At 62.5% G+C, this 230,686-nt stretch carries 189 protein-coding genes, 4 tRNA genes, 2 pseudogenes and 1 riboswitch; of the genes and pseudogenes, 52 read left to right on the forward strand and 143 right to left on the reverse strand.

Annotated features, from left to right (window positions below):
- A partial coding sequence (locus LIX93_RS19320) for a non-ribosomal peptide synthetase (protein WP_226505667.1) occupies window positions 1-3,994 on the reverse strand: 3,994 nt, incomplete at its 3' end.
- Between the two features lie 329 nt (window positions 3,995-4,323).
- On the opposite strand from LIX93_RS19320, the gene LIX93_RS19325 reads away from it, so the two are divergent.
- The gene (locus LIX93_RS19325) at window positions 4,324-6,783 is read left to right on the forward strand and encodes a TonB-dependent receptor (RefSeq protein WP_226505668.1); all 2,460 of its coding nucleotides are present in this window, start codon (window positions 4,324-4,326) and stop codon (window positions 6,781-6,783) included.
- Between the two features lie 90 nt (window positions 6,784-6,873).
- Here LIX93_RS19325 and LIX93_RS19330 read toward each other — a convergent pair whose 3' ends face one another.
- From LIX93_RS19330 to LIX93_RS19365, 8 genes are all read right to left on the reverse strand, one after another.
- Window positions 6,874-13,329 (reverse strand): non-ribosomal peptide synthetase, encoded by a 6,456-nt coding sequence (locus LIX93_RS19330; RefSeq protein WP_226505669.1) that lies wholly within the window; start codon window positions 13,327-13,329, stop codon window positions 6,874-6,876.
- Between the two features lie 114 nt (window positions 13,330-13,443).
- Window positions 13,444-14,208, reverse strand: a complete 765-nt coding sequence (locus LIX93_RS19335; protein WP_226505670.1) for an alpha/beta fold hydrolase — start codon at window positions 14,206-14,208, stop codon at window positions 13,444-13,446.
- 10 nt (window positions 14,209-14,218) lie between these two features.
- Window positions 14,219-14,461, reverse strand: a complete 243-nt coding sequence (locus tag LIX93_RS19340) for an MbtH family protein (RefSeq protein ID WP_226505671.1) — start codon at window positions 14,459-14,461, stop codon at window positions 14,219-14,221.
- A gap of 109 nt (window positions 14,462-14,570) precedes the next feature.
- A complete protein-coding gene (locus tag LIX93_RS19345) occupies window positions 14,571-15,971 on the reverse strand; it encodes an aspartate aminotransferase family protein (protein ID WP_226505672.1) in 1,401 nt (466 codons plus the stop codon).
- A 72-nt stretch (window positions 15,972-16,043) separates the two neighbouring features.
- Entirely contained in the window at window positions 16,044-29,177 is a 13,134-nt protein-coding gene (locus LIX93_RS19350; protein WP_226505673.1) for a non-ribosomal peptide synthase/polyketide synthase, read from the reverse strand.
- 183 nt (window positions 29,178-29,360) lie between these two features.
- Window positions 29,361-30,140 (reverse strand): ABC transporter ATP-binding protein, encoded by a 780-nt coding sequence (locus tag LIX93_RS19355; RefSeq protein ID WP_226505674.1) that lies wholly within the window; start codon window positions 30,138-30,140, stop codon window positions 29,361-29,363.
- Window positions 30,134-31,135 carry an ABC transporter permease subunit gene (locus LIX93_RS19360; protein WP_226505675.1) on the reverse strand — a complete coding sequence of 334 codons (1,002 nt, stop codon included), beginning with the start codon at window positions 31,133-31,135 and terminating at the stop codon, window positions 30,134-30,136. Before LIX93_RS19360 ends, LIX93_RS19355 begins: the two co-directional genes overlap by 7 nt.
- Window positions 31,122-32,207 (reverse strand): ABC transporter substrate-binding protein, encoded by a 1,086-nt coding sequence (locus LIX93_RS19365; protein ID WP_226505676.1) that lies wholly within the window; start codon window positions 32,205-32,207, stop codon window positions 31,122-31,124. Before LIX93_RS19365 ends, LIX93_RS19360 begins: the two co-directional genes overlap by 14 nt.
- Window positions 32,208-32,493: 286 nt before the next feature.
- Here LIX93_RS19365 and LIX93_RS19370 point away from each other — a divergent pair, with 286 nt between their 5' ends.
- The 3 genes from LIX93_RS19370 to LIX93_RS19380 all read left to right on the forward strand — a co-directional run bounded on the left by LIX93_RS19370 (window position 32,494) and on the right by LIX93_RS19380 (window position 36,065).
- Window positions 32,494-33,564, forward strand: a complete 1,071-nt coding sequence (locus LIX93_RS19370) for an LLM class flavin-dependent oxidoreductase (protein ID WP_226505677.1) — start codon at window positions 32,494-32,496, stop codon at window positions 33,562-33,564.
- Between the two features lie 266 nt (window positions 33,565-33,830).
- On the forward strand, window positions 33,831-34,955 hold the full coding sequence (locus tag LIX93_RS19375; RefSeq protein ID WP_226505678.1) for a carbon-nitrogen hydrolase family protein: 1,125 nt from the start codon (window positions 33,831-33,833) through the stop codon (window positions 34,953-34,955).
- 42 nt (window positions 34,956-34,997) lie between these two features.
- Complete coding sequence (locus LIX93_RS19380) at window positions 34,998-36,065, forward strand: AraC family transcriptional regulator (RefSeq protein ID WP_226505679.1); 1,068 nt, start codon at window positions 34,998-35,000, stop codon at window positions 36,063-36,065.
- On the opposite strand, the gene LIX93_RS19385 is transcribed toward LIX93_RS19380, so the two are convergent.
- Window positions 36,060-36,263 carry a hypothetical protein gene (locus tag LIX93_RS19385; protein WP_226505680.1) on the reverse strand — a complete coding sequence of 68 codons (204 nt, stop codon included), beginning with the start codon at window positions 36,261-36,263 and terminating at the stop codon, window positions 36,060-36,062. The two genes, LIX93_RS19380 and LIX93_RS19385, sit on opposite strands and share 6 nt — an antisense overlap.
- Before the next feature lie 398 nt (window positions 36,264-36,661).
- Here LIX93_RS19385 and LIX93_RS19390 point away from each other — a divergent pair, with 398 nt between their 5' ends.
- A complete protein-coding gene (locus LIX93_RS19390; protein ID WP_226505681.1) occupies window positions 36,662-36,913 on the forward strand; it encodes a hypothetical protein in 252 nt (83 codons plus the stop codon).
- A gap of 78 nt (window positions 36,914-36,991) precedes the next feature.
- Here LIX93_RS19390 and ligA read toward each other — a convergent pair whose 3' ends face one another.
- The 4 genes from ligA to LIX93_RS19410 form a co-directional block, all read right to left on the reverse strand.
- On the reverse strand, window positions 36,992-39,346 hold the full coding sequence (ligA, locus tag LIX93_RS19395; RefSeq protein ID WP_226505682.1) for an NAD-dependent DNA ligase LigA: 2,355 nt from the start codon (window positions 39,344-39,346) through the stop codon (window positions 36,992-36,994).
- A gap of 75 nt (window positions 39,347-39,421) precedes the next feature.
- On the reverse strand, window positions 39,422-40,297 hold the full coding sequence (zipA, locus tag LIX93_RS19400; RefSeq protein ID WP_226505683.1) for a cell division protein ZipA: 876 nt from the start codon (window positions 40,295-40,297) through the stop codon (window positions 39,422-39,424).
- A 200-nt stretch (window positions 40,298-40,497) separates the two neighbouring features.
- Window positions 40,498-44,076 carry a chromosome segregation protein SMC gene (smc, locus tag LIX93_RS19405; RefSeq protein ID WP_226505684.1) on the reverse strand — a complete coding sequence of 1,193 codons (3,579 nt, stop codon included), beginning with the start codon at window positions 44,074-44,076 and terminating at the stop codon, window positions 40,498-40,500.
- Window positions 44,077-44,078: 2 nt separating this feature from the next.
- Window positions 44,079-44,738 carry a GntR family transcriptional regulator gene (locus tag LIX93_RS19410; RefSeq protein WP_226505685.1) on the reverse strand — a complete coding sequence of 220 codons (660 nt, stop codon included), beginning with the start codon at window positions 44,736-44,738 and terminating at the stop codon, window positions 44,079-44,081.
- A gap of 266 nt (window positions 44,739-45,004) precedes the next feature.
- Between LIX93_RS19410 and xdhA the strand changes: the two genes are divergently transcribed.
- The 4 genes from xdhA (at window position 45,005) to guaD (ending at window position 51,451) form a co-directional block, all read left to right on the forward strand.
- Window positions 45,005-46,459 (forward strand): xanthine dehydrogenase small subunit, encoded by a 1,455-nt coding sequence (gene xdhA / locus LIX93_RS19415; protein WP_226505686.1) that lies wholly within the window; start codon window positions 45,005-45,007, stop codon window positions 46,457-46,459.
- Window positions 46,452-48,842 (forward strand): xanthine dehydrogenase molybdopterin binding subunit, encoded by a 2,391-nt coding sequence (gene xdhB, locus LIX93_RS19420; RefSeq protein ID WP_226505687.1) that lies wholly within the window; start codon window positions 46,452-46,454, stop codon window positions 48,840-48,842. The genes xdhA and xdhB overlap by 8 nt, the downstream gene beginning before the upstream one ends.
- A gap of 184 nt (window positions 48,843-49,026) precedes the next feature.
- The gene (xdhC, locus tag LIX93_RS19425) at window positions 49,027-49,872 is read left to right on the forward strand and encodes a xanthine dehydrogenase accessory protein XdhC (protein WP_226505688.1); all 846 of its coding nucleotides are present in this window, start codon (window positions 49,027-49,029) and stop codon (window positions 49,870-49,872) included.
- 277 nt (window positions 49,873-50,149) lie between these two features.
- Window positions 50,150-51,451 (forward strand): guanine deaminase, encoded by a 1,302-nt coding sequence (guaD, locus tag LIX93_RS19430; protein ID WP_226505689.1) that lies wholly within the window; start codon window positions 50,150-50,152, stop codon window positions 51,449-51,451.
- Between the two features lie 186 nt (window positions 51,452-51,637).
- On the opposite strand, the gene LIX93_RS19435 is transcribed toward guaD, so the two are convergent.
- Window positions 51,638-52,390 carry a GntR family transcriptional regulator gene (locus tag LIX93_RS19435; RefSeq protein ID WP_226505690.1) on the reverse strand — a complete coding sequence of 251 codons (753 nt, stop codon included), beginning with the start codon at window positions 52,388-52,390 and terminating at the stop codon, window positions 51,638-51,640.
- Window positions 52,391-52,606: 216 nt separating this feature from the next.
- Window positions 52,607-54,103, reverse strand: a complete 1,497-nt coding sequence (locus LIX93_RS19440) for a YdgA family protein (RefSeq protein WP_226505691.1) — start codon at window positions 54,101-54,103, stop codon at window positions 52,607-52,609.
- Between the two features lie 169 nt (window positions 54,104-54,272).
- Here LIX93_RS19440 and LIX93_RS29740 point away from each other — a divergent pair, with 169 nt between their 5' ends.
- Window positions 54,273-54,674, forward strand: coding sequence for an RHS repeat-associated core domain-containing protein (locus LIX93_RS29740; RefSeq protein WP_346015230.1), 402 nt, complete (start codon window positions 54,273-54,275; stop codon window positions 54,672-54,674).
- 85 nt (window positions 54,675-54,759) lie between these two features.
- Here the strand turns inward: LIX93_RS29740 and uraH are convergent, their stop codons facing one another.
- Window positions 54,760-55,113, reverse strand: a complete 354-nt coding sequence (gene uraH / locus LIX93_RS19450) for a hydroxyisourate hydrolase (protein WP_226505692.1) — start codon at window positions 55,111-55,113, stop codon at window positions 54,760-54,762.
- 173 nt (window positions 55,114-55,286) lie between these two features.
- On the opposite strand from uraH, the gene puuE reads away from it, so the two are divergent.
- The 5 genes from puuE (at window position 55,287) to LIX93_RS19475 (ending at window position 59,685) form a co-directional block, all read left to right on the forward strand.
- Window positions 55,287-56,213 (forward strand): allantoinase PuuE, encoded by a 927-nt coding sequence (gene puuE / locus LIX93_RS19455; RefSeq protein ID WP_226505693.1) that lies wholly within the window; start codon window positions 55,287-55,289, stop codon window positions 56,211-56,213.
- The gene (uraD, locus tag LIX93_RS19460; protein WP_226505694.1) at window positions 56,210-56,719 is read left to right on the forward strand and encodes a 2-oxo-4-hydroxy-4-carboxy-5-ureidoimidazoline decarboxylase; all 510 of its coding nucleotides are present in this window, start codon (window positions 56,210-56,212) and stop codon (window positions 56,717-56,719) included. Before puuE ends, uraD begins: the two co-directional genes overlap by 4 nt.
- 24 nt (window positions 56,720-56,743) lie before the next feature.
- On the forward strand, window positions 56,744-57,739 hold the full coding sequence (gene alc / locus LIX93_RS19465) for an allantoicase (RefSeq protein WP_226505695.1): 996 nt from the start codon (window positions 56,744-56,746) through the stop codon (window positions 57,737-57,739).
- A 163-nt stretch (window positions 57,740-57,902) separates the two neighbouring features.
- Window positions 57,903-58,406, forward strand: a complete 504-nt coding sequence (locus tag LIX93_RS19470) for an ureidoglycolate lyase (RefSeq protein ID WP_226505696.1) — start codon at window positions 57,903-57,905, stop codon at window positions 58,404-58,406.
- A gap of 490 nt (window positions 58,407-58,896) precedes the next feature.
- On the forward strand, window positions 58,897-59,685 hold the full coding sequence (locus tag LIX93_RS19475) for an outer membrane protein OmpK (protein WP_226505697.1): 789 nt from the start codon (window positions 58,897-58,899) through the stop codon (window positions 59,683-59,685).
- 129 nt (window positions 59,686-59,814) lie between these two features.
- On the opposite strand, the gene LIX93_RS19480 is transcribed toward LIX93_RS19475, so the two are convergent.
- Window positions 59,815-61,017 carry a PLP-dependent aminotransferase family protein gene (locus tag LIX93_RS19480; RefSeq protein ID WP_226505698.1) on the reverse strand — a complete coding sequence of 401 codons (1,203 nt, stop codon included), beginning with the start codon at window positions 61,015-61,017 and terminating at the stop codon, window positions 59,815-59,817.
- A 226-nt stretch (window positions 61,018-61,243) separates the two neighbouring features.
- Here LIX93_RS19480 and LIX93_RS19485 point away from each other — a divergent pair, with 226 nt between their 5' ends.
- Window positions 61,244-62,146, forward strand: a complete 903-nt coding sequence (locus tag LIX93_RS19485; protein ID WP_226505699.1) for a LysR family transcriptional regulator — start codon at window positions 61,244-61,246, stop codon at window positions 62,144-62,146.
- Window positions 62,147-62,213: 67 nt separating this feature from the next.
- On the opposite strand, the gene LIX93_RS19490 is transcribed toward LIX93_RS19485, so the two are convergent.
- The 3 genes from LIX93_RS19490 to LIX93_RS19500 form a co-directional block, all read right to left on the reverse strand.
- Window positions 62,214-62,987 carry a substrate-binding domain-containing protein gene (locus tag LIX93_RS19490; RefSeq protein ID WP_226505700.1) on the reverse strand — a complete coding sequence of 258 codons (774 nt, stop codon included), beginning with the start codon at window positions 62,985-62,987 and terminating at the stop codon, window positions 62,214-62,216.
- 158 nt (window positions 62,988-63,145) lie between these two features.
- A complete protein-coding gene (locus LIX93_RS19495; RefSeq protein ID WP_226505701.1) occupies window positions 63,146-64,441 on the reverse strand; it encodes an MFS transporter in 1,296 nt (431 codons plus the stop codon).
- 285 nt (window positions 64,442-64,726) lie between these two features.
- Window positions 64,727-65,644, reverse strand: coding sequence for a DUF808 domain-containing protein (locus LIX93_RS19500; RefSeq protein ID WP_226505702.1), 918 nt, complete (start codon window positions 65,642-65,644; stop codon window positions 64,727-64,729).
- A gap of 169 nt (window positions 65,645-65,813) precedes the next feature.
- On the opposite strand from LIX93_RS19500, the gene LIX93_RS19505 reads away from it, so the two are divergent.
- The 3 genes from LIX93_RS19505 to LIX93_RS19515 all read left to right on the forward strand — a co-directional run bounded on the left by LIX93_RS19505 (window position 65,814) and on the right by LIX93_RS19515 (window position 70,053).
- Window positions 65,814-66,422, forward strand: a complete 609-nt coding sequence (locus LIX93_RS19505; protein WP_226505703.1) for a TetR/AcrR family transcriptional regulator — start codon at window positions 65,814-65,816, stop codon at window positions 66,420-66,422.
- A gap of 258 nt (window positions 66,423-66,680) precedes the next feature.
- Entirely contained in the window at window positions 66,681-67,679 is a 999-nt protein-coding gene (locus LIX93_RS19510; protein WP_226505704.1) for a sulfate ABC transporter substrate-binding protein, read from the forward strand.
- A gap of 349 nt (window positions 67,680-68,028) precedes the next feature.
- Window positions 68,029-70,053: an acyltransferase family protein gene (locus LIX93_RS19515; protein ID WP_226505705.1), complete on the forward strand. Its 2,025-nt coding sequence runs from the start codon at window positions 68,029-68,031 to the stop codon at window positions 70,051-70,053.
- A gap of 142 nt (window positions 70,054-70,195) precedes the next feature.
- Here LIX93_RS19515 and LIX93_RS19520 read toward each other — a convergent pair whose 3' ends face one another.
- Window positions 70,196-70,831, reverse strand: a complete 636-nt coding sequence (locus tag LIX93_RS19520) for a hypothetical protein (protein WP_226505706.1) — start codon at window positions 70,829-70,831, stop codon at window positions 70,196-70,198.
- A 257-nt stretch (window positions 70,832-71,088) separates the two neighbouring features.
- Between LIX93_RS19520 and LIX93_RS19525 the strand changes: the two genes are divergently transcribed.
- Entirely contained in the window at window positions 71,089-73,122 is a 2,034-nt protein-coding gene (locus tag LIX93_RS19525) for an acyltransferase family protein (RefSeq protein ID WP_226505707.1), read from the forward strand.
- A 118-nt stretch (window positions 73,123-73,240) separates the two neighbouring features.
- Here LIX93_RS19525 and LIX93_RS19530 read toward each other — a convergent pair whose 3' ends face one another.
- The 10 genes from LIX93_RS19530 to ccmA all read right to left on the reverse strand — a co-directional run bounded on the left by LIX93_RS19530 (window position 73,241) and on the right by ccmA (window position 80,718).
- Window positions 73,241-73,636, reverse strand: a complete 396-nt coding sequence (locus LIX93_RS19530; RefSeq protein WP_226505708.1) for a hypothetical protein — start codon at window positions 73,634-73,636, stop codon at window positions 73,241-73,243.
- Between the two features lie 118 nt (window positions 73,637-73,754).
- Window positions 73,755-74,966: a c-type cytochrome biogenesis protein CcmI gene (ccmI, locus tag LIX93_RS19535; protein WP_226505709.1), complete on the reverse strand. Its 1,212-nt coding sequence runs from the start codon at window positions 74,964-74,966 to the stop codon at window positions 73,755-73,757.
- On the reverse strand, window positions 74,963-75,433 hold the full coding sequence (locus LIX93_RS19540) for a cytochrome c-type biogenesis protein (RefSeq protein ID WP_226505710.1): 471 nt from the start codon (window positions 75,431-75,433) through the stop codon (window positions 74,963-74,965). Before LIX93_RS19540 ends, ccmI begins: the two co-directional genes overlap by 4 nt.
- Window positions 75,430-75,966, reverse strand: a complete 537-nt coding sequence (locus LIX93_RS19545) for a DsbE family thiol:disulfide interchange protein (protein WP_226505711.1) — start codon at window positions 75,964-75,966, stop codon at window positions 75,430-75,432. The genes LIX93_RS19540 and LIX93_RS19545 overlap by 4 nt, the downstream gene beginning before the upstream one ends.
- Window positions 75,963-77,936 (reverse strand): heme lyase CcmF/NrfE family subunit, encoded by a 1,974-nt coding sequence (locus LIX93_RS19550; RefSeq protein ID WP_226505971.1) that lies wholly within the window; start codon window positions 77,934-77,936, stop codon window positions 75,963-75,965. The genes LIX93_RS19545 and LIX93_RS19550 overlap by 4 nt, the downstream gene beginning before the upstream one ends.
- Before the next feature lie 19 nt (window positions 77,937-77,955).
- On the reverse strand, window positions 77,956-78,429 hold the full coding sequence (gene ccmE, locus LIX93_RS19555; RefSeq protein ID WP_226505712.1) for a cytochrome c maturation protein CcmE: 474 nt from the start codon (window positions 78,427-78,429) through the stop codon (window positions 77,956-77,958).
- Window positions 78,426-78,602 carry a heme exporter protein CcmD gene (ccmD, locus tag LIX93_RS19560; protein WP_226505713.1) on the reverse strand — a complete coding sequence of 59 codons (177 nt, stop codon included), beginning with the start codon at window positions 78,600-78,602 and terminating at the stop codon, window positions 78,426-78,428. Before ccmD ends, ccmE begins: the two co-directional genes overlap by 4 nt.
- Window positions 78,599-79,357 carry a heme ABC transporter permease gene (locus tag LIX93_RS19565; RefSeq protein WP_226505972.1) on the reverse strand — a complete coding sequence of 253 codons (759 nt, stop codon included), beginning with the start codon at window positions 79,355-79,357 and terminating at the stop codon, window positions 78,599-78,601. Before LIX93_RS19565 ends, ccmD begins: the two co-directional genes overlap by 4 nt.
- A 60-nt stretch (window positions 79,358-79,417) precedes the next feature.
- Window positions 79,418-80,089 (reverse strand): heme exporter protein CcmB, encoded by a 672-nt coding sequence (gene ccmB / locus LIX93_RS19570; protein ID WP_226505714.1) that lies wholly within the window; start codon window positions 80,087-80,089, stop codon window positions 79,418-79,420.
- Window positions 80,086-80,718, reverse strand: a complete 633-nt coding sequence (ccmA, locus tag LIX93_RS19575) for a cytochrome c biogenesis heme-transporting ATPase CcmA (RefSeq protein WP_226505715.1) — start codon at window positions 80,716-80,718, stop codon at window positions 80,086-80,088. The genes ccmB and ccmA overlap by 4 nt, the downstream gene beginning before the upstream one ends.
- A gap of 334 nt (window positions 80,719-81,052) precedes the next feature.
- Between ccmA and LIX93_RS19580 the strand changes: the two genes are divergently transcribed.
- Together LIX93_RS19580 and LIX93_RS19585 are read left to right on the forward strand one after the other, a co-directional pair.
- Window positions 81,053-82,636, forward strand: a complete 1,584-nt coding sequence (locus tag LIX93_RS19580; RefSeq protein ID WP_226505716.1) for a flagellar hook-length control protein FliK — start codon at window positions 81,053-81,055, stop codon at window positions 82,634-82,636.
- Complete coding sequence (locus LIX93_RS19585) at window positions 82,633-82,968, forward strand: EscU/YscU/HrcU family type III secretion system export apparatus switch protein (RefSeq protein ID WP_226505717.1); 336 nt, start codon at window positions 82,633-82,635, stop codon at window positions 82,966-82,968. Before LIX93_RS19580 ends, LIX93_RS19585 begins: the two co-directional genes overlap by 4 nt.
- A 141-nt stretch (window positions 82,969-83,109) precedes the next feature.
- Here the strand turns inward: LIX93_RS19585 and LIX93_RS19590 are convergent, their stop codons facing one another.
- The 68 genes and pseudogenes from LIX93_RS19590 to LIX93_RS19925 form a co-directional block, all read right to left on the reverse strand.
- Entirely contained in the window at window positions 83,110-83,502 is a 393-nt protein-coding gene (locus tag LIX93_RS19590; RefSeq protein ID WP_226505718.1) for a DUF2802 domain-containing protein, read from the reverse strand.
- Window positions 83,503-83,982, reverse strand: coding sequence for a chemotaxis protein CheW (locus LIX93_RS19595; protein ID WP_226505719.1), 480 nt, complete (start codon window positions 83,980-83,982; stop codon window positions 83,503-83,505).
- 82 nt (window positions 83,983-84,064) lie between these two features.
- Window positions 84,065-85,180: a CheW domain-containing protein gene (locus LIX93_RS19600; RefSeq protein ID WP_226505720.1), complete on the reverse strand. Its 1,116-nt coding sequence runs from the start codon at window positions 85,178-85,180 to the stop codon at window positions 84,065-84,067.
- Window positions 85,180-85,968, reverse strand: a complete 789-nt coding sequence (locus LIX93_RS19605; RefSeq protein WP_226505721.1) for a ParA family protein — start codon at window positions 85,966-85,968, stop codon at window positions 85,180-85,182. The genes LIX93_RS19600 and LIX93_RS19605 overlap by 1 nt, the downstream gene beginning before the upstream one ends.
- Before the next feature lie 58 nt (window positions 85,969-86,026).
- Complete coding sequence (gene motD, locus LIX93_RS19610) at window positions 86,027-86,914, reverse strand: flagellar motor protein MotD (protein WP_226505722.1); 888 nt, start codon at window positions 86,912-86,914, stop codon at window positions 86,027-86,029.
- Between the two features lie 10 nt (window positions 86,915-86,924).
- On the reverse strand, window positions 86,925-87,665 hold the full coding sequence (locus tag LIX93_RS19615) for a flagellar motor protein (protein ID WP_226505723.1): 741 nt from the start codon (window positions 87,663-87,665) through the stop codon (window positions 86,925-86,927).
- Window positions 87,665-88,840, reverse strand: a complete 1,176-nt coding sequence (locus LIX93_RS19620; RefSeq protein ID WP_226505724.1) for a chemotaxis response regulator protein-glutamate methylesterase — start codon at window positions 88,838-88,840, stop codon at window positions 87,665-87,667. The genes LIX93_RS19615 and LIX93_RS19620 overlap by 1 nt, the downstream gene beginning before the upstream one ends.
- Window positions 88,841-88,886: 46 nt before the next feature.
- On the reverse strand, window positions 88,887-91,148 hold the full coding sequence (locus LIX93_RS19625) for a chemotaxis protein CheA (RefSeq protein ID WP_226505725.1): 2,262 nt from the start codon (window positions 91,146-91,148) through the stop codon (window positions 88,887-88,889).
- 45 nt (window positions 91,149-91,193) lie between these two features.
- Window positions 91,194-91,979, reverse strand: a complete 786-nt coding sequence (locus LIX93_RS19630) for a protein phosphatase CheZ (RefSeq protein WP_226505726.1) — start codon at window positions 91,977-91,979, stop codon at window positions 91,194-91,196.
- Window positions 91,980-92,001: 22 nt separating this feature from the next.
- Window positions 92,002-92,376, reverse strand: coding sequence for a chemotaxis response regulator CheY (locus tag LIX93_RS19635; protein ID WP_226505727.1), 375 nt, complete (start codon window positions 92,374-92,376; stop codon window positions 92,002-92,004).
- 233 nt (window positions 92,377-92,609) lie between these two features.
- Complete coding sequence (gene fliA / locus LIX93_RS19640; RefSeq protein WP_226505728.1) at window positions 92,610-93,353, reverse strand: RNA polymerase sigma factor FliA; 744 nt, start codon at window positions 93,351-93,353, stop codon at window positions 92,610-92,612.
- The gene (fleN, locus tag LIX93_RS19645; protein WP_226505729.1) at window positions 93,350-94,183 is read right to left on the reverse strand and encodes a flagellar synthesis regulator FleN; all 834 of its coding nucleotides are present in this window, start codon (window positions 94,181-94,183) and stop codon (window positions 93,350-93,352) included. Before fleN ends, fliA begins: the two co-directional genes overlap by 4 nt.
- A 121-nt stretch (window positions 94,184-94,304) precedes the next feature.
- Window positions 94,305-95,627, reverse strand: a complete 1,323-nt coding sequence (gene flhF / locus LIX93_RS19650) for a flagellar biosynthesis protein FlhF (protein WP_226505730.1) — start codon at window positions 95,625-95,627, stop codon at window positions 94,305-94,307.
- 12 nt (window positions 95,628-95,639) lie between these two features.
- Window positions 95,640-97,769 (reverse strand): flagellar biosynthesis protein FlhA, encoded by a 2,130-nt coding sequence (gene flhA, locus LIX93_RS19655; RefSeq protein ID WP_226505731.1) that lies wholly within the window; start codon window positions 97,767-97,769, stop codon window positions 95,640-95,642.
- Window positions 97,770-97,877: 108 nt separating this feature from the next.
- On the reverse strand, window positions 97,878-99,038 hold the full coding sequence (flhB, locus tag LIX93_RS19660) for a flagellar biosynthesis protein FlhB (RefSeq protein ID WP_226505732.1): 1,161 nt from the start codon (window positions 99,036-99,038) through the stop codon (window positions 97,878-97,880).
- 3 nt (window positions 99,039-99,041) lie between these two features.
- Window positions 99,042-99,818 (reverse strand): flagellar biosynthetic protein FliR, encoded by a 777-nt coding sequence (fliR, locus tag LIX93_RS19665; RefSeq protein ID WP_226505733.1) that lies wholly within the window; start codon window positions 99,816-99,818, stop codon window positions 99,042-99,044.
- A 6-nt stretch (window positions 99,819-99,824) separates the two neighbouring features.
- Window positions 99,825-100,094, reverse strand: coding sequence for a flagellar biosynthesis protein FliQ (gene fliQ, locus LIX93_RS19670; RefSeq protein ID WP_226505734.1), 270 nt, complete (start codon window positions 100,092-100,094; stop codon window positions 99,825-99,827).
- A gap of 30 nt (window positions 100,095-100,124) precedes the next feature.
- Window positions 100,125-100,877, reverse strand: coding sequence for a flagellar type III secretion system pore protein FliP (fliP, locus tag LIX93_RS19675; protein ID WP_226505735.1), 753 nt, complete (start codon window positions 100,875-100,877; stop codon window positions 100,125-100,127).
- Entirely contained in the window at window positions 100,877-101,353 is a 477-nt protein-coding gene (gene fliO, locus LIX93_RS19680) for a flagellar biosynthetic protein FliO (protein ID WP_226505736.1), read from the reverse strand. Before fliO ends, fliP begins: the two co-directional genes overlap by 1 nt.
- Complete coding sequence (gene fliN, locus LIX93_RS19685; protein WP_226505737.1) at window positions 101,353-101,820, reverse strand: flagellar motor switch protein FliN; 468 nt, start codon at window positions 101,818-101,820, stop codon at window positions 101,353-101,355. Before fliN ends, fliO begins: the two co-directional genes overlap by 1 nt.
- A 53-nt stretch (window positions 101,821-101,873) precedes the next feature.
- Entirely contained in the window at window positions 101,874-102,842 is a 969-nt protein-coding gene (gene fliM, locus LIX93_RS19690; RefSeq protein ID WP_226505738.1) for a flagellar motor switch protein FliM, read from the reverse strand.
- Between the two features lie 9 nt (window positions 102,843-102,851).
- Entirely contained in the window at window positions 102,852-103,361 is a 510-nt protein-coding gene (gene fliL / locus LIX93_RS19695) for a flagellar basal body-associated protein FliL (RefSeq protein ID WP_226505739.1), read from the reverse strand.
- 198 nt (window positions 103,362-103,559) lie between these two features.
- Window positions 103,560-105,077 (reverse strand): flagellar hook-length control protein FliK, encoded by a 1,518-nt coding sequence (locus tag LIX93_RS19700; protein ID WP_226505740.1) that lies wholly within the window; start codon window positions 105,075-105,077, stop codon window positions 103,560-103,562.
- A gap of 84 nt (window positions 105,078-105,161) precedes the next feature.
- A complete protein-coding gene (locus LIX93_RS19705) occupies window positions 105,162-105,518 on the reverse strand; it encodes an Hpt domain-containing protein (protein WP_226505741.1) in 357 nt (118 codons plus the stop codon).
- A gap of 62 nt (window positions 105,519-105,580) precedes the next feature.
- The gene (locus LIX93_RS19710; protein ID WP_226505973.1) at window positions 105,581-107,290 is read right to left on the reverse strand and encodes a fused response regulator/phosphatase; all 1,710 of its coding nucleotides are present in this window, start codon (window positions 107,288-107,290) and stop codon (window positions 105,581-105,583) included.
- Window positions 107,291-107,292: 2 nt separating this feature from the next.
- Window positions 107,293-107,601: an STAS domain-containing protein gene (locus LIX93_RS19715; RefSeq protein WP_226505742.1), complete on the reverse strand. Its 309-nt coding sequence runs from the start codon at window positions 107,599-107,601 to the stop codon at window positions 107,293-107,295.
- Between the two features lie 106 nt (window positions 107,602-107,707).
- Window positions 107,708-108,157, reverse strand: a complete 450-nt coding sequence (fliJ, locus tag LIX93_RS19720; RefSeq protein WP_226505743.1) for a flagellar export protein FliJ — start codon at window positions 108,155-108,157, stop codon at window positions 107,708-107,710.
- A gap of 6 nt (window positions 108,158-108,163) precedes the next feature.
- On the reverse strand, window positions 108,164-109,522 hold the full coding sequence (fliI, locus tag LIX93_RS19725) for a flagellar protein export ATPase FliI (RefSeq protein ID WP_226505744.1): 1,359 nt from the start codon (window positions 109,520-109,522) through the stop codon (window positions 108,164-108,166).
- A 292-nt stretch (window positions 109,523-109,814) separates the two neighbouring features.
- A pseudogene (fliH, locus tag LIX93_RS19730) lies at window positions 109,815-110,555 on the reverse strand (flagellar assembly protein FliH); the annotation flags it as partial.
- A 145-nt stretch (window positions 110,556-110,700) separates the two neighbouring features.
- Window positions 110,701-111,723 carry a flagellar motor switch protein FliG gene (fliG, locus tag LIX93_RS19735; protein ID WP_226505745.1) on the reverse strand — a complete coding sequence of 341 codons (1,023 nt, stop codon included), beginning with the start codon at window positions 111,721-111,723 and terminating at the stop codon, window positions 110,701-110,703.
- Window positions 111,716-113,530 carry a flagellar basal-body MS-ring/collar protein FliF gene (gene fliF, locus LIX93_RS19740; RefSeq protein WP_226505746.1) on the reverse strand — a complete coding sequence of 605 codons (1,815 nt, stop codon included), beginning with the start codon at window positions 113,528-113,530 and terminating at the stop codon, window positions 111,716-111,718. Before fliF ends, fliG begins: the two co-directional genes overlap by 8 nt.
- A 14-nt stretch (window positions 113,531-113,544) precedes the next feature.
- Window positions 113,545-113,877, reverse strand: coding sequence for a flagellar hook-basal body complex protein FliE (gene fliE, locus LIX93_RS19745; RefSeq protein ID WP_226505747.1), 333 nt, complete (start codon window positions 113,875-113,877; stop codon window positions 113,545-113,547).
- Between the two features lie 115 nt (window positions 113,878-113,992).
- Window positions 113,993-115,426: a sigma-54 dependent transcriptional regulator gene (locus LIX93_RS19750; RefSeq protein ID WP_226505748.1), complete on the reverse strand. Its 1,434-nt coding sequence runs from the start codon at window positions 115,424-115,426 to the stop codon at window positions 113,993-113,995.
- Between the two features lie 5 nt (window positions 115,427-115,431).
- Window positions 115,432-116,643 (reverse strand): ATP-binding protein, encoded by a 1,212-nt coding sequence (locus LIX93_RS19755; RefSeq protein ID WP_226505749.1) that lies wholly within the window; start codon window positions 116,641-116,643, stop codon window positions 115,432-115,434.
- Between the two features lie 244 nt (window positions 116,644-116,887).
- Window positions 116,888-118,369 (reverse strand): sigma-54 dependent transcriptional regulator, encoded by a 1,482-nt coding sequence (locus LIX93_RS19760; protein ID WP_226505750.1) that lies wholly within the window; start codon window positions 118,367-118,369, stop codon window positions 116,888-116,890.
- A gap of 169 nt (window positions 118,370-118,538) precedes the next feature.
- Entirely contained in the window at window positions 118,539-118,841 is a 303-nt protein-coding gene (locus tag LIX93_RS19765) for a flagellar protein FliT (RefSeq protein WP_226505974.1), read from the reverse strand.
- A gap of 49 nt (window positions 118,842-118,890) precedes the next feature.
- Window positions 118,891-119,277 carry a flagellar export chaperone FliS gene (gene fliS, locus LIX93_RS19770; RefSeq protein WP_226505751.1) on the reverse strand — a complete coding sequence of 129 codons (387 nt, stop codon included), beginning with the start codon at window positions 119,275-119,277 and terminating at the stop codon, window positions 118,891-118,893.
- Window positions 119,278-119,404: 127 nt separating this feature from the next.
- The gene (fliD, locus tag LIX93_RS19775) at window positions 119,405-120,802 is read right to left on the reverse strand and encodes a flagellar filament capping protein FliD (protein WP_226505752.1); all 1,398 of its coding nucleotides are present in this window, start codon (window positions 120,800-120,802) and stop codon (window positions 119,405-119,407) included.
- An 81-nt stretch (window positions 120,803-120,883) separates the two neighbouring features.
- Window positions 120,884-121,243 (reverse strand): flagellar protein FlaG, encoded by a 360-nt coding sequence (locus LIX93_RS19780; RefSeq protein WP_226505753.1) that lies wholly within the window; start codon window positions 121,241-121,243, stop codon window positions 120,884-120,886.
- 79 nt (window positions 121,244-121,322) lie between these two features.
- A complete protein-coding gene (locus LIX93_RS19785) occupies window positions 121,323-122,177 on the reverse strand; it encodes a flagellin domain-containing protein (protein WP_226505975.1) in 855 nt (284 codons plus the stop codon).
- A 227-nt stretch (window positions 122,178-122,404) separates the two neighbouring features.
- Window positions 122,405-122,671 carry a hypothetical protein gene (locus LIX93_RS19790; protein ID WP_226505754.1) on the reverse strand — a complete coding sequence of 89 codons (267 nt, stop codon included), beginning with the start codon at window positions 122,669-122,671 and terminating at the stop codon, window positions 122,405-122,407.
- Window positions 122,668-123,957: a 6-hydroxymethylpterin diphosphokinase MptE-like protein gene (locus LIX93_RS19795; protein WP_226505755.1), complete on the reverse strand. Its 1,290-nt coding sequence runs from the start codon at window positions 123,955-123,957 to the stop codon at window positions 122,668-122,670. Before LIX93_RS19795 ends, LIX93_RS19790 begins: the two co-directional genes overlap by 4 nt.
- 101 nt (window positions 123,958-124,058) lie before the next feature.
- Window positions 124,059-124,988, reverse strand: coding sequence for a ketoacyl-ACP synthase III (locus tag LIX93_RS19800; RefSeq protein ID WP_226505756.1), 930 nt, complete (start codon window positions 124,986-124,988; stop codon window positions 124,059-124,061).
- A 310-nt stretch (window positions 124,989-125,298) separates the two neighbouring features.
- Window positions 125,299-126,426, reverse strand: coding sequence for a DegT/DnrJ/EryC1/StrS family aminotransferase (locus LIX93_RS19805; protein ID WP_226505757.1), 1,128 nt, complete (start codon window positions 126,424-126,426; stop codon window positions 125,299-125,301).
- The gene (locus LIX93_RS19810) at window positions 126,423-126,821 is read right to left on the reverse strand and encodes an FdtA/QdtA family cupin domain-containing protein (RefSeq protein ID WP_226505758.1); all 399 of its coding nucleotides are present in this window, start codon (window positions 126,819-126,821) and stop codon (window positions 126,423-126,425) included. The genes LIX93_RS19805 and LIX93_RS19810 overlap by 4 nt, the downstream gene beginning before the upstream one ends.
- On the reverse strand, window positions 126,818-128,377 hold the full coding sequence (locus tag LIX93_RS19815) for a glycosyltransferase family 61 protein (protein ID WP_226505759.1): 1,560 nt from the start codon (window positions 128,375-128,377) through the stop codon (window positions 126,818-126,820). Before LIX93_RS19815 ends, LIX93_RS19810 begins: the two co-directional genes overlap by 4 nt.
- A 9-nt stretch (window positions 128,378-128,386) precedes the next feature.
- Entirely contained in the window at window positions 128,387-129,316 is a 930-nt protein-coding gene (locus LIX93_RS19820) for a phytanoyl-CoA dioxygenase family protein (RefSeq protein WP_226505760.1), read from the reverse strand.
- Between the two features lie 132 nt (window positions 129,317-129,448).
- Window positions 129,449-130,009 (reverse strand): UDP-4-amino-4,6-dideoxy-N-acetyl-beta-L-altrosamine N-acetyltransferase, encoded by a 561-nt coding sequence (gene pseH / locus LIX93_RS19825; protein WP_226505761.1) that lies wholly within the window; start codon window positions 130,007-130,009, stop codon window positions 129,449-129,451.
- A gap of 28 nt (window positions 130,010-130,037) precedes the next feature.
- Window positions 130,038-131,090, reverse strand: a complete 1,053-nt coding sequence (gene pseI / locus LIX93_RS19830) for a pseudaminic acid synthase (RefSeq protein WP_226505762.1) — start codon at window positions 131,088-131,090, stop codon at window positions 130,038-130,040.
- 68 nt (window positions 131,091-131,158) lie between these two features.
- A complete protein-coding gene (gene pseG / locus LIX93_RS19835) occupies window positions 131,159-132,244 on the reverse strand; it encodes a UDP-2,4-diacetamido-2,4,6-trideoxy-beta-L-altropyranose hydrolase (protein WP_226505763.1) in 1,086 nt (361 codons plus the stop codon).
- Window positions 132,241-132,951, reverse strand: coding sequence for a pseudaminic acid cytidylyltransferase (gene pseF, locus LIX93_RS19840; RefSeq protein WP_226505764.1), 711 nt, complete (start codon window positions 132,949-132,951; stop codon window positions 132,241-132,243). The genes pseG and pseF overlap by 4 nt, the downstream gene beginning before the upstream one ends.
- Entirely contained in the window at window positions 132,948-134,114 is a 1,167-nt protein-coding gene (gene pseC, locus LIX93_RS19845) for a UDP-4-amino-4,6-dideoxy-N-acetyl-beta-L-altrosamine transaminase (protein WP_226505765.1), read from the reverse strand. The genes pseF and pseC overlap by 4 nt, the downstream gene beginning before the upstream one ends.
- Window positions 134,111-135,112: a UDP-N-acetylglucosamine 4,6-dehydratase (inverting) gene (gene pseB, locus LIX93_RS19850; RefSeq protein ID WP_226505766.1), complete on the reverse strand. Its 1,002-nt coding sequence runs from the start codon at window positions 135,110-135,112 to the stop codon at window positions 134,111-134,113. Before pseB ends, pseC begins: the two co-directional genes overlap by 4 nt.
- Window positions 135,113-135,138: 26 nt before the next feature.
- Window positions 135,139-138,066, reverse strand: a complete 2,928-nt coding sequence (locus LIX93_RS19855; protein ID WP_226505767.1) for a TIGR00180 family glycosyltransferase — start codon at window positions 138,064-138,066, stop codon at window positions 135,139-135,141.
- A gap of 203 nt (window positions 138,067-138,269) precedes the next feature.
- Complete coding sequence (locus tag LIX93_RS19860) at window positions 138,270-141,839, reverse strand: glycosyltransferase (RefSeq protein ID WP_226505768.1); 3,570 nt, start codon at window positions 141,837-141,839, stop codon at window positions 138,270-138,272.
- Between the two features lie 110 nt (window positions 141,840-141,949).
- On the reverse strand, window positions 141,950-143,554 hold the full coding sequence (locus LIX93_RS19865) for a flagellar hook-associated protein 3 (protein WP_226505769.1): 1,605 nt from the start codon (window positions 143,552-143,554) through the stop codon (window positions 141,950-141,952).
- Window positions 143,555-143,567: 13 nt separating this feature from the next.
- A complete protein-coding gene (flgK, locus tag LIX93_RS19870) occupies window positions 143,568-145,583 on the reverse strand; it encodes a flagellar hook-associated protein FlgK (protein WP_226505770.1) in 2,016 nt (671 codons plus the stop codon).
- A gap of 10 nt (window positions 145,584-145,593) precedes the next feature.
- Window positions 145,594-146,868, reverse strand: coding sequence for a flagellar assembly peptidoglycan hydrolase FlgJ (gene flgJ, locus LIX93_RS19875; RefSeq protein ID WP_226505771.1), 1,275 nt, complete (start codon window positions 146,866-146,868; stop codon window positions 145,594-145,596).
- Window positions 146,869-146,879: 11 nt separating this feature from the next.
- Window positions 146,880-147,989, reverse strand: a complete 1,110-nt coding sequence (locus LIX93_RS19880) for a flagellar basal body P-ring protein FlgI (RefSeq protein WP_226505772.1) — start codon at window positions 147,987-147,989, stop codon at window positions 146,880-146,882.
- 12 nt (window positions 147,990-148,001) lie between these two features.
- The gene (flgH, locus tag LIX93_RS19885) at window positions 148,002-148,682 is read right to left on the reverse strand and encodes a flagellar basal body L-ring protein FlgH (RefSeq protein ID WP_226505773.1); all 681 of its coding nucleotides are present in this window, start codon (window positions 148,680-148,682) and stop codon (window positions 148,002-148,004) included.
- Window positions 148,683-148,758: 76 nt separating this feature from the next.
- Window positions 148,759-149,544: a flagellar basal-body rod protein FlgG gene (gene flgG / locus LIX93_RS19890; protein WP_226505774.1), complete on the reverse strand. Its 786-nt coding sequence runs from the start codon at window positions 149,542-149,544 to the stop codon at window positions 148,759-148,761.
- A 51-nt stretch (window positions 149,545-149,595) separates the two neighbouring features.
- Window positions 149,596-150,342 (reverse strand): flagellar basal body rod protein FlgF, encoded by a 747-nt coding sequence (locus LIX93_RS19895; RefSeq protein WP_226505775.1) that lies wholly within the window; start codon window positions 150,340-150,342, stop codon window positions 149,596-149,598.
- A gap of 281 nt (window positions 150,343-150,623) precedes the next feature.
- On the reverse strand, window positions 150,624-151,952 hold the full coding sequence (gene flgE / locus LIX93_RS19900; protein ID WP_226505776.1) for a flagellar hook protein FlgE: 1,329 nt from the start codon (window positions 151,950-151,952) through the stop codon (window positions 150,624-150,626).
- A 30-nt stretch (window positions 151,953-151,982) separates the two neighbouring features.
- The gene (locus LIX93_RS19905) at window positions 151,983-152,684 is read right to left on the reverse strand and encodes a flagellar hook assembly protein FlgD (RefSeq protein ID WP_226505777.1); all 702 of its coding nucleotides are present in this window, start codon (window positions 152,682-152,684) and stop codon (window positions 151,983-151,985) included.
- Between the two features lie 15 nt (window positions 152,685-152,699).
- Window positions 152,700-153,146 (reverse strand): flagellar basal body rod protein FlgC, encoded by a 447-nt coding sequence (gene flgC, locus LIX93_RS19910; RefSeq protein ID WP_226505778.1) that lies wholly within the window; start codon window positions 153,144-153,146, stop codon window positions 152,700-152,702.
- Window positions 153,147-153,149: 3 nt separating this feature from the next.
- The gene (gene flgB, locus LIX93_RS19915; RefSeq protein ID WP_226505779.1) at window positions 153,150-153,560 is read right to left on the reverse strand and encodes a flagellar basal body rod protein FlgB; all 411 of its coding nucleotides are present in this window, start codon (window positions 153,558-153,560) and stop codon (window positions 153,150-153,152) included.
- A gap of 325 nt (window positions 153,561-153,885) precedes the next feature.
- Window positions 153,886-154,713, reverse strand: a complete 828-nt coding sequence (gene cheR / locus LIX93_RS19920; RefSeq protein ID WP_226505780.1) for a protein-glutamate O-methyltransferase CheR — start codon at window positions 154,711-154,713, stop codon at window positions 153,886-153,888.
- Window positions 154,714-154,776: 63 nt separating this feature from the next.
- Window positions 154,777-155,703, reverse strand: a complete 927-nt coding sequence (locus tag LIX93_RS19925; RefSeq protein ID WP_226505781.1) for a chemotaxis protein CheV — start codon at window positions 155,701-155,703, stop codon at window positions 154,777-154,779.
- 62 nt (window positions 155,704-155,765) lie between these two features.
- Between LIX93_RS19925 and flgA the strand changes: the two genes are divergently transcribed.
- The 4 genes from flgA (at window position 155,766) to LIX93_RS19945 (ending at window position 158,342) form a co-directional block, all read left to right on the forward strand.
- A complete protein-coding gene (gene flgA / locus LIX93_RS19930) occupies window positions 155,766-156,515 on the forward strand; it encodes a flagellar basal body P-ring formation chaperone FlgA (RefSeq protein ID WP_226505782.1) in 750 nt (249 codons plus the stop codon).
- 161 nt (window positions 156,516-156,676) lie between these two features.
- Window positions 156,677-156,982, forward strand: a complete 306-nt coding sequence (flgM, locus tag LIX93_RS19935) for a flagellar biosynthesis anti-sigma factor FlgM (protein WP_226505783.1) — start codon at window positions 156,677-156,679, stop codon at window positions 156,980-156,982.
- A 57-nt stretch (window positions 156,983-157,039) separates the two neighbouring features.
- Complete coding sequence (locus LIX93_RS19940) at window positions 157,040-157,507, forward strand: flagellar protein FlgN (protein WP_226505784.1); 468 nt, start codon at window positions 157,040-157,042, stop codon at window positions 157,505-157,507.
- Between the two features lie 79 nt (window positions 157,508-157,586).
- A complete protein-coding gene (locus LIX93_RS19945; RefSeq protein WP_226505785.1) occupies window positions 157,587-158,342 on the forward strand; it encodes a flagellar brake protein in 756 nt (251 codons plus the stop codon).
- Window positions 158,343-158,470: 128 nt separating this feature from the next.
- Here the strand turns inward: LIX93_RS19945 and LIX93_RS19950 are convergent.
- Together LIX93_RS19950 and LIX93_RS19955 are read right to left on the reverse strand one after the other, a co-directional pair.
- Window positions 158,471-159,727 (reverse strand): annotated as a pseudogene (locus tag LIX93_RS19950) (MFS transporter); the annotation flags it as partial.
- 103 nt (window positions 159,728-159,830) lie between these two features.
- Window positions 159,831-161,174: a glutamine synthetase family protein gene (locus LIX93_RS19955; RefSeq protein WP_226505786.1), complete on the reverse strand. Its 1,344-nt coding sequence runs from the start codon at window positions 161,172-161,174 to the stop codon at window positions 159,831-159,833.
- Between the two features lie 458 nt (window positions 161,175-161,632).
- Between LIX93_RS19955 and LIX93_RS19960 the strand changes: the two genes are divergently transcribed.
- From LIX93_RS19960 to LIX93_RS19970, 3 genes are read left to right on the forward strand one after another with little or no spacing between them, the layout of a single operon-like run.
- Window positions 161,633-162,382 (forward strand): gluconate 2-dehydrogenase subunit 3 family protein, encoded by a 750-nt coding sequence (locus LIX93_RS19960; protein ID WP_226505787.1) that lies wholly within the window; start codon window positions 161,633-161,635, stop codon window positions 162,380-162,382.
- A 5-nt stretch (window positions 162,383-162,387) separates the two neighbouring features.
- Entirely contained in the window at window positions 162,388-164,151 is a 1,764-nt protein-coding gene (locus LIX93_RS19965; protein ID WP_226505788.1) for a GMC family oxidoreductase, read from the forward strand.
- Entirely contained in the window at window positions 164,148-165,374 is a 1,227-nt protein-coding gene (locus tag LIX93_RS19970) for a cytochrome c (RefSeq protein WP_226505789.1), read from the forward strand. Before LIX93_RS19965 ends, LIX93_RS19970 begins: the two co-directional genes overlap by 4 nt.
- 147 nt (window positions 165,375-165,521) lie before the next feature.
- On the opposite strand, the gene LIX93_RS19975 is transcribed toward LIX93_RS19970, so the two are convergent.
- Complete coding sequence (locus tag LIX93_RS19975; protein ID WP_226505790.1) at window positions 165,522-166,763, reverse strand: multidrug effflux MFS transporter; 1,242 nt, start codon at window positions 166,761-166,763, stop codon at window positions 165,522-165,524.
- 428 nt (window positions 166,764-167,191) lie between these two features.
- Here LIX93_RS19975 and arnB point away from each other — a divergent pair, with 428 nt between their 5' ends.
- Genes arnB through LIX93_RS20015 form a run of 8 tightly spaced genes read left to right on the forward strand, consistent with a single transcriptional unit; the run spans window position 167,192 to window position 175,999 of the window.
- Window positions 167,192-168,340 (forward strand): UDP-4-amino-4-deoxy-L-arabinose aminotransferase, encoded by a 1,149-nt coding sequence (arnB, locus tag LIX93_RS19980; protein WP_226505791.1) that lies wholly within the window; start codon window positions 167,192-167,194, stop codon window positions 168,338-168,340.
- Complete coding sequence (arnC, locus tag LIX93_RS19985) at window positions 168,337-169,350, forward strand: undecaprenyl-phosphate 4-deoxy-4-formamido-L-arabinose transferase (protein ID WP_226505792.1); 1,014 nt, start codon at window positions 168,337-168,339, stop codon at window positions 169,348-169,350. The genes arnB and arnC overlap by 4 nt, the downstream gene beginning before the upstream one ends.
- A complete protein-coding gene (gene arnA, locus LIX93_RS19990) occupies window positions 169,347-171,338 on the forward strand; it encodes a bifunctional UDP-4-amino-4-deoxy-L-arabinose formyltransferase/UDP-glucuronic acid oxidase ArnA (protein WP_226505793.1) in 1,992 nt (663 codons plus the stop codon). The genes arnC and arnA overlap by 4 nt, the downstream gene beginning before the upstream one ends.
- Window positions 171,338-172,222: a 4-deoxy-4-formamido-L-arabinose-phosphoundecaprenol deformylase gene (gene arnD, locus LIX93_RS19995; RefSeq protein ID WP_226505794.1), complete on the forward strand. Its 885-nt coding sequence runs from the start codon at window positions 171,338-171,340 to the stop codon at window positions 172,220-172,222. Before arnA ends, arnD begins: the two co-directional genes overlap by 1 nt.
- Window positions 172,219-173,868, forward strand: a complete 1,650-nt coding sequence (arnT, locus tag LIX93_RS20000; RefSeq protein ID WP_226505795.1) for a lipid IV(A) 4-amino-4-deoxy-L-arabinosyltransferase — start codon at window positions 172,219-172,221, stop codon at window positions 173,866-173,868. Before arnD ends, arnT begins: the two co-directional genes overlap by 4 nt.
- Window positions 173,865-174,215 carry a 4-amino-4-deoxy-L-arabinose-phosphoundecaprenol flippase subunit ArnE gene (arnE, locus tag LIX93_RS20005; protein WP_226505796.1) on the forward strand — a complete coding sequence of 117 codons (351 nt, stop codon included), beginning with the start codon at window positions 173,865-173,867 and terminating at the stop codon, window positions 174,213-174,215. The genes arnT and arnE overlap by 4 nt, the downstream gene beginning before the upstream one ends.
- The gene (arnF, locus tag LIX93_RS20010) at window positions 174,212-174,613 is read left to right on the forward strand and encodes a 4-amino-4-deoxy-L-arabinose-phosphoundecaprenol flippase subunit ArnF (protein ID WP_226505797.1); all 402 of its coding nucleotides are present in this window, start codon (window positions 174,212-174,214) and stop codon (window positions 174,611-174,613) included. Before arnE ends, arnF begins: the two co-directional genes overlap by 4 nt.
- Window positions 174,614-174,622: 9 nt before the next feature.
- Window positions 174,623-175,999, forward strand: coding sequence for a UDP-glucose/GDP-mannose dehydrogenase family protein (locus tag LIX93_RS20015; RefSeq protein ID WP_226505798.1), 1,377 nt, complete (start codon window positions 174,623-174,625; stop codon window positions 175,997-175,999).
- Window positions 176,000-176,041: 42 nt separating this feature from the next.
- Here the strand turns inward: LIX93_RS20015 and LIX93_RS20020 are convergent, their stop codons facing one another.
- The 8 genes from LIX93_RS20020 to LIX93_RS20055 all read right to left on the reverse strand — a co-directional run bounded on the left by LIX93_RS20020 (window position 176,042) and on the right by LIX93_RS20055 (window position 185,436).
- Window positions 176,042-177,652: a glycosyltransferase family 39 protein gene (locus LIX93_RS20020; RefSeq protein WP_226505799.1), complete on the reverse strand. Its 1,611-nt coding sequence runs from the start codon at window positions 177,650-177,652 to the stop codon at window positions 176,042-176,044.
- 323 nt (window positions 177,653-177,975) lie between these two features.
- Window positions 177,976-178,842 (reverse strand): pirin family protein, encoded by an 867-nt coding sequence (locus LIX93_RS20025; protein ID WP_226505800.1) that lies wholly within the window; start codon window positions 178,840-178,842, stop codon window positions 177,976-177,978.
- A gap of 204 nt (window positions 178,843-179,046) precedes the next feature.
- The gene (otnI, locus tag LIX93_RS20030) at window positions 179,047-179,841 is read right to left on the reverse strand and encodes a 2-oxo-tetronate isomerase (protein WP_226505801.1); all 795 of its coding nucleotides are present in this window, start codon (window positions 179,839-179,841) and stop codon (window positions 179,047-179,049) included.
- A 21-nt stretch (window positions 179,842-179,862) separates the two neighbouring features.
- Window positions 179,863-181,320 (reverse strand): SLC13 family permease, encoded by a 1,458-nt coding sequence (locus LIX93_RS20035; RefSeq protein WP_226505802.1) that lies wholly within the window; start codon window positions 181,318-181,320, stop codon window positions 179,863-179,865.
- 210 nt (window positions 181,321-181,530) lie between these two features.
- Window positions 181,531-182,169 carry an aldolase gene (locus LIX93_RS20040; protein WP_226505803.1) on the reverse strand — a complete coding sequence of 213 codons (639 nt, stop codon included), beginning with the start codon at window positions 182,167-182,169 and terminating at the stop codon, window positions 181,531-181,533.
- Window positions 182,166-183,452: a 3-oxo-tetronate kinase gene (gene otnK, locus LIX93_RS20045; protein WP_226505804.1), complete on the reverse strand. Its 1,287-nt coding sequence runs from the start codon at window positions 183,450-183,452 to the stop codon at window positions 182,166-182,168. The genes LIX93_RS20040 and otnK overlap by 4 nt, the downstream gene beginning before the upstream one ends.
- A gap of 10 nt (window positions 183,453-183,462) precedes the next feature.
- A complete protein-coding gene (gene ltnD / locus LIX93_RS20050) occupies window positions 183,463-184,365 on the reverse strand; it encodes an L-threonate dehydrogenase (protein ID WP_226505805.1) in 903 nt (300 codons plus the stop codon).
- A 255-nt stretch (window positions 184,366-184,620) separates the two neighbouring features.
- Window positions 184,621-185,436, reverse strand: coding sequence for a DeoR/GlpR family DNA-binding transcription regulator (locus tag LIX93_RS20055; RefSeq protein ID WP_226505806.1), 816 nt, complete (start codon window positions 185,434-185,436; stop codon window positions 184,621-184,623).
- 219 nt (window positions 185,437-185,655) lie between these two features.
- On the opposite strand from LIX93_RS20055, the gene LIX93_RS20060 reads away from it, so the two are divergent.
- A complete protein-coding gene (locus LIX93_RS20060) occupies window positions 185,656-186,219 on the forward strand; it encodes a type 1 glutamine amidotransferase domain-containing protein (RefSeq protein ID WP_226505807.1) in 564 nt (187 codons plus the stop codon).
- Between the two features lie 5 nt (window positions 186,220-186,224).
- On the opposite strand, the gene LIX93_RS20065 is transcribed toward LIX93_RS20060, so the two are convergent.
- Both LIX93_RS20065 and LIX93_RS20070 read right to left on the reverse strand, forming a co-directional pair.
- On the reverse strand, window positions 186,225-187,145 hold the full coding sequence (locus LIX93_RS20065) for a ketopantoate reductase family protein (protein WP_226505808.1): 921 nt from the start codon (window positions 187,143-187,145) through the stop codon (window positions 186,225-186,227).
- Between the two features lie 132 nt (window positions 187,146-187,277).
- Window positions 187,278-187,556 (reverse strand): hypothetical protein, encoded by a 279-nt coding sequence (locus LIX93_RS20070; protein ID WP_226505809.1) that lies wholly within the window; start codon window positions 187,554-187,556, stop codon window positions 187,278-187,280.
- 532 nt (window positions 187,557-188,088) lie between these two features.
- On the opposite strand from LIX93_RS20070, the gene LIX93_RS20075 reads away from it, so the two are divergent.
- Together LIX93_RS20075 and LIX93_RS20080 are read left to right on the forward strand one after the other, a co-directional pair.
- Window positions 188,089-188,316, forward strand: a complete 228-nt coding sequence (locus LIX93_RS20075; RefSeq protein WP_226505810.1) for a hypothetical protein — start codon at window positions 188,089-188,091, stop codon at window positions 188,314-188,316.
- A gap of 102 nt (window positions 188,317-188,418) precedes the next feature.
- Window positions 188,419-188,655, forward strand: coding sequence for a hypothetical protein (locus LIX93_RS20080; protein WP_226505811.1), 237 nt, complete (start codon window positions 188,419-188,421; stop codon window positions 188,653-188,655).
- 49 nt (window positions 188,656-188,704) lie between these two features.
- Here the strand turns inward: LIX93_RS20080 and LIX93_RS20085 are convergent, their stop codons facing one another.
- Window positions 188,705-189,196 carry a GNAT family N-acetyltransferase gene (locus LIX93_RS20085; protein WP_226505812.1) on the reverse strand — a complete coding sequence of 164 codons (492 nt, stop codon included), beginning with the start codon at window positions 189,194-189,196 and terminating at the stop codon, window positions 188,705-188,707.
- Window positions 189,197-189,398: 202 nt separating this feature from the next.
- Between LIX93_RS20085 and LIX93_RS20090 the strand changes: the two genes are divergently transcribed.
- Both LIX93_RS20090 and LIX93_RS20095 read left to right on the forward strand, forming a co-directional pair.
- Window positions 189,399-190,025: a hypothetical protein gene (locus LIX93_RS20090; protein WP_226505813.1), complete on the forward strand. Its 627-nt coding sequence runs from the start codon at window positions 189,399-189,401 to the stop codon at window positions 190,023-190,025.
- A 1-nt stretch (window position 190,026) separates the two neighbouring features.
- On the forward strand, window positions 190,027-190,614 hold the full coding sequence (locus tag LIX93_RS20095; RefSeq protein ID WP_226505814.1) for a hypothetical protein: 588 nt from the start codon (window positions 190,027-190,029) through the stop codon (window positions 190,612-190,614).
- 18 nt (window positions 190,615-190,632) lie between these two features.
- Here LIX93_RS20095 and LIX93_RS20100 read toward each other — a convergent pair whose 3' ends face one another.
- Window positions 190,633-191,370, reverse strand: coding sequence for a histidine phosphatase family protein (locus LIX93_RS20100; RefSeq protein WP_226505815.1), 738 nt, complete (start codon window positions 191,368-191,370; stop codon window positions 190,633-190,635).
- A 244-nt stretch (window positions 191,371-191,614) separates the two neighbouring features.
- Window positions 191,615-191,995 carry a VOC family protein gene (locus LIX93_RS20105; RefSeq protein WP_226505816.1) on the reverse strand — a complete coding sequence of 127 codons (381 nt, stop codon included), beginning with the start codon at window positions 191,993-191,995 and terminating at the stop codon, window positions 191,615-191,617.
- A 71-nt stretch (window positions 191,996-192,066) separates the two neighbouring features.
- Here LIX93_RS20105 and LIX93_RS20110 point away from each other — a divergent pair, with 71 nt between their 5' ends.
- The gene (locus LIX93_RS20110) at window positions 192,067-192,387 is read left to right on the forward strand and encodes a hypothetical protein (RefSeq protein ID WP_226505817.1); all 321 of its coding nucleotides are present in this window, start codon (window positions 192,067-192,069) and stop codon (window positions 192,385-192,387) included.
- A gap of 71 nt (window positions 192,388-192,458) precedes the next feature.
- Here LIX93_RS20110 and LIX93_RS29745 read toward each other — a convergent pair whose 3' ends face one another.
- Complete coding sequence (locus tag LIX93_RS29745) at window positions 192,459-192,656, reverse strand: DUF3597 family protein (protein WP_346015232.1); 198 nt, start codon at window positions 192,654-192,656, stop codon at window positions 192,459-192,461.
- A tRNA-Arg gene (locus tag LIX93_RS20120) sits at window positions 192,641-192,712 on the reverse strand. The genes LIX93_RS29745 and LIX93_RS20120 overlap by 16 nt, the downstream gene beginning before the upstream one ends.
- Before the next feature lie 382 nt (window positions 192,713-193,094).
- Here LIX93_RS20120 and LIX93_RS20125 point away from each other — a divergent pair.
- Both LIX93_RS20125 and LIX93_RS20130 read left to right on the forward strand, forming a co-directional pair.
- Window positions 193,095-193,352: a hypothetical protein gene (locus tag LIX93_RS20125; RefSeq protein ID WP_226505818.1), complete on the forward strand. Its 258-nt coding sequence runs from the start codon at window positions 193,095-193,097 to the stop codon at window positions 193,350-193,352.
- 15 nt (window positions 193,353-193,367) lie between these two features.
- Window positions 193,368-193,553, forward strand: coding sequence for a PA3371 family protein (locus LIX93_RS20130; RefSeq protein ID WP_226505819.1), 186 nt, complete (start codon window positions 193,368-193,370; stop codon window positions 193,551-193,553).
- Here LIX93_RS20130 and phnN read toward each other — a convergent pair.
- Window positions 193,528-194,115 (reverse strand): phosphonate metabolism protein/1,5-bisphosphokinase (PRPP-forming) PhnN, encoded by a 588-nt coding sequence (phnN, locus tag LIX93_RS20135; protein ID WP_226505820.1) that lies wholly within the window; start codon window positions 194,113-194,115, stop codon window positions 193,528-193,530. The two genes, LIX93_RS20130 and phnN, sit on opposite strands and share 26 nt — an antisense overlap.
- A 385-nt stretch (window positions 194,116-194,500) precedes the next feature.
- Between phnN and LIX93_RS20140 the strand changes: the two genes are divergently transcribed.
- Entirely contained in the window at window positions 194,501-194,827 is a 327-nt protein-coding gene (locus LIX93_RS20140; protein ID WP_226505821.1) for an Arc family DNA-binding protein, read from the forward strand.
- A 71-nt stretch (window positions 194,828-194,898) separates the two neighbouring features.
- On the opposite strand, the gene mgtE is transcribed toward LIX93_RS20140, so the two are convergent.
- The gene (gene mgtE, locus LIX93_RS20145) at window positions 194,899-196,341 is read right to left on the reverse strand and encodes a magnesium transporter (protein WP_226505822.1); all 1,443 of its coding nucleotides are present in this window, start codon (window positions 196,339-196,341) and stop codon (window positions 194,899-194,901) included.
- Window positions 196,342-196,819: 478 nt separating this feature from the next.
- On the opposite strand from mgtE, the gene LIX93_RS20150 reads away from it, so the two are divergent.
- Entirely contained in the window at window positions 196,820-197,053 is a 234-nt protein-coding gene (locus LIX93_RS20150) for a hypothetical protein (protein ID WP_226505823.1), read from the forward strand.
- A gap of 86 nt (window positions 197,054-197,139) precedes the next feature.
- Here the strand turns inward: LIX93_RS20150 and LIX93_RS20155 are convergent.
- The 6 genes from LIX93_RS20155 to alaS all read right to left on the reverse strand — a co-directional run bounded on the left by LIX93_RS20155 (window position 197,140) and on the right by alaS (window position 201,858).
- A tRNA-Arg gene (locus LIX93_RS20155) sits at window positions 197,140-197,216 on the reverse strand.
- An 87-nt stretch (window positions 197,217-197,303) separates the two neighbouring features.
- Window positions 197,304-197,380, reverse strand: a tRNA-Arg gene (locus LIX93_RS20160).
- Window positions 197,381-197,488: 108 nt separating this feature from the next.
- Window positions 197,489-197,579, reverse strand: a tRNA-Ser gene (locus LIX93_RS20165).
- Window positions 197,580-197,641: 62 nt separating this feature from the next.
- Window positions 197,642-197,830 (reverse strand): carbon storage regulator CsrA, encoded by a 189-nt coding sequence (gene csrA, locus LIX93_RS20170; protein WP_226505824.1) that lies wholly within the window; start codon window positions 197,828-197,830, stop codon window positions 197,642-197,644.
- A gap of 80 nt (window positions 197,831-197,910) precedes the next feature.
- The gene (locus LIX93_RS20175; RefSeq protein WP_226505825.1) at window positions 197,911-199,143 is read right to left on the reverse strand and encodes an aspartate kinase; all 1,233 of its coding nucleotides are present in this window, start codon (window positions 199,141-199,143) and stop codon (window positions 197,911-197,913) included.
- A gap of 96 nt (window positions 199,144-199,239) precedes the next feature.
- Window positions 199,240-201,858 (reverse strand): alanine--tRNA ligase, encoded by a 2,619-nt coding sequence (alaS, locus tag LIX93_RS20180; RefSeq protein ID WP_226505826.1) that lies wholly within the window; start codon window positions 201,856-201,858, stop codon window positions 199,240-199,242.
- A 351-nt stretch (window positions 201,859-202,209) separates the two neighbouring features.
- A riboswitch (FMN riboswitch) is annotated at window positions 202,210-202,366 on the forward strand.
- A 103-nt stretch (window positions 202,367-202,469) separates the two neighbouring features.
- On the opposite strand from alaS, the gene LIX93_RS20185 reads away from it, so the two are divergent.
- The gene (locus LIX93_RS20185) at window positions 202,470-202,976 is read left to right on the forward strand and encodes a 6,7-dimethyl-8-ribityllumazine synthase (RefSeq protein WP_226505827.1); all 507 of its coding nucleotides are present in this window, start codon (window positions 202,470-202,472) and stop codon (window positions 202,974-202,976) included.
- Between the two features lie 123 nt (window positions 202,977-203,099).
- Here LIX93_RS20185 and astE read toward each other — a convergent pair whose 3' ends face one another.
- From astE to LIX93_RS20255, 14 genes are all read right to left on the reverse strand, one after another.
- Window positions 203,100-204,095 (reverse strand): succinylglutamate desuccinylase, encoded by a 996-nt coding sequence (gene astE, locus LIX93_RS20190; protein ID WP_226505828.1) that lies wholly within the window; start codon window positions 204,093-204,095, stop codon window positions 203,100-203,102.
- 12 nt (window positions 204,096-204,107) lie between these two features.
- A complete protein-coding gene (locus tag LIX93_RS20195; RefSeq protein WP_226505829.1) occupies window positions 204,108-204,401 on the reverse strand; it encodes a topoisomerase II in 294 nt (97 codons plus the stop codon).
- Window positions 204,402-204,413: 12 nt separating this feature from the next.
- On the reverse strand, window positions 204,414-205,760 hold the full coding sequence (gene astB, locus LIX93_RS20200) for an N-succinylarginine dihydrolase (protein WP_226505830.1): 1,347 nt from the start codon (window positions 205,758-205,760) through the stop codon (window positions 204,414-204,416).
- 109 nt (window positions 205,761-205,869) lie between these two features.
- Window positions 205,870-207,333 carry a succinylglutamate-semialdehyde dehydrogenase gene (gene astD / locus LIX93_RS20205; RefSeq protein ID WP_226505831.1) on the reverse strand — a complete coding sequence of 488 codons (1,464 nt, stop codon included), beginning with the start codon at window positions 207,331-207,333 and terminating at the stop codon, window positions 205,870-205,872.
- Entirely contained in the window at window positions 207,330-208,364 is a 1,035-nt protein-coding gene (astA, locus tag LIX93_RS20210) for an arginine N-succinyltransferase (protein WP_226505832.1), read from the reverse strand. Before astA ends, astD begins: the two co-directional genes overlap by 4 nt.
- Before the next feature lie 75 nt (window positions 208,365-208,439).
- Window positions 208,440-209,456: an arginine/ornithine succinyltransferase subunit alpha gene (aruF, locus tag LIX93_RS20215; protein ID WP_226505833.1), complete on the reverse strand. Its 1,017-nt coding sequence runs from the start codon at window positions 209,454-209,456 to the stop codon at window positions 208,440-208,442.
- A 69-nt stretch (window positions 209,457-209,525) separates the two neighbouring features.
- On the reverse strand, window positions 209,526-210,746 hold the full coding sequence (locus LIX93_RS20220) for an aspartate aminotransferase family protein (protein WP_226505834.1): 1,221 nt from the start codon (window positions 210,744-210,746) through the stop codon (window positions 209,526-209,528).
- Window positions 210,747-210,981: 235 nt separating this feature from the next.
- Window positions 210,982-211,965 carry a transcriptional regulator ArgR gene (argR, locus tag LIX93_RS20225; protein WP_226505835.1) on the reverse strand — a complete coding sequence of 328 codons (984 nt, stop codon included), beginning with the start codon at window positions 211,963-211,965 and terminating at the stop codon, window positions 210,982-210,984.
- A 144-nt stretch (window positions 211,966-212,109) separates the two neighbouring features.
- Complete coding sequence (locus tag LIX93_RS20230; protein WP_226505836.1) at window positions 212,110-212,874, reverse strand: ATP-binding cassette domain-containing protein; 765 nt, start codon at window positions 212,872-212,874, stop codon at window positions 212,110-212,112.
- A gap of 46 nt (window positions 212,875-212,920) precedes the next feature.
- Window positions 212,921-213,616 carry an ABC transporter permease gene (locus LIX93_RS20235; RefSeq protein WP_226505837.1) on the reverse strand — a complete coding sequence of 232 codons (696 nt, stop codon included), beginning with the start codon at window positions 213,614-213,616 and terminating at the stop codon, window positions 212,921-212,923.
- A 10-nt stretch (window positions 213,617-213,626) separates the two neighbouring features.
- On the reverse strand, window positions 213,627-214,316 hold the full coding sequence (locus LIX93_RS20240) for an ABC transporter permease (protein WP_226505838.1): 690 nt from the start codon (window positions 214,314-214,316) through the stop codon (window positions 213,627-213,629).
- 137 nt (window positions 214,317-214,453) lie between these two features.
- A complete protein-coding gene (locus LIX93_RS20245; protein ID WP_226505839.1) occupies window positions 214,454-215,230 on the reverse strand; it encodes an ABC transporter substrate-binding protein in 777 nt (258 codons plus the stop codon).
- A 327-nt stretch (window positions 215,231-215,557) separates the two neighbouring features.
- Complete coding sequence (gene acs / locus LIX93_RS20250; protein ID WP_226505840.1) at window positions 215,558-217,513, reverse strand: acetate--CoA ligase; 1,956 nt, start codon at window positions 217,511-217,513, stop codon at window positions 215,558-215,560.
- A gap of 152 nt (window positions 217,514-217,665) precedes the next feature.
- Complete coding sequence (locus LIX93_RS20255) at window positions 217,666-219,222, reverse strand: sigma 54-interacting transcriptional regulator (RefSeq protein WP_226505841.1); 1,557 nt, start codon at window positions 219,220-219,222, stop codon at window positions 217,666-217,668.
- A 164-nt stretch (window positions 219,223-219,386) separates the two neighbouring features.
- Between LIX93_RS20255 and LIX93_RS20260 the strand changes: the two genes are divergently transcribed.
- Window positions 219,387-219,731 carry a 4a-hydroxytetrahydrobiopterin dehydratase gene (locus LIX93_RS20260; protein ID WP_226505842.1) on the forward strand — a complete coding sequence of 115 codons (345 nt, stop codon included), beginning with the start codon at window positions 219,387-219,389 and terminating at the stop codon, window positions 219,729-219,731.
- Window positions 219,732-219,751: 20 nt separating this feature from the next.
- On the opposite strand, the gene LIX93_RS20265 is transcribed toward LIX93_RS20260, so the two are convergent.
- Together LIX93_RS20265 and LIX93_RS20270 are read right to left on the reverse strand one after the other, a co-directional pair.
- On the reverse strand, window positions 219,752-221,623 hold the full coding sequence (locus LIX93_RS20265; RefSeq protein ID WP_226505843.1) for an MFS transporter: 1,872 nt from the start codon (window positions 221,621-221,623) through the stop codon (window positions 219,752-219,754).
- A 122-nt stretch (window positions 221,624-221,745) separates the two neighbouring features.
- The gene (locus LIX93_RS20270) at window positions 221,746-222,966 is read right to left on the reverse strand and encodes an MFS transporter (protein WP_226505844.1); all 1,221 of its coding nucleotides are present in this window, start codon (window positions 222,964-222,966) and stop codon (window positions 221,746-221,748) included.
- A gap of 93 nt (window positions 222,967-223,059) precedes the next feature.
- On the opposite strand from LIX93_RS20270, the gene LIX93_RS20275 reads away from it, so the two are divergent.
- Window positions 223,060-223,620, forward strand: a complete 561-nt coding sequence (locus LIX93_RS20275) for a TetR/AcrR family transcriptional regulator (RefSeq protein WP_226505845.1) — start codon at window positions 223,060-223,062, stop codon at window positions 223,618-223,620.
- Between the two features lie 177 nt (window positions 223,621-223,797).
- The gene (locus tag LIX93_RS20280) at window positions 223,798-227,268 is read left to right on the forward strand and encodes a PAS domain-containing hybrid sensor histidine kinase/response regulator (RefSeq protein ID WP_226505846.1); all 3,471 of its coding nucleotides are present in this window, start codon (window positions 223,798-223,800) and stop codon (window positions 227,266-227,268) included.
- Here the strand turns inward: LIX93_RS20280 and rmuC are convergent.
- The gene (gene rmuC / locus LIX93_RS20285) at window positions 227,239-228,642 is read right to left on the reverse strand and encodes a DNA recombination protein RmuC (protein WP_226505976.1); all 1,404 of its coding nucleotides are present in this window, start codon (window positions 228,640-228,642) and stop codon (window positions 227,239-227,241) included. The two genes, LIX93_RS20280 and rmuC, sit on opposite strands and share 30 nt — an antisense overlap.
- Before the next feature lie 1,247 nt (window positions 228,643-229,889).
- On the opposite strand from rmuC, the gene LIX93_RS20290 reads away from it, so the two are divergent.
- A complete protein-coding gene (locus LIX93_RS20290) occupies window positions 229,890-230,114 on the forward strand; it encodes a hypothetical protein (RefSeq protein ID WP_226505847.1) in 225 nt (74 codons plus the stop codon).
- Window positions 230,115-230,686 lie beyond the last annotated feature (572 nt).

Raw genomic sequence — 230,686 nt, forward strand, 5'->3', positions numbered from 1 at the left:
GAATGTCGCGCTGGCCGCTGTAGCGGTGCAACAGGGTCTGGAACGACGCCAGCAACAGCATGAACAACGTCACCCCGCGCTCCCGCGCCAGGCCCTGCAGCGCCTGGCTCAGCGCCGGGCTGAGCGGCACCGGCAGACGCGCCCCGCGAAAGCTCGACCGCGCCGGGCGCAAGCGATCCATCGGCAATTCCAGCACCGGCTGTTCGTCACCCAGTTGCGCCTGCCAATAGGCCAGTTGCCGCTCGCGCTCACCGGCGTCCATCCACTGCCGCTGCCACTGCGCATAGTCGGCGTACTGGATCGGCAAGGCCGGCAAGCTGACCTCGCGGCCCTGACAAAAGCCCTCGTACAAGGCGATCAGTTCACGGACCAGAATCGGCGTCGACCAACCGTCGGAGACGATATGGTGCAGCGTCAAGGTCAGCACATGCTGGTCGTAGGCCACGCGCAGCAAGCGCACCCGCAACAGCGGCCCGTGCTGCAGATCGAAGGGCTGCGCCGCCTCGGCGGCGACCCAGGCCTGCACGCTGGCGGGGTCGACATCCGGCAACGACTCGACCACCAGGCGCAGCGGCTCGGCCGACTCGATGACCTGCACCGGCAAGCCATCGACTTCTGCGAAGCGGGTGCGCAGGGTCTCGTGGCGCGCGATCAGCGCGCTGAAACTGCGCTGCAGGGCATCGATGTGCAAGGCGCCAGTGAGTCGCAGGGCGGCGGGAATGTTATACGCGCCAGCACCGGGATCGAGCTGCCAAAGTATCCACTGACGCTGCTGGGCATACGACAGGCAAGGCGCGCCGCTGCCTGCAAAGCGCGGCATAATCGGCGGCTGGCTCGACGTGTCGACACGGGCCAGGGCGGCAAATCCCGCCAGGTCCCGGGTGTCGAACAGCGCGCGCAGACTCGATTCGATCCCGGCCTGCTGACGCAACCGCGCAATCATCTGGATCGCCAAGAGGGAATGCCCCCCCAGGCGGAAAAAATTGTCCCGGCGGCCCACCCGCTCAACGCCAAGGACCGCTGCCCACGCTTGGGCAACCGCGTGCTCGAGCGCATTGGCCGCAGCTTCATGCTGGGCCAGCCCTGGGGCCGAGCGCGGCGCCGGCAGTGCAGCGCGATCCAGCTTGCCATTGGGCGTCAGCGGCAGGCAGGGCAACCGCATGAAGTGCGCGGGCACCAGGTAATCGGGCAACTGAGCCTCGAGCCGTGCGCGCAGTTGGTCACACAGTGAATCTGCGGCGTCCACGTGCGCTGCCGCCACCACATAAGCGATCAATTCGGCGCCATGGGCCGTGGGCCTGGCGATGACCAAGGCTTCGCGAACCTGCGGCTGATCCTGCAGCACGCTGACGATCTCGCTGGGTTCGACACGAAAGCCACGCACTTTGATCTGCTCATCCACGCGGCCCAGATAGCACATCCGGCCATCCGCCAGATGACTGGCGCGATCACCGCTGCGGTACAGGCGCGCCCCTCCTGGCCCATCGAACGGATCGGGAACAAACCGCTCGGCCGTCAGCGCCGCGCGCCCCAGATACCCTTGGGCCAATCCCGCGCCACCGATATAGAGTTCACCGCCCACGCCGGCAGGCAGCCATTGAAGCTCGCCATCCAGCACGGCCACTCGACAACGGGCAAGGGGGGTGCCCAGCGTCACTGGCAGGCCGGGGTGCAAGGGCGCGGTCAACACCCCCACCGTGGTCTCCGTGGGCCCATAGTGATTGATGACCGTCAACCTGCCGTCCGATGCCTGGTGAATCCGCGCCAGCAGATCCGCGCTGATGGCTTCGCCGCCCACCACCAGGCACACCCGCGGCAGCACGTCTGCGGGATGGGCCACGGCCATCAGGGCTTCAAGGTGCGAAGGCACGATTTTCAGTGCATCGATCTGATGCTCGACGCTATAGCGGGCGAAGGCGATGGCGTCCACCGCGCAGTCGTGGTCGACAAGGTGCAAGGTCTTGCCGGCACACAGGGCGCCGAAAAAAACCGTATGACCCAAATCCGAAGCAGGCGTGGAGACCATTGCCATGCGCTGGATCGAGGCCATGGGCCAGCGCTCGCTCAGCGCCCTGACATAATGGCTGAGGGCCGCTTGTGATACCGCGACCCCTTTGGGCTGCCCGGTGGTGCCCGAGGTATAGATGACATAGGCCAGTTGTTGCGCAGCGACGTGCACGTCCGGTGGCGCAGCGATCACTGCCGGATCGGCGACAACGGCCAGATACTCGACCGCCTGGGGCAACGTCGAAGGCGTTCCGAGCCCGCCCACCACGCGCCGGACGCCTGCGTCCAGCAGCAGATAGTTGCAGCGCGCAGCGGGTAATCCTGGCTCCAGCGGCAGATAGGCCGCGCCCAACTTGAACAGCGCCAGCACGGTAATCACGAACTCGGCAGTACGCTCGGCGATCACCCCCACCACCTCGCCACTGCTGACTCCTCGCGCCAGCAGGATGGCGGCCAGCGCATTGGCGTTGTTATCGATCTGCCGATAGCTCAGCCTGCTGCCACCGGCAACCACCGCGATACGCTCCGGTACCCGCACGGCCTGGGACTCGAACAGGCGATGCACCGCAAGTTGCGCATCCGCGCCCTGGAGTGGCACCTGCCAGGCATGGCGCTGATGATGAATTTGCGCTTCGTCGAGCCATTGCAGAGCGCCGATACGCTCATCAGGCGCGCGGCACAGCGCTTGCAGCAGGGTGCGCCAGTGACCCGCCAGGCGTTGCACCGTGGCGGCCTCAAAGAGCTCGCTGCGGTAGATGAACGCCGCGTGCACGCCGTCCTCACTCTCATGGGTTTCCAGGGTCAGATCGACCTTGGCGCTCGGTGCCGTGAACTCCAGGCGCTCCAGCTGCAGGTCAGTCGACAGGCGGGACACGCCCTTGGCAGCGCTCTGGTGGTTGAACATCGCCTGGAACAACGGGCTGTTGTCCAGGCTGCGCTCAGGCTGCAAGGCTTCGACCAATTGCTCGAAGGGCAGGTCCTGATGAGCCTGGGCCTCTCGGGCCAGGTCACGGACCTGCCCCAGTAATTGCTCGAAAGCCATGCTGGGCTCGATATGCACCCGAAGCACCTGGGTGTTCACAAACAAGCCAATCAACCCCAAGGTCTCAACCCGATTGCGGTTGGCAACGGGCACACCTATGCGGATATCCGTCTGGCCGCTGTAGCGGTGCAACAGCACCTGGTAGCTGGCGAGCAGCAGCATGAACAAGGTCACGCCCTGAGCCTGGGCGACTGCGCGCAGTGCCGTGACCAGCTCAGCCCCTAGGGCCACGGTCTGGCGTGCCCCGCGATGACTGGCAACCCGAGGCCGAGGCTTGTCCAGCGGCAACGCCAGGATCGGATGCTCATGCCCCAGTTGCCCTGTCCAGTACGCCAACTGTCGATCCCGCTCGCCTGCCTCCATCCAGCGCCGTTGCCACAACCCATAATCGGCGTACTGCACCGGCAGTGGCGCCAGGGCCGCGTCACGCCCAGTGCAGCGGGCTTGATACAAGCGCATCCACTCATCAACCATCAACTGCATCGAAACGCCGTCGCAAATGATGTGATGCTGGATCAGCGCCAAAACATGCTCATTGTCACTGACATGGGCGAGCACCACCCGCAGCAGCGGTCCGCCGACCAGATCGAAGGGCGTGTTGCGCCACGGCCCGATCCACCGGTTCAGGGCCTCGGGATTGTCATCCGCGACCTCATCGCCAGGCACCCGCTGAACCTTGATGGGGTGGTCCAGGACCTGCTGCATGAGCACCCCATCGTCCTGGAAGAAGCACGTGCGCAGACTTTCATGGCGCATCAGCAGATCGTCGAGGCTCGCTTGCAGGGCCTCGCCATCCAGCGCCCCGCGCAGGCGCAGCACGGTGCACACGTGATACGCCGCGCTCTGCGGGTCCAGTTGCCAGAGAAACCACTGGCGCTCCTGGGCGTAAGACGCGGGCGTCGGCAGGTCGACGTGACGCAGGGGGGGGAATCGGCAACTGCGCAAAGCTCATGCCCTTGGCCTGCAAGCGCTGATAAAAGATCTCGCGCTGCTGCAAAGGCAGGCGGACGAACCGTTGAACCATCTCTGCGTTTTTATCGAAAAGCATGTGTAACCGCCCTGAATTTGTCAGTGAAGCAGGCGTTTGGCTGCGTGCACCCAGTGCACGGCAAGCGAGCCCGATAACTGACAAAACGAACCATTGGGCGGTGGATTTAACCTATTGGCCGGCAGGGACTAAAGGATTATGAAAATCATTCGTCTGGCTATTCAGTTGTTGTGCGTCTTATACCGATTTTCATTCACGCCCGCCTGAACGCGCCCAGAGAACCTACATGCCAACGCCCATCCGCTTGTCACCGTTGACCAATGCATTATTGCTGTGCCAATCGTTGCGAAAATCCACCCTGATTACCTCGGTAGGGCTTGTCGCGAGTTTTTCATGCATGACCGCGCACAGTCAGGAACGCGCTTTCAACATCCCGGCGCAGCCAATGCAAACCGCTTTGCAAGCGTTCGGCGCCCAAGCTTCGGTGCAGTTGCTCTATAGCCCGAGCGATGTGACCGGGCTGACCAGCCAGCCCCTGGTCGGCAGGCGCAGCACCGAGCAGGCCATCGTCCAACTGCTGCAAGGCACCCGCCTGACGTACAGCCTGCAGAACAACACGCTCACCATCAGCGCCAGAAGCGACTCGGCCCTGGAACTGGGTTCCACCAACATCAACGCGCAAACGTTGGGGTACACCACCGAAGGCACCGGCTCCTACACCACCGGCGCGGCTGCAACCAGCACCAAGTTGCCGCTGTCGCTGCGCGAAACGCCCCAGTCGGCCACGGTGATGACTCGCCAGCGCATTGAGGACCAAGACCTCGCCGACCTCAACGCGGTGGTGCAGAACACCCCCGGCCTGACCATTCGCCGGACAGGCCCCGAACGCTCTTCGTACTATGCGCGCGGGTTCTCTCTCGACAACATCATGTATGACGGCCTGCCCACCAGCCTGGACAGCTCGCAGGTGTCCCAAGACCTGCTGTCGGCGGACATGGCCATGTACGACCACGTGGAAGTGGTGCGCGGCGCCACCGGGCTGATGCAGGGTGCGGGCAACCCGGCTGCAGCGATCAACCTGATTCGTAAACGCCCGACCCGCGAGTTCCAGGCCAGCATCGAAGGCAGCATGGGCAGTTGGGACCGATACCGGACCGACGTCGATGTCTCGGGCCCGATGAATGACAGCGCTAGCGTGCGAGGCCGACTGGTGACCGCCTACCAGAACGAGAACAGCTACCGCGATGCGCTGGACGACGAACACAACCTGTTTTACGGCATCGTCGAAGCTGACCTCAACGACAGCACCACCCTGACCCTGAGCGCGTCGCGCGAAAAAACCGACTACAACGGCAACGGCTGGACAGGCTTGCCCGTGGGCTTTACGGGCAAGGACCTGGGGTTGTCGCGGTCCACCAGCCTGAGCAACGACTGGGAGTACTGGAACAAGACCAGCACCACCAGCTATGCCGCGCTCGAGCACCTGCTGGACAACGGCTGGAAGCTCAATTTCTCGGCCACCAAGACCTGGTCCGACCTGGACATGCTGGGTACCTACCTGGTCGGCAACGCCACGACCAAGGTCTACAACCAGTACGTTGGCGCCGGCCACTACCGCGAGTCGCAAAACAGCTTCGACGCTTACGCCACCGGGCCATTCAGGCTGATGGACCGCGATCACGAACTGGTGGTAGGCGCCAGTCACCGCCGTGTGGTGTTCAATGGCGACGTGGCGAACAACATCCTGCTCAACAGCAACATCAATATCCACAACTGGGACTCGGGTGCCACGCCAGAGGTCGCCAGCCAACACAAGTACCCCTGGCAGAACACCAACGCCAAGCTCAACAGCGTTTACGCCACCACGCGCTTGAGCCTCGCCGATCCGTTGAAACTGATTCTGGGCAGCCGCCTGGATTGGTACGAGAACGATACGACCAACCCTTACCGGGGCACCGAGTCGCATCTGCAGGTCAATCGCCACGTCACCAAATACGCGGGGCTGATTTACGACCTTGACGAGCATCACTCCGTGTATGTCAGCTACACCGATATCTTCAAGCCGCAGAGCAACGTGGATGCCTCGGGCTCGACCATCAAGCCGATCACCGGCAAGAGCTACGAGATGGGCATCAAAGGGGAATACTTCAACGGTGCGCTGAACGCCTCGGCGGCGGTTTTCCAGATCGATCAGGAAAACCGCGCCAAATCCATCACCGACATAGACCTGTGCCCCACCTACCCCACCACGGCCTGCTACGAAGCCGCTGGCAAAGTGCGCAGCAAGGGTGTCGAACTGGAGGTCCAGGGTCAGTTGACCCCCAACTGGCAACTGGGCGCCGGCTATACCTTTACAGAAGCCAAATACGTGAAAGACTCCACGGCGGCCAACGAAGGTCGCTTGTTCGATACCGACATCCCTCGGCACTTGTTCAAGATGACCACCACCTACACGCTGCCAGGGCAATGGCACCAGTGGCGTGTCGGCACCTCGCTGTATCACCAGAACCGCATCTACAACAAGGGTACCAGTGCAGCGGGCGCCTTCATGATCGAGCAAGAGGGCTATACGCTGGTCGACTTCATGCTCGGTTTCAAACCCACCGAGCATATCGACGCACGCCTGAACCTCAACAATGCTTTCGACAAGTCGTATTACAACTCGCTGAGTTCCTCGGTAACGGTGCCGAGCAGCGTCTACGGCGATCCACGCAACCTGATGCTGTCGGTCAAATACACGTTTTGATCCCAAAGCGCGCTACGTAAAAGGCCCCGGTACCTGAAGTACCGGGGCCTTTTACGTGGGTTTGTGCTCCTGCGCAGTAACAGCCCTGCGCTACAGGGGCTCCTCATGGCTGGCCACCTCGAGCTCGCCCAGCCAGTCCCCCAGTTCATCGAGATCAGCACTGCTGCCGGCCTGATAGCGTTCGATGGCCTGCGCATAGCGCTGCAGATCGGGCGCCTGGAACAGCTCCAGCAACGGCAGGTCGATACGCTGTTGTGCTTGCAGTCGCGCCGTGACCTGGGTCGCCAGCAGCGAATGGCCGCCCAGCTCGAAGAAGTTATCGTCCAGGCCGACCTCTGGCAGATTCAACGCCTGCGCCCATACCGCGGCCACTTGCTGCTGCAGTGGCGTCTCGGGCAACCGTCGCGGGCGACCGGGCTCGGCGTGCTGCGGCGCTGGCAAGGCAGCGCGATCAAGCTTGCCGTTGGCGGTCAGCGGCAACGCCGCCAGCACCACGTTGTATGCCGGCACCATGTAGTCGGGCAGCGACTGGCGCAGGTGGGCGTCAAGCCGCTGCTTCAAGACCCGCGAAGTGTTCGGCGCGCTGTCGGACTGCGGCGCAGCCAATACCAGATAAGCCACCAGCTGGCGACTACCCGCTGCTTCGACGTCGACCACCACGGCATCCTGAATACCTGGCAAACGGCGCAAGGCCACTTCAATTTCGCCGCACTCGACACGAAAACCCCTGATTTTCACCTGATGGTCGGTCCGCCCCAGGCAGACCAGGCTGCCCTCGGCGTCTTGCCTGGCCAAATCCGCCGTTCGGTACATGCGCTGACCCGCCACAGCGGCCAGCGGATCTGGCACGAAGCGTTGCGCCGTTAACGCGGGGCGGTTCAGATAGCCACGCGCCAGCCCGCTGCCCGCCATGAAGATTTCAGCGGTGTGACCGGCAGGCACGCACTGCACACCGTCATCCAGCAAATACGCGGCACTGTTGCTCAATGGCCGGCCGATGGTGTCGTGGCCGGCTGGCGTGCGCAGGCTGAACGTTGAATAGGTGGTGTCTTCGGAGGGGCCGTAGAGGTCATACACGCGACATACCTGAGTCTGCGCATACAGGGCGTCGACCACCGTTTGCTTGAGGGCTTCACCCGCGGTGTTGATGATGCGCACCGACGCGGGGATCTGGCCCGTATCGCACAGGGTGCGGATGACCGACGGCACCGTATTGATCAGCCGGACGCGATCGCGGGCCGGCAGCTCGGGTAGCTGCAAGGCATTGTTCGCAAGGATCACCGAACCGCCCAAGCCAAGGGTGACGAACAGCTCCCAGGCCGACAGGTCAAAACAGATAGACGTGGCCGCCAGCACGCCTTGCAGATCGTCGCGACTGTAGACCGAAGCCGACCATTGCACCAAGGCCGCCACGTTACCGTGCTCGATCATGACGCCCTTGGGCGTTCCGGTCGAGCCGGAGGTATAGATGCAGTACGCCAGGTCTGCCGCAACGCAGCCCAGGTCCAAATTACCTGGGCCCGACGGGTGCGCAGGCACCTCATCGACATCGAGCACGGTGATATCGCCCAGCGTTGGCAGTGCCGCCGCACCGTCACCCTGGACCATCAGCACCGTGGCTTCGCTGTCTTGCAGCATGTAGCGCAAGCGCGGCAACGGATAAGCAAGGTCGAGCGGAACATAGGCGGCTCCACTCTTGAGCACGGCGAACAGCGCGGCCACCGTATCGGGGGTCCGCTGCATGGCGATCGCCACCCGGCTGCCGCGGCCTACACCCAGACCTGCAAGCGCATGGGCCAGCGCATTGGCACGGCTATTGAGCGCCTCGCGGGTCCACTCCTGCTCGTTATAGACCAAGGCCAGGGCGTGCGGTTCGAGCACGGCCTGACGTTCGAACCACTGGTGTACCGCCAGCCCTGGCACCTCGACGCGGGGCCCGGTGCCCGCCTCGATCTGGGCCCGTTGCTCGGCGGCGCCAATGATCGCCAGCTCGCCCACCGCCTGGGTCGGCGCCTCGGCCATGGCCCGCAGTACAGTGAGCCAGTGCTGACTCATGCGCTCGATACGCGTCTGATCGAAGAGGTCGGTGGCAAAGGTGAACGAGGCTCGCACACCGTCGCGAAGTTCCAGCGTATTCAAGGCCAGGTCGAACTGCGCCGAGTGTTCGACCAGTTCGATTTCTTCCAGGTGCAGGCCGGCGACACTGCCCTGCGCGACCTGCGTACCGACGTCGCGCAGGTGGTTGTACATCACCTGGAACAACGGGTTGTAGGCGGTGCTGCGATCTGGGTTCAAGGCCTCGACCAGGGTGTCGAAAGGGACCTCCTTGTGGTCCTGGGCTTGCAAGGACACCTCCTTGACGCGGTCCAGGTAGGCCTCGAACGGCTGTGCCGGGTCGACCTCCAGGCGGACCACCACCGTGTTGACGAAAAACCCCAGCAGGCCTTCCAGCTCCACCCGATTGCGATTGGTCATCGGTACGCCGATGTTGATCTTCTCCCGGGCGCCATAACGCGCCAGCACGAGCGCGAACGCACTCAGCAATACATGGAACAGGGTGGCATTGCGCTTGACCGCCAGGGCCCGCAGGCGCTCGACAAGGTCCACCGGCAAGTCCATATCGATACGCGCGCCTCGATGACTTTGCACCGCAGGGCGGGGCCGATCGGCGGGCAGTTCGAGCGGTGTGAAATCGTTTTCCAGGGTCGCTCGCCAATACACCAGCTGAGTATGCAACACCCCTTGCTCAAGCTGCTGGCGCTGCCACACCGCATAGTCAGCGTATTGCACGATCGGCACCGGCAAGTCAGCCGGCGCTCCGCTGGTCAGCGCCCGATAGCTGTGCAGGCATTCGCGAACCATCACCCCCATCGACCAGCCGTCCGAGACCACGTGATGCAGCGACAGCACCAGCACATGGCGAGCGTTGCCCTGGCGCAGCAGCAAGGCTCGCCACAGCGGCCCGTGCGCCAGGTCGAAGGGTTGCGCGACGGCCGCTTCGATACGCGTGGCCAACTGCGCCTCATCCAGGCCCGCGGCGTCTCGCTGGGTCAGCACCACGGGCATTGTGGGCAGCACCTGTTGGCGCGGCGTGCCGTCGTCTTCGACAAACACGGTTCGCAAGGTCTCGTGACGCGATACCAGCCCCGACAAGGTGGCTTGCAGCGCATCGATGTCCAACTGGCCGGTCAAGCGCACCACCAGCGGCGTGTGGTAGGCGGTACTGGTGGGATGCAGTTTCCAGAACATCCATTGCCGATGCTGAGCGTGCGACACCGGTAACGGAGCCTCTCTGTTCACCACCGCTATGGCGCTGACCCGCTGCGGCGTCCGCGCGGCCAATTCGCTGACGAATTGCCCAAGGTTTTGGGTATCGAACAGCACCCGCAATGCCACCTCCACCCCCGACTGCCGCCTGACCCGCGACACCACCTGGGTGGCCAGCAACGAGTGCCCGCCCAGCGCAAAGAAATTGTCCTCCAGCCCGACCCGCGAGACCTGCAGCACCTCGGCCCAGATCGCGGCGACCTGCACCTGCAGCTCGGTCACCGGTGCCCGATACAGGGTCGCTGCCGCGACTGGCTCCGGCAGCGCCTTGCCGTCCAGCTTGCCGTTGGCCGTGATGGGCAGGCGCTCCAGCGCCAGCCAGTGCTGCGGTTGCAGATGGTCTGGCAAGAGCGCTTTGAGTGCCCTGCCTACGTCCTCGACAAACAGCTGCTGCGCGGCCGCATCCGGCGTCCAGTGGGCCAGCACCAGATACGCCGCCAGTTGACGGTTCTCGCCCTCACCCACCACCCTGACCACGGCATTGGCGACACCGGCCAGCGTGCACACGCGACTTTCGATTTCGGCCAGTTCGACGCGGTAGCCACGGATTTTCACCTGGCCATCGATGCGTCCGATAAAGCGCAAGGCCCCGTCACGCTGAGCGCGCACCCAGTCGCCGGTGCGGTACATCCGCGCACCGTGAGCATTGGCCGGATCAGGGACGAAGCGCTCGGCGGTGAGCGCCGGTTTGCCCAGATAGCCGCGCGCCAATCCTGCCCCGCCAATGTACAACTCACCCTTGGCCGCGCCGGGAACCGCTTGCAGGCAATCGGACAACACCTGCGCGCGAATATTGTCCAGCGCACGGCCCAGCACGGGCTCGCCGGCCAGTTCATGGGTGAGGACACCGACGGTGGTTTCGGTCGGACCGTAGTGGTTGAACACTCGCAGTACGGGAGCCAAGGCGGTGATACGGCTCAGCAGCGCGGGCGCGACGGCTTCGCCGCCGACGATCAACACGCGCCGAGGCAGCGCAGCCGCCCCCGCCGAGAGCATCGCCTGCAAGTGCGAAGGGACGATCTTCAAGGCATCGATGGCGTGCTCGCGCATGTAGGCGGCAAACACATCGGCATCCAGCACCGTTTGCTTGTCGAGCAGGTGCAGGGTCTTGCCGGCGCACAGCGCGCCATAGAACATCGTGTGACCCAGGTCGGCAGCGGGCGTGGTGACCATCGCCAGGCTGCGCACCGTGGCCAGCGGCACCCGCTCGCCGACACTCAGCACGTAGTTGACCAGCGCGCCGTGGCTGACGGCGACGCCCTTGGGCATGCCCGTGGTGCCTGAGGTGTAGATCACGTAGGCGAGGTGCTCGGCATGCACCGGCACGGGCTGCAGCGTCACGGCCGGCCATGGGGCATCGAAGGCGATCAAGCGCACATCGTCGGGCAACTCGATGTCGCGTCCCAGCACCCGTTTCACCTGGCTGTCGGCGAGCATGAACGCCAGGCGCTGCGCCGGCTGGTCAGGCTCCAAGGGTAGATAGGCAGCGCCGGCCTTGAGTACCGCGACAATCGCCACGAGCATATTGATCGAACGGTCAGCCAGCACGCCGATCCGCTGATCGGGCTGCGCGCCGTTATCCAGCAACACCCGCGCCAGGGCATCGGAACGCTGCTGCAGCACGGCATAGGTGATCGTTTCACCCGCGCTAACCGCTGCGATCTGCTGCGGATGTTGTTCGCAGGCACGCTCGATCAACCCATGGATGCTGGTGACTTCGCGGGCTATGGGCGTGTCGTCAGTGGCCGGCTGCGCAACGCGCACTGTCAGTTCACCGATACGGCGGTGCGGCACTGCGACCAAGGCCTCAAGCACTTGCAGCCAATGTTCACTCATGTCGGTAACGGTCTGGCCCTCGAACACATCCAGCGCATAGGTGAACACCGCGTGCAGTTGCCCGGCGCTCTCGTAGGTATCCAGGGCCAGATCGAAACGCGCGCTGTGCTTGTCCAGCGCCAGCTTTTCAACGCTCAGGCCGGACTGGGTGCGGATCTGTCCGGCATCGGCAATCGCCGCCTGGTGATTGAACAACACTTGGAACAGCGGGCTAGGGCTGCTGCGGTCCAGCGCCAGCGCCTCGACCAGACGCTCGAAGGGCAGCTCCTGATGCGCCTGAGCCTCCAGGGCGGTGTCCTTGATGCGGCTCAGCAGCGCGTGCACGTCGTGGAGCGGATCGATCTCGGTGTGCAGTACCTGGGTGTTGATGAAGCAGCCGATCAACCCTTCGACCTCGCCACGGTTACGGTTGGCCACGGGCACGCCGACCCGAATGGTGGTCTGGCCGCTGTAGCGGAACAGCAGCACCTTGAAGGCCGCCAGCAAGACCATGAACAGGGTCACGCCCTGGGCCTTGGCCAAGGCGCGTAACTGCTCGGCCAGGGCCGCATCGATCGGACACCGGTGGTGCGCGCCGCGGTAGCTAGGCTGCGACGGACGGGCGTGATCGTTGGGCAGTTCCAGGGGGGTATGGTCCTCGCCCAGCTTGTCGCGCCAGTACGCCAATTGCCGCTCCTGCTCGCCGGCCTCCAGCCAGCTGCGCTGCCACAGGGCGTAGTCGCGGTACTGGATCGGCAAGACGGTAAGGGCCGCCTCGGTGCCGCTGCATGCCGCGTCGTAGCAGCGCAAGAACTCTTCGATCAGCACGTTCAGCGACCAGCCATCAGCGACGATATGGTGCAAGGTCAGCAGCAGCACGTGTTCGTCGGCGGCCAGCGTCAGCAGCTGTACACGCAGCAAGGGGCCCTGGACCAGATCGAACGGTGCACAGGCTTCTGTTTCTGCAATGAGGGTGACCTGCGCTTCGCGGTCATCCGGCTGCAGCGCGCTCAGATCATGGCGCTGAATGCCCACGGCGAGGGAGTCGAGCACGTGCTGGCGGATCTGTTCGTCGTGCTCGTGGAACAGCGTACGCAAGGTCTCGTGACGCGCCACCAGGAGATTGAAGGCACTGTGCAAGGCGGCGACGTCGAGCGCCCCCTTCAAGCGCACCGCCATGGGCAGGTTGTAAGCGGCGCTGTGCGGGTCGAGCTGCCAGAGGAACCACATGCGCTGCTGCGCATACGACAGACCGTCGCGTTCCGCGCTGGCGACATCGGCAGGGATGGGCAACAGTGCAAAATCGACGCCCTCTTGCTGCAAGCCCTCCAGGAACAACCGGCGTTTTTCCGTGGGCAGTTCGATAAAGCGGCGGGCGAGTTTCAGCGAGAGTTCGGCGTTCATGCGTTGCGTCCTTGAGGATAGGAGGCGGGGTCAGTGACCCCTGATACTCCACAAGAACGAAACAGCGGCAGGCTGATTTAGCCTTTACACAACAGCAGCAGAAACGGAGCCCGATCAGGCTCCGACCCACCATATCGCGGGCGATTCCATCAGCGTCTCACGCTCATACCGACGCAAGTCCACCTCCAGATTGGCCTTCAACAAGCGCAGCACCTTGGCCTCGTGCTCATGAATGAAGAAGTGCCCACCGGCGAGCATGTCCAGCGAAAAGTTCGCTTCGGTTTCCGCTTGCCAGGCCATCAACTGCAGCTGGGTGGCCTTGTCCTCAGCGCCGCCCAGCACGTGCAGCGGGCAGCTCAGGGGTGGCCGCGCGCGATACGCATAGCGCCCGCACAGCAGGAAGTCGGCGCGCAACACAGGCAAGATCAAGGCCATCAGTTCGGCGTCGTCGAGCACCTGCGGCGGTGTGCCTTGCAGGTCGCGCAGATCGGCCTTCAACGCGTCATCCGACTTGGGTTCGGCAAAGCCGCGGTCGTAGTCTTCGCGGCGGGTCGGTGCGGCCGTACCGCTGGCGAACAAGGCCACCGGTTCCGGAGCGCCGAACTCGCGCAAGGCGTGCACCAGCTCGAAGCCCAGCAAGGCGCCCAGGCTGTGCCCAAACACCCCGTAAGGGCCTTGAATCTGCGGTGCCAGCTCGCGGGCCAGCTGCTGCGCCAAGGCCTGCATGTCGGTCTGCAGCGCTTCGCCGAGGCGCGCGCCGCGGCCTGGCAGCTCGACGGGCTGCACCTGCAGCCATTCGGGGAGCTTGCGCCGCCAGCGGCTGTAGACCATGGCACTGGCCCCTGAATAGGGCAGGCAAAACAGTTGCATCGTCGCCATGGTCGGGACCTCAGTGCACGCCTTGATTCTCGCGCAGGCGCGCTTGCTCTTCCATGTGCTTGCGCAGGCTCAGGGGGCGCATGTCGGTCCAGACTTCTTCGATGTAGGCCAGGCACTCCTTCTTGAAGCCGCTCTTGCCGACGGTGCGCCAGCCTTTGGGGACTTCCTTGTAGTCAGGCCAGATGGAGTACTGTTCTTCGTGGTTGACCACGACTTGAAAGAGGATGTCTTCGCGATCGAATACCGAGGTCATAGTGTTGCTCCTTGAGGGTGGATGCGACGCAGGGGCCGCGTTTAATCAAGACGAATGAGGGCTTTGAAAATTAAGTCAAAGGCTTCGCGGACGGAGCCCGCGAAGCTGTTCAGGCGCCGGTCAGGGCGCCAGTCACGGCCTTGGCGAAGATCCGCGCCACCTCATCGATCTGTTCGGCGGTGATGATCAGCGGCGGCAGAAAGCGCACCACGCTGCTGTGGCGTCCGCCCACTTCGATGATCAACCCGCGCTTGAGGCACTCGCGCTGGATGCGGCTGGCCAGGGCGGTGTTGGCGGCCGGGTGGCCGAGGGGGTCGGGCGCGGCGTGGGGGTCGATGATCTCGACGCCGAGCATCAGCCCGCGGCCGCGTACGTCGCCCAGCTGCGGTACGCGTTTTTGCAGGTCCAGCAACTGCGTGCGCAGGCGCTGGCCCATGCTGGTGGCATGTTCGACCAAGCGGTGCTCTTCGATGTAGCGAATCACCGCAGAGCCCGCAGCCATGGCCATCTGATTGCCGCGGAAGGTGCCGGCGTGGGCACCGGGCTGCCAGGTGTCGAGCCAGTCCTGATAGACCATCACCGCCAGCGGCAGGCTGCCGCCGATGGCCTTGGACAGCACCACCACGTCGGGGACGATGTGCGCGTGCTCGAAGGCGAACAGCTTGCCGGTGCGGCCGAAGCCGGTCTGAATCTCGTCGATGATCAACGGAATGCCGGCCTTGGCGGTGATCTCGCGCACGCCACGCAGCCACATGTCGGCGGCCGGGATCACACCGCCCTCGCCTTGCACCACTTCGAGGATCACCCCGGCCGGCGCCTGCACGCCGCTTTCCGGGTCGTTGAGCAGGTTGCGCAGGTAGCGCAGGTTGACCTCGACCCCGGGCACGCCGCCGAGGCCGAACGGGCAACGGTAGTCGTAGGGGAACGGCATGAACTGCACGCCCTGGCTGACCATCGCGCCCAGGGGCGTCTTGGCCTTGAGGTTGCCCATCAGGCTCAGCGCGCCCTGGCTCATGCCGTGATAGCCGCCGTGGAAGGCCAGGATGGTGCTGCGCCCAGTGGCCATGCGCACCAGCTTGAGGGCGGCCTCGACGGCGTCGGTGCCGGTGGGGCCGGTGAACTGGATTTTCGCCTTGGTGGCGAACGATGCCGGCAGCGCGGCGAACAGGTCCTGCACGAAGCGATCCTTGACCGGGGTGCTGAGGTCGAGGGTGTGCAGCGGCAGTTCGTCATCGAGCACCTGGCGAATGGCGTCGATGACCACCGGGTGGTTGTGGCCCAGCGCCATGGTGCCGGCGCCGGCCAGGCAGTCGATGAAGGTGCGGCCCTCGACGTCTTCGACATGAATGCCCCGGGCCCGTTTGAGCGCCAGCGGCAGGCGCCGCGGATAACTGCGGGCGTTGGACTCCTGCAGCTTTTGCCGGGCCAGGATGGGGCTGTCCTCGAAGTGGTAGTCCTTGTCTGCTTCGTGGGCGATGGGGCTTTCGGCTAACACTGTGCTCATGGTCATGCTCCTGAAAGAGAAGTTAAAAAGCCGAGGGTGGGTTGGTTTTCTGAAGGTGACTGGCAAGCAGGGTCCGCATCACAACGCCTCCAACCGAGCCATCAGGTCGTCGATGCGGCTGACCTTCTGCTCGGTCAACGCGCTGCCATCGAGGCCGTCGATATAGCGCGCCAACGCCTGCACGGTGCTGCACTCGAACATCGCCCGCAGCGGCACACTGCGCTGCAACGCCTGCTGCACCCGCGAAGCGATCTGCGTGGCCAGCAGCGAGTGGCCGCCGAGGTCGAAGAAGTCGTCGGTAACGCCCACTCGGGGGGCGCCCAGCACCTCGCTCCAGATCTGCACCAGGGTCTGTTCCAGCTCGCTGCTCGGCGCCACATAGTGCTGCGTGGCGCTGAAATCCGGGGCCGGCAGCGCCTTGCGATCGAGCTTGCCATTGGCGTTGAGCGGCAACTGCGCCAGGGCCTGCCAATGGCGCGGCACCATGTAGTCCGGCAGGCTCTGGCTCAGGTGCGCCTTGAGCGCTTCCCAGTCTGGGCTCGGCTGATCGCTGACCACATAGCCCACCAGGTACTGACCGGTGGCCGCGTGCTGCACCGCCACCGCCGCATCACGCAGCGACGGCCACTCACGCAGGCGCGCTTCGATCTCGCCCAGCTCGATGCGATAGCCACGAATCTTGACCTGATGGTCGACCCGGCCCACGTACTCCAGCACGCCATCGAGGCGCCGCTGGGCCAGGTCGCCGCTGCGATACAAGCGCTCGCCGCCCGTGCCGAACGGGTCGGGCAAGAAACTCGCCGCCGTGCGGGCCGGATCGCGCAAGTAACCGCGCCCTACCCCGGTACCGGCGATGAACAGCTCGCCCTGAGCCAGCAACGCGACGCGGTGCAATTCGTCATCGAGCACGTACAAACGGTTGTTGTCGGTGGCGCTGCCGATGGGCAGATAGCTGCCGGCACTGGAGGCCGCGTCGACGCGGAACAGCGCCACGTCATCGGCACATTCCGCCGGGCCGTAGGCGTTCACCAGCGCTACCGACGGGTAGCGTTGCAGCCATTGGCGGGCCAGCGCCGGCGGCATCGCTTCACCGGTGGGCAGCAGCCAGCGCAGGCGCTCAAGCTCGGCAGGCGCTTCGGCCAGCAAGCCCTGAATCAGCGACGGCACGCTTTCGAGCACGGTGATGCCGGTGTCGCGGACATGGCGCAACAGCGCCGCCGGATCATGAGCGATGGCATCGGGGACGATCTCGATGCGGGCGCCGCACAACGCAGCGGCGAGGAACTGCCACACGGAAATATCGAAGCCCTGGGAAGCGGTCTGGGCGATCACGTCGTGCTCATCGAGCGCCAGATACGGCACCTTGCTCAACTGGTTGTTGAGCATGCCGGCCTGATTCACCGCCACGCCTTTGGGCACCCCCGTGGACCCGGAGGTATAGATCACATAGGCCAGGTGCTGGCCGGTCACCGCGATGCCGGGAGCAGCCACTTCGCCGTCACCCTCCTGTACCTCGTCCCACACCAGCAACCGGGGCCGCCCGGCACAACTCAGCTCGTCGAGCAACTGCTCGGCCTGCGCCCGACACGCCGCGCTGCACACCATCACCGGCGCGGCACTGACCTCGAGGATGCGCGCCAGGCGTTGCGGTGGATGGGCCGGGTCCAGCGGCACATAACCGGCGCCGGCCTTGAGGCTGCCGACGATCATGCCCAGCAACGGCAAGCCCCGCTCGGCCAGCAAGGCCACCGGCTGATCAGGTTGCACACCGGCCGCCAGCAACGCCTGGCCCAGGCGATTGGCGTAGCGATCGAGCTCGGCGTACTGCCATTGCTCACCGGCGCAGACCGCCACGATGCGCTCGGGATGCTCCGCCACCTGCGCCTCGAACAGCGGCACATAACCCTGCTGCAACGGGTAGTCGCGCGCACTCTGGTTGCACTCTTCGATCAGGAAGCAGTGTTCATCCGCGGCCAGCAATGGCAGCGCGACGAGGTCCTGTTCGAAGCCGTCGACCAGCGCCAGCAACAGACGCTGGAACTCGCCGAGCAGGCGCTCGACGGTCGCCACGTCGAAGAAGCGGCGGTCGTAGGACAGGTGCAGGCCGAGGTCGTCACCCGGATAGCAGACTACCGTCAGCGGGTAGTTGGTGTGGGTGCGGCCGGACTCCGAGCGTGCGTTGAGGCCCTGGGCGCCTTGCAGCACCGTGGCGTCGACCGGAGCGTTTTCGAACACGAACAGGCTGTCGAACAGCGGCTGGCCCTTGGGCAGTTCGCTGCACGCCTGAATGCTCACCAGCGGCAGATGCTCGTGTTCGCGCAGCTCGAGGTTGCGCTCGAACAGCTGTTGCAACCAGCCACGCACGCGCAACGGCTGACCGACATCCGGCATGCGCACCCGCAACGGGATGCTGTTGATGAACAGTCCGACGCATTCCTGCATCTGCGGCAGGCTGGCCGGGCGCCCGGCCACGGTGACGCCGAACAGCACGTCGCGCTCGCCGCTGTAGCGGCGCAGCACCAACGCCCAGGCCGCCTGGGCGAAGGTGTTGACGGTCAATTGATGGCGCTGGGCCAACTCGCGCAGGCGCGCGCCTTGCTCGGGCTGCAAGCGCCGGTAAACGTCGCCGACCTGCATGCCACCGTTGTCGTGGAGGATCGGCCGGTCGCTGGGGATCAGCGTCGGTCGCGCAAAGCCGGCCAGCGTCTCGCGCCAGTAGCGTTGCGACGACTCCAGGCCTTGATGGTGCAGCCAGGCGATGAACTCGCGGTAGCGCGGTGGTGTGCTCAGTTGCGCGTCGACGCCCTGCTCCAGCGCCTGATAGATGACCATGAAGTCGCCCATCAGAATCGAACGGCACCAGGCATCGATCAGGATGTGGTGGTTGCTCATGATGAACCAGTGCTGCTCCGGCGCCAGACGGATCAGGCGCAGGCGCAGCGGCGGGCGCTCCAGCAGCGCGAAGCCGGCCAGGCGCTCGGCTTCGAGCAGCTGTTGCAGGCGCGCTTGGTGGCCTTCGGCGGGCAGCGCGCTCCAGTCGAGGAACTCCACGCCGTCGCCGTCACCGCGATGAATCACCTGCAGCATCTGCTCACCGGCGTTCCAACTGAACGAGGCGCGCAGGGCTTCGTGGCGCGCCACCACGGCGCGCCAGGCACGCTCGAAACGCTCGACGTCCAGGGCGCTGTCGATGGTGTAGCGATCCTGCATGAAGTAGATGCCGGTGCCCGGTTCCAGCAGGGTGTGCAGCAGCAGGCCCTCTTGCATCGGCGTCAGCGGGAACACGTCTTCGATGGCCTTGAACGGCAGTGGCAGGGCGTCGAGCTGGGCCTGATCGAGGCGTGCCAGCGGGAAGTCCGACGGCGTCACGCCACCGCTCTCGGGTAGCAGGCAGTGGTCGATCAGCGCGACGAGGTTGCGCCGGTAAGCCTCGGCGAGTCGGCTGATGGTCTGGGTATCGAACAGCTGCTGGCTGAAGGTCCAGCGCAGGGTCAATTCCCCGCCATAGACCTGCCCGTCGACGCTCAGCCAGTTGGGCAGCTCGGCGTCGCTGGCATGCTGGGCACCGCCGGCTTCTTGCAGCGGACGCAACAGCGCGTCGTCGGCAAAGCCCTGATCGAACTGGCCCAGGTAGTTGAAGGTGATGCGCGCCTGGGGCAAGGCCGCCATGGCCTGACGGCTGGCGTCGTCGGCCAGGTAGCGCAGCACGCCGTAGCCGAGGCCTTTGTGCGGCACGCTGCGCAGGTGTTCCTTGATAGCCTTGAGGGTGTCGCCGGTACTGGCGCCGGGCGTCAGGCGCAGCGGGTAGGCGCTGGTGAACCAGCCGACGCTGCGGCTCAGATCGATATCGTCGAACAGCTCTTCGCGGCCGTGGCCTTCGAGTTGCACCAAGGCCGAGGTCTGCCCGGTCCAGGCGCACAGGGTGCTGGCCAAGGCGCTGAGCAGCAGGTCTTCGGTGCGCGCACGATAGGCTTGCGGGGCCTGATGCAACAGGCGGCCAGTGACCTCGGCATCCAAGGTGACGCTGACGCTGCTGGCGTCGCGCTCCAGGTTGGCGGTGTCATGAAAATCCCTCGGCAACTCGCCGTCGACGCCTTGCAGCTGGGTTTGCCACCAGCCCGATTCTTCGCGCAGCGATTCGCTGCTGGCATAGCTGTGCAGGCGCTGGGCCCAGTCACGCAGGGCGCTGGTCTTGGTCGGCAGTTGCGGCGCCTGGCCTTGTTCGAGCTGACAGTAGAGATGCTGCAGATCTGCCAGCAGCACCCGCCACGACACGCCGTCCACTGCCAGGTGATGGATCACCAGCAGCACACGCTCCGGCGTGCCTGGCACCAGCACCGCACGCAACAGCGGGCCTTGCTGCAGATCGAGGCTCTGTTGCGCCTGTTCGAACAGCGCCAGGCGCTGCTCGGCGCTGCTCGCCTCGCGGACCCAGAGCAAGGGCTGCTGGCTATCGGCAGGCCGATATTGCGCCCGCCAAGGCGCGCCCTTGCCACCGTGATCGAAGCTCAGGCGCAGGGCATCGTGGTGCACCTGCAGCGCTTGCAACGCCTGCTCCAGCAGCGCCGGTTGCAGGGGCTGCAGCGCCTGCATCAGCACGGATTGGTTCCAGTGCTGCGGCGCGGCCAGTTGCTGTTCGAAGAACCAATGCTGGATCGGCGTCAGCGCGGTGGCACCGGTCACCGGGCCTTGATCGATGCTCAGGCGTTCGCTGAGGGTCGAGGCCGCCGCCAGGGTGCGCACGCTTTGGTGCTGGAACAGGTCCTTGGCGCTGAAATGAATACCCCGTTGACGAGCGCGGCTGACCACCTGGATCGACAGAATCGAATCACCGCCCAGGGCGAAGAAGTTGTCATCGATACCCACCCGCGCCGCACCCAGCACGGCCTGCCAGACCTCGACCAGACCGCGTTCGATGGCATTGCCCGGCGCCTGATAAGCCTCTTGCGCGGCACTGAAGTCGGGGGCCGGCAAGGCGCGGCGGTCGAGCTTGCCGTTGGCGGTCAGCGGGAAGCGCTCCAGCACCAGCAAGTGCGTTGGCACCATGTGCTCGGGCAGACCGTTGTGCAGATGGGCCTTGAGCACTTCACGCAAGGCGGCGGACTCCAGGCCCGGTTCGGCCAGCAGGTAGCCCACCAGTTGCTTGCCCGATGGGCCGTCGACGGCCAGCACGACGGCTTCACGTACCGATTCGTGGGCCAGCAGACGGGCTTCGATCTCGCCCAGCTCGATGCGAAAACCACGCACCTTGACCTGCTGGTCGATGCGCCCCAGGTACTCCAGTTGGCCGTCCGCGCGCTGGCTGACCAGGTCGCCGGTGCGGTACAGCCGCGCGCCACCCTGGGTATCGAACGGGTCGGCCACGAAGCGCTCGGCGCTCAAGCCCGGGCGACTGTGGTAACCACGGGCCAGGCCGTAGCCCCCGACGTACAACTCACCCACGGCGCCTGCGGGCAGTTGCGCCAGGTCGGCATCCAGCACGTACAGCTGGCGCGCGCCGACCACCGTGCCGATCGGCACGCTGCTGGCGCCGGCTGGCAGCGCTTGCGGCACTGCGCACGCCATGGGCATGATCACGGTTTCGGTGGGCCCGTAGGCGTTGAACACGGCTTGCGGGGCGAAGCTTTCCCGCAGCGCGTGCAGATGGTCCGGGGTCAGGGCTTCGCCGCCGGTGATACACAGGCGCACCGGTAGCTGCTCGTGACGACTGCGCAACCACTGCGCCAGCTGGCCGCCATAGCTCGGCGTGAAACCAAGGACATTGATGCGCCGGTCACGGATCAGCGCGCAGATCGCTTCGGCATCCCACTGGCCTTGTTCGCGCAGGATCACTTCGGCGCCGAACAGCAACGGCACCAGCAGGCGCTCGCTGGCGGCATCGAAATTGATCGAATAAAAGTGCAGTTCACGGTCAGCCGGGCTGGTCTCGAACAAGCGCCCCACCGCCAGGCAGTGCATGGCCAGCGGCCCCTGCTCGACGGTCACACCCTTGGGCAAACCGCTGGAGCCGGAGGTGTAGATCATGTAGGCCAGGTGCTGCGGCTGGCTGCGTTCAGGCAGATCATCGCTGGGATAGGCGCCCAGTCCAGCGCGTTGCTGCTCCAGGCTCCAGGGCTGCACATGGGACGGCAACGGCGCGAGTTGGCTGAGCAGTTGGTCATGGCCGAGCAGCACGGCGATGCCGCTGTCTTCGATCATGTAGCGCAGGCGCTCCAGCGGGTATTCCGGGTCCAACGGCACGTAGGCGCCACCGGCCTTGAGCACCGCCAGCAGGCCGACCACCAGGTCCACCGAACGACGCAGGGCCAGGCCCACACGCACCTCAGGCCCGACGCCCAGTTCGATCAGGCGATGGGCCAGGCGGTTGGCCTGGGCGTTGAGTTCGGCGTAGGTCAGCGACTGCCCGGCGCAGGTCACGGCCAGGCCATGCGGGGTTGCGTGCGCCTGGTGCTGGAACAGTGCGTGAACACTGGCAGGCACTTTATCGAGCACCTCGCCACGGCCGCTGGCGACCAGCGCCTGGTGCTCGTCGGCGCTGAGTAGCGGCAATTCGCTGAGGCGTTGCTCGGGGTCGGCGAGCATGCTGCGCAGCAAGCGTTGCCAGTGCTCGGCCATGGCTTGGATGCGCGCCGCGTCGAACAGGTCGGTGCTGTAGGTCAGGCAGCAGCGCAGCTGCGCGTCGAAGTCGGTGACCTCCAGGTTGAGGTCGAACTTGGTCGCCCGCGCGTCGTTGACCAGATAGTCGACCTGCACGCCACCGGCCAGCTCGCGCTGCTGCTGGAATTCCCAGCGCTGCACGTTGCACATCACCTGGAACAGCGGATTCCAGGCGGCGCTGCGCTGCGGTTGCAAGGCTTCGACCAGGTGATCGAAGGGTACGTCCTGATGGGATTGGCCCTCGATCGCCACCTGGCGCACCTGGGCCAGCAGCTCGCTGACAGTCATTTGCCCGTGGGGGCGAATGCGCAGCACCTGGGTGTTGAGGAAGGCGCCGATCAGGCCTTCGCTTTCAGGACGAATGCGGTTGGCCAGCGGCACGCCGATACGCAGGTCATCCTGGCCGCTATAGCGGTACAAGAGCACGGCCAGGGCGGCGCTCATGGTCATGAACAAAGTCAGGCCGCGGCTGCTGTTGAAGCGCGCCACCTGGGTCGCCAGCTCGGCGTCCAGATCAAAACGATGCAGCTCGCCGCGATGGCTCTGCACCGCCGGCCGGGGTCGATCGCTGGGCAGCGCCAGCAAGGGTTGCTCGCTGCCCAGTTGCGCGCGCCAGTAATCGAGCTGGCGCTGCATTTCGCCGCCTTCAAGCCACTGACGATGCCAATGGCTGTAATCGAGGTACTGCACCGGCAGCGGCGCCAGTGGTGATTCGCGCTCATCGACGAAGGCGGCGTACAGCGCTGACAGTTCGCGGGCAAAGATGTCCATCGCCCAGCCTTCGGTGACGATGTGGTGCAAGGTCAGCAGCAGGTGATGCTCGCGCTCGGCGCTTCTGGCCAGGCACACGCGCAGCAGCGGCCCGGTCTCCAGATCGAAGGGGGCGTGGGCTTGCTCTTCGGCCACACGCTGAATGGCCACCTGGCGGTGCGCTTCGGGTTCGCTGGACAGGTCCAGCCACTGCATGGCCACATCGGATTGGCTCGACACCTGCTGCCAGGGCTTGCCGTCTTGTGCCGGGAAGGTGGTGCGCAGGCTTTCGTGGCGCTGGATCAGCGCCTGCAATGCACGCTCCAGGCTGTCGACATCGAGCGTGCCGCGCAGCCGCGCCATGCCGCCGACGTTGTAGGCCGGGCTCTGGGGGTCGAGTTGCCAAAGGAACCACATGCGTTGCTGGGAATAGGACAATGCCACGCGCTGGCGGCGGTCGACCCGTTCGATGACGCCCTGCCCGTCGACCCGCCCGTCTTGTTGGGCCCGTGCGACCCAGGTGGCGAAATCCACCAAGCGCCGAGACTCGAACAGCGCCCGCAGGGGCAGATCGACGGCAAACGCTTGACGCGTGCGCGAGACGATACGGGTGGCCAGCAGCGAGTGGCCGCCGAGCTCGAAGAAGTCGTCGTCGAGGCCGATGCGCTCCAGCTCCAGCACCTGGGCCCAGATCGCTGCCAGCTGGATTTCGCGCGCGTCGCGGGGCGCGCGGTACTCGCGAAGCGCGGCTTCAGGCTGCGGCAAGGCGCGGCGGTCGAGCTTGCCGGTTGGGCTCAGGGGCAAGGCTGGCAGACGCAGGATATGCGCCGGGATCATCGGTTCGGGCAGCCGTTGTTGCAGGGCCGTGCGCACGCGGCTGGCCAAGGCAGCGGCGGACTCTTCGCCCTCGGCCACCAGATAGGCCAGCAGTTGGCCGCCGCCGACGCCGTCAGCGAGGATCACTGCGGCCTGACGGACGCCGGGTTGTTCCAGCAGGGCGTTGCGGATTTCTTCGAGCTCGATGCGCACGCCGCGCAGCTTGACTTGTTCGTCGAGGCGGCCGAGATACTCCAGGGCGCCGTCTGCACGCCAGCGGGCCAGGTCGCCGCTGCGGTACAGGCGACCACCGCCGTCGGCGGGCAGGAAGCGCTCGGCGGTGAGGGCTGGCCTGCCGAGGTAGCCGCGCGCTAGGCCGGTGCCGCCCAGCAGCAGTTCACCTTGGGCGCCGGTGGGAGATAGTTGCCAGTCGTTGTCGCGGATCTGGGTGAGGACATTGCTGAGGGGGCGGCCGATGGGGATTCTGGCTGCGGGTGTGCGATGGTCTTGCAGGCCTCTTCGCGGCCAAGCCTTGCTCCCACCAGTGTCCGGCTCTGGATTGGCTGACGCTGTGACCCCCTGAAGTGTTGCGCCCTGCACTGTCGGAGCAAGGCTTGCCCGCGAAGGGACCGGCGCAGGCTGCCCGAGATCATCGGCCACACACTGCCAATGGGTCACATTGATGGCCGTTTCCGTCGGCCCGTAGCGGTTGTGCAGTGCCACCTGAGGCAACCTCTCATGCACCCGGCGGCACAGATCGGCCGGCAGCGCTTCGCCACCGCTGAACAGCAAACGCAGGCTGGAGCATTGGCCAACCAGCGCTTCATCCACAAACAGTTGCAACAGTGGCGGCACAAAATGCACGACCGTCACGCCGTGCTCGCGCACCAATTGCACCAGCCGCTGCGGATCGCGGTGTTCATCCTTGCCGGCCAACACCAGACGGCTCCCCGCGATCAGCGGCAAAAAACACTCCCACAGCGACACATCGAAACTCAACGGCGCTTTTTGCAGGAGCACATCGCGGCCACCGATGGCGTACTCACGCTGCATCCACGCCAAGCGCTCGGCCAATGCGCCGTGGGTGCTGCCCACCGCCTTCGGCCGCCCGGTAGATCCGGAGGTGTAGATGATGTAAGCGAGGTTATCGGCGTGCAACGCCAAGGTTGGCGCCGCCACCGGCACCTCGAGCAACGCTTCGTCCAGCACCGCGTCGAGTGACAGGGTCGACCAACCGTCCGGCACCTCGAAGGCCTGCAGCACCTGCGCCTGACCCAACAACAAGGTGATCGCGCTGTCCTCAAGCATGAATTGCAGACGCTCGCGCGGATAATCCGGGTCCAGCGGCACATAGACGCCGCCCGCCTTGACGATCGCCACCAGCGCCACCATCAGTTCCAGCGAGCGCTCCGCCAGTACCCCGACGCGCACTTCGGGGCCGATACCTTGCTCGCGCAGGCGCTGGGCCAGGTGATTGGACAACTGATCCAGCGCGCGGTAACTCAAGGTTCGCGCGCCGACCACCAAGGCGATGTCTTCAGGCGTGGCGTGGGCCTGTGCCTGCAAGCGTTGCGGCAGCAGCCAGGTCGGTGCGGGTTGTGGATTCTCGCCCCACGCCAGCAACTGCTGCGCGTCGTGGTCGGTCAGCGACGCCAGTTCGTCCAGCGCCGTGTCCGGCTGATCACACAGCCGCTGCACCAGCGCGACATACTGCTCGGCAAGGCGCTCGACCGTGGCGCGCTCGAACAGCTGCGTGGCGTAGTCGAACGACAGGCGGATGCGCCCCTGCTGATCCTGCTCGCTGTGCAACTGCAGGTCGTACTTGGCCTCGCGGCTGTGCCACGGCAACTCCTCGGCGAACAGCCCCGGCAGCCTCCGCAAGGCGCTGGTGTCGCGCTGCAGATGGTTGAACATCACCTCAAAACCGGCATCGTCGCCCAAGGCCGCGTACACCTGCTGGTAGTCCAGCCGAGCGTTGGCCTGGGCCTCCAGCACGCGAGTGCGCACCGTCGCCAGCAAGTGGGCGAAGGACTGGCGCGTATCGATTTGCGCGCGCAGCACCTGAGTGTTGATCAAAAAACCCACCAGCCCTTGGCTGTGGCGCTGCTGACGGTTGGCATTGGGCACCCCGACACGGATATCGGCCTGACCGCTGTAGCGCTGCAACAGCAACTGCCAGGCCGCCAACAGCAGCATGAAGGTACTGGCGCCCTGGGCTTTGGCCAGGGCTTGCAAGCGTTCACCGAGCGCCGCGGGCAGTGGACGGCTCAAGCGTTCGGCCGGCGATGGCTGCAAGCCGCGCGGGTGATCCAGCGGCAAGGCCAGCGGCTCATGCTCGCCGCCCAGGGTGGCGCGCCAGTAGGCAAGCTCGCGGCTGACGGCCGCGTCGTCCAGCGCAGCGTCGCTCAGCCCCGCAGCATAGTCGCCGTGATTGATCGGCAATGGCGCGAGCACCGAGGCCGTCTCACCGCTGCTAAAGGCGGCATACAAGCGCGCGAACTCGTCGAGCAAAATACCGAACGACCAGCCATCGGCAATGATGTGGTGCACGGTCACCAGCAGCAGATGATCCTGGTCGTCGAGGCGGATCAGGCGCACTCGCAGCAAGGGGCCGTGTTCGAGATCGAAGGGGATGGCGGCTTCCTGATTCTGCAGGGTGGCGACGTCTGGCGCAGTGCCGACGAGGTCATCGTACTGCAGCGCCCACTCGCTGCCGTCGCCCAAGCGTTGATAGCAGCAGTCGCCGTCCTGGTAGAAGCGAGTACGCAGCGCTTCATGGCGCTCGACCAGGGCCGCGAAGGCGCGGGTCAGGGCCGGGCGATCCAGCTCGCCACGCAAGCGCAGGCCACCGGGAACGTTGTACGCCGGGCTGTCGGGTTGCAGTTGCCAGAGGAGCCACAGACGGCTTTGCGCCGGGGTTTGTGGCAGCGGTTGATCGGAGTTGCGCGGTGTTTTCTGCGGGGTCGACGCTGAGCGGTCGGCTCGCAGTGCCTGCACGGCCGCGGTGAAGGCGCCAAGGTCAGGGGCTACATAAAGGGTCTGCAGTTCGAGGTCGATGCGCAGCGCGTCGCGTAACTCGGCGATCAGCTGAATTGCCTGAATGGAGTTGCCGCCCTGGGCGAAAAAGCTCGCACCGGGCTCCAGCGTCTCGACCCCGAGGGTTTCGCGCCACAGTCGCGCAATGTGCTCGGGCAGCGCTTTGCCTTGATCCTGAACAGCCCCGGTGTGCACCTCGCCCAGTTGCCATTGCGCCACGCACGGCAGGCTGCCCTCGCGCCATTGCGCAGCGCAGGCGGCGCGCTGCAGCTTGCCGCTGGAGGTCTTGGGCAGGCTGCCGGGCTCGAGCAAGAGCACCACGGCGGGGGCCTCGTGATGGACCTCGGCGACCTGCGCGCGAATGGCGGCGATCAAGTCATCGGTGGCGTACTGCTTCTGCACCCGCCGGCTGATTTCTGCGGCAATCCCAAACGCTTCGCGAGCAGCGCCCGCTCCAACACCATTCCCTGTGGGAGCGGGCTCTGCCCGCGAAGCGTCTACTGCAAACACCGCCACCCGGCCCTTGCGCACCGCCTCGATCCGCGTCTCGACCGTGCGCTCGATATCCTGCGGATACAGATTTTGCCCACGGATGATCAACATGTCCTTGATCCGCCCGCTCACATACAACTGCCCGCCGTGCATGAAACCCAGATCGCCGGTACGCAGCCAGGTGCTGCCATCGCGCGGGATGAACGCCTTGGCGCTGGCCTCGGGGTTGCGCCAGTAACCTTGGGCAACACTCGGCCCGGCGCTGCAGATTTCGCCCACGCAGCCATCGGCCAAGGGCTCGCCGGTGACGGCATCGATGATCATCACTGGATGCTCGGGCTGCGGCCAGCCGCAGCTCATCAGGCGCACGCCCTGGCCGACCTTGGCCTCATGCCGGGCCAGCGCGCTAGCGTCCAGCTGCAACGCATCGATGCCCTGCCCCGGGCGGCTGCCGGTGACGAACAGCGTCGCCTCGGCCAGCCCATAACTGGCCAGATAGGCATTGGCATCGAAACCACAGGCGCCGAAACGCTTGGCGAAATCCTGCAGGCTGTCCTGGCGAATCAACTCCGAGCCCGAGAACGCCACACGCCAGTGCGTCAGGTCCAACCCCGCCAACTTGTTATCCGCGATCCGCTCGACGCACAGGCGATAGGCGAAGTCCGGGCCGCCGCTGATGGTGCCGCGGTAACGGCTGATCGCGTCAAGCCAGCGCAGCGGCCGTTCGAGGAAGTATTGCGGCGCCATCAGCACCACCGGCACCCCGCTGTAGATGCCCTGCAGCAGGCCGCCGATCAGGCCCATGTCGTGGTAGAGCGGCAGCCAGCTGACGATCACGTCATCGTTGTCGATCTCGTAGCCCTGGCGGATCAACCAGGCGTTGGCTTCGAGGTTGCCATTGCTGACCTGCACGCCTTTGGGGGTGGCGGTGGAGCCAGAGGTGTATTGCAAAAAGGCGATGTCTTGCGCACGTGCGCCGTCGCCGCTCCAGCGCTCGTCCTGTTCGGCGTCGAGCTGATCGACCGCCAGCAGCGTCGGCATGCGGGTGTCGCCTGGCAAGGTCAGCTCGCTCAGGGCCGGCAGCAACTGCGCGGTGGTGAGGATCAGCCCCGGCTCGGCGTCGTCGATGATCGACAGCAGGCGTTCCAGGTGCTGCGGGCGCATCGACTCCGGCGGATAGGCCGGCACGGCGATGACACCGGCATACAGGCAGGCGAAAAACGCCGCGACGTAGTCCGGGCCACTGGGCAGCAGCAACAGCGCACGCTCGCCCGGCTCGGCACGCTGTGTCAGGGCGGCAGCCATGACGCGGGCGCGCTGGTCGAGCTGGCCGTAGGTGAGCACCAGGCCGTCGTCACTGTGGCCATCGAGGAAGCGCAGGGCCGGCTCATCCGCCCGTGTTGCGGCATGACGCAGCAGTGCGTGAGCCAGAGAAGTCGGGCGTTCGAAGAAGTTGGCCATCGCGGTACCTGTCCTCATTTCCATGGGTGCGAAACGGCTGACCGGGAACGGGCAACCGTATTTTCATGGAGGTGAAGACGGGTGAGGCGCGAAGAAAATTAGCCGGATCGAGTGATGGATGCGGCGGGACTTATTGGTGGGGTTGGCGGTGGGATTGGCAGTGGTCGGGTCGGCCTCTACGAATCATCCCAGCCCCAGCGACGCCAGTATCTGCGTGCGCAACTCCACCAGATACGGATCATCGCGGCGTCGCGGATAGCCCCGCTCCACCACGATCTCGGATTTGACCCGCGCCGGTCGATCGCTGAACACGATGATGCGGTTGGCCATCAGCAACGCTTCTTCGACGTCATGGGTCACCATCAAGGCGGTATAGCCCTGGCGCTGCCACAGCTCGATCAACTCCTTTTGCATGGCGATGCGGGTGAGCGAATCGAGTTTGCCCAGCGGCTCATCGAGGATCAGCAAGCGCGGTTCGTTGACCAGCGCTCGGGCCAGGGCCACGCGCTGCGCCATGCCCCCGGACAACTGCCGTGGCCAGGCGCGGGCGAAGTCGCCCAGATGGACCTTGGCCAATGCCGCGTCCACCCGTTGCTCCTGGCCCTTGAGCACGCCTTGCGCTTGCAGGCCCAGCGCGACGTTATCCCACACGCGCCGCCAGGGGTAGAGGGTCGGGTCCTGGAACACCACCACCCGGCTCGGGTCCGGGGCGGTGATGGGCTGGCCGTCGCCGTTGAGGGTGCCGCGATCGGCCGGTTCGAGCCCGGCCACCAGGCGCAGCAAGGTCGACTTGCCGCACCCCGAAGGCCCGAGCAAGGCGACGAATTCGCCCGGCGCCACGTCGAGGCTGACGTTTTCGAGCACCGGCAACGGGGTGCCGTCGATGTCGAAGGCGTGGCTGAGGTTTTCGATCTGCAGCGCCAGGCCGCAATCATCTGCTGAGGCTTGTGCCAGGGCTACCATTTCACTGCTCCTTTCTGCCAGGCCAATAGCCGGTCACGAATCTTGAACAAGGCCGAGATCAGCCCCGAGCACGCCAGCGCCATCAGCAACAGGGCCGCGTACATGTTGGCGTAGGCCGCCCAGCCTTGAGCCCACTGCAGGTACCAGCCGATGCCGGACTTGACGCCCATCATCTCCGCCACCACCAAGGTCGAGAACGAAGCGCCCAGGCCCATGAACAGGCCGACGAACACATGGGGCAAGGCCGCGGGGATCGCCACGCGAAAGATCAGAAAACCGGGCTTGGCGCCCAGGGTGCGGGCCACGTCATAGTAGGCCTTGTCGACACTGGCCACGCCCGACCAGGTCAGCACCGTGACCGGAAACCAGGTCGCCAGCGCGATCAAGAACACACTGGCGCTCCAGCTGGTCGGGAACAGGAAGAAACACAGCGGCAGCAGCGCCGTCGACGGCACCGGCCCGAGGATGCGCAACACCGGGTGCAGCCAGTAGCCGATCGCCTGCGACCAGCCGATCGATACGCCGGCGATAAACCCGCAGACCGCCCCCAGCAACACACCACTGCCGAGCAACAGGGCGGAGTTCCACAGGCTGTCGAGCAGCCGCGCCCAGTCGTTGAAATACACCGCGATCAATGCCTGGGGCGGCGCGAAGAAAGGCACCGGCAGGCGTCCCGATTTGGCCGTCAGCAATTCCCAGATCGCCAGCCCCACGGCCAGGGCGATCAGCCACGGCGCCAGATGGCGCAAGCGCTTGGCCAGGCGCGGGGTACGGGGCGCCAACAGCGTCAACGCGCCGATGATCACCGCCAGCCCCAGTTCGATATTGGCCAGGCCCACGGTCCACGGCCAGTGGCGCGTGGCGTCGGGATAGAAGCGCGTCAACAGCGCCGCGGCCAACCAGGCCACTACCACCACCGCCGGCAGCCAGCCGACGGGGGTGGACAGGCTGCGCGGCAGGCTGACGCTGTGAGTCAGTTCATCAACTGAAGACATCGGCGGTGATCTCCTTGGCGAACGCGACCGCGTCGGTGCTCGAATCGAACACCTCGACAGTTTTCAGGTCGTTGACGTAGGTGACGATCTCGGTCGACAACGCCTGGCCGACCGCATGATGGCCGTGGGTGTGGTCGTGCATGATTGCCTGCACCTCCGCCGCGTTGGTGTTGAGGGCGAATTTCTCGAAGCCCTTGGCGACCACGTCCGGGTGCTTCACGGAATAGTCGTGGGCCTCAAGAATGGCCTGAGTCAGGGCCGCTGCCGCGCGTTTGTCGCCGCGCACCAGGGTGCCGCTGACGCCGACCACACAGCAGGACAGATTGGCGTATTCCTCGGACAGGTTGCTGGCCAGCTCGTGGGCCTGGCCGCCCTTGATCAGCCGGTACATGAACGGGTCGCTGCCGCTGATCGCTTGCACTTCGCCCTTGTCCAGCGCGGTGCCGAGCAGGTCGGCCGGGTACAGCTTCCATTCCACGTCCTTGACCGGGTCGACGCCGTGGCGCTGCAGCAGGATGGAGAAGAAGTTGCGGTCCGGGGCCGCCATGTCGGTGACGCCAATCGCCTTGCCCTTGAGGTCGGCGAGCGAACCGATCGCGCTGCCGTTGGCGCTGAGCAAGCGCATGCAGCCACCGTGGGTACCGGCGGTGAGCTTGACGTCGAAGCCTTGCTCGAGCGCTTTGAGCCAGCGCAGGGCCATGCCGATGCCGGCGTCGGCCTTGTTGGTGGCGATGGCTTCGAGCAGTACCTCGGTGGAGTTGCCGAAGTTGACGAACTCGACATCCAGGTTGTGCTTGTTGAAGAAGCCTTCGCTGTGGGCGACCACCACCGGGGCCAGGCACACGGCGTTGAGGTTGATGGCCAGCTTGAGTTTTTGTGGCGCATCGAGCTTGATGAATTCGCCGGTGCCGTTCGGCTCTGCGCCGGGGGCCGCGTCACCATGGCCCGCGTGGTCGTGCTCGTCGGCGGCCCAGACGCTGCGAGTCGACAGCAGCAGCGGGCTGGCCAGGGCCACAGCGCCGTAGCCGAGCAGGGTGCGGCGCGACAACGGGTTGATAAGGGTGCGGACCATCGAACATCTCCATATATGACGGGATATGGCTCAATGGCGCCGCTGGTACGGTGGCCCTCAAGCAATTGAATGATTGCTCGCGCGTGGCGAGTCGGCGCCACCTTAGCACCGGCCACCACATACCTTAAATTCATTTTATGCATATCCTAATACGCTAAATATTTAGTAATTACCTTAAAAGAAAATCGAATTTCACAGACGCCGCCGATGCTTCTACTGTCATGGCCATTGCCCGGCGCATGCCTGTGTTGCGCCCTATTCGAAGACAGTTCCCAAGGATTCCAGCATGAGCATCGAATTCATCGGCTACATCGCCGGTCACCATAGCTCCGAAATCCACCCGCAGGTCGGCCCGGTGCTGCAACCCGAGTACGTCGAGAAGGTCGCCCGTGCCCATGAAGAGGCCGGTTTCGACCGCGCCCTGGTGGCCTTCCATTCCAACAGCCCGGACAGCACGCTGATCGCCAGCCACGCGGCCAGCGTCACCAAAAAACTGCAGTTCCTGATCGCCCACCGCCCCGGTTTCGCGGCGCCGACCCTGGCCGCTCGCCAGTTCGCCACCCTGGACACCTTCAATGGCGGGCGCACCGCCGTGCACATCATCACCGGCGGTGACGACAAGGAACTGCGTGGCGACGGCAGTTATATCGGCAAGGACGAGCGCTACGCGCGTACCGATGAGTACCTGACCGTGCTGCGCCAGGAGTGGACCGCCGACAAGCCGTTCGATTTCAAGGGCGAGTACTACCAGTTCGAAGGCGCACACTCGGCGGTCAAGACCGCCAAGCCGATCCCGTTGTATTTCGGTGGCTCGTCGGATGCCGCGATCGCAGTGGCTGGCAAGCACGCTGACGTCTACGCCTTGTGGGGCGAGACTTACGAGCAGGTGCGCGAAGTGGTGGCGCGGGTGCGTGCCGAGGCGGCCAAGCATGGTCGTCAGGTGCGCTTCAGCCTCTCGCTGCGGCCGATTCTGGCGGCGACCGAAGATCAGGCCTGGGCCCGTGCCGAGCGTATTCTGGAGCAGGCCAAGGAAGTAGCCGCGCAAAAAGGCGTGGTGCGCAAGGAGCCGGCCAACGAGGGTTCCAAGCGCTTGCTGGCAGCTGCCGCACAGGGCTCGCGCCTGGACAAACGCTTGTGGACGGGGGTTGCCGGGCTGCTGGGTGCCAAGGGTAACTCGACGTCGTTGGTCGGGACCGCCGAGCAGGTGGCTGAAGCCTTGGTGGATTACTACGATCTGGGGATCACAACCTTTTTGATTCGCGGGTTCGACCCGCTGGAAGATGCCATCGATTATGGCCGCACGTTGATTCCGCTGACGCGGCAGTTGATTGCTCAGCGTGAGGCGCAGGTGGCTTGAGCTGAGACGCCCGGCTTGCCGCGAAGTGTGCAGCGCCTGAACGGGCCTCTTCGCGAGCAAGCTTTGCTCCCACAGGTGTACGCCGCTGGATCTGTCTGCACTGTGGGAGCGAGGTAGCGCGTTCGGCGGCGAAGGGGCCGGACCTGGTTGCACAGCATCTTGCGCTCTTGCGCTTTTGCACGAACGTAAAACCTTCCGCCCAGCCCCCCTTTCCCGTAGTCTCACCGCACCTTCCTTGCGGACCGTGCGGGCATTGTTTCACCACCATGCGTAAATTTCTTTTCTCGCTGCTGATCCTGGCCCTGCTGGCCCTGGCCGGCGCCTACGGGTACTGGGCGGCGCTGCGCCCCAACGGTCATTACCTCTCGGACCTGCGCATCCAGGTCGCCGTCGATCAGGGCACACCCGGCCAGAACGGCAACCTGCTGGGCATCCAGCCCGAACTCTTCCCCGGTGACTATCAGGACCCGGAACGCCTGCGCCGCAAGCTCGAAGCCTATCTGCAGCAAGCCCGCAGCCTGGGCCTGATCAACCCCAAGACAATCGTCATCCTGCCCGAACACATCGGCAGCTGGCTGTGGATCAAAGGCGAAAAGGACGAGGTCTATCAGGCCCGCGGGCGCGACGAGGCCTTCCAGTGGCTGAGCCTCAGCAACCCGGTGCGCTTCGTCAAGGCCTGGCTGAGCGCCCGCAACGGTCATCGCGGGCGCAACGCACGCCTACGCATGAAGGCCGATGAAATGGCCGCTGACTATCAGGCGCTGTTCGGCGGGCTGGCCAAGGAGTTCGGCGTGACCTTGGTGGCCGGCTCGATCGTGCTGCCCACCCCCCATATCGAAAACGGCGTGCTGACGCCCGGCAATGGCTCGCTGTTCAATATCAGCGTGGTGTTCGGCGCCGACGGCGCGCCGTTGGGCGTGCCCACACACCAGGTTTTCCCGGATCGTGACAACCGCCGCCTGGTGGAGCCCGGCGACCCTGGCGACCTTGATGTGGTCGACACCCCGGCCGGGCGCCTGGGTGTGCTGATCGGCACCGACAGCTGGTACCCGGACAACTACCGCCGTTTGCAGGCCAAGGGCGTGCAACTGCTGGCGATACCCGCCTTCGTCGCCGGCCCCGGCCACTGGCAAACGCCCTGGCGCGGCTACGACCTCCATCCGCCGGCGGCGCTGCCGATTCAACCGGGCGAAGTCACTGAGCAGCAAGCCTGGCAACGCCTCACCCAAGCCGGCCTGACGCCAGTGGGCATCAGCGCCGGCCTGAGCGTATTCATGCACGGGCGCTTCTGGGACGTGGTCGCCGAAGGCCAAAGTTTCATCTCGCACAATGGCCAGGCCGAAGAAGCACCGGCCGGCTTTGGTGCGCGCCTGATCAATCTATGGCTGTAGCGAGGAGGCATGCCCCCGAAAAATCCCTCGGTGCCACCCAAAATGACTGACACCCGCCAACCCCTGCCGCTGCGCCTGGGCGATTTGTCCGTAGGCTTTATCCACAGCCTGGCGGCAGCCATTCGCCAACTGCACCAGGACCCGCTGCCGTTGCTGGCGGCGTATGGGCTTGACCCTGAACGCCTGGCCAGCCCCGGCGCGCGGCTGTCGATCCCTCGTTACATGCGCCTGGGCCATGCGGCGATGCAGCTGTGTGCCGAGCCCGCACTGGGGTTGCACATGGGCGCCTGCAGCCGCTTGCCCCACGCCGGGCTGGCCGGGATCACTGCCGCCCAGGCGCCGACCGTGCGCGAAGCGGCGCGGGCGATGATCCGCTTCGAGCCGTTGTATGCCACCAACTACCGCGGCCAGTCGAGCTTAGCTGAAGACGCCGATGGCGCGTGGCTGCGCTTCTATTCCATCAGTCCCTACAACGCCTATAACCGTTTTGTGGTGGACGCGGTACTCAGCGGCTGGCTGGCGCAGCTCTCAAGCGTTGCCGGTGCAGCGGTGCAAGCGCAGCGCCTGGAAATCGAATTCGAGGCCCCCGCCTACGCCGCGTTTTATCAGCCGTTGAGTGTGCAGCCCGTGCAGTTCACCAGCGCCGCTAACCAGCTGCGACTCGATCAGGCCAGCCTTGCCCTGCGCAACCCGGCGCACTGCCCCGGCACCTGGCAGGAGTTGCTCGCGCTGTGCGAACAGGCGCTAACGCAACAGACGCGCACTCGCAGCCTGGGCGAGCGCATCATGCAATTGCTGGGGCCCTTGCTGAGCGGCGGTCGCGAGCCGGATCTGGATGAGGTGGCGGCACGCCTGAAGCTGCCGGTGTGGACGCTGCGGCGCCGGCTGGCCGAGGAAGGCACGCAGTTCCGCGCGATTCTCAATGACACGCGGCGCGACCTGGCCATGACCTATATCCGCGACACGGAATTGGCCTTTGGCGAGATTGCCTATCTGTTGGGGTTTGCTTCAGCGGAGGCGTTTCAACGGGCGTTCAAGCGCTGGTGCGGACAGACCCCCGGGGAGTTTCGGCGCGCGGCGCGCAGTGCCCCCCCTGTAGCCGGGTTATAGCTCGGTGGCGTCGTCGGCGGGTTCCAGCGGATCGGTTTCGGCGGCGCGGTATTCAAGCAGTTCTTCCCAGTAGTCGTCCATGGTGTAGTCCTTTGGCTGTGGTTTGTGGTGCGTGGATTTATTGACCATAGACGGGAAGATAAAGTGCCGTGGTGAAAATTCGATGACGGTCGGGTGCAAGACTGATGACGAGGACAAAGCCCAAGCCACATCTGTGTAGCGAGGGGGCGTTTGCAGGGTGAGGCTGATGGCCTCTTCGCGGGCAGACAGCACAGATGACCGGTGGACATGTGGTATTTGTTGCTAACATCTTGTAGTGATTGCTTGCTTTGCGCGGATACCAAGGACCTCTATAGTCGCCGCCGTCGTTGCCAAATCAACGACCGGATTTCGCAGTCCGTGCATCGCTAGACTTGTCAGCGCCATCTTCGGATGGCGTTGCCGTAAACACGCAATCGCGTTATGGCGGTTGTGAGAGGGACACCTTCGGGTGTGCCGGTTTGCTTGTCGAGCGTGCCCGGTCTGCGAACCCTCTCACAACTGCCACCCATCACCCCTTGCCGATGCGGTGGCACCGTTTGTTTGCATGGAGTGACATGGCTGCCAAATCCCCGCACACCTCTTGCGACACCTCCACCTCTCTCGCCGACCTGCACGAAGACGCCACCTGCCGCGCCCGCGCTGCACGGGACCTGGCGCAACTGCTGACCCGCGCGACTTTTCATGATCTGGATAACCGGGATTTCTTGCGCACCTGTGAGGTGTTCGATTTTCTGCTGGGGGACGTGTGCGTGTCGTTGGCGGCGATGGAGAGGGGGTTGAGTGCTCGGTCCCTCGTCACGCTGTAGACAGGCATTCAAACAATGAGACTGATGGCCTCTTCGCAGGATCTGCCCGCGAAGAGGCCAGTCGAGCATGTCAGATTTCTACGCCGACAAACCCTGCCCTTCAAGGAAGCTGACGAACTGATCCTCATCCAGCACCTTGAGCCCCAGCTCGTTGGCCTTGGCCAGTTTCGAGCCCGCACCAGGGCCGGCCACCACGCAGTGGGTCTTGGCCGACACCGAGCCCGCCACCTTGGCGCCGAGGCTTTCGAGCTTGTCCTTGGCGACGTCGCGGCTCATGCGTTCCAGGCTACCGGTGAGGACCCAGGTCTGGCCGGCCAGCGGCAGGCCTTCAACGACCTTCTTCTCGCTGGCCCAGTGCATGCCGAACGCCAGCAACTGGGCTTCGATGCGCTTGGCGAGGTCGGCATTGGCCTGTTCATTGGCAGTCAAGTAATCCGCCACGGCTTTGGCCGGCTTTTCGTTCAGTGCCTGACGCAGGTCCATGCCATCGGCGGCAAGGATTTTCTCTAAAGAACCGAACTTGTCAGCGAGTTTTTGCGCACCGGTCGGCCCGATCGACGGAATGTGCAGCTTGTCGATCAACCCCGCCAAGGTGGTGCTGGCGGCGAACTCGGCACTCAACTCGCCCTGATCCTGAATCTGCAGTTGGCCAACCAGGGCGTCGATGACGTCCTGGTTATGCGGATCCTGGAAAAACTCATTGATCTCGAATGCCACCTCCAAGCCCACATCCGGCAGGTAGGTCAGCACCTGCGGCATGGCCTGACGGATGCGCTCCAGCGAACCCAAGGAGCGCGCCAGCACCTTGGCGGTCTCTTCGCCCACGTCGGGGATCCCCAGCGCGTAGATGAAGCGGGCCAGACCCGGGCGGCGGGCGGCATCGATAGCGGCGATCAAGTTGCGGCTGGAGACTTCGGCAAACCCTTCCAGCTCCACCACCTGCTCGAAGGTCAACTTGAACAGATCGGCCGGCGAGCCCACGAGGTTTTCATCCACCAACTGCTCGACGATCTTTTCGCCCAGCCCATCGATGTCCATGGCGCGGCGCGACACAAAGTGCGAGATCGCCTGCTTGAGCTGCGCGGCGCAGGCCAGGCGACCGGTGCAACGGTACACCGCGCCGGCGCTGACGGTTTCCTTGCCCTTGCTGCGCTTGACCAGCAGCGTCGGCTCGACCGGCGAGCCGCACACTGGGCATTGCTCTGGGATGTGCACCTCGCGGGCATCTGCCGGGCGACGTTCGAGGACCACTTGCATGACCTGCGGGATGACGTCGCCAGCGCGGCGGATGATCACCGTGTCGCCGATCTTGACCCCCAGGCGGGCGATTTCGCCCATGTTGTGCAAGGTGGCGTTGGACACGGTGACGCCCGCCACCTTGACCGGCTTGAGCCGCGCCACCGGGGTGACGGCGCCGGTGCGGCCGACCTGGAACTCGACGTCGAGCACCTCAGTGAGCTCTTCCATGGCCGGGAACTTGTGGGCGATGGCCCAGCGCGGTTCGCGGGCGCGAAAGCCCAATTCGCGTTGCGCGGCAATGCTGTTGACCTTGAACACCACACCGTCGATTTCATAGGTCAGGGCGCTGCGGCGCGTGCCGATGTCACGGTAGTAGTCCAGGCAGTCTTCGATGCTCTTGGCCACCTTCAGCTCGCGGCTGATGGGCATTCCCCACTGCTGCAACTGCTTGAGGTTGTCGATGTGGGTGCTGGCGATGTCCGCCGTTACCTGGCCGAGGCCGTAGCAGCAGAATTCCAGCGGGCGGCTGGCGGTGATCTTCGAATCCAGCTGGCGCAGGCTGCCGGCGGCGGCGTTACGCGGGTTGGCGAAGGTCTTGCCACCGAGCTCGGCCTGGCTCTGGTTGAGGCGCTCGAAGCCGGCCTTGGACATGAACACTTCGCCGCGCACTTCGAGCAGCGCCGGCCAGCCGCTGCCCTTGAGCTTGAGCGGGATGTTGCGCACGGTGCGCACGTTGACGCTGATGTCTTCGCCAGTGGTGCCGTCGCCCCGGGTAGCACCGCGCACCAGTTGGCCGTCCTGGTACAGCAGGCTGACCGCCAGGCCGTCGAGTTTGGGTTCGCAGCTGTATTCCAGGGTGCGGGCGAACAGGTCGCCGGTGGGCTGGTCGAGGCCTTCATGGACACGGCGGTCGAACTCGCGCAGGTCGTCGTCTTCAAAGGCGTTGCCGAGGCTGAGCATGGGGATTTCGTGGCGCACCTGGCTGAACGCCGTGAGCGCGGCATTGCCGACGCGCTGGGTGGGCGAATCGGGGGTCACCAGCTGTGGGTGCTCAGCTTCGAGAGCCTTGAGTTCGCGGAACAGGCGGTCGTATTCGGCATCCGGAATGCTCGGTTCGTCGAGCACGTGGTAGCGGTAGTTGTGCTCGTCGAGTTCGGTGCGCAGTTCAAGGATGCGGGTTTGGGCAGCGTTCATGGGGGCTCTCGTAATGCAAGAGAGCAGCCTGGGCTGCTCTCTGGTTGGTTCTGGTGTCGCCGCTGAGGCGTTGCCTCAGCGTTTCTGGGTCAGGGCGCGACGTTCGAATTCGACGATGCGTTGACGGTAGTGTTCGATGGTCTGCGCGGTCAGCACGCTGCGCTGGTCATCCTTGAGCTCGCCGTCCAGCTCGAAAGCCAGCTTGCGGGCGGCGGCGACCATCACGTCGAACGCCTGCTTGGGATGACGCGGGCCCGGCAAGCCGAGGAAGAAGCTCACCGCGCGGGTACTGAAGTGGTCGATGTCGTCGAGATCGAACACCCCTGGTTTGACCGCGTTGGCCATCGAGAACAGCACTTCACCGTTGCCGGCCATGCTCTCATGGCGGTGGAAGATGTCCATCTCGCCGAAGCGCAGGCCGCTTTCCAGAATGTTCTGCAGCAGCGCCGGGCCCTTGAAGCCGCTTTCACTACGGGAGATCACACTGATCACCAGTACTTCTTCGACCGGCGGCAGGTCCGCAGCTTCGCTATTGCCATTGCCATTGCCATTGCCATTGAAGGGAGGCACCGGGCTATCGTCCGGGAAGTCGTTGTCGCGGCTGCTGAAGCTCGGCTCGCCGAGATCGAGCTTGAGGTTCATGTCGGGGGCCTGCGGTTCGCTTTGGCGCTTGGCGCGCTTGGGCGTTTCGCGGCTCTCGCGGGCCGGGGCCGACATTGAAGGCAAGTCGTGCTCATCGAGTTCCGGCTCGCGCGGCTCGTCGAGCACGCGTGAGGGGCCCAGGACTTCTGGACTGCTGTCGTCATCCGGTAAATTGGAGAGACTGCGGTCGAGCCTGAATTTGAGCTTGCCTTTTTTGCTGCCGCGCATCCGGCGCCAGCCGTCAAAAAGGATACCGGCGATGACTATGACGCCGATAACGATCAGCCATTCGCGCAGACCGAATTCCATGTAATCCCGTGCCTCTAATAAAAAATGCTGAAAAACAAGGGTTTAAACCCCTTTAAAACGTGGCGCCAAGCCTATGTTCTGACAGGCGTTTTCCCACGCACGAAATATTTAGCTAAAACTAGCACGACCTGTGTCAACTTTACACCGTCTGTCGCACCTGGCTGCTACAAAGCGGGCTTTTAGCGTCAAAAACTGCCGATTCAGGCGTCGACCAAGGCCATTGCCTCTTCGACGTCCACGGCGACGAGTCGCGAACAGCCCGGTTCGTGCATCGTTACCCCCATCAGTTGATCGGCCATTTCCATGGCGATCTTGTTGTGGGTGATATAGATGAACTGGACCGTTTGCGACATCTCCTTGACCAGCCGCGCATAGCGCCCCACGTTGGCATCGTCCAGCGGCGCGTCGACCTCGTCGAGCATGCAGAAGGGCGCCGGATTGAGCTGGAAAATCGAAAAAACCAGGGCCAATGCCGTCAACGCCTTTTCGCCACCGGAGAGCAAATGGATGGTGCTGTTCTTCTTGCCGGGCGGACGGGCCATGATTGTGACCCCTGTATCGAGTAAATCTTCGCCCGTCAGTTCCAAATAAGCGCTGCCACCGCCAAAAACTTTCGGAAAAAGCGCCTGCAGGCCGCCATTGACCTTGTCGAAGGTGTCCTTGAAGCGGTTGCGGGTTTCCTTGTCGATCTTGCGGATGACGTTTTCGAGGGTTTCGAGGGCTTCCACCAAGTCGGCATTCTGCGCGTCGAGGTAACGTTTGCGTTCCGATTGCTGCTGGTATTCGTCGATGGCCGCGAGATTGATGGCGCCCAGGCGCTGGATGCGCCCGTTGATGCTTTCGAGCTCTTGCTCGGCGTCCTTTTCGTTGGCCGAGTCCTGCAGGGTGGCGATCACGCCGTGCAAGTCGTAGCCGTCAGCCAGCAGTTGGTCCTGCAAGGCGGTGCGGCGCACACTCAGGGCTTGCCACTCCATGCGCTGCTGCTCCATCTGGCCGCGGATCAGCTGCGATTGCTGCTCGGCCTGGGTGCGGCGTTTTTCGGCCTCACGCAGTTCGCGGTCGGCATCTTCAAGGGCGTTCTTGGCGATGCGCATTTCATCGTCGACGGCCATGCGCCGCTCGAGCAGCTCTTCGAGCTTGAGGCGCAGTTCTTCGAGCGGCGCCTCGCCCTCCTCCAGGCCCAGGTTGAGCTGCTCGAAGCGCTCGGTCAGACGCTCCGATTGCTGCTCCAAGCGTTCCAGCGCCTGGCGTGTGGAGGCGTGTTGGGCACGCAACGAGCCCAGGCGCAGGGCCAGTTGGTGGGCGTTGTCCTTGTGCTGACGCGCGTCCTGGCGGACCCGGTCGAGGCGCTCGCGCAGGCTGTCGCGCTGGGCCAGCAGCAGTTCGCGTTGTTCGGTGTCCAGGGCCATGGCGTCGAGGGAGTCCTGCAGGTGCAGGCGCGACTCGCCGACGGATTCGGTTTCCAGCGCGCGCTGCTCGGCCAGTTCGGCGAGTTCTTCGTCGAGGCGACGGCGGCGCAGGGTCAGTTGCTCGGCCTTGGCCTTGCTGGCGGACAGCTGGGCCTTGAGCTCGCCTTGGTGGCGGGCTTGTTCCTGCAATTGGCGGCGGGTCTGCTCGCGGCTTTGTTCGTCCTGTTGCTGTTGCTCGCGCAGTTGTTGCAACTGCTCGTCGAGGGTCGCCAGGGCGGCTTCGCGCAGTTCGCGATCGGCCTCGGCGTCTTTGAGTTCCTGGGCACGGGCGAGTACACCGCTGTGGGCGTCGCTGGCACGGGATACCCGCAGGAAGTGGCGGCCAACCCAGTAGCCGTCGCGGCTGATGAGGCTTTGGCCTTCTTGCAGACGGGTGCGTGCGGCCAGTGCGTCGTCGAGGGTTTCGACGGGGATGATGTTCGCCAGCCACGGGGCCAGATCGACTGAACTTTCGACCTTATCGAGCAGGCGCTCTCGGCCCCCTTCGCGGGCAAGCCTTGCTCCCACAGGATCTGCGTTCCCTTGTGGGAATTTTGCTGGGTCAGCATCCGCGCGCCCTTGTGGGAGCGAGGCTTGCCCGCGAAGGGGCCCGCCAACAAGGCGCAAATCCCCCTGTTCAAACCCGGCCAGCTCCAGCCCGGCAAAGTCATCCACCAACACCGCCTGCAGATCGGCGCCCATCACCGTCTCTACCGCCAGCTCCCAGCCCGCCTCGACGCGCAATCCTTCGGCCAGCCGCGGGCGCTGATCCAGGCCCTGCTCGCGCAGCCACTCGGCCGTCCCGGTGCCTGGATCGAGCGCCGCCTGCTGCAAGGCCTCCAACGAGGCCAACCGGCCATTGAGGCGCTGCAACTCGCCTTGCGCCTGTTGCTGATCGCGGGTCGCGGATTGCAGTTGCTGGCGCGTCTGCTCCAGACGCTCACCCTGCTGCTCATCGGTGAGTTGCAGCTCTTCGAGCAGCAGGTCGGTACTGGCCAGCTGTTCGCTCAGTTCGAGAATGGCCGCGTCTTCCGGGTCGGCAGCCAGCAGCGCCAGCTCCTCGCCAAGGCGGCGCTGACGCTCAGCCAGGCGCTCCATCGATTGCTCGAGCTGCTGGATACGTGCCTGCAGCACCTCGGCCTGACGGCGCGGCTCGGCGGAACGGGTATTGAAGCTGTCCCACTGCTCCTGCCAGCCGTGCATGCCCAGCTCGGACTCTTCCAGGGCAGCGGCGGCCTCTTCGGCGGCGGCGCTGGTCAGCTCTTGCTCGGGCTCGAGCATTTCCAGCTCTTCGCCCAGGGTCGCCAGCAAGGTGCGGTCGTGGCCCAGGTGCGACTCGGTCTCCTGCCGCGCCTGCTCGGCCTCGCGCAAATCGTCCTGCAACTGGCGCAGGCGTTGCTGGCCGTGCTGAATGCTCTGCTCGACCCGGGCAATATCGCCACCCACGGAATAGAAGCGCCCCTGCACCAGATTGAAGCGCTCGGACAGGTCGTGGTGCCCGTCGCGCAGGCGCTCGATGCTGGCATCGGCATTGCGCTGCTCGGCCACCAGCGACTCGAAACTGACCTCCTGGTTGCCGATCACCCCTTCGCGCTGGCTGACCTGCTCGTTCAGTGCCTGCCAGCGCAACGCCGACAGCTGCGCCTTGAGGTGGCGCTCCTCGGCCTTGTACTGCTGATACTTTTCTGCGGCCTGGGCCTGACGCTGCAAACGTTCGAGCTGGCGTTCGAGTTCTTCGCGCAGGTCGGTGAGGCGTTCGAGGTTTTCAAAGGTGCGGCGGATGCGGGTTTCAGTCTCGCGCCGACGCTCCTTGTACTTGGAGATGCCGGCGGCTTCTTCGATGAAGTTGCGCAGGTCCTCGGGGCGCGCCTCGATCAGCTTGGAGATCATCCCCTGCTCGATGATCGAGTAGCTGCGCGGGCCCAGGCCGGTGCCGAGGAAGATATCGGTGATGTCCCGGCGGCGGCATTTGGTGCCGTTGAGGTAATAGGTATTCGCCGCGTCGCGGGTGACCTTGCGGCGGATGGAAATCTCCGCGTAGGCCGCGTATTCGCCCACCAGCGTGCTGTCGCTGTTGTCGAAAATCAGCTCGATACTGGCCTGGCTGACCGGCTTGCGGCTGGTGGAGCCGTTGAAGATGACGTCGGTCATCGACTCGCCGCGCAGATTTTTGGCCGAGCTCTCGCCCATCACCCAGCGCACGGCGTCGATGATGTTGGATTTGCCGCAGCCATTGGGGCCGACCACTGCCGCCATGTTGCTGGGGAAGTTGACGGTGGTAGGGTCGACGAACGACTTGAACCCGGCCAGCTTGATCGATTTGAGCCGCACGGTCAGCCGGCCTTGAGGGCGGACAGCACCAACTGGCAGCTGCGCGCGCCATACTCGGTAAGTACCGCACGCACGCGCACTGGGTCACGGGCCACCACAGCGGCAAGCAGCTCGCCGAACAGCGCCAGGTATTCGTTCATCGAGGCCTTGCGCTGTTCGAGGGCCAGGTAATAGTTGCGGCTCATGGCGGGTTGCAGGTTCTCGACGGTTTCTTGCAGATAGGGGTTGTCGGCGAACGAGAACGCCGCGCGCATGACATTGAAGCTGTCGTCGACGAACGCGGTGATATCGCGACGCGCCTCGGCATCCTCGAGGCGCTGCTGGATCACCAGGAACGGCGCGAGGTCGGCTTCGACCTTCCAGCGCTGGGCCACGGCGATGCCGAGCAGGATGTACATTTCGCTCATCAGGCTGCACAGACTCTGCACCTTGTGGGCGCTGAGTTCGCTGACCTGGGCGCCACGGCGCGGGGAAATCACGATCAGGTGCCGGCGCTGCAGGATCAGCAACGCCTCGCGCACCGAGCCACGGCTGACATTGAGAGCCTGCGTGACCTTTTGTTCCTGTATGCGCTCGCCGGGTTTGAGCTCGCCGCGAATGATGCGCTCGGCCAGGTAATGGGCAATCTGCTCGGAAAGGCTGTCCGGTGCCTTGAACGTCATGGCTATCCTTCATCAATCAGTCAACGGTGCAAGGGGCGCAGTGTACCGCAATTGCTGGCCATAAGCGGAGTGTGGGTTGGCATGGAATAAGCAGGTCGAAGCGGATATGCCTGCGCCTGTGGGAGCGGGCTCTGGCCACCAATGAGGGCCATGGAGTGATATCTTGACCCGAAAGTCAGAAAATAATTGACCACTGTTACTGCAGCTGTCTAAATTCCGCTCTAGCAGCGGTCCATACTAAAAAGCAGCGCGCACGAGGCCCTACCGTGATCCAGTTTCTTCTCAACCAGCAATTGCGCAGCGAGCACGCGCTGGACCCCAACATGACGGTGCTGGAGTACTTGCGCGAGCATCTGCACAAGCCCGGCACCAAAGAAGGCTGCGCCAGCGGTGACTGTGGCGCCTGTACCGTGGTAGTCGGCGAGCTGGACATCAACGCCGAGGGCCGCGAGCACATCCGTTATCGCAGCCTCAATTCGTGCCTGACGTTCGTGGCGGCCCTGCACGGCAAGCAACTGCTCAGCGTTGAAGACCTCAAACATCAGGGGCAACTGCACAGCGTGCAGCAGGCCATGGTCGACTGCCACGGCTCACAGTGCGGTTTCTGCACGCCGGGCTTCGTCATGTCACTGTTCGCCCTGCAGAAGAACAGCGACGGCGCCGACTTGCATCAGGCGCAGGAGGCTCTGGCCGGCAACCTGTGCCGCTGCACCGGCTACCGGCCGATCCTCGCCGCTGCCGAGCAAGTCTGCTGCCAGGCGCAGCCGGACCAGTTCGATGCCCGCGAGGCCAGCACCATCGCCCAGCTCAAGGCCATCGCGCCCAAGGCCACCGCCGAACTGGCAGATGCCGACAAACGCTGCCTGCTGCCGCTGACCGTGGCCGATCTCGCCGAGCTGTACGCCCAGCAGCCCGATGCTCGGCTGTTGGCCGGCGGCACCGATCTGGCGTTGGAAGTGACCCAGTTCCATCGCCCGCTACCGGTAATGATCTACGTCGGCAACGTCGCCGAGATGAAGCGCATCGACACCTTCGCCGATCGCCTGGAAATCGGCGCCGCGACGCCGCTGACCGATTGCTACGCGGCGCTGGCTGCGGAGTACCCGGACTTCGGCGCCCTGCTGCACCGCTTCGCCTCCCTGCAGATCCGCAACCAGGGCACCCTGGGCGGCAATATCGGCAATGCCTCGCCCATCGGCGACTCGCCGCCGCTGCTGATCGCTCTCGGCGCGCAGGTGGTGCTGCGCCAAGGCCTCAGCACTCGCACCCTGCCCTTGCAGGACTATTTCATCGACTACCGGGTGACCGTGCGCCAGCCCGGCGAATTCATCGAAAAGATCATCGTGCCGCGTGCCGACACGGCCTGGCGTTTCCGTGCCTACAAACTGTCGAAACGCCTGGACGACGACATTTCGGCGGTGTGTGCGGCGTTCAATCTGCGCGTCGAGCAGGGGCTGGTGGTTGAGGCGCGCCTGGCGTTCGGCGGGATGGCGGCGATTCCCAAGCGGGCGCGAGCCGCCGAGGCGGCGCTGATCGGTCAGCCGTGGACAGCGGCCACTGTCGAAGCCGCCAGCGCCGCGCTGGCCGATGACTTCACACCGCTGTCGGACTTTCGCGCCAGCAAGGAATACCGCCTGCTGAGCGCGCAGAACCTGCTGCGCAAATACTTCGTCGAGCTCAATACGCCGCACATAGAAACCCGGGTGACCGCCTATGTCTAACCCCCACGTCATCAAGACTCAGGAAGAAATGGCCACGCTGTTCGCCCAGGGCCTGAACACTGGCGTCGGCCGCAGCGTCAAGCACGACAGCGCCGACAAGCACGTGACCGGCGAGGCGATCTACATCGACGATCGGCTGGAATTCCCCAACCAGCTGCATGTGTACGCGCGGCTGTCCGACCGTGCCCACGCGCGCATCCTCAGCATCGACACAGCGCCCTGCTACGCCATCGAGGGCGTGCGCATCGCCATTACCCACGAGGACATCCCCGGCCTCAAGGACATCGGCCCGCTGCTGCCCGGCGACCCGCTGCTGGCGATCGACACCGTGCAGTTCGTTGGTCAGCCGGTGCTCGCCGTCGCCGCCTGCGACCTCGACACCGCGCGCCGTGCAGCCATGGCGGCGGTCATCGAGTATGAAGACCTGGAGCCGGTGCTGGACGTGGTCGAGGCGCTGCGCAAACGCCACTTCGTGCTCGACAGTCATACCCATCAACGCGGCGATTCGGCGGGTGCCCTGGCCACCGCCACGCATCGCCTGCAGGGCAACCTGCACATCGGCGGTCAGGAGCACTTCTATCTGGAGACGCAGATTTCCTCAGTGATGCCCAGCGAAGACGGCGGCATGATCGTTTACTGCTCAACGCAAAACCCCACCGAAATCCAGAAGCTGGTGGCCGAAGTGCTGGCCGTGCCGATGAACAAGGTGGTGGTCGACATGCGCCGCATGGGCGGTGGCTTTGGCGGCAAGGAAACCCAGGCCGCCAGCCCCGCCTGCCTGTGTGCGGTGATCGCGCGCCTGACCGGGCAACCGACCAAGATGCGCCTGCCGCGGGTCGAAGACATGCTGATGACCGGCAAGCGCCATCCGTTCTATATCGAATACGACGTGGGCTTTGACGACAGCGGCCGCCTGCATGGCATCGCTCTGGATCTGGCCGGCAACTGCGGCTGCTCGCCGGATCTGTCGGCGTCGATCGTCGACCGCGCGATGTTCCATGCCGACAACGCCTATTATCTGGGCGACGCGACCATCAACGGCCATCGCTGCAAGACCCACACGGCATCCAATACCGCCTACCGCGGCTTCGGCGGCCCGCAAGGGATGGTCGCCATCGAAGAGGTGATGGACCGCATCGCTCGTCATCTGGGCGTCGATCCGCTGCAGGTGCGCAAGGCCAACTACTACGGCAAGACCGAGCGCAACGTCACCCACTATCACCAGACCGTTGAACACAACCTGCTCGAAGAGATGACCGCAGACCTCGAGGCCAGCAGCGACTACCACCAGCGCCGCGAATCGATCCGCCAATACAACGCCCACAGCCCGATCCTCAAGAAGGGCCTGGCGCTGACGCCGGTCAAGTTCGGTATCTCGTTTACCGCCAGTTTTCTCAACCAGGCCGGTGCGCTGATTCATATCTATACCGATGGCAGCATTCATCTCAATCATGGCGGGACCGAGATGGGCCAGGGCCTGAACGTCAAGGTCGCGCAGGTGGTGGCCGAGGTGTTTCAGGTCGATATCGAGCGCATCCAGATCACCGCCACCAACACCGACAAGGTGCCGAACACCTCGCCCACCGCCGCCTCCAGCGGTGCCGATCTGAACGGCAAGGCCGCGCAGAATGCCGCGCAAACGCTCAAGCAGCGGCTGGTGGAGTTCGCCGCGCGACATTACCGCGTCAGCGAAGAGGACGTGGAATTTCGCAACGGTCATGTGCGTGTGCGCGAAGAGCTGTTGAGCTTCGAGACCCTGGTGCAGCAGGCGTATTTCGCGCAGGTGTCGTTGTCGAGCACCGGCTTCTACAAGACCCCGAAGATTTTCTACGATCGCTCCCAGGCCCGCGGTCGGCCGTTCTATTACTTCGCTTATGGCGCGGCGTGCGCCGAGGTGATCGTCGATACCCTGACGGGCGAGTACAAGATGCTGCGCACCGACATCCTTCACGATGTGGGCGCCTCGTTGAACCCGGCGATCGATATCGGCCAGGTCGAAGGCGGCTTCATCCAGGGCATGGGCTGGCTGACCACCGAAGAGCTGGTATGGAACAGCAAGGGCAAGCTGATGACCAGCGGCCCGGCCAGCTACAAGATCCCGGCGGTGGCGGACATGCCTATCGACCTGCGCGTGACTTTGGTGGAGAACCGCAAGAACCCCGAGGACACGGTGTTCCATTCCAAAGCCGTGGGTGAGCCGCCATTCATGCTGGGTATCGCCGCCTGGTGCGCGATCAAGGATGCGGTGGCGAGCCTTGGGGATTATCGTCTGCAGCCTGATATCGACGCCCCGGCAACGCCCGAGCGGGTGTTGTGGGGGTGTGAGCAGATGCGCCGGGCGCAGGCTGGGGCGAGTGTGCCGGCTGCGGTGGAGGTGGTTTGATGGGCTGGCAACTAGCAGGGTGTGCGGTGGGTGCAGGGGTTATCCGGATGCATCGGCGCAGGCTGGGTCGGGCTTTTGGTGGGCAAGCCTTGCTCCCACAGTGCACACAGCGCCAGCGGCGTATATCTGTGGGCGCAGGGCTTGCCCGCGAAGGGGCCCGCAAGCACACCGAGGAATCCAAACCATGAACAACTGGATCAGCGCCCTCGCCGACCTGCAAGCCCAGGGCGAACCGTGCGTGTTGGTGACCATCATCGAGGAGCTCGGCTCGACGCCGCGTAATGCCGGTTCGAAGATGGTCGTCAGCGCGCGGCAGCTGTTCGACACCATCGGCGGCGGTCACCTGGAATACGAGGCCATGCGCATCGCCCGCGAGATGCTCGCCAACGCCAGCCAGGGCCCGCACCTGCAGCGCTTCAGCCTCGGCGCCAGCCTGGGCCAGTGCTGCGGCGGCGCCACGGTATTGCTGTTCGAACCGATGGCAGCGGTGCAGGCGCAAATCGCCGTGTTCGGGGCCGGCCATGTCGGCCGCGCCTTGGTGCCACTGCTCGCCAGCCTGCCGTGCCGGGTACGCTGGATCGATTCGCGCGAGCAGGAATTTCCCGACCAGATCCCGGCCGGGGTGCACAAAATAGTGGCCGAGGAGCCTGTGGAGGAAGTCGACGAGCTGCCAGCGGGCAGCTATTGCATCGTCATGACCCACAATCATCAACTCGATCTGGAACTGAGCGCAGCGATCCTGGCGCGTAACGACTTCACCTGGTTCGGCCTGATCGGCTCGAAAACCAAACGCGCCAAGTTCGAACATCGGCTGCGCGATCGCGGTTTTGCGCCGGCGGTGCTGCAGCGGATGCGCTGCCCGATGGGGCTGGCCGAGGTCAAGGGCAAGCTGCCGATCGAAATTGCAGTGTCGATCGCGGCGGAGATCATCGCGACGTATAACGCCAATTTTGGTACCACCCGCGTGCGTAGCGGCGAGCCCGTGGCGCAGTTGCTGCCGGTATCGCGACGCGCCCAGGTCAGGCCTTGAGCGATGCGTCGATGCCGATGGCCTCTTCGCGGGCAAGCCTTGCTCCTACAGGTGCAGGGCCATAGCCTGTGGCGCTATGACTGCTGGTGTCGCAACGCGGTCAGGTCAGGCTTGAGTAATGCATCGATGCGGATGGCCTCTTCGCGGGCAAGCCTTGCTCCTACAGTGCAAGCAGGTCTACTGCCGCACACCTGTGGGAGCAGGGCTTGCCCGCGAAAGGGCCCGCAAGACCACCCCAATCCATTTTTTCACCAAGCCATCTGCGTGAGACCCGACCATGAGCTCTACCCGTACCGCCTACCGCGCCGCCATCCTGCACAGCATCGCCGACCCGGCCGAGGTCGGCATCGAGGCGTCCTATGAATATTTCGCCGATGGCGTGCTGCTGGTCGAAGACGATCTGATCAAGGCGGTCGGCCCCGCCCAAACACTACTGCCGACCCTGGGCGACGTCGAACTGATCGAGTACGAAAACGCCCTGATCACCCCCGGCTTCATCGACACTCACATCCATTTTCCGCAGACGGGCATGGTCGGCGCCTACGGCGAGCAATTGCTGGACTGGCTCAACAACTACACCTTCCCCTGCGAAAGCCAGTTCGGCGACAAGGCCCACGCCGACCAGGTGGCCGAGATCTTCCTCGCCGAACTGCTGCGCAACGGCACCACCACCGCGTTGGTGTTCGCCAGCATGCATCCCGAGTCGGTCGACGCCTTGTTCGAAGCCGCCGAGCGTCTGAACCTGCGGCTGATCACCGGCAAAGTGATGATGGACCGCAACGCCCCCGACTACCTGACCGACACCGCCGACAGCAGCTATGCCGAGAGCAAGGCGCTGATCGAGCGCTGGCATGGCAAGGGCCGCCTGCACTACGCGGTGACGCCGCGTTTCGCGCCCACCAGCACCCCGGAACAGCTCAGCCTGGCCGGGCAACTGCTGAGCGAGCACGAGGGCCTGTACATGCAGACCCACATCAGCGAGAACGTCAAGGAAGTGGAATGGGTCAAGGCGCTGTTCCCGGAGCGCAAGAACTACCTGGACGTCTATGACCACTATCAGTTGCTAGGCGAGCGCTCGGTGCTGGCCCATGGCGTGCATTTGTGTGACGACGAATGCGCACGGCTGGCCGAAACCGGTTCGGCGATCGCCTTCTGCCCGACCTCGAACCTGTTCCTGGGCAGTGGCCTGTTCAACCTGGCTCAGGCCGAGCGTTTCAAGGTCAACGTCGGCTTGGGCACGGATGTCGGCGGCGGCACCAGCTTTTCGCTGCTGCAAACCCTTAACGAGGCCTACAAGGTGATGCAGTTGCAGGGTGAGAAGCTCAGCCCGTTCAAGTCGCTGTATCTGGCGACCCTGGGCGGCGCGCGGGCGCTGCGCCTCGAAGAGCGTATCGGCACGTTGCAGCCCGGCAGCGATGCGGACTTCGTGGTGCTGGACTACAAGGCGACGCCGCTGCTGGACTACCGCATCAGCCAGTCGAAGAGCTTCGAGGAGACGTTGTTCGTGCTGATGACGCTGGGGGACGACCGCACGGTGGCGCAGACCTACGCGGCGGGGCGGTTGGTGCATCAACGGTAGATCGAGATGTGAGGTGCTACTGAGGGCCCCTTCGCAGGCAAGCCTTGCTCCCACAGTGTAAAGAGGTCTATCGGCGTACATCTGTGAGAGCAAGCCTTGCTCCCACAGTGTAAAGAGGTCTATCGGCGTACATCTGTGGGAGCAAGGCTTGCCCGCGAAGAGGCCAGTGCAAGCAACCGAAAAAGATCAGGCCTTGACCGCACTCTTGCCACCCAACAAATGCGAAAACACCGCGTGCAGATCGTCCGATGCATTGTCCGGATCGAGGTTGAGCTTGTCGTCGATGTGATCCATGTGGTGCATCATCAACTCCACCGCCAGCACCGCGTCCCGGGCCTCGATCGCATCGATCAACTGGGTGTGTTCATCGTAGGAGCAGTGCGAGCGATTGCCGCTTTCGTATTGAGCGATGATCAATGAAGTCTGCGACACCAGGCTGCGCTGAAAACTGATCAGCGGGGTGTTGCGGGCGGCCTCGGCCAGCTTGAGGTGAAACTCGCCAGACAAACGAATCCCGGCCCCACGGTCACCACGGGCAAAACTGTCGCGCTCGTCATTGACCATCTGCCGCAACTCGGCCAACTCTTCGGCGCCCGCATGTTGCACCGCCAACTCGGTGATCGCCCGCTCGACCAGGCGCCGGGCGAAGAACACCTGCCGTGCATCCTCGACACTAGGGCTGGCCACCACGGCACCGCGATTGGGCCGCAGCAGCACCACACCTTCATGCCCCAGGCGCGAGAGCGCGCGGCGAATGATGGTGCGGCTGACGTCGAAGATTTCCCCCAGCGCTTCTTCGCTGAGCTTGGTGCCTGGCGCCAGCCGCTGCTCCAGAATCGCCTCGAAGATATGCGCGTAGACGCGGTCGTCCTGGGTGCCCGTGCGGGCAGTCTTGGCGGTGCCTACGGGTTTTTTGAGGGAGGGCAGCTGATCGTTCATGGCGACTCGAAGGCGAAGCTCGGGTGAGGCCGCGATTGTACACAATAGCTCCAAGGCGTGACTATCGCGCCACGCCTTGTGCAATCAGTGCAGGCCTCTTCGCGGCAAGCCTTGCTCCCACTGGTGTACAGTTCTGACCCTACACACACTATGGGAGCAGCTACCTGTGGGAGCAAGGCTTGCCCGCGAAGAGGCCCTCAAGGCCGCCCGAATGAATCAGCGCTGCCCCAGCCCGAAGCGCCCCAGCACACTGGCCAGGAACTGTGGCCCGGTCATGCGTTGACCATTGAAATCGACCATGCCGGCTTCGTAGTGCAGCTGCGAAGTGACGTTATCGCCATCGGCCTTGCCCAGTTGCAGCATCACCGCCATGCCGCTGACCATATCGCTGACGTTCTTGCCATTCTGCGCGATCGCCGCTGGGTCGGTAATGCCCTGGATATTGGCCTGCGCCACGCCCAGGTCATTGAGCATGGCCTTGCTCAACGACACCTTGGCGTCCACTGCGCCCAACAGGTTGGCGCCAAAGGTCGGAGCCACGGCGGTACCGCTCAACGGCACTGGCGCCAGGTCGATTGCCAGGCTCATCTGCCCGAGGCCATTGGCCGTCTTGAGCGACAGGTCCTGCAGCTCGATATGCGGCTTGGCGGCGAGCAGCTTGGTGATATCGCCTTTCATGGCCTGCTCGTCGGCATCGCTGAGCTGCAACTTGAACGGAATACCCGCCGCTGCGGCGGCTTGCTGCTGCGGCGCGACTTTGGTCTGAAACAGCTGGTACAGCGATTTGCTCGCCGCGGCATCGAACTGACCGAACTTGAACAGCGAGCGTAACTGCCCCAACGGCTTGCCACCCAGGGTAATGCTGTCGACGTTGTAGCTCATTTCGCCGCCCAGCATGCCTTGCGCTTCCTGCGCCATAGAGGTGGTCGTCATGCCCTGCAGCTCGAACGGCAATACGTCCGGTAGTTGCACCGTCACCAGCCCGACCTTGGCATCGTTGTGGCCCAGGTAGAAGCCGGACTGGCCACGGGTGCCGCCGAGGTTGAAGCTCAGGTCCTTGAGCTGCATGTGCACGGGGCGGCCCTGATCGTCCGTGCCCTGCACCTGCAGATCGGCTGCCAGGCCATTGACCGCGTAATTGTCGGCGTTGGCGCCTGCCGACACATCTGCCTTGAGCCCGGAGAAGGTGAACGTGCCTTTGTCGGATTTCATTTCCAACGGTGCGAAATTCAGCGTGCCGCTGCTGTCGCCACCGTAGTGAATGCTGATATGGGCGCTCAACGGCACCGGATCCTTGCTGACGGCAAACCATTGTGCCGTGGACGGGCCAGGCTCCAGCGCCAGATTACTGGTGGCCATTACCGGCAGCAGATTGAGGCTTTTGAGACGCGACGCGGGCAGCGGGCCATGCTCGATATGATCGACGAACAACAGTTCGACCGGCTGGCCATCATCGCCAAGACCTTTGCCATGCACTTGCAAGCGGTAGTGCGCAGTGCTGCTGAACAGGTGACGCTCCAGCGAAAGCAATTCGAGGTGCATGACCGCCTTGCCGTCCGGCCCGACCATATTGGTGTCGAACTGCTGGTTGGCGTTGGCCACGCCGGTGTTCAACACGCCTTCAAGTTGCGTGCCGGTGTACCAGGCGCCTGCTGTCGCCAGTGCACCGATTACCACGACTACGCCCGCTACAATGCTTACTGCTTTTTTCATGAGTCGACTCGACGAGTTCCGTTCGATTGGGGAGTTTTTGTGGGGTGGGAGGGTAGCACAGCCGCAAAGCCTGCCACGAGTCGCGGGGGGTGGTGGACCTAGCAGATCTGCCAGCTACGCCGCTAAGCGAGGCTGCGCCACGCTAGTCGACATTTTCGAGGACTCCCCCATGACTGGACATCAACAAGCCGCACACACGACTGCCTTGCTGTGCACCGATGCGCAACGTTCAGTTGCCAGAGTGACCACTGAGACAGCTTGGCGTAACTATTTTCCTTTCGGTCACCACGCCAATGACCCATCGACCTCAAGTGGTTTCAATGGCGAACATATCGATCCGCTGACAGGCCACTACTGGCTGGGTAATGGTTACAGAGTATTCAATACAGCAATCGCTCGATTTCAGAGTCCTGATTCGCTGAGCCCTTTCGGAGAAGGAGGGCTGAACAGCTATGTGTATTGTGCTGCAGACCCTGTAAATAAAGCCGATCCCACCGGACATCGTCCAGTCAATCTGCTCAAGACTCCAAAGCGCTTCATGGCTAAATCAATACCGCGAAGCCCTCGCTAAGATACTCCGCTAAATAATCTATCGGCTCGCCTAAAGCTCAATCAGGCCACCTACGCAACAGCAGTCTAGGAACTGCAACCTGAGATCAACTCCCCCGATAAGTCGAATAACTGTACGGCGACACCAACAACGGCACATGGTAATGATCCTGTGCTTCATCGATCCCGAAGCGCAGCACTACCACATCGAGAAATGCCGGATCAGCGAGCACCGTGCCCCGCGCCCGGTAGTAATCCCCTACCGCAAACTGCAACTGATACACACCGCTGCGGTACGCCTCACCCTGCAACACCGGCTGATCACAGCGGCCATCGCTGTTGGTCACGACGCTGTTGAGCAGGATCAACGCCTGGCCCTCGACTCGATACAACTCGACGGCGATCTGACTGCCGGGGCAGCCGTGGGCGGCGTCCAGCACGTGGGTGGTGATCTTGCCCATGGAGGGTGTCCTTTTTCGGTAGCCGAAAGGCCGAAGGGGTGGTGTAGCCTGAAAACGTCAGGCCTGAGGAATTTGCGACACTCAGGTTACAAAATCAATCCTTAGTTGTATACAATCTAAAAATCGCGGCCTGATCGAAGCCGCCTCTCGCACTTGATAAAAGGATGCCTCCTGTGAGCAGCGCCGACTACCCCCGCGACCTTATTGGCTATGGCAACACGCCCCCGCATCCACAGTGGCCCGGCAACGCGCGCATCGCCCTGTCGTTCGTGCTCAATTACGAAGAAGGTGGCGAGCGCAATATCCTCCATGGCGACAAGGAATCCGAAGCCTTTCTGTCCGAGATGGTCGCTGCCCAGCCGCTGCAGGGCGTGCGCAACCTGAGCATGGAGTCGTTGTACGAGTACGGCAGCCGGGCCGGCGTGTGGCGCATCCTCAAGTTGTTCAAGCAGTTCGATATCCCGCTGACCATCTTCGCCGTAGCCATGGCCGCCCAGCGCCACCCGGACGTGATCCGCGCCATGGTTGCCGATGGCCACGAGATCTGCAGCCATGGCCTGCGCTGGATCGACTATCAGTATCTGGACGAGGCCACCGAGCGTGCGCACATGGCCGAGGCCATTCGGATCCTCACCGAGATCAGCGGTGAGCGGCCGCAGGGCTGGTACACCGGCCGTACCGGCCCGAACACGCGCCGGCTGGTGATGGAAGAAGGTGGCTTTCTGTACGACAGCGACACCTACGACGATGACCTGCCCTACTGGGAGCCGCACACCCCCACCGGCAAGGCGCACCTGGTGATCCCCTACACCCTGGACACCAACGACATGCGCTTTACCCAGGTACAGGGTTTCAACAATGGCGAGCAGTTCTTCCAGTACCTCAAGGACGCCTTCGACGTGCTCTATGCAGAAGGCGCCGAAGCACCGAAGATGCTCTCCATCGGCCTGCACTGTCGGTTGATCGGGCGGCCGGCGCGGTTGGCGGCGCTCAAGCGCTTCATCGAGTACGTCAAAGGCCACGAGCAGGTGTGGTTCACGCGCCGCGTCGACATCGCGCGCCACTGGCACGCCACTCACCCGTTCGAGGCCGCGCAATGACCGCTTTCAAAACGCTGCGGCCATCGACCCTGAGCCGCGAGCAGTTCATCGCCACCTTCGGTGATATCTACGAGCACTCCCCCTGGGTCGCCGAGCAGGCCTTCGATAAGGCACCGTTGACGGACGATATCGAACCCCTGCACGAGCGCATGAGCGCTGTGCTGCTGCACGCTGACCACGCCGCACAACTGGCGCTGATCAACGCGCACCCGGACTTGGCCGGCAAGGCCGCCATTCAGGGCGAGCTGACCGCCGCCAGCACCAACGAGCAAGCGGGCGCCGGTATCCACCTGTGCACGCCGGCCGAATTCACGCGCTTTACCGAACTCAACGTGGCCTACAAGGCACGTTTCCGGTTCCCGTTCATCATGGCGGTCAAGGGCAGCGACCGGCATCAGATCCTGGCCGCCTTCGAGCAGCGCATCCACCATTCGGCCGAAGTCGAGTTCGCCTGCGCCCTGGCCGAGATCAACAAAATCGCATTGTTCCGTCTGCAAGCTCTTTGACTCTCTAATTCGAGGCCACGTCCAATGAAAACCTACGCCGCACCCTTCGAAAAATACGTCAACCTGGCCGACGCGCGCCTGGGCACCCGGGCGCTGTCGGTCACCGACGACTGGTTCGCCGACGTCAACCGCCTGTTCCAGCCCACGCCTGCGGTATGGAAAGAGGGCGTGTTCGACGACAACGGCAAGTGGATGGACGGCTGGGAATCGCGCCGCAAGCGTTTCGAAGGCTACGACAGCGCAGTGATTCGCCTCGGCGTGGCCGGTTCGATCAAAGGCGTCGACATCGATACCTCGTTCTTCACCGGCAACTTCCCGCCGTCGGCGTCGCTCGAAGCCTGCTTCGTCGCCGAGGGCGACCCGACCGAGAGCACCCAGTGGGTGGAAATCCTTCCGGCGGTGGAGCTGCAAGGCAACAGCCATCACTACCACGCCATCAGCGACGCCCAGGCGTACAGCCACCTGCGCTTCAATATCTACCCGGATGGCGGCATTGCGCGTTTGCGCGTGTACGGCGTGCCGCACCGCGATTGGTCTGCAGTCGATGCCAGCGAACAGCTCGACCTGGTGTCGTCGCTGAACGGCGGCCGCGCACTGGCCTGTTCCGACGAGCATTACGGCAGCATGGGCAACCTGCTCAACCCCGGCCGCGGGGTGAACATGGGCGACGGCTGGGAAACCGCCCGGCGTCGCACCCCCGGCAACGACTGGGTGATCATCGCCCTGGGCCATGCCGGCGTGGTCGAACAAGTGATAGTCGACACCCTGCACTTCAAGGGCAACTACCCGGACAGCTGCTCGATCCAGGGCGCTTTCGTCAAAGGCGGCACCGACAGCCAGATCGAAACCCAAAGCCTGTTCTGGCGCGAATTGCTGCCCAGCCAGAAACTGCAGATGCACCAGGAGCACAGCTTTGCGGAGCAGATCAAGGACCTCGGGGCGATCACGCATATCCGCCTGAACGTATTCCCCGATGGCGGTGTGAGCCGGCTGCGGGTGTTAGGCAAGGTGGCGCGGTAAACGCCGAGGACGCCTTCGCCGCCGATCGCGCGAGCCTGCTCCCACAGTGTGGGAGCAAAGCTTGCTCGCGAATAGGCCAGCCCCGACTGCACAAGATATTCCCGCAGATGCCGGTGCAAAAGTTGCATCTACACTCCCACCACTGCCCCAAGAGCACCCAGCAATGCGTACCCTCATCATCGAACCCCTCAGCAAAGCCGCCTTCGCGCCCTTCGGTGATGTCATCGAAACCACCGGCAGCGATCACTTCCTGATCAACAACGGCTCGACCCAACGTTTTCATCGCCTGGCCGATGTGCACACCGCCACCCCGGACGACAAAGCCATCATCAGCATCTTCCGCGCTCAGGCGCTGGCGATGCCCTTGACCGTACGCATGCTCGAACGCCATCCCTTGGGTAGCCAGGCGTTCATGCCGCTGCGGGGCAAGCCGTTCTTGATAGTGGTCGCGCCGCTGGGCGACGAACCGCAGTCGAGCGAGGTACGGGCCTTCGTCAGCGATGGTCAGCAAGGCGTCAATTACCATCGCGGCGTGTGGCATCACCCAATCCTGACCATCGAACAGGAAGATGATTTTCTGGTGGTCGATCGCAGTGGCGAGGGCAATAACTGCGATGAGTTTTTCTTTGCCGAAGAGGATCTGCTGGTGTTGCCGATCCATGGCTGATTTGCGCTGATCTCACCAGGCTCTGCGCCGCCGAACCCGCACCCTTGCTCCCACAGGTGAAAGGCGATAGATCTGCTTGTGGGAACAAGGGTGCGCGTTCGGCGGCTCAGAGGCCGTCCCTGCTGTATAGCATCTGAAACAATCCCCCGCCCGTTGGCCCTCCAAAAAACCTGTCCGAACGCCCCACTTTCGGGAGCCCTGCGCCGTAACGGAGCATCCCTGCCTCCAGCAAACTTTTCTGACCAGTTGATCAACTTAAAGACATTGCCGTGCAACTCGCCGCAGCGCCTTTAAATCAGACCATCTGGACAAAATATCCTCGTAAAACCGCATTCCTGCAACAATTTGTGACTTGTGGCCCGCCTCTTGCTATCAGAACTGCGCAACGACAAATCTGACCGAGCGGACGACTTTAAAATTTGCCGTATAAGGCGCCAACACAGAGCGCCACCCTTAATAAACCGAACTCATTTCACCCGGGAGCAATTGAATGAAGCGCACTCTTTCGAGCCTGATGTTGGCGGGCACGTTGGCATTGGCGGGGGGCCAGGCGATGGCGGGCGACTGGCTGCAATGGCAGAGCAACAGCCTGACTTACCTATGGGGCAAGAACTTCAAGGTTGACCCCGAGATGCAACAGACGTTTACCTTCGAACATGCCGACAGCTGGAAGTACGGCGATAACTTCCTGTTCGTCGACAGCATCACCTATCCAGGCAAGACCACCAGCAACAACGGCCACCACACCCTTTACGGCGAGTTCAGCCCGCGCCTGTCGGCTGGCAAGATCCTCGGTCAGAAGATCGCCTTCGGCCCCGTTACCGACGTGCTGCTGGCGGCCACTTACGAGTTTGGCGAGGGCGACAACGAGTCCTTCCTGATCGGCCCTGGTTTCGACCTGGCGATCCCGGGCTTCGACTACTTCCAGCTGAACTTCTATAACCGCACCAGCCGCGGCCCGCGTCCGGGCGACCATGTCTGGCAGATCACCCCGGTATGGTCCTACACCATCCCGATGGGACGTTCCGACGTGCTGATCGACGGTTATATGGACTGGGTGGTCGATAACGACAAGAACAGCCGTGGCGAATACCACGCCAACTTGCACTTCAACCCGCAGGTTAAATATGACCTGGGCAAAGCCATGGGCTTTACCCCGCAAAAGTTGTATGTGGGCTTCGAGTATGACTACTGGAAGAACAAGTATGGTATCGACAGCACTTCGGGCTTCGAGACCAACCAGAATACGGCGAGTGCGTTGGTTAAAGTGTTCTACTAAATACTATCGCTTCAACGCGACCGACGCCTTCGCGGGCAAGCCTTGCTCCCACAGAGTTGACCGATCTGGCATCGTGCACCTGTGCGAGCAAGGCTTGTCCGCGAAAGCGATGTTGCTCGCAACCTTTAGCTAAAACGCTCGCCGCAACCGCTGCAATCCCTCCTCGATCGCCTCTACCCCCGGTGCCGCAAAAGATAGCCGAATGCTGCTCGGATCCGGCGCGTGCGCATAAAACGCACTGCCCGGCACGAACAGCACGTTCTCCTTGATTGCCCGCTGCAACACCGCCTGCGCGTCGACCCCGTCGCGACAGCGTCCCCACACGAACATCCCGCCCGCCGGTGGCGCCACCTCGAGATACTCCGTCATCGTCTGCAAGCCGGCGAGCATGGTCCGGCACTTGGCGCGATACCCCGCCACCAGCGCTGGCAACGCCCGATCCAGCGCGCCGCTGGCCAGATAGTTGGCCGCAATGCGCTGCGTCCAGGGCGAGGTGCACAGATCGCTGGTCTGCTTGGCGATCAGGCAGCGCTGGCGTACCGCAGGCGGCGCGATCATCCAGCCTACCCGCAGCCCGGGCGCGAGGATCTTCGACAGACTCGACAGATGTATCACCCGCCCCGCCGCACCCGGCACTTGCAACGATAATTGCAGCAACGACGCCACCGCCTCGCCCTCGAAACGCAGCGCGCCGTAAGGGTCATCCTCGACCAGCAGAAAATCATGCTGCGCCGCCAGTTCCAGCAGCTTCAGGCGGCGCGCCAAGGGCAGGCAGGCACCGGTGGGGTTGGCGAAGGTCGGCACGCAGTAGAGCAAACGAATGGCCCCGCGCGGCTGGTCTGCCAACTGTGCGGCCAGCGCCTCGGTGTCCAGCCCCTCAGCGTCGGTAGCGGCGCTGAGCATCTGCATCCCGGCAAGGCGCAGCGCCTGGACGGCGGCGGGATAGGTCGGGCGCTCCACCAGCACGCTGTCACCGGGATTGAGCAGCACCTTGATCAGCAGATCGAAGCCTTGCTGGGAGCCTGTGGTCACCACCAGGTCGTGCGCAGTGGTGCTCACACCCCTGCTGGCCATCAGCGCCGCCAATTGCTCGCGCAAGTCCGGCAGCCCCTCCGTCGCGCCGTATTGCAGGCAATCCAGCGGCGTGTCGCGCAGTGCCTGTTCACTGGCCTGGCGCAGCGCCGTCCGATCGAAAAACTCCGCCGCCGGGTAGCCGCCGGCGAAGGAGATCATGCCCGGTTGCGACAGGTATTTGAACAACTCGCGGATGGCCGAACCGCTGGGGTTGGCAAAGGCGGGGGTGAAGCGGTAGTCAGGCGCCTGGTCGCTCATGTCGGTCTCGATCGGGGCAAAGATCCGAGTATCGACAGCAGGCGGGGGCAGGACAAGCGAGGAAATGGCAGGATGTCATGCGGTGGGGGCATGAAGTGGTTGCGCGTGCCCAAAACGATAGGGGGGGTTCACAACCGAACCACCTGACACCCACTTCCACAATTCATCCAACACATCGATTATCATCACTGATGCGCCCCACCTATCAATCTGGCACCCCTCCCCCATGGCAATCAACTTCGACCTCAACGACCTGCAGGCCTTCCGTGCCGTGGTCGATCATGGCAGTTTCCGCAAGGCCGCCGACGCCATCCTCATTTCCCAACCGGCCCTGAGCCGCCGCATCGAGAAGCTCGAAGCGGCGCTGGGCGTGCGGTTATTCGAGCGCACCACGCGGCGGGTCAGCCTGACGCAGGTTGGCCGTGCTTTCGCGCCCAAGGCCGAGCGCCTGCTGGACGATCTGGACGATGCCTTGATGGGCATCAGCGATGTCGCGTCGACGCGCATGGGCCAGGTGTCGGTGGCGTGCGTGCCGTCGACGGCGTACTTTTTCATGCCGCGGGTGGTCAAGGCCTATCACCAGCTGTACCCCAAGATCCGCCTGCGCATCATCGATTCCAGCGCCCACGATGTGCAGGGTGCGGTCGCCACCGGCGCAGCGGACATCGGCCTGACGTTCATGGGCAATCTGAACAGGGAGGTGGCTTTCGAGCCGCTGGTGGAGGAGCACTATGTAGTGGCGTGCCGTCACGATCACCCGTTGGCGGGGCGCGCGAGCGTGACGTGGGAGGAGTACTGGACCCACGACTACATCACGGTGGACCGCACCTCCGGCAATCGCCTTTTACTGGATCAGGCGCTGGCACATCTGACGCCTCACCGCCCGAGCATCTGCGAGACGCGCCATGTGGTGACCATGGTCGGGTTGGTGGAGGCTGGGCTAGGCATCGCGGCGGTGCCGGCCATGGCCTTGCCGATGGGTGAGCATGCGACCTTGACCAAGGTGCCGCTGATCGAACCGCAGGTGCTGCGCAGCGTTGGTTTGATCAAGCGCCATGGCCGAGCACTGAGCCCGGCCGCGCTGGAACTGGAGCGGTTGATTCTGGAGATGAAAGCGCCATTGGATTGAGGCTCACTGGCCGCGAAAATGTCGCCAGTCATGCTCGCGAAGAGGCCAGCCCGCTCACCCCGTCAACTCAGCGGCTGACCGAATCCAACCCGGTATCGCGCACCTGCGCCTGCACTTGCGGCGACGACAGGTAATCAAGCAGCGCCTTGGCTTCCTTCGGGTGCGGAGCGTTGGCTGGAATGGCGGCGGCAAAACGCGTTACCGATTGCAGCGATTCGGGGATCTTGTCGACGAAGGTCGCGCCCTTGACCGGCAGCAACTCACTGACCTGCTGCAAACCCAGTTCATACTCCCCCGCCGCGACCTTCTCGGCCACCGGGGTGCGCTGAACCATGTGCTGCTTGTCCTTCATCTGCGCTTCGATGCCCATGTTCGCGAACATCTCCTTTTCCACGTAGACGCCGCTGGCACTATCGGAATAGGCCACCGACCGCGCTTTCAACAACGCCGCCTTGAAAGCCGCCGGCGTGTGGATATCCGGTTTGGGCGCGCCGTCCTTGACCACCATGCCGATCCGCGAATCCGCCAATTCGACTCGCGAGCCAGGGAGAATCTTGCCTTGCTTGATCAGGTCGTCGAGGGCGTAGCCGACCATGATCACCACGTCGGCCTGCTCGCCACGCGCCAGGCGATTGGGGATGGCTTCCGGGGCCTTGCCCATGGACGGACCGAGGATGGTGTCGAGAGTGTCGCCGCTCGTTTGCGCGTACCCGGGAGCGAGGAGCTTGTAGGCGGCGGTGAAGCCTCCCGAGGTCATGACCTTGAGGTCGGCGGCCTGCGCGGCCACGCAGAGGCTGGCCGCCAAGGCGCCGGCGGCGAATTTGAGCAACAATTTGTTCATAACGGGATTCTCTTTTTTATTGTAAGAGCGATGTAGCGAGGGGGGCTTGCCGCCGAAATAGAGTTCAGACACACCGGCATGTCGGATGTATCGAATCGGGAGCAAGCTCCCTTGCTATGGGATTCAGCATGGCCGCGAGCGCGGCCATGCCAGCAACATCAGACCGCAGCGCTGAGCTGAGCGCCTTTGGCGCGGCGGTAGATGTACAAAGTCGCGACCAGGGCGCAGGCGGCGGCGAAGCTCATCCAATAGCCCGGGGCAGCCTTGTCGCCAGTCTCGTGGATCAACCAGGTCGACATCGCCGGGGTGAACCCGCCGAACACCGCGGTGGCCAGGCTGTAAGCCAGAGAGAAACCGGCTACACGCACTTCCACCGGCATGATTTCAGTCAGGGCCACGACCATGGCGCCGTTGTACATGCCATACAGGAACGACAGCCACAGCAGCACCACCAGCATGCGCGAGAAGCTCGGGGCGGCGGCCAGGTACGACAGCGCCGGGTAGGCGGTAGCGATGGCCAGCACCGTCATGCCCACCAGCAGCGGCTTGCGGCCGATACGGTCGGACAACGCGCCGCCGATCGGCAGCCAGATGAAGTTGGAGACGGCCACCAGCAGGGTCACCAGCAAGGCGTCCGAGGTGCTCAGGTTGAGTACGGTCTTGCCGAAGGTCGGTGCATACACGGTGATCAGATAGAACGCGGTGGTGGTCATGGCCACCATCAGCATCCCGGAAATCACCAGGCGCCAGTTGGTCAGCAAGGTCGCGAACACCTGCTTCATGGTCGGGCGCACGGTGCGGTTCTTGAAGTCTTCGGTTTCGGCCAGATTGCGACGCAGGACGAAGATGAACGGCACGATGATGCAACCGACCGCGAACGGAATGCGCCAGCCCCAATCGGCGACCACGCTGGCCCCCATCCACTGGTTGATGCCATAGCCCAGCGCGGCCGCGACCACGATGGAGATCTGCTGACTAGCCGACTGCCAGCTCACATAGAAACCCTTCTTGCCCGGCGTGGCCATTTCAGCCAGGTACACCGACACCCCACCCAGCTCCGCGCCGGCCGAAAAGCCTTGCAGCAAACGGCCCAGCAGCACCAGCAGCGGCGCTGCCAGACCAATGGTGGCGTAGCCTGGCACCAACACGATCAGCAGCGTACCGCTGGCCATGATGCTCAAGGTCACGATCAGGCCTTTACGACGACCGACGTCATCGATATAGGCGCCGAGGATGATCGCGCCCAACGGACGCATCAGGAACCCGGCACCGAACACGGCGAAGGTCATCATCAAGGACGCGAATTCGTCGCCCGACGGGAAGAACGCGGCGGCGATGTAGGTGGCGTAGAAGCCGAACAGGAAAAAATCGAACTGTTCCAGAAAGTTACCCGAGGTCACACGGATAACGGCACCGACTTTCGACGGGCTCTGGGTGGATGGGCTGGTGCTCATCAGGGGGTCTCCAACGCTGTTGTCTCGCACGCGGTCACGGGCGGGTTTTTATTGGGGTCGGATACTGGCGCAGTGCCTCAAAAATGATAAGTGCATTTTTATTATAGATTGATGTTAAAAAACTATTAATAAATGTTTCAAGCTTCGCCTATGGCAGTTGCGCAAGGGCCAAAACGCCGCACAGGCTGGCGCCTGCAGCGAGAGCGCTGGTTCCCGAACACGCATTCCAGAGCGGCTGCGGCAGCACTGGAAAGTTTTTCGGGAGCGAGCCCGCTCGCTAGTTTTTTACCGACGAACGGTCTTTATCAGTTTGCTGAACAGGGTAACGGCAGCCAACACCACGGCGCCGGCAACGATTCCGAACAGCGCATTGACCAACGGCGCGGCCACGCTGGCCCCTAACCCGCCCAGACCACTGGAAAAGGCTTCGACTGCGTGGTGCAACGGGGGGATGCCATGGACCAGAATCCCGCCGCCCACCAGAAACATCGCTGCCGTGCCCACCACCGAGAGGGTCTTCATCATATAGGGGGCGGCGCTGAGAATGGCCCGGCCGATGCCCTGGGTCGCGGCGCCGGATTTCTTGCTCATCCACAGACCCAGGTCGTCGAGTTTGACGATGCCAGCCACCAGGCCGTAGACGCCGACGGTCATGACGATGGCGATGCCCGCGACGACGATGATCTGCTGGGTCAACGGCGCGTCGGCGACGGTGCCAAGGGTAATGGCGATGATTTCTGCCGAGAGGATAAAATCGGTGCGTACCGCGCCCTGAATCTTGTCCTTTTCAAACGCCACCAGATCGACCTGCGGGTCGGCGGCGGCCTGGGACAGATCCTTCTGCGCGACTTGGTCTTCTTCCGGGGTGTGCAGGAACTTGTGCGCCAGCTTCTCGAAGCCTTCGAAACACAGGAAGGCGCCGCCGACCATCAGCAGCGGCGTCACCGCCCAAGGGATGAAGGCGCTGATGGCCAGGGCGGCCGGCACGAGGATCGCCTTGTTGCGAAACGAGCCCTTGGCCACCGCCCAGACCACCGGGATTTCCCGCTCCGCACGAACGCCGGTGACCTGCTGGGCGTTAAGCGCCAGGTCATCGCCAAGCACGCCTGCGGTTTTCTTGGCGGCCAATTTGGTCATCAGGGCCACGTCGTCGAGAACGGCGGCGATGTCGTCGATTAATACCAGCAGGCTGCTTGCGGCCATGGCGGTGAGATCCTTTCAAGAGAATGTCAGTGAAGCCGGCAAGCATACCGTGCCTGTGGATAAATCGCTGCCTTGAGCGCTGCGCGAGGCCGGTGCTACCATGCCGCTCCGTTCGCCAAGCCCCACCATTGCCGGGGCCGAGGCCACCGCCACAGGAATGCCGGGCCACATGAGCAGTATTCGCGAGCGCAATAAAGAGCTGATCCTGCGGGCGGCCAGCGAAGAGTTCGCCGACAAGGGCTTCGCCGCCACCAAGACCAGCGACATCGCCGCCAAGGCCGGGGTGCCCAAGCCCAACGTCTACTACTATTTCAAGTCCAAGGAAAACCTCTACCGCGAGGTGCTCGAAAGCATCATCGAGCCGATCCTCGCCGCCTCGACGCCGTTCAACGTCGACGGCGACCCGCAGGCGGTGCTCAGTGCCTATATCCGCGCAAAAATCCGCATCTCCCGCGACCTGCCCTTCGCCTCCAAGGTGTTCGCCAGCGAAATCATGCACGGCGCGCCGCATCTGGGCGCCAGTCAGGTCGAGCAACTCAATGCCCAGGCCCACCACAATATCCAGTGCATCGAGCGCTGGATCGAACGCGGCGCCATCGCCACCATCAACGCCCAGCACCTGATGTTCAGTATCTGGGCGGCGACCCAAACGTACGCTGACTTCGATTGGCAGATCGCCGTGGTCACGGGCAAGGCACGCCTGGACGACAGCGATTACGAGGCGGCGGCGCAGACCATCATCCGCATGGTGCTCAAAGGCTGCGAGCCTGATCGCTGAAGCAACGCGTGCCCTTGTGGAAGCGGGCTGCGCGTCCGGCGGCGCAAGCGCAGGATGATTCACCGCTCGATCAATGCACTTCGGCACGGCTGGTGACGCCTTCGCCGCCGGACGCGCAAGCCCGCTCCCAGAGGATCCGTGGTTGCCCGTAAAAGGCGCTATAAGCACAGACGCTTTGGTTCTTTCAGACGCCCATTCGCGGCAGCTATAGTCGCGGGCATAATGCTGCCATTTAACACCCACAAGGACGCCCCACCAGTGAACAAATTGTTAACTGCCACCCTGCTGGCCGCCGGACTCACGCTTGCGGGCATCGTTCAGGCGGCGCAACCACCGCTGCTGAACGTTTCCTACGACGTAATGCGCGATTTCTACAAAGACTACAACGCCGCTTTCAGCAAGCACTGGGAGGCCGAGCATAAAGAGCCGGTCACCGTACAGATGTCGTTCGGCGGCTCCAGCAAGCAGGCGCGCTCGGTGATCGATGGCCTGCAGGCCGATGTCATTACCATGAACATGGCCACCGATATCAACGCCCTCGCCGACAATGGCGCCCTGGTGCCCAAGGACTGGATCACCCGTCTGCCGAACCACAGCGCGCCGTTTACCTCGGCGACCGTGTTTATCGTGCGCAAGGGCAACCCCAAAGGCCTGAAAGACTGGAATGACCTGGTCAAGGACGGTGTGCAGGTGATCGTGCCCAACCCGAAAACTTCGGGTAATGGCCGCTATACCTATCTGTCGGCGTGGGGTTACACGCTCAAGAACGGCGGTAACGAAGCCCAGGCCAAGGAATTCGTCGCCAAGCTGTTCAAGAACGTTCCCGTGCTCGACACCGGCGGCCGGGGTGCTACCACGACCTTCATGACCAACCAGATCGGCGACGTGCTGGTGACCTTCGAAAACGAAGCCGAGATGATCGCTCGCGAGTTCGGCCGCGATCAGTTCGAGGTGGTCTACCCGAGCGTCTCCGCCGAGGCCGAGCCGCCGGTGACCGTGGTCGACAAGGTGGTCGACAAGAAAGGCACCCGCGCCCTGGCCGAGGACTATCTGAAGTATCTGTGGTCGCCTGAAGGTCAGGAGATTGCCGCCGCCAACTACCTGCGCCCACGGGACCCGACGGTACTGGCCAAGTACACCGATCGCTTCCCGAAAGTCGACTTCCTGTCGGTGGAGAAGACCTTTGGCGACTGGCCTACCGTGCAGAAGACCCACTTCGCCGATGGTGGGGTGTTTGATCAGATCTACAAGCAGTAAGCGCTGAGTCAGGCTTGTTGGCGGTGGCGGCCTTGATAGGCTTTTCGCCGCCGAACGCGCAACCTTGCTTCCACAGTGCACGCTGTTCCTGAACCGTGCACCCGTGGGAGCCAAGCTTGCTCGCGAAGAGGCCAGACCGGCCACCACATCAACCCCGATACAAACACGCTACATATGGACAACATCCCTCGCTTGGGGTAAAAATCCGCCTATAACGCTCCACCCTTCTCGCTTCACCCACCTTCTTTACTACGAATCTCGTCAGGCGGTAGCCTGCCCGCGTGCCAGCCCCCGTGCCTGCGCGCTCGACGCTTGCCATTCCAGTTCACCACCCACGGGGCCGTCGCACATGAGCGCACGTCATCACCCTGCTCTGCCCTATCGTCCGGAAATCGACGGCCTACGCGCCTTGGCGGTCCTGCCGGTCATGCTGTTCCACGCAGGCTTCGGGCTGTTCGGTGGCGGCTTTATCGGAGTGGATATCTTTTTTGTGATCTCCGGCTACCTGATCACCGCGATCATCCTCGCCGAGCTGCAAGCTGGCAGTTTCTCGCTACTGACCTTCTACGAGCGCCGTGCGCGGCGGATTCTGCCGGCGCTGTGCGTAATGATGCTGGTGTGCGTGCCGCTGGCCTGGCACTGGCTCGATCCCCAGGATTTGAAGTCGTTCGCCAAAAGCCTGATTGCCGTGCCGCTGTTCTCGTCCAACGTGCTGTTCTGGCGCGAGACCGGCTACTTCGACACCGGCGTCGAGCTCAAGCCGTTGTTGCACACCTGGACCCTGGCGGTGGAAGAGCAGTACTACGTGCTGTTCCCTTTGCTGCTGATGGCCGGCTTCAAACTGGGCAGGCGCTGGATCGTGCCGCTGCTGATAGTGCTGGCTCTGATCAGCCTGGCGCTCGCACAGCGGGGTGCGGCGGCGGACTCTTCGGCAGCCTTCTACCTGCTGCATGCTCGCGCCTGGGAGTTGCTGGTGGGCTCGTTCATCGCTTTCCATTACGTGCGCAAGCCCTTCGCTGAAAGCGCGCCTGTCACGGCATGGCAGCAGCTGGGTGGGCCAGCGGGCCTCGGGCTGATTGCCTATGGTGTGTTCGGCTTCGATCACAGCACGGTGTTTCCAGGGCTCAACGCGCTGGTGCCGACCTTGGGCGCGGCGCTGATCATTCTCTGCGCTCGGCGCGGGACCTGGGTCGGGGCGCTGCTGGCCAGCCGACCGCTGGTGGCCGTCGGGCTGATCAGTTACAGCGCCTATCTGTGGCATCAACCGGTGTTCGCCTTCGCCCGCAACAGCAGCCTGGTCGCCCCCGCGCCACTGACCATGCTGGCGCTGACCGGGTTGTCGCTGGGGTTGGCGTGGCTGAGCTGGCGTTTTGTCGAGCGCGCCTTTCGCGATCGCCAACGGGTCAGCCGCGGGCAGATCTGGCGCTACGGCGCCCTGGCCTCGGTGATGTTCATCGGCTTTGGGGTGAGCGGTTTTCTCGGCAACGGTTTTGCCAACCGCTTCAACGTCGACCCGGCACTGATGAGCGCCTTCGAAGACCCGGACATCCGCAGCGCCTGCGACGTCAATTACGACGGTCAGGGCTGGGGCATAGACTTTTGCTTCTTCGGTGCGCCCAAGGCCCAGGCCAGCAGCCAGGTCGCGGTGTTCGGTGACAGCCACTCAGAGGCCCTGCTGCCGGCATTCGACAGCGCCGGCAAGCGCCTGGGCGTCACTATCGCCCACTTGGGCGTCGGCGGCTGCCCGCCGTTGCTAGGGGTGGACGTGGTGGTCGGCAACTACAGCCCCGGCGCCTGTGCGAATCTGGCGCAGCGCCAATACGACTACGTGAAGCGCAACGGCATCAAGAAGGTGATCCTGGTCTCGCGCTGGACGCTGTACACCGATGGCGATTACGACCACGAGCGCATGACCGGCTACTTTCTGGTCAACGGCGACAGCCAGGTGCGCAGCAAGGAGGCTTCGCGGGCGGTGTTCGCCAAGGCGCTGGAAACCACCATCGATGCCTATCGGGCGCTAGGGGTGCAAGTGCTGGTGGTGGCGCAGGTGCCGCAGCAATTGGCCAACCCCAAGAATCTGTATTACCGACTGGCGCGGGAGACCGCCGAGAGTCAGGCCCAAAAGCAGGCCACGGTGGATGCGCTCTCGGTGTCGCTGGGCAAGCATCAGCAACTGCAGGAATTCACGCGTCATTTGTTCGCCATGGATGACCAGCAGCAGCGCATTCGCCTGGTGAGCCTGGACGACGCGCTGTGCCAGGGGCAGAGCTGCCTGATCGGCGATCAGGATTCGTACTACAAGGACTACAACCATCTGAGCGCCAAGGGAGTGACGCGGGTGAGCGGGGATGTGGCGCAGATGTTGATGCAGTAACGCCTAGCGCATCCACTTGTAGCCAGGGCTTGCCCCGATAGCACTCGTACCGCCGACATTGCGGTGGCTGTCAGTCCGTCATCGGGGCTACGCCCTCTCGCTACAGGTGTGCCGGGCTCCTGAAGATCCAGGGTTGCAAGGCTTACATCGGAGGCTTGACCCCATCCTTGCCGGCCGAGACGAACTTGGCGCTCAGGCTGCCGTCGGCGGCTTTCTGGGCGAACAGGACGATCTTCACGCCCGGCTGGAGCAGGCTGCGATCACCCGGCACCAGATTGACGATTGGCACGTCTTCGGGCACGAACACTTTTTTCTCGCCGCCCTTGTAGGTCAGCGTCAGAGTCCGGCCATTGGCGACCTTGAGGTCCCCCACGCTGCCGTTGGTCATGGTGCTGTCCTTGGTCAGATCGAAGGCGCGGTGGCCGTCACCGGTGCCTGCCATCGCGGGCGGGAACACGTGAACTTCAAGCGCCTTGAGGGTGCCATCAGGCTGCGGGATGGCGGCGGTACCGATGTAGCTGCCTTGCTTGATCTCGTCGATGCTGCCCAGGGTCACGGCGCGCACTTGCACGTCGTCACTGAGGTGCACGGTGAGGTCTTCGCCGCGGGTGGTGTGCACTTTGAGGTCGTTGCCATCCAGCGCGGTGATCGCACCGCGCACGCCCTGCGGTGCAGGTGCATCCGCAGCGCTGGCGAAGCTGCTGCCAAGCAAGGCCGCGGCGGTGAAGGCGCACGTCAGGGCAGTTTTGTGGAACAGGCTGGAAAACTTGGTTTGCATGAGGTCTGGACCTTCTTGGTTGAATTAAAGACTTCAGCGCCTAGCGCGAGGACGCTCGCGCAGGCACGACCCGCGCTCAGGCAGCGCTTCCTTGGTCACCGATGCAGTGTGGCCTGAAGCAATGGACAACTGAATACGCAACGCGTCCCCACAGCGCAATCTTCATGTTCGCCGTTCAACTTGATCTGCCCCCTCATGCACTGGCTGAGCCGAAATGTGCGCCTCTCTCACTCTTATTCAAAGAGCAGACCACTCACATGAGCGCCCCCCAGCACAACACCCTGGCCTACCGCCCGGAAATCGACGGCCTGCGCACCCTTGCGGTCATGCCGGTGATCCTGTTCCACGCCGGCATCGAGCTCTTTTCGGGCGGATTCGTGGGTGTGGATATCTTTTTCGTGATCTCCGGTTACCTGATTACCTCGATCATTCTCGGCGAGTTGATGGCCGGCACATTCTCGCTGCTGCGCTTTTACGAGCGGCGTGCACGCAGGATTCTGCCGCCGCTGTTTGTGGTCCTGACGGCCACCCTGCCCTTCGCCTGGTGGTGGCTGGAGCCCGAGGCCTTGCAAGCGTTCGCCAAGAGCCTGATGGCGGTACCGCTGTTTTCGTCCAACTTTGTGTTCTGGCGCGAAAGCGGCTACTTCGACACCGCCGCCGAGCTCAAGCCGCTGCTGCACACCTGGACCCTGGCCGTGGAAGAACAGTACTACCTGTTCTTCCCGGTGTTTTTGCTGCTCGCCTGGAAGCTGTTCGCACGCCGCTGGATCTTCGCCATGCTGCTGGCGGCCACGCTGGTCAGCCTGGTGGTCGCCGAACGCGGCGTGCTGCGTGAATCGCCAGCGTCGTTCTATTTACTGCATTCGCGCGCCTGGGAGCTGTTGGTCGGCTCGCTGATCGCCTTCTATTTTTCCTGGCGTCCGCGCACCCACCAGCGCGCCGGGATGCTGGGGGAGCTCGGCGCACTGCTCGGCCTCGGGCTGATCGTCTATGCCATCTGTGCGTTCAGCCAGGCCACGCCGTTCCCAGGCCTCAATGCCCTGCTGCCGACCCTGGGCGCGGCGCTGATCATCGTTTTCGCCAGCCCGCAGACCTGGGTCGGCAAGCTGCTGTGCCTGCGGCCCATGGTCGGCATCGGCCTGATCAGCTACAGCGCCTACCTGTGGCACCAACCGGTGTTCGCCTTTGCTCGGCACATCAGCCTGCTACCGCCCAGCCTGATGACCATGCTGGGCATGACGGTGCTGTCTCTGGTGCTGGCGTGGTTGAGCTGGCGCTTTGTAGAGCGGCGGTTTCGCGACAGGCAGGCATTTAGCCAGGCGCAGATCTTTCGCCTGGGCGCCTTCGCCTCGCTATTGTTTGTCGCGGTCGGGATGGCCGGCACCCTTACCCAGGGTTTTGCCGAGCGCTATCCGCCGGACCCGACCAACTTGAACGCTTTCGATAATCCGGATATTCGCGCCACCTGCGACAAGGACTACGACGGTAACGGCTGGGGTATCGATTTCTGCCGCGTGGGCGATGTCGATGGCAACCCTGGCAATGACATCGCCGTGTTCGGCGACAGCCATTCCGAGGCGATCCTGCCGGCCTTCGATGTGGCCGGCAAACAGTTGGGCATGGGCATCGTGCACATCGGCCTGGGCGGCTGCCCGCCGCTGCTGGGGGTCGACGTGGTGTCGCACAACTACGATCCGGGTGTGTGCGAGAGCCTGGCCAGCCGCGAGTTCGAGTACGTCAAAAGCCACGGCATCAAGCGTTTGATTCTGGTGGCGCGCTGGACGCAGTACACCGAGCCCGGCTATGACCGCGAAACCATGAACGACAACTTTCTGATCAGCCAGGACAGCCACGCGTTGAGCCAGCAGGCGTCACGGGCGGTGTTCGAGGCCAGCATGGCACGCACCGTCGAGGCGTATCGAGCGCTGGGGGTCAGTGTCGATGTGATCGCCCAGGTGCCGCAGCAGCGCGCCGATCCCAAGAGCCTGTACTACCGTCTGGCGCAGGACCAGGACGAGAGCGAGGACGACAAGTTGCAGGCAATCAGCGCGGTGTCGGTGCCGATCGAGCGCCACGCCGAGCTGCAGCGTTATACCCGGCATGTGTTCGAGGAGGAGCAGGATCAGGGCTTGATCACTCTGGTGAGCCTGGACGCCGCGTTCTGCAAGAACCAGCGCTGCTTGATCGGCGATGCGGCGTCCTGGTACCGGGATTACAACCACATCAATGCCAAGGGCACCGAGTTGGTGGCCGAGAGTGTGGCGCAATTGCTGGAGGGCAATCGGTTGTAGGCCGATCAGGGTATCAGGGCCGGCCTCTTTGCGAGCAGAGCTCGCCCCCACAGGTGTACGCGGGTCCCTGTGGGACTGAGCTCTGCCGAGGACGAGGCCATCTGCAGCACCGCATCAATCAAGGATGCAAATGCCCTAACCCGGGGGGTACGCCGGTGCTGTCGGTCGACTCCCAAGGGCCGTTGAGACTGGTGGCCCAGGTCCAGCCGGCGTCCCAGCGGTAATAGGTGCGCTGGCGATAGTAGACGTTAGGCACCGCATCCAGCACATAGACGCCCAGGCGCTGGTCCCAGTGACTGGCGCCGCCCGGGGGTGGGGCGAAGCTCGCCGAGGTGCGTGGCACCTGGGTGGTGGGCGCCGGGGTGCCTGGCGTGCTCGGCGGCAGCGGCTTGACCATGGGCGTCGACGGCACGGTCTGCAGCGGCGGCAGGTCGGTATGCTGGGGTTGCTGCACCGCACAGGCACTCAACCCCAACACCAGGCTCAACAGGGAAAGACGAGCGTAAACAGGCATGAACGGTACTCTTGGGTCAGGAGCGGTTGGTAAGCGGATCGGTGGGTAGCAGGCGGTTCTTGGCTGATCTTCAGGGCCTCCTCGCGGCTGGCACCCACAGCAAAGATCTCAACCAGGATCACAAGTCCGGAGTATCGATCGTCAGATGCTGCATCGCCGTCGTATCACTCGCCAGCGGCGCGCCACGGCCGATCCACTCGCCTTTCACCGGTTGCCCGGCACGGGACACCCGTGCCATCAGTTGGACTTCTGGATAGCTCGACAGTTTCAGGTCCGGGCGCATCGCATCGGCATCCGCCAACTCGACCGTCACCGGCAGATCCGCCACCGTCAGGCGCTTGACCGCCAAGGGGATCGGCGGGCCGTTGGTGGCGCGCGCGAACACGAACACCGTGTCACCGGCCTGCACCTTGGCCTTGAGCGCCTCGCCGAGCTCGACCCGCACCTTGATGCCCACGGTCGCCGGCGCCTTGGCGGCCTCCGACGACGCCGTCACTTGCCCGCCACTCGCCAGCAACCGCGCCTTGGCCTGATCGATACCACCCTGCAACGGCGCCCGCGAACCATCATCGGCGGGCAATTGCACCAGCAGACGCTGCCAGTAATCGATAGCGTCCTGGTAACGCTTGCCCTCGAAAGCCGAGATACCCAGCAAGCCCAGGCTGGTGACTTCCTTGGGGTCGGCCTTCAGCGCTTCGTCGGTCAATGCCTGAATCTGCGCTGACCACTGCTTGCCCGCAGCAAAATACAAGGCCTGCGCCCACTGCCCGAGCAACTGCGGTTCACGCCCGGCCACGGCGGCGGTACGCTCGAAAATCCGTGCGGCATCCGCCGGGCGGTTCTGCGACATATAGGCCCGGCCAAGGAAGAACAGGCCCTGGGCCGAATCCGGCTGCGCAGCGACGACGCGCTCCAGGCGCTGGGTCATCTCCTCGACCGAGGTGGGCGGCTTGGCCAGCTCGCTGGTCAGCTCGACCTTGTCACTGGCGCCGAAGTGCAGGTACATGGCCATGGCCAGCACCGGAACCAACAGTGCAATGACCGCTGGCGCCGTCTTGCCCAGGCGCTTGTCGACCTTGGGCTGGGTGCCGTCGGTATCGGCCAGCAGTTCGCGTGCCGCCTCGGCCTGAGCGCTGTCGAGCTGCGAGCGGCTGAGCACGCCGTCGGTCTGCTGCTCCTGCAGCTCGGCCACACGCTCTTCGTACAGCGCCACGTTCAGCGCGGTGCGGTCCTCCTCCTGTTGCGCGCGGCGTTCACGCAGCACCGGTATCAACAGAAACCCCAGGGCAATCAACAACAGCAGCCCGGCGGCCAACCAGAATTCAATCATGGGTGTTCTTTATCCAGCAGATGGGCGAGGCGCTGGCGCTCCGCATCGGAAAGGTCTTGCGAGGTGCCGGCCAACGCGCGGCGCCGGCGGCGCACGATCAACACAATGATCACCACCCCGCCCAGCAGCAACGCCCAGGGCCCGAACCACAGCAGCGCGGTGCGCATCGTCAGCGCCGGCTTGTAGCGCACGAAGTCGCCATAACGATCGACCATGAAGCCGATGATCTGCTGATCGTCCTTGCCCTCGCCGAGCATGCGGAAGATCTCCCGGCGCAGGTCAGCGGCGATGGGCGCGTTGGAATCAGCGATGTCCTGATTCTGGCACTTGGGGCAACGCAGCTCCTGGGTAAGGGTGCGAAAACGCACGCGCTCGGCGTCGTTGGCGAACTCGTAGGTGTCGATGGCCGCATGGGCGATGCCGATCAACCCAACGCACAACATTAGTCCGGCCAGCCAGCGCTTCATGGCTTGGCCTCATCGACCAGGCCTTGATACAAGCGCGCCAGTTGGTCGTGCCAGACGGCTTCATCAATGATGCCGACATGCTTGTAGCGAATCACGCCCTTGGCATCGATCAAAAAGGTTTCGGGCGCACCATACACCCCCAGATCCAGGCCCAGGGAGCCCTGGGCATCGGCGATGTTCAGCAGATAGGGGTTATGGAACTCGGTCAGCCACTTCTCGGCGGCGGCGTCTTCATCCTTGTAATTGATGCCGTAGATCACCACGCCCTGCTGCGCCAGCTTGTTGAGCACCGGATGCTCGACCCGGCACGCCACGCACCAGGTGCCCCAGACATTCACCAGCGCCGGCTTGCCGATGATATCGGCGCGGCTCAGGGTACGGTTGTCCTGCACTGTAGGCAGGGAGAATTGCGGGAACGGCTTGTCGATCATCGCCGACGGCAAGGCCGAGGGATCCAGATACAGCCCGCGGTACAAAAACACCGCCACGCCGAGGAACAACAACAGCGGCACGGCCAACATCCAACGCTTCATACGGCAGCTCCCGTCAGACCCAGGGCATCACGCACCTTGCTTTTGACTTTGACCCGATAACGCCGATCGGTGGCCGCCAAAGCACCACCAAAGGCGGTGAACAAGCCGCCGAACCAGATCCAGCGCACGAACGGCTTGACGTGCACGCGGATCGCCCAGGCGCCGTTTTCCAGTGGTTCACCCATGGCCACATACAGGTCGCGGCTGAAACCGGCGTCGATACCGGCCTCGGTCATCATCGACTGCTGCACGGTGTACAGGCGTTTTTCCGGGAACAGACGGGTGACCGGTTTACCGTCGCGGGTGACCACAATGGTGCCGCGGTCGGCGGTGAAATTCGGGCCTTGGTAGTGACGTGCGCCCTCGAAGGTAAAGTGATAACCGGCCAGGTCCACCGACTCGCCCGGCGCCATGCGCAGGTCGCGCTCGGCGTTGTTGTTGCTCGACAGCACCACGCCCAAGGCACAGATGGCAATGCCCAGATGCGCCACGTGCATGCCCCAGTAGCTGCGGGTCAGGCTGCCCATGCCCTTGAGCAGGCCCTTGTGGCGGGTCTTGTCGAGCAGGTCACGCACGCCAGCGAGCACGATCCACGCGGCCAGGGCGAACACGGTCAGCACCTGCCAGTCGAAATCATCCACCAACAACCCGCACAGTGGCGCCAGCACGGCGCTGCCGATCAACACCGGGGTGAGCATGTTGCCCAGCCATTTGACCGGTGTGTCCTTCCAGCGCACCAGCATGCCTACCGCCATCACCGCCATGAGCAAGCCCATCAAGGGCACGAACAGCGCGTTGAAATACGGCGGGCCGACCGACATCTTGGCGCCGCTGATGGCGTCCAGCGCCAGCGGGTAGAGGGTGCCGAGGAGGATCATCGACGCCGCCACCACCAGCACCAGGTTGTTGCCCAGCAGCAGGGTTTCCCGCGACCACAGGCCGAAGCCGACGTGGCTCTTGACCACCGGCGCACGCAGCGCGAACAGCGTGAGCGAGCCGCCGATCACTACCAGCAGGAAGATCAGAATGAACACCCCGCGCGCCGGGTCGGAGGCGAAGGCATGCACCGATGTCAGCACACCGGAGCGCACCAGGAAGGTCCCCAGTAGGCTCAGCGAGAACGCGGCGATGGCCAGCAACACGGTCCAGCTTTTGAACACGCCGCGCTTTTCAGTCACGGCCAGCGAGTGGATCAGCGCCGTGCCCACCAGCCAAGGCATGAACGAGGCATTCTCGACCGGGTCCCAGAACCACCAGCCGCCCCAGCCCAGTTCGTAGTAGGCCCACCAGGAACCGAGGGTGATGCCAAAGCCCAGGAACGCCCAGGCGGTGATGGTCCACGGCCGCGACCAGCGCGCCCAGGCGGCATCCAGGCGGCCGCCGAGCAGCGCGGCGATGGCGAAGGCGAAGGCCACCGAGAAGCCCACGTAGCCCATGTACAGCATCGGCGGATGGACGATCAGGCCGGGGTCCTGCAGCAATGGGTTGAGGTCGCGACCGTTGCTCGGCACCTGCGGCAGGATCCGCGCGAAGGGATTGGACGTCAGGGTCAGAAACAGCAGAAAACCGATGCTGATCATGCCCATCACCGCCAGCACCCGGGCGAGCATCTCTTGCGGCAATTGGCGCGAGAAGATCGACACGGCGAAGGTCCAGCCGCCGAGGATCAACGTCCACAGCAGCAACGAACCTTCGTGGGCACCCCACACGGCGCTGAACTTGTAGTACCAGGGCAAGGCGCTGTTGGAGTTTTCGGCCACATAGCCCACCGAAAAATCGTCGGTCATGAAGGCATACGTCAGGCAGGCGTAGGCAAACAGCAAAAAGGCGAACTGGCCCCAGGCGGCGGGCTGCGCCAGGCTCATCCACAGGCGCTCGCCACGCCAGGCCCCGACCAGTGGCACGGTGGCCTGCACCAGGGCGAAACACAGGGCGAGGATCATCGCCAAATGGCCCAGCTCGGGCATCATCAATGCAGCGTTCATGGCGTTACCCCTGATTGTCGCGGGCACTGCCCGGCATGGATTGGGGACCGGCCTGGCCGCTGTCCTTGAGTGCCTTGGTGACTTCCGGCGGCATGTACTTCTCGTCGTGCTTGGCCAGCACTTGGTCGGCGACCACCACGCCCTGGTCGTTGATCTCGCCCAGCGCGACGATGCCCTGCCCTTCGCGGAACAGGTCGGGCAGGATGCCGCGGTAGGTAATGGGCACCGACTTGTCGAAATCGGTCACCACAAAGCGAACGTCCAGCGAGTCGGCCGAGCGCTGCAAGGAGCCCTTGACCACCATGCCGCCGGCACGAATGCGCTTGCCATGGGGGGCCTCGCCATTGGCGATCTGGGTGGGGGTGTAGAACAGGTTGATGTTTTCCTGCAAGGCACTCAGGGCCAGGCCCACGGCCAGGCCGACGCCGGCGAGCACGCTACCGATAATCAACAGGCGTTTTTTGCGCAGCGGGTTCACTGTGATTGCTCCCGGCGCAGACGGCGCGCCTCTTCCTGCAAATGACGACGCCGTGCCAGCATCGGCACGGCCAGGTTCCAGATCACCGCCAACAGGCAAATACCGTAGGCCGACCAGACATACAGGCCATGACGGCCCATGGCGAGAAAATCACTGAACGAGGCGAAACTCATGGTCGGCTCTCCAGCTGTGCGGCGATTTCGGCCTTCACCCAACTGCTGCGGGCTTCGCGCTTGAGCACTTCGAGGCGCATGCGCAACAGCAGCACCACAGCGAAGAAGCAATAGAACCCCAACACTGTGAACAGCAGCGGCAGCCACATCTGCGCGGGCATTTTCGGCGGTTCGGTGAGAGTGAAGGTCGCGCCCTGGTGCAGGGTGCTCCACCACTCCACCGAGTACTTGATGATCGGGATGTTGATGACCCCGACAATCGCCAGCACCGCGCAGGCCTTGGCGGCGCTGTCGCGATTGCTGATGGCCTGGCCCAGAGCGATCAGGCCCAGATAGAGGAACAGCAGGATCAGCATCGAGGTGAGCCGCGCATCCCAGACCCACCAGCTGCCCCAGGTCGGCTTGCCCCAGATGGCCCCGGTCAGCAGGGCCACGGCGGTGAGCGACGCCCCGATGGGCGCGGCGCATTGCAGCGCGACGTCGGCGATCTTCATCTTCCACACCAGCCCGACCACCCCGGCCACAGCCATCAGCACGTAGCAGGACTGCGCCAGCATGGCGGTCGGCACATGGATGTAGATGATGCGAAAACTGTTGCCCTGCTGGTAGTCCGGTGGTGCGAAGGCCAGGCCCCAGACCACGCCGATGCCCAGCAACAGCACGGCGGCCACACTGAACCACGGCAGCAGCCGGCCGCTAAGGCCGTAAAACCATTTGGGCGAGCCCAATTTGTGGAACCAGGTCCAGCTCAACACGCTGCTCTTCATCACGGTGTATCCAATGTCCTGGCTGGCCGTCTGCGCGGTCAGGCCTCGTTATTCGCCGACGCTGATCTTCAGCCCGGCGGCGATCGCAAAGGGTGTCAGGGTGACCGCGAGGGCGGTCAGGCTACCGAGCCAAAGCAGGTAGCCCGTAGCCGGCAGACCTTGCAGGGCGGCTTGCAGCGCGCCACTGCCGAGGATCAGCACCGGGATGTACAACGGCAAAATCAACAGGGCCAGCAACAGCCCGCCTCGGCGCAGGCCGACCGTCAACGCCGCCCCCACCGCGCCGAGCAGGCTGAGGATCGGCGTGCCCAGCAGCAACGAGGCCAGCAACACCACCAGGCAATCGCTGGGCAGGCCCAGCATCAGCGCCAATACCGGGGCCAGGATGACCAGCGCCAGGCCGGAAAACGCCCAGTGCGCGACCACCTTGGCCAGCACCAGCAAGGGCAGCGGCTGGGGCGACAGCACCCATTGTTCCAGCGAGCCGTCCTCGAAATCGCTGCGAAACAGCCCGTCCAGCGACAGCAGTACCGACAACAATGCCGCCACCCAGATCAAGCCGGGGGACAGGGTCGTCAACAACTGCGCATCCGGGCCCACCGCCAGCGGAAACATTGCCACCACGATGGCGAAGAATACCAGCGGGTTGGCCAACTCCGCAGGCCGACGTGCCAGCAGACGTGCTTCGCGGCGCAGCAGCAGACCGAATACCTGGCTCATGGTGCGAATTGCCCAAGGTCGAGCTCGCGATAACCGCCGGGGGTGACACTCAGGCTGTGGTGGGTAGTCAACACCACCAGGCCGCCCTGTTCGCAGTGCTGCGCCAGGTGCTGTTCGAGCTGGGCGACACCTTGTTTGTCCAGCGCGGTGAACGGCTCGTCGAGAATCCACAACGTCGGGCTGTCCAGATACAAGCGTGCCAGCGCCACGCGCCGTTGCTGACCGGCCGACAGGCTATGGCAAGGCACATCTTCGAAACCGCGCAGGCCGACGGCTTCCAGCGCCGTCCAGATGGCCTCGCGCGATGCCGGCCGGTGCAAGGCGCACAGCCAGGCGAGGTTCTCTTCGGCGGTGAGCAGGTCCTTGATGCCGGCCGCATGACCGATCCACAGCAACTGCGCTGCCAAGGCCTGACGACGCTCCATCAGGGCCACCCCATCGAGCAGCACCTGGCCGGCACTAGGCTGCATGAGCCCGGCCAGCAGGCGCAGCAGGCTGGTCTTGCCACTGCCATTGGGGCCGCTGATCTGCAGCATGTCGCCGGCGCCGAGTTGCAGCTCGAGGTGCTCGAAAAGCACGCGCCAGTCACGCTCACATGCCAGCGCTACGGCTTCGAGATGAGGGGTCAATGCATTGCCTTATGGTTCAAATGTCGGTGCGTTGCCGTTCAAGTTGGCTCAGGCACGGCCGCTATAGTGAGTGCCGGGCCGATCACGATCAAGGCTGGGCGCCCGCGTTAACGATGTTTTCATCTTGGCGGGACTACATGGCGCGGCATTATAACCGGTGTGCCAGCGCTCTACAGGGGCAATTTGCCACTCGTCCTGACGAAGATGTATTGACTACGCCGGCGCCTTCGCTCGCACAGGTGTACAACTCAGGCACCGTGAATCCTGCGGGAACAAGGCTTGCCCGCGAAGGGGCCGGCACGACCTGCACACAACTCACTGACGCAGGAACCGCATGACCAGCGAAATCAACAGCCTGCCCGCCACCGCCGCCTTGGCCGCCGCCACTCGCCAGTCGGCCGCCGTCGGCGAATTGATGAGCCTGCTGACCCCCGCCGCAGACGTGGTGCCCAGTGGCGAAACCGTGCAGGCCGAAGTGGTTGCCCTCAAACAGGCCGCCACCGACTTCCTTCTCACCCTGCGCCTGAACTTGCCGAGCGGCCAGCAGACCAACGTGCAAGTCAGTAGCTTCCAGCCCTTGAGCCAAGGCACGCTGCTATTGGTCAGCCAGACCAGCAGTGAAGCATTGACCGTCGCCGTGGCGCAAAACCGGGCCAGCAACCTGACAGCGCTGGACACCCAGAAAGTCCCGGTCGGCACGCTGCTACAGGCCAAGGTGATCACCAGCCAGCTGCTGCCCGCCGAGCCGACTGCCAGCAATACCCCCACTGCCTCGATATACCGCTCGCTGGTCAGCGTGCTCAACAGCGCACTGGTCGGCGAGACCCTGACTATCGAAAGCCCCCAGCCACTGCGCGTCGGCAGCCTGCTCAGCGCCCAGGTGCAGGGCAGCCAGGAGCTGAACTTCGTGCCTCTGAGCGGGCGCCTCGATCAACTCGCGGTGGCCGGGCAACTGAATGCCCAGCAAAACCGCCAGGGCTCCCTCGACGGTTTGCTCAATCTATTGCAGGACCTCGACAGCCGCGGCTCCTTGAGCGCCGACTTGCAAAGCGCCGCCAGCCGCGTGCTCAGCCAACTGCCCGATATTCGCCAGTTGAGCGACTCGCGCGGTGTTGCACTGGCCCTGCAAGACAGCGGCCTGTTCATGGAACCACGCCTGCTGCAAGGCTTGCCTCCGACCGACCTGAAGAGCGCACTGTTGCAACTGGTCAGCCAGCTGACCAGCACCCTGCCGAATACCGGTGGACAGCCGTTCAACCCGGCCAATGCCGCTATCCTTCTTGCCCAGAGCCTGCCTGGCTATGTGCGCAGCGCCCTGGGCATGCTCGGCCAGGTCAGCGCCAAGCCACAAGTCGGCGGTTTCCCCCTGCCCGCTCGGATGCTGCCGGCAATGGAGGGCGAAAACGATCTGCAACATCTGCTGCGCCTGGCCACCGCCGCGCTGTCGCGGGTGCAGAGCCACCAACTGGCGAGCCTCGACGAAAGCGGCAGCGATGCCGACAACAAGCTGCAGACCACCTGGCAGCTGGAAATCCCCATGCGCGACATGGCCAATATCGTGCCCTTGCAGGTGAAGATCCAGCGCGAGGACCCGCCGCCACAAAAGCAGGAAAGTGAAGAGCGCCGCGAGTCCGCGCAGAATCCCCAGGAACGTATCTGGCGCGTGGAACTGGCCTTCGACCTGTCACCGCTCGGCCCACTGCAAGTGCAGGCGCAATTACAGCAAGGCAGCCTCAGCAGCCAACTGTGGGCCGAAGTGCCCGGCACCGCGCAAATGATCGCCGCGCAATTGGGCTATCTGCGCGAGCAACTGGTGAGCGCCGGCCTGCAAGTGGCCGATCTGGATTGCCACCAAGGCGTAGCGCCACGCGGCAAACGCACACATCTGGAACACCGCTGGGTGGACGAAAACGCATGAAACAGCCAACACCGCGCCAGGCCATCGCCCTGAGCTACGACCGCCAGAACGCCCCGACCCTCACCGCCAAGGGCGACGACGAACTGGCCGAAGCCATCCTCGCCGTCGCGCGGGAATACGAAGTGCCGATCTACGAGAATGCCGAATTGGTGAAGATGCTGGCGCGGCTGGAGCTGGGCGACAGTATTCCGCAGGAGTTGTACCGCACGATTGCGGTGATCATCGCTTTTGCGTGGCGGCTGCAGGGCAAGAAGCCGGGGGATTTTGTCGAGCCGACAGGACCGGCAGAGAAGGATGTGACACCAGCCACGCATCGGTTGACATCGGATTGATTGCGGCGGCCGTGCAACCGTCTTCGCGAGCAAGCTTTGCTCCCACAGTCATACAGCTGTGGGAGTAAAGCTTGCTCGCGAAGAGGCCAGTGAATCCACTAGAGATTCAAGACTGGGTACGAGGAATGCCGCTGATGATCCTCAAGACCGATGCAGCTTCTTCATCAACTCCGCCTCAGCCTGGGTCAACCCGCACGCCTGAGTCAGCTCATCGATAGAAGCCCCCATCCCCACCAGCTTGGCCGCTTGAGCAAAGGACAGGCTCTCCGGATCGCGCTGCTCGAGTTGCAGCAGCTTGTCCGGCAACGGCGCGACCACCGCGCGCAGTTCATGGATGGCATCGCCCATGCGCACGGTGCCCTGCTGGTAGTCGTCGATGCGCTTGGCCAGCTCGCGGATGCGCAAGTCGCGCCGGGCATCAAGCTCGGCGCGCTGCAGGTCCTGGGTTTTCTGCTTGCGGGTATAGGACAGAAACATCGCCACCGAACCGGCCCACAACAGGGCCAGGACGATGACCGCGATCTCGGCGAACAATCAGATATTCTCCAGGTCCGACCACTCTTCTTCGCTCATCATCTTGTCCAGTTCGACCAGGATGAGCAGCTCGCCGTTCTTGTTGCACACGCCCTGAATGAACTTGGCGGACTCTTCGTTACCGACGTTCGGTGCGGTCTCGACTTCGGACTGACGCAGGTAAACCACTTCGGCAACGCTGTCGACCAGGATGCCGACCACTTGCTTGTCGGCCTCGATGATGACGATCCGGGTGTTGTCACTGATTTCGCTGGAGTTGAGGCCGAAGCGCTGGCGGGTGTCGATGACCGTGACCACGTTGCCGCGCAGGTTGATGATGCCCAGCACGTAGGAAGGCGCGCCGGGTACCGGAGCGATCTCGGTGTAGCGCAGCACTTCCTGGACCTGCATCACATTGATGCCGTAGGTCTCGTTATCGAGCTTGAAGGTGACCCACTGCAGAATCGGATCTTCGGAACCCTGTGCAGACGACTTATTCATACCCCTAACCTCTCGAAAACCGCCTGCGGCGGTGTGTGTTCAGTGCAACATTCGGTGGCGCCGAGGCTCATGCCCCGTGCCGTTATCTTTTCGCCCTGGCAGCCGGTTTGGCTGCAGCCTTGGCCGCCTGAATGGCCGCGGCTTCCATCTGTTTGGCGCCGCCACTGGCAATCAACTCAGCCAGCGCCGCGACGTCCAGCAAGGCGCACATGTGTTCGATCACGGTGCCCGCCAGCCATGGCCGTTGGCCGCGCTGGGAGCGCCACTTGATCTCGTTCGGGTCCAGGCGCAACGAACGGCTGACCTGATGCACCGCCAACCCCCACTCATAGCCCTGTACTGAAATCACGAACTGCAGGCCCTGCTTGAAATCATCCCGGTAGCGGTCCGGCATCACCCAACGGGCGGTGTCCAGCACCTTCAGATTGCCACTGAGGCTGGGCAGTATCCCCAGGAACCATTCAGGCTGACCGAACAACGGCGTCAGCTCCTGGCCTGCCAGGGAGTAGATCGACCCCAGGCACACCAGCGGCACCGCCAGCGTCAGCCCGGCGACGTCAAACAACAAGCATTCGAACGGCTCGCTCGCCCACAGTGGGCGGCCATCGGCACCAAGCGCCGGTGGGCCATCAGTACTGGCGTTATGCTTGTTATCGGTGATTGGCGCCGGGACTTGAGCGCCGGTCGGCGACTTGTGCACATCCACCAGTGCGTCGACACGTGCGAGTGAAGATTCGGCAGGTGCCGGCGCCACGCTTGCCGGGCTCGAGGCCAAGGACAATTCCACGGGCTCGGCGGCGCGGGTCACTTCAGGCACTGGCAATTCCAGCTGCAGATCCGGCTCGTCGAGCTCGAACAACGGCGGCTCGCTGGGCAACAACAACGGCTGCGCAACTCTGGGCTCAGGCTCGGCCCAGCGGCTCAGCGGGGTTACCGGCTTGTCGCTCAGGGCGGGCTGTGCCACAGCGGGCGCAGGCGTATGCGGAGCCTTGGCGGCATCTCGCGCCTGCTCTTCAAGCACAGCCGCCTGGAACTCGTCGGTGACGGCTTCTGCGGCGGTCTCTGGGGATACAGCCTGAGCCTCGAGGCGCTCATCGTTGCTCGGTGGCAATTCTTCAGTGATGTCTTGCAGCAACGCATCCAGATAAGACTGCAAGGCCAGCTGGGGACGGGAGTTGCGATTCGAGGGACGATTCATCACGCCACCTGCGTTACGAGCAGTTGCGTCAACAGGTGCTTGAGCAACGCGCGATAGGCAACCACGCCGCGGCTCTTGCCGTCGAACTGCGAGGGCGTCAACCCCGCCCGACTGGCATCGCGCAAGCGCGTATCGACCGGAATGTAGCCTTGCCAGACCTGCTCCGGCCAGGCGTCGCGCAACACCCGCAGGGTGCCAAGGGAAGCCTGGGTGCGCCGATCGAACAGGGTCGGCACGATACTGAACGGCAAAGGCTGCTTGCGTGAGCGATTGATCATCGCCAAGGTGCTCACCATGCGCTCCAGGCCCTTGACGGCCAGATGCTCGGTCTGCACCGGGATCACCAATTGCTGGCTCGCCGCGAGGGCGTTGACCATCAGCACGCCGAGCAACGGCGGGCTGTCGATGATGGCGTAGTCGAAGTCTTGCCACAGTTGCGCCAGACTCTTGGCGATCACCAGGCCCAGGCCACCATGGCCAGGCGATTGACGCTCCAGCGTAGCCAGGGCCGTACTCGACGGCAGCAGCGAGATGTTCTCGTGGCTGGTCGACTGCAGCAACTGCCCCGGCAGCCCGTCGGGCACGCCGCCCTTGTGCAGGAACAGGTCGTAGCAGCTGTGTTCGAGTTCGTCGGGGTTATAGCCGAAATAGCTGGTCATCGACCCATGCGGATCGAGATCGACCACGACCACGCGCTTGCCGCTCTCGGCCAGCAACCCGGCGAGGGCGATCGAAGTGGTGGTTTTGCCGACCCCACCTTTCTGGTTGGCTACTGCCCAGACTCTCATTGTGCGGCTTCCTCTCGGCTGCACGCATGGCGCAGCCCGAGATCCAGGTGTGGATGACTCACGGCTTGGGTGACGGGCTTTTGACGGCACCGCTCTTCGCCGGTGGATTTGTCGTAGCCGGTGCACTTTGTGTGCCAGCACGACGCAATGCTGCATCCGGCGTTGCGCCAGAAGTGCCAGAGCCGGTCAAACTGCGGCGCACCTCGAGGTTGCGCGAGATCACCAGCACCACGCGGCGGTTGTGTCCTCGCCCATCGGCAGTAGTGTTGGTGTCGATCGGCTGGAACTCGCCATAGCCCACTGCGGCCATGCGCTGCGGCGCAATGCCATCGATGGCGAGCATGCGCACGATACTGGCGGCCCGCGCCGATGACAGCTCCCAGTTGGTCGGGTACTGCGCCGTGCGAATCGGCTGGTCATCGGTAAAGCCTTCGACATGCACCGGGTTGTCGAAAGGTTTGAGAATGCCCGCGACCTTGTCGATGATCGTGAACGCCAGATCGCTGGGGATCGCATCGCCGCTGCCGAACAGCAGCCCGGACTTGAGCTCTATCTCGATCCACAATTCGTTGCCGCGCACTGTCAGTTGATTGGAAGAGATCAGGTCGCCAAAGGCGTTGCGCACATCGTCGGCGATGGTCTGCAGGGCATCGGCCTTGCCCATCGCCGCTTCGGTCTGATCGGCATCCTGCACCAGTGGCTGGGCCGGGGTGATGGTCTGCGGACGGTCCTCGCCGATGTTGATCGGCTTGGTGGTCTTGGCCTGATCGTTGAATACCCCGACCAGCGTTTCGGACAACACCTTGTATTTGCCCTCGTTGATCGAGGAAATCGAATACATGACCACGAAGAAGGCGAACAGCAAGGTGATGAAATCCGCATAGGACACCAGCCAGCGTTCGTGATTCTCGTGTTCCTCGGGCTGTCGATGGCGGCGGCGAGACATGGCTACTCCATCACTCCATGAAGCCTTGCAGCTTCAGTTCGATGGACCGCGGGTTCTCACCCTCGGCGATGGACAGGATGCCCTCGAGCATCATTTCCCGATACCGGGCCTGGCGATGAGCGATCGCCTTGAGCTTGTTGGCCGTGGGCAGCAGCACCAGGTTGGCACTGGCCACGCCGTAGATGGTGGCGATGAACGCCACGGCGATACCGCTACCCAGCTGCGACGGATTGGCGAGGTTGCCCATCACGTGAATCAGGCCCATGACCGCACCGATGATGCCGATGGTGGGCGCGTAACCGCCCATGCATTCGAATACCTTGGCGGCCTGAATGTCGCGGCTTTCCTGGGTCAGGAAATCTACTTCGAGGATGCTGCGGATGGCCTCCGGCTCGGCGCCGTCGACCAGCAGTTGCAGGCCTTTGCGGGCGTAGGGGTCAAGCTCGGTGTCGGCCACCGACTCGAGCCCCAGCAGACCATCCTTGCGCGCGATCAGGCTCCAGGTCACGACGTTGTCGATGCCCCGGGCCAGGTCGATGCGTGGCGGAAAAATGATCCAGCGAATGATCACCAGCGAGCGCGCGAAGGCACTCAGGGGTGTCTGCAGCAGCGCTGCAGCCAGGGTGCCGCCGATGACGATCAACGCCGCCGGGCCATTGAGCAATGCGGTGATGCTGCCGCCTTCGAGAAAATTGCCGCCGACGATCGCGACAAAGGCCAGGATGATCCCTATCAGGCTCAACACATCCATCAGACGCAGGCCTCCGTCAGGTGCCGACCGATGTCGTCAAGGCTGTAGATGGCATCGGCGAGGTTGGCTTTGACGATCGCCATGGGCATGCCATAGATCACGCAGCTGGCTTCGTCCTGGGCCCAGATTTGGCTGCCGCCCTGTTTGAGCAGACGTGCGCCTTCTCGGCCGTCGGCGCCCATGCCAGTCAACACCACCGCCAGCACTTTGTCGCCGTAGGACTTGGCCGCGGAACCGAAGGTGATGTCCACGCAGGGCTTGTAATTGAGACGCTCATCGCCGGGCAGGATCTTCACCGTGCCGCGGCCATCGACCATCATCTGTTTGCCGCCAGGTGCCAACAGCGCCAGGCCAGGGCGCAGCACGTCGCCGTCCTCGGCTTCCTTGACCTGGATCTGGCAGAGCTTGTCGAGGCGCTCGGCGAAGGCTTTGGTGAAGGCCGCCGGCATGTGCTGAACCAGCACGATAGGCGCCGGGAAATTGGCCGGCAGTTGGGTGAGCACCCGTTGCAGCGCGACCGGGCCGCCCGTGGAGGTACCGATGGCGACCAGTTTGTAGGATTTACGCTTGGGCGGTGGGGACAACGGCTGCGCCGGGGCATCAGCGGCGGGGCGCGGGGCCGGGCTGCGTGCAGCGGGAGCAGGTGCCGGGCTGCGGGTGACGCTTTCGCGGGCGGGCCTAGCGCCCACAGGCGCAGCGCCAACGGGGGCGGCTCTGGTTGTGGGGGCGGGTTCTGCCCGCGAAGCAGGCGCCGCAGTCGCAAAGCTGCTGCGGCGGTTGCTGCGCGCGAGGGTGTGAATCTTCTCGCACAGCATCTGCCGGACTTTCTCGGGATTGCGCGAGATGTCTTCGAAATTCTTGGGAAGAAAATCCGTGGCCCCGGCGTCCAGCGCATCGAGGGTCACTCGGGCGCCTTCGTGGGTCAGGGAGGAGAACATCAATACCGGCGTCGGACAGCGCTGCATGATATGCCGCACCGCAGTGATGCCGTCCATCATCGGCATCTCGTAGTCCATGGTGATGACGTCGGGCTTGAGCGCGATGGCCTGATCGATGGCTTCGCGACCGTTGGTAGCGGTGCCGACGACCTGGATAGTGCTATCCGAGGCAAGAATTTCCGAGACACGGCGGCGGAAGAAACCGGAATCATCCACCACCAGAACCTTGACTGCCATAAACACTCCATTAGGCCGGGCAGCACGGAGGCTGCCCTGCCGTTAATCAGATACGCCGTGCCGCATAGCGTTTGAGCATGCTCGGTACGTCGAGGATCAGGGCGATGCGACCGTCACCGGTAATGGTGGCACCCGACATGCCTGGCGTGCCCTGCAGCATCTTGCCCAGCGGTTTGATCACCACTTCTTCCTGGCCCACCAACTGGTCGACCACGAAGCCGATGCGCTGGGTGCCCACGGAGAGGATCACCACATGGCCTTCACGTTGTTCTTCATGAGCGGCCGAGGACACCAGCCAGCGCTTGAGGTAGAACAGCGGCAGGGCCTTGTCGCGCACGATGACCACTTCCTGGCCGTCGACCACGTTGGTCCGCGACAGGTCGAGGTGGAAGATCTCGTTGACGTTGACCAGCGGGAAGGCGAAGGCCTGGTTGCCGAGCATGACCATCAGGGTCGGCATGATCGCCAGCGTCAGCGGAACCTTGATGACGATCTTCGAGCCCTGGCCCTTGGTCGAGTAGATGTTGATGGTGCCGTTGAGCTGGGAGATCTTGGTTTTCACCACATCCATGCCCACACCGCGGCCCGACACGTCGGATATCTCGGTCTTGGTCGAGAAACCCGGGGCGAAGATCAGGTTGTAGCACTCGGTGTCGCTCAGGCGATCGGCGGCATCCTTGTCCATGACGCCACGCTTGACGGCAATGTTGCGCAGCACCTGCGGGTCCATGCCCTTGCCGTCGTCGGAGATCGACAAGAGGATATGGTCGCCTTCCTGTTCAGCCGAAAGCACGACCTTGCCGCCGCGCGCCTTGCCTGAAGCTTCACGCTCTTCGGGAGTTTCGACGCCGTGGTCGACGGCGTTGCGCACCAAGTGGACCAACGGGTCGGCCAGGGCCTCGACGAGGTTCTTGTCGAGGTCGGTTTCTTCGCCCACCAGCTCCAGGTTGATTTCTTTCTTGAGCTGGCGCGCCAGATCGCGAACCAGGCGCGGGAAGCGCCCGAAGACCTTCTTGATCGGCTGCATGCGGGTCTTCATGACCGCAGTCTGCAGGTCGGCGGTGACCACATCGAGGTTGGACACGGCTTTTTGCATCGACTCGTCGGCGCTGTTGGCACCCAGGCGCACCAGACGGTTACGCACCAGTACCAGTTCGCCGACCATGTTCATGATTTCGTCCAGCCGCGCGGTGTCGACCCGTACAGTGGTTTCCGCCTCGGTGGTGGCAGGCTTTTCGCCGCTTGGCACTGGCGCACGAGCGGGCGCCGGGGCAGCGGCCTTGGCAGGTTCGGCCTTGGCGGCGGGCGCTGGCTCAGCCTTGGCCGCCGGGGCAGGCGCGGGCTTGGCAGCGGCTGGCGCAGCAGCTTTCGCCGGGGCGGTGGCCACGGCGGTTTCGGTGAATTTGCCCTTGCCATGCAGCTCATCGAGCAAGGACTCGAACTCATCGTCCGAGATCAGATCCGCCGAGCCTGCCGACGCGGCATTGGCTGCAGGCGCAGCCGGAGCCGCAGCGGCTGGCGCAACGGCGTCAGGCGCGAATGAGCCTTTACCGTGCAACTGATCGAGCAAGGCTTCGAATTCGTCGTCGGTGATTTCATCGCTGGCCGCGGCCTTGCCGGTCGCTGCACCTGCAGCGGGGCTGGCAGGTGCTGCGGCCGGTGCCGAGAATTGGCCTTTGCCATGCAACTGGTCGAGCAGCGACTCGAACTCGTCATCGGTGATTTCGTCACCGCTGGCGGGCGTCGGCGCTGCAGCAGCAGGGGCTGGCGCAGCAGGTGCCTGGCCCTCGGCCTCAGCTTCGGCTTTGGAAGCGCTGAGGCTGTTGAGCAGGGATTCGAATTCGTCATCGGTGATATCGACAGGCTCTTCAGCCACGACTTCAACCGGGGCAGGCGCTGCGGCGACTTCGTCGGCACTGGCCGGTTCGGCCAACCGCGCCAGCGCTGCCAACAACTCGGGCGTGGCTGGCGTGACCTCGGTGCGTTCGCGCACTTCGCCGAACATGCTATTGACGGCGTCGAGTGCCTCAAGCACCACGTCCATCAGCTCCGAGTCAACGCGACGCTCACCCTTGCGCAGGATGTCGAAGACGTTTTCGGCGATGTGGCAGCACTCCACCAGCTCATTGAGCTGGAGGAAGCCGGCGCCGCCTTTAACAGTGTGGAATCCGCGAAAAATGGCATTGAGCAAATCCGCATCATCTGGCCGGCTCTCGAGCTCTACCAGTTGTTCGGAGAGTTGCTCGAGGATCTCGCCGGCCTCTACCAGGAAATCCTGAAGGATTTCTTCATCGGCGCCGAAGCTCATGTGGGTGCTCCCTGGAATTCGTTGACCGTCATCAGTATCTGGAAACTAGAACCCCAGGCTGGACAGCAGATCGTCGACGTCATCCTGTCCGGATACAACGTCATCACGTTTATCGGCATGAATCTGCGGACCTTCACCCCTGGTGGGATGTTTTTCTTTATCTTTTTCGTCGCGCAGTTGCTGATGGTCGTGTTGGATCCCTGCAAAACGGTCAACTTGACTGGCCATGAGCACCAGTTTGAGCAGATTGCTTTCGACTTCAGTGACCATTTGCGTGACCCGCTTGATCACCTGACCGGTAAGGTCCTGGTAATCCTGGGCCAGCAAAATGTCGTTGAGGTGCGAGGAGACTTGCCGCGCATCGGTTTCGCTGCGGGTCAGAAAACCGTCCACACGCTTGACCAGCTCGCGAAATTCATCGGGCGAAGTCTCGCGGCGCTGGAAGCGCTGCCAGTCCTGGCGCAGGCTGGCGGCGTCGTCGGCCAACGAGCCTACGAGCGGCGTGCTTTGCTCCACCAGGTCCATGGTGCGGTTGGCGGCGGCATCGGTCAGACGCACGACATAGGACAGCCGTTCGGTGGCGTCGGTTATCTGCGACACCTCTTCGGCCTGTGGCATGTTTGGATCGATCTGGAAGTCGACGATGGCGCTGTGCAGCTCACGGGTGAGCTTGCCAATCTCCTGATACAGGCCGCGATCACGGGTTTGGTTCAACTCGTGAATCAATTGCACCGCTTCGCCGAACTTGCCTTGTTCCAGGCGTTCGACCAACTCCTGGGCATTCTTTTTCAGGGTCGACTCGAAGTCACCCAAACTGGATTGCTTGTCCATACTGCTGCCCCCGTGGCGTCATTCAGCTGTTGACGCGCTCGAAGATCTTCTCGATTTTTTCTTTCAGCACTTGCGCAGTGAAAGGCTTGACCACATAGCCGTTCACGCCGGCCTGGGCAGCTTCGATGATCTGTTCACGCTTCGCTTCGGCCGTCACCATCAACACTGGGAGGCTTTTGAGACGTTCATCGGCGCGGACCTGACGCAGCAGGTCGATGCCGGACATGCCGGGCATGTTCCAGTCGGTCACCAGAAAGTCGAAGCTGCCCGCTTGCAGCATCGGCAACGCTGTGAGGCCGTCGTCGGCTTCCGAGGTGTTGGTGAACCCCAGATCGCGCAGCAGGTTCTTGATGATCCGCCGCATCGTCGAAAAGTCGTCGACGATGAGGATTTTCATGTTCTTGTCCAAGTAGACCTCCAAGCAGTCTTTAACGCACCCAGCACCTGGGTGCGCGATCAATCAAAACCAGTTATTTTCACATCAAGACCGCAGTGTTGCTTCGACCCTGTGGCGTGGGCTGCCTCCTGTGGGAGCAAGGCTTGCCCGCGAAGGCGTTAGTACGGACGCCTTCGCGGGCAAGCCTTGCTCCCACAGGTGCTCGGCTCAGGCCACCGGGCCTTTTCAATACTTCATCTTGCCCGCCACTCACCCAGGCGACTGCGCAAACGCGCCGCGCACTGGCTGTGCAGCTGGCTGACCCGCGATTCGCTGACCCCCAGCACTTCGCCGATCTCCTTGAGGTTGAGTTCCTCGTCGTAGTACAGCGACAGCACCAGTTTTTCCCGTTCCGGCAAGTTGGCGATGGCGTCGGCCAAGGCTGCCTGAAAGCGCTCGTCTTCCAGGCCGCGTGACGGTTCCGGGCTACCGCTGGCGCCCTCCTCGTGCAGGCCTTCATGCTCGCCGTCCTGCAACAGATCGTCGAAGCTGAACAGGCGACTGCCCAAGGTATCGTTCAGAATCCCGTAATAATCATCCAGACTCATCTGGAGTTCGGCCGCAACCTCGTGATCTTTAGCGTCGCGACCGGTTTTTGCTTCAATTGCACGAATCGCGTCACTGACCATGCGCGTATTGCGATGCACCGAACGCGGCGCCCAGTCACCTTTGCGCACCTCGTCGAGCATGGCGCCACGGATGCGGATACCGGCATAGGTCTCGAAACTCGCGCCTTTGCTGGAGTCGTACTTGGTCGAAACTTCAAGCAGGCCGATCATCCCGGCCTGAATCAGGTCCTCGACCTGCACGCTGGCCGGCAGGCGCGCCAGCAGGTGGTAGGCGATGCGCTTGACCAGCGGCGCGTAGGTCTCGATCAGTTGATACTGCTGAGACTCGCGCGACGCCTTGTTGTACATCCGATATCCGCTTGCGCTCATGAGACAGGTCCCGCACTGGTTTGCTGAACCAAACGTTCGACGAAGAACTCCAGGTGCCCGCGTGGGTTGGCAGGCAAGGGCCAGGTGTCGACCTTTTGGGCGATCGCCTTGAAGGCCAGCGCGCATTTGGAGCGCGGGAAGGCCTCGTAGACGGCACGTTGTTTCTGCACAGCCTTGCGTACCGATTCGTCGTACGGCACGGCGCCCACATACTGCAGGGCCACGTCGAGGAAACGGTCAGTTACCTTGGTCAGCTTGGCGAACAGGTTGCGACCTTCCTGCGGGCTCTGGGCCATGTTGGCCAGGACCCGGAAGCGATTCATGCCGTAGTCGCGGTTGAGCAGCTTGATCAATGCGTAGGCATCGGTGATCGAGGTGGGCTCGTCGCACACTACCAGCAGGACTTCCTGAGCGGCGCGCACAAAGCTGACCACCGAGTCGCCGATGCCGGCTGCGGTGTCGATCACCAGCACATCGAGGTTGTCGCCGATGTCGCTGAAGGCCTGGATCAAGCCGGCATGCTGGGCAGGCGTCAGATGCACCATGCTCTGGGTCCCGGAGGCAGCCGGCACGATACGAATGCCGCCGGGCCCCTGCAGGAGCACGTCACGTAACTCGCAGCGCCCTTCGATGACGTCTGCCAGCGTGCGTTTAGGCGTCAGGCCGAGCAACACGTCGACGTTGGCCAGACCGAGGTCGGCGTCCATCAACATGACTCTGCGGCCAAGTTCCGCCAGCGCCAGTGAGAGGTTCACCGACACGTTGGTCTTGCCGACGCCACCTTTACCGCCGGTTACGGCGATCACCTGTACGGGATGCATGCTACCCATGTTCGTTCTTTACCTTGTCACTTAGACCGAGGCCACACGACTGACTGCGCTTCATCATCTGAAGATTGCCTGGCAGACCATCGATGCAGGTGGATTGCAACGTTTTCATTGTTTGTTTACCTCAACCCGCGCGCTTGCCGGGGCTGTGGTAGAGATCAGCGAACATATCGGCCATGGCCTCTTCGCTGGGCTCCTCTTGCATTTGCATGTTCACCGCGCGGGTGACCAATTGATGTTTGCGCGGCAAATGCAGGTCATCCGGGATGCGCGGGCCATCAGTCAGATAGGCCACGGGCAAGGCGTGGTGGATGGCCAGGCTCAACACCTCGCCCAGGCTGGCGCTTTCGTCCAGCTTGGTGAGGATGCAGCCCGACAGGCCACAACGCTTGTAACTGTGATAGGCCGCGGTCAGCACCTGCTTCTGGCTGGTGGTAGCCAGCACCAGGTAATTGCGCGCCTTGATGCCACGACCGGCGAGGCTCTCCAGTTGCAGGCGCAGGGCCGGGTCGCTGGCTTGCAGGCCGGCGGTGTCGATCAACACCACGCGCTTGCGCAACAGCGGCTCAAGCGCCTGTCCCAGGGATTGCCCAGGATCGACGTGGGTCACCGAGACATTGAGAATGCGCCCCAGCGTCTTGAGTTGCTCCTGTGCACCGATACGAAAGCTGTCCATGCTCACCAGTGCAATGTTCTGCGCGCCGTACTTGAGGACGTAACGGGCGGCCAGCTTGGCCAGGGTGGTGGTCTTGCCCATGCCGGCAGGGCCGACCATGGCGATCACACCGCCCTCTTCCAGAGGCTCGACTTCAGGGGTGACGATCATCCGGGTCAGGTGCGCGAGCAGCATGCGCCAGGCCTGACGGGGTTCTTCGATATCGGCGGTGAGCGCGAGCAGGTCGCGCGACAACGGGCCGCTGAGGCCGATGCGCTGCAGGCGGCGCCAGAGGTTGGCCTGCTGCGGACGGCTGCCCTGCAGTTGGGTCCAGGCCAACGAGCCAAGTTGCACTTCGAGCAGTTCGCGCAGGCCGTTGAGCTCCGAGCGCATGGAGTCGAACAGGCGCTGGTCGACCCCAGGCTGGGCTGGCGCGACAGGCGCCGCCGGACGCGCAGGCTCTTCGAAACGCGCTTCGATCAATGGCTCGGCCGCCGTCAGCGGCAGCCCGGCAAACAGCTGACGATTGGTGTGCGCAGGGCTCTCGCCACGCTGGCCGAGTTCCGCCTGAGCGGTAACGATGCGCGACTGGGTCTTGCGCAGCTCGTCTTCGAGCTCGACGTTAGGCACCCGCGGCGCCAGCGCCGAGAGCTTGTAATCCAGCGCGGCAGTCAGTTCCACACCGCCGGCGATCCGACGGTTGCCGATGATCGCGGCTTCGGCGCCCAGCTCGTCACGGACCAGTTTCATGGCCTGACGCATATCGGCTGCGAAAAAACGCTTAACTTGCATAACCCATCACCCTCAGCCGTTGGGCCCTACTGTCGCGACGATCGTAACTTGCTTGTTGTCAGGAATTTCCTGATACGCCAGTACATGTAAATTCGGAACCGCCAACCGGCCAAAGCGCGACAACATCGCTCGTACCGGCCCGGCCACCAGCAGAATCGCCGGCTGGCCTTGCATTTCTTGACGCTGGCAGGCGTCGATCAGCGAACGCTGGAGTTTCTCTGCCATGCTTGGCTCCAGCAAAACGCCGTCTTCCTGACCCATTCCAGCCTTCTGCAGACTATTGAGCAAAATCTGTTCCAACCTTGGCTCCAAGGTGATAACTGGCAACTCCGACTCAATGCCCACAATGCTTTGCACGATGGCGCGGGACAATCCGACGCGCACCGCAGCGACCAGCGCGCCGGTATCTTGACTCCGACCCGCGTTGTTGGCGATGGCTTCGGCAATGCTGCGGATATCGCGCACAGGCACCTGTTCAGCGAGCAAAGCCTGCAGGACCTTGAGCAAGGACGACAGCGACAGCACGCCGGGTACCAGCTCCTCGGCCAGCTTGGGCGAGCCCTTGCCCAGCACTTGCAGCAGTTGCTGGACTTCTTCGTGCCCGATCAATTCATGGGCGTGCTTTTGCAGAATCTGGTTCAGGTGTGTGGCCACTACAGTACTGGCATCGACGACAGTGTACCCCAATGACTGCGCCTGGCTACGCAAACTGAGTTCGATCCACACCGCGTCCAGGCCAAAAGCCGGATCCTTGGCGTTGATACCGTTGAGCGTACCGAACACCTGGCCGGGGTTGATTGCCAGCTCGCGATCAGGATAGATCTCCGCTTCGGCGAGGATCACGCCCATCAAGGTCAGGCGGTAGGCGCTGGGCGCCAGGTCGAGGTTGTCGCGAATATGCACGGTCGGCATGAGGAAACCCAGGTCCTGGGAGAGCTTCTTGCGCACCCCCTTGATCCGTGCCAGCAGTTGCCCACCCTGGTTGCGGTCCACCAGCGGGATCAACCGGTAGCCCACTTCCAGGCCAATCATGTCGATGGGCGTGACGTCGTCCCAGCCCAGCTCCTTGGTTTCCTGATTGCGCGTCGGCGATGGCAGCAAGTCTTGTTGACGCTGCGCCTCTATGACCAGCAACTCTTTGACTTCATTCTGTTTTTTCCACAACAGGTAGGCACCACCGGCCGCCACGGCCGCCAGGCTGATAAACGCGACGTGGGGCATGCCGGGCACCGAGCCCATGATCAGCATCAACCCCGCCGAGACCGCCAGGGCCTTGGGCGACGCAAACATCTGCCGGGTGATCTGCTTGCCCATTTCTTCCGAGCCGGAGGCCCGGGTCACCATGATCGCGGCGGCAGTGGACAACAGCAGCGATGGCAACTGCGCCACCAAACCGTCACCGATGGTCAACAGTGCATAGACCTTGCCGGCATCGGCGAAGGTCAAGCCGTGCTGGAACATGCCCACGGCCATGCCGCCAAGCAGGTTGATGAAGAGGATCAAGAGGCCGGCGACGGCGTCACCGCGGACGAACTTGCTGGCACCGTCCATCGAGCCATAAAACTCGGCCTCGGCAGCGACCTCGGAACGACGGGCCTTGGCACCCGCCTGGTCGATCAAGCCGGCATTGAGGTCGGCGTCGATGGCCATCTGCTTGCCGGGCATGGCATCGAGGGTGAAACGCGCACTCACCTCGGAAATCCGCCCGGCGCCCTTGGTCACGACCACGAAGTTGATGATCATGAGGATCGCGAACACCACGATACCGACCACATAGTTGCCGCCGATCACCACCTCGCCAAACGCCTGGATCACCTTGCCCGCCGCCTCGTGGCCCGTATGCCCGTGAAGCATGACGACCCGTGTCGACGCGACGTTGAGCGCCAGGCGCAAGAGTGTCGCCACTAGCAGAATGGTCGGGAACACGGCGAAATCGAGCGGGCGCATGGCATACACGCACACCAGCAGGACGACGATGGACAGCGCGATGTTGAAGGTGAAGAACACGTCCAGGAGGAACGGCGGCACCGGCAGCATCATCATGGCCAGCATCACCAGCAGCAACAACGGTACGCCGATGTTGCCGCGGCTCAGGCCGACGATGTTGCTGCGGGCGGTGTTGATAAGTTGGGAACGGTCCACCGGTCTTCCTCATGATCGCAAGCAAACTTTTGACGCCTGGGCGGGCGCAATAGTGCTTGTGCAAGAAGCCTTCCAACTTTCGAAACCGCTAAAAAACCCCTGCGGGAGTCAAGGAAGATCAGCGTCATCCGGATCGGCGTCTCGCTTGAGATCCTCTGGAATCGGCAGGTCGTCGAGGGGTTTGGGGCGCTTGCCGCGGCCAGCGCGGTACTGGCGAATCTGATAGACGTACGCCAGCACCTGGGCCACCGCCAGGTAGAGGCCGGCGGGGATCTGCGTATCGACTTCGGTGGAGTAGTAGATAGACCGCGCCAGGGCCGGCGACTCCAGCAGTTGAATCTCGTGCGCCACGGCGATTTCGCGGATCTTCAGGGCCACGAAATCCGTGCCCTTGGCCAGCAGTACCGGCGCCCCGCCCTGCTCCGGATCGTACTTGAGCGCTACCGCATAGTGGGTCGGGTTGGTGATGATCACGTCGGCCGTCGGCACGTTGGCCATCATGCGCCGCTGCGAGGCTTCGCGCTGCAGCTGACGGATGCGGCCCTTGACCTCGGGCCGCCCCTCGGCGTCCTTGTACTCGTCGCGCACTTCCTGCTTGGTCATCAACAGTTTCTGACGGCCCTGGTAGATCTGGATCGGCACATCGATCGCGGCGACGATCAACAGCCCGGCGGCCATCCACAGCGCGCTCCAGCCCACTACCTGGACGCTATGGATGATGGCCTGCTCCAACGGCTCCTTGCCGATCGCCAGCAACTGCGCCTGATCCCTGCGCAGCACCTGCAAAGCCACCAGCAGAATCACGGCAAACTTGCCCATCGCCTTGATCAGCTCGATCAAGGCGTTGATCGAGAACATGCGCTTGATGCCGCTCAGCGGGTTCATGCGGCTGAACTTGGGCGCCATCCCGCCTGGCGCGAACAACCAGCCACCCAGCGCCAACGGACTCAGCAGGGATGCCAACAACAGCACTACCAGGATCGGCTGGGTGGCCATATACGCGTCCTTGGCGGCCTGCAGCAGAAATATCTGCATATAGCGCTGATCCATAATCACTTCGCGCGGCAGGGTGAAACTCTTCTGCATCAAGGTCACGAAGGTCTGCGCCAGGGCGCCGCCGTAGGTCAGGATGGCGCCGGTCCCCGCCAGCATCACCGCAACGGTATTGAGCTCCTTGGAGCGAATGACCTCACCTTGTTCGCGCGAGTCGCGCTTGCGTTTGTCTGTGGGGTCTTCTGTCTTGTCGCCGCCGCTCTCGCTCTCTGCCATGGCTCATTGCGCCCTGATCATGCCGCGCAGCCACTGCAACGCGTCGGCGGCAATCGGCTGATACTGACTAAGAAGATCGGCCATGCTGATCCACAGGATCACCATGCCCATCACCAGGATCAGCGGAAAGCCGATCGAAAAGATGTTCAACTGCGGCGCAGCCTTGGTCATCACCCCGAAGCAGATGTTGACCACCAGGAGCGCCGTGATCGCCGGCAGCACCAACATCAGCGCGGCGCCCAGCACCCAGCCCATGCGCAGCACCAGCTCCCAGAGGTTGTTGGTGAACAGTGCGTGGCCTACGGGCAGGGTCGTGAAACTCTCGGTCAGTACCTCGAACACCACCAGATGGCCGTTCATCGACAGGAACAACAGCGTCACCAGCATGGTGAAAAACTGCCCGACTACCGCCGACGACACGCCGTTAGTGGGGTCGATCATGGACGCGAACGACATGCCCATCTGCACCGCCAGGATCTGCCCGGCGATGGCGAACACCTGAAACAGCATCTGCAGCGACAAGCCCATCATCGCCCCGACGATGATCTGCTCAGCGATCAGCAGCATGCCGCTCGGGTCCAGCGGATTGACCTGCGGCATCGGCGGCAACCCCGGCACGATGCACACGGTAATGGCCACCGCGAGGTACAGGCGGATACGCCGCGAAACGGTATTGGCACCGAAGATCGGCATGGTGGTCAGCAGCGCGGCCACGCGGAACAGCGGCAGGATGAAGGTCGCCACCCAGGTGCTGATCTGCAGATCGGTCAGTTGCAGCACTGCGGGTCAGCCAATCAACTGCGGGATGCTGGTGTACAGGCGCGTGATGTAGTCCATGAAGGTCTGCACCACCCAGGGCCCGCCGACGATGACGGTCACCAGCATCACCAGCAGGCGCGGCAGAAAGCCCAGGGTCTGCTCGTTGATTTGCGTGGCGGCCTGGAACATCGCCACGATCAGCCCGACGATCAAGCTGGGCAAGACCGAAAAGGACACCATCACCACGGTCAGCCACAGGGCATCGCGAAACAGGTCAAGCGCGACTTCTGGAGTCATGGGGCGATTCTCCTGCAATCGGCAATGGCGTCAGACACCGCCGAAACTGCCAGCCAAGGTACCAATGATCAGGGCCCAGCCGTCGACCAGCACGAACAGCATGATCTTGAACGGCAACGAGATGATCAGCGGCGACAGCATCATCATGCCCATGGCCATGAGGATACTGGCGATCACCAGGTCGATGACGAGGAACGGAATGAAGATCATGAAACCGATCTGAAACGCCGTCTTGAGCTCAGAGATCACGAACGCCGGGACTATGATGGTCAAGGGTGCCTGATCCGGCCCGATGATGTCGGTGCGCTTGGACAAGCGCACGAACAGGTCAAGATCACTCTGCCGGGTTTGCGCCAGCATGAAATCCTTCAACGGCACCTGGGCCTTGGCCAAGGCATCCTGGGCGCTCATCTTCTCGGCCATGTAGGGCTGCAAGGCGTCGGTGTTCACGCGGTCGAACACCGGCGCCATGATGAACAGGGTCAGGAACAGCGCCATGCCGGTCAGCAACTGGTTGGAAGGTGTCTGCTGCAGGCCCAGGGCCTGACGCAAGATGGAGAAGACGATGATGATCCGCGTGAAGCTGGTCATCAACATGACGCCCGCCGGGATGAAGCTCAGCGCGGTCATGATCAGCAAAATCTGCAGGCTGACCGAATATTCCTGCTGGCCGTTGGCACCGTTGGACAGGGTGATGGCCGGGATCGACAGCGGATCGGCGGCCAGCGCCATAGGCGCCACGACCACCAGCAACAGCGTCAAGAGGATGCGCACGGCGCCCATTACTTCTTATCCTTCTGATCCTTGCCCAGCAGTTCCATCAGGCGCTGGGCGAATTCGGGCGCAGCCTGCTCGCTGCGAGCGGGGCTGCGCACGGGCTCCTTCATGACATGCAGCGAAGTGATCCGGCCCGGGCTGACCCCCAGCAGGACCTGCTCGTCGCCAATCTGTACCAGCACCAGGCGGTCGCGCGGCCCCAGTGCCCGCGCACTGACGATATCGATGACCTGCCCACCCCGAGGCGCGGCCTGCTGGACACGGCGGACCACCCAGGCCAGGGCAACGATCACCGCCAGGACCACCAGCAGCCCGAGCATCAGCTGGGTCAACTGCCCGGCCATACTGCCGCCGGTTGCAGCCGCCACCGTAGCGGCAGGCCCCGCGGCCCCAGGACCCGCTTCGTTGATTGCCGGCGCCCCGACGGTGGCGGCCAGAGCCGACAACGGCAGAACGGCGAGCGCCATCAGCCAGCGCTTCATCAGCGCAGCTTCTTGATACGTTCGCTGGGGCTGATCACGTCCGTCAGGCGGATGCCGAACTTCTCGTTGACCACCACCACCTCGCCATGGGCGATCAAGGTGCCGTTGACCAGCACGTCGAGGGGTTCGCCGGCCAGACGATCGAGTTCGATCACCGAGCCCTGGTTGAGTTGCAGCAGGTTGCGGATGTTGATCTCGGTGGCGCCAACCTCCATGGAGATGGTCACCGGGATATCCAGGATCACGTCCAGGTTGGGGCCTTCAAGGCTCACCGTGTGGCTCGCCTTGGGCATGGAACCGAACTCTTCCATGGGCAAGCGCGTGCCCTGTGGCTTGGACGCAGCATCGGCCGCCAGCAGCGCATCGATATCGCCCTGACCACCGTCACCGGATTCACCCAGGGCCGCGGCCCATTCATCGGCAAGCGCCTGGTCTTCCGCGGAGGTTATTTCGTTTTCGTCAGCCATGAGGGTCCTCGACAGGCAAAAATTCAGTGATTACAGGCCGCATAACGCGCTGTTCAGCGGCGCTCTATCGGCTCGATGACTTGCAGTGCCAGGTGGCCCTTGTGGGACCCCAGCTTGGCCTTGAACGACGGCACGCCATTGGCGCGCAGGACCAGTTCATCCGGCAGTTCTATCGGGATCACGTCGCCCGGCTGCATGTGCAGGATATCCCGCAGCTTGAGCTGGCGACGCGCTACGGTGGCGCCCAACGGCACGCTCACATCCAGCACGTCTTCACGCAGGGCTTTGCTCCAGCGCTCGTCCTGATCGTCGAGATCGGACTGGAAACCGGCATCGAGCATTTCGCGCACCGGCTCGATCATCGAGTACGGCATGGTCACGTGCAGATCGCCGCCACCGCCATCTAGCTCGATGTGGAATGTAGACACCACCACCGCCTCACTAGGACCGACAATGTTGGCCATGGCCGGGTTCACTTCAGAGTTGATGTACTCGAAGTTGAGATCCATGATCGCCTGCCACGCTTCTTTCATGTCGACGAAAACCTGGTCGAGCACCATGCGCACGACGCGCAGCTCGGTGGGCGTGAATTCACGGCCTTCGATCTTGGCGTGACGGCCATCGCCACCGAAAAAGTTGTCCACCAGCTTGAATACCAGCTTGGCGTCGAGGATGAACAGCCCGGTCCCGCGCAGGGGCTTGATCTTGACCAGGTTAAGGCTGGTGGGTACGTACAGCGAATGCACGTACTCGCCGAATTTCATCACCTGCACGCCACCCACCGCCACATCGGCGGACCGGCGCAGCATGTTGAACATGCTGATGCGGGTGTAGCGGGCGAACCGTTCATTGATCATCTCGAGGGTCGGCATCCGCCCCCGCACGATACGATCCTGGCTGGTCAGGTCGTAGCTTTTGACCGAGCCGGGTTCGCCATTGCTTTCGGTTTGAACCAGGCCATCGTCGACGCCATGCAAAAGCGCGTCGATTTCATCCTGGGAGAGCAGATCCTGCACGGCCATGTCGTGCTCCTACTGCAATACGAAATTGGTGAACAGCAACTGATCGACGACCAGCTTGCCGACTTCCTTTTGCGCCACTTCCTGCACACTCGCGGTGGCTTTCTGACGCAACATCTCCTGGCCGATCGGCGTTGCCAGTGCATCGAAACTCTGCCCCGAGAACAGCATCACGAGGTTGTTGCGGATCACCGGCATATGCACCTTGAGGGCATCCAGGCCGGCTTGATCGCGGGTCATCAGGGTGATGCTGACCTGCAGATAGCGCTGCCGACCATTCTGATCGAGGTTGACCACAAACGCCGGTGACAGCGCTTCATAGATAGCCGGCGCCTTGCCGGCCGGGGTCGTCGCCACGGCGGGATGGTCGTCTGGCTTGGCCATGGATTTGTGCAGGAAGAACCAGGTGCCGCCCACCGAGCCACCAATGACCACCAACATGGCGACAACGATGATGATGATGAACTTGAGTTTGCCTTTGCCTTTGACTGCGGGGTCTTTCGCTTCTTCGCTCTGCGCCATGCCAATAATCCGTCGCTAATCGGTTTTAAACTACCGCACGATTAGGGGAGAGCAAGTGTTATGCCAGAAGTCTGATTGGAGGTGTCAAAGACGACATGAATGGGGTGCAGCAGATGGCCTCTTCGCGCGCAGAACTCGCTGCCACAGGTACACAGAGGCGCCTGTGGCAGCGGGCACTGCCCGCGAAGGGGGTAGACATCAAGCGTAGTAATCCACCGCGCTGGTACCGATCACCGAGGTGCTGTGGATAACGGACGAGGCATCGCTGACCGTGACGTCGCTGTCCACGCCATCGCTGCGACCCAGGCGCCCGCCGCTGCCGCCGGAAGTCTGTTGAGCCTGAGGCTGGCCGCTTTGCTGCTGTTGACGCGACTGGTCGGACACATTGACGTCCATCTGACCGAGCCCCTGTTGGGCGAACATCTCCTTGAGGCGCCCTTGCTGGTTTTCCAGTGCCTCGCGCACGCCCACGTGGGCGCTCATGAAGGTCACTTGGGTCTGCTGGTCACTGTTCATGGTGACCTTGATGTCCAGGCGCCCCAGCTCGGCCGGCGACAACTGAATGTCGGCGGACTTGAGATTCTGGCTCGAAAGGTACATCACCCGGTTGACCACGCCTTCGGTCCAGCCCGACTGGTTCATGGCCAGAGGAGATGCCGGCGGTGTGGCGGGTGCACTGCTCACCGACTTGCCGGTGGCTTGGGTCAAGGCACTCAGGCGATCGCCAAAGTTTGTGGCGCCGGTATCACCGATACCGCCCTTGATGCCCTTGACGCCCTCCTCGGTGGTAGCCGCGCCCAAGCCCTTGTCACCGCTGCCGGCTTTGCCTTCAGCGCCAGCCTGTTGCTGGATCAGCGTGGTGAGGCCGGCGGCGGCAGCATTGTCGTCAGCCTGCTGGGTGCCATTGGCTGCCTGGTTGTTATCGGCCGCGTGAGCGGAGGTCGTGCCCTGAGCCTTGGCATTCTGCTCAAGGGCCAGGCGCAAAGCCGGCATGTCGGCGAGGGGATCGGCGTTCGGATCGAAATCGTCGTCCGACTTGCTGGCGTCCTTGGCCGCATCTTTGGCCGCAGTGGTTTGCGGCGCGACCATCGCCAGCAGGTTCGGGTCCACGGCAGGGGTCGTTGCAGCAGGCGCAGCAGCGGTCGCCAGCGGATCAACCGCTGGCTTGAGCAACGTAGCAGGATCGACCGCAGGGTCCGTGGCTTTGGCAAGGGCGTCATCCGCCTTGGCATCATCGCTGGCCGCCGCTTCATCGGCCTTGTCGCTCTTGGTCGCCTTGGCATCACCGGCCTTGGCCGTGGCGTCCTGATCCTGATCCTTGTCTTTGTCCTTGCTGGCGACCTTCTTGTCATTGCCTTTGGTGCTGTCGACCTTGTTGTTGTCTACCTTGGTGCTGTCAACCTTGTTGTCGTCAGTCGCCGGCTTGGCCTTGGCAGGCAGATCCTTGCCGCTATCGGCAACGACGGGCTTGGCCGGATCGGGCTGGCTGGCAAACGACGACTTGTTGGCGGCCGCATTGGCCAGCTTGTCGGAATAGGCCTGGGCAGCGTCAGCTTTTTGTGCGTAGTCAGCCTGGCTCTGGCGTGAATACACCGAAGCAAAGCTGTCAGCGCCTGAGGGCGCAGCTTCCTGTGGCTTGCTGGACAGCAAGGCATTGGCGGCGGACGTCTGGTTGGTAGACGCAGTTTGCAGTAATGGATTTGAGGCAACAGGCATGGGAAGGTCTCCGCTGCGCGGCAATCAGTGGCACAGATAGCAGAGACAAAGCAAAAGCCGGGCCAATACGCCCGGCTCGGGCGATCAGGCGGAATATCGCTCGCGTTCACGCTCGTAGACGGGCTTCACTTCACCGAATTCATGATCGATTTCGCGAATCAATTGCTGGATGTCGCCACCATTTGGCTGATTGGCGCATTGCTCGAGTCGGGAACACAACTGCGCCAGCACGAGCGCGCCCATATTGCTGCTGCTGCCCTTGAAGCTGTGTGCCGCTTGGCTGATCGCCTGGGGGTCGGAGGCCGCCTGCAATGCCAGGAGGCGATGCTGGGAGTCACTGAGAAAGGTGTCAAGCAGTGCCGGGTATTCATCTTCCATGACCTCCTGCAGCGCGGACAGCACTTTCTCGTCGACATGGGGATGGGTTGCTGATTCGGTCATCACTTGTTCGCTCCTTGATCAAGCTGGGTATTGGGCATACCGCCAGCTGGAGAATCACCGGTTCAATTGCCGACCGGACGCTGCCAGGAAAATTCGACACATACACTGCGCCCGTCCTCAGCCCAGACTGCATGCTCGCTGAGCTGCCGGACCAGGCTCATCCCTCGCCCGGACAGCCCCTGAGACGGTGTGGGACGAGCCAGTATCTCGGGTACATCGAAACCATTACCGCTGTCTTCGACGCGAATGGTCAGCCTACCACCGCCCTGCGCATCCGGCGATACCCGCAACTGCAGGCGGATGAAGCCTTCGGCCAATGCGTCGAGGCGCTCGTTGCGCTGACGGTAATATTGCGCAAACCCCTGAGCGTCCCGCTTGAGCGCAGAGTCCAGGCCCAACACACCATGCTCCAGCGCATTGGAGTATAGCTCGGTCAACACGCTATAGAGAGCGCCACTCTGAACTCGCAGACCATGCACCTCTTGCAGCGACTGCAGCAAGTTGGGCAGCGGGTTGAAGCGACGCAACGTTTCCCCACGATATTCAAAAGCGGCCGACCAGTCCAGCGGACTCGACTGGCCGCTGTCGGAAAAAATCACCGGGGTGTGCGGCAAGCTGGCCGTCTCGACCACGAAAATCTGCACCATGCTGACGTCGTCCCGTGATTCGCCACGGAATTCGTCGAGCGCGCTCTGTATTTCCTCGAACAACCGATGCGGCCAGCGGTTGTTGCTCAATACGGTATCGAGCCGCTCGGCTCCGAACAATTGGTCCTCGCCGTTGGCGGTGTCGATCACGCCATCGGACAGCAGGAACAATTGGTCGCCCTGACTGAGCGAGTGCACCTCGGTCTTGTCGTTGAAGCTCTGGCGCGATAGTACGCCCAGGGGCAGATGGCGCGATTGCAGCGCGATGCGCTCGCCGCCCTGGCAGAGAATGTAGCCGTCCGGCAGCCCGCCGTTCCAGACCTCCACCTGCAAGCGCTGGAAGCTGACATTGAGCATCGTGGCGCAGCAGAACATGTCCACCGGCAAGATGCGCTTGAGCTTGGCGTTCATCTCCCGCAGGATTTCCGCCAGGCCGTAGCCCTTGGCGGTCATGCCATAGAACACTTCGGCCACCGGCATGGCACCGACGGCCGCCGGCAAGCCATGGCCGGTAAAATCGCCGAGCAGCACGTGCATGTCGCCCGACGGGGTGAACGAGGCCAGCAGCAGGTCGCCGTTGAACAAGGCATAGGGCGACTGCATGTAACGAATGTTCAGCGAGCTGAGGCAACCGGAGTGGGCGATCTGATCGAACACCGCCTTGGCAACTCGCTGCTCGTTGAGCAGGTATTCATGGTGCTGGGAGATCTGGTTGCGCTGCTCCAGAACCGTGGCCTGCAGGCGTCGCAGGCGATCCATGGCGGTGATCTTGGCGGCCAGTATCACCTGGTTGTAGGGCTTGGCCAGAAAATCGTCGCCGCCGGCTTCAAGGCAGGCTACCAGTGCCTGTTCTTCGGTCATGGACGTCAGGAAGATGATCGGTACCAGCTCTTCGCCAGCCATGGCCTTGATCCGCCGCGCCGCTTCGAAGCCATCCATCACCGGCATCATCGCGTCGAGCAGTACAAGCTGCGGACGCTGGGTTTCGAATACCCGCACCGCTTCTTCACCGTTCTCGGCCTGCACCACGTAATGGCCCTGCCGGCGGACGATAGAGGATAACAACATGCGATCGGTCATGTTGTCGTCGGCGATCAACACCGTCAGCGGGTCGGGCTTGGGCAGGATCAAGAGATGTTGAACAGCTTGTCGAAATTGGAGATGCCGAGGATCTTGCGTACATCGGGAGTGCTGTGGATAACCTGCACCTGGGCGTGATCGCCACCCGCATGATCACGCAACAGCAACAGCATGCCCAAAGCGGAACTGTCGAGGTAGTTCGTATCCTTGAGATTGATGATGAACTTCGCCGGCTTGGGGTGAACCCTTTCATAAGCATCACGAAACGCCTGATGGGCGCCAAAGTCGAAGCGTCCCCTGATCTCGATGGTCAATGTTTTCCCATCTTCAGAAGGTTTGGCAGTTACATCGGTCATGGGATATTCCTTCAGGATTATTGCCAATACTGACAAAGGTTTAGCATCGCCACACGCCTCCAGCAACCCCGGCGGGCGGTAAAAAAATGTTTATCTCGTCGCGGCCTCAGTATTGCTCACGTTGCGGCAGGCGCTGCGCCAGTTCATCGAGCAATCGCTGTTCGCGTCGATCCTCGAGCCGCCGCGCTTCTTCAGCATAGCGCAGCACCAGCTTGCGCAGGCCCTCGACGCGCGCATAGGCCTTTTGCCACACGACCCGGGCGCCGTTGAGGTTGCCCTGGTGCCACGCCAGGCTCTTGTGCTGCTGGGCCACGGCGGTTTCAAGCTGATTGAGGAAGCGCTGATAGTTCATCAGCCACTGCCCGGAGACGCCGCGGCTACCGTGGGTCATCCATTGCTGCTGATAGTCGCTGCGAAATTTTTCCAGCTCCGCGAGCTTGGCGTGAGACAGGTTGACCTGGCCCTGAAAATGCCCCATCCGCTGCGCCGCTTTTTTCTCGACGCTCTCGGCCATTTCCACTACGGGCGCCAGACGCGCCGCTCGACTCATCGCCATGGTCTATCAGCCTGGCGCCACAGGATTGAACACGGCAGCGAGGCGGTCGCTACTGTCCTGCAGGCTTTCGTTTTCCTGTAGACCCTGGCGCAGGTAGCGCACCAACGTGGGCTGCAGCGCGATCGCCAGGTCGGTCTCGCGATCACCGCCGGCCACGTAGGCGCCGACGCTGATCAAATCGCGGCTCTGTTGATAACGCGACCACAGCTGCTTGAACTGCTGAGCCTGGGTCATGTGCTGCGGGCTGACCACCGAGGGCATGACCCGACTGATCGAGGCCTCGATGTCGATGGCCGGGTAATGCCCCTCCTCGGCCAGGCGACGGGACAGCACGATATGGCCGTCGAGTACGCCACGCGCCGAGTCGGCGATGGGGTCCTGCTGATCGTCGCCCTCGGACAGTACGGTATAGAACGCCGTGATCGAGCCGCCCCCTGCCTCGGCGTTGCCAGCACGTTCCACCAGCTTGGGCAGTTTGGCAAACACCGACGGTGGATAGCCCTTGGTCGCCGGCGGCTCGCCGATGGCCAGGGCGATTTCGCGCTGAGCCTGGGCAAAACGGGTCAAGGAGTCCATCAGCAACAAGACGTTCTTGCCCTTGTCGCGGAAATACTCGGCAATACGCGTGCAATACATGGCGGCCCGCAGCCGCATCAGCGGCGCATCGTCCGCTGGCGAAGCGACTACCACGGAGCGCTTGAGACCTTCGGGGCCGAGGCTGTGCTCGATGAATTCCTTGACCTCCCGGCCCCGCTCGCCGATCAGCCCGACCACGATGATGTCGGCCTCGGTAAAGCGCGTCATCATGCCGAGCAGCACACTCTTGCCCACCCCGGTACCGGCGAACAGGCCCAGGCGCTGGCCGCGACCGACGGTGAGCAAGCCGTTGATCGAGCGGATGCCCACGTCCAGCGGCTGGCTGATGGGGTCGCGCTTGAGCGGGTTGATGGTCGGGCCATCCATCGGCACCCAGTCTTCGGCCTTCATCCCGCCCTTGCCGTCGAGCGCGCGGCCGGCACCGTCAAGCACCCGCCCGAGCATGGTCATGCCCATGGGCAGGCGGCCGGTATCGGCCAATGGCACTACGCGGGCGCCCGGCGCGATGCCGGCGACGCTGCCCACCGGCATCAGAAACACCTTGCTGCCGGAAAAGCCCATGACCTCGGCCTCGACCTCGACGGCGTCGTAACTGACATCGTTGATCACCCGGCAGCGGCTACCCATGGCGGCCCGCAGGCCCTCGGCTTCAAGGGTCAGGCCGACCATGCGCAGCAGCCGTCCTTCGACGACTGGCTGGCGTGGCAGATCGATGGCCTGTGGATAACTCGACAGGCGCTTGACGAAGCTGGTGCGATTAAGATGCATCGCTCGGCTCCGGCGGTTTGTCTTTGGCCCTGGCCTTGGATCGGGTCGGCGGCTCGTCGTCGACGGGGTCGTCCAGCTCGACTTCAAGCTGCGCCAGATCGGCGGCCAACTCAGCGTCAGCGTCAGCGTCGGATTCCGCTACGGGCTGCGCCACGCTCAGCTCGCTGTCGGGCTCGGGCGCGTGCACCGGCTCGGGGTCAGCCACAGGCTCGGCGACAGGCGCCTGTCGAGCCTGGGCTGCAGCCGCCTTGACTTGCGCCTGGTGCTGCAAATGCTGGGCCTCCACTGCGCCAAGGTCGACATCGGTATCCGACTCGGCAGGGTGCATGCCCTGCTCGTGCAATTGCCCGAACATCATGGCGATGGCCTGGGTGATGCGCGTCTCGATAGCGGCATCGATACGGCTGTGCTCGGTCTCGACGCGGCAGCCGCCGGGCAGCAGCGCCGGGTCTTCGAGGATCCGCCAGGTTTCCTCATGGCGCTCGCGCAACGCCTTGACCTGCACGAAGTCCTGAGGATTGACGAAGATCCGCACATTGTTGGCCCCCATGGGCAGCAACTTCAGCGACTCACGCAATACTGTTTCGATCTGGCTGGAGTCGATAGTGAGTTCGCGCTGGATGACTTCGCGGGCAATGTGCCCGACCAGCTCCACCATGGACTTCTCGATCTGGGCATCCTGCTCGGCGATGGGCAAGAACAGGTGCACCATGACTTGTTCGAGCGTGGCCAGTTTGGCCGCAAGGGCGACCTCGGCCTCTTGGCGAACCTTGATCTGGGTGCTGTGAAAACCCTCGCGCTCACCCACCGCGAAGCCCTCGTTGTAGGCCTCCTGGCGGATGCTTTCGAGTTCTTCAAGGGTCAGCGGCTGGACTTCATCGAGGGGGACTTCTTCGATCTCCTCGATCACCACGGGCTCAGGTTCTGGCTCGGGCAATTCGGGGTCAAAACTGGGCAGAGACCAGACGTCGACCCCACGCAGGTCTTCTGCGCGGATCAGTTCACTGGCGGTTTCATTGGTGGGGCGCGACATGCTTATATCCTGATGCTCGATTAGGGCCCGATGAAAGCGAAACCTGTGGGAGCGGACTTGCGCGTCCGGCGGCCAGGGCCGCAGGCCTTTTGAGCGCTTCGCCGCCGGACGCGCAAGCCCGCTTCCACAACGGTGGAGCCACCGATCAGATCATTTCCTCGCCGCCTTTGCCACCCAGCACGATCTCGCCGGCTTCGGCCATACGGCGGGCGATGGTGAGGATTTCCTTCTGCGCGGTTTCGACGTCGCTGACGCGTACCGGGCCTTTGGCCTCGAGGTCGTCGCGCAGCAGTTCCGAGGCACGCTTGGACATGTTCTTGAAGATCTTTTCCTTGACCCCGTCGTCGGCACCCTTGAGCGCCACCACCAGTACGTCCGAAGACACTTCGCGCAGCAGCGCCTGGATGCCGCGGTCGTCGACGTCCTTGAGGTTGTTGAAGACGAACATCAGGTCTTCGATCTGACCGGACAGATCCTCGTCCACTTCGCGGATCGAATCCATGAGCTGGCCTTCGACCGAACTGTCGAGGAAGTTCATGATATCGGCTGCGCGCTTGATACCACCCAGCGTGGTCCGGGACGTGGTCGAGTTGCCGGCGAACTGCTTCTCGAGGATCGTGTTGAGTTCTTTCAAGGCCGCAGGTTGCACAGTGTTGAGCGACGACACCCGCAGGATGATATCCAGGCGCACCTTGTGGTCGAAGTGCCCGAGCACCTCGCCCGCCTGATCAGGGTCGAGATACGCGACCACGATGGCTTGAATCTGTGGGTGCTCGAAACGGATGACGTCGGCCACGGCACGCGGCTCCATCCACTTGAGGCTGTCCAGGCCGCTGGTGTTGCCACCCAGCAGGATGCGGTCGATCAGACCGTTGGCCTTGTCTTCGCCCAATGCCGAGGTGAGCATCTTGCGGATGTAGGTGTCCGAGCCGACGCCGAGGCTGGTCTGGTCGCCCACGCTGGCGACGAACTCGGTCATCACCTGCTCGACCTGTTCGCGGTGCACGTTGCGCATCTGCGCCATGGCCACGCCCACTCGTTGCACTTCCTTCGGGCCCATGTGCCGCAACACTTGGGCCGCGTCGGTTTCACCCAGCGAAAGGAGGAGAATGGCGGCCTTGTCGACCTTGGTCAGTTTGGGGGCAACTATGGCCTGATTGCTACTCATCGGCGTTAATCCACTCTTTCACGACCTGGGCCACACGGCCCGGATCTTCAGCCACCAGACTTTTGATTGCATTCAACTGCGCGTCATAACCTTCGCTAGGGCTTGGTAGCAAGATGCTCTGCGGCCCGCCAAGGCTGACGCGATCGTCGGCCACATCACCCATCATGCCACCCGCAAAGCCGCCACCGGCCATGCCGGCGCCCATCATCGCGCCGTCACCACCGGAGGCCGCCAGGCCCTTGCCGCCCTTGCCACCACCGGTGATGTTGTTGAGCACCGGGCGCAGTACGCCGAACACCAGCACCAGGATGAACAGCACACCCAGGGCCTGCTTGACCACATCCCAGAACCAGGGCTGCGAGTAGAACGGAATGCTCGGGATCACTTCACCGGTATCGGGTGCGAATGCCGAGTTGATCACCGTCACGCTGTCGCCACGGCTGGCATCGAAACCCACCGCGTCTTGCACCAGGCGTGTAAAGCGCGCCAGATCTTCGGCGCTCCACGGCGTGTGAGTGACTTCGCCATTGGCGGCGTTGACCTTGGCCTGATCGTCCACCACCACCGCCACCGACAGGCGCTGCAAGCGACCCTGCTGCTGACGGGTGTGGCTGATGGAACGGTCGAGCTCGAAGTTCTTGGTCGACTGCTGACGCTTGTCGGCCGGATACGGCGCGAGCATCGGCTGGCCTGTGGCCGGGTCCATGATCTGCTGGCCGTTGGCGTCCACCAGCGGTTGCCCAGGCTGAATCGCCGTGGCAGCGCCCGCCGCCCCGCCTGCCGTGGTTTGCGGAGCAGTCGCAGGGGCCGGCGGCTGGTTGCTCAAGGCTCCCGGCACACCCGATGGGCCGCTGCTGCTGGAACGCTGCTCGGTGGTCGATTGCTCGCTGCGCAGTGCCGGTTGATCGGGGTTGAACTGTTCGGAGGTCGATTCCACGGCGCTGAAGTCGACCATGGCCGAGACTTCCGCCTTGTAGCGATCGTTGCCCAATACCGGCGCCAGAATGCTCTGCACACGCTGGGTCAACATGCCTTCCATACGCCGGGTATAGTCGAATTGCTTGCCGGCCATGGCCAACTCGGAGCTGCCGCCTTGGTCGGACAACAGGTTGCCCTTCTGATCGACCACAGTCACGCCGGACTTGTCCATTTCAGGGATGCTGGTAGCGACCAGATTGACGATCGCCATCACCTGACCAGGATCGAGGGTGCGGCCGCCGTACATCTCCACCAATACCGAGGCGGTCGGCTTGCGCTCGTCACGCACGAACACCGAGCTTTTCGGAATCGCCAGGTGCACGCGTGCGGCGCGGATGCCGTTGAGGCTGGAAATGGTGCGCGCCAATTCGCCTTCGAGGCCGCGACGGTAACGCGTCGCCTCCATGAACTGGCTGGTGCCCAGGCCCTGGTCCTTGTCGAGAATTTCGAAACCGACGTTGCCATCGCCCTGTACTACGCCGGCGGACGCCAGCGCCAGACGTGCTCGGGACAGGTCCTCGGCCTTGACCAGCAAGGCACCCGAGGTCGGCTCGATGTTGTAGCTGATATTGGCGGTAGCCAGGGTGTCCATCACCTGCTTGGTGTCCATACCCGCCAGACTGCCAACCAGCGGACGATAATCCGGCTGTTGCGACCACAGGACCACGGCAAAACCGATGGCCACACTGGCAGCCAGCCCGACCAACAGGCCGACCTGCCGGAGCACCGGCATCTTGGTGATGTTATCCAGGAAATTCAGGCCCGGCAGGGAACTCTTGCCCCCTGCGCCGCCTGCTTTTGCCGGTACGTTATCCACTGCTTCAGCCATGACTCAATTCGTCCTCAGACCGGCATCTGCATGATGTCTTGGTAAGCTTGGACCAGTTTGTTGCGCACTTGCGTGAGCGCCTGGAAGGAAACCTGGGCTTTCTGCGACGAAATCATGACGTCGGTGATGTCCACACCGCTCTTGCCGATCTCGAAGGCGTTGGACAGCTGATTCGAAGCTTGCTGCGTTTCGTTGACCTTGCCCACGGCATTGCCGAGCAGATCGGCGAAGCTGCTGCCACTGACTTCCGGCACAGCCGTCGCAGCCTTGGCCGACGAACCCATGGCTTCGGCCTGCATGGCACGCATGTCCATCATCAAACGGTTGAATTCAATACCTTGGCTCATGGACATCTCTCTTTGCCGGTCCGCAATTTTTTGACACTGGTACAGCGTCTGTCAGTAGAGGTAGCAACAAGGGTGCCAGCTCTCCAGAACAGCGATACAAATTCGATACGAATCGTTAGCTAGCGAACAAAAACGCCTCGACGTCCATGCCCGCGTCGCGCATCTGCGCCAGTTTGTAACGCAAGGTACGGGGGCTGATACCCAGGCGCTCGGCCGCCTCCTTGCGCCGTCCGCGTTCGGTGCGCAGGGTATCGATGATGACCTCGAATTCGCGTCGCCGCAGATCGTCACCCAGGCCGCTGACGGCCTGAGGTTCATCTTCCGCCTTGCTTGTCGGGATTGAAACATTGGGAGCGCGCAACAAGGCAGGGGCCCCGACCGGCGGCAGGTGAACACTGCCGATAGGCCCGGCCAGGCAGAAGTCCTCAGCCCGGATCACCCCGCCCTGCTGCAGGATCAGCGCACGTTGAATGGCGTTGTCCAGTTCGCGCACATTACCGGGCCAGGCGTAACTGACCAGGCAGTCTTCAGCGTCCTCGCACAGCCGCACGGGCGCATGCTTCATTTTATTGACGTGCTTGGCCAGCAGCCGCTCGGCCAGTGGCAAAATATCGGCGGTCCGCTCGCGCAAGGGCTTCCACGCCAAGGGGAAAACCGACAGACGATAGTAGAGGTCTTCGCGAAAACGCCCGGCCGCCACTTCCCCGGCCAGATCACGGTTGGTGGTGGCGATCACACGGATGTCGAGGGTAATCGGCTTGCGCCCACCCACTCGTTCCACTTCCCGCTCTTGCAGCACCCGCAGCAGCTTGGCTTGCAGGCCCAAGGGCATTTCGGAAATCTCGTCGAGCAACAGGGTACCGCCGTCCGCTTGCTCGAATTTGCCCGCCTGGGCAGCGATGGCGCCCGTGAACGAACCTTTCTCGTGGCCGAACAAGGTGGCCTCGAGCATGTTATCGGGGATGGCTGCACAGTTGATCGCTACAAATGGCTGAGTGGCGCGCCCCGATTGTAGATGAATGTAGCGGGCCAGCACTTCCTTGCCGGTGCCGGATTCGCCGGAAATCAACACGGTCGAATCGCTGCGGGCAACGCGTGCTGCCAGTTCGAGCAATTGTGCGCTGGCCGGCTCTTGCGCCACCGGACCGTCACCGTCGTTATTCTGCACGCTGCCCAAGGCGTGGCGCGCCACCAGATCGAGCAATGTGCGAGGCTCGAACGGCTTGACCAGATAATCCGCCGCCCCTTGGCGCATGGCGTCGACCGCACGCTCGACGGCGCCATGGGCCGTCATCAACAGTACCGGCAATTGCGGCTGCAAGGCACGCAGACGTGCCAACAGTTGATGGCCATCCATGCCGGGCATGTTGACATCGCTGATCACCAACCCGAACGCTTCGCCGGTCACCGCCTGCAAGGCGTCCTCTGCGCAGCTCACGGCGCGGTAGGCGCAGCCGCCCAGTTCGAGGGTATCGCCGAGGGCTTCGCGCAGGGCGCGGTCATCCTCGACCAGCAATACCTTGATTTCTCTCTGGCCTGTGGCTTGCATCGACCTTACTCCTGAGTGGCGAACAGCGGCAGCGTCACCATGGCGCGGGTGCCGCGGCCAGGACGCGAGCGCAGTTGCAACTCGCCCTGGTGCGCACGCGCCACGGCCTTGACGACTGCCAGCCCGAGGCCGGTGCCAGTCGTCTTGGTAGTAAAGAAGGGTTCGCCCAGACGCGCCAGGGTCTTTGCATCGATGCCGCTACCGCTGTCGGTGACGCACAGGCGCAAGGTATTGGCGCGTCGATACAGGTGCACCTTGATCCGCGCCTGGCCGCCACTGGCCTGCACCGCGTTTTCGATCAGGTTGAGCACGGTGCCGACCAGCGTATCGCGGTTGCACAGCAGCTCGCCCTGCACAATATCGCACTGCCAACGTACCTGCTGGCCCTCGAGCTGAACATGAGCGGCCTCTCGCAACGCGTCGAACAGCGCGTCCGGCGTCAAACGATCGTTGAGCGGCAGCTCGCCACGGGCGAACACCAACATGTCACGCACCTGGTGCTCGAGTTCGTGCAGGCGCTCCTTGAGTCGCCCGGCAAAGCGCTGCTGGGTCTCGGCCGGCAGGATCTGTTCGGTGAGGTGGCTGGCGTACAGCAGTGCCGCCGACAGCGGCGTGCGGATCTGGTGCGCGAGTGATGCGACCATGCGCCCCAGCGAGGACAGCCGCTCGTGGCGGGCCAGTTCGCCCTGCAGGCGGCGGGTTTCCGTCAGGTCGTTGAGCAGCACCAACTGACCCGGTTCGGCGTCCAGCGAACGGGTGGCGATCGACAGCCGCCGACCATCCTTGAGGGATATCTCGTGACCGTCATCCTCGCGTGGCGAGAAGCAGCGACTGATCACATTGCGCCACAATTCGCCCTCCAGAGGCTCCCCTAGCAAGTCGGCCGCCGCCGGGTTGGCCTCGCGTACCTGGCCGTGGGAATCAATGACGATCACGCCCCCCGGCAGCAGGTTAAGCAGACTCTGCAAGCGGTTGGCGATGACTTCTTTCTCCGCCAGTTCGGCCATGCGCTGAGCACTCACCACCGCCAGCTCGCCCTTGAGTTCAGCGACCCGGGTTTCGAGCAGGCTGTAGGACTCGCTGAGCTGGCTGGACACCTGGTTGAACAGCGCAAACGCCTGCTCCAGGCTAGGCCGTTCGGCAGCCTGCGGGTCAGGAATGGCGGTGGCTGTGAAGCCAGCTGGCGGGATCGAAGACATGGGGGCGGCCTGGGACATCTTGCTCTCTCATGTGGGCTCACCGTCAAAAACGGTATCGTCCTTGAGACATAGCAATAGCCGTGCCGGAACATTTGGACTGTGACAGGGTTCGCAAACTGCTTTGCATCAAACAGCTTACAAAGTAGAAATTCCCAATGAAATCAGGTACTTGTAGGGGCGCCAGAAAGGCGTTGGAGAGGGGCAATAAAACCTTGCATGACCACCGGTCCGCTATCGCTACCGGTGGTCTGCAAGTCTGGCGTCAATCCTCCGACTGATCGTCGCCTTCACCGTTACCGCGACTCATGCCGTATTTGCGCATTTTTTCCACCAATGTGGTACGGCGGATACGCAAGCGTTCGGCAGCCCGGGCAACGATGCCATTAGCGTCGTCCAGCGCTTGCTGGATCAGACCTTGCTCGAGGCCACCGAGGTAGTCCTTGAGGTCCAGGCCTTCAGGCGGCAGCATGGCGCTGGAGGCGAAGTCCGGGGTGTGACCGTTGATGGCCACGCGTTCTTCGAGGTCGCTGCGCAGGCTGTCGACGAGTTGCTCGTCTTCGTCGTCGACGTAGCGGAATTTCTTCGGCAACTCGGCAACGCCGATCACACCATAGGGATGCATGATCGCCATGCGTTCCACCAGGTTGGCCAGTTCACGGACATTGCCCGGCCAGCCATGACGGCACAGCGACATGATCGCCGCAGAGTTGAAGCGAATCGAACCGCGCTTTTCGTGTTCCATGCGCGAGATCAGTTCGTTCATCAGCAACGGGATGTCCTCGACGCGCTCGCGCAACGGGGCCATCTCGATGGGGAATACGTTGAGACGGTAATACAAGTCTTCGCGGAAGGTCCCGACCTCGATCATGCTCTCGAGGTTCTTGTGGGTCGCGGCAATGATCCGTACATCGATGCTCTGGGTCTTGTTGCTGCCTACACGCTCGAAGGTACGCTCCTGCAGTACACGCAGCAGCTTGACCTGCATCGGCAGCGGCATATCGCCAATCTCGTCGAGGAACAGCGTCCCGCCGTTGGCCAGCTCGAACCGCCCGGCGCGGCTGGTGATGGCGCCGGTGAATGCGCCCTTCTCGTGGCCGAACAGTTCGCTCTCGAGCAGCTCTGCCGGGATCGCCCCGCAGTTGACCGGCACGAATGGCGCGTCGCGGCGCTTGGAATGGTAGTGCAAGTTGCGCGCGACCACTTCCTTGCCGGTACCGGACTCGCCGAGGATCAGCACGCTGGCGTCGGTATCGGCCACTTGCTGCATCATCTGCCGTACATGCTGGATGGCACGGCTGGTGCCGACCAGGCTGCGGAACAGATTGGGCTCGCGCTGACGTCCACGCTCACGGGCCTGGTCGTACATCTCGCGATAGACCTGGGCGCGATGCAGGGAGTCCAGCAGCTTGCTGTAGCTGGGCGGCATTTCAAGGCTGGAGAGGACGCGGCGACGCTGGTCGTCAGGCAATTCGGCCGGCGAGACATCCGACAGCAGGAGCACCGGGAGGAATTCATCCCACGTGCCCAAGGTCTTGACCAGGGCCTGCAAGCCGCCCGGAGCAGTCACTGCGCCGATCAGTACGCACAGGACCTCACGACTGGAGCCCAGCCCTTCGACCGAGTGCTGCCAATCCTGACTGGAGCAGGACAGGTTGTCTTCGCCGAGGAAATTAAGAATGACCGCGAGGTCGCGCCGACGGACGTTATCGTCATCGATCAGCAGGATTTTGGTTTCACGCCACATGCAATAGCAACTTCCCTAGTCAACTCGACGCCCAGAAGGGGCTAGCTCGACGTATTTGGAGGCCGGTTCAGCTCTTTGACGACTGAACCTTGCCAACAGCCACTAGTAAAGTCAAAAAAATGGTCATAGTCAAATTTATGGCGACTTTAGTACCCACTTTCAAACACGACTAGCCGAACAAATGGTATACCTTCGCCGCGTTGTTCGCTTGGCGAATCTGCATGACCTCGTCAAACAAGGCTTGACGTTCGCCCGTCGCGGCGTCGATCACGGTTTTGTAGACAAAAAGCAGTTTTTCCAGACTGTTACGTATTTCACCCTCATGCGCCTTGAGGTCGGGTGCCCCCGTCAACGCGTCGACGCAATCGCGGCACGCGAGATCAAGCTGGGCGATAGTCGACCAGTCACGACGCTCCAGCGCGCCCTCCATCGCTTCGCGGGTTTCTTCGATACGCTGCATTGCAACCGACATGGCGGAGACCTCAGGGGCTTGCGGACTGTCAGGCATCTTGAACACCGGACTATGCGACAGGAGCGATGGCATCCCAACCTTCCTTGACCGTGATCATCAGGCCAGCGACTTCGTCGATGATCTTGGGATCGGTCTTGATATTGGCTTCAGTCAAGCGCGTCATCATGTAGGTGTAGAGGCTATCGACACGGGCCACTTGCTGGGCCGAGTTGGTCATGTCCAGGCCTTCACGCAGGCCGCCGATCAGGGCGACGGCACGAGTGATCGCCAGGCCTTTGCCGGGCACATCCTTGCGTGCGATGGCGCCTTTGGCCTGGGCCAGGCGATCGAGCACGCCTTGCATCAACATTTGCACCAGACGATGAGGACTGGCCTCGGAAGTCTGCGCCTGAGCAGTGACGTTCTGGTATTGCCGAAGAGCTCGCATCGGGTTCATTTGCTTGCCTCACCACAACTGAAGTGACTTGTATATTCTCTGTATCGACGCAAAGCGACAATACTTTAGCCAAAAAGTCAAAAGCCCGGCACATGTCTGCACATGGCCGGGCTTTTGCTGAACGACATCAGGATTTCGAAGCGTTCAAGCTATCGAAGAACGACGTGATGCTGGTGGCCTGCGCTTTCATCTGACCTACCAGGGTGTCCATGGCGTTGTACTTGGCCGTGAGGGTTGCCGTGAACGATTCGACGTGCAGGTCCAATGCGGTCTGCTTGTCGGCCAGGTCCGACTTGGTCTTGTTCAGCTGAGTGCTGCGCTGATCAAGAATGCCTCCCGTCTGCGTATACGGAGTCAATACCGCGGTCATTTTTGCAACCACACCGTTGGTACCGGAGAACATCGCCTGCACCTTGCTGCCCAGCCCCTTATCGGTCATGGCAGTGCTGAACGCGGTGCTGTCGAATTTCAGCTGGCCGGTGGTGAAGTCAGTGGTGATACCCAGCTGCGACAGCACCGTCAGGCTCCCTGAAGTCGTACTAGGCGTCGTCAGCACACTGCTCAACGCGGCCTTCAACGAGCGCGGGAGCGAATCGCCTGTCAACGCACCACTGACTACGTTGCCGTCAGTGTCGGTCGTGGTGGCCGTCAGCGAATTCACCGCCGTGAGCAGCGTGTTGTAGGCGGTCACAAACGACTGAAGCGAGGATTGCAGCCCGGAGGTGTTGGTGGCCACGGTAACGGTCGCCGGATTGCCGACGTTGGTTGCCGTCAACGTCATGCTGATGCCGCCGATCGCACTGCTGACGGTATTGCTGGAGCTGGTCACGGACAAGCCATCGACCGTCAGCGTGGCGTCCCCGCCCTGAGTGATGTATCCACCCGCCGAGCTGGAACTGGAGAACGCAGTGGTGCCATCGACCGCCAGCTCGGGGATCCCGCTCATGGTCAGGTTGTTGCCCGCCCCCGTGGTCGAGGAGGTCAATACCAACCGCGAACCACTGGTGTCGGTGATGATGTTGGCAGTAATGCCTTTGGACTGCAGCGAGCTGTTGATCGAGTCACGCACCGTCTGCAGAGTTGCGCCGGAACCGACCGCCACGCTGTAGTTAGTGCCATTTTGACTGATCTGCAAGGTACCACTCGAAATAGCACTGGCTGAACCGCCAGAGAACGACGCGCTGGCTATTTTCGATGCGGTCGCCAGCTTTGACACTTCAATGCTGTAACTACCGGCCACGGCAGTGTTGTCCGCCGTCGCAGTAATTGTGCTGCTCGATGACGTCGCGGCAAACGCGTTGAAAGCCGGAGTAGTGGTACTGCCCAGGGTGGTCAAAGCGGTTTGATACGCAGCCATGGCACTCTTGAGCGTGCCGACAGCCGAAATGCTCGCGGTGTTCTGTGTGGTGCCAGTCGTGATCTGCGTCTGCGCCGCCAGCTTGTCCGAGTCGACAAGAGCGGACACGATCGAGTTGATATCCAGACCCGAGCCCAGGCCCGTGGATGTGGTAATAGGACTCGTCATGTGGATCTCCTAGAATTATCGCCGGTCTTTTGACCTGCGCACGCCTGCGTATCAGCGTGAAAACACTTTGCGTGCCAGTTCTCAGACTTTGCCGTTGAACAGCACGCTACCTTGCTTGCTCATGTTATCGGCCAGCTTGAGCGCTTCTTCAGTCGGCATCTGACGAATGACCTCGCCCGTCTCGGTGGACACCACCTTGACGATCGCAATGCCATGCACCTGATCAATAGAAAACTCCAGGTCACGCTCGGAAGCCTTGATGTACTGGTCGATCGCCTTGACGGCAGACTGAACATTCGCAGCGTTCACGGACGGATCCGCGGAGTCGGTAGAGGCCCCAGTGACGACAGTCGATACAAGCTTGTCGGCCGTACCGGTGGTTTCGCTCGAAGGCTGTGTCGCTGGTGTATAAGCAGTATTGAGCTTGACGTTCACGTCCATTTGCAGGACCTCCAAAAGAAAAAAAGCGAGAGAGCACGCTGAGCGCCCTCTCCCGCCGAAGCCTAAGCTTTAAACAGTCTTACTGGAGCAGTTTCAGTACAGCGGATGGCAGTTGGTTAGCCTGTGCCAGTACTGCGGTAGAAGCTTGCTGCAGAGTTTGCTGTTTGGTCAGGTTAGCAGTTTCCGAAGCGAAGTCGGTGTCCTGAATACGACCCAGTGCAGCAGTTGCGTTCTGGTTCACGTTTTGCAAGTTGGAGATGGTGCTGGTCAGACGGTTTTGCGAAGCACCCAGGTTTGCACGAGTGGAGTTGATGGTCTGCAGAGCGGCGTCGATAGCGGTGATCGCAGCGGAGGTGTTCGCTGGAGCACTACCAGTAGTACCGCCAGTACCAGTGATCGAGATGCTGCTGCCGACACCCAGGGTGTTGGCGTCGAAGCTGGTGCTCAGGGTCAAGGTAATGGTGTTGGCCGAACCGGTGTTCGAACCGACTTGCAGGTTCATGGTGCCAGCCGAACCGTCCAGCAGGTTTTTGCCGTTGAGGTTGGTCGACGACGAGATACGGGTCAATTCAGCCGACATCTGGGTGAATTCAGCGTTCAGTGCAACGCGGTCGCTGGAGCTGTTCGAGTCGTTCGCAGACTGCACGGCCAGTTCACGCATACGCTGCAGGATCGAAGTCGATTCTTGCAGAGCGCCTTCAGCGGTCTGAGCCATCGAGATACCGTCGTTGGCGTTCTTGATTGCTACGGTCTGGCCACGAATCTGGCTAGTTTCCTTGGTAGCGATCTGCAGGCCGGCGGCGTCATCTTTTGCGCTGTTGATTTTCAGGCCAGAAGACAGACGAGTCATGGAGGTGGTCAGAGCATCGGAAGCTTTGTTCAGGTTGTTTTGAACGGCCAAAGATGCAACGTTGGTGTTTACGCCTAACATAATGAATTCCTCGTGGTTTGGGTACTGGTCCGGCCCTGGCTACAGCCGGTGTGGCCTAGAGAACCTTCGTAATAGTTATCGTCGTGGTGGGCGTTTGCTTGAGCCCTTTTTCAAAGTTTTTTTGCCGTTTTTGCCAGAACCCGTGTAAATCAAGGCCCCGAACAAACTTTGACGCCAAAAAAACTTTCACGACGATCCGTTGCCCTGTGAACCGCGTCACACTCCGAGGCTTACGCCTCTTCCTGCGCCAACAGTTGCAGCAGATCTACTTCCAAGGTATCGGCCAGTCCCAACCAATCTTGACGCTCTTGTGCCTGTAATAATGCATTCAACACCACGGGGCATTGCCGGGCCACGTCAGGCGGGCAGCCCACCAGCGCTTTGATCAAACCGTCGAAGATTTCAACCATCCGCAGCGCCGCTTCCACATCGCGCCCAAGGCGAAACAGTGCTGCACACTCGCGTACCTGATGCTCAAAGGCGAGATCGACACTCATGCCACGAACTCCGGGTGGTAGTGCGTCCCGGCGATCAGCGCGCCGTCCCGACTGGTATTGAAGAACTGCACCTGCGGATGACGGGCGATGAAGCGCTCCAGCTCCAGCAGGTAACTGCGAAAGTTGAGCTGGGTCTTGACCCGCTGGCCGTGGCCGTCGTGCAACCAGTAACGCGCGGCCTTCACCGACGGGCCCAGTTCGCTGTCGAGCCAGCCGGCGTGGGTCTTGTCATGGGGAAAGGCAAAGTCGGCGCCGAACAGGGTGATCCGTCGGGCGCCCATCTTCACCGCCAGGTCCACGGCCGGATGCAACACGCTGCCTGCGGTATGCAAGCTGCCGCGAGGCAGGCGCTGGCGCATCGCGTCGAACAGCGGGCTGGCGGAATAGCCTGCATAGCGTGGGCCCTGCCAGCGCTGCAGGACATCCGCCGGCACCAGCGGCAGGTACACCAGCGTCACCGCCTGGGAGTCGTCTGGCGGCAGATAGCGCTCGCTGATCAACTGATCGACGCTGACCACCAGGTCGGGGACGATGCCCTGTTTGCGCAGCGGCCGGTACGCCGTGTCGACGCAGATGATCAACGGCCGCTCGGCCCGTGCTGCAATCGCCTTGAGCGCCGCGAAATGCTGTTCGAGGCTCGGCCCGGTGGCAATCACCAGCACCTCGCGCCCCTGCAGGGTATCGAACAACCGGGCCACATCGGGGTCGCTGCGTACTAGTGTTTCGGTCTCTTGCAGGCGCTGAAGCAAATGCGGTTGCGCGGCCGCAAAGTGGCGGTTGTTGAAGGCCAGGTGGGTCTCGCTCACGAGGCGATCGCGCATACGTGCATTGAAATCATCGGCCAGCACCATTTCGCCAGGCAGGGCGAAGAACGGCAAGGCCATCTCGACTTGCTCCCCCGCCAGGCTCAGCTCGACCCGCGGATCGCCGAGCCACAGGCGCTGGTCGAGCAAGCCCAGAACCATCACGAACAGCGCGCTGTTGACGATGTACACCTGCAAGGTCCGCAGCGCTGGACGCTCGAGCAAGACCCCCTGCAGATCGCCCAGAGCCGTCCCGTACAGATGCACCACCGTACTGTCGAGCGCCAGGCTGTCGGCCTGCAACCGCGCCTCGCCTACCCGATCGTAACGGCTGGTCAACTGCACCCCGTCAATGCTCAGGGTCGAACCACAACCCGTGACCCGCGGCGACAGGGCCGTGAGGTCCTCGCCTTGCAGCCGCGCCCACAGCGCCGGCCAGCGGCGCTGGAGGACCTCCCCGTTAGCCTGGAATGTTTCGTTCATGGTGCTGTGGTTCCCTGAAAACGACTGCGCCCAAGGTTAACTCACCTTGGGCGCAGACACACGGCTGGCGGGGCTCCCGGCGTTGCGGGAGCGAGCGTGGCTCAAGGCCGATAGATGATCGCCGAGCCCCACGACAGACCGACACCGAAGCCGCTCAGGGCCACGCGCTTCCAGCTGGAGTCAAGCACGTGCTTTTCCAGCAGCAGCGGTACGCTGGAGGACACCGTGTTGCCGGTTTCGAGCATGTCCTTGACGAACTTCTCCGGCGGCGCAGCTTCGAACCGGCGAGCCACGGCGTCGACGATCGCGGCGCTGCCCTGGTGGATACAGAAGGCGTCGATATCGTCAGCACTGAAACCCGACTCATCGAGCAATTCGTGCAAATGCGCCGGCACTTTGAGCAGGGCGAAGTTGAACACCTGACGACCGTTCATGAAGAACACGCCATCGCTGACCTTCAGGTGCGGCGCGCCGGAGCCGTCGGTGCCGAATTTGGCCTTGCCCAACTGCCAGGGAGCATCTTCGCCCATCCAGGTGGCCGTAGCGGCATCGCCGAACAGCATGGTGGTATTGCGGTCTTCAGGGTCGACGATTTTCGAATACGGGTCGGCGGTGATCAGCAGGCCGTTCTTCAGGCCTGCGGCCTCCATGAAGCCTTTCATCGCGTAGAGGCCGTAGACATAACCCGAGCAGCCCAGGGAGATGTCGAACGCGGCGACGTGGGTCGGCAAGCCAAGCTTGTCCTGGACGATCGCGGCCGTGTGCGGCAGGCCTTCTTCGTCGCCGTTCTGAGTGACGACGATCAGCGCGTCGATGGACTCGCGCTTGAGTTGCGGGTTGTTCGCGAACAGGGCGTTGACGGCCTCGACGCACAGGTCGGAGGTTTCTTGCGTGGCGTCCTTGCGTGGCAGGAACGCCGAACCGATCTTGCCCAGGATGAAGTCTTCGTCCTTGGCAAATTTGGCACCCTGCGCGTAGTTATCGACGCCGGCCTTCGGCACGTAACTCGCTATGCTTTTTATGCCAATCATTCTGGCTTCCCAATAATAAACCGCTGAATATCACCCCTCGGATGGATCGAGGGGCCGACAGATACCGGCGCCGTGCGGCTCACAAGGGGCAGCAACCGACGGTGCCAAGGCGCGAAGGGTCGGCCATTCGGCCACGCAGCTACTTCAACGCCCACAAAAACATGACAATGGGATGCACTTCGTGACCCATAGGTCACGCCAATATAACGTCTGTGTCGTATTTTGTGACATTTTGCACGAAGGTTTAATGCACGAGGAGCAATTGCAGGCGGATGCCACGGCGCGGCAAGGCGAAGCCCACGAGGGGCCCCTATCGATCGTTCATGAAGCGATTCAGAGTATCGATCAGTCGCGCCTGCGCCGCGTCGCCCAGCGTGTGGTACAGCGGAATCGACAGAATCTGCTGGTTCTGCGCGGCCTCTTGCGCCCGCGCCGGTATCTTCAATTGGCGGTATGGCGGGTGCTCGGCAATGGTCAGCGGGTAGTGAATGTTGGTCTGGATGCCGTGGCCGGTCAGGTATTCCTTCAGAGCATCACGGTAGCGGCAAGTGACCACGAACAGATGCCAGACATGGCCCTCACGGTCCGTGGCCTTGGGCACGTTGATCAGCGGATTGCGGATCTGCGCGCTGAAACGTTCGGCAATGACGCGACGGCGCTCGGTGTCGGCGTCCAGCCGGGCCAGCTTGACCCGCAACATAGCCGCCTGGATTTCATCCAGACGGCTGTTCACCCCCGCGTACTCATGCTGGTATTTGATCCGCGAGCCGTAGTTGCCCAACGCCCGCACCAGCGTCGCCAGTGCCGCGTCGCCGCACACCACAGCCCCTGCGTCGCCCAAGGCACCGAGGTTCTTGCCCGGATAGAAACTGAACGCCCCGGCGTCACCCCAACTGCCCGCCTTGCGCCCCTGCAAACTGGCACCGTGAGCCTGGGCGCAATCTTCCAGCACCAACAGGCCATGCTGACGGGCCAGCGCCATTATCTCGGGCATCGGCGCCAGTTGTCCGTACAGATGCACCGGCACAATCAAGCGGGTCTTGCCGGTAATGGCCGCCGCCACTGCACCGACGTCCAGGTTGAAAGTGGCCAGATCGGTATCCACCAGTACCGGCGTCAGGCCGTTTTCGGCGATGGCGGCAATGGTGGCGATAAAGGTGTTGTGCTGCACGATCACCTCATCACCGTCGCGCAGCCTGCCCTGCTCTTTCCAGGCACGAATCACCAGCGTCAGGGCATCGAGACCGTTGGCGACCCCCACTGCGTGGCTCACGCCGCAATAACCGGAAAAGTCGGCCTCGAAGCCAGCCAGTTCCTCGCCCATCAAGTACCAACCCGAATCGATGACCCGCGCACAGGCCGCCTTCAACTCATCCGCGTATTCGTGATTGATGGCCTGCAGGTCAAGGAAGGGAATCGTCGTTGCCGTTGTCGTCACAGGTTCACCATGCTTTGGAACGTTGCATAATCGCGCACATAGTCGGCTTCGTCATAGAGGCTATCGGCGAGCACCATCAGCACACAATCGGGGGAAAAGTCATACATCACTCGCCACAGGAATGACTCGATCAACAAGCCTTGGCAAGGGTTATCAAGACGGAAGTCGATTTTCTCCTTGCCGTCATCGAGCAGGAAACGGCACGAGCCGCGCACCGCGACCGCGACCTGTTTCAAGGACTTGTGCGCATGATGGCCGCGCTCGACCCCTTCCCCCGTTTCGAACATGTAGTACACACGCTTGACCTGAAAAGGAATGTTCTTGCCTTCTTCCAGAGCGATCAACGAGCCGCGGTCGTCACCGTGGGTCTGCAACTGCAAAAACTGAATATTCATCGAGAGTGTCCAGGACGGGAATCGACTTCACCGATTGTCAGCCATCGCACCACGGCCTCGGCATCGATCGAATAGCCTTTGTAGTAAAGCTCGCGAGAAGCCACCGTATTCGCCTGATAGCGGATGTAGTTCATGTCGACCCCGACAATGTCAGCCAGGTTGGAATAGCACGACAGCGCGCCGATCTCTTCAGCCATCCAGCACAGCGCCCTGGCGCCTGGCGAGGCAAAGATGATATTGGTCCACGCCGCGCCCGTTGGCCCGACGATGATATCGGCGTTGGCCATGATTGCCACTTGATGGTGGATATCCTGCTCTTCCATGTAGACGCACTCGAACCCCAGTGGCTCGAGACATGCCAGGATTTCAGCCTGGTTGTAAGGCCGCAGAAACCCCTTGCGCCCCAGAAACACTCGTTTGGGCAGCGCCGTCCGGTCAATCTCGGCCGCCAGCGACAAGCCTTTTTCACGCAAGAAGCCGATGGATTCAGGCCGGGAAAAATTGTAGTTGGGCTGGCAATGCGCCGAGCCTTTGTAATTGAAGATGCCGTTATTCGGCGCACTGATCATCAACAGGTCCCCGACGCAGTACGAAGCGACGCTCTTGAGCAGCACTAACGGACGGGTAATGCCCATGGCGTCCAACATGGCCTTGATCGCGGGAATGCTCTGGCTATGTTCGGAAATCAACAGCGGATAAGCGTCATATTCGCCGGGCAGCTCGCGCACGAATTGTAGCTGGCTGAGGATCTCCAGCACCCAATGGTAGTAGTTGGTCTCGGTACCGCCGCTTACCAGCACCCCGCGCTCCAGGTACTCCGGGGCCGTCCCCACTCGCGCCAAGGCGAAAGCGTCGCCATGGAAGACCAGATGCCCGGTGCTGTAGTCGGCGCTGTCGATGATCGCGGTGGTGACGCGCTCATTGATCAGGCGTCCCGCAGGGAGGATGACCGTGCGCGAAATAGAACGGACCTGCCCATCGGCAAAACGATACAACGCCACTTCAGGCACGGTGATGGCGGTGGCCGGCACTTCTCGCCCGACGTCATGTGGCCCCTGCACGCTGCCCGCCTGGGCCTTGCGAAACACATGGACCTTGTTCGCCTCGGCCTCATCGAGCCATTGCAGGGCAAAGCGTTTGACGTCGCTGTTTGCAGCAAACATATGCGTGTACAGCAGATCGGAGACCCACCCCGGACGTCGACACAGCAACACGTAGCCAAACTGCTCGAGACGCGAGCGCAGGCGCTGGAATAAACCTGGCTTGGTCTGGTGATGAAAGAAAACGCTGACTTTATCTGCGCTGATCGCCAGTTCATTGACCAGTTGCGGATAAATCTCCTGGTAGTAATCGCTGGCGATGATGATCTGATCAAACACCAGCTCGCTCAGGCGTGCAGGCGCGTAAATGACTTTACCGAACAGCGCCTGCCCCTGTTTTTCACGGTTGTTATCCACAAACCCGATCACGTCGAGGCTGCCACGGCTGTTGCGATAGAAATTGACCCCGCCGGCGCCGGTGCCAAAGATCAACGTTCGGTTTTTTTTATTTGCCATCACGCGCGCTCAACCCTTGTTGATAATGTTGCCACGGATCTGCGCCACGCCTTTTTCATCCAGGTCGCGTCGTGTGCGGATCGGTGTCAGCTCGCCCTTGATCAGGCAATTGATGTCATCAATAGCGGTCCTTTTGCTATTCCCGTTGGACTTGCCCAGCAAGTAGCGCAGCGACAGGCGAAACCGTTCCGACTCATGGGCCACCGGCCGAGTACCGTGCAGGACGCAATTGTGCCAAAGCCCGACATAGCCGGGGCCGCCAATCAGCTTCTGGTCGCGGCATTGCAAGCTGTTGCCCTGCTCATCGCTGTACAGCCAGCGGTCGCCTTCCAGGTGTTGCAGCCGATGGGGGAACAGCGTGGCGCCTAGCCGGTGACTGCCGGGCATCAGGTGCAGAGGCGAATCATGTTCGGTGACGTCATGCAGATAGACATACAGCGTCATGAAGGTGGAAGGGTCCAGTTCCACTCGCCCTTGGGGCCAATCGATGATGTCCTGGTGGAAGTCGATGCCGCGAAAATAAGTGATGTCACGCATGGGCTTCTTGATATAAGGGCCCAGATTGGCCACGTTGACGTCACGGATTTTCTCCCGTATCCAGTCCGGCAGCCAGGCATCGGGTACCCCGCACACGGCTTTCTTGACCACGACTTCGTAGTCATCGCCCAGCAGTTCATCGAGTACGGCGCTCAGGCGTGGATCCTGCTCGATGAATTGCAGCTGCGACTCGAACTGATTGAGGAAGTTGAACGTCCTGGTAGGGTTGGCGTTGAAATGGTTTTCTTGCGCCAGGTACTCGGCCTCGTCCATGAACAGGCTGGCGTCGAAAACCCGGGCCTTGATCATTGCCTGGTAAAGGGCCTGGGTGCGAGGCACGTCGAGGATTTCCCCGAACACGTGTGCGCCCTGCTCCATCAGGTTGTCGACGCAGGTTTGCATGCTCTCTATCGCCTACCGTTGCTGTTGATCTCGGTTATCTTATCGGCTTGCCAGGCGCGACATTGATAGCCACCGTGAAAATTTCCCGAGTGCAGGCGCGGGGTCGGCGAATCGCCGGAAACCGCAGTCGACTCATGCCGACCTCTTGCCTTGCAAACGGTGAATCAGAGGCTCGAGCGACGGCCGCCTGGCTTGCCACTCATCCCGAGTGATACCCAGCATCACGACGTCAAGGCGCTTGCCGTCCTTGAGGATATTCTGGCGGCGGACCCCCTCCCGTACAAAGCCGAACTTCTCATGCATGCCGATGACCGCCGTATTGCTGTGCAGCACTTCGCAATTGAGTTTTTCGAGGCCCGCGCCATCGAAAGCATGATCGAGCAGCCAGAATTCCACGAGGCTGCCAAAGCCCTTGCCCTGCACCTGCGGGTCCAGGTAGAACGCCCAGTCGGCGGTCTTTTGCGTGGCACTGATAGCGTTCAGCGAGACGATGCCGATGGGCTGCTCGTCGAGCATGACCACAAACACCGACTGGCGCGCGTTGCCCCTCAATGAGTCGAGCCAGGCCTGATGTTCGACCTCGCCGATTTCATGGGAGGTGTACATGTACCTGCGCACGTCCGGCTGATTCCTCAACTGCCGCACACGCGCCTGAACGTCGGCGTCAGCGTCCAGCAAGGGTAAAAACTGCATGGGCTATCTCCCTGTATGGATGAGGCGGTCAGTCCACCATCGGCCAATCCAGCGCCGTACCGCGCTTGAGCGAATGGCGGGCGCGACGCCCCATCAGGCTGTCGAAGTGCTTGGGCGGCAGGCCAAGGCCCGGTCGAATGGCCCGCAGATTGTCGGCACTGAACGCCTCGCCAGCGGCCATATCGCGCACCACATAGAGCGAACGGCGGTAAACCAGAGACTTCTGCTCGGCAGTCGTCGGGCCGTAATGCACCCGGCCCAACGCCTGCCACGCGCGCTCGGTTTCGACCACCAGGCTGTGCATTTCGGCCGGTTCCAGCGAGAAGCTGGCATCGACGCCGCCGGCTGCTCGGCTCAGGGTGAAGTGTTTTTCTACCACCGTCGCGCCCAACGCTACCGCAGCAACGGCCGCGCCCACGCCCATGGTGTGATCCGACAATCCGACCTCGCACCCAAACAGCTCGCGCAGATGGGGAATCGTGCGCAAGTGGGTATTGAGTGGCTGAGCCGGATAGGTGCTGGTGCACTTGAGCAGCAACAGATCACGACAGCCCGCTGCCCGCGCCGCACGCACGCTTTCATCCAGCTCGGCAACGCTGGCCATGCCGGTGGAGATGATCATCGGCTTGCCGGTCGCGGCCACCCTCCGGATCAGTGGCAAGTCGGTATTCTCGAAGCTGGCGATCTTGTAGGCAGGCACCTCGAGGCTTTCGAGGAAATCCACGGCGGTTTCATCGAACGGCGAGGAAAACGCCAACATGCCGTGGGACTTCGCGCGCGCGAAGATCGGCCCGTGCCATTCCCACGGGGTATGCGCCTGCTGGTACAGCGCGTACAGCGAGGTATCCGCCCACAGGCTGTCCGGGTCGCTGATGCGAAACTCACCTTCGTCCATGTCCAGGGTCATGGTATCGGCGGTGTAGGTCTGCAATTTGAGCGCATGGGCGCCCGCATGCGCGGCGGCATCGACAATCGCCAGCGCGGTGTCCAGCGACTGGTTATGGTTGCCGCTCATTTCGGCGATGATAAAAGGCGCTGACGCCAGGCCGATATCGCGCGAGCCGATCTTGAAACTGGTCATGGCCGCTCCTTGAATACACAGGTTTTAACTATAAGCCTTGAGGGTAAATGGTTACCCGACCGAGGCGTTCAACTGCCAGGCAGCCCGCCCAAGGCGGCGGCGACCCGCCTTGCGCCTCGACCGTCGACCAGTTGCCGCGAAAGCCGGGCATAGCGCTGGCGCGCTTCAACGTTAGCCAGCAGTTCTCCAATCGCCTCGGCCAATGCCGCTACCGACACCTGCGCGCAGGGCCCCAGATAACGATGCACGCCGGCCGCGGCAAGCGCTTGGGCGTTGTCTTGCTGATTGGCGGCGACGGCCATGCACAGGGTCGGCAAGCCCAGCGCGGCGCGCTCCCAAGTGGTCCCGCCCGCCGCACCGATGAACAGATCGGCAGCGGCCATCAACTGGCCGAAATCGGCGCTGTAGGCCAGCAACTGCCACTGCGGCCGTTGCTCGACCAAGGCCTGCAACTCAGCCCAATGGGGGTTGCTCAGTCCGGCCACAAATGTCACCTGCGTCACCTGCTGCCCTGCGAGCCCCATCAACGCCTGAAGCGCCTTGAGCGTCTGGCCGGCGGCGTCCATACCGCCGAAGTTGACCACCACCCGCTCCACCACTTGGCGCACAGGCCGCGCATCACGTTCGAACTCCTCTCGCAAAAGGGCATACTCCGGCCCCAGCAACGTGCGACAGCGCCCTTCGAGCCAGGGCGCATAACGCTGCGTGCTGGCGTTGAAGTTCTGGTCCAGCAGCAGGTCGACCTCGTGCGCGCGATTGGCAAGGTCGTCGATTGCCATGATCTGCGCCGCCCACGGCCGCGCCGCCACTTCCCAGTGCCGATCGAGGCCGTAATGGTCGACCACGATCCAGTCGAAACACGTGCCCGGCGGCAGCTGCCCGGCCAGCGCGGCGATGTCCGGCTGCCAAGGCAGCAAGGCTTCGATGTTCGCCGCGTTTCGCGCTTGAGCTCCATCGTCAGGCGCCTCCACCGCCAACCGGTAAACCGGCCAGCCCTGCGCGGCGATCTGCGCGCTCAGGTCACCGGCCAGGCGGCGGCAGGCAAAGCTCACCTGCGCGCCCAAGCCTTGCAGGGCCTTGGCCAGTGTCAGGCAGCGCGCCACATGGCCACTGCCGATGAGCGTCGAGGCGTCGACCCGCATCAACACGTTCACGGCTGCAGTTCGCCATTGGCCTGCAGGGCCGCGTAGAGATACTCGGCACGGGTCCAGTCTTCGACGGTATCGATATCCTGGACGAAATGCCGGGGCAAAATCAGTGGCAGGCTGAGGTCGGAGAACACCACATCGCCACGCAGCCAGGCCTCGCTGCGGCCCCAGTAGAACTGCCCGGCGTCCTGATAGGCCGGCGCCAGATCCTGCGAACGCACCTGACCAAACTCGGGGTACAACGCGGTCAACCGGCCAAGCGGATCGAGGGTCAAGGCGCGCTGCACCGGGAACGGGAAAGTGCACACCGAAAACACATAGGACGCCCGGGCATTGGCCTGCAACAGCGCCAGCCCGTCGCGCAGAAACCGGCCCTGCAACAACGGCGCGGTGGCATAGATGCAACACGCCAGATCGTGATCATGGCCGCTGTCGCGCAGTGCCCGCAGGGCGTGTTCGATGACTGCCGAGGTACCGGTGAAATGATCGGCCAGCGCCGCCGGACGCCTGAACGGCACCTCGGCCCCCCAGGCGCGGGCAACCTCGGCGATTTCGGCGTCATCGGTACTGACCACCACCTGGTCGAACAGGCCGCTGGCCCTTGCCGTACGAATCGAATGGGCGATCATCGGTTCGCCATTGAACAGCTTGATGTTCTTGCGCGGGATACGCTGACTACCACCGCGCGCCGGAATGATCGCCACCGTGCTCACGAACGCCGCTCCAGTTGTTGGCGCAGCTGCTCGACCACTTGATCCTGCTGGTCATCGGTCAGCGCCGGGAACATCGGCAGGCTGATGGCTTGGGTGTAGTAGTGCTCGGCCTCGGGGAAATCCCCGGCGGCAAAACCCTGCTCGCGGTAATAGGGCTGCAAGTGCACCGGAATGTAATGCAGATTGACGCCGATCCCCCCGGCCCGCAGGCCTTCGAACACCTGCCGATGGCTGACCGACAGGCGTTCGGTCTGCAACCGCACCACGTACAGGTGCCAGGCCGATTGCGCCTCGGCTTGAGCGCTCGGCAGGGTCAAGGGCAAATCCGCCAGCAGTTGCCCATAGCGCTCGGCCAGATAGCGGCGGCGGGCGATAAAGGCATCGAGTTTGCCTAGTTGCGAGAGCCCCAGCGCGGCCTGGATGTCGGTCATGCGGTAGTTGAAGCCCAGCTCGACCTGCTGGTAATACCAAGGGCCGTGGCTGGCTTCGTCCATTTGCTCCGGGTCGCGGGTCATGCCGTGGCTGCGCAGGCGCTGCAGCTTGGCGGCCAGTTGCGCGTCGTTGGTGAGGACCATACCGCCCTCCCCCGTGGTGATAATTTTCACCGGGTGAAAACTGAACACCGTCATGGCCGCGAAAGCACCGCAGCCCACCGGCCGGCCAGCGTAGTCGGCGCCCAACGCGTGGGCGGCATCTTCGATGAGGATAAACCCGTAGCGCTCGGCCAACGCGGCGATGGCCTGCATGTCGCAGCTCTGGCCGGCGAAGGCCACCGCCACCACCACCTTGGGCAAGGTCCCTTCCGCTTCGGCCTGCGCCAGTTTGGCCGCCAGCCGATGGGCGTCGAGGTTCCAGGTGTGGGCGTCGATGTCGACGAAATCCACTGAGGCGCCGCAGTACCGGGCGCAGTTGGCCGATGCCAGAAAGGTATTGGGGCTGGTCCACAGGCGGTCGCCCGGGCCCAGACCGGCAGCTAGGCAGGCGATGTGCAAAGCCGCTGTGGCATTGCAGACCGCCACCGCGTGCTGCGCCTGACAGCGCTCGGCCACGGCGGCCTCGAAGCGTGCAAGTGTCGGGCCCTGGGTCAGCCAGTCCGAATGCAGCACCTCGAGCACGGCATCGATATCCGCCGCGTCCAGGCTCTGCCGACCGTAGGGGATCATGCCTGCAATTCGCCGTGCAGCCGGGCGATCTGCGCCACGTCGAGGAACTCACTGTTGGTGTCGGAGCTGTACTCGAAATCCTCCGCCACCGGCGTACCGCGCTCGCCCAACCCGTCGACGGCGAAGTCGAGGTCAGCCTGGGTGAAGCGAATCGACGGCTGGATGGTGTAGTGATCCTTGAACTCCAGCGTCATGCGCGCATCGTCCGTCGGCACCATCAACTCGTGCAGCTTCTCGCCCGGACGAATCCCCACCAGCTGATGAGGCAAGCCGGGCGCCATGGCGCTGGCCAGATCGACGATGCGAATGGACGGAATCTTCGGCACGAAAATCTCGCCGCCATGCATGCGCGCAAAGTTGTCGAGCACGAACTGCACGCCATGGTCGAGGGTGATCCAGAAGCGAGTCATGCGCGCATCGGTGATCGGCAGGTCCTTGGCGCCCTCGGCCACCAGCTTGCTGAAAAACGGTACCACCGAACCACGGGAACCGGCGACGTTGCCATAGCGCACCACCGAGAAACGCGTCTCCTGCGCACCGGCGATATTGTTGGCGGCGACGAACAGTTTGTCCGACAGCAGCTTGGTCGCGCCGTACAGGTTGATCGGGCTGGCGGCCTTGTCGGTGGACAGTGCAATGACCTTCTTGACGCCGTTGTCGATGGCCGCGTTGATGATGTTTTCGGCGCCATTGACGTTGGTACGGATGCACTCGGTGGGGTTGTACTCCGCCGCCGGCACCTGCTTGAGCGCCGCGGCATGGACCACGTAATCGATGCCGCGCATGGCCATGCGCAAGCGCTCGGCGTCGCGCACATCACCAATGAAATAGCGCATGCAGGGCGCGTTGAACACCTGCTGCATTTCATACTGCTTGAGCTCGTCGCGGGAGAACACCACCACCCGGCGTGGCTGATATTGCTCCAGCAGGCGGCGGATGAAGTTGCGCCCGAACGAGCCGGTGCCACCGCTGATGAAAATCGATTTGTCGTTGAACATGGCGTGATCCTCTGCGCGCTGCGGGCTCAGCCCAGCAGCGGCGCCCAGTCGATGGCGGCGGCGTCACCCAAGGCGAACGAGCCGCCGAGCTGGGACAGGTTCTGATTGTAGGCAAGGTCATGGGCAAAATTGCCCGGCCATTTGCGCTGCAGCGAGAACAAAGTCTGCGCCGGTTGCGCGACGCTGCCCGGGTGCACGACCTGCACGTAGGGTGTCCACACGATCAACTGGCCGGCCTGGCTGACTTTCAGGCACAGATCGACATCGCTCAAGGCGCTGGCGAACAGATTGTCTTCCAGCCCCCCCACCGACTCGAACAGCGCCTTGCCGATCATCAGGCAGGTGGCCGATACGGCCGAGTAGTTCTGGTCGACGATCAGGCGTTGCAGGTAGCCATGGTCACCGTTGGCGGCACCGCTGAAGGCCGGCAATACGCCTGCGCGTTGGCTGAGGATCAGCCCGGCCTGCGTCACCTGGCCGCTGGCGTCGATCAGCTTGGCGCCGACCACCCCCACTTCCGGGCGCAAGGCATGGTTGAGCAATGACTCGATCCAGTTCGGGTTGACGACCTCGGCATCGCTGTCGAGCAGCACCAGAAACTCGCCCTGGGCCTGCTGGCTGGCAGCGTTGTACAGCGCCGCCAGGCTGATGGGCTGCTCGCTCTTGAGCACCCGCACGCGCCCGGCAGGCTGGGTGTTGTGGTCCAGCCAATGGAGCATGTCAGGGCCCTGCGAGGCGTTGTCCACCACCAGGACCTCATAGCGGTTGTAGCGGGTGCGCAGGCGCAGGCTTTCAAGCGTGGCCTGCAACTGCGCGAGGTTGTCCTGGCACGGCAGAATCACACTGACCAGTGGCCGCGCGCTGTGGCGATAATCGATGCGATAGGTGCCTGGGGACTCGCTGGTCACGGCGGCCTGGTAGCCACGGGTAGTCAGGTGGCGAATCAGCGTCTGGCGCTCGTGAACATTCTCTTCGAGCGGCACTGCACTGCAGATCAGCAACGGTTCGTCGAGGTGGGCCAGCCAGCCCATGCCGCCGGTCTCGATGATGCGCAGCAGCAAGTCGAACTCCAGCGCCTGGCTGAAGTTGGCCGAGTAGCCGCCTGCCCCGACCAGCACGTCGCGACGGATCAGCCAATGGCGAGCCATGAGCGCCGGCACGCTTTGCAGCAGGTCAAGGTTGAACCCCGGCCGGAACACGGCCTTGAGCGAACCGTCGTGCTGGCGGTGAATTTCGTCGGCGGCTACCGCCCGGCAATCGGGCGCCTTGAGCAGCTCCAGCGCCGCACGGGCCAGGCCAGCGGCAGTGAACTGGTCACCCACCTCGGCCAGGATCAGCCAATCGCAGGACGATTGCCGAGCGATCTGATTGAGCTTGTCGATATACAGCGCCTTGGTCACCTTGACGAAATGCAAGGTGTTGAGCACGGTCGTCGCCACCGGCGGCTCGCCGGTCGTGAAGACGGTGATCTTGAACGCGGTGTAATGACCTTCGACGAGGCTGTCGAGGGTGACCTGCAGCTTCTCCATGTCGTTATCGAGGTCAAGCAGCAAGATGCCGATCTGCGGCGTAGCGGCCTGGCTTTGCAGGTACTGGGTGATCGCCTGGCCCTGCGCAGGCGCCGGGCTGCGCGCCTCGAGCCAGCTCATCAGGCGGCCGGAAGGCATGGTCGCGAAGGTCTCGAGGTTGTCGCGGATGTCCACACTGTGCAGACGCGCGGCCCAGGCTTGAAGCAACTCGCATGCTTCGGTTTCATCCACCTCGCTCAGGCGCAGGACCAGTTGCTCGACCACGCGACGGTTGAACACGCTGCAATCCATCGCCTTCCACAGACGCTCGATGACGGTTTCGGCAACGTCGTTGGCATGCCCCTTGAGCAGCATCTCCTGGCGGGTCCAGACCCCTTCCAGTTGCGAGAGCTGCAGGCGCCCCGCCGGCTTTGCGTGGATCAGAAACTCGATGGCGGTGAGCTGATCGAAAAACGCCTGATTGTAGAACGGCATTTCCACGTATTGGGTAGGTTCGAACAGGCGCTGCGGCGGCTTGAACGCGTCTTTCCAGCGCGATTCTACGATCAGCTCCAAGCCCAACGAACGGCCGCTGCTCAGGCATTCGCTCATCGCATCGAAGCAGTCGAGCACTGCGCCGTGGCGTTGCGCCGGGTCGTGCTCGGCAAAACTCGGCACGTTGGCGAGCCGCTCGGCAAATGCCTCGCGCGCCGCCACCGATGTCTGGTCCGGTCGACGCAGCACGCCGAGCACGTCACTGCCATGCTCGGACTGCAAATAATTGAGCTCGCGTACCACATAGGGAATTGGCAACACCCGCGCCTTGGCGCTGGCCAGCAGCCAGAATACCTGGCTGATTTCCAGCCACTCGAAGCTGATGTCATCTGCCACCTGGGCCAGCCAGTCGCGGATCAGCCCAGTGCGGGTCACTGCGTACAGGGTCGGCAGGTATTGGCCCATGTAGGCCAGTGCACGTGCCCGGCCCGAGTCGTAGGCGTAGTCTTCCTGCACCTTGCGGTCGCGGCGGTAATAGGACACCGCGTCGGCCTGCGCCTGGTACATGAGCGAATAACCGTGGCACAGCCCGTAGTCCGGATGCTGCTCGAGGAATGTCAATGCGCTGGCGAGGCCATCGTGCAAGGCAAAGTCGTCATCTGCCGCAAACACCATGAATGGCGTCTCGACCTGCTGCACGGCATATTTGAGTTTGGCGGCCAGGGCTCGGTAAGAGAATTGCGGGACGTAGTGGTAGTCGGCGTCAGGAAACTGACCGGCGATCTCGGCATTGGACGTGGTCGACGAATCTACCACCAGCACCTGGCAATCGAGCGTGGCGTAGTACTGCAGCGCGCGTCGCACAAAGGCCGGACGATTATGCGTAAGCAGCACGAGCGTAAGCCGCCCATGCAATGCCGGCGAATGTTCGGAGACTGGCAGATTTGGCATGACCTTTCCTTAGACGGGCAGACGGCTGTGACGGGACAAAGAGGATTCGACGACTGCCAGTGATACGTCGCGGTCGGGAACCACTGCATCGCAAAGAGCGGATTTATGACGCTATCGGGGGGATTTGCATGAAGCATGCCAGCCACGGCGACGCGTGGCCTGCATGCCGCAAGGGGCTTGCCCCCTTACGGGCCGTCTAGCGGTCAGTCACCCAGCCATGCCGACGCCCAATGCTGGACGTTATCGGCGCGCAGCATGTAGTCGCGCATCACCGTGCGCTTGAGCTCGTCGCCCATGCGGTAGCTGGCCTCGGGATCGGCGAGGTGCATGCGAATCGCCTCCAGCCATTCTGCGGTGGAGTTGGTCAGCACTCGCGTGCACGGCAGATAACCGCCATAGGCCGCGGTGTTGCTGCAGATCACCGGGTAGCCACAGGCGCCGTATTCCAGCAGGCGCAAGTTGCTCTTGCAGTCGTTGAACGGGTGAAACTCCAGCGGTGCCAGGGCCAGGTCCAGGTTGAGACTGGCGAGTTTGGCCGGATAGACGCTCAGACCGATCACGCCATGGAATTCATGCACGTAGGGACGCAGGATATCCGGGCACATGCCAAAGAATACCCATTCGACTTCGTCCGCCAGCAGACGCACGACATCGGCAATCAACTCCAGGTCGCCGCGGTGGCTGGTGCCGCCGCCCCAACCCACCCGAGGCTTGCGCGAAGTGCGCCGCTTGCTGTGCAGATTGCTCCACAGCTCGGTCGCCAACATGTTCGGCACCACGCGGATATCCTGATGCATCCCCGCCAGCGCGTCGGCCAGTGGCTCGGTCGACACCACGACCCGGTCACACAGGGCGATCACTTTCTGGATGCTGTCGGCCACCGTGGGCGGCAGGTCTCGCGCATGGTCGTTCTTTTTCGGAACGTTGGTGACCAGGTCATCGAGTTCGAAGATCAACCGGCTGTTGAAGTAGCGCTTGAGATCGACAGCCTCGCGAATGGCGTTCTCGAAATACCGGCCCTGCAGGATCACCACATCCGGACGCGACCGTTCGATTTGCACCAGCGTCGGGGTTTCATAGGCTACGCGGCTGACGATACGCCCTGCCGCTTCCAATTCCTCGAGCGGCTGCACCACCCGGTAGTGGGCGACGGCCGTGGTGTTTATCGGTAGCCCCAGCACGGTCGGCAATGGCCGATGGGTGAAGGGGTACCAGTCGTTACGTTTGCCGGGTTCAAGGACGAAACTGGCGCCGTCCAGGCTCAGGCTGGGGTTGTAGGCCGGGTCCCGGGCGATAGACGGCAGCCAGCGGTCAAGCAGGTGGCTACCGGCCAATTGCTGAGCCTCGGCCGTGTCGTTGAACGCCTTGCGGGCGCCGATCGCCAGCTGCGCATAAGGCGTCCAGACGGTCAGCAGGCCCTGCTCGGCGATGCGCAGGCACAGGTCCACGTCGTGCCCCAGACTGGCGAAATGGGTGGTATTGAACCCATCCAGCTCATCGAATATCGATTTGCTCACCATCAGGCAGTCGATGCCCACAGCGCTGTAGTTCTGGGTGATCTGCAAACGCTGCATGTACCCCGGCGCGTCGGCCGCAACCGAGAAAAACGGCGTGCCCCAGCCGCCTTTCATCCCCAGCACCAGGCCCGCCTGTTCAATGGCGCCATCCGGGCGAACCAGGCGGGGGCCGACAATGGCCACCTCCGGGCGCTGCGCCAGTTGCACCATCTGCTCAAGCCAGTCCTGCTGGGTCGCCACCAGGTACGGGCTGTAAAACAACACGAACTCACCACGGGCCTGCGCTGCGCCCGCATTGAAGGCTGCCGCAGGGGTCAGGGTCGATGCACAATCGAGCACGCGCAGCTTGTCGCCACCCAATTGCGCCATGCCCGCAAACCAGGCCCGAGCATCGGCCGAGACGCTGGCGTTATTGACCAGCACCACCTCGAAGTGGCCGTAACCGGTATTGCCGAGCAGGCATTCGACACAGCGCTGCACCAACGCGAGCTGATCCTTGCTGACGATCACGATCGACACCAACGGGCGGGTCGGATGCAGGTATTCGATATGGGTAAGCAACACGCCGGCCCCCGACTGCAGCCGATAATCGATGCCCAGGCGCTGCAGGTGGGCTTCGACCACCGGGGCGTTCTGCTCGACTACCTGCGGCACGGCCAGCCACTGCGCCAGGGAATATTGCGACTCTACCAGCACCTCGGCGACATGCCCGATCGCCAGGCTGCCGGACGACTCGAACAAGCGCCACAACACGTCGATGCCCGCCAGTTCGCCAAAGCGCGACTGCAGACCACCGCACGCCAGCACGGCCTGGCGCTGAAACACCAGGTTGCGCCCGACGTAGGGATAGCTGCGCAACATGTCCAGGTTGAAGTCGGGCTTGAACACCGGGTCCCGGGATTCGCCATCGCGCAGCGCACCTTCATCGCTATAGAGGCACTGCAAGTCAGCACTTTGGCTGATGCGTTGAGCGAGCAGAAACAACGCCGGCGCGGTCAAGCGATCGCCGCTGCGCAGCAGGTAGATCCAGTCGGCGCCGTCCAGCTGCGGCAGCAATTGGTTGATCTGGGCGTTGACGTCGTCCTGCAACGGCAGGGTAAAGACTTTTTCCTCCAACTGCGGCGCGACACAGTCGGCGCTCAGCACCAGAATCAGCTCAGGCGGGTAATGTTGTTCGGCCAGGCTGCGCAGGCTGATCTCGACCCCGGCACTGTTACCCAGGGAGTTGACGATCACCGGCACGATGCGCGGGCGCTGCGGCCAACTGGCGACCACATCCGGCAACAGCTCCAGGTGCGCCGGGCTCAGTGTCCTGCAGCCGAGCCAATCCTGGTAGAGCTCGGCAAAACTTTCGCTGGCCAAGCCGACATGGAAGGCCTGTTGCCCGACTTTGCGGATCAGCGCATGGTTGAGGCCCAACTCCTCCCATTCACGGGGCGACTGCTCGGCCTGTTCCAGCGGCACATAGCGCACATAGCCTTTTTGCGGCGGCTCGCTGCTGCGCTCTTTGAGCATCTGACCCAACCAGCCACGCTCGCGCTCCATTCCATCAATGATCGATTGGCGCCGACTCAAGCGCTGCGGGTGCAGGCGTTCAACCGTGAGGATATCGTTGATATACACCATGTTGCCGCGGCCCAGCAGGCAAGCGAACAACGCCAGATCCAGCAATGCCTCGAAACAATGCCCTGGCTGGGTGAGCGCGGGCAGCAATGCCTGCAAATCGACACGACGGAACAACGCGCTGCTGAAGCAACCGAGAAAGTTGGCCGGATACGTATCGAGCATGCCGAGCATGTCCGATCCCAGGAACAGTGCGGTAGTCGGAGCAATGCCCACATTGGCCATGCGTGCGGGCAGGCGGATCTCATCGCGATCGCAGAAATAACGCTGCGCGAGCACCAGGTTGACGTCGGTGTTGTCCAGCATGGCGGCAGCCTGACGGCGCACGCACTCGGTGTACAGACGGTCGTCATCGCAGAGGAACTTGACCAGCTCGCCCTGCGCGTCATCCAGCCCGCGCTGCAGATTGCCCGCCAGGCCCAGGGGTTGCGGGTTGCGGTGGTAGCGGATCGGCACCTGGCTGTTGAGCCCTTGAGCTTCGCAAGCGGCCTGGATTTCACTGCCGCGCGAATCGTCGCAGACGATCACTTCCAGATGGGGGTAGGTCTGCGCCAGCGCATCCTGCAACGCCATCGCGAAGAAATCCGGATTGGAAGCGGGAATGACGATGCTGATCAGCGGGACTGAAGACACTATGAACGCTCTCACGCGGCAGGCGTCCGGCGACAACGTGACAAGCGCGGACGCTACAGAAGGGATGACCGCGGGGCACCTGCCCCGCGGTTACAGGTAGCGAGTGTAGCTTAGAGCTTGTTGAACAGGCCAAGCTGCGAGATACGGCTGAACGCCAGTTGCGCCGCCGAGAGCATGGTCTGCTGCAAGGTCAAGCGGGTCATGACTTCGGCCGGATCGGAATTGCGGATGGCCGACTGGTTGGTGTCGTTGTTGGTGGTCAGCGTGGTGTTGGTGGTCGATTGTGCATCCACCGCCTGGCCCCGAGCACCAATCGAGCTGAGCGCCGTACTGACCTGATCGCTCCCGGAAGCCAGGTTGCCGATGGCCGATTGCAGCTGAGCGTTGAGCTTCTGGGTCGCCACGGCGTCGCCGTCAGTCGGCGTCATCAGCGCAGTTCTCAGATCGTTCAAGGTGTTGAGAATGTTCTGATTGGTATGGGTATTGGACTGCACCGTGAACTGATCGCCGGTGGCCGGCGTACCGCTGATACTGAACTTGACGCCGGCGAGGGTCACCGAGCCACCCGTGAGTGTCTGGCTGTCGATCGGCTGACTGTTGGCAGTCAAAGGCGACGCATACAACGCCACGGTAGTCGTCGGCGTGGTGCCGGTGACCTTCACCACCGCACCGCTCGCAGGGAACTTGCTGGTGTAGGCAACCGCATCGGCCGCCTGGGTGGCCGCGGACGCAGTCGAATCGGAAGCGCCAGTGATGGCGGAGGTAATCTGCGACGTTGAGGTGTTGGTGCTGACCCGTGCGGTGTTGAAGGTGTCCGGCGTGGCCGCAAAAGTGAAGCTGCGACCGGTCAACACAGTCGAGGCGTCATCACCGGTGGCAAGGTTGACGTTGAGGGTCAGGTCGACACCGCGAAAACTGACGGTCTGATCCGCTGCGGTACTGGCCGACACCACGCCATTGGCCGTCAGTTCCGAGGTCCTGTCTGTACCGGTGTTGTCGGTGATTTTCAGCTGCGTGGCGCTGGTGTAGCTGATGGTATAGGGCGCGCCGCTGGTGAACGAAGAGCTGTAGGTAGCGCTGTTCGAGACGATACCGCCCGAGAGCGTGACCTTGCCGTCACTGACGCTCGGCGTGGTGCTGGTACGGGTGGTATTGGTCGCCTGCTCGAAAGCATCCCAACCGGTGGTGTTGGTGGCGATCGACAAGCCTTGACCGATAGCGACGTTCGTCGAGGTCTGATCGCCGTTATAGCTGTACGAACCATCGGCGTTCACGGTGTAGGGCGGCGTCGATGATTTGGAACCCGAGAACAGATAGTTACCGCTTGCATCCTGGCTGTTCATCAAGCCAAGCACTTGAGACTGGATCTGCGACAGCTCCTCGGCGTTGGCCTGGCGGTCAGCGTCGGTATAGGTGGCGTTGCTGGCCGATAGCGCCAGTTCGCGGGCGCGCTGCAGTGCATTGGTAATACTGGTGAGCGCAGTTTCCGAAGCCGTCATGGTGGTCGTGGCGGCGGTCATGTTGCTCTTGTACTGCGTCAGCATGGAGCTCTGCTGGCCCAGTTGCAGCAGGCGCGCGGCACCGACCGGATCATCGGCGGCGGTATTGACCTTGATGCCGCTGCTGGCCTCTTCGCCGGATGCAACCACGTTGCCGTAGGTGCGGGAATAGTTGGCAGCGCTGGTTTCGTAGTATTGACTGGTGGAAATACGCATACGTCAGCGCTCCTTAAAGATTGTTGATCAAGGTATCGAACATGGTCTGGGCCGCCTTGATGATCTGCGACGAGGCGGTGTAGTACTGCTGATACTTGACCAGGTTGGCGGTTTCTTCGTCGAGGTTGACCCCCGATACCGAATCCCGCGAAGTGGTGGCCTGAGTCAATACCGCGGTGGTCGCGGTCACGTCGCTGGTGCCCTGGGCCGCCTTGGCACCGACACTGGATACCAAGGATGCGTTGGCATCGGACAGGCTCACGCCGTTGCCGTCGGCGGTACCGATGGTGGCCTTGGTCTGCAGCGCCAGGGTGGTGATGGCGTTGCGGTTGTCCGAGGAGCCGGCGGCGGTCATCGACACGGTGTAGGTATCGTTGCTGGCTGGGGTACCCGACACGGTCATCGCAAAGCTGTAGCTCTTGCCGGCAATGGCGGCGCCGCTCGAGTCCAGCAGCGGGATGGTGATGCTCAATGCGTTGTTCTGGCCAGGCACGATGCTGCCAGCGGCGCTGGTGATCTCGGTGCCTGCGGCGGTGTAGACCTTGTAGCTTTGCGTACCGTCAGTGGCCGTCGCCCCGAACACCAGCTTGACCGGCGAGGAATTCTTGATGCCGGCCTGCAGGTCGGCGCTCGAACCGTCGTCGAGCACCGAGCTCAGGGCCGGCTGGGTGACCGAGCCGGACCCGCTGTTGCTGGCCCCGGCATTGACGGTCAAGGCACCCGCGGCAGCGAGCGTCTTGGAGTCGGTCATGACCGTGGTAATGGCCGTGGCCGCTGAGCGCGTCGGGGTGATCTTGAAGGTGTCACCGGCCTGCACGCTGGTACCGTTGAGCGACAGCTGAAAGCCGTCGATCTCGGGTTTGTCGGCGGTGCTGTAGCTGCCCATGGCGGTGCCGTCCGGCAGTTTGCTGACGGAGTAGTGGGTCGCGTCGGTGAAGGTCACCTGGTAGTCGTTGGCCGTCAGTTTGCTGGTGTCGCTGATGCTGACGTTGAAGTTGCTGGAACCCTTGTTCGTCGTGGCGCCGATACTGCGCTGGGTCACTTGCGCATCGCTGTTGATGTCACTGTAAAGGGCGCTGCCGAAGTTGCCGTAGCTGTCGACGCCTTGTGCCAGTTGGCTATTGACCGTGTCGGCCATGGTCAGGGCGATACGCCCCAGCTCGTTGGTGGCAGGCGTCAGCACGTCAGAACGATAACGCAGCAGACCGCCGATGCTGCCGCCGCTGATCACCGAGGTGACGTCGGTGCTGTATTGCGAATAGTTGAGCTGCAGGCTCATCTGCGTCGCATCGGTGGTGCTCGGTACGGTCGTCAACGTGTTGACCGTGCTGCCGCTGACCAGGGTCTGGCCATTGCCGATGTAGACATCGTAGCTGCCGTTGTTGTCGATGACCTTGGCGCCCACCAGCTCGTTGAGCTGGCGCACGGCTTCGTTGCGCGAGTCGAGCAGGCTGTTGGGGCTGCCGCCGTTGTTCGCCTGAGTGATCTGGGTGTTGAGCTTGGCGATGCTGGCCGCGAGGTCGTTGACCTTGCTGGCGGTGCTGGCGAGCTGGCTGTTGACGTCGGTGTTCTGAGCAGCCAATTGCGAGGCGACCGAGTTGAACCGAGCCGTCAACGCTTTCGCGGAGGTCAGCAACGAGGCACGCGACGAGGCATCGTTGGCAGTGGTCGACACGGCCTGCAACTGAGTAAAGAACGACGCCATGGTGGTGGAAATGCCGGTGCTGTCATCCGACAGCAGGGCGTCGGTGCTCGACGCCTGGGTCGAGTACGCAGTGGCATCGGCCGCCAGGGCGGTAGTGGTCTGCACCTGGGTATCGAGGAAGCTGTTGTAGATGCGACGAACATCGGACAGCGTCGTACCAGTACCAATGTAGCCCACGCCGATATTCTGCAGGGCGGACGACGTGGTCACCGTTTGTTGGCGCGAATAGCCGTCGGTATCAACGTTGGCAATGTTGTTACTGATGGTGTTCAGCGCTGCGGTGTTGGCATTGAGCGACGAGAGCCCGATGTTGATCAGCGACATGGTTCAGCCCTTATAAAGTCGTGGAAGAACTACCCATTGCGTAGTTCTGGTAGCTCTTCATCTGCTTGGCAATCTGGGAAATCTTCGAGGCATAGTCCGGGTCGGTGGCGTAGCCGGCTTTCTGCAGCTCTTTTACAAACTGTTCCGGGTTATCGGCCGCATTCACCACACCTTTATAGCGATCGTTGTTCTGCAACAGGCTGACCAAATCGTGGAAACTGTCGGCATACGAGGAGTACGAGCGGAACTGCGCCGTCTCCTTGACCATCGCGCCATTGCGGAACTCGCTGGTGATCGCCCGCGCTTGCTCGCCCTGCCAGTTGCCGGACGCCTTGATGCCGAACAGGTTGTGGCTGCTGGTGCCGTCTTCGGCACGCATCACCGATTTGCCGAAGCCGGTTTCCAGCGCGGCTTGGGCCACCAGAATCTTGGGATCGACGCCGATACGTGCTGCGGCTTCTTGCGCCATCGGCAGCATGGTGTCGATAAATTCGTCACGCGAGGCGAACGCACTTTTGCCAGGCGCCAACGGAATCTGCACGCGGCGGGTTTCCTGCGCCTTGATGATCGGCAAGGTCGGATCCTGGGTCCAGTCGCCGTTGCCGCCATCGGTGCCGGTGGCGTCGCTGGTGCTGGCGACTGCAGCGGTGGCCGTGGCGACCTGGCTCCGGCCCGCCAGCAGGACGTTGGAATGCGCCGTGCCTTCAGGGTGCAAGCGATTACGGCTGGCGTCGGTGGTGCCATCGCCGGAAGCCGACGGGACGATGCCCGCCAGCAGACGATCGGACAGTTTGCTCGGCAACGACAGGCGCCGCTCGTTGAGCTTGGCCATGAGGTTGGCGCCGCTGACCGCGGTGCTGGCAGTGCTGTCGGCGGCGCTGTTGTGCACCGCCCCCAGGGGTGTGCCGTTGCTGCCAGGACGCTGGAACGGGTTGTTGCCAGCGCTGTGGCCCACGTCCTTGGTCTTCGACAATTGCCGCATCAGCACGTCCTGCAGACCAATACCGCCCTGGTGCGACATGGTCACGGCGAGCTGCTGGTCGTACATGGACTGGTACTGCTTGACGGTCTCGGTGTTGAGCGGGTTGTCCTTGGCCAGCACATCGTTGGCGGAACGCATGGACTTGAGCATCTCGCCGACGAACAGCGACTCGAATTCCTGAGCGACCTTCTTGAGGTTGGCGTCGCTGTCGCGATCGCCAATCTTGAGGTTGTTCAGACGATTGAGGTCGGTGTAGGCGCCGCTGTCGGCAGGGGCGGAAACTCCCCCTTTAGGCATGTCCATGGTCGCTTACCTCAAATGACGATCAGGTCGGCCTGCAAGGCGCCGGCCTGTTTCAAGGCTTCAAGAATGGCCATCAGGTCGCTGGGCGCTGCGCCCACCTGATTCACCGCCCGTACGATCTCGTCCAGGGTCGTGCCCGGGCCGAACTTGAACATCGGTTTGGCTTCCTGCTGGGCATTGACCTTGGAGCGCGGCACGACAGCCGTGGTGCCGTTGGACAAGGCGCCAGGCTGGCTGACGATCGGGTCTTCGGTGATGGTCACGGTCAGGCTGCCGTGCGTGACCGCAGCGGGCGAAACCTTGACGTTCTGGCCGATCACGATAGTACCGGTACGCGAGTTGATGATGACTTTGGCGACCGCCTGACCAGGATCGATCTCGAGGTTCTCGAGCACCGACAGGTAGTCGACCCGCTGGTTGGGATCGAGCGGCGCAGTGACGCGCACCGAACCGCCATCGATGGCCTGAGCCACGCCAGGGCCGAGCATGTTGTTGATGGTGTCAACGATATGCTTGGCGGTGGTGAAGTCGGAGCGGTTGAGGTTCAAGGTCAGGCTGTTGCCCTGGTTGAAACCGCTCGGTACCGAACGCTCGACCGTGGCACCGCCAGGAATCCGCCCCGACGACGGCACGTTGACGGTGATCTTCGAACCATCGCGGCCTTCGGCGTCGAAGCCGCCCACCACCAGGTTGCCCTGAGCGACGGCGTAGACGTTGCCGTCGATACCCTTGAGCGGGGTCATCAGCAGGCTGCCGCCGCGCAGGCTCTTGGAGTTACCGATGGACGACACGGTAATGTCGATGGCCTGACCGGGTTTGGAGAACGCCGGCAGATCGGCAAAGATCGACACCGCCGCGACGTTTTTCAGCTGCACGGTGCCCGAGCCCGACGGCACCTTGATGCCGAACTGGGCGAGCATGTTGTTGAACGTCTGCAAGGTGAACGGCGTTTGCGTGGTCTGGTCACCCGTACCATCGAGCCCCACCACCAGACCGTAGCCGATCAACTGGTTGGTACGTACGCCCGAAATGCTGGCGATGTCCTTCAGACGTTCGGCTTGAACGCTGAAGGCCATGGACAACAACATCGTCGCCGCAATCAGGTGTTTGAGTTTGAACATGGTCAGGCGCACTCAGAAGGGCCAATACGGGCTAAGGAAGAAGCGATCCAGCCATCCAGTCTGGCTCGCGTCGGCAAAGGAGCCGGTTCCCGAGTACGTGATCCGCGCATCGGCTACCCGATTCGACGACACTGTATTGTCGGTTGCTATGTCATCTGCACGGATCATGCCAGCGATCCGCACGAGTTCTTCACCGGTGTTCAGCGTCATCCATTTCTCGCCGCGCACGGCCAGGATGCCGTTGGGCAAGACGTCGGCAACGGTCACCGTGACCGACCCGGTCAGGCTGTTGCCCTGCGCTGCCTGGCTGTTGCCGTTGGTGGCGCGGTCGCCGCTGTAGCCGGCATTGAGGTTGGCGTCGCCCGAATGCACACCGCTGCCGAACAGCGAAGTGATGCCCATGGTGGTGGCGCTGGTCTTGGCGATCTTGGAGTTCGCCGTTTTACTGGCGGCGGTCTTTTCGTTCAGGGTGATGGTGATGATGTCACCGATCCGGAACGCCTTGCGGTCGCCGTACATGTTCTGCTCGAACCCGGCCTGGTAGATCGAGCCGTTGTTGGCCGCTGCCGGCAATGGTGTGCGTGGCAACACCGGGGCGTAGTACGGGTCGTTTGGCTTGGGCTGAGGGCCCATGCAGCCAGCGAGCAAAGTGATTCCACTCAAGGCGATGACGGTAACGAACAAACGACTCATGACTTTCGACCTCACGGTGTAACAGGCGCCTGGGCGCCAACAGACGGACAGTGGTTTGAACAGATTGACTAACGCCTTACAGGTTCTGCGTGACGTACTGCAGCATGGAGTCGGCGGTGGAGATCACTTTGGAGTTCATCTCGTAGGCACGTTGGGTGGTGATCATGTTCACCAGTTCTTCCACGGTGCTGACGTTGGAGTTTTCCAGGGTGTTCTGCAGCGTCGTGCCCAGGCCATTGAGGCCAGGCGTACCGGCTTGCGGTGCACCACTGGAAGCGGTTTCCAGGTACAAGTTGCTCCCCATGGACTGCAAGCCGCCCGGGTTGACGAAGTCGGCGATCTGCAGGTTGCCGATCACCTGAGCGGCGGCGCTGCCAGGCACGGTGATCGACACGGTGCCGTCGGTGCCGACGGTGAAGGTCTGGGCGTTGCTCGGCACGACGATGGCAGGGTTCAACGCCATGCCGCTGGAAGTGACGATCTGGCCAGTGGAATCCAGGTGGAATGTACCGTCGCGGGTGTAGGCGATGGTGCCGTCCGGCTGGGTGATCTGGAAGAAACCGTGACCGTTGACGGCCAGGTCCAGCGGCTGATCGGTGGTCTGCAGGGAACCTGCGGTAAAGTTCTTCTGGGTGCCGACGATGCGCACACCGGTACCGACCTGCAGGCCCGATGGCAGCTCGGTGTCTGCGGTGGACTGAGCGCCTGGCTGGCGTTTGATCTGGTACAGCAGATCCTGGAATTCGGCGCGATCACGTTTGAAGCCCGTGGTCGATACGTTGGCCAGGTTGTTGGAAATGGTAGTGAGGTTCAAGTCCTGGGCTTGAAGGCCGGTCTTGCTGACCCAAAGTGCTGGAAGCATGGTATTCGTCTCCTCGGGCGCCGGTTCGTCGGCGCGGGTTACAGATAATTCTTAAGATTGCAAAACGCGGGCCATGGCCTGGTCATCTTCCTTGGCCGTGGACATCATTTTGATGTGCATTTCAAATTGCTTCGAAAGCTCCAGCACCGACGTCATCTCTTCCACGGCGTTGACGTTGCTCGCCTCCAGAAAGCCGGACGTCACTTGCACGTCGGCATTCACCGGGGCAGCCTTGCCGTCAGCGGTATGGATCAGGCCGTCGACACCCTTGGTCATGTTCTTGAGGTCGGGTTTGACCAGCTTGATGCGGTCGACCTGCGCCAAGGCCTGAGGCGACTGCCCCATGCCGCGGACGCTGATGGTGCCGTCGCTGCCAATCTCGATCTTCTCGTCCGGCGGCACTGCAATCGGCCCGCCGTTGCCCATGACCGGCAAGCCGCTGCCGGTGCGCAACACGCCCAGGGCATCGATGTTGAGGCTCGCCGAGCGGGTATAGGCTTCTTTGCCATCCGGGGTCTGCACCGCGATCCAGCCATCCCCGCCACTGCCGCTGACGGCAATGTCGAGGTCACGGCCTGTTTCGATCATGGCGCCGGGCTGAAAATCGGTCGCCGGGCGCTCGGTCATGGCATAGGCGCGCGAGGGAAAGGTGTCGCCGAATACCGGCATCGAACGCGCCTGCTCCAGATCGCGCTGGAAGCCATTGGTGGAAACGTTGGCCAGGTTGTTGGCGTGCACCTTCTGCGCGAGCGCGTTCTGGCTGGCGCCGGTCATGGCTACATAAAGTAATTTGTCCACACTGTATCTCCGGTGACGGGCGACTGCCGGTTAGCGAATCGATAACAGTGCTAGAGCAATTAGTGGGCCAACTTTGAAAAGACCGCTACAAGCCTTGATTTAGAAGGATTGCGCATTGGAGCGAGGGAATGGTGAGCTGTATCAAGACGGAAATACGGCGCCCTGTTGCCAGGAGCGGCAAACTACCGCCGTCGGTTTTTTTGACGCGTTATACGAGGCAGTGCAAATCCCATTGCGGGAGCGACCGGGGTCGCTCCCGCAGGGTTTTCAGAGCGGGTCGATTACACCGACTGGATCAGCGTCTGCATGATGGTGCTTTGAGTCGAGATAGTCTTGGCGTTCGCCTGATAGTTGCTTTGTTCCTTGATCAGGTTGACCAGTTCCGAGGTCAGGTCGACGTTGGAGTCTTCCAGCGCGTTGGACTGGATGCTGCCCAAGGTCCCGGTTTCCGGTGTACCGATGACCGGCACACCCGACGCGTACGACTCTTTCCACTTGGTGCCGCCGATCGGCGTCAGGCCCTGGACGTTGGCGAAGTTGGCGATTGCCACCTGGCCGATGGTCTTGCTCTGGCCGTTGGTGAAGGTGGCGAACAGCGACCCGGAGGAGTCCACGCTCAGGCTCGACAGCTCGCCGGTGGCGTAGCCGTCTTGCGTCTTGGCGGTAACGGCCGACGTCGCGTTGTACTGGGTGACGGAGGTCATGTCCAGGGTGATAGCCGCTGACGCGGTCGAACCGTTGCTGACCCAAGTGCCGGCGGCATTCTGCGTGGCAGGGCTCCAGTTAGCCAGGCTGAACACACCGTTGACCACGCTCAGGCCAGCCGCGGCAGGCGAAACCGGCGTGGTGATGTTGGCGGTATCCAACGCACCCGAGGACGTGAAGCTGATCGGGTTGACCAACGGATCGGTACCGGTGGTGGTATTGGTCGGGTCGGTCGGGTTGCGACCATCGACCGTGGTGTACATGGTCCAGTTGTTGCTGGAATCCTTGGCGAAATACTGGTTCAGCTGGTGCGAGTTGCCCTGGCTGTCGAAGATTTCGGTGTTGTAGGTAAAGTTGTAGCTGTTGACGTTAGTGGCGTCGAACGGGGTCACGGTCGGCGTCGTCGCGCTGGAATTGAGGTTCAGCGTCTCGGACATGGTCGACGTCGGCTTGGGGCTGAGGTTCGAGGTGTCAATCTTCAGATTGCTGAGCACACCCGTCTGCAGGGTGCCGTTGGCATCCACCGAGTAGCCTTGCAGGTTGGCGCCCGAGCTGTCGACGATGTAGCCCGACTTGTCGCTGGAGAACGCACCGGCACGGGTGTAGACCTTGGTGCCGTTGTCGCTCATGGTAAAGAAGCCGTCACCGTTGATGGCCAGGTCGAGGCTCTGGTCGGTGGTGCTGATGTTGCCCTGGTTGAACAACTGCGCTACTGACTGGGTCTGCACGCCGCTGCCGACGGTGGTGCTACCTGCCGTGGCCTTGATCGAGGCCGCATACTGGTCGGCGAATTCCGTGCGCGACGCCTTGAAGCCAGTGGTGGCGACGTTGGCGATGTTGTTGCCTGTTACATCCAGCGCTTTGTTGGCTGCCGCCAGACCGCTGAGACCGATATTGAAAGACATGCTGCTACTCCTGCGGCGGTGAGCCGGCCGTTAATTGGCGATCGTCTGGACTTTCGAGAGGGCCACGCTGCTGCCCCCAGCGAGATTAAGGGTCATTTCACCACCACTGGTGGTTGCCATGGTCACACTGCTGACCGTGGCAGGCAGGTACGTCGTTGCAGCCGTAGCGACACCATCGAGGGTCGTCGTGGCCTTGAAGCTGTAGTTACCGGCAGGCTCGGCAACACCCGAGGAGTTGAGGCCATCCCAAGTAAAGGCGGAGTTGCCGGTGGACTGGACACCCAGATCGATGGTATCGACCAGGCTGCCGGTGCTGTCGTACACACCCACGGTCGTCGCGGTGCTGGCACCGGTGACGGCCACCGTACCGGTGATGCCCTTGGTGGGATCGAGCACGGCCGTGTCGCTTGCCACGACCACCGAGCGACCGACCAGCGAGGAGGCTTGCAGCGCCTGCGACGACTGGTAGGTGGTGGCCAGGCTGTCAACCGTGGTGTTGAGGTTCTGCATGCTTTCGAGGCTGCTGAACTGGGCCATCTGCGAAACGAACTGAGTGTTGTCCGTAGGGCTGAGCGGGTCCTGATTCTTGAGCTGGGTGACCAGCAATTGCAGGAACGCATCTTTGCCCAACGCGCTGCCGGCGGTGCCGGTAGACGAGTCGGTGGTGCTGGTAGTCGCTTGGTACTGGGCCAGTGCGGCGGCGCCAGTTGCCGTGGTTGAAGTCGTCGTCATGCTTTTGCGCCCCTATCACTGACCGAGGGTCAGGACCTTCTGCATCATGGTTTTCGCGGTGTTCATAATGTCCGCATTGGTCTGGAAGGAGCGGCTGGCGGAAATCATGTCCGCCATCTCTTCAACCACGTTCACGTTCGGGTAATACACATAGCCATCCTTGTTGGCGGCCGGCGAGCTGGGCTCGTAGCGCGCTTCCAGGTTGCTCTGATCTTCGACCACACCCGATACCTGCACACCGGCGCCCGACGAGTCGGAGTCGGAGAACAGCGAACCGCTGTCGCCGTTGCCCTGAGCGTTCTGGAACATGGTGGCGAATACGGGGTGGCGCGCACGGTAGGTCTTGTCGATGCTCGACGAGACGGTCTCGGCGTTGGCGATGTTACTGGCGACGGTATTCAGGCGAGTGGTCTGAGCACTCATGCCAGTACCGGCAATGTTGAAAACGCTGGCTAGAGACATGGCTTAATCCCCGCGCAGGGCCGAGATCAGCCCTTTGAATTTACTGTTTAACAAAGTGAAGCTGGCCTGAAAGTCCACCGAGTTCTGCGCGTAGTTCGATTGCTCGATCTGCGAGTCGACGGTGTTCTGGTCCAGCGACGGTTGAGTCGAAATGCGGTACATCAGCGCCGGATCGCCACCACTGTTGACGCCGGAAGCGTCGATATGACGGGCGTCGGTGGTTTCCAGGCTGAAGGCGCCATTGCTGGTGGTATCGCTCTGCTGCTTGAGGACAGCGGCGAAGTCCAGATCCCGAGCCTTGTAGTTCGGGGTATCGGCGTTGGCGATGTTGTTGGCCAGGACCTCGGCGCGCTGGGCCCTGAACTTCAATGCCTGTTCGCTGATGCCGAGCGCTTTGTCGAAACTGATGCTCATGTCTGAAACCCTTCGCGGCAGAGCTGATTCTCTTGTCAGAGATATAGCAATGCCTGTGCCAACTTTCATAAAGTCTGGAAAGGCTTGGTTTAGAGGGGTTAGAGCAGATCGCCAGTACGGCAATGAGGGCGGCAATGCCAGAAAAGCGGCAATCCGATTCCGCCACGTGGCGGCAAAGCGGCAATGCCCGCGTCAGTTTTGACGCCATTTTTACTGCTACCTGAAAACATTTGTGGGAGCCCGATTGCGCGTCAGGCGGCGAAGCCTCTAACAGCTTCGCCGCCTGACGCGCAATCGGGCTCCCACAGGGGGTTGATGCGGTGGGTCATTTCGCCTGGTAGATGATCCCGGGACTGCACTGGACCATCTGGTAATGATCCGGCAAGCCATTGAGCGCCTCGCTGGCCCCCAGGAACAGATAGCCGCCCGGCTTGAGAGTGCCATGGATGCGCATGAGGATGTCCTTTTTCACCTGCGCAGAAAAATAGATCAGCACGTTGCGGCAAAAGACGATATCGAACTTGCCCAGGCTGGCATAACTGTCCAGCAGGTTGAACGAGCGAAACTCCACGCGACTGCGAATCGGCGCCTTGATCGCGTAGCGACCACCGCCCTTGGGATCGAAGTAGCGCTGCAGACGATCCGGCGACAAGCCGCGCCCCAGTGCCAGGCTGTCGTACTCACCGCTCTTGCAGTTGGTGAGCATCGTGCCCGACAGATCGGTGGCGACGATCTGCGCGCCCATTTTCAACTGGCCTGGATTGCTGCGCTCGAATTCATCGAAAGTCATCGACAGCGAATAGGGTTCCTGCCCCGACGAACACGCCGCCGACCAGACCCGCAAGCGTGCCCCCGGCGCAGCCTTGATGGCCTCCGGAATCACCTTGTTCTTCATCACTTCAAAAGGATAGGTATCGCGAAACCACAGGGTTTCGTTGGTGGTCATGGCATCCACCACCAACTCGCGCAGACCGCTGCGTGGCTGCGCAGTGATGCGCTGCACCAACTCGGTCAGCGTCTTGATGCCCTGCTGTTCCATGAGCTTGTTGAGACGGCTGGAGACCAGATACTGCTTGTTGTCACCCAACAGAATGCCACAGGCTTTCTCCAGGAATACTCGGAACTGATCAAAATCCGCATTAGCCGTCGACACAAGTACCGCCTCTTTAAATCGTTTATTCGGCCGGGGCGAACCCCGGGCCGTTATTCGTGGACATTATTCGTGAAGCTTGATGCGTTCCACGACTCGGGATGCCAGATCGTCAGGCCGGAACTTGGCCAGGAAATCGTCGGCACCGACCTTCTTGACCATAGCCTGATTAAACACACCCGACAGGGAAGTATGCAGGACGATGTGCAGTTTCTGCATGCGCGAATCCGCGCGGACTTCGGCTGTGAGGGTGTAGCCGTCCATTTCCGGCATTTCGATGTCGGAAATCATCATCAGGAACTCTTCTTCAGGCTTCTTGCCCTCGTCCACCAGCTTGCGCAAGTAGTCGAGCGCCTGCCGACCGTCGTTCAGAGCGACCACCTCCACGCCCACCGTCTGCAGGCAACGAGTGACCTGCTTGCGCGCCACCGACGAATCGTCGACCGTCAGCACGCGCAGCGTAGTGGCCTTGACCTGGGTCGCGGCATCCACCACGCCGACGGAAATCGACTCGGACATCGGCGCCACCTCGGCGAGGATCTTCTCCACGTCGATGATTTCCACCAGCTTGTTGTCGACCCGCGTCACGGCCGTCAGGTAATGGTCGCGACCGGTACCCTTGGGTGGCGGATGGATCTCTTCCCAGTTCATGTTGACGATGCGTTCGACCGAGTGCACCAGGAACCCCTGAATCTTCAGGTTGTACTCGGTGATGATCACGAACGGATTGGCCACGCCTTCCAGACTCTTGCCGCCCGTGGCCAAGGCCAGGTCGAGAATCGGGATGGTCGCACCGCGAATATTGGCGACCCCGCGCACCACTGGATTGGACCTCGGCATCAAGGTGAGCTTGGGGCATTGCAGCACCTCGCGCACCTTGAAGACGTTGATCCCGTAAAGCTGGTCACCGTTGAGCCGGAACAACAGCAGCTCGAGACGATTCTGCCCTACCAGTTGGGTGCGCTGGTTCACTGAATCCATTACACCAGCCATTGTTCAGACTCCTTCACGCTCGTTCGACACGAAGTCGGCACGCGCCTTGCTATTAACCTTACATGAATGCCATTACGACATATTCCCGACGCATGATACGCAGCTTGCCAGTGATCCTGGCAGCGACTTGTTCACTCGCACTTTGCAACGTCAATGCCGAAGAATTTACGTCACCTGAAGAGCTTATCGGTGCAACACAAGGTTTTCTTGAGTTCACGGTAGAAGATTATCTGGCCACGGCACAAACCGAAGGTCGTTATGAGGTGACGGTCAACGATATCGACCCCCGGCTACGGATGCCCAAGTGCGCCGAACAATTGACGGCAACCATGGCCAGCCCAGGCGCGCCACTGGGTCGCGTCAGTGTGCGGGTACGCTGCGACACCGCTACGCCCTGGACGGTTTTCGTGCCGGCACAGGTGAAATTGTTCAGGGATGTGGTGATGACCACCCGTCCCCTGACGCGCGATACGGTACTGGGCGCTCCGGACCTTGTCATGCGTGAACGCGATGTCGGCCTGCTGACTCAAGGCTATCTGACAGCGCTGGATCAGGCGGTAGGCTACAAGTTGACCCGACAGACGGTAGCCGACCAGGTGTTATCGGCGGTAATGATCGAACAGCCGGAGGTGGTGAACAAAGGTGACCATGTGGTGATCATCGCCAGAACCGGTGCCTTGGCGGTGCGCATGCCCGGCGAGGCGCTGGCCAAGGGTGCCATGAGCCAGCAGATCCCGGTGCGCAACTTGAACTCGCAACGGGTCATCAAGGCCAGGATCACCGGCCCGGGCGAGGTTGAAGTCTCGATGTAGACGCTGGCGGTACGGAGCAGCTTTTCTTACACTGTGTGTCCTACACCGTGGAGAACAGACTCCGCAGCGGGCCTTGTGCTTTTTTTCAGTATTTACCCTAAAGTTATTCGTACAGGGGTCGAAAACAAGGCAAGCGCCCACATACCAACGAGGTTTACCCCATGGCGATCGACCTGAGCCGACTGAACGGCAACTCACCGGTGCAAAGCACGACACGCACCAGTGGCACCAAGGAAACCACCGCAGTTGACGCAACGACTGCAGTGAGCAAGACCACTGCGACGAGCGGCGAAGCTGTTCATCTCAGTGACGAGGCTCAAAAATTGCAACAGATCAGCGATAGCCTGCGCGATCAACCCACTGTCAACAGTGCCCGCGTAGCGGAGCTGAAGTCAGCCATTGCCGACGGCAGCTACCAGGTCGACAGCAAGCGCGTAGCCAGCAAACTGCTGAATTTCGAAGCTTAAGGCCAGGCCGACCGACCTCGCCAGGCTTCAGGACGTTATCTCACTCCAGAGCCAGCCATGCACGACACGACCTTGCTGCAATTGATCGAAGACGACATCGCCCCGGCAACCCAGCTGCTCGAGCTGTTGCGGGTCGAATCCAACGCCCTGTTCGGGCGGGACATGCAGTTGCTGGAAACCATCCTGGCGAAGAAGCAGTCTTTGGTCGTCCAGCTCGAGCAGCGCGGACGCAAGCGCAGTCAGGTATTGGCCGCCATGGGTTTCGCGGCTGATCGCGAAGGCCTGAAGAACTACGCTGACAGCTCCCCCCAAGGCGCTCATCTGCTGCAACGCAGCGATTTGCTGAGCAGCCTGCTGCTCGACTGCCAGTCGATCAACGACCTCAATGGCCGCTCGATCACGCACCAGCAGAACACCACCGCCACGCAGATTCGTATCCTCATGGGCGGCGAAGCCCCCTCGTTGTACGATGCCCGCGGATCGACCTCCCGGCTGGCCAAGCAACGACCGCTCAGCCAGGCGTAAGCACCCTCTATCAAGAGGCGCAACAAGCTGGCAGAATGCCAGCCACTGGATGTCGATTTTGCCTGGAGATACAAGCACCGTGTTCAACGTCTCAAACGCCGAAGACGCTCCGCAGCCGCCGAAGGTGCTCACCACACCACTGGAAATTGCGTCGAATCTGCGCGCCCTGGAAAAATCCCACGATCCGTTGATCATCACCTTTGCCGATCGTGCCCAGCGCTTCCAGACTTTTCTGGTCGACGTCGATCATAAAAATTCCACCATGGCCCTGGACGAAATGATCCCGCGCGATGGCGAAAAGTACCTGCAGGCGGGCGAACCGTTCCGGGTTGAAGGCTTCCATGACGGGATACGTATCGCCTGGGAATGCCACGGCATGATGACCGTGGTCGACAGCGCAGATAACGGCCGCAGCTACCGCGGCGACATGCCCTGCGAAGTCCTCTATCACCAGCGCCGCAACGCCTTTCGTGCAGCCCTCAAGCTGACTGCCCTGGTGGACGTCGAACTCGCCGGCGACAAGCTCAAGAATTCGCTCAGGGGCAAGCTGCTGGATATCTCCGCGACCGGCTGCAAGCTGCGTTTCGACGGCGACCACAGCGAAGCGCTGCAACTGGGCCAGATCTACGAGCGCTACACCGCGCACCTGCCCACGCCATACACCAGGCTCACCACTGCGGTGGAACTGCGGCACTTGCATTACGAGGAAAGCCTGGGCATCACCTTCGCCGGTGTACGCTTTCACAACATTTCTGCGGCGACCCTGCGCAATGTCGAGAACTTCGTCTTCCAGCTGCAGCGCGAAGCGCGACGGTTCGACAAAGACGATTTCTGAGACGCACCTGTAGCGAGGGGGCTCGCCCCTTCCCCCCGGAAAAACTGCACCAGGCCCCTTGTCAGGGCCTGATACATCTTTCGCGGGCAAGCCCCCTCGCGACGTCATCACGTCTTGGCTGGTTCATCCTGCATCTGATCCTGCACCACCTGCTCATCGACCCGCGGATCCAATGCCGCCACCAAAGGCGAGCTGGTCATGTTGTCCGGCATGGCCACGTGATGCAGAGGCGCGTCGTCCACCACGTGCAGATTGGTGACCGCCTTGGGTCGTATCAGGACCACCAGCAACAGGGCAAAAAAGCCGAAGAACACGTAAAGCATCTGACTGCCGAAGTAGTTCATCAGCACCCCCGCCAGCAGCGGCCCGATACAGGCGCCGACACCGTAGGTCACCAGCAGCATGGCGGTGAGTGAAACCCGCCGCTCGCCCTCGACATGGTCGTTGGCGAATGCCACCGCCAACGGATACAGGCAGAACTGCAGCAAGGACACGACAAAGCCTGCAACAAACATCACTTCTACCGGCGCCCTCCCCCACACGGCCAATGGCACCGAGGCCAGCACGACCCCCACTGCCATGCAGCGAATCAACAGCGGTCGATCATAGCGATCCGACAGCCAGCCCAGCGGCCACTGCACAACCAGCCCGGCGAAAATGCAACTCCCCATGAACAGCCCGACCTGCTCGGTACTCATGCCTTGCTGCGTGGCGTACAGCGGTGCCAGACCATAGAACGAACCAATGATCAGGCCCGCCGTCAGCACCGTGGTCAGCGACTGCGGCACCCGCTGCATGAAGAACCGCGGCTCCATGGGCGCCGGATGCAGCGGTGAAGGGTGAATGCCGCGGATCAGCGCCACCGGCACCAGGCACAGGGTGAAGCACAGCGCCACCAGCATCAGCAGTTCGTTGCCCAGCCCCGGGTGGATCACCAGGATCAACTGCCCCAGCGTCAAACCCAGGTAGGAGGCGATCATGTAGCCGCTGAACACCAGCCCACGCTGGCGCGCTTCGGCCTGCTCATTGAGCCAGCTCTCGATGACCATGTACTGGCACATCATGCCGAGGCCGACGATCACCCGCAGAATGATCCAGGCCGGCAGATAATCCACCAGCCCGTGGCCCAATACCGCTGCGGCGACGATGCCCGCGCAGGCGGCGTAGGCACGAATATGCCCGACCCGGGCAATCAGCCGGTGACCGATCTTGCCCCCCAGAGCCAAGCCGAAATAGTTGGCCGCCATCAAGGCGCCCACCCATATACCGTCGACATGCTCGGCCGCCAGGCGCAAGCCCAGGTAAGTGCTGAGCAGGCCCGAACCGATCAACATCATCAGGGCGGCGAAATACAGCGCGCGAAAATTTTTCCAGATCTGGCGCATCGGCGTTCCGAGCGGCTCCTTGAGGTGATGGAAACAACAAAAGACCGGATGCTCGCCAACACGAACACCGGTCAAACCGCTAAAGCCGCGACATCCCCTCCTGCTAAGCGTGGGCCGCCAGTACACGGCGCTCCCAGGGGGTAATCTCGTTGAAAAAGCTGATCAGTTCGAGCTGCTTGCTCGCACCAAAGCCTTCGATGAACTCCTTGCCGAACAGTTCCTTGGCAAGCTCGCTGCGTGTCAGACGCTCCAATGCAGCGTGCAAGGTACAAGGCAGCAACAAATTATCCGGCACAGTCATTTCGCCCTGCACCGGCGCACTCGGCTCCAGCCTGCGCTCGATGCCATGCAAGCCGGCCGCCAGACTCGCGGCAATGGCCAGGTAGGGATTGGCATCGGCGCCAGGCAGACGGTTCTCGACCCGCCGCGCCGCCGGCGAACTGGCCGGAATACGCAGGCCCGCCGCGCGATTGTCCAGCGACCAGCACGCGTTGTTCGGCGAGGCGTATGGATGAATGAAGCGGTGGTAGGAGTTGACATTCGGCGCCAGCAACGCAGTGAAGTCAGCCATAGCCGCCTGTTGGCCGCCGATGAAGTGACGAAACATCGCCGTCGGCTCCCCAGCCGTATCACTGAACACGTTGCGACCGCTGTCCAGGGCGATCAGGCTCTGGTGAATATGCATCGAACTGCCCGCGGTATGCGCCAACGGCTTGGCCATGCACACCACCATCAAGCCGTGCTTGAGGCCGACCTCCTTGAGCAGGTGCTTGAACAGCAACGTCTGATCGGCCAGCAGCAACGGGTCGCCGTGCAGCAGATTGATCTCGAACTGGCTGACACCCATCTCGTGCATGAAGGTATCGCGTGGCAGGCCCAAGGCCGCCATGCAGCGATAGACCTCACTGAAAAACGGCCTCAGGCCATTGTTGGAGCTGACACTGAAGGCGCTGGCACCGTCTTCGCGACGCCCGTCCAGCCCCTTGGGCGGCAAGAAGGGCTGCTGGGGATCGCGATGCCGATCGAACACGTAGAACTCGAGCTCGGTGGCCACCACCGGCGCCAATCCCAGGGACGCATAGCGGGCGATCACGGCCTTGAGCTGGCCGCGTGTGGACAAGCACGAGGGCTCGCCATCGAGCTCTTCGGCATCGCAGATCACCAGCGCACGCGGCTGATCGCTCCAGGGCAGTCGATAGAGCTGGGTCAGATCAGGCACCAGAGCCAGGTCGCCATCATCCGCGCCGTAGAATTCGGCGGCCGGGTAGCCGCCCATGATGCATTGCAGGAGTACCCCTCGCGCCAATTGCAGGCGGCGCCCTTGCTCAAAGCCCTCGGCGGTCATGACCTTGCCGCGGGGCACGCCATTGAGATCGGGGGTGATACATTCGATTTCATCAATGCCCGTCAGGCGCTCGGCGAGGGAGCGCGGGCAAGCGGTCGTCATGACTCGATCCTTGTGAGAAAACGCCGGGATGGCTGCCTCGACAAAATCGCATTGCACTGGACAAAGATCAAGCGGCGCGCCGACATCGCCAGGCTTCGCGATTGGCGCGGCAGGACCGACCTCTTCGGCGGCGACGGGGGCCCGCAGCACCACCGCTCACACCCAGGACCCAGAGCGATTGTTACACTCCACGCAAGAGCCTGTTACCGAATGCCTGGCGCGAATACGTCAAAATATGTCTAAGCTGAAAACCGGGCAGTCATATAGATGACTTATCTTGCACGCGCCTAATTATTTCACGAAACAAACCCAACGCGCGCGCTACCAAAAGTCGCACCTGCCCCCCAAGCAGCACTTCGCCTTGCGTAGACAAGGTACAACCGTGATCACCACGCAACAGGCCTCACTGCGCGCATCCATTGCGGATCGCTCGCTGACGTCTGCTGCAGGAGCCCTGCATGACCGACAAGCCCAACAAGGGAGTGACCCGCAGGCAACTGCTGTTTACCTCCGCCACCACCGTCGCCGTGGGCGCCGCGGCCAGCGCCAAGGCCGCGACCCTGGTCGGCGTACCGCAATGGATCCCCTTCGACCACAACGGCCCTCAGCACTACGACACTCCAGGCTGGCAATTCTTCAGCGCTGAGCAGGGCCGAGAAGTCGAAGCCATCGTCGAACGCCTGATCCCGGCCGACGACCTCAGCGTCAGCGGCAAGGACGCCGGTTGCGCGGTGTTCATCGACCGCCAGCTGGCCGGCGAATACGGCACTTTTGCCCGCTTGTACCGCGAAGGTCCGTTCGAAAAAGGCACGCCGACCCAAGGCGACCAGTCGCCGCTCAACCCGCGCGAGCGCTACAACCTGGGCCTCGCCGCGCTGGGTAAATATTGCCAGGCGCAGTTCCAGAAACCCTTCAGCGGCCTGTCCGCCGAACAGCGCGATCAGGTCCTGGCCGCATTGGAGAACGGCACGGCGCAATTCGATGGCGTCGACAGCAAGCTGTTTTTCCAGCAAGTGCTCGGCAACACCATGGAAGGCTTTTTCGCCGACCCGATCTACGGCGGCAACCGCGAAATGGTGTCCTGGAAGATGATCGGCTTTCCCGGTGCCCGCTACGACTACCGCGATTACATCGGCCAGCACAACCAGAAACTCGATCTGGTGCCGCTCTCCATCATCGGCAGCTCCGCCTGGAACAAGAAGGGTTAATCCGCATGGCCAAGAAACTACCTTCCACTGACATCGTGGTTGTCGGGCTCGGCTGGGCCGGATCCATCATCGCCAACGAACTGGCCGACACCGGCCTGAACGTCATCGGCTTCGAACGCGGCCCCTGGCGCGATACCGCCAGCGACTTCAACCTTGCCTCGGCGGCCGACGAACTGCGCTACAACCGCCGCCAGGAGTTGATGCTGCGCACCAAGCAGAACACCTGCACGATGCGTAACAGCGCCAGCGAAACCGCCTTGCCGATGCGCACCTGGGGCTCGTTCCACCCCGGCAACGGTACCGGCGGTGCCGGCAACCACTGGGCCGGCATCGCCTTTCGCTTCCAGCCCCACGAATTTCGCCTGCACAGCCACCTCACCGAGCGTTACGGCAAGGAGCTGCCAACCGAATTGACCCTGCAGGACTGGGGCACCGATTGGGAAGAAATGGAGCCCTACTACGCCGCGTTCGACCGCCTGGCTGGCGTGTCCGGCAAGGCCGGCAATATCAAGGGCCAGATCATCGAGGGCGGCAACACCTTCGAAGGCGCCCGCTCGGCCGAATACCCTAATCCGCCCACCCTGCAGACCTACGCCCCGACCCTGTTCGCCGAGGCGGCCCGCAACATGGGCTACAAGCCGTTCCCGGTGCCCTCGGCGCTGGTCTCGCAGCCTTACACCAACTCCCTTGGCGTGAAGATGGGGCCATGCACCTATTGCGGCTTCTGCACCAACTACGGCTGCGCCAACTACTCCAAGGCCAGCGCCATTACCACGGTGTTGCCCGCACTGATCCGCAAGCCCAACTTCACCGCGGTGACCAACGCCGAAGTGCTCAAGGTGGTGATGGACAGCACGGGCACCAAGGCCACCGGGATCATCTATGTGGATGCCAATGGCGATGAATTCGAGCAGCCGGCGGACCTGGTGGTGATCTCGGCGTTCATCTTCGAAAACGTGCGGCTGATGTTGCTGTCCGGGGTCGGCAAGCCCTACGATCCGGTCAGCAACACCGGCACCACCGGGCGCAACTACGCGTACCAGACCGCCAACAGCGTGCAGATGTTCTTCGATGACAAGAACTTCAACCCCTTCATCGGTGGTGGCGCCATTGGTATGGGCATCGACGAGTTCAACAACGACAACTTCGACCACTCCGGCCTCGGCTTCATGGGTGGCGGCAGTACCCGCGTGACACCGATCGGCGCCGCGCCCATCGACTCGCGACCGGTTCCGCCAGGCACCCCGGCCTGGGGCGCGAAATGGAAGCAGGCCACGGTCAAGAACTACCTCAGCACCATGTCCATCGGTTGCGAGGCCAGCAGTTACTCGGTGCGCACCAACTACCTGTCGCTGGACCCGAACTACGCCGACCCCCATGGCCGTCCGCTGCTGCGCATCACCTTCGACTTCCCGGAAAACGATCGCAAGATGGCCAAATACTGCATCGGCAAGGTCGCGGAAATCGCCAAGAGCATGAATCCGCGCGAAATGGTCGTGAAAAGCCAGCAAGGCCATTGGGACAGCGCGCCGTATCAGTCCTCGCACATCGTCGGCGGTTTCATCATGGGCGCCGATCCGGCCACCAGCTCGGTGAACAAGCACCTGCAGGTGTGGGGGGTGCCGAATCTGTTCGTGGTGGGCTCATCGGCCTTCCCGCAGAACCCCGGCTACAACCCGACCGGCACCGTGTGCGCCCTGGCGTTCAAGGCGGCGGATGCCATCCGCAGCCGCTACCTCAAACGTCCTGGGGAGATGATCAGCGTATGAAAACCTCCCTTTCGTTGTGCGCCGGCCTGCTGGGCCTGGCGGTCGGTTACGCCCATGCTGGCACCGGCGGCGACTCTTACAACCTGGTGGAAAAGGGCCGCTACCTGGCGACCCTGGGTGACTGCACCGCGTGCCATACCTTGCCGAACAAGCCGTTGTTTTCTGGCGGGGTGATACTCGATACGCCGTTCGGCAAGCTGCTGGGCGCCAACATCACGCCGGACCCGGTCCACGGTATCGGCCGCTGGACGTTCGAGGACTTCCAGAAGGTCATGTCCGAGGGCCATAGCCCAGGCAACAAGCGCCTCTATGGGGCCATGCCGTTTACCGCGTACACCAAGGTGGCGCGCGAAGACAACATGGCGATCTGGGCCTACCTGCAAACCGTGCAGCCGTCGGACAATCCGGTGGAAACCAACCAGCTGCCCTTCCCTTTCAACATTCGCACCAGCCTGATCGGCTGGAACCTGCTGAACTTCACCCAAGGCGAGTTCAAGGCCAACCCGCAAAAATCCGCGCAATGGAACCGCGGTGCATATCTGGTCGAAGGGCTGGGGCACTGCGGCACCTGCCATACGCCCAAGAGCATTATCGGCGGTGACGACAACGATCACTTCCTGGGCGGCAACAATCTGCAGGGCTGGGTAGCGCCGGACATCACCGCCAATCCCCACTCTGGCATCGGTGGCTGGAGCGCCGAGGACATCGTCCAGTACCTGAAGACCGGCGCCAACCGCTTCGATATCGCCTCAGGCCCCATGGCTGAAGAGGTCGAGCATTCTTCGCAGCACTGGAAGGACGAAGACCTGATGGCGGTGGCGGTCTACCTCAAGGATGACCCCAAGACCGCCGAGGCGCCGAAGGCGTTGGCCGCCAACGATCCGACCATGGTCGCCGGCAAGGCGATCTATGCCGATCGCTGCTCGGCGTGTCACGTCGGCAAGGGTGAAGGTGTCGAGGGCCTGTTCCCGAAACTGGCAGGCGCGCCGCTGGTCAATGGCAGCGATCCGGCGTCGATGATCCGCGTGGTGCTGTCCGGCAGTCGCGCTGGCTCCACCGACGCCGCACCGACAGCGCCGGCAATGCCGGCGTTCGGCTGGAACCTGTCGGATGATAACGTCGCGGCGGTGTTGACCTATGTACGCAACAGCTGGGGCAATGCTGCGCCAGCGGTGTCGAGCGGGGATGTGAAGGACCTGCGCGAGGCGTTGCGGACTAAATAGTCGGTCGGCTTGCCGGCCCCTTCGCGGGCAAGCCTTGCTCCCACACGAGTGAGCCTCACATTTGTGGTAGCAAGACTCCCACACGAGTGAGCCGTATATTGTGGGAGCAAGGCTTGCCCGCAAAGAGGCCCGCAAGATCGCCAACCACTACGGCCGGGCAGCCAGATTATCCGCAGCCCGGTCCTTGCGCTCGTTCCGCACCCCCACCCAAAACCCCGTCAAGCCCAACACCGCTGCAATGCTGAGCACCGTCGCGGCCGCTAATGCCGGGTCATGGCCCAGGCCCACCGCGCTGGTCGACAGCACCCCCACCAGCATCTGCGCGAAGCCATAGAACCCCGCCGCCGACCCCACCAAATGGGCGTCCACACTCAAGGCCTTGGTCATCGCCGCCGGGCTCGCCAGCCCCGCCCCAAGTGTCAACAGACAGATCGGGATCATCACCGTGAGCACACTCACCGCCCCGAGCAACACCACCGCCAGCAAGGTCAGCGCGCTGCCCAGGCCGATCAGGTTACCCACCAGCAGCAACCTCTCCAGGCGCACGACGCGAATCAGCCGCCGTGTCAGGGCATTGCCGACGAACATCCCGACGATCAACATCCCCAGGTACAAGCCCACCTCCTGCAATGGCCGATGCAACTCATCGACGAAGATGAACGGCGCCGCCGCGATAAAACCGTACATCGACGTCGTGGTGCAGCCACCGCCCAGTGCGTAGCCGACAAACGAGGGCAAACGCAACAGCCGCGAATAATCGCGCAGCAATGCCCTGAGGCTGACCTCACCGGACGGCCGACTGGTCTCTGGCAAGTGCCGCCAGCTGAAGAGCAAGGTCACCAGCCCCATGCCGCCCAGCACCACGAAGATCGAACGCCAGCCGAAATGCACCGACAGCAGCGAGCCCACCAGCGGCGCCAGGCCAGGCCCGGCCATGACCATCAGATTGAGCAATGCCAGGTCGCGGACCGAGTCATCGATGGTCGAAGTATCGCGTACCATGGCGCGCCCGAGCGCCAGCCCCGCGCAGCCGCCCAAGGCCTGCAGCAGACGGGCCGCGATCAGGGTATGAACATCACTGGCCAGCGACGCGAGAAGACTGCCTGCGGTATACAGCCCCAGCCCGAACAGCAACATGGGTCGGCGCCCCAGGCCATCGGACAGCGGGCCGTACACCAGCTGGCCGGCTGCCAGGCCGAGGATATAGACGCTGATGGTCATCTGCATCGCCGCCGGGCTGACATCGAAAGCCCGCGCCGCAGCCGGCAGCGCTGGAACGAACATGTGCATGGCGAGTGTGCCGCTGATGGTAATCATGACCAGCAGCCAGAGGGGAGGTTTGACGATGGGTGATGCAACGGGGATTGCCGCAGGGCGAACGTCGGACATGAACGGACTCGCTTGAGTGCCTGTCCGAGCGGGCCAGCAGGCATATTATTTAGATAGCGAGACAATTATAAGCAATGCAACGAATTAACATAGCCCCGCCTGATACAAACTTCATTATGATTCAAAATGTGTCGACATATTTTTGACAAGCGCTTCACCGCAAACGTACCGCCGTGGCCCTAGATTGCGCCCAACATGAACGGTGGCTGAACAACTTCAAAACTCAGCACAAGGTTTATTTCCCCTCGTGGCAGAGCGAGCTACCATCGCGTCAACAGCCGGACTGTCGGCTATCGAATTATCCGGTAACCGGTCTGGAATCGGACCTGGCCTAGACTTACAGACACATACCGCTACGCTTTACATGGGCATGGAGCCTGCTGCGAATGGGCGATAGTTGCCTGCAAAACCTAGCCTGAAGGAATGTCATGAGCCAAAGTTTTCTGCCCTTCTCGCGTCCCAGCATGGGCGATGAGGAAATCGCCGCCGTCGAGCAAGTATTACGCTCCGGCTGGATAACCACTGGGCCCAAGGCCCAGGAACTCGAACAACAGTTTGCCGAATACGTCGGCGCCCAACATGCCGTGGCCTTGTCCTCGGCCACCGGCGGCATGCACATCGCGCTGCTGGCGCTCGGCATCGGCCCGGGTGATGAAGTCATCACCCCGTCGCAGACCTGGGTGTCCACCGCCAACATGATCTGCCTGCTGGGCGCCACGCCAGTGTTCATCGATGTCGACCGCGATACATTGATGAGCGACGTCAGCGCCTTCGAGGCCGCCATCACGCCGCGCACCAAAGCCATGATTCCGGTGCATTACGCGGGCGCGGCGTTCGACCTCGACCCGCTCTATGCGCTGGCCGATCGCCATGGCCTCAAGGTCATTGAAGACGCGGCCCACGCGGCCGGTACCCAGTACCGCGGTCGCCGCATCGGTCAGCAAGGCACGGCGATCTTCTCCTTCCACGCCATCAAGAACATGACCTGTGCCGAAGGCGCGATGTTCGTCAGCGACGATCAAGCCTTCGCCGATCGCGTGCGCATGCTCAAGTTCCATGGCCTGGGCGTCGACGCCTACGACCGCATGACCCATGGCCGCAAGCCTCAGGCGCAGGTCATGGAGCCAGGCTTCAAATACAACCTGGCCGATATCAACGCCGCCATTGCCCTGGTGCAGCTCAAACGTCTGGACGACATCAACGCTCAGCGCGCCAGGCTTGCCGGCGCCTACCAGCAGCGCCTGGCAGACCTGCCGATCGAATCGTTGCAGTTGCCCAGCTATCCCCAGCAGCATGCCTGGCACCTGTACATCGTGCGCGTCGATCCCGAGCGCTGCGGCATCGACCGCGAGGCCTTCATGAAGGGTCTGCAGGAGCAAGGCATCGGCACCGGCATCCATTTCATCGCCACGCACCTGCACACCTGGTATCGCGAGCGCTTCCCTGATGTGAAGCTGCCCGCCACCGAATGGAACTCCGCACGCCTGTGCTCGATTCCACTGTTCCCCGACATGACCCTCGACGATGTCGAACGTGTCGCCTGCGCCATTGAAACAACCCTCGGACGTCGCCCGTGAGACCTTACCCAATCAATAGCGTTTCGATCGTCATCCCGGTCTATAACGAAGAACAAAGCCTGCCTGAACTGTTGCGCCGCACCGAGGCCGCCTGCACGCAACTCGACTGCGAGTACGAGATCGTGCTGGTCGACGATGGCAGCCGCGACGAATCTGCCGAAATGCTCCTGCGCGCCGCCGCGCGCGAAGGCAGCCAGGTGGTCGCTGTGATCCTCAACCGCAACTACGGTCAGCACGCCGCCATCATGGCCGGTTTCGAAGAGTCCAAGGGCGACCTGGTGATCACCCTCGACGCCGACCTGCAGAACCCGCCCGAAGAGATCCCGCGCCTGCTCGAACAGGCCCGCCTGGGCTACGACGTGGTCGCCACCGTGCGCAACAACCGCCAGGACTCGGCCCTGCGCCGCTGGCCGTCGAAGCTGATCAACAAGGCCGTGCAGCGCTCCACCGGCGTGGCCATGAGCGATTACGGCTGCATGTTGCGCGCCTACCGCCGCTCGGTGGTCGACGCCATGCTGTCGTGCCGCGAGCGCAGTACCTTCATCCCGATCCTGGCCAACAGCTTCGCCCGCCATACCACCGAGGTGCTGGTGCAGCACGCCGAGCGCGAGCACGGCGACTCCAAGTACAGCCCGATGCGCCTGGTCAACCTGATGTTCGACCTGGTCACCTGCATGACCACCACGCCGCTGCGCATGCTCAGTATCGTCGGCTTCATCATGGCGTTCCTGGGTGTGCTGTTTGCTTTCATCCTGATCGCCCTGCGGCTGATGTTCGGTGCCCATTGGGCCGGTGAAGGCAGCTTCGTGCTGTTCGCCGTGCTGTTCGTGTTCACCGGTGGCCAGTTCATCGGCATGGGCTTGCTGGGTGAATACCTGGGGCGCATGTACAGCGATGTGCGCGCGCGCCCACGCTTCTTTATCGAACGCGTGCTGCGCAATCCTGCCAAGACACCTGAGCGCGACACCCAACCTTCTTCTGCCAACTCCACCACCAAGGCTGCGTCATGACTTTGAAAGCCGTTGTTTTTGCCTATCACGATATCGGCTGTGCCGGGATTCAAGCCTTGCTGGACGCCGGCTACGACATCGCGGCAGTGTTCACCCACGCCGATGACCCGAAGGAAAACGCCTTCTATGGTTCGGTCGCACAACTGTGCGCCGTCAAAGGCATCGCCGTGCACGCGCCGGAAGACGTCAACCACCCGATCTGGATCGAGCGTATCCGCAAGCTGGGCGCCGACATCGGTTTTTCGTTCTACTACCGCAACCTGCTCAATGATGACGTGCTGAGCTCATTCGCGCGTGGCGCCTACAACCTGCATGGCTCGCTGCTGCCCCACTACCGTGGTCGCGCACCGGCCAACTGGGTGCTGGTCAACGGCGAAACCGAAACCGGCGTGACCCTGCACCGCATGGTCAAGCGCGCCGATGCCGGCGACATCGCCGCGCAACAGCGCGTCGCCATCGAGCGCACCGACAACGCCCTGACCCTGCATGGCAAGCTGCGCGAAGCCGCGGCTGCCCTGCTCAAGGATGCCCTGCCACAACTGGCGGCCGGCACCCTCAAGGAAACCCCGCAAGACATCAGCAAGGGCAGCTACTACGGTCGCCGTACCGCCGCTGATGGCCTGATCGACTGGAACCAGCCCGCCGAGAAGCTGTTCAACCTCGTGCGCGCGGTGACCCAGCCGTACCCGGGCGCCTTCTGCGCCGTGGGCGAAAACAAACTGATCGTGTGGAACGCCCAGGTCGTGGCCGGCAACGAAGGTACTGCGCCTGGCCAGGTCATCAGCGTCAACCCGCTGCGCATCGCTTGCGGCCAGGACTCGCTGGTAATCACCGCTGGCCAGCGTGGCGACGCCGGGCTGTTCCTCAGTGGCGCCCAGTTGGCCAACGAACTGGGCCTGGTCGAAGGCTCGTGCCTGATCAGCACCCAGAATCGCCGTCCGACCCGCCTGACCCGCGTGCTGATCCTGGGCGTCAACGGTTTCATCGGCAACCACTTGTCCGAGCGTCTGCTGCAGGACGAACGCTATGAAGTGTTTGGCCTGGACATCGGCTCCGACGCCATCGAGCGCCTGCGCAGCCACCCACGGTTCCACTTCGTGGAAGGCGACATCAGCATCCACTCCGAGTGGATCGAATACCACATCAAGAAGTGCGACGTGGTGCTGCCGCTGGTGGCCATCGCCACGCCGATCGAATACACCCGCAACCCGCTGCGCGTGTTCGAGCTGGACTTCGAAGAAAACCTCAAGATCGTTCGCTACTGCGTCAAGTACAACAAGCGCGTGATCTTCCCGTCGACCTCTGAAGTGTATGGCATGTGCCAGGACCAGAACTTCGACGAAGACACCTCCAACCTGATCGTCGGCCCGATCAACAAGCAGCGCTGGATCTACTCGGTCTCCAAGCAGCTGCTGGACCGGGTCATCTGGGCCTACGGCGACAAGGGCCTGAAGTTCACTCTGTTCCGCCCGTTCAACTGGATGGGCCCGCGTCTCGATCGCCTGGATTCGGCCCGTATCGGCAGCTCGCGTGCCATTACCCAGCTGATTCTGCATCTGGTCGAAGGAACACCGATCCGCTTGGTCGATGGCGGTGCGCAAAAACGCTGCTTCACCGACGTGGCCGACGGCATCGAGGCGCTGGCGCGGATCATCGACAACCAGAACGGCGTGTGCAACAACCAGATCATCAACATCGGCAACCCGGACAACGAAGCCAGCATTCGCCAACTGGGTGAAGAGCTGCTGCGTCAGTTCGAAGCCCACCCGCTGCGCGGCAACTTCCCGCCGTTCGCCGGCTTCCGTGAAGTCGAAAGCAAGACCTTCTACGGCAACGGCTACCAGGACGTGTCGCACCGCAAGCCGAGCATCGACAACGCCCGCCGCCTGCTGAACTGGGCACCCACGGTGGAGCTGAGCGAAACCATCGGCAAGACCCTGGACTTCTTCCTGCGCGAAGCCATGCTGGAACGAGAAGGCAAACGTTGATGCAGGCAGGTTTGCGCATTGATGTCGATACCTACCGAGGCACCCGTGAAGGGGTGCCGCGACTGCTCGACATGCTCGCCGAGGCCCAGGTCAAGGCGACATTCTTTTTCAGTGTCGGCCCGGACAACATGGGCCGGCATCTGTGGCGGCTGATCAAACCGCAGTTCCTGTGGAAGATGCTGCGCTCCAATGCCGCCGGGCTGTACGGCTGGGATATTCTCCTGGCCGGCACCGCCTGGCCCGGCAAACCGATCGGTCGCGACCTGGGGCATTTGATGCGCCAGGCTCAGGACGCCGGTCACGAAGTCGGCTTGCACGCCTGGGACCACCATGGCTGGCAGGCCAATGCCGGGCGCTGGAGCGATGCCCAGTTGCACGAGCAGATTCGCCTCGGGGTCGATACCCTCAGCGATATTCTCGGCCGCGCTGTCGATTGCTCGGCGACCGCCGGCTGGCGCAGCGACGAGCGTGTCGTGCAAGCCAAACAGGCCTTCGACTTTCGCTACAACAGCGACTGCCGCGGGACCTCGATCTTTCGTCCGCAGTTGGCCGATGGCCAGCCGGGCACCGTACAGATACCCGTCGATCTGCCGACCTTCGATGAGGTGGTCGGGCCGCAAGTCAGCAGCGAGGCCTTCAACGCCTGGATCCTGCAACGCTTCCAGCCTAACGCGCTGAACCTCTACACCATCCACGCCGAAGTCGAAGGCATCTTGTACGCTGACGCCTTTCGCCAGTTGCTGGCGCAGGCAAAACGCCAGGACATCCACTTCACGGCCCTGGGCGACATGTTGCCGGACGCGGCAGCATCGATTCCCGTAGGCCACCTGCGCCGCGGCCATCTGGATGGCCGCGAAGGCTGGCTGGGAGTGCAACAACCATGACCCGACAACGGGCCGTTCTCTCCTTGATGTTCGTGTGCGCTCTGTTTTACCTGATCCCCCTGTCGTTCCACGGGCTGTGGGCACCCGATGAAACCCGTTATGCCCAGGCCAGCCAGGAAATGCTCCTGACCGGCCACTGGGCGGCGCCGCACTTCATGGGCCTGCGCTATTTTGAAAAGCCAGTGGTCGGCTATTGGATGATCGCCGCCGGGCAAGCCGTGTTCGGCCAGAACCTGTTCGGCGTGCGCGTGGCCTCGGCATTCAGCCTGGGCCTCAGCGTGCTGCTGACCTACCTCATGGCCCAGCGCCTGTGGCGTGACCCGCGCCGCAGCCTGGCCTGCGCCGTGCTGTACATGAGCTTTGGCCTGATCGTAGGCCTGGCCGGTTATACCAATATCGATCCGCCCTTTACCCTGTGGGTCAACCTGAGCTTCATGGCCCTATGGTGGGCGTTCGACAGTCACAGCCGCCGCACGCGCCTGTGGGCCTGGGCAGCGGTGGGCCTGACCTGCGGCATCGGCGTGATGACCAAAGGCTTCCTGGCCCTGGCCCTGCCGGTGCTGGTAGGCGTGCCCTACATGATCTGGCAGAAGCGCTTCGGCGAACTGCTGCGCTACGGCTGGGTCGCCGTGCTGGTCGCGGTGCTGCTCTGCCTGCCTTGGGCAATCACCGTGCATCTGCAGGAGCCGGACTTCTGGCATTTTTTCTTCTGGCACGAACACATCCAGCGCTTTGCTGGCGATGACGCCCAGCATAACGAACCGATGTGGTTCTACCTGCCGTTGCTGGTGCTGTCGAGCCTGCCGTGGGCAGCTCTACTGCCGATGACACTGGAGCACAGCTGGCGCCAGCGCGTGCAGCCGCACATTGTCTTTCTGGCGCTGTGGCTACTGCTGCCGCTGGCCTTTCTGAGCCTGGCAAAAGGCAAGCTGCCCACCTATATCCTGCCGTGCATGCTGCCGCTGGCGCTGTTGATGGGGCATAGCCTGATCACGGCACTCGAAGCCGGTCGCCACCGCGCCTTGCGGGTCAACTCGGGACTCAACGCGGTACTTGGTATCGTCTGCCTGGGCATGCTGGCGGCCGTGCAGCACAGGCGGCCGATCTACATCGACGAGCCCTGGCATGTGGCGCTGATCTGCGCCGTCCTACTGGCGTGGATAGCCGCCAACCTGGTCAGCAGCTTCAAGCCTGCTCGCTGCTGGATGGCACCCGGGTTGGCCATGGGGCTGCTGGTGGCGGTGCTCCCGGCGGTACTGCCCGCTGTGGTGGTCAATCGCAAGACACCGGATGCCTTTATCGCGAGGCACAGTGCCGAGCTCAAACAGATGCACACTCTGATGTCCAACGAACTGGGGGCTGCAGCGGCCGTGTCGTGGCATACCGCCAAGCCGCAGATCTTCCTCTACAACACCGAGGGCGAGGCCAACTACGGGCTCAACTACCCCGACGCCCAGTACCGGCGCGTTACCCTCGACAACGTCGGCCAATGGATCATCGATGCGCGCAAGGCCGGTTCCGTAGGCGTGATCATGCGCGTCAAGGGCGAGGGTGAAGACCATGAACTCGACCGCCTGCCCAGCGATGCCAAGCGCTATGAACAAGGCGGCCTGGTGATCCTTGTCTATGCTCAGACGCCGTCATGATTTTCGTCCTGCTGCTGGTCGCCTGCCTGCTCACCTGCCTGGGCCAGATCGCCCAGAAACATGCCGTCGAGAGCTGGCGCGGCGCCCATGCCAAGCCCGGCCTGCTGGGCAAATTGAGCAGCGGTTGGCTGTGGTTGGCGCTCGCCAGCCTGGGCTTCGGGCTGCTGCTCTGGCTGCTGGTTCTGCAGCATTTGGAAGTGAGCATCGCCTACCCGATGCTGAGCTTGAACTTCGTGCTGATTACCCTGGCTGCACGCTTCCTGTTCAAGGAGAACATCGACCGGCGTCATTGGCTGGGCGTGGGCCTGATCATGCTCGGCGTATTGTGTCTGGGGTGGCAGGTATGAGCCTGCAGCGCGGGTTGAGCTTTGCCATGGGCAGCGTATTGCTGGTCAGCAGTGCCCAGTTGGGGATGCGCTGGAGCATGGCGCGGCTGCCGTCGCCCAGCCAGTGGCTACAGGCGTTCAGCCAGAGCGCCCTGTCGTATCAGGACCTGGCCATCGTCGCCGGCGCCATATTCGCCTACGCGCTCTCCATGGGCTGCTGGCTGATGGCACTGCGGGACCTGCCGCTGGGACGCGCCTATTCCCTGCTGAGCATCAGCTACGCGCTGGTCTATCTGCTGGCAGCCAGTGTTCCGGCGTTCCACGAAGACTTTTCCGCTTTCAAAACCCTGGGAGTGACCTTGGTCATCCTCGGCGTCATGACCATCAACTCAAGACGCACACCCCGCATCGAGCCTTAGGATCCGCGCATGAAAATCAGTGTAATCGGTAGTGGCTATGTCGGCCTCGTACAAGCCACCGTTCTGGCCGAAGTCGGCCATGACGTGCTCTGCATGGATGTCGATGAAGCCAAGGTCAAGCTGCTCGAACAGGGCCAGGTGAGCATCTTCGAGCCGGGCCTTGCCGAACTGGTCAAAGACAACCTGGCAAACAAGCGCCTGCGTTTCACCACCGATGAAAAACTCGCGGCCGAGCACGGTCGGGTGTTGTTCATCGCCGTGGGCACGCCGTCGGGCGACGACGGCTCCGCCGATCTCAAATACGTCTTTTCGGTGGGCGATGCCATTGCCCGGCACCGTACCGAGCCGTTGATCGTGGTCGAGAAATCCACCGTGCCTGTGGGCACCGGCGACGCCCTGCGCGCGCACATCGACAAGGCGCTGGCGGCCAGTGGTCGCCGCCTGGACTTCGATATCGTCTCCAATCCGGAATTCCTCAAGGAAGGCTCGGCCGTCAACGACTGCCGCCGCCCGGACCGCATCGTCATCGGCTGCGAGCGCGAAGAAGTGCGCGAGGTGATGCGCGAACTGTACGCGCCGTTCAACCGCAACCACGATCGCATCATGTTCATGGACCTGCGCAGCGCCGAGCTGACCAAGTACGCTGCCAACTGCATGCTCGCCACCAAGATCAGCTTCATCAACCAGATCGCCGAACTGGCCGAGCACCTGGGCGCCGACATCGAGTCGGTACGCCAGGGCATCGGTGCCGACTCGCGCATCGGCTACGACTTCATATACGCTGGCTGCGGCTATGGCGGCTCATGCTTTCCCAAGGACATGCGCGCGCTGATCCACAGCGCCGAAGCGGCCAATTGCTCGAGCGACCTGCTGCAGGCCGTCGAAGCCATCAACCAGCGCCAGAAACACAAGCTGTTCGAACGGGTCAACGCCTATTACCAGGGCGACCTGAAGGGCAAGACCTTCGCCCTCTGGGGCCTGGCGTTCAAGCCCAACACCGACGACATGCGCGACGCCCCGAGCCGGGAGCTGATGGAAGCGTTGTTCGAGGCCGGCGCCCATGTCCGCGCCTTCGACCCTGAAGCCATGCACCAGACCCAACTGATCTACGGCGAGCACCCTCAATTGCACTTGATGGGCACGCCGGAAGCCGCCTTGAGCGGGGCAGATGCGCTGATCATCTGTACCGAATGGCAACAGTTCAAGGCACCTGACTTCGAGATGATCCAGAAGCGCCTGAAAGCACCACTGATTTTCGACGGTCGCAACCTGTACGACGCCGAGCGCATGAAGCTCAAGGGCTTTACTTACTATCCGATTGGCCGTGGCGAGTCGCACGAGTTGCCGATTCCCCATGGCAAGTGGAAGGGCCAGGCTTCGGTCTGATTTCGGCTTCATGTAGCGAGGGAGCTTGCCCCCTCGCTACATTCACTGCGCCAAGTGCATCAACAGGTAAGGCTGCTTGTCGAACTGGCCCTGCAGCACCTGTTCGAATCGCCCGGTAACGTCGGCCGGCAACGCCTGCCAATCGTCCTGACTGACCACGACGTAAGCCGGGCCCTGCAGCGCCTGCAACTGATCGGCGCTGCTGCTGAAGGTCGCTGGCAGGTCGGCATCGATATTGACCATGAACTTGATTGCCTTGCCGTCCTTGGTCAGCCCCTGCAGCACCAGCGGCGCCGGGGCATTCTGGATTGTGCGATAGACCGCCTCACTGAACTCACGGGTGTCGTACTGCGCGTGCTGCAGCGGCTCGACCACACCGACATACGCGAGCCACACCGCCAACACCGCGCAACCGCCCAGTCCGGCGCTGCGCCAATGCGGGCGCGACAGCACCACCACGGCCAGTATCTGCAGCACGGCCAGCAATACCGAGATCCAGATCAACGAAGCGACGGGCTCGCCCAGCTTGCGCTGCGCCAGCCATAATCCGACGATCAACGCCCCCGGCAAGATCAGCCAGAGCGCCTGAATCGACACGCGCAATACTGCAAGCGCCCGCCCGCCCAGTGCTTGAAACGAGTATCCGGCCACCACGGCAGCCATCGGCAACATCGGCAGCACGTAGCGGGCTTTTTTCGCCAACGGGATCGACAAGCCCACCAGCACGATCAGCCCCGCTACTGAGCACGCCGCCACCAAACGCAGCGCCTGGCTGTTGCGCGCTTTGCGACTGCACGCCAACACGGCCAGCGTCAGCAACGCCAAGGGATAGGTTGGCGCGTAGTTACCCAGCGAGCTGCTGAAATAATAGAACGGGCCGCTGGCGCCTTCGGAACCGTCGATGCGGCCCACCACCTGCATGCGGATCACGTCCTGGACGAAAGCATCGCCGCCACTGAGCCGCGCTAGCCACAGCGTCAGCGCGATACCGATCGCCAGCAGCCCCAGGGCGGCAAAGCCGACGGTGAACAGCCGGCGCCATTGCCCGCCGACCAGGTAATAGCCGCACAACATGCCGGTGGGGATCACCAGGCCGATCGGTCCGCGAATGGCGAAGCCCAGCGCCAGCAGCACCAACACCCAGCCCAGGCGCCGGGGGGCAGCGAAGTGATCGGCGGCATAGGCCAGATAGAACACTGCAAAGGCCACCGCCGCGAGCATCTGGTCGAGCGATACTGCGCGGGTCTCGCTGATGAACATCAGGCTCATCACCATCAGCGTCAGGCTGGCCAGCGCCCAGCGTTGCGAATAAGGCGCCAGCAGCCGATACATCAGCACCACCACCGTGGCGCTGGCGATCGCCGAGGGCAGCCAAGCGGTGAGGCTGTTGACCTGGCCGAAGGGCCACGACAGCAGATAGACGAAAAACGTCGACGTGGCGGAGTAGTCCGGGTAGGGCTGCCCGTAGGTGGTGGGGAAGAAGCTGGGGCCGTTGCGCAGCATCTCCTGGGCGAACATGACGAACCGCGAATCGAAACCGATGGCCGTCTGATGAACATTGCCGACAACGAACAACAGCAGCGCCAACAGGCCCAGCCACAGTGATTGGCGGCGCTGCGCCGGGGATGGCCGCACGGCCAGACTGGATGACATCGGTAGCTGCCTTGCAAGAAAAGGGACGGGGAATTATTTCGTGGGCAAACTGAACGGCAGCTGTCCGGGTTATGGATAAACCAGGCAGTTACAAATCTTGAATCAATAAACCAGGGGCCGGTGTTGAAGCCGATGGCCCCTTTGCGGACAAGGCTTGCTCCCACGGCAGTACGAACCCAGGTCCACCAGCGAACTGTGGAAGCAAGGCTCGCCCGCCAAGAGGCCCCCACTGTCGAACGACGGCATTGTGGTTGCCGCCACGTCAAATCCCGGTGAACGGGAAATCAACTAATTGCCAAAGGCGTGCCGAGCCGCCTGTGCCCTTAGTGCGCCCCCGGAATTGCCCCGAACAGCCCCTGCTGATAGTCGCTGATCGCCTGATTGATCTCGGCCCGGGTATTCATCACGAACGGCCCATGGGAGACCACCGGTTCATTGATCGGCGTGGCATGCCCGAACAGCAGCGTAGCCACCGATTGCGCCTGCACGGTCACGGTATCCGGGCCGTCGTTCAGCTCGATCAGATGATGCAAGCGCGCGACCTCGCCTTCCACCTGCACCTCACCTTTGACGGTATAGAAGAACACCGTCTGCCCCGGCGGCGTCGGCAGCTGGACCTCGGCGCCCGGCTGCAAGTGCACGGTCATCATGGTCACCTGGGTCAGTGACTCGATCGGCCCGCGCTGGCCGGCGAACTCGCCAGAAATCAGATTGACCACCCCGCGCCCACCGTCCACTTCAATGGCCGGTATCTGCTCGCGCTGCAAACCGGTATAGGCCGGCGCGACCATTTTCAGGCGGCCCGGCAGATTGACCCACAGCTGCAGGATTTCCAGCGGCCCGCCGCTGCGCTTGAACGCCTCGGGGGACAGTTCGGCGTGAATCAGGCCAGCACCGGCCGTCATCCATTGCACGCCGCCGGCCATGATGATGCTTTCATGGCCGCCGCTGTCGAGGTGCGAAAGCTCGCCGTCGAGGATGAAGGTCACCGTTTCGAAGCCACGGTGCGGATGCGGCCCAAACGGCAGGCCGTTGTTGTTGGGCCGGTAGATCTGCGGGCCGTGATGGTTGAGGAACAGGAACGGGTCGAGCTGGTCGATCCCAGGGCCCGGCACCGGACGGATAGTGCTCAGGTCGGCGATGTCATCGCGATAGGCAGGGTGTTGCTTGAAGATACGCAGGGTCGACATGGGGGCCTCGGCGATGGTAGATCAGGCAGGTATGCGGTGCACCGGCCGGTCTTTTAGACGGCAAGCCGTGCTCCCACAGATGTAAACCTGTGGGAGCACGGCTTGCCGGCGAAAAGACCGGCACAAACACCATCATGCTTAGGGAAATAGCACATCCCCGAACCCTACCCATTGCCACCGAGGATTGAAAGTGAAACGCGTCGATCACGCCTGCCCGCTGCGCTCGCGCCAGGCCCGCAGCCAGCCCAGGCCTGCGCTGGTGTTGCCCTTGGGGCGGTATTCGCAACCGATCCAGCCTTTATAGCCCAACTGGTCGATCAACTCGAACAGCTGTGGATAATTCAGCTCGCCCAAGTCCGGTTCATGCCGATCCGGCACCCCGGCGATCTGGATATGGCCTATGCCAGCCATGTCCCGACGCAGCTTGACGCTCAGTTCGCCTTCCATGATCTGGCAGTGATAGCAGTCGAACTGCACCTTGATGTTGTCCGCGCCGATCTCGGCGCAAATACCCTGCGCCTGAGCCTGGTAATTGAGGAAAAAACCCGGCATGTCCCGGGTGTTGATCGGCTCCAGCACCACGGTGACGCCGACCTTGGCGGCCTGCGCCGCCGCGCAGCGCAGGTTGTCGACGTACACCGCCTGATGGCGGGCACGCATTGACTCGTCCGGCAGCAGGCCTGCCATCACGTGGATCCGGTCATTGCCCAGCACCGCCGCATACTCCAGCGCGCGCCGGAAACCGTCACGAAACTCCTGCTCGCGGCCCGGCAGCGAGGCGATGCCCCTCTCCCCTGCCGCCCAGTCACCGGGCGGCGCGTTGAACAGGGCCTGCTCCAGGCCATTCTCGAGCAACAGCTGTTTGAGCGTCTGCGCACTGTAGTCGTAGGGAAACAGGAACTCGACCGCCTTGAAACCATCCGCTGCAGCAGCCGCGAAACGCTCGAGGAAATCGTGTTCGGTGTACAGCATGCTGAGGTTGGCAGCGAAACGAGGCATGGTATCTCCGTGATTGCAGAATCAGACAAAAGGCCAGAGCAGCAGGGTCACCAAAAAGCCCAGGGTACCCAGGAGGGTCACCAGCAGGGTCCAGGTGCGCAAGCCGTCACCGACGTTCAGACCCGCCAGTTTAGTGAACATCCAGTAACCGGCATCGTTGATATGGGACATCGCCAGGCCGCCACCGCCCATGGCCAGGCACAGCAGCGCCAGGTGGTTGGGGCTCAGGTTGAGCGTCGCGATCAGGGGGCTGAGGATCCCGGCGGTGGTCACCAGCGCCACCGTGGTCGAACCCTGCACGGCACGCAACAGCAAGGTCAACAGGAACCCCAACGCCAGCACGGGCAAGCCGGTGGAGCGCAGCGCTTCGGACACTACCGCACCGATGCCGGTGTCCACCAGCACCTTGCCGAACACGCCGCCGGCACCGGCAATGAGGATTACCATGGCCACACCCGGCAGTGCCGAGCCGATCACATCCGAGACCTGGCTGCGGCTCCAGCCACGGCGCGAGCCAAGCAACCAGGCGCACAACAGGGTGTCGAGCAACAACGCCACCAAGGGCGCGCCCAATACCGTCAACACATCACGCAGACCGGAACCGGCCGGCAGCAGGGTCGTCGCCAGCGTCCCGAGCAGGATCAGGATGATCGGCAGCAAAATCAGGGCAATGATCAAACCGAAGCCGGGCGCTGGCGCCGGTGGCAGTTTGCTTTTCAGGCTGCTGGCGCTTTCTTCGAGGCCCAGGGTCTTGGCATGCGCGGCTTCGCTGGTGTGCGAGTAGTCGTCGTTGGCCCAGGCCACCAGGTCTTCGTTGGTGATGTGCGGACCGTAGACTTCGCTGCGGATATCGTCGGTCATCGGGTAGGTCTTGCGGGTCATGCGCCCGGCGATGAAGTAGCCGACGATGCACAGGAGCGCGACGATCGGAAGGCCCAGCATCAGCACCCGGCCCAGGTCCGCGCCCAGTTGCCCGGCAGCGGCGACCGCACCCGGGTGTGGCGGCAGGAAGGCGTGAACGCTGAGCAGCGCCGCGCACATCGGCAGGGCGAAGATCAGCAGCGGTTTGCGTGCAGCGCGAGCGACACCGTAGGCCAGCGGCATGAGGATGATCACCCCCACTTCGAAGAACACCGGGATGCCGACCATGAAGCCCGCAACCGTCAGTGCCAGCGGCGTGCGCTTGTTGCCGAAGCGTGCGATCAGCGTTTTCGCCAGCGCCTCGGCGCCGCCGGACAGCTCGATGATTCGCCCGATCATGGCGCCCAGGGCGATGATGATGGCGATGTGGCCAAGGGTCTTGCCCATGCCGCCTTCGATGGTCGCTACCAGATCGGCAGGTTTAACACCGGCCACCAGCGCCACCAGGATGCTGACCAGCATCAGGGCCACGAATGGCTGGAACTTGTACTTGAGCACCAGGAACAGCAGCAACGCGATGCCGACACCGGCGATGGTCATCAACAGGATCGGGCTCATGCGCGGGCTCCTGTTGTGCAGGGACGTGATACGGATATGCGATGAAGGTAAGTCATGCTCTATGTCCTGTTGTTATTGTCTGGGTGAAACCGCTGAACGCACCGCTATACCCTGTGGGAGCGAGCCAGGCTCGCGAAGAGGCTGGCCCATGCGCCCCAAAAGCATCGCGGGAAGAGCCCGCTCCCACATAAGCAGATGTCGCAAAAACTGTTACCACTTGGCGCCGAAGGTATCGCGCAACTCGTCCAGCGCCGCGCCGTCCAGCGGCACTGGCCGTGGCTGGGTCATGAGCCACAGGCGCGCGGTCTCCTCCAGCTCCTCGAGGGCGTAGCAGGCCTTGGCCACCGAACTCTCCCAGACCACCGGCCCCAGGCGCTCGAGCATCACTCCGCGAACACTGTTGGCCAGTTCGGCGACACGCTCGGCCACTTTGGGCGAACCTGGCCGGGCGTAAGGCACCAGCGGAATATGGCCGACCTTCATCACTTGATACGGTGTGATCGGCGGCAGAATGTCGTCGACATGCCACACACCCGCCAGCGTCAGCGCCACCAGATGCGTGGAGTGGGTATGCACCACCCCGCCCACGCCTGGATTGCGGTCGTAGACCTGACGATGCAGGGCCAGGGTCTTGGAGGGCTTATCCCCCGAGACCCATTCCCCGGCCAGGTTGACCTTGGCGATGGCTGCCGGCTCCAGGCGCCCGAGACAGGCGTCGGTGGGCGTGATCAACCAGCCGTCGTCCAGCCGCGCGCTGATGTTGCCGGCACTGCCGACGGTGTAGCCGCGCCCGTAGAGCAGGCGCCCCACGGTGCAGATTTCTTCACGTACGGCGCTTTCGTCGATCATTGCGCACCCCCGGCCAGTTGCTTGAGAGCCTTGGCGAAAAAGTCGCGGCCGCCAAAATTGCCGGACTTGAGCGCCAGCGCCAGCGGCTCGGCGGTAGTGCTGAGGGTGGCCGGCACGCCCGGGTCGATCTGCGCGCCGATCTGCAACAGTTGCACGCCCAAGGCCTGGACCACCGCGCCGGAGGTTTCGCCACCGGCCACCACGAAGCGTCGCACGCCAGCCTTACGCAGGCCGCTGGCGATCTCGCCCAGCGCCTCCTCGACCATGGCGCCGGCACGCTCGACGCCCAACTGCTGCTGCACGGCCTTGACTTCATCCGGCGCGCTGGTGGCGTAGATCAGTACCGTCTGCGCCGCGTCCCGAGCAAATGCCAAGGCCTCGGCCACTATCGGTTTACCAGCCGCCAGTGCCAACGGATCGATGCGATAAGCCGGACGTCCCGCTTCCAACCAAGCGGCGACTTGCCCGTTGGTGGCGACCGAAGCGCTACCGGCCAGCACCACTTCACCGCCGGCCACTTGCGGCAGCTCGCTGACATCGAAGTCGCGCAGTTTGCCCGCACGGCGGAAGTTGTCCGGCAGACCCAAGGCCAGGCCCGAGCCACCGGTGAGCAACGCCAAGCCCGCGCACGCAGTGCCCAGGGTGTAGAGATCAGCATCGGACAATGCATCCGCCACCGCCATGCCGACGCCCTCGGCGCGCAGCTCGGCAATACGTGTTTGCACCGCCTCGACACCGCCGGATACCGCGTCATAGCGCAACAGTCCGACCTTGCGGGTGGTCTGCGATTGCAGCACGCGCACCAGGTTGGCATCGGTCATGGGCGTCAATGGGTGGTGCTGCATGCCCGACTCGCTGAGCAGTTGATCCTGCACGAACAAGTGTCCGCGAAAGATCGTCCGGCCGTTTTCCGGAAACGCCGGGCAGGCCAGGGTGAAATCACTGCCGAGCTTGCCGAGCAGCGCTTCGCTGACCTGACCGATATTGCCCGCGGCGGTGGAGTCGAACGTCGAGCAGTACTTGAAGAAGATCTGCTCGCAACCGCGCGCTTGCAACCATTCAAGGGCAGCCAACGATTCGGCAACCGCGTCGCTAGCCGGCGTGGTGCGCGACTTGAGGGCGATGACGATGGCGTCGGCATCCAGCCCGGCAGCCACTTCGGCGCTGGGGATACCGATGCTTTGCACCGTGCGCATGCCGCCGCGCACCAGCATGTTGGCCAGGTCCGTGGCACCGGTGAAGTCGTCGGCGATGCAGCCCAGCAAGGGTTTAGTGTTGCTCATGCCAGGCTCCTCAAACGTCTTTTTTGCCGGTGGGCAGGGTGATGCCCGGGAAGATCTTGATCACGGCGGAGTCATCTTCGCGGCCGAATCCGGCACTCGAGGCCTGCATGAACATCTGGTGCGCGGTGGCCGACAGCGGCAGCGGGAATTTGCTGGTACGGGCGGTATCGAGCACCAGGCCCAGGTCCTTGACGAAGATATCCACAGCCGACAGCGGCGTGTAATCGGCGTTGAGGATGTGCGGCACGCGGTTCTCGAACATCCACGAGTTGCCGGCGCTGTGGGTGATGACTTCGTACAGCGCGTCGGCATCGACCCCTTCACGCAGGCCAAGGGCCATGGCCTCGGCACTGGCAGCGATGTGCACGCCGGCCAGCAACTGGTTGATGATCTTGACCTTCGACCCGAGGCCGTGGACATCGCCCAGGCGGTAGACCTTGCCGGCCATGCCGCTGAGGATCGCATCGGCCTTGGCGTAGGAATCGGCCGGGCCGCTGGTCATCATGGTCATCTCGCCTGCAGCGGCCTTGGCGGCGCCACCGGAGATCGGCGCGTCGAGATATAACAGATTCTGTTCACCCAGGCGTTTGCCCAGTTCGACGGCGAAGGTCGGCGCGACGGTGGCGCAGCCGATGATCAGGCTGCCAGGGCGCAGGGCAGCGACTGCACCGTTGTCGCCATAGAGCACGGTTTCGGTCTGTTCGGCGTTGACTACCACGGTGATGATCACTTCGCACTGCGCGGCCATGGCGGCAGGCGTGTCGCAGGCGACACCGCCCTCGGCGGCAAATTGCTCGGTCACGGTGCTGCGCACGTCACAGGCATGCACATTGAAGCCCGAGCGCAGCAGCGAGCGAGCGATGCCCAAGCCCATTGCGCCTAGACCGATCACACCAACGTTTTTGTTATTCATGAAAAAGCTCCTCGGAGGGTGAAATGGATACTGAACCAATGATCCGATCTTGTGAAGATATTTTTTCAAATTAACAAATATTAACACTGGTTAACAGGGCGAAAAAAAAGCCCCTAAGGGCTGGGATGTGACGGATGTCCGCTGTGGGAGCGGGCTCAGTCGGCGAAGGCGTCTCTGCGCACAACCGTGCATTCGATTCGCGAGCTCGTTCACGGGCAGAGCCCGCTCCCCCAGAGTCAGGGCGATACGGATCCCCTATGCCAGCATCAACTCCACACCCTGCTTGCGAATCCCGTCCGCCGCCGCCTCGGCCAGCGCCGCATCGGTGATGATCACGTCGAACTGCGCCAACGCCGCGATCTTGTACATGCCAAAGGTGCCGTACTTGGAGCTTGTCGCCACCAGCACGGTCTGCGAGGCCGCTTGCATGGCCACCTGCTTGACCTCGACCTTGAGCGGCGAAGGCGTGGTGGTCCCCCGCTGCAGGTCCCAGGAACTGGTAGACATGAAGGCCACGTCGGTGGCGATCTGCCGCAAGGTACTGGCCGCCAGGCCGCCCACGCACGAACGATTGGGGTGATCGAGCAGGCCGCCGGTATGGATCACGTCGACATGCAGGACATCAGCCAAGGCCTCGACGATACCGAAGTCGTTGGTGACCACCGTCATGCCGGTAAGCGCCGTGATGTAGGGCACGATCTCCAGCGTGGAAGTGCCGGCATCCAGGTAGACGGTCATGTCGGCATGCAGCAGCGACGACGCCAGTTTGGCCATGGCCTCTTTCTGCGTCTGCTCGACCACTGCCTTGGACTGGTGGCTCGGCTCGCTGTGCACCTGGCTGGCGATGCGCACGCCGCCGGTCACCGAATAGGCCCGCCCCTCTTGCTCGAGCAGCGCGATATCACGGCGCACGGTCATGTGCGAGCAATCGAACATCTCCATGATCTGGTGCACGCTGAGGACCTGCTGCTTGCGCAACTGGCGCAGGATCTGCTCGCGGCGCTGGGCGGGAATGATCGGCGTGCTGGCGTTGGGGGCGGCATTGCTTGCCGTGTCCTCTGGGGCTGACATGGGGGGTCCTGACTGGCGGGCGAATGTGCGCATACTAGCTGCGCAACCGCGCTAAATGCACGCAGGCAGTTGCGCGCGATCACTCGCCCCCCTCGTCCGATGCCGCGCCGATCCAGCTGAACTTTCAAAATCGCCCTGGCCTCCGATCTATAACGCGTCAGTCTTTTACAGGGCTGCGCGACCTGTTTCCTCATCAGCACCGAAAACGGAGTCCACACCATGAGCAACCGACTCAGCGGCAAGAAGATCCTCATCATCACCTCCAACACCGGTATCGAACGCGATGAACTGGTCAAGCCGATGGAGGCCCTGCGGGCGCTGGGCGCAGCGGTGACGCACGGTTCGAGTGATGGCGGCACCACCCAGACCTTCGTGCAGGACACCGAAAAGGATCGCACCTACGAATCGCAAGCGGCCCTCGCCGGGCTGCACGCCTCGGAGTTCGATGCACTGGTGATTCCGGGCGGTACAGTCAACGCCGACACCCTGCGTCTGGACGAAAACGCCCAGCGCCTGGTCAATGAATTCGCCGATGCGGGCAAGACGGTAGCCGCGATTTGCCACGGGCCGTGGCTGCTGGTCAATGCAGGCGTGATCGCGGGCAAGACACTGACCTCCTACCCAAGCATCAAGACTGACTTGGTCAATGCCGACGCGGCAGGGTGGGTCGATGAAGAGGTCAAACAGTGCCCGGCCAATGGCTGGACACTGATCACCTCGCGCACCCCCAAGGATATCCCGGCATTCAACGAAGCCATCGCCGCCGCCCTCGAGGCTGCTTGAAGCCGTCAGCCTGGCAGGCGTTGTTGATAGACCTGCAGGTTGACATACGCCGCTGACAACAGCGGCGCGTCGACACCCGCCTCCTGACCGCGACGCAGTAGATCGCCTACGATCTGCTGCGCCTCGATGGGCGCACCGGCGCAAAGATCCCGGTACATAGACGATGTTTGTCGGGAGTCCTTCTGCGTCAGCACCTCACGAGCCTGCGCCAGTCCCGCAGGATCCGGCGTTGCACCGACCGCCGAGACAATCGCCACCACTTCATCGATCAATCGTCGGGCAAACGCCTGCCCGCCGTCCGCTATTGCGACCTCACCGATAGTGCCGCGTGTCAGCGCATTGATGCTCCCCAGCGACGCCAGCAGCACCCACTTGTCCCACAGTGCCTGTTTGATCGTCGTGCTCAAGGTGGTGTCGAAACCCGCGTCACTGAGCAATTCGTGCAGGCGCGCCGTGCGCTCGGAAGGCTGACCGTCCAGTTCGCCATAAGCCAGATGATTGATGGCCCCCCGCTGGATGATTCGCCCCTCGCTATCGACCTCGGCGATGATCTTGCACACCCCGCCGATCAAAACGCCAGCACCGAAGCGCTCGGTAATAACGTCGATATGACGCATGCCGTTGAGCAGCGGCATCACCAGTGTCTGCGGGCCTACCGCTGGCGCCATGTCGGCCAGCGCACTGTCGAGGGCATAAGCCTTGACGGCGAGGATGATCACATCAAAGGGCTGATCGAGCCGATCCGCCGTCAACCACTGCGGGGAGATGCGGGTATCACCCGATGGGCTGAGCACCTGCAGGCCGTGCTCGGCTAGCTGTGCTGCGCGTTTGGGGCGAACGAGGAAGGTCACGTCACGGCCGGCTTGGGCCAGACGAGAACCGAAGAAGCCACCGGTGGCACCGGCGCCAATGATCAAAATGCGCATCGAGAGAGATCCTTGTTGCGAAATGACAAAAAGCCACGTCGCCTGCTTTTAGGGGCATATGCACGCAAGACACTGTAGAAGCTGCTGCCCCATATCGCAAGAATCCGCTCATTGTGCGGGATCAGCAGCCTTCTACAGGCGCTGACTCTGTGCCGGACGCTGGGCCTGCCGGGCCGAGTCAGCAGTCTCGGTTTGGGTCATATGTGCGTCGAGCACATCGCTGAGGAAGCGAAACTGATCGTGGAAACCGACCACACCATTGCTGAAATGTCTCTCAGCTGCAGGAATCAGAAACACATCGAAACGATCGTCCTCGATCAGGGGTGCGCGGCTACGCATCACTACGTTCTGGGCAAAGTAATTTCTGCCGAACTCAGGGAACGAAACACTCAGAGTCACGTTGGTCATCACAAGGCTCCCTACGCCGAAGTATTCAAGGTTGTGACCAGCGTACGCCCGGGAGGTGCAAAGAATCATGAGATTTGCATGAATTACAGGTATCGATGGCAGTGATGATGGGCCACCTTTTTACAGCTTGACGTGGGATTGCACTTCCTCGCTCGGGGCAATTATCAGCGCAATCGATAATCGTCATCATCGGCGTTCGTTTTGATTGGCAGGCGTGCGCGGGCATCATTGCCTTCACTCAACCCCTTCCCGCAAAACCGCAAGGAGGCCGCTATGGCTATCTCTCTTTTGTTAATGGCCCTGCAAGATGCATGGCTCAATATCGGCAAGGCTGCCGCGCAGATGCCGACCACCGAAAATCAGACTCCAAAACAGCAACCGCGCTGATTGCCGGCACCGCCACTGCATCGGCTACGGACACTCGCAGGCGTCCCGCGCGCTGCTCAACTGTTTTGCGCACGGTGCTCTCATGAAGAATTCTCGAACTACGGCGCCCTGAGTTCATCCAATGATCAGACCCACCGAGGATACTCCCATGAGCACTGACGACAGCTTCAAAACCCATCAGACCGACGCCCCGCCCACTGATACCTCTGGCAAACCAGTGAATGTGGTCGAGCGCGATATCAAAGACGATGACGAGGACACACGCGCGGTAGACGAAATCATCACCCCAACCTCCAATCAGGCCAAGGAGCAGGACGTCGAAACGCTTGAGCAGAAGACTGCCGAGATCGAGCGCAAGGTGGCGGATGGCAATTAGTCGGGCATTGCCGGTCGCAGAGCGTCGGTTCTGCGTAATATGATGTCCGCGAAAAGGGAGCCGACGCTCCCTTCGAGCATTCACTCAGCAAATGGAAATCCGATGACCACCGAAACGCCCGAAGCCATCAAGGCGCGCAAACTCTTGCAACTCGAAGCCTTGCTGGAAGCTCTGGCAGTCGAGGAACGCGACCTGTCCAAGGCCTTCTATCATGGCTGGATTCTTTCTGCAGCGATGGAGCTGTGGGATCGCGGGGTCCTGACTCAGGAAGAGCGCCAGTCCATCGAAGGCCGCGTGAAGGCGATCCTCAAGCGTGAAGAAGCCGAGCAGGCTTCCTGAAGCTCGGTTGTTTGCTGATCACAAGCGCATCGATCAGATCAACAATCTGCTACAACGCTTTTTGCCAAAACATCGCCCGGCCCATCGCCGGATCCAGTTCATACCCGGCGTAGCCAAGCTTGCGATACGCCGCCTGGGCTGCGGTATTGCCTTCGAGAACTTCCAGCGTCAGCTTGCAGCAGCCTCGCTGACGGGCGATTTTTTCGACTTCGGTGAGCATCTTCTGAGAAATGCCCTGGCCTCGAAAATCTTCCAGCACCACTACATCGTGAATGTTGACCAACGGCCGGCAGGCGAACGTCGAAAACCCCTCGAAACAGTTGACCATGCCCACCGGCTCACCGGCCACGAACGCCAGCACGCTGAAGGCATGCGGCCGCTTGCTCAATTCGATCGCCAGGTGCTCCTGCACGTCGAGTGACACGCCAGCCCCGCCGCCCATGACATCACGGGCATATTGATCGAGCAAAAAGCCGAGCGACTTGGCATGCAGAGGGTTGCTGTAGCTCGCTTGCAGGACCAGAACATCGGGTGCATCCATTTTCTAGACCTCTCCAGAGGGAATCGATTGTTGATGGGCGCAACGGCCCAATCTCAGGCGCGTGCAGCGGGACAGTGAGCACGCGACCAACACAGGCTGCCCACCCTGCCTGAATCGCGACGAAATCGACACTATTTTCCTCAAGTTCTGCTGACCGCTGTCGACACTTTTCCCTGCTCCATCCATTTGAAAGGGATATTTTGTGTTGAGAACGATCTTCAAGGCCACCGCCTTGCTCGCCGCGCTGTCGATGGCAGGCTGTGTTTCCTACAACGTCACTGGCCCATTGGGCGCGCCGCCCCATCCCGCGCCGATTACCAGCCCGCGAACCGCGCAAGTCGCCGATGTGGTGGTGTCTGCGCCCGGTATCGACGAAGCGACAAGCACCGCCATCGGCCGCTCGCTCACCGCGCAGCTCAACCAGTACGTGCAGACCGCCGGCTACTTCAAACAAGTCAGCGAGTTCCCGACGCGCCTGGGCGATAACGACGTACTGCTGAAATTCAACATGACCTCGCTCAAGGGCCATCGCGCCCCGCATCCTGCGTATATCCCGGGTGCGCTCCTGACACTGACTATCTGGATCTGGGTCAATGGTCCGATCTACGTCGACAGCTTCGATGTCGCGGGCGACCTGGTGGTGGTCGACCGTGACGGCCACGAACTGGCAGCGGCAAAGGACGAGATCAAGTTCGAACACAATGTCGGTCTGTACGGACGTGAATACTGGGCGCCGATCATGGGCGCCAAACAGTTGAACCTGTTGGTATCACAACTGCTCGATACCGCGACAGCCAAGTTGGCCAATCAGCCAGCCGCGGGGAAATGACATGTTGAAAGCGATCAAGCACGGCCTGGTGATCAGCGCCGTACTGCTCAGTGGCTGCGTCTCCTATTCGGAACACCAACTGCCTGCCGTACAGACCTGGCCGCTCGCCGCGAATACCCCGCTGAAAAAACCCACGGCGTTCGTGCGTACCACCTCGATGTATCAGGTCAACGGCGGCCAGCCCAATGCTGCGGGTGGCGCGCCGGCGGCCCTGGCTGACGCTGCCGTCGCCGATACCCTGCGCCAGTCCGGGCGGTTTGCCCAGGTCAGCACCGACAAGGTCGCCTCGGATCTGTATGTCGAAGCCACGCTGTACAACAACGAGCAGTACAACGTCGCCTCGGCGATCATTACCGGGGCGACGTTCTTTATCATCCCGTCCACGGCCAAGAACGTGTTTACCCTCGATACCGTGTTCAAGGACAAGGATGGCAAGGAGCTGGGGCGCATCCGCAAAACCGAGTCGGTGCGCACCTGGATGCAGCTACTGCTGATCGTCGGCCTGCCGTTCCAGCAGGATACCCGCGAAGTGGTGCAAGCCTTGGCCCGCAGTACGCTGGACGAAGCCGTGCAGCGGCATTTGCTGTAAGTCGGCCAACCTGCGGCTTCAATTACCCGGGGCCGCAGGGGTATTCGACATCCGCGCCCAATCGTCAGGGTCTAGATTGCCCAACAGTTTGACCTTGCCGTTGGTGCCGATGGTCAGGAACAACGCGCTGGCGTATTCGGCCTCCCGAGCATGGGGCAAGCCCAGCCGTGCATCGACGCGGCGGATACATCCGCTGTGGGTCACCAGCAGCATGTTGCGGCCCGCCACCTTGTGCGCCTTGATATCAGCAGTCATGTTGGCGTCACAGCGCACTACCCAATCCCTCTCCGTGATCGCCTGATGAAAGAGCGCCTGCGCCGTCTGCGTGGTGCGCGGCAAGGGGCTGGTGAAGATATCGGCATCGTGCACGCCGAGATTGGCAAGCTGCACGCCGACGCGCTCGGCGACATCGTTGCCGATCCAGGTGATGCCGTCGGCCGAGCCCATGCACGGATGGGTGGAATAATCGCAGCGCTCGCCGTGGCGAATCAGCACGATGACGTTGCCGGCCTTCCAGCGCGCCAGCAGATCAGCGCGTACCGCCGGGCTCGCGGTGCTCAGATTGAGCGGTGATAACGGCCACATCCGATAGAGCGTCACGGCCCCGGCCACCATTGCCAGCCCCAGGATGAAAATCGCCCGTGTGATCCAGACGCTGGTGATCCACTGAGACTTGTTCGCTACTGCCAGTGTGGGGAGGATTGCCAAGGCGCCGGTCTCGCAAAAGTGATAGGGGCAAACTGGGGTGATTTCCATCCATGGCAACGCCGTCGAAAACGACGAGGGCTAGCAGATTGATGCGCGAATATGGGGTAGGAGTGTATGGGGGACGGTGAACACCGTGTCAGAAATCCGCGAGGGCGACAGGTGCCGTTCAGGAAGATAAAAACCGAAGCGTCGCGGCATGCTTCGGTGGCCATACAGTCGGGTGATATGGGCACCAGCGTGATCGGTATCACCCGGTAGATGTGCTCAAGAAGTGGCTGCTGGCCTGCGTTGATTAAAGCGTTTTCTCAGCAATCTCGATCAGATTCAGATCCGGATCACGCACATACACCGAACGAATCGGGCCAGTGGCCCCCGTGCGAGGAACAGGGCCTTCGAGGATCGGCCAGTTGTGCTCGTTCAACTGCTCGATTACCTGTTCCAGCGCGATGCTGGCGATAAAGCACAGGTCCAGAGCGCCCGGCACTGGTAGATGCGCCTTGGGATCGATCTCGTGGCCGCGCACGTGGACGTTGATCTTCTGCTCGCCAAAGTGGAACGCCAAGCGACCCTGACCAAAGGATTCGGCGCGCATGCCGAGGATGCGGGTGTAGAAATCCTTGCAGGCTTCGACGTTGATGGTGGTCAGTACCAGATGGTCAAGATGGTCGATCATGAGGTGTGCCTTTTTGGTGAATGACGGGTCCCATGATTCTAAGGCTGTTTGAAATGACAGGGCCAAATGCTATGCATCCCACTACCCCGGATGGCCGTTACTTTGTAGTCAAGGATCAACTCTGGCGGTGCACCAACCCGGCATTGGATGAAGCTGAGCGCCAGCGTCTGGTCCAGGAGTTGATGACGGCTCGACGCGCGGTGAAGGCCGCGAAAGCGTCGGGGCTTGCCGTCGACATGCAAGCTGCTCGCGCGCTCGTGCAGAAGGCCAAGGTGGCACTGGGTGAACGAGGCCCGGTGTGGTGGCAGGACGGCAGCCCGGATTTCAACCGGTATAAGGTCCACAACACGCCTTATGCGCAGTGGTACCGGTCCTTGTGCACCGGTGGTTGAAGCGGTGGCTTCTGGTCCGTCTCAGTCCGGAAACTCAGCCGGCACCATGCCCCCGTTTTCGGCACGTTTTTTCAAGACGGCGCAGTGCTGCCAGATACGCATCTGAGCAGAGTCATCCTTGGAGCCGGAATAGTGCAGTTCATCGCCAGTGTCTTACGGGCTTTAAGACTACTGTCGATATCGAGCAGCTTGAGCAGGTCGACGACAGATGCGCCAGTTGAGCTTCGCGCTATGGTGGGCGCTGAGAAGGATGTGTCCCCGGCAGGAATCGAACCTGCATCTGAGCCTTAGGAGGGCCCCGTTCTATCCGTTGAACTACAAGGACGCAAAGCGAAGGACGCAAAGCGCTGACAGGTCGAGCATGGCGCACGACGCGACGGACGGCGTGCATGGTACCGGCGAACGATCACTTTGTCATGCGCCTCGCGTCTTTTTTGCTTGTAGGAGATCTCCTACACACCGTCCGTTACACCCCATTTATTTCGAGGCTGGACAGCGCTTGGGCACGGCCCCTTCAAGGTCATCATGCAAATTGCAATGCAATCCATCGTGCATATTGCAGAATGCAGGCCGCAGCACTCTCAGAATTTTCATAAGTTACTGATTTTAAAGGATAAAAAAGACATCAAAGGCTTGGCATGAAGCATGCTCTGTATAAGTTCAATAAAAGTCTTCAGACCACCTTGCCGCCAAGGAGATCGCTCCCCATGAACACAGCCCTCTACATTCTCAACGCCCTGGCGGTAGTCGCACTGGTGTCCTTTCAAGTGCATGCGCACTCGAACGCTCAGGACCCGGCGCTGATCAATGTGCAGACCGAGCAACTGGTGGCGCATCCGGTAGCGCAATGGGCGGTGATGAATGCTCGGCAGGGTCAGGCGGCGTTTCTGGCCTCGGATCGCTCGGCGATCGACAGCAACGAACAACCAGTGCCAGCGCATAGCCCCGAACGCTTCACCTTCTGATCGAGGAAAGACATCATGTCCAAATCTGCCCTGCTGCTGTTGCTAGCGGCACTTGCCAGCTTCAGCGCTGCCATGCTCCTGCCGCTGACCGCAAGCGCAGCGAGTCAGGCAATGGGGGCCGCGGCGGTGCTGTTTGCGGTGCTATTTCTGTTGGCGCTGATCAAGGGCCGGCGAATCAAGTTCGACCCCCTGCTGCGCTGATCCCGTGGCGACTCAGGAGCGCCATCAAATCCGCGACTGCCTGCTCCAGAGTGCCTGAATTATCCAGAACCTGCGCAGCCCCGCGCCCCTGCCATTGCTGCGCCTCGGTGCGTAGCCGCTCGTTACGCTGCAGCCGCCGCTCGATTTCCTCAAGGCTCTCCCGCCCCCGCAGCAGTAGACGCTGGCGCAACACGTCGCTGCTGACACTGACAAGTACAGGGAGAAGGTCGGGATACCGGCGCTGAGCTTCTGGCAGATAATCTCGCGAACCGTTGATCAAGACGTGACGCCCCTGAGCCAGCCAGAGATTTATGTCTTCAGGGATACCATAATCGTGGCCATTTGCCCGCCAATTCATGGCAAAATCCCCGGCATGCTGCATGGCGGCAAAGCGCTCGTCACTGACGCCTAGCGCCTGTTCGCCGATGGACTCTGCTGAACGAGTAATCACCCGACGTACGACATCGACGGGGATGGTCGCCAAGCGGCCCCTGGCCGCATCGATCACGCTGTCCTTGCCGGCGCCGGAGGGTCCCATCAAGTAAATCAGTCTAGCTTGCATTTCGTCTGCCTCTTGGGGCCAATCGTAGCAAATAGTCTAAATGCCACTATGCTCACTGAAGGGGTGTTATCCAAGGTCGCGCAGTCGCGCTGTGGTCTGGACCACCCCGCAACGGCTATGTAGTGCTGGTGGATGAGCGGTAACGGTATGCAGTTTCAGAACCAGTGCACATTTTTTACAAATGGTACTGGCATAACGCCGTTATTCAGGTCAATATTTGTCACAGAATTGGCGCCAAGGAAATGGCGACCTTGAGGCACGGTTGAGGCATGATAGCCGCCTCTTAAACAATTCGGGTTGAACAATTAGTCTAAAAGGCTGTCGTAACCCCAGCTTGCGGCTAATTTTTCGAGAACCGCTCCCCTGAACTAAATCGGTCAACTATATGCGCCCAATGAAACAGGCTATTTACTCAAGCCGCACCGCTGACAAATTCGTCGTTCGCTTACCCGACGGAATGCGCGAGCGCATTGCTGAAGTAGCTCGTAATCACCACCGCAGCATGAACTCGGAAATCATTGCACGTCTCGAGCAAAGCCTCATTCAGGAAGGCGCCTTGGGCGATGAGTTGAGCATGCGCCTGGACAGCCCCGAGCTGTCGCTGCACGAGCGCGAACTGCTTCAGCGATTCCGTCAACTCTCCCACCGTCAACAGAATGCATTGGTTGCGCTGATTGCGCACGACGCCGAGATGTCTGCCGACGCGGACTGATTCGACCGCCACAAAAAAGCCAGCTTGAATGCTGGCTTTTTTGTGGGCGCTAGAATTGTTGTGACGAGGGGTTACATCAGGAACAAGGTCGCCAGGCCCAGGAAGATGAAGAACCCCCCACTGTCGGTGACCGCGGTGATCATCACACTCGAGCCCATGGCCGGGTCACGTCCGAACTTTTCCAGCCCCATCGGAATGACCACGCCCATGGTCGCCGCCAACAGCAGATTGAGGGTCATGGCAGCGGTCATCACCACTCCGAGCGACCAGCTGCCGTAAAGCAGGTAGGCGACCACACCGATCACTCCCCCCCAGATAATGCCGTTGCACAACGAGACCGTGACTTCCTTGCGCAATAACCGCTTGGTGCTGGCGGGAGTGATCTGGTCCAGCGCCATGGCCCGCACGATCATGGTGATCGTCTGGTTGCCGGAGTTGCCGCCGATACCGGCAACGATCGGCATCAATGCCGCCAGGGCCACGAGCTTCTCGATCGAGCCTTCGAAGAGGCCGATGACCCGGGAGGCGATGAACGCGGTAACCAGATTGACGGCCAACCACGACCAACGGTTGCGCAGCGAACGCCAGACCGATGCGAAGATATCTTCCTCTTCGCGCAGACCGGCCATGTTGAGCATTTCGCTCTCGCCCTCTTCACGGATCACGTCGACCATCTCGTCGATGGTCAATCGACCGATAAGGCGACCACCCTTATCCACGACCGGCGCGGAAATCAAATCGTAGCGCTCGAAGGCCTGGGCGGCACTATAGGATTCGTCGTCCGGATGGAAGCTGACCGGGTCGCTGGCCATGACGTCGACCACCTGCTTGTCAGGATCGTTGACGAGCAAGCGCTTGATTGGCAACACGCCTTTGAGCACGCCTTCCTGATCGACCACAAAGAGCTTGTCGGTATGGCCCGGCAGCTCCTTGAGTCGACGCAGGTAACGCAGTACCACTTCGAGGCTGACGTCTTCACGGATGGTGACCATCTCGAAGTCCATCAGTGCGCCGACTTGATCCTCGTCATAGCTCAACGCCGAACGCACGCGTTCACGCTGTTGGGCATCGAGGGTTTCCATCAATTCGTGAACGACGTCGCGCGGCAGTTCAGGTGCGAGATCAGCGAGTTCGTCGGGGTCCATCTCACGGGCTGCGGCGAGAATCTCGTGATCGTCCATATCGGCGATCAGGGTCTCCCGAACGGAGTCGGACACTTCCAACAGAATGTCGCCGTCGCGCTCGACCTTGACCAGCTGCCAGATCTCCAGGCGATCTTCCAGGGGCAAGGCTTCGAGGATATAAGCAACGTCGGCGGAGTGCAGGTCATCGAGTTTGCGTTGCAGCTCGACAACGTTCTGGCGATGAACGAGATCTTTTACCAATTCCTGATGCGCGCCTTCCTGGCGGTGCGTCAGGTCTTCAACCACACGCTGGCGATGCAGAAGCTCGGTCACTTGAGCGAGGCGATCCTGCAGGCTTTCCTGTGATTTTTTTGCTTCGTATTCGGTCATAGGCATACTCCACTCCCAGCAGTGGAGCACGCCAGGAGATCAATCAGTCGTTTCGTGATTGTGATAACGCTTTAGTAAGTAACTACTGGGTAAGTCCATGGAGGTAGTCCACAAGCCCCGGCGGGGCTGACGGGCGCAATGATACACACCTTGTAAAATTTTGAGAGCAAAAAAATCAGGCCATAACAATTGGTTGCAATATAAATCTCGGCGTCCGGTGAACAGCGCCATCCGGCGAAGCATCCGGTAAAGAACTGACCGCGCCAGGGGACTGACGTTTCACTAGGCTGTAAGTGGTACCCGATCAAGGAGGATCGTTGCCGTGCCCTCACCTACCTGCCTGGCTCTCGCGTTGTCTGCCTGTATCGCCCTTTGCAGCTTGCCGCTCAGCGCTTCAGCGCAGTGGGTACAACACTGCCAGGGTCCCGATGGCGAAATCACCTACACAGCGTCCAACTGCCCTGCCGGGCATGCTCTGATGGCGCAGCAGCCACCGAGGCGCAGCACCACTGCCCAGCCGCCGCGCACCCCGGTGAAGAGCTTCACACCCAAGGTAGCGCGCACTCCGAGCAAAGCTGACGACAGTGCAGCACGTCGCATTCAACCCCATGTGCCAACGGATAAGACAATCGAGAAAAAACCAGCGGCGAAAAAGGAAGAGGCGAAAACCAAGCGTAAGAAGGCGCCGCAGAAATATCTGCCCAATCGCTAACCCTGTAGCGAGAGCGGTGACCTGGGGATAAAAACCCAAACGCCAGACGGCAAAAAGCCCGCTTTAAAAGCGGGCTTTCTGTTTTATGGTGCACTCGACAGGATTCGAACCTGTGACCGCTCGGTTCGTAGCCGAGTACTCTATCCAGCTGAGCTACGAGTGCAGGTGGCGCTTGGTAGACCAGATCACCTCTGGTTGAAGCAGAAGCTGGTTCGACATCCTGATAACAGGACTGAAACAACCTCTTAAATGGTGCACTCGACAGGATTCGAACCTGTGACCGCTCGGTTCGTAGCCGAGTACTCTATCCAGCTGAGCTACGAGTGCATTTGTTGCCGCGCATTATAGGCCGTCAAATCTGTGTGTCAATCGCTTTTTTCTAGTAATTTCAACAACTTACCGATAAAGCCAGATTACAACGTACTACGCAAATAATGGCGGAGAACGGGGGATTCGAACCCCCGACACCCTTTTGAGGTGTACTCCCTTAGCAGGGGAGCGCCTTCGGCCACTCGGCCAGCTCTCCGCAACACGGGGCGTATATTAACCAGCTTTCTTCCGCTTTGCAAACATAAAAATCGATAAAAATTAAAGACTTGGTTCCGGGTCCTTCTCGTTCTGGATTCGTCGGTAGATTTCCTCGCGATGAACCGAGACTTCCTTGGGCGCATTGACGCCAATTCGCACCTGATTGCCCTTGACGCCGAGCACGGTCACAGTGATTTCTCCATCCCCGACTACCAGCGTTTCTGCACACCGACGGGTCAGAATCAGCATACCTTTCTCCTCACATCACATTCACGAACGACAGATAGACGAAGGGCGCGGTCAGACCGCGCCCTTGGACACTTCAAGGCTTACTCGCCCTGGCGGGGAGCATCCAGCTCGAAAGCGGTGTGCAAGGCGCGCACAGCCAGCTCCAGGTACTTCTCTTCGATCACCACCGACACCTTGATCTCCGACGTCGAGATCATCTGGATGTTGATGTTGTCCTTGGCCAGGGCTTCGAACATGCGGCTGGCCACACCGGCGTGGGAGCGCATGCCGACGCCGACGATCGAGACCTTGGCGATCTTGGTATCGCCCACCACCTTGCGTGCAGCGAGCTCCACAGCGGTGTTTTCCAGCACCTGCAGCGCCGCCTGGTAATCGTTGCGGTGCACGGTGAAGGTGAAGTCGGTGGTGTTATCGTGCGCGACATTCTGCACGATCATGTCGACTTCGATATTGGCGCCGCTGATCGGCCCGAGAATCTTGAAGGCCACGCCGGGGGTGTCTGGCACGCCACGGATGGTCAGCTTGGCTTCATCGCGGTTGAAAGCGATGCCGGAAATGATCGGCTGCTCCATGGTTTCCTCTTCATCAATGGTAATGAGGGTACCCGGACCCTCCTTGAAGCTGTGCAGAACGCGCAGCGGAACGTTGTACTTGCCAGCGAACTCTACGGCCCGAATCTGCAGGACCTTGGAGCCCAGACTGGCCATCTCGAGCATTTCCTCGAAGGTGATCTTGTCCAGGCGCTGAGCCTGGGACACCACGCGTGGATCGGTGGTGTAGACGCCGTCGACGTCAGTGTAGATCTGGCATTCGTCCGCCTTGAGCGCTGCCGCCAGGGCCACGCCGGTAGTGTCCGAACCGCCCCGCCCGAGGGTGGTGATGTTGCCGTGCTCGTCGACGCCCTGGAAACCGGCGACAACAACCACGCGACCTTCCTTGAGGTCGTTGCGGATCTTCTGATCGTCGATCTGCAGGATGCGCGCCTTGCTGTGCGCGCTGTCGGTGAGGATGCGCACCTGTGCGCCGGTATAGGATACCGCCGGCACGCCACGCTTGATCAGCGCCATGGCCAGCAAGGCGATGGTCACCTGCTCGCCGGTGGAGATGATCACGTCGAGTTCGCGGGTCACCGGCTGATCACTGATCTGTTTGGCCAGATCGATCAGGCGGTTGGTTTCGCCGCTCATTGCCGACAGCACGATCACCAGGTCATTGCCCGCTTCGCGGAATTTCTTGACCTTGTCGGCCACCTGTTCGATGCGCTCGATCGAGCCCACCGAGGTGCCGCCAAATTTTTGTACGATCAAAGCCATTTCAAGCCGCCTCAAGCCCGTGAAGGGCGCCCATTAAACATTCAAATGCGCTAAAGCCAAAGCCTGTTGATTGGCAACAGGCTCCGTTGCCGTGATTCAGAGACCTTGCTCGACGAATGGAACGGTCAGCGCCAGCGCGCCGTCCAGTGCCGCTGCATCCACGCCACCGCCCTGAGCCATGTCCGGGCGACCACCGCCCTTGCCGCCCACCGCTGCTGCGGCCTGCTTCATCAAGTCGCCGGCCTTGAGCCTGGCGGTGAGCTCCTTGGTCACGCCGGCCACCAGCACGACCTTGTCGTCGTGCACGCCACCGAGCAGGATCACACCTTGACCGAGCTTGTTCTTCAGTTGGTCGACCAGCGCGAGCAGCGCCTTGCCGTCCTGGCCGTCGACGCGCGCGGCGAGGACCTTGACGCCCTTGACCTCGACCGCCGAACCCGACAGGTCATCGCCCGCCGCACTGGCCGCCTTGGCCTGCAATTGCTCGAGTTGTTTCTCCAGCAATCGGTTGCGTTCGAGCACCGCCGAGAGCTTGTCGATCAGGTTGTCGCGGCTGCCCTTGACCAGCTGCGCGACTTCCTTGAGCTGCTCTTCACCGGCATTCAGGTAGGCCAGAGCACCAGCACCGGTGACCGCTTCGATACGGCGTACGCCAGAAGCCACGCCGCCTTCGCTGATGATCTTGAACAGGCCGATATCGCCGGTGCGCTTGGCGTGGATACCGCCGCACAGCTCGACGGAGAAATCGCCGCCCATGGTCAGCACGCGCACGGTGTCGCCGTATTTCTCGCCAAACAGCGCCATGGCGCCCTTCTTCCTGGCGCTTTCGATGTCCATCTCTTCAGTGGCCACCGGGGTGTTCTTGCGGATCTGCTCGTTGACGATGTCTTCCAGCGCTTTGATCTGCTCCGGCTTGATCGACTCGAAATGGCTGAAGTCGAAACGCAGGCGCACGCTGTCGACCAGCGAGCCTTTCTGTTGCACATGATCGCCCAGCACCAGGCGCAGCGCGGCATGCAGCAAGTGCGTGGCGGAGTGGTTGAGCGATGTAGCCTGCTGCACGGTGGCATCGACAGTGGCCGTGAAGCTCTGGCCGACCTTGAGGGCGCCCAGCACCACAATACCGTGGTGCAGGAATGCGCCGCCGGTCTTGGTGGTGTCACGCACGTCGAAACGCCCGGCATTGCTCTGCAGGTAGCCGCGGTCACCGACCTGGCCACCGGATTCAGCGTAGAACGGCGTGGTATCGAGAATCACCACGCCCTCCTCGCCTTCGGCCAGCTGCTGGACCGCCACGCCTTCTTTATAGAGAGCAACGACCTTGGCTTCTTCGCTGTGGGTGGCGTAGCCGTTGAACAGCGTCGGAGTGTCGACCTTGACCAGGCTGTTGTAGTCCATGCCGAAGGCGCTGGCGGAACGGGCACGCTCGCGCTGGGCCTGCATCTCGCGTTCGAAACCGGCTTCATCGAGGGTCAGGTTGCGCTCGCGGGCGATGTCGCCGGTGAGGTCCATCGGAAAACCGTAGGTGTCGTACAGTTTGAACACCACGTCGCCCGGTACCACCGAGCCCTTGAGATTGGCCAGGTCCACTTCGAGGATCTTCAGGCCCTGCTCCAGCGTCTTGGCGAACTGCTCTTCTTCGGCCTTGAGCACGCGCTCGATGTGCGCTTGCTGGGCCTTGAGTTCAGGGAAGGCTTCGCCCATCTCGGCGACCAGGGCCGCGACGATCTGATAGAAGAAGCTGCCGTTGGCGCCCAGCTTGTTACCGTGGCGGCAGGCGCGACGGATGATGCGGCGCAGCACGTAGCCACGGCCTTCGTTGGACGGCAGCACGCCGTCGGCGATCAGGAAACCGCACGAGCGGATGTGGTCGGCCACCACTTTGAGCGAGGCCTGGCCTTCGTTGCTGCAACCGATGGCCTTGGCCGCGGCGTCCAGCAGGCTCTTGAACAGGTCGATCTCGTAGTTCGAGTTGACGTGCTGCAGTACCGCACTGACACGCTCCAGGCCCATGCCGGTGTCGACCGAAGGGGCCGGCAGCGGGTGCAGGACGCCATCGGCGGTGCGGTTGAACTGCATGAACACGTTATTCCAGATTTCGATGTAACGGTCGCCATCTTCTTCAGGCGAACCGGGTGGGCCGCCCCAGATGTCGGCGCCGTGATCGAAGAAGATCTCGGTGCACGGGCCACACGGGCCGGTATCGCCCATGGTCCAGAAGTTGTCCGAGGCGTACGGCGCGCCCTTGTTGTCGCCGATACGGACCATGCGCTCGGCGGGTACGCCGATTTCCTTGGTCCAGATGTCGTACGCCTCGTCGTCGCTGGCGTAGACAGTCACCCAGAGTTTGTCCTGGGGCAGCTTGAGCACGCCGGTCAGGAAGGTCCAGGCATAGGTAATGGCATCGCGCTTGAAATAGTCACCGAAGCTGAAGTTGCCCAGCATTTCGAAGAACGTATGGTGGCGAGCGGTGTAACCGACGTTTTCCAGGTCGTTGTGCTTGCCGCCCGCGCGCACGCACTTCTGGCTGGTGACGGCGCGGGTGTAGGCACGTTTTTCCTGGCCCAGGAAGCAATCCTTGAATTGGTTCATGCCTGCGTTGGTGAACAGCAGGGTCGGATCGTTGCCCGGAATCAGGGAGCTGGAGGCGACTCGGGTATGGCCTTGTTCTTCGAAAAAACGAAGGAAGGCTTCACGGATTTCTGCGCTTTTCATTAGGTTCTTCCACGGAGACGGCAGCCACAGGCGTCATCGACATTGCGACGGCAAAGGGCCGCATTATATAGGCCCTGAGGCCGCGGTACAGTGTGTTTGTACTATTCGGACCATCAAATCTACCAGATGACGCCCAAGGTTCTGTAGCGAGGGGGCTTGCCGTCAATTCGACAGATCAGTCACATGGGTGTAGCTGATAGGCCTGTCGGGGGCAAGCCTCCTCGCTGCAGGGGCCGCATGGTTCGTGGCTTATGCATTTTCGAGCAGCGTGCCGATAAAAATGATTAGCTGGCGAACGATGCACTTCTCAAAAAAGTGTGTTAAAAAATCTCCGCCGTCAATCGATGACGGCAACGTTCTCAGGGCGGGGTGCGATTCCCCACCGGCGGTAATGACGCGCAACGCGTCTAGCCCGCGAGCGCTTGGCGGCCCCCGTGGCGGTCAAGGTCAGCAGACCCGGTGTGATTCCGGGGCCGACGGTCATAGTCCGGATGAAGAGAGAACGGGATGGGCAACCGGGTCGACCACGCGCATATTTTGCCTTGGCTGGCCTGCCACGAAATCCCCTTCGATCCATGCCCTGTTTTTTTATTAAACAGGAGTCGACGTAGATGCAACCCACAGCAATCGATAGCAAAAGCCACCCCAACGAACGTATCGCCTTTGTCCAGGCTTGCTGGCACAAGGATATCGTCGATCAGAGCCGTAGAGGTTTTGTCGAGGAAATGGGCCGCCTGGGCTATCAGGAATCCGATATCGATTTCTTTGAAGTCGGTGGCGCGTTCGAAATCCCCCTGCACGCCAAGCTGCTGGCCCAGAGCGGCCGCTATGCCGGCGTGATCGGTGCAGCACTGGTGGTGGACGGCGGTATCTATCGTCACGAATTCGTGGCGCAGACCGTGGTCAGCGCGCTGATGCAAGTGCAGCTGGAAACCGAAGTCCCGGTGTTCTCGGTGGTACTGACCCCGCACCACTTCCATGATGGCGAGCAGCACCACACCTACTTCTTCAATCACTTCTTGCACAAAGGCATCGAAGCGGCCAAGACCTGCGCCGATACCCTGCACAAAGTGCGCACACTGCGCCGCTTGCAGCCGCAGCAGAAGATCGCGGTTTAACGAGCAATACATTCCCTGGGGGAGCGAGCTCTGCTGGCGAAGAGGCCGGCATTGCCGGTGGTGTATCGAGCAGGTTTCGATTGCACGATATACAACATTAGCGGGCAGAGCCCGCTCCCACCGTTATAACGAATGGGGCACCACCAGGATGCCGGCGCGCAAGCCGTTGGCAACCTTTGGATTAGGGAAAATGATCCTCGCGCCCTGCTCCTCGACCTTCCAGCGCTTGCCCTGGCCATCGTCCGCCAGCAGCATGCCCTGCTCCAGTTCCGTAAAATTCTCCACGCTCGCCGCCAGGTGCAATTGGAACGCATCCGTGTACTTGATGATTTCCCGTGACACCCGAAACAGCTGCAAGCCATTCAGAGCGTCCGCCTGCGGCACTTCGGTGCCGGCAATCAACTCGCTCAGCTTGATGCGCAGGCGACTCAGATCCACTTGCTGATTCTGGCCGAAAGGCCGGGCCTTGCCGAGCTCCAGGGTGAACGCCTCGGCCGCTAGCTGTTCGCGGGTATAGGCACTGAAGGTGATGGACGTCTTGTTCTGCAGCAACACCGCCTGCATGCCGGCCTCGCTCAGGCGCGCCAGTTCGAGCCGCGATGGCTCGCAGTCCTGGCGAAATGGATACAAGGCGAACTGCTCGATGCGCGAGCCTCGTATGGCAGTGTGCAAGTCGTAATGCAGACGCGTGCGCTCGGGCACGCTGAAAAAAGCCGACGCCAGCCGTTCCAGCTCGTGGGCGCGCAGGGCTTCGTTGCCGCTGTACTGTTCATGGCGACCATTGAACATGCGGTTGACGTCATGCTTCAGGTAGCGCTCGCCATGACGAATCGCTTCGGGGTTGCCGAACAGGAAAAGCACCCGCGCCCGCACCTTGAGATCGCCGCGAGCCACCTCGTGCAGCAACTCGTCGAGCAGCTCGATCGGCGCGGTCTCGTTGCCGTGGATGCCGGCCGACAGCAGCAGGTCCATGCCATTGTCCTGGCCCTCCGGAGGCCGCACTTCGAGCGCACCCTCCCCCATCCAGCGCAGACGCACGCCGCCTTGGGTCAACTGGATCTTCTCGGCGGGCTCACGGCCCGCCAGAGTCAGTTCGAGCAGCTTGCCGAGCGCGAGCATAGGCCGATGTCCTTAGTGGGTGTGACCGCAGTCGGGGCCGTGTACGTGGCCGTCATCTTCGTCGCCAGCATCGGCGGGTTCCATTTCCAGCTGCAGGCTGACCAGGTTGGTCGCCAGCGGGCGAAGCAGCAGATTGGCAAATTCGGCGTCGCCTTCTTCCACATCGACACCGATGAGCAATTGCCCACGGCCATCCTGCTGAATCCACACTTCCTTGCCTTGCCAGATCACCGCGAAGCGGGTGCAGGAGGTTTCCAGCTGGGTGCCATCGGTATCTTCAAGGATCAGTTGCAGGGCGTCGGACATCGTTGTGTTCTCTCAGTTGAGTTGGAATGGATAAACCGCACCCAGATTCAGGATCCCGGTCAGTTCATCCAGTGCCGTACGGCACTCGTTCAATAATTGCGGATCGGCCATGTCGCTTTCGCCCAGGCGGTCGCGATAATGCCGGTCGACCCACTGCGTCAGTGTGTCGTACAACTGCGCGGTCATGATAACCCCTGGGTTGACCGCTGCCAGTTCCTGTTCGTTGAGCGCCACCCGCAAGCGCAGGCAGGCCGGGCCGCCGCCGTTTTGCATACTCTGCTTGAGATCGAAGACCTTGACCTCGCCGATCGGACCACCCGACTGCGTCAACTGCTGCAGATACGCCCAGACCCGCGGGTTGTTATTGCACTCCTGCGGTACGATCAGCAGCATCGAACCATCGGCTCGCGACAGCAACTGACTGTTGAACAGATAGGAACGCACCGCATCTTCCACCGAAACATCGGCCCGCGGCACGCTGATGGCCTGGAACTCGCCACCTCGCCTTGCCAGTTTAGCGTGCAGTTCGGCGATCACCGCTGGCGTGTCGAGAAAGGCGTCCTGGTGATGGAACAGCAACTCGCCATTACCCACCGCAATCACGTCATTATGAAACACGCCCTGATCGATGACCGCTGGATTCTGCTGGGCGAACACCACGCCGTCATCGCTCAGGCCGTGCAGCCGCGCTACCGCCTGGGACGCTTCGAGGGTCTGGCGCGCGGGATACTTCTGTGGCGCCGCGTAGCGGGTGTCGAAGGCGCTACGGCCATACACGAAAAACTCGACGCCCGGTTCACCGTAGTGGCGGCAGAAACGCGTATGGTTGGCCGCGCCTTCGTCTCCGAACTGCGCAACCGCTGGCAAGGCGGCGTGATGAACGAAATGCGCGGGGTCGTTGAACATCGATGCCAGCACCCGACTGGTGGTCGGGTGCTCGATGCTGCGATGGTATTTGCAGTTGAGGTTAGCCGCCGTGAAATGTACGCGGCCATCACTCGTGTCGGCGCTGGGGCTGACCGTGGCGGCATTGGCCACCCACATGCTGGACGCCGAAGCGCTGGCGATGAGCAAGGGCATGGCATCGCGCGCGGCCCGCTCGATCACCTGACTGTCACTCCCGGTAAAGCCCAACGCACGCAGCCCGGCGACGTCCGGGCGCTCCTGCGGGGCCAGCACCCCTTGGACAAAACCCAGCTCCATCAGCGCTTTCATCTTGGCCAGGCCCTGGCGCGCCGCTTCCCGCGGATTGGACGCCAACTGACTGTTACCCTGGGAAGCGACGTTGCCGTACGACAGCCCACCGTAGTTGTGGGTCGGGCCGACCAGACCATCAAAATTGACTTCAAACGCTTTCATCGGCGCAACTCTCCAGCCACGGTGATCTTGGTCTCTAGGGGGCAAGCCCCCTCGCTACAGATTTTTGCGTGCGTCATGTAGCAAGGGCGCTTGCCCCCGGCAACGGTGCTCACAAGGTAATCCCCGGCGACAGGCTGACCGGCAGACTGAGGGTATCGACCTCCAGCGACGCCACCGGGTAGGCGCAGTAATCCGCCGCATACCAGGCGCTGGCGCGATGGTTGCCGGAAGCGCCGATGCCGCCGAACGGTGCGGTACTGGCCGCGCCCGTCAGCTGTTTGTTCCAGTTGACGATACCGGCGCGGCTGTGCAGCCAGAACTGCTGGTAACGATCGGCCGAGTCCGACAGCAGTCCCGCCGCCAGCCCGTACTGAGTGGCGTTGGCCTCGATCAGCGCGTCTTCAAAACGGTGGTAGCGAATCACCTGCAGCAGCGGCCCGAACAGTTCTTCGTCGGGGCGATCGGCGACTGCCGTCACGTCCAGCAAACCGGGGGTCAGCAATGCGGATTGCGGGTCAGGTTGGGTCATGGCCAACAGCGCCAGTGCTCCCTTTGCCAGCAACTGCGCCTGGGCGTCGAGCAGCGACTGCGCGGCGTCCAGGGAGATCACCGAGCCCATGAACGGCGGTGGATCCTGGTCATAGGCGCCCACCTGCAGCTGGCTGCTGACCTCGATCAAGCGCTCAAGCAAACGATCGCCCCAGGCCCCCTCGGGGACAATGAGGCGGCGCGCACAGGTGCAGCGCTGGCCGGCAGAAATGAACGCTGATTGGATAATGGCGTAGACCGCCGCATCGAGATCGGCAACCTCCTCGACCACCAGCGGGTTGTTGCCGCCCATCTCCAGTGCCAGAATCTTGTCCGGGCGGCCGGCGAACTGACGGTGCAAGGCGTTGCCGGTACCGCTGGACCCGGTGAAGAACACCCCATCGAGCCCAGGCTCCGCAGCCAGGGCGATGCCGGTGTCGCGGCCACCTTGCAGGAGGTTCAGCACGCCCGCCGGCAGCCCGGCCTCGATCCAGCAGCGCAGGGTCATTTCGGCGACTTTCGGCGTCTGTTCGCTGGGCTTGAATATCACCGTGTTGCCCGCCAGCAACGCCGGGACGATATGACCGTTCGGCAGGTGACCGGGGAAATTATAAGGTCCGAACACCGCCACCACGCCATGGGGCTTGTGCCGCAAAACTGCATTGGCATCCGCCAGTGGCGCGCTTTTCTCACCCGTGCGCTCGCGGTAACTCTGAATGGAGATGCCGACCTTGTTGATCATGCTGGCGACTTCGGTGGACGCCTCCCAAAGTGGCTTGCCGGTTTCTTCACCGATGCAGTGGGCCAGGGACTGAGCGTGCAGCTTGAGGCTCGCGGCAAAGGCTTCAAGCACGCCGATACGCTGGCTCAGGGCCAGGCTCGCCCAGGCCGGGAATGCCTCGCGCGCGGCCTGGACCGCCTGAGTCACCTGGGCGGCCGAAGCGGCCTGGCCCGTCCAGACACTTTGCTGGCTGACCGGGTTGAGCGACTGCATCACCTCACCCTGACCGTCCAGCCAATGACCCGCAACGTAAAGCGTGCTCATAGTCCTGCCTCCCCGGGCTTGTGACTCGACATGGCGACGGCCCGCACCGAATCCCCCGGACTCATGCGCAGGCGCTTGGCGGTCAACGGGTCGACCACCAACGTGCCGGCGGCGACACGGGCAGGAGCGGCAGCCACACGGCACTCTTCACGCTTGCGGTTGTGCATCAGGTACACCGGCGCGTCATCACCGGGCGTACCGATGGCCAGCACCAGCACCTGGCTGTCGTGCACGGCACGGATACGTGCGGTTTCGCATTCCAGCGCCGGACCGGCGTCGAAGATGTCGACATAGCCCTGATAGCTGAACCCTTCGCCCTTGAGCATCGACAGGGCCGGCTCGGTGTCGGTATGGACCTGGCCGATGACCTCCCGCGCGGCCGGCGAGAGGAAGCAGGTATACAGTGGGAATTTGGGCATCAGCTCGGCAATGAAGGCTCGATTGCCGACGCCGTTGAGGTAATCCGCCTGGCTGAATTCCATCTTGAAGAAATGCCGCCCCAGGCTCTCCCAGAACGGTGAGCGACCAGCACTGTCGGACATGCCGCGCATCTCGGCGATCACCTTGCGCCCGAACAGCTGCGGGAACTCGGCGATGAACAGCAGGCGCGCCTTGGCCAGCAGTCGGCCATTGAGGCCCTTGCGCTGGTCTTCACGCAGGAACAGCGAGCACAGTTCGGAGTTGCCGGTCAGGTCGTTGGCGAGGAACAGGGTCGGGATTTCACGATAGATGTTCAGCTCCTGGGAGGCGCTGACCGTCAAGCCGACCCTATAGTTGTACCAGGGCTCGCGCAGGCCCACCGCGCCAGCGATGGCCGAGATGCCAACCACGCTGCCATCGTCGTCTTCAAGCACGAACAGGTAATCGGCATCGCCACGCCCGGCCTCGCCCAGAAAGGTCCTCTCGGCCCAGGTCACGCGATGGGTCAGCCGCTCCTCATTCGCCGGCAGCGTGGTCAGCCCGGCCCCGGTTCCGCGGGCCAGTTCGAGCAGGGCTGGTAAATCGCTGCTGCGTACGGGACGAACGATCATGCTATCTCCTCAGCGCCGGTCAACCGACCGCCGCGACACTCAACCAATGACACACTAGGGCAGGCGTGATGCCTGTCAGACCGCTACCAGGCGCACGCTCACGCCCTCTCCGACACCCAACGCTTCGGCGGCGGCCAGATCGAGCGCCACAGGCTTGCCCGGCACCCAGTCGAGTTCCAGCAACACGGCGCGGTAATCCTGCAACTGGCCGTTGGAAACCAGATATTGGCGCCCACTGCGCCGGCCTTCTTCGATCTTGACCGGCACCACACGACTCTGGGCAATGGAGCGAATGCTCGAGACGCGCGCGTGCAGGGTCGGACCGCCATCGAAGATATCGATGTAGTGGTCCGTTTCGAAGCCTTCTCGCATCAGGATATCGAAGGTGATCTGCGCCCGCGGATGCACCTGGCCCATAGCCTCCTGAGCGGCATCGGGCAACAACGGTACGTAGATGGGGTAATGGGGCATCAACTCAGCGAGAAAGGTCCGGCTCTTGAGCCCGCACAGGCGCTCAGCAGCAGCGTAATTGAGGTCGAAGAAATTGCGCCCGATGGCATCCCAGAACGGTGATTCGCCGTGCTCGTCGCTGTAGCCGACGATTTCGGTGACCACCGAATCGGCGAAGCGCTCGGGATGGCTGGCAACGAACAACAGACGCCCGCGCGAGTTGAGCTCCGACCAGGGCGTGCCCACCAGATCGGGGATCACATAGAAACTGGTCAGCAGGCTGTTGCCGGTGAGGTCGTGGCACTGCGACAACACATGAATCTTGTTGTGGATCTTCAGCTCGCGAGACGCGTGCACGAAGGTCTCGTTACGAAAACTGTAGAAGGGCTCGGAATAACCCGCCGAAGCGACGATGGCCGAACAGCCCACCAGACGCCCGCTGGCGGTGTCTTCAAGGACGAAGAAATAGCTTTCTTCGCCGTTGAAGCTGACTTCGGCGGCAAACGACGCTTCCGATGCGGCGATCTTGTCGCCCAGGCGCTCGATATCGTCCGGCAGCGAAGTAACACCGATGGGGCTGTCGGCAGCCAGACGCTTGACCTCGTCCAGATCAGCCGTTTGCGCGGGGCGCATGACCAGCATGGGTGTCACTCCTGTCATTGAATCTTGAACAGGCAGCAAGCGATGCCTGCTGCCGTTGATCGGCCTTGATCAGGCCCGGGTAAGCTGTACGACGGCACGCTCGAAACGATCCAGGCCTTCGTCGATGTCGGCGTCTTCGATCACCAGGCTCGGGGCGAAGCGCACGACGTCGGGGCCCGCTTGCAGGATCATCAGGTTCTGCTGTTCGGCAGCGTTGAAGAAATCCTTGGCCCGGCCTTTCCAGGCATCGGTCAGCACACAGCCCAGCAACAGCCCCATGCCACGGACCTCGCTGAAAACGCCGTACTTTTCACCGATGGCTTGCAGGCGGGTCACGAAGCGCGTGTGCTTGGCGCGAACACCGGCACGCACTTCAGGGGTATTGATGACGTCCATCACCGCCTCGCCCACCGCGCAGGCCAAGGCATTGCCACCGTAGGTGGTCCCGTGCACGCCCACGGAGAAGTGCTTGGCCAGTTTTTCGGTAGTCAGCATGGCGCCCATGGGGAATCCGCCACCCAGGCTCTTGGCGCTGGAGAGGATGTCCGGAGTCACGCCATAGTTGATGTAGGTGAACAGCTCGCCGCTGCGCCCCATGCCGCTTTGCACTTCATCGAATACCAACAGTGCGTTGAACTGATCGCACAGCGCGCGGGCACCTTCAAGGTAGGCTTTGTCGGCCGGCAAGACGCCGCCCTCGCCCTGGATCGGCTCCAGCACGACGGCGCAGGTCTTGTCGGATACGGCGGCCTTGAGGGCAGCCAGGTCGTTGTAAGGCACATGGGTGATGCCGGTGATTTTCGGACCGAAACCGTCGGAATACTTGGGCTGGCCGCCCACGCTGACGGTGAACAGGGTGCGGCCGTGGAAGCTGTTGGTGGCGGCGATGATCTCGTACTTCTCGGCACCATAATTGTCACTGGCCACGCGGCGGGCCAGCTTGAAGGCGGCCTCGTTGGCTTCGGCGCCGGAGTTGCAGAAGAACACGCGCTCGGCGAAAGTGGCGTCGACCAGTTTTTTGGCGAGGCGCAGGGCCGGCTCGTTGGTGAACACATTGGACACGTGCCACAACTTGTTGGCCTGCTCGGTCAGTGCGCCGACCAGCGCCGGATGGGCGTGGCCCAGCACGTTGACGGCGATGCCGCCGGAGAAGTCGATGAGCTCGCGCCCAGCTTGGTCCCAGACTCGAGAGCCCGCGCCACGTACGGGGATGAACCCGGCCGGTGCATAGTTGGGAACCATTACCTGGTCGAAATCGGCGCGTTGCACCTGAGCATGCTCAACGGACATCAGAGTCTCCTGGAGAGAAACGCCGGCCGAGGACGGCAGGCGGTAAAAGGATTGTAAGGACTGCACGCGAGCGGGCCTTGCCGCCAAGCGACAACTTCTTATAGCGGCACACCCGGCCTGCAAAGAGGTTGTCGACGATGCGACATATACCGTCACAAAAGCGCAGTTTAAACGCTGTGAGGCCGAATGGCACGGCTGTTCAGCCGACGTTGCCACGGGGGACGCTTGGGAGCCTTTAGCCGCGCTCGGCAGACACCGGGGATAGCTCGAACGGGCTGCTGCTGCGCCGCTGGTTGCGGTCTTCGCGGGGGGTGGCGCCGAAGAAGTTGCGATAGGCGCTGGAGAAGTGCGGCCCCGACGAGAAGCCGCAGGACAGGCCGATCTGAATGATCGATTTGCTGGTCTGCATGAGCATCTGCCGGGCCTTGTTCAGGCGCAGCTCCAGGTAGTACTGGCTGGGGACGCGATTGAGGTACTGCTTGAAGATCCGCTCCAGCTGGCGTCGCGACACGCACACGTGCTGGGCGATTTCATCGGTGGTCAGCGGCTCTTCGATGTTGGCTTCCATCAGCAACACGGCCTGGGTCAGCTTGGGATGGCTGGAGCCCAGGCGATTCTGCAGCGGAATGCGTTGGCGCTCACCGCCCTCGCGGATACGCTCGACCACCAGTTCTTCCGACACCGCACCGGCAAGCTCGGCGCCGTGATCACGGGCCAGCACCGCCAGCAACAGGTCGAGCACCGACAGCCCGCCACAGGCGGTCATGCGGTCGCGGTCCCAGTCGAACAAGTGGCTGGTCGCGATGACCTTGGGGTAGCGCTCGGCGAAATCATCTTGCCAGCGCCAGTGCACCGCCGCCCGATAGCCGTCCAGCAGCCCCAGTTGCGCCAGCGGATAGACCCCGGCCGACAGCCCGCCGATGACACAACCACTGCGCACAAGCTGCTTGAGCGCGCTGCTCAGGGCGCCACTCAGGGCTGCCGGTGGTTCGTCCGCCAACAGGAACAGCTTGCTGCAACCCTCCAGGCGCCCCGCCCACGGCTCGCCCGGCAAGCGCCAGGCGCTCCCCTCAATCGGCGTTTCGGCCTGCAGGAACAACAGCTCGTAGCTGACATCCGGATGCACCCGCTGGGCGACACGCAAGGCTTCTTCGGCCAGGGCCAAAGTCAGGGCCTTGGCGCTGGGCCAGATCAGAAAACCAATTCGTTGGGCTGTCATGGGATACGGTCCGAAACCTGTTCAATGTCGCTGGCCGGATGCCTGGGCACCCTGGAAATCCATCCGGTCAAACCGCGAGGTACGCAGCATGCCTTGTTTCTTCGCCCGGTGGCAGCGGCGAACTGTATCAATGCTCGATCCGGCCTATTTGAGGCTGCCGGATAGAAACTGCTGCAAACGTTCGGACTGCGGATTGCTCAACACCTGACGTGGATCGCCCTGCTCCTCGATACGGCCCTGATGGAGAAAAATCAGCTGATTGGACACTTCTCGGGCAAAGCCCATCTCGTGCGTGACCACCACCATGGTCCGGCCTTCCAGGGCCAGGCCTTTCATGACCTTGAGTACGTCGCCGACCAGCTCGGGATCGAGCGCTGAAGTGGGCTCGTCGAACAGCATCACCTCGGGTTCCACCGCCAGCGCCCGGGCGATCGCCACCCGCTGCTGCTCGCCACCGGACATGTGGCCGGGATAGGCATCCTTGCGGTGCCCGACGCCAACCTTGGCAAGATAATGCTCGGCCTTTTCGAGCGCCTCGCGCTTGCTCATGCCGAGCACGTGCATCGGCACTTCAATGACGTTTTCGAGGGCGGTCATGTGCGACCACAGGTTGAAATGCTGGAACACCATGGCCAGCCGCGAACGCAAGCGTTGCAGCTGTTTGGGGTCGGCAGCCCGCAGCGCGCCGTCCTTGCCAGGCACCAGCGCCAGCTCTTCGTTATTGAGCAGGATACGCCCGGCATGGGGTTGCTCCAGCAGGTTGATGCAGCGCAGGAACGTACTCTTGCCCGAACCGCTGGAGCCGATGATGCTGATGACATCGCCGGCCTTGGCGGCCAGCGACACGCCCTTGAGCACCTCGTGGCTGCCGTAGCGTTTGTGCAGGTCCTGGACTTCGAGTTTGTACATATTCAGCGGTCTCAATCGGCGCTCGGGCGCCTGTGACGAAAAAGGCTCAGTGACGCGGCGCCATGTAGCCCAGCCAGCGGCGCTCGGCGCGCTTGAACAGGCGGACAAGGATGAAGGTCAGGCACAGATAGAACGCCCCGGCGGTGATGTACGCCTCGAACGGGAAGTAATACTTGGCGTAGACCGTCTGCGCAGCACCGGTGATATCCATGAGGGTAACGATGGACGCCAGACTGGTGGTCTGCAGCATCATGATCACCTCGTTGCTGTATTGCGGCAGCGCCCGGCGCAAGGCCGAGGGCAGCAGGATGCGCCGATACAGCTGGCGCGGCGACATGCCCATGGCGCGGGCGGCCTCGATCTCGCCCGGCGGCGTGGCGCGCAAGCTGCCTGCAATGATCTCGGCGGTGTAGGCACTGGTATTGATCGCAAACGCCAGGCAGGCGCAGAAGGTCGCGCTCTTGAGCAGCGGCCAGAACAGGCTCTCGCGCACGGCGGCGAACTGCGACAGACCGTAGTAGATCAGAAACAACTGCACCAGCATCGGCGTGCCGCGGATCACGTAGGTGTAGAACCACGCCGGCCAGTTGATCAGGCGGTTCTTCGAGACCCGCATCAGCGCCAGCGGCAAGGCCGCCAGCAAGCCGAAAAACAGCGAAATGCCCAGCAGCTTGAGGGTTTCGAGCATGCCCCAGAAGTACAGTGGCAGATTGGCCCAGACCACGTGGTAATCGAATATCACAGCAACCCCCTCACAGATCGGCCATCCGCACGCCCACCGAATAGCGGCGCTCGACCCAGCGCAGCACCAGCAGCGACACGCTGGTCAGCACCAGGTACATGCCCGCCACGGCAAGGTAGAAGGTAAAGGGCTTGCCGGTAGCGTCACCGGCCTGCTTGGCCTTGAACATCATGTCTTGCAGGCCGACTACCGACACCAGCGCCGTAGCCTTGGTAAGCACCAGCCAGTTATTGGTGAACCCCGGGATCGCCAGGCGAATCATCTGCGGCACCAGCACCCGGAAGAACACCTTCAGCCGACTCATGCCATAGGCGATACCCGCTTCGGCCTGGCCCTTGGGGATGGCCATGAACGCGCCGCGAAAGGTCTCGGACAGGTAGGCGCCAAAAATGAAGCCCAGGGTGAAGATGCCCGACACCAGCGGATCGAGGTCGATGTAGTCGTCATGCCCCAACAGCGGCGCGACGGTATTGAGCAGCACCTGGCCGCCGTAGAAGATCAGCAGTATCAACACCAGGTCGGGGATGCCGCGGATCACCGTCGAATACAGGTCGCCCAACCATGCCACCCAGCGCACCGGCGACAGGCGCATGGCGACGCTGATCAGCCCCAGGGCGATGGCCAGCGCCATCGAACACAAAGCCAGCTCCAGCGTCAGCCATGCTCCGTCGAGAATGACGGCACCGTAACCGCTCAGCACAGGCAAAAGCCATTGGTCATCGAAATGTTCTCCAGCAGAATGTTCTTCAGCAAAACGAACAATGGCGTGCGCCACGCCAAAGCCCGCAGCGCACACCATTACAGCCCCTGTAGCGAGGGGGCCTGCCTGCGATATGGTTATTGCCCGTAGATATCGAAGTCGAAGTACTTGTCCTGGATCTTCTTGTAGGTGCCGTTGGCGCGGATCGCGGTGATGGCAGCGTTCAAGCGGTCGAGGTCAGCCTGGTCGCCTTTGCGCACAGCGATGCCGATGCCGTCACCGAAGTACTTGGCGTCGGTGAACGCCGGACCGGTGAAAGCGTAGCCTTTGCCGGCGTCGGTGTTGAGGAAACCGTCCTGCAGCAGCGTGGCGTCAGCCAGGGTACCGTCGAGGCGACCGGCGCTGACGTCCAGGTAGATTTCGTTCTGCGAGCTGTAGGGCTTGACCTCGACACCCAGCGGCTGCAGCACTTCGGTGGCGAAACGTTCGTGGATCGAACCACGCTGCACGCCGATGACCTTGCCCTTGAGCTCGGCCATGCTGTCGCTGACCGTGGTGCCCTGCTTCATCACCAGGCGCGCCGGGGTGTTGTAGTACTTGTTGGTGAAGTCCACCGATTGCTTGCGCTCGTCGGTGATCGACATGGACGACAGGATGGCGTCGATCTTGCGCACTTTGAGCGCCGGGATCAGGCCATCGAACGGTTGCTCGACCCAAGTGCACTTGACCTTCATCTCGGCGCACAGGGCGTTGCCGATGTCGTAGTCGAAGCCGACGATGCTGCCATCCGGAGCCTTGGACGCAAACGGAGGATAAGCAGCCTCGATACCGATCTTCAGCGGTTTTTCATCGGCGAAGGCCGACATCGACAGCACGGACAATGCCAGGGCACCAAACAGGGCGAGCTTCTTCATAGGTGAAGACTCCAACGAAAGCGGGCAGTAAAAAGCAGAATGGGGGCGAACCCAGTATGCGAGGGGATACGACAAAGAATGAAATCGGTGGTCGATCAGGGTCGACAATTGACGCGCATTTTAACGACCGATGGCCGGCCGATATTTCTTCAATGCGACAAGTAGTTATAGATGCACCAAGTTGGCGCCGAGTGGGAGTTGACTAAAAACGGATATTCTGAAATCACCAAAAACCCAGTGGGAGCGGAGCATGCCCGCGAAGACGCCTGTCGCAACGACGCGAATCAAAGGCTTCGCGGGCAAAGCCCGCTCCCACTGGGACCGAGGTCAAGCGACTTTCATGGTCCTGTGCGTCTCGATCAGGTGCTGTACCACTCCCGGATCGGCCAAGGTGGAGATATCGCCGAGCGCGTCGTATTCCCCGGTGGCTATCTTGCGCAAGATACGGCGCATGATCTTGCCCGAACGGGTCTTGGGCAGGCCAGGCGCCCACTGGATGACATCCGGCGAAGCGATCGGACCGATCTCCTTGCGCACCCAGTTCTTCAGTTCGAGGCGCAAGGACTCGCTGGGCTCTTCGCCGCCGTTGAGAGTGACGTAGACATAAATGCCCTGGCCTTTGAGGTCATGGGGCACGCCCACCACCGCCGCCTCGGCCACTTTCGGATGGGCGACCATGGCGCTTTCGATCTCGGCCGTGCCCATGCGGTGCCCGGACACGTTGAGCACGTCGTCGACCCGCCCGGTGATCCAGTAGTAGCCATCCTCATCGCGCCGGGCACCGTCGCCGGTGAAGTACATGCCGCGGAAGGTCTTGAAATAGGTGTCGACGAAACGGTCGTGATCGCCATACAGCGTGCGCGACTGACCCGGCCAGGAGTCGAGGATCACCAGATTGCCTTCGTTGGCGCCTTCGATGATGTTACCCAGGTTGTCGACCAGCGCCGGCACCACGCCGAAGAACGGCTTGGTCGCCGAGCCCGGCTTGAGGCCTGTTGCACCCGGCAGCGGGCTGATGAGAATGCCGCCGGTTTCGGTCTGCCACCAGGTGTCGACGATCGGGCAATGCTGCTTGCCGATGGTGTTGTAGTACCAGTTCCAGGCCTCGGGGTTGATGGGCTCACCCACTGAGCCGAGCAGGCGCAGGCTCGAACCGTCTGCACCTTCGACCGCCTTGGTGCCCTCCGCCATCATGGCGCGGATCGCCGTAGGGGCGGTGTAGAGGATGTTGACCTTGTGCTTGTCGATGATTTTCGACAGCCGTGTGATGTCCGGGTAGTTGGGCACGCCTTCGAACAGCAAGGTGGTGGCGCCGTTTGCCAGCGGCCCGTAGACGATGTAGCTGTGGCCGGTGACCCAGCCCACATCGGCGGTGCACCAATAGATGTCACCAGGCTTGTAGTCGAACACCCGCTCGTGGGTCAGCGCGGCATACACCAGATAGCCCCCGGTGGTGTGCAGCACGCCTTTTGGCTTGCCGGTGGACCCGGAGGTGTAAAGGATGAACAGCGGCTCTTCGGCGCCCATCTCCTTGGGCAGGCAATGACTGGAAGCGACCTTCATCAGGTCTTCGTACCAGATGTCACGATGCTGGTGCCAGGCGATGTCGCCGCCAGTGCGCTTGCAGACGATGATCTTCTGCACGCTTTTGGTGTCCGGGTTGGTCAGCGCCAGGTCGACGTTGGCCTTCAGCGCCGTGCGCTTGCCGCCACGCAGGCCTTCGTCGGCGGTGATCACCACCTTGGACTGGCAGTCGCTGATGCGCCCGGCCAGGGCCTCGGGCGAGAAGCCGCCGAATACCACGGAGTGAATGGCGCCGATGCGCGTGCAGGCCAGCATCGCCACCACGGCCTCGGGAATCATCGGCATGTAGATAGTCACGACGTCGCCGCGGTGCACGTCCTGACCGCGCAGGGCGTTGGCGAACTTGCAGACTTGCTCGTGCAGCTCGCGGTAGGTGATGTTGCGGTGTTCCGAAGGGTCATCGCCCTCCCAGATGATCGCTATCTGATCGCCGCGCTCGGCGAGGTGGCGGTCCAGGCAATTATGGGAAACGTTGAGCGTCCCGTCGGCAAACCATTTGATATCGACATGGTGATCGTCGAAGGACGTCTGTTTGACCGTGGTAAAGGGTTTGATCCAGTCGAGACGCTGGGCCTGTTCGCGCCAGAAACCGTCGGGGTTGATCACCGACTGCTGATACATCGCCTTGTAGGTCGCTTCGTCCGTCAAGGTACTAGCCGCTACGTCGGGGCGAACCGGATAAAGGGAAGCCGCACTCATCATAAGGTTCCTCAGCACAATCGTTGTTTTTGTATGGCCGTGTTGTAAGCCGGATCCCCGCTAAAGGCCATTCGACAATGGTAGTAAAACAAGGGTAGCCAATTATTCATGCGAGGGATGGGCGCGTAAAAGGTTCACCGCGGCCAATGCGTTCAATGCCCTTCGCTGACGCCATAGGCCCGCAGTTTGTTGGCGATGGTGGTATGGGAAACCCCCAGGCGTTTGCCCAGCGAGCGGCTGGTGCTGAAATCGCGATACAGGCGTTCGAGCACGGCCTTTTCGAAGCGCCCGACGATTTCGCCCAGGTCGCCATCCAGAGAAAACTCGCCGAGCGGCGGTTGCTCGCCGAAATCCGCCAGGCGCAAATGCTCGGCGCGGATCAAGCGCCCTGCGCTCAAGGCCACAGCCTGGAACAGCACGTCTTCGAGCTGGCGCACATTGCCTGGCCAGTGATACAGCCGCAGCCGGTCTTGCGCGCTGGGCAACAACGTCGGCAGCGGGCAGCCGATCTGATGGCTCGCCTGAGCCAGAAAATGCCGCTCCAGCTCGCCGAGGCCGTCCATGCAGTCGCGCAAGGGCGGAATATCCAGGGTCAGCACGCTGAGGCGCCGGTGCAGCTCCTGGCCGAATTCGCCCAGCTCGCTGCTGGCGGCCAGATCGATCTGGGTCGAACAGATAATGCGAACATCCAGCGCCACCTGCTCCTCGCTGCCGACCCGGCAGAACCAGCCCTGCTGCAGATAGCTGAGCAATTTGGCCTGCAGGCGCGGGCTCAACGCCCCGACGCCGTCAATCAACAGGCTGCCGCCGGCCGCCAGTTCCAACAGCCCGAGGCGGCCATCGCTGCGCGCGCCCTCGAACGCCGCCGGGCCGTAGCCGAACAGCTCGGTGTCGATCATCGGCTCCGACAAATCGGCGCAGTTGAGCACCATGAAGGGTGCCTGGGCCCGCGGACTGAGGAAATGGCAGGCGCGGGCGAGGAGTTTCTTGCCGGTGCCGGGCTCGCCACTGATCAGCAGCGGTGCATCGACCGTGGCCATGCGCTGCGCCGCTTCGACCACCGCCGTCAGAGCCCGCGAGCTGTGAAAGATACTGTCGAAACCATGTAGCTCGCGTTTGCGCACCTGATAGATGCCCTCGCCCACGTGATCGGCACGGTGCAGGGTCAGTACCGCACCGGCCAGGCTGTCTTCCTCGGCGACTGGTGCGTCCAGCGGGGCGATATCGGCCAGATAGGCGTCACCGCAGACGTTCATCCGCAGCCCCTGAACCGCCGAGGCGTTGGCGCCGAGCAGGTCCGGCAAGTGCGCAGCATCGGTGTAGTGCGACAGCTCCAGGCCATGCAGTTGATCGACAGGCACTTCGAGCATTTGCACCGCGGCACGATTGGCGGCGACGATGGCACCGTCGCGATCGATCGACAGCACCGGGTCGCGCAGCGCGCCCAGCAGGGTGTCAAGTTCGGTACGCTGGCGCTCGCTGGGCATCAGGTGCACGCTACGCAAGCTGATCACACCCGCCACAGCCGATAACGCTGCAGATATCGCCTGCAAACCGTCGCGCGTCAGTTGCGGGCAGCGCAGGTACAGCACGTCGTTGTTATTGCCTGCGACTTCGGTACGCGACACCTGGATATCCTGCGCAATCAGCAGGTCGAGGATGTCGCGCAGAATGCCGATTCGATTCTGGCAATGAACCTTGATTCGCATGGCCAATCCTTATTGTCATGAGGCACGCATCGAGCGATGGGCGAATGCGGGGAACCGTGTAAAGAATAGATGACAAAATTGACCGCTTGTCCGTTACGGTGATCGCCGGTCAGTGGATCTACCGTTCGTCGGCAACGCCGACTTCAACTACTCAGGAGTGCCCGATGACGACCCTCGACAAAGCCCGATGCGAACCCTGCCGCAGCGACTCCCCCCGCGTCGAAGCCGCCCAGTTGCCCGCCCTGCTGCGCCAGCTCCCCGGCTGGCAGGTAGAGAATCGGTACGGTATCGAACAACTGGAGAAGAGCTTCAGCTTCGAGAATTTTCGCCAGGCACTGGAATTTACCAATGCCGTGGGCGAACTGGCCGAAGCCGAAGATCACCACCCGGCGCTGCTGACCGAGTGGGGCAAGGTCACCGTGACCTGGTGGACCCATTCGATCAAGGGGCTGCACCGCAATGATTTCATCATGGCGGCGCGCACCGAGCAGGCTTTCGTGGAGCGCTGAATCACGCTGTGAGCGCGTCGCTAGCGAAGGTCGCCGCGCAACACCTGTACCTGTTCGCGCAAGCGCCCGGGCAGCAGCGCATCGGCCGCCGCCGGCTGCCCGGCGACCACCGTGACGTGCGACCACAGCCGACGGAACACGCCCTTGTTGGGGTCGCGACTGAAAAAACTGCCCCACAGCCCTTGCAGCGCCATGGGGATCACCGGCACCGGGCTGGACTTGAGAATAGTGGTGACGCCACCCTTGAACTCGTTGATTTCGCCGTCGGCCGTCAGCTTGCCCTCAGGGAAGATGCACACCAGTTCGCCCTGCGCCAGGTACGCCTGAATACGCGCGAATGCCTGCTCGTAAACCGCCAGGTCCTCACTGCGCCCGGCAATCGGGATCGCCCCGGCGGTGCGGAAGATGAAGTTGAGCACCGGCAGCCGGTAGATCTTGTAATACATCACGAAGCGAATCGGCCGCCGCACCGCACCACTGATCAGCAATGCATCGACGAACGACACATGGTTGCACACCAGCAGCGCCGCGCCCTCCTCCGGAATCAGTTCAAGACCGCGGTGCTCTACCCGGTACATCGAATGCCCGAGCAGCCAGATCAAAAAGCGCATGGTGAATTCCGGCACGATGCGGAAGATGTACACGCTGACCAGCACGTTGAGCAAAGACACCACAAGAAACAGCTGCGGGATCGACAGCTTGACCACGCTCAACAGCACGATCGAAACAATCGCCGACACCACCATGAACAGCGCGTTGAGAATGTTGTTGGCGGCAATCACCCGCGCCCGTTCATGCTCGGGGGTTCGCGACTGAATCAGTGCATACAGCGGCACGATATAGAAGCCACCGAACACCCCCAGGCCGAGGATATCGAACAACACCCACCAGGCCTGGCCGATCGCCAGGACTTGTGTCCAGCCCAAGGCCGTATCGCCAGGCGGGAAGCCGCCCGAATGCCACCACAGCAACAGGCCGAAGAAGGTCAGGCCGAAGGCGCCGAACGGCACCAGGCCGATCTCCACCTTGCGCCCGGACAGCCGCTCGCAGAGCATCGAGCCCAGGGCGATGCCGACCGAAAATACCGTGAGGATCAAGGTCACCACGGTTTCGTCGCCATCCATCCACTGCTTGGCATACGCGGGAATCTGGGTCAGGTAGATGGCCCCGACGAACCAGAACCACGAGTTGCCGACGATCGAGCGCGACACCGCCTTGGTCTGTCCCAGCCCCATGCGCAAGGTAGCGGCGGTCTGGGTGAAGATGTTCCACTTGATCTGCATGCCGGGCGTCGACGCCGCCGTGCGCGGAATCCCGCGGCTGGCCAGGTACCCCAGCGCGGCGATGGCGACGATGGCCACGCCGACGATAGGCTCGTAGTGGGAATTGGACATGATCACGCCGGCACTGATGGTGCCGGCCAGAATCGCCAGGAAGGTGCCCATTTCCACCAGGCCGTTGCCGCCGACCAGCTCTTCGGGCCGTAACGCCTGCGGCAGGATCGAATACTTGACCGGCCCGAACAGCGCCGAGTGGGTGCCCATGGCGAACAGCGCCAGAAGCATCATCCACAGATGGTTGAACATGAACCCAGTGGCGCCCACCGCCATGATCACGATTTCGGCGAGCTTGATCACCCGAATCAACTGGTCCTTGGGGTATTTCTCGCCCACCTGGCCGGCCAGCGCCGAAAACAGAAAGAACGGCAGGATGAACAGCATCGCGCACAGATTGACCCAAATGGAGCGGTCACCGTCGATGTTGAGCTTGTAGAGAATGGCGAGGATCAGCGATTGCTTGAAGACGTTATCGTTGAACGCGCCCAGCGATTGCGTCACGAAAAACGGCAGAAAACGCCGCTTGCCCAACAGACTGAATTGCGACTGGCTCATCGTCCCTGTACCTGTGTGGCGCCGAAGGTCGGCCGAATAAGGCCAAATGCGACTTAGCCTTATCGATTGGATTGCCGATGTCCACAAAAAGCCACAACAAACGCCGCATCACCGCATCACGATCATTGCGTCAGCGCAGCGGCCGCCGGCTTGCGCCACAGACCGAACAAGGCCAGCAGGCACAGGCAGATCAGGCCGATGGCATAACCGTCGCTGGTAGCGATCAGGCCGAAATGCTGCACGGCAAAGCCCGCGCACAAGGCCGGCAAGCAGAACGCCAGGTAGCTCAAGACATAAAAGGTCGCCATCAACCCTGCCCGTTCATGGGCCAGGGCCAAGGGCATGACACTGCGCACCGAGCCCAGAAAACCGCTGCCGAAACCGGCGCCCGCTACCACCGTGCCAATAAAGAACAGCAATACCCCGCCACTGTGCATGGCCAGCAGAATCAGCGCCGCACCTGCGGCCAGAAAACTCGCACCCAACACCAGGCTGCGCTGCGCTGAACCATGGCGCATCACCGCGATGGCCAGCGCACCGCTGAGCGTCATGGTGGCCACCAGAGCGCCGCCGAGCAGATTGGAGGTCGAGCCGGTGGCAGCGCGCACCAATGACGGCGCCAGGGACAGAAAGAACCCGCCCAGCGACCAGGTGGCCACATCCACCGGCAGCATCCGCAGCAAGGCCTGGCGCGCCTGCGGCGGCACACTCAGCGCCGGACGCAACGAAGCCAGCGCGCCAGGTTGCGGGCTGACGCTTTCGCGCAGGCGCCAGAGCAGCAGCACCTGCACCACGAAGCAGCCGAGCATGGCAATGTAGGACAACTGCAACGGCCACGGCGCATATTGCAGCAGCACGCTGGTGCCGAAGGCGCCCACCGCCATGCCGATCAAGGGCGACAGGCTGTTGATCAAGGGCCCCTTGTCGCGGTGATAATCGATCAAGGCCGCACCCAGCACGCTGGTGGCCATGCCGGTAGCGAACCCTTGCAGCAGGCGCGCGGCGATCAACCAGGCAACACTATCGGCATAGATGAACAGCAGCATCGCCGGAATTTCCAGGAGCAACGCCAGCAACAACACGGGCCGCCGGCCTAGGTAGTCGGACAGCGACCCTACGGTAAGCAATGCCAGCAGCAGGCTGAAGGCGTATACCGCGAATATCAACGTCAAGGTCGCGGAGGAAAATCCCCAGGCTTCCTGATACAAATGGTACAGCGGCGTCGGCGCGCTGGACGCCGCCAGAAAGCTCACCAGAATGAACGACAGATAGACCAGCGCCGTACGATCGGCAAACCCGCCGGACGCTGTCGTCGAAGATGAAGCAGTGGAATCAGCGGACATGTGCAGGCCCTCCCGTTAAAGCTACATTTTTGCGTTAAAGGAGTCTGTACCCCTCCCGAGCTTAAAGCAAACGCTTTGTGTTAAGGTCACGCCATGGCTATTAAAGAAGGTATTCGCACGGGGGGCCGCAGTGCCCGTGTACAGGAATCGATCCACGCGGCCGTGCGCGCACTGCTCGTCGAGCAGGATCGCGCATCCATCACCGTGCCGCAAATCGCCGCACGCGCGGGGGTCACGCCGTCGACCATCTATCGGCGCTGGGGCGACCTCACCGCGTTGCTGGCCGATGTCGCGGTGTCGCGCCTGCAACCGGACAGCGGCCCGCTCGACACCGGCTCGCTGCGCGGTGATCTGCTGGCCTGGGCCGAACAGTATCTTGACGAGATGAACTCCGAACCCGGCCGCAACATGGCCCGCGACATCGTCAGCAGTTGCAGCTCGGGCTATTGCACGACCATCTTGCGCGGCCAGCTGCAGGCGATCATCGACCGCGCCCGGGCCCGTGACGAGGTCGCCCCCGATGCGGATCGGCTGCTCGACCTGATCGTCGCGCCGATCCTCTTTCGCCTGCTGTTCGCCGAAGCGCCCGCCACCACGGAACATGTCCAAAGCCTGGTCGACAGCAGCCTTTCGACCTTGGTCGGCGCTGACTAAAAGCGGGCTGCATGGCAGACTGCGAGCGCGCAAATGACACGGATCCCTATGGTGAGGGGGCTCGCTCCCGAGGGGCCGGCTCTGCCATTGAGGGGCGTGTCAGGCTGGACCTCTCGGGAGCAAGCCCCCTTACATAGGGTAGCGCTCCTGCATTTCGTCATGATCTGGAGCCGATCGATGTCACTGTCCAGCGGGCTGATTGCTGCGGCCGCCCTGGTCTATATGGCCGTCATGCTTGCCATTGCCTCTTACGGTGACCGTCGCCGTGCACCGCTGCGCCCGCGTGTGCGGGCCTGGGTGTACAGCCTGTCGTTGGCCGTGTATTGCTCGAGCTGGACATTTTTCGGCGCCGTCGGCCAGGCCGCCGAGCAGCTCTGGTCATTCCTGCCGATCTACCTGGGCCCCTTGTTGCTGATGTTGCTGGCACCCTGGGTGCTGCAAAAAATGGTGCTGATCAGCAAACAGGAAAACATCACCTCCATTGCCGATTTCATCGCTGCGCGCTATGGCAAGTCCAACGCCCTGGCGGTGGCCGTGGCGCTGATCTGCCTGGTGGGTGTGCTGCCCTATATCGCCCTGCAACTCAAAGGCATCGTCCTGGGGATCAACCTGCTGATCGGCGAAGGCCCCGACGCTGCCGGCATCCACGTGCAAGACACCGCCATGGTGGTGTCGCTGGTGCTGGCGCTGTTTACCATCGCCTTTGGCACGCGTTCGCTGGACGTCACCGAACACCACCGCGGCATGATGCTGGCCGTCGCGTTCGAAGCCATCATCAAGCTGATAGCCTTCATCGCGGTGGGGGTCTTCGTCACCTACGGCCTGTACGATGGCTTTGGCGATCTTGTCACTCAGTCCATGCTGACCCCACGTCTGGCGACCTACTGGCAAGAGACGATCAATTGGCCCTCGATGGTGGTGCAGAGCGGCGTCGCCATGATGGCGATCATCTGTCTGCCGCGGCAATTTCACGTCACCGTGGTCGAGAACATCGAGCCGCAGGATCTGCGCCTGGCGCGCTGGGTATTCCCCGCGTACCTGGTGCTGGCCGGGCTGTTCGTGGTGCCCATCGCCCTGGCCGGGCAGATGCTGCTGCCCGCTTCGGTGATCCCTGACTCCTTCGTCATCAGCCTGCCCCTCGCTCTGGCGCACCCGGCGCTGGCGATGCTGGCCTTCATTGGCGGTGCGTCGGCGGCCGCCGGCATGGTCATCGTCGCCAGCGTGGCGCTGTCGACCATGGTCTCCAACGATATCCTGCTGCCGTGGCTGCTGCGCCGCCAGAATGCCGAGCGACCGTTCGAGCTGTTCCGGCACTGGATGCTGACCGTCAGGCGCGTCAGCATCGTGGTGATCATGCTGCTGGCGTATGTGAGTTACCGCTTGCTGGGCTCCACCACGAGCCTGGCGACCATCGGCCAGATCGCCTTCGCCGCCATCACCCAACTGGCACCGGCGATGATCGGCGCGCTGTACTGGAAACAAGCCAACCGCCGCGGCGTGGTGGCCGGACTGGCGGCCGGGGTGCTGCTGTGGTTCTACGCGCTGGTGCTGCCGCTGGTGGCCCACGGCCTGCAATTGCCGCTCTCGGCGTTTCCGGGCTTGAGCTGGCTGCACAGCAACCCGTGGAACCTGCCGCTTTCGCCCCTGACCCAAGGGGTGATGCTGTCGTTGGCGGGCAACTTCATTCTGTTCGTGTGGGTCTCGGTGCTGACCCGCACGCGGGTTTCCGAACACTGGCAGGCCGGGCGCTTCGTCGGCCAGCAACTCGCCTCGCGGCCCAACAGCCGTACCCTGCTGGCCGTACAGATCAAAGACTTGCTGCAACTCGCCGGGCGCTTTGTCGGCGAGGACCGCGCCAGGCAGAGTTTCATGCGCTTTGCCGGGCGCCAGAACAAACCCTTCAACCCCGCACAGAATGCCGACCGCGACTGGATCGCCCACACCGAGCGCCTGCTGGCCGGCACGCTGGGGACCTCGTCGACGCGGGCGGTGGTCAAGGCTGCTATCGAAGGCCGCGAGATGCAACTCGAGGACGTGGTGCGCATCGCCGACGAAGCCTCCGAGGTGCTGCAGTTCAACCGCGCGCTGCTACAAGGTGCGATTGAAAACATCAACCAGGGCATCAGCGTGGTCGACCAGTCACTGCGTCTGGTGGCCTGGAATCGGCGCTATCTGGAATTGTTCAACTACCCGGACGGCCTGATTGCCGTCGGCCGGCCGATCGCCGACATCATTCGCTTCAATGCCGAACGCGGTTTCTGCGGCCCCGGCGAGCCGGAGGTCCATGTCGCGCGGCGCCTGCACTGGATGCGCCAAGGCCGCGCGCACACCTCCGAACGGCCGTTCCCCAATGGCCAGGTGATCGAGCTGATCGGCAACCCGATGCCGGGCGGCGGCTTCGTCATGAGTTTCACCGACATCACCGCGTTCCGCGAAGCCGAACGCGCGCTCAAGCATGCCAATGAAGGCCTGGAGCAACGGGTGGCCGAACGCACCTTCGAGCTGTCCCAACTGAACGTCGCGTTGACCGAGGCCAAGGGGACTGCGGAGGCCGCCAACCAATCGAAAACCCGATTCCTTGCTGCCGTCGGCCATGATCTGATGCAACCGCTGAACGCCGCGCGCTTGTTTTCCTCCGCCCTCTCCCACCAGGGCGAAGAACTGTCCGCGCAGGCCCAGCAATTGGTGCAGCACATGGACAGCTCGCTGCGCTCGGCCGAAGATTTGATCAGCGATCTGCTGGATATCTCGCGCCTCGAAAACGGCAAGATCACCCCCGAGCGCAAGCCGTTCGTGGTCAACGAGCTGTTCGCCACCCTGGGCGTCGAGTTCCAGGCCCTGGCCCGCGAGCAGGGCCTGACGTTCAAGGTGCACGGCAGTCGCTTGCGCATCGACAGCGACCAGAAGCTGCTGCGGCGCATCCTGCAGAACTTCCTCACCAACGCCTATCGCTACGGCACAGGCACCGTGGTGCTGGGCGTGCGCCGCAAGGCCGGGCACTTGAGCCTTGAGGTGTGGGATCGCGGCCCGGGCATCGCAGCGGACAAGCTGCAAGTCATCTTTGAAGAGTTCAAGCGCCTGGACAGCCACCAGACCCGTGCCGAAAAAGGCCTGGGACTGGGACTGGCGATCGCCGATGGCCTGTGCCGTGTGCTCAACCATGAACTGCAAGTGCGTTCAAGGCCGGGCCGCGGCAGCGTGTTCAGCGTGCACGTGCCTTTGGCGGTGGACGCGCCCAGCGTGCCTGTCGCCCCCACCCGAACGGGAGACGCCCTGGGTGGCGCGCGGGTCCTGTGCGTCGACAACGAAGACAGCATCCTGATCGGCATGCAGAGCCTGCTCAGCCGTTGGGGGTGCCAGGTCTGGACGGCACGCAACCGCGACGAATGCCAGATCCTGTTCGCCGACGGCCTGCGTCCGCAGCTGGCACTGGTGGACTTTCACCTCGACGCCGGTGACACCGGTACCGAGCTCATGGCCTGGCTGCGCACCAGCCTGAACGAGCCGGTACCCGGCGTGGTGATCAGCGCCGACGGACGCCCGGAGACGCTCGCTCTGGTCAACGCCGCCGGGCTCGACTATCTGGCCAAACCGGTCAAGCCGGCGGCGTTACGGGCTTTACTCAACCGGTACTTGAGCCACACCTGACGGGGGCTGGGGTACGTCATCGGCGGCGGGTGCGTGCGCATCCTCCATGGCGCGCTCGAGCAGGTCGGCCGGCAGGCTCTTGCTGGCCCGCGCGCCGAGCAACTTCAATTGTTCGCTGCGGCTGACCAGGTTGCCGCGGCCCTCGGTGAGCTTGTTGCGCGCCGAGCTGTAGGCCTTGTCCAATTGCTGCAGGCGATTGCCGACCTCGTCCAGGTCCTGAATGAACAGCACGAACTTGTCGTACAGCCAACCGGCGCGCTCGGCAATCTCGCGGGCGTTCTGGCTTTGTCGCTCCTGCTTCCACAAGCTGTCGATCACCCGCAAGGTCGCCAGCAAGGTGGTCGGGCTGACAATCACGATCTGCCGGTCGAAGGCCTCCTGGAACAACCCCGGCTCGGCCTGCAGTGCTGCCGAAAAAGCGGCTTCGATCGGTACGAACAACAGCACGAAATCCAGGCTGTGCAAGCCTTCGAGGCGGTTGTAGTCCTTGCCTGAAAGGCCTTTGACGTGATTGCGCAACGACAGCACGTGCTGCTTGAGCGCCGCCTGGGACACCGCCGGGTCGTCGCTCGAAACATACTGCTGGTAGGCCGTGAGGCTCACCTTGGAGTCGACCACCACCTGCTTGTCGCCAGGCAGCATGATCAGCACATCCGGCTGGAAACGCTCGCCATCGGGGCCTTTGAGGCTGACCTGCGTCTGGTATTCGCGGCCTTTTTCCAGTCCGGCATGTTCGAGCACCCGCTCGAGGATCAACTCGCCCCAGTTGCCTTGGGTCTTCTGGCCCTTGAGCGCCTGGGTAAGGTTCTTTGCCTCGTCGCCCAGGCGCAGGTTGAGCTGCTGCAGGCGCTCCAGCTCCTTGGCCAACGAGAAACGCTCGCGGGCTTCCTGCTGATAGCTTTCTTCGACGCGCTTTTCGAAGGACTGGATGCGCTCCTTGAGCGGGTCGAGCAGTTGCCCCAGGCGCTGCTGGCTGGTCTCGGCGAAACGCTGCTCGCGCTCATCGAAAATCTTGCCCGCCAGCTCGGCGAATTGTGCGCGCAGTTCATCCCGCGAACCCTGCAGATCGGCAAGACGCTGCTGATGGCTTTCCTGCTGCTCGCGCAGTTCGGCGGTGAGCCCGGCACACTGGGCATCCAGACGCCGCACTTCGGCCTCCCGTGCGCTGCGCTCCAGTGACCAACCATGGGCCGCGTCGCGCGCGTTGTCACGGTCGATCTGCAACAGTTCGAGCTCGCGGGCCTGGGCTGCCAACGAGGATTGCTTGAGGGCATTGGCCTGGCTCAAGTCGCTGATTTCGTCACGGCTGCTTTCCAGTTGCACCGCCAGGCCATCCTGGGCCATTTGCGCCGTGGCCAGACGCTCGTCAAGCAGCGCCAGTTCACTTTGCGCCGCCATGACCCGCCGCTGCAGAGTCCACGCCAACGCCACACAGGGCACCACCGCTGCCAGCAGCCCCCACACCATACTGGTGATATCCACCGCCATAACCGCACCATCCACACATTGAAGGCGTCAGTCTGAGGCCGATGGCCCCCCCAGGCAAACCTGGCAGTCAGGTGGGCAGGCAGCGCCACAGGATGGCGCACGATCAGTAAGGCTGAAAAAAGGTTCTATCGATAGATTTTTTCTTTCGATACAGTTTTTTTTGCCATTCAGGAGGGGCTGTTTCAAGCGGCAGAAAATTGCCAGTTTGGCGTTGTGCACAACGGGAAAAGTCACTGCCCAGAATGATGCTACGGCGGCACCCGCGGTCTAGAGCAACCGCACGGGACAATCCACAGAAGCTGTGGATAACTCAGTGGACAACCCGCCCTCACGCCCCGCAAAGGCTTATGGAACGGGGCCTGCGGTCAAACTGTCGATTTTTTCACCAATTAAAAAAAGCGTTTTTTTTCATTGACTTAAATTTGCAAAAACGGTTAGCCCGGTGCGGAGCCGTTCTCGTTACCGCCAGGTGACACTTCAGACCGCAATGTGTACAACCGCCCTAAAGCAAGGCAACGGCACGCACCAATATCGTTCTGCGGGGTACTACTGTTGAAACATCCAGTCTATTACCGGGGGTATGCAAGGTTTCTCAAACGAGGCACACTGGTTGGCTGTTCGTCGGGTAGTTTTTGCTTGATTTCAAAAACGACTTGCGATAGGCACACTCGATCAGGTAGGCTTCTCCACAGTTAGTACCAAGCTGAAAGTCAATTTTGGCCGTCGCTGTCCTCCAGCCCCTTCTTCCGCCGCCTGCCAGCGCATTGTCGTTGCAGTCTCGCGAATCTCCGCGCTGAACCCAGGACCACCTCCGGCCTACACGATGGTTTCCAGGTAACCCCTGCCTCCGGCTTCACATGGATGAAGCACATCACGGAGCAGCCGCGTTATCCGGCAATACCAAGCCGCAGATTGATCAGGATATCCACCCAGGGCAATGGACCTTTTCCCTGACGTGTCGCCTGTCACCCCACGTACCGACCTGTCGCTTCGACTGCCATCACTTACCCCGGCGTCGCCCGACAGATTTGTTCCAGCCAGGTTCTTCGCACGGCCATTTGTGGTCGGCGTTTGCTGGAACGTTTTCGATTTGCGCGGATCCTATTCGCGTATTCAGCAGGAACACCCATAACATGACTCATACTTTTCATACTCAGGATGCTATCCGCACCCTCACCAACGCCTTTGCTCCACTGAACTGCCTGATCGGGGCAGCACGCAATGGTTGCTTCAGCTTCACTCTGGTCGACGAGCACGGCATCGCCCGCCGCAGCGAGCGCCTGTACCCTGAACAGTACGCCAGCGCCGAACCGCTGCAAGCGATCATCGACCGTACGCGTCAGGCGCTGGTTGCCTGACAGCGCCTCTCGAGCGCCCTTGGTTGTAAGGTGCAAGGCAACGCCTCGGCTGGCAAGCTGGGAGATTCGATGGTATTGGGCCAGCAGCATCAGTGATGATGCCAAGCCCCGACCACCCATCGAATACCCTTCGTAACAAGCCTTTACATCATCTTTCTCTGACTACACTCGAACATGAGCGGCAGGAGCCGCTTACAGGCGGGCCCCCGATCCATCGCTGCCAGGCGCCGGGCCCGCCGTTCTTTTGTCAGGGAAACGATCCCCCTGTTGAAACGCTTTGAATTGAATCAACCCGCGACTGCCCTCGGTCTTTGTGGGATCTTTTCGTGCGCCGACGAACCGGTGGGAGCCTGTTGATGACACCAATAATGAGTGACGCAAAAGTGAGCAAACAAACGTTTGATCATCACTGCTGCGTATCCATTGATGATGTTTCATTCAAGACACAAATAAAGCCCCCATGTTCGTCGGATTGTCCTACAAAACCGCTCTATCTCGTGCGATTCAGCCTATAGCGCTAATGTGAAAATGTTGGTAGTTTCGCCTTGGTGATCACCATGGAGTTCAACAAT

This window comes from Pseudomonas sp. MWU16-30317 (genome assembly GCF_020515695.1).
Classification (GTDB): Bacteria; Pseudomonadota; Gammaproteobacteria; order Pseudomonadales; family Pseudomonadaceae; genus Aquipseudomonas.

Coding starts and splice junctions, on each gene's coding strand:
- guaD (WP_226505689.1), top strand. CDS start 50,150: ATGAGCTCTACCCGTACCGCCTACCGCGCCGCCATCCTGCACAGCATC.
- LIX93_RS19520 (WP_226505706.1), bottom strand. CDS start 70,831: ATGCAAACCAAGTTTTCCAGCCTGTTCCACAAAACTGCCCTGACGTGC.
- LIX93_RS20175 (WP_226505825.1), bottom strand. CDS start 199,143: ATGGCTTTGATCGTACAAAAATTTGGCGGCACCTCGGTGGGCTCGATC.
- LIX93_RS19540 (WP_226505710.1), bottom strand. CDS start 75,433: ATGAAGCGCTGGCTGGCCGGACTAATGTTGTGCGTTGGGTTGATCGGC.
- flgE (WP_226505776.1), bottom strand. CDS start 151,952: ATGTCTTTCAATATCGGTCTCAGCGGTCTGGCGGCAGCCAACAAAGCG.
- LIX93_RS20125 (WP_226505818.1), top strand. CDS start 193,095: ATGAACACAGCCCTCTACATTCTCAACGCCCTGGCGGTAGTCGCACTG.
- LIX93_RS19335 (WP_226505670.1), bottom strand. CDS start 14,208: ATGGCGACGATGCAACTGTTTTGCCTGCCCTATTCAGGGGCCAGTGCC.
- LIX93_RS19955 (WP_226505786.1), bottom strand. CDS start 161,174: ATGACGACCGCTTGCCCGCGCTCCCTCGCCGAGCGCCTGACGGGCATT.
- fliS (WP_226505751.1), bottom strand. CDS start 119,277: ATGAACCCGATGCGAGCTCTTCGGCAATACCAGAACGTCACTGCTCAG.
- LIX93_RS20015 (WP_226505798.1), top strand. CDS start 174,623: ATGAAAATCAGTGTAATCGGTAGTGGCTATGTCGGCCTCGTACAAGCC.
- LIX93_RS19630 (WP_226505726.1), bottom strand. CDS start 91,979: ATGGACAAGCAATCCAGTTTGGGTGACTTCGAGTCGACCCTGAAAAAG.
- LIX93_RS19880 (WP_226505772.1), bottom strand. CDS start 147,989: ATGTTCAAACTCAAACACCTGATTGCGGCGACGATGTTGTTGTCCATG.
- fliE (WP_226505747.1), bottom strand. CDS start 113,877: ATGAGCCAAGGTATTGAATTCAACCGTTTGATGATGGACATGCGTGCC.
- LIX93_RS19515 (WP_226505705.1), top strand. CDS start 68,029: ATGAGCGCACGTCATCACCCTGCTCTGCCCTATCGTCCGGAAATCGAC.
- alaS (WP_226505826.1), bottom strand. CDS start 201,858: ATGAAAAGCGCAGAAATCCGTGAAGCCTTCCTTCGTTTTTTCGAAGAA.
- LIX93_RS19700 (WP_226505740.1), bottom strand. CDS start 105,077: ATGCCTGTTGCCTCAAATCCATTACTGCAAACTGCGTCTACCAACCAG.
- LIX93_RS19600 (WP_226505720.1), bottom strand. CDS start 85,180: ATGAATCGTCCCTCGAATCGCAACTCCCGTCCCCAGCTGGCCTTGCAG.
- LIX93_RS20100 (WP_226505815.1), bottom strand. CDS start 191,370: ATGGAAATCACCCCAGTTTGCCCCTATCACTTTTGCGAGACCGGCGCC.
- LIX93_RS19580 (WP_226505716.1), top strand. CDS start 81,053: ATGACCAGCGAAATCAACAGCCTGCCCGCCACCGCCGCCTTGGCCGCC.
- LIX93_RS19345 (WP_226505672.1), bottom strand. CDS start 15,971: ATGACCATGAGCACAGTGTTAGCCGAAAGCCCCATCGCCCACGAAGCA.
- LIX93_RS19605 (WP_226505721.1), bottom strand. CDS start 85,968: ATGAGAGTCTGGGCAGTAGCCAACCAGAAAGGTGGGGTCGGCAAAACC.
- LIX93_RS19490 (WP_226505700.1), bottom strand. CDS start 62,987: ATGAACAAATTGTTGCTCAAATTCGCCGCCGGCGCCTTGGCGGCCAGC.
- arnA (WP_226505793.1), top strand. CDS start 169,347: ATGACTTTGAAAGCCGTTGTTTTTGCCTATCACGATATCGGCTGTGCC.
- LIX93_RS20140 (WP_226505821.1), top strand. CDS start 194,501: ATGCGCCCAATGAAACAGGCTATTTACTCAAGCCGCACCGCTGACAAA.
- LIX93_RS19705 (WP_226505741.1), bottom strand. CDS start 105,518: ATGACCGAATCAGCAACCCATCCCCATGTCGACGAGAAAGTGCTGTCC.
- LIX93_RS19595 (WP_226505719.1), bottom strand. CDS start 83,982: ATGAATAAGTCGTCTGCACAGGGTTCCGAAGATCCGATTCTGCAGTGG.
- LIX93_RS19480 (WP_226505698.1), bottom strand. CDS start 61,017: ATGAGCGACCAGGCGCCTGACTACCGCTTCACCCCCGCCTTTGCCAAC.
- LIX93_RS19360 (WP_226505675.1), bottom strand. CDS start 31,135: ATGTCTTCAGTTGATGAACTGACTCACAGCGTCAGCCTGCCGCGCAGC.
- ccmD (WP_226505713.1), bottom strand. CDS start 78,602: ATGAGTTTCGCCTCGTTCAGTGATTTTCTCGCCATGGGCCGTCATGGC.
- astA (WP_226505832.1), bottom strand. CDS start 208,364: ATGATCGTTCGTCCCGTACGCAGCAGCGATTTACCAGCCCTGCTCGAA.
- LIX93_RS19525 (WP_226505707.1), top strand. CDS start 71,089: ATGAGCGCCCCCCAGCACAACACCCTGGCCTACCGCCCGGAAATCGAC.
- flhF (WP_226505730.1), bottom strand. CDS start 95,627: ATGCAAGTTAAGCGTTTTTTCGCAGCCGATATGCGTCAGGCCATGAAA.
- LIX93_RS20040 (WP_226505803.1), bottom strand. CDS start 182,169: ATGATCGACGAAAGCGCCGTACGTGAAGAAATCTGCACCGTGGGGCGC.
- LIX93_RS19375 (WP_226505678.1), top strand. CDS start 33,831: ATGCGTAAATTTCTTTTCTCGCTGCTGATCCTGGCCCTGCTGGCCCTG.
- xdhB (WP_226505687.1), top strand. CDS start 46,452: ATGTCTAACCCCCACGTCATCAAGACTCAGGAAGAAATGGCCACGCTG.
- LIX93_RS20230 (WP_226505836.1), bottom strand. CDS start 212,874: ATGTACAAACTCGAAGTCCAGGACCTGCACAAACGCTACGGCAGCCAC.
- LIX93_RS20080 (WP_226505811.1), top strand. CDS start 188,419: ATGACCACCGAAACGCCCGAAGCCATCAAGGCGCGCAAACTCTTGCAA.
- otnI (WP_226505801.1), bottom strand. CDS start 179,841: ATGCCTCGTTTCGCTGCCAACCTCAGCATGCTGTACACCGAACACGAT.
- LIX93_RS19585 (WP_226505717.1), top strand. CDS start 82,633: ATGAAACAGCCAACACCGCGCCAGGCCATCGCCCTGAGCTACGACCGC.
- uraD (WP_226505694.1), top strand. CDS start 56,210: ATGACCGCTTTCAAAACGCTGCGGCCATCGACCCTGAGCCGCGAGCAG.
- LIX93_RS19365 (WP_226505676.1), bottom strand. CDS start 32,207: ATGGTCCGCACCCTTATCAACCCGTTGTCGCGCCGCACCCTGCTCGGC.
- LIX93_RS20290 (WP_226505847.1), top strand. CDS start 229,890: ATGACTCATACTTTTCATACTCAGGATGCTATCCGCACCCTCACCAAC.
- LIX93_RS19925 (WP_226505781.1), bottom strand. CDS start 155,703: ATGGCTGGTGTAATGGATTCAGTGAACCAGCGCACCCAACTGGTAGGG.
- flgM (WP_226505783.1), top strand. CDS start 156,677: ATGGCGATCGACCTGAGCCGACTGAACGGCAACTCACCGGTGCAAAGC.
- LIX93_RS19815 (WP_226505759.1), bottom strand. CDS start 128,377: ATGGCAAATAAAAAAAACCGAACGTTGATCTTTGGCACCGGCGCCGGC.
- pseB (WP_226505766.1), bottom strand. CDS start 135,112: ATGTTCAACGACAAATCGATTTTCATCAGCGGTGGCACCGGCTCGTTC.
- fliJ (WP_226505743.1), bottom strand. CDS start 108,157: ATGGCGATGAGTCGAGCGGCGCGTCTGGCGCCCGTAGTGGAAATGGCC.
- pseH (WP_226505761.1), bottom strand. CDS start 130,009: ATGCAGTTTTTACCCTTGCTGGACGCTGACGCCGACGTTCAGGCGCGT.
- fliG (WP_226505745.1), bottom strand. CDS start 111,723: ATGAGTAGCAATCAGGCCATAGTTGCCCCCAAACTGACCAAGGTCGAC.
- LIX93_RS20245 (WP_226505839.1), bottom strand. CDS start 215,230: ATGAAGAAGCTCGCCCTGTTTGGTGCCCTGGCATTGTCCGTGCTGTCG.
- LIX93_RS19975 (WP_226505790.1), bottom strand. CDS start 166,763: ATGTCCGACGTTCGCCCTGCGGCAATCCCCGTTGCATCACCCATCGTC.
- LIX93_RS20270 (WP_226505844.1), bottom strand. CDS start 222,966: ATGTCCGCTGATTCCACTGCTTCATCTTCGACGACAGCGTCCGGCGGG.
- LIX93_RS19905 (WP_226505777.1), bottom strand. CDS start 152,684: ATGACGACGACTTCAACCACGGCAACTGGCGCCGCCGCACTGGCCCAG.
- LIX93_RS19800 (WP_226505756.1), bottom strand. CDS start 124,988: ATGATTGGCATAAAAAGCATAGCGAGTTACGTGCCGAAGGCCGGCGTC.
- LIX93_RS19440 (WP_226505691.1), bottom strand. CDS start 54,103: ATGAAAAAAGCAGTAAGCATTGTAGCGGGCGTAGTCGTGGTAATCGGT.
- arnF (WP_226505797.1), top strand. CDS start 174,212: ATGAGCCTGCAGCGCGGGTTGAGCTTTGCCATGGGCAGCGTATTGCTG.
- LIX93_RS19765 (WP_226505974.1), bottom strand. CDS start 118,841: ATGTCGGTTGCAATGCAGCGTATCGAAGAAACCCGCGAAGCGATGGAG.
- LIX93_RS19960 (WP_226505787.1), top strand. CDS start 161,633: ATGACCGACAAGCCCAACAAGGGAGTGACCCGCAGGCAACTGCTGTTT.
- LIX93_RS20185 (WP_226505827.1), top strand. CDS start 202,470: ATGCAACCCACAGCAATCGATAGCAAAAGCCACCCCAACGAACGTATC.
- LIX93_RS19380 (WP_226505679.1), top strand. CDS start 34,998: ATGACTGACACCCGCCAACCCCTGCCGCTGCGCCTGGGCGATTTGTCC.
- xdhC (WP_226505688.1), top strand. CDS start 49,027: ATGAACAACTGGATCAGCGCCCTCGCCGACCTGCAAGCCCAGGGCGAA.
- flhB (WP_226505732.1), bottom strand. CDS start 99,038: ATGGCAGAGAGCGAGAGCGGCGGCGACAAGACAGAAGACCCCACAGAC.
- LIX93_RS20085 (WP_226505812.1), bottom strand. CDS start 189,196: ATGGATGCACCCGATGTTCTGGTCCTGCAAGCGAGCTACAGCAACCCT.
- LIX93_RS19500 (WP_226505702.1), bottom strand. CDS start 65,644: ATGGCCGCAAGCAGCCTGCTGGTATTAATCGACGACATCGCCGCCGTT.
- fliI (WP_226505744.1), bottom strand. CDS start 109,522: ATGCATCTTAATCGCACCAGCTTCGTCAAGCGCCTGTCGAGTTATCCA.
- LIX93_RS19545 (WP_226505711.1), bottom strand. CDS start 75,966: ATGAAGCGTTGGATGTTGGCCGTGCCGCTGTTGTTGTTCCTCGGCGTG.
- LIX93_RS20020 (WP_226505799.1), bottom strand. CDS start 177,652: ATGTCATCCAGTCTGGCCGTGCGGCCATCCCCGGCGCAGCGCCGCCAA.
- astE (WP_226505828.1), bottom strand. CDS start 204,095: ATGCTCGCGCTCGGCAAGCTGCTCGAACTGACTCTGGCGGGCCGTGAG.
- astD (WP_226505831.1), bottom strand. CDS start 207,333: ATGAGCACGCTTTACGTTGCGGGTCATTGGCTGGACGGTCAGGGTGAG.
- LIX93_RS19505 (WP_226505703.1), top strand. CDS start 65,814: ATGAGCAGTATTCGCGAGCGCAATAAAGAGCTGATCCTGCGGGCGGCC.
- flgH (WP_226505773.1), bottom strand. CDS start 148,682: ATGAGTCGTTTGTTCGTTACCGTCATCGCCTTGAGTGGAATCACTTTG.
- LIX93_RS19550 (WP_226505971.1), bottom strand. CDS start 77,936: ATGATGCCCGAGCTGGGCCATTTGGCGATGATCCTCGCCCTGTGTTTC.
- flgA (WP_226505782.1), top strand. CDS start 155,766: ATGAATGCCATTACGACATATTCCCGACGCATGATACGCAGCTTGCCA.
- LIX93_RS20130 (WP_226505819.1), top strand. CDS start 193,368: ATGTCCAAATCTGCCCTGCTGCTGTTGCTAGCGGCACTTGCCAGCTTC.
- LIX93_RS19390 (WP_226505681.1), top strand. CDS start 36,662: ATGGCTGCCAAATCCCCGCACACCTCTTGCGACACCTCCACCTCTCTC.
- LIX93_RS20065 (WP_226505808.1), bottom strand. CDS start 187,145: ATGCGCATTTTGATCATTGGCGCCGGTGCCACCGGTGGCTTCTTCGGT.
- flgJ (WP_226505771.1), bottom strand. CDS start 146,868: ATGGACATGCCTAAAGGGGGAGTTTCCGCCCCTGCCGACAGCGGCGCC.
- fliF (WP_226505746.1), bottom strand. CDS start 113,530: ATGGCTGAAGCAGTGGATAACGTACCGGCAAAAGCAGGCGGCGCAGGG.
- LIX93_RS20055 (WP_226505806.1), bottom strand. CDS start 185,436: ATGTCAGCCCCAGAGGACACGGCAAGCAATGCCGCCCCCAACGCCAGC.
- alc (WP_226505695.1), top strand. CDS start 56,744: ATGAAAACCTACGCCGCACCCTTCGAAAAATACGTCAACCTGGCCGAC.
- LIX93_RS20220 (WP_226505834.1), bottom strand. CDS start 210,746: ATGTCCGTTGAGCATGCTCAGGTGCAACGCGCCGATTTCGACCAGGTA.
- ligA (WP_226505682.1), bottom strand. CDS start 39,346: ATGAACGCTGCCCAAACCCGCATCCTTGAACTGCGCACCGAACTCGAC.
- LIX93_RS20280 (WP_226505846.1), top strand. CDS start 223,798: ATGTCACTGTCCAGCGGGCTGATTGCTGCGGCCGCCCTGGTCTATATG.
- LIX93_RS19325 (WP_226505668.1), top strand. CDS start 4,324: ATGCCAACGCCCATCCGCTTGTCACCGTTGACCAATGCATTATTGCTG.
- LIX93_RS19530 (WP_226505708.1), bottom strand. CDS start 73,636: ATGCCTGTTTACGCTCGTCTTTCCCTGTTGAGCCTGGTGTTGGGGTTG.
- LIX93_RS19790 (WP_226505754.1), bottom strand. CDS start 122,671: ATGAGTGTCGATCTCGCCTTTGAGCATCAGGTACGCGAGTGTGCAGCA.
- LIX93_RS20060 (WP_226505807.1), top strand. CDS start 185,656: ATGAGCAACCGACTCAGCGGCAAGAAGATCCTCATCATCACCTCCAAC.
- LIX93_RS29740 (WP_346015230.1), top strand. CDS start 54,273: ATGACTGGACATCAACAAGCCGCACACACGACTGCCTTGCTGTGCACC.
- pseC (WP_226505765.1), bottom strand. CDS start 134,114: ATGATCCCCTACGGTCGGCAGAGCCTGGACGCGGCGGATATCGATGCC.
- LIX93_RS19435 (WP_226505690.1), bottom strand. CDS start 52,390: ATGAACGATCAGCTGCCCTCCCTCAAAAAACCCGTAGGCACCGCCAAG.
- fliL (WP_226505739.1), bottom strand. CDS start 103,361: ATGGCGCAGAGCGAAGAAGCGAAAGACCCCGCAGTCAAAGGCAAAGGC.
- flgC (WP_226505778.1), bottom strand. CDS start 153,146: ATGTCTCTAGCCAGCGTTTTCAACATTGCCGGTACTGGCATGAGTGCT.
- uraH (WP_226505692.1), bottom strand. CDS start 55,113: ATGGGCAAGATCACCACCCACGTGCTGGACGCCGCCCACGGCTGCCCC.
- LIX93_RS19750 (WP_226505748.1), bottom strand. CDS start 115,426: ATGCAAGCCACAGGCCAGAGAGAAATCAAGGTATTGCTGGTCGAGGAT.
- fliD (WP_226505752.1), bottom strand. CDS start 120,802: ATGACGAGTCCTATTACCACATCCACGGGCCTGGGCTCGGGTCTGGAT.
- ccmB (WP_226505714.1), bottom strand. CDS start 80,089: ATGAGCCAGGTATTCGGTCTGCTGCTGCGCCGCGAAGCACGTCTGCTG.
- fliM (WP_226505738.1), bottom strand. CDS start 102,842: ATGGCCGTGCAGGATCTGCTCTCCCAGGATGAAATCGACGCGCTTTTG.
- LIX93_RS19350 (WP_226505673.1), bottom strand. CDS start 29,177: ATGGCCAACTTCTTCGAACGCCCGACTTCTCTGGCTCACGCACTGCTG.
- LIX93_RS20035 (WP_226505802.1), bottom strand. CDS start 181,320: ATGAGCCCGATCCTGTTGATGACCATCGCCGGTGTCGGCATCGCGTTG.
- aruF (WP_226505833.1), bottom strand. CDS start 209,456: ATGCTGGTCATGCGCCCCGCGCAAACGGCTGATCTGGACGAGGTCAAG.
- LIX93_RS20260 (WP_226505842.1), top strand. CDS start 219,387: ATGACGACCCTCGACAAAGCCCGATGCGAACCCTGCCGCAGCGACTCC.
- ccmI (WP_226505709.1), bottom strand. CDS start 74,966: ATGATTGAATTCTGGTTGGCCGCCGGGCTGCTGTTGTTGATTGCCCTG.
- csrA (WP_226505824.1), bottom strand. CDS start 197,830: ATGCTGATTCTGACCCGTCGGTGTGCAGAAACGCTGGTAGTCGGGGAT.
- motD (WP_226505722.1), bottom strand. CDS start 86,914: ATGTCTCGCCGCCGCCATCGACAGCCCGAGGAACACGAGAATCACGAA.
- fliQ (WP_226505734.1), bottom strand. CDS start 100,094: ATGACTCCAGAAGTCGCGCTTGACCTGTTTCGCGATGCCCTGTGGCTG.
- LIX93_RS19615 (WP_226505723.1), bottom strand. CDS start 87,665: ATGGATGTGTTGAGCCTGATAGGGATCATCCTGGCCTTTGTCGCGATC.
- LIX93_RS19370 (WP_226505677.1), top strand. CDS start 32,494: ATGAGCATCGAATTCATCGGCTACATCGCCGGTCACCATAGCTCCGAA.
- LIX93_RS19940 (WP_226505784.1), top strand. CDS start 157,040: ATGCACGACACGACCTTGCTGCAATTGATCGAAGACGACATCGCCCCG.
- LIX93_RS19810 (WP_226505758.1), bottom strand. CDS start 126,821: ATGAATATTCAGTTTTTGCAGTTGCAGACCCACGGTGACGACCGCGGC.
- LIX93_RS19485 (WP_226505699.1), top strand. CDS start 61,244: ATGGCAATCAACTTCGACCTCAACGACCTGCAGGCCTTCCGTGCCGTG.
- acs (WP_226505840.1), bottom strand. CDS start 217,513: ATGAGTGCGGCTTCCCTTTATCCGGTTCGCCCCGACGTAGCGGCTAGT.
- LIX93_RS19620 (WP_226505724.1), bottom strand. CDS start 88,840: ATGGCAGTCAAGGTTCTGGTGGTGGATGATTCCGGTTTCTTCCGCCGC.
- LIX93_RS19410 (WP_226505685.1), bottom strand. CDS start 44,738: ATGACGTTCAAGGCACCGGACAGCCTTTCCGAGCAGATTGCCCATTAC.
- LIX93_RS20150 (WP_226505823.1), top strand. CDS start 196,820: ATGGCGCAGCAGCCACCGAGGCGCAGCACCACTGCCCAGCCGCCGCGC.
- LIX93_RS19795 (WP_226505755.1), bottom strand. CDS start 123,957: ATGAACGAAACATTCCAGGCTAACGGGGAGGTCCTCCAGCGCCGCTGG.
- LIX93_RS19755 (WP_226505749.1), bottom strand. CDS start 116,643: ATGTCCCAGGCCGCCCCCATGTCTTCGATCCCGCCAGCTGGCTTCACA.
- arnD (WP_226505794.1), top strand. CDS start 171,338: ATGCAGGCAGGTTTGCGCATTGATGTCGATACCTACCGAGGCACCCGT.
- LIX93_RS19635 (WP_226505727.1), bottom strand. CDS start 92,376: ATGAAAATCCTCATCGTCGACGACTTTTCGACGATGCGGCGGATCATC.
- LIX93_RS19965 (WP_226505788.1), top strand. CDS start 162,388: ATGGCCAAGAAACTACCTTCCACTGACATCGTGGTTGTCGGGCTCGGC.
- arnT (WP_226505795.1), top strand. CDS start 172,219: ATGACCCGACAACGGGCCGTTCTCTCCTTGATGTTCGTGTGCGCTCTG.
- LIX93_RS19355 (WP_226505674.1), bottom strand. CDS start 30,140: ATGGTAGCCCTGGCACAAGCCTCAGCAGATGATTGCGGCCTGGCGCTG.
- arnE (WP_226505796.1), top strand. CDS start 173,865: ATGATTTTCGTCCTGCTGCTGGTCGCCTGCCTGCTCACCTGCCTGGGC.
- phnN (WP_226505820.1), bottom strand. CDS start 194,115: ATGCAAGCTAGACTGATTTACTTGATGGGACCCTCCGGCGCCGGCAAG.
- LIX93_RS19820 (WP_226505760.1), bottom strand. CDS start 129,316: ATGCAAACCTGCGTCGACAACCTGATGGAGCAGGGCGCACACGTGTTC.
- LIX93_RS19330 (WP_226505669.1), bottom strand. CDS start 13,329: ATGAACGCCGAACTCTCGCTGAAACTCGCCCGCCGCTTTATCGAACTG.
- arnB (WP_226505791.1), top strand. CDS start 167,192: ATGAGCCAAAGTTTTCTGCCCTTCTCGCGTCCCAGCATGGGCGATGAG.
- LIX93_RS19715 (WP_226505742.1), bottom strand. CDS start 107,601: ATGACCGATGTAACTGCCAAACCTTCTGAAGATGGGAAAACATTGACC.
- fliP (WP_226505735.1), bottom strand. CDS start 100,877: ATGGGCGCCGTGCGCATCCTCTTGACGCTGTTGCTGGTGGTCGTGGCG.
- LIX93_RS20195 (WP_226505829.1), bottom strand. CDS start 204,401: ATGTCCGACGCCCTGCAACTGATCCTTGAAGATACCGATGGCACCCAG.
- LIX93_RS19780 (WP_226505753.1), bottom strand. CDS start 121,243: ATGGACGTGAACGTCAAGCTCAATACTGCTTATACACCAGCGACACAG.
- LIX93_RS20110 (WP_226505817.1), top strand. CDS start 192,067: ATGCATCCCACTACCCCGGATGGCCGTTACTTTGTAGTCAAGGATCAA.
- LIX93_RS19475 (WP_226505697.1), top strand. CDS start 58,897: ATGAAGCGCACTCTTTCGAGCCTGATGTTGGCGGGCACGTTGGCATTG.
- LIX93_RS20025 (WP_226505800.1), bottom strand. CDS start 178,842: ATGTCGACCCTGCGTATCTTCAAGCAACACCCTGCCTATCGCGATGAC.
- LIX93_RS19625 (WP_226505725.1), bottom strand. CDS start 91,148: ATGAGCTTCGGCGCCGATGAAGAAATCCTTCAGGATTTCCTGGTAGAG.
- LIX93_RS20075 (WP_226505810.1), top strand. CDS start 188,089: ATGAGCACTGACGACAGCTTCAAAACCCATCAGACCGACGCCCCGCCC.
- fliA (WP_226505728.1), bottom strand. CDS start 93,353: ATGAGCGCAAGCGGATATCGGATGTACAACAAGGCGTCGCGCGAGTCT.
- LIX93_RS19470 (WP_226505696.1), top strand. CDS start 57,903: ATGCGTACCCTCATCATCGAACCCCTCAGCAAAGCCGCCTTCGCGCCC.
- fliN (WP_226505737.1), bottom strand. CDS start 101,820: ATGGCTGACGAAAACGAAATAACCTCCGCGGAAGACCAGGCGCTTGCC.
- otnK (WP_226505804.1), bottom strand. CDS start 183,452: ATGAGCAACACTAAACCCTTGCTGGGCTGCATCGCCGACGACTTCACC.
- fleN (WP_226505729.1), bottom strand. CDS start 94,183: ATGGGTAGCATGCATCCCGTACAGGTGATCGCCGTAACCGGCGGTAAA.
- LIX93_RS20105 (WP_226505816.1), bottom strand. CDS start 191,995: ATGATCGACCATCTTGACCATCTGGTACTGACCACCATCAACGTCGAA.
- astB (WP_226505830.1), bottom strand. CDS start 205,760: ATGAAAGCGTTTGAAGTCAATTTTGATGGTCTGGTCGGCCCGACCCAC.
- flgB (WP_226505779.1), bottom strand. CDS start 153,560: ATGAGCATCAGTTTCGACAAAGCGCTCGGCATCAGCGAACAGGCATTG.
- flgG (WP_226505774.1), bottom strand. CDS start 149,544: ATGCTTCCAGCACTTTGGGTCAGCAAGACCGGCCTTCAAGCCCAGGAC.
- pseI (WP_226505762.1), bottom strand. CDS start 131,090: ATGACCAGTTTCAAGATCGGCTCGCGCGATATCGGCCTGGCGTCAGCG.
- LIX93_RS20255 (WP_226505841.1), bottom strand. CDS start 219,222: ATGCGAATCAAGGTTCATTGCCAGAATCGAATCGGCATTCTGCGCGAC.
- LIX93_RS19855 (WP_226505767.1), bottom strand. CDS start 138,066: ATGCCAAATCTGCCAGTCTCCGAACATTCGCCGGCATTGCATGGGCGG.
- LIX93_RS20275 (WP_226505845.1), top strand. CDS start 223,060: ATGGCTATTAAAGAAGGTATTCGCACGGGGGGCCGCAGTGCCCGTGTA.
- flgK (WP_226505770.1), bottom strand. CDS start 145,583: ATGTCGCTGATCAACATCGGGCTCTCGTCGCTCAATGCCAACACCGCA.
- LIX93_RS19340 (WP_226505671.1), bottom strand. CDS start 14,461: ATGACCTCGGTATTCGATCGCGAAGACATCCTCTTTCAAGTCGTGGTC.
- LIX93_RS20095 (WP_226505814.1), top strand. CDS start 190,027: ATGTTGAAAGCGATCAAGCACGGCCTGGTGATCAGCGCCGTACTGCTC.
- mgtE (WP_226505822.1), bottom strand. CDS start 196,341: ATGACCGAATACGAAGCAAAAAAATCACAGGAAAGCCTGCAGGATCGC.
- ltnD (WP_226505805.1), bottom strand. CDS start 184,365: ATGAATAACAAAAACGTTGGTGTGATCGGTCTAGGCGCAATGGGCTTG.
- LIX93_RS19495 (WP_226505701.1), bottom strand. CDS start 64,441: ATGAGCACCAGCCCATCCACCCAGAGCCCGTCGAAAGTCGGTGCCGTT.
- fliO (WP_226505736.1), bottom strand. CDS start 101,353: ATGAAGCGCTGGCTGATGGCGCTCGCCGTTCTGCCGTTGTCGGCTCTG.
- zipA (WP_226505683.1), bottom strand. CDS start 40,297: ATGGAATTCGGTCTGCGCGAATGGCTGATCGTTATCGGCGTCATAGTC.
- LIX93_RS19865 (WP_226505769.1), bottom strand. CDS start 143,554: ATGCGTATTTCCACCAGTCAATACTACGAAACCAGCGCTGCCAACTAT.
- LIX93_RS19760 (WP_226505750.1), bottom strand. CDS start 118,369: ATGTGGCGTGAAACCAAAATCCTGCTGATCGATGACGATAACGTCCGT.
- LIX93_RS20265 (WP_226505843.1), bottom strand. CDS start 221,623: ATGAGCCAGTCGCAATTCAGTCTGTTGGGCAAGCGGCGTTTTCTGCCG.
- LIX93_RS19970 (WP_226505789.1), top strand. CDS start 164,148: ATGAAAACCTCCCTTTCGTTGTGCGCCGGCCTGCTGGGCCTGGCGGTC.
- argR (WP_226505835.1), bottom strand. CDS start 211,965: ATGACAGCCCAACGAATTGGTTTTCTGATCTGGCCCAGCGCCAAGGCC.